At 41.8% G+C, this 230,686-nt stretch carries 223 protein-coding genes, 1 other RNA gene and 3 pseudogenes (1 of these 227 cut by a window edge); 148 read left to right on the top strand and 79 right to left on the bottom strand.

Annotation, left to right across the window (positions count from 1 at the left end; genetic code table 11):
• On the bottom strand, positions 1–619 hold the 5' portion of the coding sequence (locus NSS78_RS10000; RefSeq protein WP_212045987.1) for a sigma 54-interacting transcriptional regulator. Its footprint begins 350 nt before the window's first position; only the first 619 of its 969 coding nucleotides appear in the window; its start codon is at positions 617–619; the stop codon falls past the left edge of the window.
• A gap of 181 nt (positions 620–800) precedes the next feature.
• On the opposite strand from NSS78_RS10000, the gene ilvA reads away from it, so the two are divergent.
• The 7 genes from ilvA to ypmT all read left to right on the top strand — a co-directional run bounded on the left by ilvA (position 801) and on the right by ypmT (position 5,629).
• Entirely contained in the window at positions 801–2,069 is a 1,269-nt protein-coding gene (gene ilvA / locus NSS78_RS09995; protein ID WP_003215464.1) for a threonine ammonia-lyase IlvA, read from the top strand.
• 36 nt (positions 2,070–2,105) lie between these two features.
• Positions 2,106–2,357, top strand: a complete 252-nt coding sequence (locus NSS78_RS09990) for a YpmP family protein (RefSeq protein WP_003215729.1) — start codon at positions 2,106–2,108, stop codon at positions 2,355–2,357.
• A 187-nt stretch (positions 2,358–2,544) separates the two neighbouring features.
• Positions 2,545–3,387 carry a DegV family protein gene (locus tag NSS78_RS09985; protein ID WP_003215944.1) on the top strand — a complete coding sequence of 281 codons (843 nt, stop codon included), beginning with the start codon at positions 2,545–2,547 and terminating at the stop codon, positions 3,385–3,387.
• 24 nt (positions 3,388–3,411) lie between these two features.
• Positions 3,412–4,002 (top strand): SCO family protein, encoded by a 591-nt coding sequence (locus NSS78_RS09980; protein WP_309216823.1) that lies wholly within the window; start codon positions 3,412–3,414, stop codon positions 4,000–4,002.
• Positions 4,003–4,071: 69 nt separating this feature from the next.
• Positions 4,072–4,833, top strand: coding sequence for an SGNH/GDSL hydrolase family protein (locus NSS78_RS09975; RefSeq protein WP_309216821.1), 762 nt, complete (start codon positions 4,072–4,074; stop codon positions 4,831–4,833).
• A gap of 9 nt (positions 4,834–4,842) precedes the next feature.
• Entirely contained in the window at positions 4,843–5,409 is a 567-nt protein-coding gene (locus NSS78_RS09970; protein ID WP_044141181.1) for a YpmS family protein, read from the top strand.
• A 22-nt stretch (positions 5,410–5,431) separates the two neighbouring features.
• Positions 5,432–5,629 carry a protein YpmT gene (gene ypmT / locus NSS78_RS09965; protein ID WP_012010295.1) on the top strand — a complete coding sequence of 66 codons (198 nt, stop codon included), beginning with the start codon at positions 5,432–5,434 and terminating at the stop codon, positions 5,627–5,629.
• A 31-nt stretch (positions 5,630–5,660) separates the two neighbouring features.
• Here the strand turns inward: ypmT and NSS78_RS09960 are convergent, their stop codons facing one another.
• From NSS78_RS09960 to NSS78_RS09950, 3 genes are all read right to left on the bottom strand, one after another.
• Positions 5,661–6,326 (bottom strand): DUF4397 domain-containing protein, encoded by a 666-nt coding sequence (locus tag NSS78_RS09960; RefSeq protein WP_212045990.1) that lies wholly within the window; start codon positions 6,324–6,326, stop codon positions 5,661–5,663.
• Between the two features lie 119 nt (positions 6,327–6,445).
• A complete protein-coding gene (locus NSS78_RS09955) occupies positions 6,446–6,706 on the bottom strand; it encodes a hypothetical protein (RefSeq protein WP_012010293.1) in 261 nt (86 codons plus the stop codon).
• A gap of 48 nt (positions 6,707–6,754) precedes the next feature.
• Complete coding sequence (locus NSS78_RS09950) at positions 6,755–7,192, bottom strand: MarR family transcriptional regulator (RefSeq protein ID WP_050943899.1); 438 nt, start codon at positions 7,190–7,192, stop codon at positions 6,755–6,757.
• Between the two features lie 137 nt (positions 7,193–7,329).
• On the opposite strand from NSS78_RS09950, the gene msrA reads away from it, so the two are divergent.
• Positions 7,330–7,866 (top strand): peptide-methionine (S)-S-oxide reductase MsrA, encoded by a 537-nt coding sequence (gene msrA, locus NSS78_RS09945; RefSeq protein ID WP_050943900.1) that lies wholly within the window; start codon positions 7,330–7,332, stop codon positions 7,864–7,866.
• Entirely contained in the window at positions 7,863–8,294 is a 432-nt protein-coding gene (gene msrB / locus NSS78_RS09940) for a peptide-methionine (R)-S-oxide reductase MsrB (protein ID WP_137055077.1), read from the top strand. The genes msrA and msrB overlap by 4 nt, the downstream gene beginning before the upstream one ends.
• Before the next feature lie 51 nt (positions 8,295–8,345).
• On the opposite strand, the gene NSS78_RS09935 is transcribed toward msrB, so the two are convergent.
• Positions 8,346–9,374, bottom strand: coding sequence for an SDR family NAD(P)-dependent oxidoreductase (locus tag NSS78_RS09935; RefSeq protein ID WP_137055078.1), 1,029 nt, complete (start codon positions 9,372–9,374; stop codon positions 8,346–8,348).
• A gap of 243 nt (positions 9,375–9,617) precedes the next feature.
• Here NSS78_RS09935 and NSS78_RS09930 point away from each other — a divergent pair, with 243 nt between their 5' ends.
• Positions 9,618–10,334 (top strand): acylneuraminate cytidylyltransferase, encoded by a 717-nt coding sequence (locus tag NSS78_RS09930; protein WP_212045991.1) that lies wholly within the window; start codon positions 9,618–9,620, stop codon positions 10,332–10,334.
• A 34-nt stretch (positions 10,335–10,368) separates the two neighbouring features.
• On the opposite strand, the gene NSS78_RS09925 is transcribed toward NSS78_RS09930, so the two are convergent.
• On the bottom strand, positions 10,369–11,331 hold the full coding sequence (locus tag NSS78_RS09925; protein ID WP_212045992.1) for a DUF3880 domain-containing protein: 963 nt from the start codon (positions 11,329–11,331) through the stop codon (positions 10,369–10,371).
• Positions 11,332–11,346: 15 nt separating this feature from the next.
• Positions 11,347–11,748 (bottom strand): hypothetical protein, encoded by a 402-nt coding sequence (locus NSS78_RS09920; protein ID WP_050943904.1) that lies wholly within the window; start codon positions 11,746–11,748, stop codon positions 11,347–11,349.
• Positions 11,749–11,955: 207 nt separating this feature from the next.
• Here NSS78_RS09920 and cgeC point away from each other — a divergent pair, with 207 nt between their 5' ends.
• From cgeC to NSS78_RS09860, 12 genes are all read left to right on the top strand, one after another.
• Complete coding sequence (gene cgeC, locus NSS78_RS09915) at positions 11,956–12,276, top strand: spore maturation protein CgeC (protein WP_050943905.1); 321 nt, start codon at positions 11,956–11,958, stop codon at positions 12,274–12,276.
• A 17-nt stretch (positions 12,277–12,293) separates the two neighbouring features.
• Positions 12,294–13,589: a glycosyltransferase family A protein gene (locus NSS78_RS09910; RefSeq protein WP_212045993.1), complete on the top strand. Its 1,296-nt coding sequence runs from the start codon at positions 12,294–12,296 to the stop codon at positions 13,587–13,589.
• A gap of 158 nt (positions 13,590–13,747) precedes the next feature.
• On the top strand, positions 13,748–15,124 hold the full coding sequence (locus NSS78_RS09905) for a sigma-54-dependent Fis family transcriptional regulator (RefSeq protein WP_003216007.1): 1,377 nt from the start codon (positions 13,748–13,750) through the stop codon (positions 15,122–15,124).
• Positions 15,125–15,241: 117 nt separating this feature from the next.
• Positions 15,242–16,642 carry a lysine 2,3-aminomutase gene (ablA, locus tag NSS78_RS09900; protein ID WP_003215473.1) on the top strand — a complete coding sequence of 467 codons (1,401 nt, stop codon included), beginning with the start codon at positions 15,242–15,244 and terminating at the stop codon, positions 16,640–16,642.
• 2 nt (positions 16,643–16,644) lie between these two features.
• The gene (locus NSS78_RS09895; protein WP_050943908.1) at positions 16,645–16,926 is read left to right on the top strand and encodes a YokU family protein; all 282 of its coding nucleotides are present in this window, start codon (positions 16,645–16,647) and stop codon (positions 16,924–16,926) included.
• A 79-nt stretch (positions 16,927–17,005) separates the two neighbouring features.
• Positions 17,006–17,230, top strand: a complete 225-nt coding sequence (locus NSS78_RS09890; protein ID WP_003215834.1) for a YozE family protein — start codon at positions 17,006–17,008, stop codon at positions 17,228–17,230.
• A 144-nt stretch (positions 17,231–17,374) separates the two neighbouring features.
• Positions 17,375–18,055, top strand: coding sequence for a hypothetical protein (locus tag NSS78_RS09885; RefSeq protein ID WP_012010279.1), 681 nt, complete (start codon positions 17,375–17,377; stop codon positions 18,053–18,055).
• 250 nt (positions 18,056–18,305) lie between these two features.
• Positions 18,306–18,476 carry a YozD family protein gene (locus NSS78_RS09880; protein WP_003216084.1) on the top strand — a complete coding sequence of 57 codons (171 nt, stop codon included), beginning with the start codon at positions 18,306–18,308 and terminating at the stop codon, positions 18,474–18,476.
• A 48-nt stretch (positions 18,477–18,524) separates the two neighbouring features.
• Positions 18,525–19,133 (top strand): phosphatase PAP2 family protein, encoded by a 609-nt coding sequence (locus tag NSS78_RS09875; protein ID WP_212045994.1) that lies wholly within the window; start codon positions 18,525–18,527, stop codon positions 19,131–19,133.
• Positions 19,134–19,187: 54 nt separating this feature from the next.
• Positions 19,188–19,505 (top strand): hypothetical protein, encoded by a 318-nt coding sequence (locus NSS78_RS09870; protein ID WP_050943910.1) that lies wholly within the window; start codon positions 19,188–19,190, stop codon positions 19,503–19,505.
• 112 nt (positions 19,506–19,617) lie between these two features.
• Positions 19,618–20,313 (top strand): purine-nucleoside phosphorylase, encoded by a 696-nt coding sequence (gene deoD / locus NSS78_RS09865; RefSeq protein WP_309217872.1) that lies wholly within the window; start codon positions 19,618–19,620, stop codon positions 20,311–20,313.
• Positions 20,314–20,381: 68 nt separating this feature from the next.
• Positions 20,382–21,212: a M15 family metallopeptidase gene (locus NSS78_RS09860; protein WP_003216072.1), complete on the top strand. Its 831-nt coding sequence runs from the start codon at positions 20,382–20,384 to the stop codon at positions 21,210–21,212.
• Between the two features lie 50 nt (positions 21,213–21,262).
• Here NSS78_RS09860 and NSS78_RS09855 read toward each other — a convergent pair whose 3' ends face one another.
• Entirely contained in the window at positions 21,263–21,514 is a 252-nt protein-coding gene (locus tag NSS78_RS09855; RefSeq protein ID WP_003216113.1) for a hypothetical protein, read from the bottom strand.
• A 92-nt stretch (positions 21,515–21,606) separates the two neighbouring features.
• Positions 21,607–22,305: a class I SAM-dependent methyltransferase gene (locus tag NSS78_RS09850; RefSeq protein WP_212045996.1), complete on the bottom strand. Its 699-nt coding sequence runs from the start codon at positions 22,303–22,305 to the stop codon at positions 21,607–21,609.
• Positions 22,306–22,456: 151 nt separating this feature from the next.
• Between NSS78_RS09850 and NSS78_RS09845 the strand changes: the two genes are divergently transcribed.
• Positions 22,457–23,842 (top strand): S41 family peptidase, encoded by a 1,386-nt coding sequence (locus NSS78_RS09845; protein ID WP_137055085.1) that lies wholly within the window; start codon positions 22,457–22,459, stop codon positions 23,840–23,842.
• 40 nt (positions 23,843–23,882) lie between these two features.
• Here the strand turns inward: NSS78_RS09845 and NSS78_RS09840 are convergent, their stop codons facing one another.
• The 3 genes from NSS78_RS09840 to NSS78_RS09830 all read right to left on the bottom strand — a co-directional run bounded on the left by NSS78_RS09840 (position 23,883) and on the right by NSS78_RS09830 (position 26,432).
• A complete protein-coding gene (locus tag NSS78_RS09840; RefSeq protein WP_050943914.1) occupies positions 23,883–25,376 on the bottom strand; it encodes a sodium:solute symporter in 1,494 nt (497 codons plus the stop codon).
• Entirely contained in the window at positions 25,376–25,579 is a 204-nt protein-coding gene (locus NSS78_RS09835; protein WP_003215965.1) for a DUF3311 domain-containing protein, read from the bottom strand. The genes NSS78_RS09840 and NSS78_RS09835 overlap by 1 nt, the downstream gene beginning before the upstream one ends.
• 235 nt (positions 25,580–25,814) lie before the next feature.
• Positions 25,815–26,432: a nitroreductase family protein gene (locus NSS78_RS09830; RefSeq protein WP_003215532.1), complete on the bottom strand. Its 618-nt coding sequence runs from the start codon at positions 26,430–26,432 to the stop codon at positions 25,815–25,817.
• Between the two features lie 140 nt (positions 26,433–26,572).
• Here NSS78_RS09830 and NSS78_RS09825 point away from each other — a divergent pair, with 140 nt between their 5' ends.
• Positions 26,573–26,905, top strand: coding sequence for a winged helix-turn-helix transcriptional regulator (locus NSS78_RS09825; protein WP_003215692.1), 333 nt, complete (start codon positions 26,573–26,575; stop codon positions 26,903–26,905).
• A gap of 75 nt (positions 26,906–26,980) precedes the next feature.
• Complete coding sequence (locus tag NSS78_RS09820) at positions 26,981–27,199, top strand: hypothetical protein (protein WP_003215921.1); 219 nt, start codon at positions 26,981–26,983, stop codon at positions 27,197–27,199.
• 40 nt (positions 27,200–27,239) lie between these two features.
• Here the strand turns inward: NSS78_RS09820 and NSS78_RS09815 are convergent, their stop codons facing one another.
• Positions 27,240–27,713, bottom strand: coding sequence for a hypothetical protein (locus NSS78_RS09815; protein WP_003216069.1), 474 nt, complete (start codon positions 27,711–27,713; stop codon positions 27,240–27,242).
• A gap of 86 nt (positions 27,714–27,799) precedes the next feature.
• Here NSS78_RS09815 and rarD point away from each other — a divergent pair, with 86 nt between their 5' ends.
• The 4 genes from rarD to bshB2 all read left to right on the top strand — a co-directional run bounded on the left by rarD (position 27,800) and on the right by bshB2 (position 30,105).
• A complete protein-coding gene (gene rarD / locus NSS78_RS09810) occupies positions 27,800–28,714 on the top strand; it encodes an EamA family transporter RarD (RefSeq protein WP_049754910.1) in 915 nt (304 codons plus the stop codon).
• A 78-nt stretch (positions 28,715–28,792) separates the two neighbouring features.
• Positions 28,793–29,074: a hypothetical protein gene (locus tag NSS78_RS09805; RefSeq protein WP_003215525.1), complete on the top strand. Its 282-nt coding sequence runs from the start codon at positions 28,793–28,795 to the stop codon at positions 29,072–29,074.
• Positions 29,071–29,421 (top strand): YojF family protein, encoded by a 351-nt coding sequence (locus NSS78_RS09800; protein WP_050943916.1) that lies wholly within the window; start codon positions 29,071–29,073, stop codon positions 29,419–29,421. The genes NSS78_RS09805 and NSS78_RS09800 overlap by 4 nt, the downstream gene beginning before the upstream one ends.
• An 18-nt stretch (positions 29,422–29,439) precedes the next feature.
• Positions 29,440–30,105 carry a bacillithiol biosynthesis deacetylase BshB2 gene (gene bshB2, locus NSS78_RS09795; RefSeq protein ID WP_050943917.1) on the top strand — a complete coding sequence of 222 codons (666 nt, stop codon included), beginning with the start codon at positions 29,440–29,442 and terminating at the stop codon, positions 30,103–30,105.
• 46 nt (positions 30,106–30,151) lie between these two features.
• Here the strand turns inward: bshB2 and NSS78_RS09790 are convergent, their stop codons facing one another.
• Positions 30,152–31,513, bottom strand: a complete 1,362-nt coding sequence (locus NSS78_RS09790; RefSeq protein WP_327839374.1) for an MATE family efflux transporter — start codon at positions 31,511–31,513, stop codon at positions 30,152–30,154.
• A 58-nt stretch (positions 31,514–31,571) separates the two neighbouring features.
• Complete coding sequence (locus NSS78_RS09785; protein ID WP_003215647.1) at positions 31,572–31,697, bottom strand: hypothetical protein; 126 nt, start codon at positions 31,695–31,697, stop codon at positions 31,572–31,574.
• A gap of 78 nt (positions 31,698–31,775) precedes the next feature.
• Between NSS78_RS09785 and cdaS the strand changes: the two genes are divergently transcribed.
• The 7 genes from cdaS to odhB all read left to right on the top strand — a co-directional run bounded on the left by cdaS (position 31,776) and on the right by odhB (position 42,004).
• The gene (gene cdaS / locus NSS78_RS09780) at positions 31,776–32,402 is read left to right on the top strand and encodes a sporulation-specific diadenylate cyclase CdaS (RefSeq protein WP_268458260.1); all 627 of its coding nucleotides are present in this window, start codon (positions 31,776–31,778) and stop codon (positions 32,400–32,402) included.
• A 405-nt stretch (positions 32,403–32,807) separates the two neighbouring features.
• A complete protein-coding gene (locus NSS78_RS09775) occupies positions 32,808–34,124 on the top strand; it encodes a peptidoglycan endopeptidase (protein ID WP_050943919.1) in 1,317 nt (438 codons plus the stop codon).
• Between the two features lie 75 nt (positions 34,125–34,199).
• Complete coding sequence (locus tag NSS78_RS09770; protein WP_309217866.1) at positions 34,200–34,778, top strand: superoxide dismutase family protein; 579 nt, start codon at positions 34,200–34,202, stop codon at positions 34,776–34,778.
• 89 nt (positions 34,779–34,867) lie between these two features.
• Complete coding sequence (locus NSS78_RS09765) at positions 34,868–35,746, top strand: MoxR family ATPase (RefSeq protein ID WP_050943921.1); 879 nt, start codon at positions 34,868–34,870, stop codon at positions 35,744–35,746.
• 11 nt (positions 35,747–35,757) lie between these two features.
• Entirely contained in the window at positions 35,758–37,674 is a 1,917-nt protein-coding gene (locus tag NSS78_RS09760) for a VWA domain-containing protein (protein WP_050943922.1), read from the top strand.
• 224 nt (positions 37,675–37,898) lie between these two features.
• Entirely contained in the window at positions 37,899–40,733 is a 2,835-nt protein-coding gene (gene sucA / locus NSS78_RS09755) for a 2-oxoglutarate dehydrogenase E1 component (protein WP_003215743.1), read from the top strand.
• A gap of 14 nt (positions 40,734–40,747) precedes the next feature.
• The gene (gene odhB, locus NSS78_RS09750) at positions 40,748–42,004 is read left to right on the top strand and encodes a 2-oxoglutarate dehydrogenase complex dihydrolipoyllysine-residue succinyltransferase (RefSeq protein WP_003215695.1); all 1,257 of its coding nucleotides are present in this window, start codon (positions 40,748–40,750) and stop codon (positions 42,002–42,004) included.
• A gap of 35 nt (positions 42,005–42,039) precedes the next feature.
• On the opposite strand, the gene NSS78_RS09745 is transcribed toward odhB, so the two are convergent.
• From NSS78_RS09745 to NSS78_RS09730, 4 genes are all read right to left on the bottom strand, one after another.
• Positions 42,040–42,990, bottom strand: coding sequence for a bile acid:sodium symporter family protein (locus tag NSS78_RS09745; RefSeq protein ID WP_050943923.1), 951 nt, complete (start codon positions 42,988–42,990; stop codon positions 42,040–42,042).
• A gap of 146 nt (positions 42,991–43,136) precedes the next feature.
• Entirely contained in the window at positions 43,137–43,958 is an 822-nt protein-coding gene (locus NSS78_RS09740; RefSeq protein ID WP_212046000.1) for a superoxide dismutase, read from the bottom strand.
• Positions 43,951–45,825, bottom strand: coding sequence for a prenyltransferase/squalene oxidase repeat-containing protein (locus NSS78_RS09735; RefSeq protein ID WP_212046001.1), 1,875 nt, complete (start codon positions 45,823–45,825; stop codon positions 43,951–43,953). The genes NSS78_RS09740 and NSS78_RS09735 overlap by 8 nt, the downstream gene beginning before the upstream one ends.
• A gap of 300 nt (positions 45,826–46,125) precedes the next feature.
• Positions 46,126–47,610, bottom strand: coding sequence for an aldehyde dehydrogenase family protein (locus tag NSS78_RS09730; protein WP_003215950.1), 1,485 nt, complete (start codon positions 47,608–47,610; stop codon positions 46,126–46,128).
• A gap of 213 nt (positions 47,611–47,823) precedes the next feature.
• On the opposite strand from NSS78_RS09730, the gene NSS78_RS09725 reads away from it, so the two are divergent.
• From NSS78_RS09725 to NSS78_RS09690, 8 genes are all read left to right on the top strand, one after another.
• Entirely contained in the window at positions 47,824–48,036 is a 213-nt protein-coding gene (locus tag NSS78_RS09725) for a DUF6501 family protein (RefSeq protein WP_137055095.1), read from the top strand.
• A gap of 49 nt (positions 48,037–48,085) precedes the next feature.
• On the top strand, positions 48,086–48,223 hold the full coding sequence (locus NSS78_RS09720) for a DUF4025 domain-containing protein (RefSeq protein WP_223250615.1): 138 nt from the start codon (positions 48,086–48,088) through the stop codon (positions 48,221–48,223).
• Between the two features lie 448 nt (positions 48,224–48,671).
• Positions 48,672–49,010 carry a PH domain-containing protein gene (locus NSS78_RS09715; RefSeq protein WP_003215537.1) on the top strand — a complete coding sequence of 113 codons (339 nt, stop codon included), beginning with the start codon at positions 48,672–48,674 and terminating at the stop codon, positions 49,008–49,010.
• A gap of 177 nt (positions 49,011–49,187) precedes the next feature.
• Positions 49,188–49,835 carry an SDR family oxidoreductase gene (locus NSS78_RS09710; protein ID WP_003216148.1) on the top strand — a complete coding sequence of 216 codons (648 nt, stop codon included), beginning with the start codon at positions 49,188–49,190 and terminating at the stop codon, positions 49,833–49,835.
• Between the two features lie 91 nt (positions 49,836–49,926).
• Positions 49,927–50,427 carry a TraR/DksA C4-type zinc finger protein gene (locus NSS78_RS09705; RefSeq protein WP_212046003.1) on the top strand — a complete coding sequence of 167 codons (501 nt, stop codon included), beginning with the start codon at positions 49,927–49,929 and terminating at the stop codon, positions 50,425–50,427.
• Between the two features lie 132 nt (positions 50,428–50,559).
• A non-coding RNA gene (gene ssrS, locus NSS78_RS09700) (6S RNA) lies at positions 50,560–50,745 on the top strand.
• 133 nt (positions 50,746–50,878) lie between these two features.
• Positions 50,879–52,660 carry a DNA helicase RecQ gene (recQ, locus tag NSS78_RS09695; RefSeq protein WP_106028810.1) on the top strand — a complete coding sequence of 594 codons (1,782 nt, stop codon included), beginning with the start codon at positions 50,879–50,881 and terminating at the stop codon, positions 52,658–52,660.
• 256 nt (positions 52,661–52,916) lie between these two features.
• Entirely contained in the window at positions 52,917–53,708 is a 792-nt protein-coding gene (locus NSS78_RS09690; RefSeq protein ID WP_003216022.1) for a 3D domain-containing protein, read from the top strand.
• Between the two features lie 152 nt (positions 53,709–53,860).
• On the opposite strand, the gene NSS78_RS09685 is transcribed toward NSS78_RS09690, so the two are convergent.
• Positions 53,861–54,373 carry a hypothetical protein gene (locus NSS78_RS09685; protein ID WP_050782689.1) on the bottom strand — a complete coding sequence of 171 codons (513 nt, stop codon included), beginning with the start codon at positions 54,371–54,373 and terminating at the stop codon, positions 53,861–53,863.
• Positions 54,374–54,571: 198 nt separating this feature from the next.
• On the opposite strand from NSS78_RS09685, the gene NSS78_RS09680 reads away from it, so the two are divergent.
• From NSS78_RS09680 to prpB, 4 genes are all read left to right on the top strand, one after another.
• Positions 54,572–55,111, top strand: a complete 540-nt coding sequence (locus NSS78_RS09680; protein ID WP_003215636.1) for a DUF420 domain-containing protein — start codon at positions 54,572–54,574, stop codon at positions 55,109–55,111.
• Between the two features lie 168 nt (positions 55,112–55,279).
• Positions 55,280–56,422 (top strand): citrate synthase, encoded by a 1,143-nt coding sequence (gene mmgD / locus NSS78_RS09675; RefSeq protein ID WP_137055098.1) that lies wholly within the window; start codon positions 55,280–55,282, stop codon positions 56,420–56,422.
• A gap of 2 nt (positions 56,423–56,424) precedes the next feature.
• The gene (locus NSS78_RS09670) at positions 56,425–57,861 is read left to right on the top strand and encodes a bifunctional 2-methylcitrate dehydratase/aconitate hydratase (RefSeq protein ID WP_050943930.1); all 1,437 of its coding nucleotides are present in this window, start codon (positions 56,425–56,427) and stop codon (positions 57,859–57,861) included.
• Between the two features lie 14 nt (positions 57,862–57,875).
• The gene (prpB, locus tag NSS78_RS09665) at positions 57,876–58,793 is read left to right on the top strand and encodes a methylisocitrate lyase (RefSeq protein WP_050943931.1); all 918 of its coding nucleotides are present in this window, start codon (positions 57,876–57,878) and stop codon (positions 58,791–58,793) included.
• Positions 58,794–58,827: 34 nt separating this feature from the next.
• Here the strand turns inward: prpB and NSS78_RS09660 are convergent, their stop codons facing one another.
• Together NSS78_RS09660 and NSS78_RS09655 are read right to left on the bottom strand one after the other, a co-directional pair.
• Complete coding sequence (locus NSS78_RS09660) at positions 58,828–59,490, bottom strand: lysozyme family protein (RefSeq protein ID WP_003215897.1); 663 nt, start codon at positions 59,488–59,490, stop codon at positions 58,828–58,830.
• Positions 59,491–59,587: 97 nt separating this feature from the next.
• Positions 59,588–60,913 carry an APC family permease gene (locus tag NSS78_RS09655; protein ID WP_327839373.1) on the bottom strand — a complete coding sequence of 442 codons (1,326 nt, stop codon included), beginning with the start codon at positions 60,911–60,913 and terminating at the stop codon, positions 59,588–59,590.
• Between the two features lie 186 nt (positions 60,914–61,099).
• Between NSS78_RS09655 and czrA the strand changes: the two genes are divergently transcribed.
• Positions 61,100–61,429, top strand: a complete 330-nt coding sequence (gene czrA / locus NSS78_RS09650; RefSeq protein WP_007500691.1) for a Zn(II)-responsive metalloregulatory transcriptional repressor CzrA — start codon at positions 61,100–61,102, stop codon at positions 61,427–61,429.
• A 34-nt stretch (positions 61,430–61,463) separates the two neighbouring features.
• Here the strand turns inward: czrA and NSS78_RS09645 are convergent, their stop codons facing one another.
• The gene (locus NSS78_RS09645) at positions 61,464–61,988 is read right to left on the bottom strand and encodes a mother cell-specific membrane sporulation protein (protein ID WP_212046004.1); all 525 of its coding nucleotides are present in this window, start codon (positions 61,986–61,988) and stop codon (positions 61,464–61,466) included.
• Positions 61,989–62,106: 118 nt separating this feature from the next.
• Here NSS78_RS09645 and NSS78_RS09640 point away from each other — a divergent pair, with 118 nt between their 5' ends.
• From NSS78_RS09640 to NSS78_RS09610, 7 genes are all read left to right on the top strand, one after another.
• Entirely contained in the window at positions 62,107–63,039 is a 933-nt protein-coding gene (locus tag NSS78_RS09640; RefSeq protein WP_113387082.1) for a YafY family protein, read from the top strand.
• Between the two features lie 54 nt (positions 63,040–63,093).
• The gene (locus tag NSS78_RS09635; protein ID WP_106032551.1) at positions 63,094–63,567 is read left to right on the top strand and encodes a GyrI-like domain-containing protein; all 474 of its coding nucleotides are present in this window, start codon (positions 63,094–63,096) and stop codon (positions 63,565–63,567) included.
• Positions 63,568–63,604: 37 nt separating this feature from the next.
• Complete coding sequence (locus NSS78_RS09630; RefSeq protein WP_212046005.1) at positions 63,605–64,324, top strand: MBL fold metallo-hydrolase; 720 nt, start codon at positions 63,605–63,607, stop codon at positions 64,322–64,324.
• A gap of 3 nt (positions 64,325–64,327) precedes the next feature.
• Positions 64,328–64,900 carry a TetR/AcrR family transcriptional regulator gene (locus NSS78_RS09625; protein ID WP_050943937.1) on the top strand — a complete coding sequence of 191 codons (573 nt, stop codon included), beginning with the start codon at positions 64,328–64,330 and terminating at the stop codon, positions 64,898–64,900.
• Between the two features lie 351 nt (positions 64,901–65,251).
• Positions 65,252–66,133 (top strand): hypothetical protein, encoded by an 882-nt coding sequence (locus NSS78_RS09620; protein ID WP_342468118.1) that lies wholly within the window; start codon positions 65,252–65,254, stop codon positions 66,131–66,133.
• Positions 66,096–66,701, top strand: a complete 606-nt coding sequence (locus tag NSS78_RS09615) for a DUF4166 domain-containing protein (protein WP_212046007.1) — start codon at positions 66,096–66,098, stop codon at positions 66,699–66,701. The genes NSS78_RS09620 and NSS78_RS09615 overlap by 38 nt, the downstream gene beginning before the upstream one ends.
• Positions 66,694–68,325 (top strand): YndJ family protein, encoded by a 1,632-nt coding sequence (locus tag NSS78_RS09610; RefSeq protein WP_212046008.1) that lies wholly within the window; start codon positions 66,694–66,696, stop codon positions 68,323–68,325. The genes NSS78_RS09615 and NSS78_RS09610 overlap by 8 nt, the downstream gene beginning before the upstream one ends.
• Here NSS78_RS09610 and NSS78_RS09605 read toward each other — a convergent pair.
• Entirely contained in the window at positions 68,315–68,794 is a 480-nt protein-coding gene (locus NSS78_RS09605) for a site-2 protease family protein (RefSeq protein WP_003216048.1), read from the bottom strand. The genes NSS78_RS09610 and NSS78_RS09605 overlap by 11 nt on opposite strands.
• 231 nt (positions 68,795–69,025) lie before the next feature.
• Between NSS78_RS09605 and csaA the strand changes: the two genes are divergently transcribed.
• The 3 genes from csaA to NSS78_RS09590 all read left to right on the top strand — a co-directional run bounded on the left by csaA (position 69,026) and on the right by NSS78_RS09590 (position 72,892).
• Positions 69,026–69,358 carry a chaperone CsaA gene (gene csaA / locus NSS78_RS09600; protein WP_003215734.1) on the top strand — a complete coding sequence of 111 codons (333 nt, stop codon included), beginning with the start codon at positions 69,026–69,028 and terminating at the stop codon, positions 69,356–69,358.
• A 514-nt stretch (positions 69,359–69,872) separates the two neighbouring features.
• Complete coding sequence (locus NSS78_RS09595) at positions 69,873–71,264, top strand: MFS transporter (RefSeq protein WP_003215869.1); 1,392 nt, start codon at positions 69,873–69,875, stop codon at positions 71,262–71,264.
• Positions 71,265–71,287: 23 nt separating this feature from the next.
• Positions 71,288–72,892 (top strand): glycoside hydrolase family 43 protein, encoded by a 1,605-nt coding sequence (locus tag NSS78_RS09590; RefSeq protein WP_327839369.1) that lies wholly within the window; start codon positions 71,288–71,290, stop codon positions 72,890–72,892.
• A gap of 49 nt (positions 72,893–72,941) precedes the next feature.
• Here NSS78_RS09590 and NSS78_RS09585 read toward each other — a convergent pair whose 3' ends face one another.
• Complete coding sequence (locus NSS78_RS09585; RefSeq protein ID WP_050943942.1) at positions 72,942–74,102, bottom strand: ROK family transcriptional regulator; 1,161 nt, start codon at positions 74,100–74,102, stop codon at positions 72,942–72,944.
• A gap of 214 nt (positions 74,103–74,316) precedes the next feature.
• On the opposite strand from NSS78_RS09585, the gene xylA reads away from it, so the two are divergent.
• The 3 genes from xylA (at position 74,317) to NSS78_RS09570 (ending at position 77,962) form a co-directional block, all read left to right on the top strand.
• The gene (xylA, locus tag NSS78_RS09580; RefSeq protein WP_212046010.1) at positions 74,317–75,654 is read left to right on the top strand and encodes a xylose isomerase; all 1,338 of its coding nucleotides are present in this window, start codon (positions 74,317–74,319) and stop codon (positions 75,652–75,654) included.
• A gap of 35 nt (positions 75,655–75,689) precedes the next feature.
• Complete coding sequence (gene xylB / locus NSS78_RS09575; protein WP_284907240.1) at positions 75,690–77,189, top strand: xylulokinase; 1,500 nt, start codon at positions 75,690–75,692, stop codon at positions 77,187–77,189.
• Between the two features lie 89 nt (positions 77,190–77,278).
• Positions 77,279–77,962, top strand: coding sequence for a glycoside hydrolase family 11 protein (locus NSS78_RS09570; protein WP_050943981.1), 684 nt, complete (start codon positions 77,279–77,281; stop codon positions 77,960–77,962).
• Positions 77,963–78,014: 52 nt separating this feature from the next.
• On the opposite strand, the gene NSS78_RS09565 is transcribed toward NSS78_RS09570, so the two are convergent.
• Entirely contained in the window at positions 78,015–80,051 is a 2,037-nt protein-coding gene (locus tag NSS78_RS09565; protein ID WP_322000486.1) for a molybdopterin oxidoreductase family protein, read from the bottom strand.
• 130 nt (positions 80,052–80,181) lie between these two features.
• Entirely contained in the window at positions 80,182–81,378 is a 1,197-nt protein-coding gene (locus NSS78_RS09560; protein WP_327839368.1) for a cytochrome P450, read from the bottom strand.
• Positions 81,379–81,801: 423 nt separating this feature from the next.
• Here NSS78_RS09560 and proC point away from each other — a divergent pair, with 423 nt between their 5' ends.
• Genes proC through NSS78_RS09545 form a run of 3 tightly spaced genes read left to right on the top strand, consistent with a single transcriptional unit; the run spans position 81,802 to position 85,083 of the window.
• Positions 81,802–82,647 carry a pyrroline-5-carboxylate reductase gene (gene proC / locus NSS78_RS09555; protein ID WP_137055111.1) on the top strand — a complete coding sequence of 282 codons (846 nt, stop codon included), beginning with the start codon at positions 81,802–81,804 and terminating at the stop codon, positions 82,645–82,647.
• A 30-nt stretch (positions 82,648–82,677) separates the two neighbouring features.
• On the top strand, positions 82,678–83,796 hold the full coding sequence (proB, locus tag NSS78_RS09550; protein WP_050943948.1) for a glutamate 5-kinase: 1,119 nt from the start codon (positions 82,678–82,680) through the stop codon (positions 83,794–83,796).
• Between the two features lie 18 nt (positions 83,797–83,814).
• Positions 83,815–85,083, top strand: a complete 1,269-nt coding sequence (locus NSS78_RS09545) for a glutamate-5-semialdehyde dehydrogenase (RefSeq protein WP_212046012.1) — start codon at positions 83,815–83,817, stop codon at positions 85,081–85,083.
• Positions 85,084–85,144: 61 nt separating this feature from the next.
• On the opposite strand, the gene NSS78_RS09540 is transcribed toward NSS78_RS09545, so the two are convergent.
• Positions 85,145–85,711, bottom strand: coding sequence for a GNAT family N-acetyltransferase (locus NSS78_RS09540; RefSeq protein WP_212046013.1), 567 nt, complete (start codon positions 85,709–85,711; stop codon positions 85,145–85,147).
• A gap of 86 nt (positions 85,712–85,797) precedes the next feature.
• Between NSS78_RS09540 and NSS78_RS09535 the strand changes: the two genes are divergently transcribed.
• Positions 85,798–86,619, top strand: a complete 822-nt coding sequence (locus tag NSS78_RS09535; RefSeq protein ID WP_212046014.1) for a MerR family transcriptional regulator — start codon at positions 85,798–85,800, stop codon at positions 86,617–86,619.
• 47 nt (positions 86,620–86,666) lie between these two features.
• Here NSS78_RS09535 and NSS78_RS09530 read toward each other — a convergent pair whose 3' ends face one another.
• From NSS78_RS09530 to NSS78_RS09520, 3 genes are all read right to left on the bottom strand, one after another.
• Positions 86,667–88,496 carry an ABC transporter ATP-binding protein gene (locus tag NSS78_RS09530; protein ID WP_212046015.1) on the bottom strand — a complete coding sequence of 610 codons (1,830 nt, stop codon included), beginning with the start codon at positions 88,494–88,496 and terminating at the stop codon, positions 86,667–86,669.
• Positions 88,493–90,226 (bottom strand): ABC transporter ATP-binding protein, encoded by a 1,734-nt coding sequence (locus NSS78_RS09525; protein ID WP_327839363.1) that lies wholly within the window; start codon positions 90,224–90,226, stop codon positions 88,493–88,495. The genes NSS78_RS09530 and NSS78_RS09525 overlap by 4 nt, the downstream gene beginning before the upstream one ends.
• A 94-nt stretch (positions 90,227–90,320) precedes the next feature.
• Positions 90,321–91,223, bottom strand: coding sequence for a LysR family transcriptional regulator (locus NSS78_RS09520; protein WP_050943953.1), 903 nt, complete (start codon positions 91,221–91,223; stop codon positions 90,321–90,323).
• A gap of 153 nt (positions 91,224–91,376) precedes the next feature.
• Between NSS78_RS09520 and gltB the strand changes: the two genes are divergently transcribed.
• From gltB to NSS78_RS09480, 8 genes and pseudogenes are all read left to right on the top strand, one after another.
• Positions 91,377–95,948, top strand: coding sequence for a glutamate synthase large subunit (gltB, locus tag NSS78_RS09515; protein ID WP_137055116.1), 4,572 nt, complete (start codon positions 91,377–91,379; stop codon positions 95,946–95,948).
• A gap of 16 nt (positions 95,949–95,964) precedes the next feature.
• Complete coding sequence (gene gltD, locus NSS78_RS09510) at positions 95,965–97,449, top strand: glutamate synthase small subunit (protein ID WP_106032542.1); 1,485 nt, start codon at positions 95,965–95,967, stop codon at positions 97,447–97,449.
• 282 nt (positions 97,450–97,731) lie between these two features.
• Positions 97,732–98,433, top strand: coding sequence for a DUF421 domain-containing protein (locus NSS78_RS09505; RefSeq protein WP_212046017.1), 702 nt, complete (start codon positions 97,732–97,734; stop codon positions 98,431–98,433).
• A 92-nt stretch (positions 98,434–98,525) separates the two neighbouring features.
• On the top strand, positions 98,526–99,506 hold the full coding sequence (locus tag NSS78_RS09500) for a pectinesterase family protein (protein WP_106035439.1): 981 nt from the start codon (positions 98,526–98,528) through the stop codon (positions 99,504–99,506).
• Between the two features lie 127 nt (positions 99,507–99,633).
• Entirely contained in the window at positions 99,634–101,118 is a 1,485-nt protein-coding gene (gene dacB / locus NSS78_RS09495; RefSeq protein WP_212046018.1) for a D-alanyl-D-alanine carboxypeptidase/D-alanyl-D-alanine-endopeptidase, read from the top strand.
• A 19-nt stretch (positions 101,119–101,137) separates the two neighbouring features.
• Positions 101,138–102,505, top strand: a complete 1,368-nt coding sequence (locus NSS78_RS09490) for an MATE family efflux transporter (RefSeq protein ID WP_003215779.1) — start codon at positions 101,138–101,140, stop codon at positions 102,503–102,505.
• A 64-nt stretch (positions 102,506–102,569) separates the two neighbouring features.
• A complete protein-coding gene (locus NSS78_RS09485; RefSeq protein WP_050943960.1) occupies positions 102,570–103,130 on the top strand; it encodes a CatB-related O-acetyltransferase in 561 nt (186 codons plus the stop codon).
• 81 nt (positions 103,131–103,211) lie between these two features.
• Positions 103,212–103,400: pseudogene (locus NSS78_RS09480) on the top strand (transposase); the annotation flags it as partial.
• Between the two features lie 103 nt (positions 103,401–103,503).
• Here NSS78_RS09480 and NSS78_RS09475 read toward each other — a convergent pair.
• The gene (locus NSS78_RS09475) at positions 103,504–107,637 is read right to left on the bottom strand and encodes a collagen-like protein (RefSeq protein ID WP_342468117.1); all 4,134 of its coding nucleotides are present in this window, start codon (positions 107,635–107,637) and stop codon (positions 103,504–103,506) included.
• Positions 107,638–107,717: 80 nt separating this feature from the next.
• On the opposite strand from NSS78_RS09475, the pseudogene NSS78_RS09470 reads away from it, so the two are divergent.
• Positions 107,718–107,897 (top strand): annotated as a pseudogene (locus tag NSS78_RS09470) (LLM class flavin-dependent oxidoreductase); the annotation flags it as partial.
• A gap of 102 nt (positions 107,898–107,999) precedes the next feature.
• Here NSS78_RS09470 and NSS78_RS09465 read toward each other — a convergent pair.
• Positions 108,000–114,332, bottom strand: a complete 6,333-nt coding sequence (locus NSS78_RS09465) for a hypothetical protein (protein ID WP_342468371.1) — start codon at positions 114,330–114,332, stop codon at positions 108,000–108,002.
• 174 nt (positions 114,333–114,506) lie between these two features.
• Between NSS78_RS09465 and NSS78_RS09460 the strand changes: the two genes are divergently transcribed.
• The gene (locus NSS78_RS09460; protein WP_106028836.1) at positions 114,507–115,526 is read left to right on the top strand and encodes an LLM class flavin-dependent oxidoreductase; all 1,020 of its coding nucleotides are present in this window, start codon (positions 114,507–114,509) and stop codon (positions 115,524–115,526) included.
• 38 nt (positions 115,527–115,564) lie between these two features.
• Here NSS78_RS09460 and NSS78_RS09455 read toward each other — a convergent pair whose 3' ends face one another.
• Complete coding sequence (locus NSS78_RS09455) at positions 115,565–116,185, bottom strand: GPR1/FUN34/YaaH family transporter (protein WP_050944818.1); 621 nt, start codon at positions 116,183–116,185, stop codon at positions 115,565–115,567.
• A gap of 143 nt (positions 116,186–116,328) precedes the next feature.
• Between NSS78_RS09455 and NSS78_RS09450 the strand changes: the two genes are divergently transcribed.
• On the top strand, positions 116,329–117,150 hold the full coding sequence (locus NSS78_RS09450) for a uroporphyrinogen-III synthase (protein ID WP_327841084.1): 822 nt from the start codon (positions 116,329–116,331) through the stop codon (positions 117,148–117,150).
• Positions 117,151–117,190: 40 nt separating this feature from the next.
• Here NSS78_RS09450 and NSS78_RS09445 read toward each other — a convergent pair whose 3' ends face one another.
• The gene (locus tag NSS78_RS09445) at positions 117,191–117,793 is read right to left on the bottom strand and encodes a DedA family protein (protein WP_050944820.1); all 603 of its coding nucleotides are present in this window, start codon (positions 117,791–117,793) and stop codon (positions 117,191–117,193) included.
• 290 nt (positions 117,794–118,083) lie between these two features.
• On the opposite strand from NSS78_RS09445, the gene NSS78_RS09440 reads away from it, so the two are divergent.
• Both NSS78_RS09440 and NSS78_RS09435 read left to right on the top strand, forming a co-directional pair.
• Positions 118,084–118,314: an excisionase family DNA-binding protein gene (locus NSS78_RS09440; RefSeq protein ID WP_050944821.1), complete on the top strand. Its 231-nt coding sequence runs from the start codon at positions 118,084–118,086 to the stop codon at positions 118,312–118,314.
• A 20-nt stretch (positions 118,315–118,334) separates the two neighbouring features.
• Entirely contained in the window at positions 118,335–119,315 is a 981-nt protein-coding gene (locus tag NSS78_RS09435) for a hypothetical protein (RefSeq protein WP_327841082.1), read from the top strand.
• Between the two features lie 12 nt (positions 119,316–119,327).
• Here NSS78_RS09435 and NSS78_RS09430 read toward each other — a convergent pair whose 3' ends face one another.
• The 6 genes from NSS78_RS09430 to NSS78_RS09405 form a co-directional block, all read right to left on the bottom strand.
• On the bottom strand, positions 119,328–120,428 hold the full coding sequence (locus tag NSS78_RS09430; protein ID WP_268460100.1) for a Ger(x)C family spore germination protein: 1,101 nt from the start codon (positions 120,426–120,428) through the stop codon (positions 119,328–119,330).
• Entirely contained in the window at positions 120,425–121,525 is a 1,101-nt protein-coding gene (locus tag NSS78_RS09425) for a GerAB/ArcD/ProY family transporter (RefSeq protein ID WP_003212426.1), read from the bottom strand. The genes NSS78_RS09430 and NSS78_RS09425 overlap by 4 nt, the downstream gene beginning before the upstream one ends.
• Positions 121,526–121,537: 12 nt before the next feature.
• Positions 121,538–123,025: a spore germination protein gene (locus NSS78_RS09420; RefSeq protein ID WP_310023999.1), complete on the bottom strand. Its 1,488-nt coding sequence runs from the start codon at positions 123,023–123,025 to the stop codon at positions 121,538–121,540.
• 72 nt (positions 123,026–123,097) lie between these two features.
• Positions 123,098–124,441: a (Fe-S)-binding protein gene (locus NSS78_RS09415; RefSeq protein ID WP_212046632.1), complete on the bottom strand. Its 1,344-nt coding sequence runs from the start codon at positions 124,439–124,441 to the stop codon at positions 123,098–123,100.
• Positions 124,438–125,847, bottom strand: coding sequence for a glycolate oxidase subunit GlcD (gene glcD / locus NSS78_RS09410; RefSeq protein WP_212046633.1), 1,410 nt, complete (start codon positions 125,845–125,847; stop codon positions 124,438–124,440). Before glcD ends, NSS78_RS09415 begins: the two co-directional genes overlap by 4 nt.
• Before the next feature lie 77 nt (positions 125,848–125,924).
• Positions 125,925–127,058, bottom strand: a complete 1,134-nt coding sequence (locus NSS78_RS09405) for a sugar diacid recognition domain-containing protein (protein WP_106032535.1) — start codon at positions 127,056–127,058, stop codon at positions 125,925–125,927.
• 125 nt (positions 127,059–127,183) lie between these two features.
• On the opposite strand from NSS78_RS09405, the gene NSS78_RS09400 reads away from it, so the two are divergent.
• On the top strand, positions 127,184–127,762 hold the full coding sequence (locus NSS78_RS09400) for a branched-chain amino acid aminotransferase (RefSeq protein WP_212046634.1): 579 nt from the start codon (positions 127,184–127,186) through the stop codon (positions 127,760–127,762).
• A gap of 21 nt (positions 127,763–127,783) precedes the next feature.
• Here the strand turns inward: NSS78_RS09400 and NSS78_RS09395 are convergent, their stop codons facing one another.
• Complete coding sequence (locus tag NSS78_RS09395; protein ID WP_212046635.1) at positions 127,784–128,545, bottom strand: DeoR/GlpR family DNA-binding transcription regulator; 762 nt, start codon at positions 128,543–128,545, stop codon at positions 127,784–127,786.
• A gap of 122 nt (positions 128,546–128,667) precedes the next feature.
• Here NSS78_RS09395 and NSS78_RS09390 point away from each other — a divergent pair, with 122 nt between their 5' ends.
• The 10 genes from NSS78_RS09390 to NSS78_RS09345 all read left to right on the top strand — a co-directional run bounded on the left by NSS78_RS09390 (position 128,668) and on the right by NSS78_RS09345 (position 140,781).
• Positions 128,668–129,474 carry a tyrosine-protein phosphatase gene (locus NSS78_RS09390; protein ID WP_212046636.1) on the top strand — a complete coding sequence of 269 codons (807 nt, stop codon included), beginning with the start codon at positions 128,668–128,670 and terminating at the stop codon, positions 129,472–129,474.
• A 24-nt stretch (positions 129,475–129,498) separates the two neighbouring features.
• Positions 129,499–131,037 carry a family 10 glycosylhydrolase gene (locus tag NSS78_RS09385; RefSeq protein WP_106032532.1) on the top strand — a complete coding sequence of 513 codons (1,539 nt, stop codon included), beginning with the start codon at positions 129,499–129,501 and terminating at the stop codon, positions 131,035–131,037.
• A gap of 142 nt (positions 131,038–131,179) precedes the next feature.
• Positions 131,180–132,322 carry an acyl-CoA dehydrogenase family protein gene (locus NSS78_RS09380; RefSeq protein ID WP_212046637.1) on the top strand — a complete coding sequence of 381 codons (1,143 nt, stop codon included), beginning with the start codon at positions 131,180–131,182 and terminating at the stop codon, positions 132,320–132,322.
• 42 nt (positions 132,323–132,364) lie between these two features.
• Positions 132,365–134,002, top strand: a complete 1,638-nt coding sequence (locus NSS78_RS09375; protein ID WP_212046638.1) for an AMP-binding protein — start codon at positions 132,365–132,367, stop codon at positions 134,000–134,002.
• Between the two features lie 8 nt (positions 134,003–134,010).
• A complete protein-coding gene (locus tag NSS78_RS09370; RefSeq protein WP_050944833.1) occupies positions 134,011–135,360 on the top strand; it encodes an acetyl-CoA carboxylase biotin carboxylase subunit in 1,350 nt (449 codons plus the stop codon).
• The gene (locus NSS78_RS09365; protein WP_050944834.1) at positions 135,357–135,572 is read left to right on the top strand and encodes an acetyl-CoA carboxylase biotin carboxyl carrier protein subunit; all 216 of its coding nucleotides are present in this window, start codon (positions 135,357–135,359) and stop codon (positions 135,570–135,572) included. Before NSS78_RS09370 ends, NSS78_RS09365 begins: the two co-directional genes overlap by 4 nt.
• Positions 135,573–135,583: 11 nt before the next feature.
• The gene (locus tag NSS78_RS09360; RefSeq protein ID WP_212046639.1) at positions 135,584–136,492 is read left to right on the top strand and encodes a hydroxymethylglutaryl-CoA lyase; all 909 of its coding nucleotides are present in this window, start codon (positions 135,584–135,586) and stop codon (positions 136,490–136,492) included.
• A 14-nt stretch (positions 136,493–136,506) separates the two neighbouring features.
• Positions 136,507–137,289: an enoyl-CoA hydratase gene (locus NSS78_RS09355; protein ID WP_212046640.1), complete on the top strand. Its 783-nt coding sequence runs from the start codon at positions 136,507–136,509 to the stop codon at positions 137,287–137,289.
• An 18-nt stretch (positions 137,290–137,307) separates the two neighbouring features.
• Positions 137,308–138,831: an acyl-CoA carboxylase subunit beta gene (locus tag NSS78_RS09350; protein ID WP_212046641.1), complete on the top strand. Its 1,524-nt coding sequence runs from the start codon at positions 137,308–137,310 to the stop codon at positions 138,829–138,831.
• 12 nt (positions 138,832–138,843) lie between these two features.
• The gene (locus NSS78_RS09345; RefSeq protein WP_327841070.1) at positions 138,844–140,781 is read left to right on the top strand and encodes an AMP-binding protein; all 1,938 of its coding nucleotides are present in this window, start codon (positions 138,844–138,846) and stop codon (positions 140,779–140,781) included.
• A gap of 94 nt (positions 140,782–140,875) precedes the next feature.
• Here the strand turns inward: NSS78_RS09345 and cysI are convergent, their stop codons facing one another.
• Together cysI and NSS78_RS09335 are read right to left on the bottom strand one after the other, a co-directional pair.
• Positions 140,876–142,594 carry an assimilatory sulfite reductase (NADPH) hemoprotein subunit gene (cysI, locus tag NSS78_RS09340; RefSeq protein ID WP_212046643.1) on the bottom strand — a complete coding sequence of 573 codons (1,719 nt, stop codon included), beginning with the start codon at positions 142,592–142,594 and terminating at the stop codon, positions 140,876–140,878.
• A 37-nt stretch (positions 142,595–142,631) separates the two neighbouring features.
• Positions 142,632–144,452: an assimilatory sulfite reductase (NADPH) flavoprotein subunit gene (locus tag NSS78_RS09335; protein ID WP_212046644.1), complete on the bottom strand. Its 1,821-nt coding sequence runs from the start codon at positions 144,450–144,452 to the stop codon at positions 142,632–142,634.
• A gap of 272 nt (positions 144,453–144,724) precedes the next feature.
• On the opposite strand from NSS78_RS09335, the gene NSS78_RS09330 reads away from it, so the two are divergent.
• A complete protein-coding gene (locus NSS78_RS09330) occupies positions 144,725–145,132 on the top strand; it encodes a DUF3221 domain-containing protein (RefSeq protein ID WP_050944841.1) in 408 nt (135 codons plus the stop codon).
• A gap of 89 nt (positions 145,133–145,221) precedes the next feature.
• On the opposite strand, the gene NSS78_RS09325 is transcribed toward NSS78_RS09330, so the two are convergent.
• Positions 145,222–146,649 (bottom strand): aldehyde dehydrogenase family protein, encoded by a 1,428-nt coding sequence (locus tag NSS78_RS09325; RefSeq protein WP_212046645.1) that lies wholly within the window; start codon positions 146,647–146,649, stop codon positions 145,222–145,224.
• A 211-nt stretch (positions 146,650–146,860) separates the two neighbouring features.
• Here NSS78_RS09325 and NSS78_RS09320 point away from each other — a divergent pair, with 211 nt between their 5' ends.
• The 3 genes from NSS78_RS09320 to NSS78_RS09310 are packed head-to-tail and all read left to right on the top strand — an operon-like array spanning position 146,861 to position 148,487.
• The gene (locus NSS78_RS09320) at positions 146,861–147,286 is read left to right on the top strand and encodes a DMT family transporter (RefSeq protein ID WP_012010174.1); all 426 of its coding nucleotides are present in this window, start codon (positions 146,861–146,863) and stop codon (positions 147,284–147,286) included.
• Positions 147,287–147,299: 13 nt separating this feature from the next.
• Positions 147,300–147,980, top strand: coding sequence for a Crp/Fnr family transcriptional regulator (locus NSS78_RS09315; protein ID WP_050944843.1), 681 nt, complete (start codon positions 147,300–147,302; stop codon positions 147,978–147,980).
• A 21-nt stretch (positions 147,981–148,001) separates the two neighbouring features.
• Entirely contained in the window at positions 148,002–148,487 is a 486-nt protein-coding gene (locus NSS78_RS09310) for a DMT family transporter (RefSeq protein WP_050944844.1), read from the top strand.
• 10 nt (positions 148,488–148,497) lie between these two features.
• Here the strand turns inward: NSS78_RS09310 and NSS78_RS09305 are convergent, their stop codons facing one another.
• A complete protein-coding gene (locus tag NSS78_RS09305) occupies positions 148,498–149,904 on the bottom strand; it encodes a phospholipase D family protein (protein ID WP_342468379.1) in 1,407 nt (468 codons plus the stop codon).
• A gap of 159 nt (positions 149,905–150,063) precedes the next feature.
• Here NSS78_RS09305 and NSS78_RS09300 point away from each other — a divergent pair, with 159 nt between their 5' ends.
• The 5 genes from NSS78_RS09300 to NSS78_RS09280 all read left to right on the top strand — a co-directional run bounded on the left by NSS78_RS09300 (position 150,064) and on the right by NSS78_RS09280 (position 154,662).
• Positions 150,064–150,840, top strand: a complete 777-nt coding sequence (locus tag NSS78_RS09300; RefSeq protein WP_003211946.1) for a MurR/RpiR family transcriptional regulator — start codon at positions 150,064–150,066, stop codon at positions 150,838–150,840.
• 130 nt (positions 150,841–150,970) lie between these two features.
• Positions 150,971–151,885, top strand: a complete 915-nt coding sequence (gene pfkB, locus NSS78_RS09295) for a 1-phosphofructokinase (RefSeq protein ID WP_058015607.1) — start codon at positions 150,971–150,973, stop codon at positions 151,883–151,885.
• A 12-nt stretch (positions 151,886–151,897) separates the two neighbouring features.
• Positions 151,898–153,316, top strand: coding sequence for a fructose-specific PTS transporter subunit EIIC (locus tag NSS78_RS09290; RefSeq protein ID WP_342468369.1), 1,419 nt, complete (start codon positions 151,898–151,900; stop codon positions 153,314–153,316).
• Between the two features lie 15 nt (positions 153,317–153,331).
• A complete protein-coding gene (locus NSS78_RS09285) occupies positions 153,332–153,790 on the top strand; it encodes a fructose PTS transporter subunit IIA (RefSeq protein ID WP_003211874.1) in 459 nt (152 codons plus the stop codon).
• A gap of 2 nt (positions 153,791–153,792) precedes the next feature.
• Entirely contained in the window at positions 153,793–154,662 is an 870-nt protein-coding gene (locus NSS78_RS09280) for a class II fructose-bisphosphate aldolase (RefSeq protein WP_003210866.1), read from the top strand.
• A gap of 39 nt (positions 154,663–154,701) precedes the next feature.
• Here the strand turns inward: NSS78_RS09280 and NSS78_RS09275 are convergent, their stop codons facing one another.
• The gene (locus NSS78_RS09275; RefSeq protein ID WP_212046651.1) at positions 154,702–156,222 is read right to left on the bottom strand and encodes an MDR family MFS transporter; all 1,521 of its coding nucleotides are present in this window, start codon (positions 156,220–156,222) and stop codon (positions 154,702–154,704) included.
• Between the two features lie 170 nt (positions 156,223–156,392).
• Between NSS78_RS09275 and NSS78_RS09270 the strand changes: the two genes are divergently transcribed.
• The 17 genes from NSS78_RS09270 (at position 156,393) to NSS78_RS09190 (ending at position 176,892) form a co-directional block, all read left to right on the top strand.
• Positions 156,393–156,812 carry a MarR family transcriptional regulator gene (locus NSS78_RS09270; protein WP_249118389.1) on the top strand — a complete coding sequence of 140 codons (420 nt, stop codon included), beginning with the start codon at positions 156,393–156,395 and terminating at the stop codon, positions 156,810–156,812.
• A gap of 330 nt (positions 156,813–157,142) precedes the next feature.
• Positions 157,143–158,660: a T7SS effector LXG polymorphic toxin gene (locus tag NSS78_RS09265; RefSeq protein ID WP_342468378.1), complete on the top strand. Its 1,518-nt coding sequence runs from the start codon at positions 157,143–157,145 to the stop codon at positions 158,658–158,660.
• A gap of 14 nt (positions 158,661–158,674) precedes the next feature.
• Positions 158,675–159,115, top strand: coding sequence for a rhs-associated protein (locus NSS78_RS09260; RefSeq protein WP_212046441.1), 441 nt, complete (start codon positions 158,675–158,677; stop codon positions 159,113–159,115).
• 446 nt (positions 159,116–159,561) lie between these two features.
• Entirely contained in the window at positions 159,562–161,634 is a 2,073-nt protein-coding gene (locus NSS78_RS09255) for a BglG family transcription antiterminator (protein ID WP_282959910.1), read from the top strand.
• A 15-nt stretch (positions 161,635–161,649) separates the two neighbouring features.
• Positions 161,650–161,916 carry a PTS sugar transporter subunit IIB gene (locus NSS78_RS09250; protein WP_137054524.1) on the top strand — a complete coding sequence of 89 codons (267 nt, stop codon included), beginning with the start codon at positions 161,650–161,652 and terminating at the stop codon, positions 161,914–161,916.
• Positions 161,917–161,941: 25 nt separating this feature from the next.
• Positions 161,942–163,204, top strand: a complete 1,263-nt coding sequence (locus tag NSS78_RS09245) for a PTS ascorbate transporter subunit IIC (protein ID WP_212046443.1) — start codon at positions 161,942–161,944, stop codon at positions 163,202–163,204.
• Between the two features lie 17 nt (positions 163,205–163,221).
• Positions 163,222–163,914, top strand: coding sequence for a D-allulose 6-phosphate 3-epimerase (gene alsE, locus NSS78_RS09240; RefSeq protein ID WP_212046444.1), 693 nt, complete (start codon positions 163,222–163,224; stop codon positions 163,912–163,914).
• 181 nt (positions 163,915–164,095) lie between these two features.
• Entirely contained in the window at positions 164,096–165,136 is a 1,041-nt protein-coding gene (locus tag NSS78_RS09235) for a LacI family DNA-binding transcriptional regulator (RefSeq protein WP_212046445.1), read from the top strand.
• 217 nt (positions 165,137–165,353) lie between these two features.
• Positions 165,354–166,610 carry an ABC transporter substrate-binding protein gene (locus NSS78_RS09230; RefSeq protein ID WP_212046446.1) on the top strand — a complete coding sequence of 419 codons (1,257 nt, stop codon included), beginning with the start codon at positions 165,354–165,356 and terminating at the stop codon, positions 166,608–166,610.
• 30 nt (positions 166,611–166,640) lie between these two features.
• Positions 166,641–167,573 carry a sugar ABC transporter permease gene (locus NSS78_RS09225; RefSeq protein WP_050944858.1) on the top strand — a complete coding sequence of 311 codons (933 nt, stop codon included), beginning with the start codon at positions 166,641–166,643 and terminating at the stop codon, positions 167,571–167,573.
• Positions 167,573–168,403 (top strand): carbohydrate ABC transporter permease, encoded by an 831-nt coding sequence (locus NSS78_RS09220; protein WP_212046447.1) that lies wholly within the window; start codon positions 167,573–167,575, stop codon positions 168,401–168,403. The genes NSS78_RS09225 and NSS78_RS09220 overlap by 1 nt, the downstream gene beginning before the upstream one ends.
• A gap of 31 nt (positions 168,404–168,434) precedes the next feature.
• Entirely contained in the window at positions 168,435–169,775 is a 1,341-nt protein-coding gene (locus NSS78_RS09215; RefSeq protein WP_212046448.1) for an alpha-glucosidase/alpha-galactosidase, read from the top strand.
• 336 nt (positions 169,776–170,111) lie between these two features.
• A complete protein-coding gene (locus tag NSS78_RS09210; protein ID WP_003211356.1) occupies positions 170,112–171,572 on the top strand; it encodes a CoA-acylating methylmalonate-semialdehyde dehydrogenase in 1,461 nt (486 codons plus the stop codon).
• A 222-nt stretch (positions 171,573–171,794) separates the two neighbouring features.
• A complete protein-coding gene (locus NSS78_RS09205; protein WP_003212282.1) occupies positions 171,795–173,330 on the top strand; it encodes a glycoside hydrolase family 43 protein in 1,536 nt (511 codons plus the stop codon).
• Positions 173,331–173,383: 53 nt separating this feature from the next.
• Complete coding sequence (locus NSS78_RS09200; RefSeq protein ID WP_212046449.1) at positions 173,384–174,649, top strand: glucuronoxylanase; 1,266 nt, start codon at positions 173,384–173,386, stop codon at positions 174,647–174,649.
• A gap of 129 nt (positions 174,650–174,778) precedes the next feature.
• Positions 174,779–175,486 (top strand): response regulator transcription factor, encoded by a 708-nt coding sequence (locus NSS78_RS09195; RefSeq protein WP_050944863.1) that lies wholly within the window; start codon positions 174,779–174,781, stop codon positions 175,484–175,486.
• Positions 175,487–175,488: 2 nt separating this feature from the next.
• Positions 175,489–176,892, top strand: a complete 1,404-nt coding sequence (locus tag NSS78_RS09190; protein ID WP_268458531.1) for a HAMP domain-containing sensor histidine kinase — start codon at positions 175,489–175,491, stop codon at positions 176,890–176,892.
• Between the two features lie 54 nt (positions 176,893–176,946).
• Here the strand turns inward: NSS78_RS09190 and NSS78_RS09185 are convergent, their stop codons facing one another.
• A complete protein-coding gene (locus NSS78_RS09185; RefSeq protein WP_050944865.1) occupies positions 176,947–177,255 on the bottom strand; it encodes a DUF4870 domain-containing protein in 309 nt (102 codons plus the stop codon).
• Positions 177,256–177,630: 375 nt separating this feature from the next.
• On the opposite strand from NSS78_RS09185, the gene NSS78_RS09180 reads away from it, so the two are divergent.
• From NSS78_RS09180 to NSS78_RS09150, 7 genes are all read left to right on the top strand, one after another.
• Positions 177,631–178,473, top strand: coding sequence for a PRD domain-containing protein (locus NSS78_RS09180; protein ID WP_339162271.1), 843 nt, complete (start codon positions 177,631–177,633; stop codon positions 178,471–178,473).
• A 119-nt stretch (positions 178,474–178,592) separates the two neighbouring features.
• Complete coding sequence (locus NSS78_RS09175; RefSeq protein WP_342468368.1) at positions 178,593–180,485, top strand: beta-glucoside-specific PTS transporter subunit IIABC; 1,893 nt, start codon at positions 178,593–178,595, stop codon at positions 180,483–180,485.
• Between the two features lie 14 nt (positions 180,486–180,499).
• On the top strand, positions 180,500–181,975 hold the full coding sequence (locus tag NSS78_RS09170; protein WP_106032518.1) for a family 1 glycosylhydrolase: 1,476 nt from the start codon (positions 180,500–180,502) through the stop codon (positions 181,973–181,975).
• A gap of 192 nt (positions 181,976–182,167) precedes the next feature.
• The gene (locus NSS78_RS09165) at positions 182,168–182,578 is read left to right on the top strand and encodes a MerR family transcriptional regulator (protein WP_309217437.1); all 411 of its coding nucleotides are present in this window, start codon (positions 182,168–182,170) and stop codon (positions 182,576–182,578) included.
• Between the two features lie 18 nt (positions 182,579–182,596).
• Positions 182,597–183,523: an alpha/beta hydrolase gene (locus NSS78_RS09160; protein WP_342468367.1), complete on the top strand. Its 927-nt coding sequence runs from the start codon at positions 182,597–182,599 to the stop codon at positions 183,521–183,523.
• 193 nt (positions 183,524–183,716) lie between these two features.
• Positions 183,717–184,064 carry a YbeF family protein gene (locus NSS78_RS09155; protein ID WP_327841031.1) on the top strand — a complete coding sequence of 116 codons (348 nt, stop codon included), beginning with the start codon at positions 183,717–183,719 and terminating at the stop codon, positions 184,062–184,064.
• Between the two features lie 45 nt (positions 184,065–184,109).
• Positions 184,110–184,532 carry a cytidine deaminase gene (locus tag NSS78_RS09150; RefSeq protein WP_342468366.1) on the top strand — a complete coding sequence of 141 codons (423 nt, stop codon included), beginning with the start codon at positions 184,110–184,112 and terminating at the stop codon, positions 184,530–184,532.
• A 43-nt stretch (positions 184,533–184,575) separates the two neighbouring features.
• Here NSS78_RS09150 and NSS78_RS09145 read toward each other — a convergent pair whose 3' ends face one another.
• Positions 184,576–185,343 (bottom strand): pentapeptide repeat-containing protein, encoded by a 768-nt coding sequence (locus tag NSS78_RS09145; protein ID WP_342468365.1) that lies wholly within the window; start codon positions 185,341–185,343, stop codon positions 184,576–184,578.
• Between the two features lie 168 nt (positions 185,344–185,511).
• Between NSS78_RS09145 and NSS78_RS09140 the strand changes: the two genes are divergently transcribed.
• On the top strand, positions 185,512–186,657 hold the full coding sequence (locus NSS78_RS09140) for a choline esterase (RefSeq protein WP_342468364.1): 1,146 nt from the start codon (positions 185,512–185,514) through the stop codon (positions 186,655–186,657).
• 94 nt (positions 186,658–186,751) lie between these two features.
• Here NSS78_RS09140 and NSS78_RS09135 read toward each other — a convergent pair whose 3' ends face one another.
• Together NSS78_RS09135 and NSS78_RS09130 are read right to left on the bottom strand one after the other, a co-directional pair.
• Positions 186,752–187,069, bottom strand: a complete 318-nt coding sequence (locus tag NSS78_RS09135) for a monooxygenase (RefSeq protein ID WP_050944874.1) — start codon at positions 187,067–187,069, stop codon at positions 186,752–186,754.
• Positions 187,070–187,080: 11 nt separating this feature from the next.
• On the bottom strand, positions 187,081–188,007 hold the full coding sequence (locus tag NSS78_RS09130) for a DsbA family protein (protein ID WP_050944875.1): 927 nt from the start codon (positions 188,005–188,007) through the stop codon (positions 187,081–187,083).
• 268 nt (positions 188,008–188,275) lie between these two features.
• On the opposite strand from NSS78_RS09130, the gene NSS78_RS09125 reads away from it, so the two are divergent.
• The 3 genes from NSS78_RS09125 to NSS78_RS09115 all read left to right on the top strand — a co-directional run bounded on the left by NSS78_RS09125 (position 188,276) and on the right by NSS78_RS09115 (position 189,782).
• A complete protein-coding gene (locus tag NSS78_RS09125) occupies positions 188,276–188,845 on the top strand; it encodes a TetR/AcrR family transcriptional regulator (protein WP_050944876.1) in 570 nt (189 codons plus the stop codon).
• A gap of 72 nt (positions 188,846–188,917) precedes the next feature.
• On the top strand, positions 188,918–189,343 hold the full coding sequence (locus NSS78_RS09120) for a MarR family transcriptional regulator (protein ID WP_050944877.1): 426 nt from the start codon (positions 188,918–188,920) through the stop codon (positions 189,341–189,343).
• Between the two features lie 91 nt (positions 189,344–189,434).
• Positions 189,435–189,782: a DoxX family protein gene (locus tag NSS78_RS09115; protein ID WP_050944878.1), complete on the top strand. Its 348-nt coding sequence runs from the start codon at positions 189,435–189,437 to the stop codon at positions 189,780–189,782.
• Between the two features lie 73 nt (positions 189,783–189,855).
• On the opposite strand, the gene NSS78_RS09110 is transcribed toward NSS78_RS09115, so the two are convergent.
• Positions 189,856–190,044 carry a hypothetical protein gene (locus NSS78_RS09110; RefSeq protein WP_050944879.1) on the bottom strand — a complete coding sequence of 63 codons (189 nt, stop codon included), beginning with the start codon at positions 190,042–190,044 and terminating at the stop codon, positions 189,856–189,858.
• A 220-nt stretch (positions 190,045–190,264) separates the two neighbouring features.
• Between NSS78_RS09110 and NSS78_RS09105 the strand changes: the two genes are divergently transcribed.
• The 5 genes from NSS78_RS09105 (at position 190,265) to NSS78_RS09085 (ending at position 194,533) form a co-directional block, all read left to right on the top strand.
• A complete protein-coding gene (locus NSS78_RS09105; RefSeq protein ID WP_050944880.1) occupies positions 190,265–191,434 on the top strand; it encodes an NAD(P)/FAD-dependent oxidoreductase in 1,170 nt (389 codons plus the stop codon).
• Positions 191,435–191,476: 42 nt separating this feature from the next.
• Positions 191,477–192,157 carry a TetR/AcrR family transcriptional regulator gene (locus tag NSS78_RS09100; RefSeq protein ID WP_189282654.1) on the top strand — a complete coding sequence of 227 codons (681 nt, stop codon included), beginning with the start codon at positions 191,477–191,479 and terminating at the stop codon, positions 192,155–192,157.
• 162 nt (positions 192,158–192,319) lie between these two features.
• Entirely contained in the window at positions 192,320–192,970 is a 651-nt protein-coding gene (locus tag NSS78_RS09095; protein ID WP_003211123.1) for a PAS domain-containing protein, read from the top strand.
• 11 nt (positions 192,971–192,981) lie between these two features.
• Positions 192,982–193,356 (top strand): RidA family protein, encoded by a 375-nt coding sequence (locus tag NSS78_RS09090; protein WP_212046457.1) that lies wholly within the window; start codon positions 192,982–192,984, stop codon positions 193,354–193,356.
• A 73-nt stretch (positions 193,357–193,429) separates the two neighbouring features.
• Positions 193,430–194,533 carry a threonine synthase gene (locus tag NSS78_RS09085; protein ID WP_050944883.1) on the top strand — a complete coding sequence of 368 codons (1,104 nt, stop codon included), beginning with the start codon at positions 193,430–193,432 and terminating at the stop codon, positions 194,531–194,533.
• A gap of 459 nt (positions 194,534–194,992) precedes the next feature.
• Here NSS78_RS09085 and uxaC read toward each other — a convergent pair whose 3' ends face one another.
• From uxaC to NSS78_RS09070, 3 genes are all read right to left on the bottom strand, one after another.
• Complete coding sequence (uxaC, locus tag NSS78_RS09080) at positions 194,993–196,429, bottom strand: glucuronate isomerase (RefSeq protein ID WP_251190479.1); 1,437 nt, start codon at positions 196,427–196,429, stop codon at positions 194,993–194,995.
• 83 nt (positions 196,430–196,512) lie between these two features.
• The gene (locus NSS78_RS09075) at positions 196,513–197,610 is read right to left on the bottom strand and encodes a Gfo/Idh/MocA family oxidoreductase (protein ID WP_137054571.1); all 1,098 of its coding nucleotides are present in this window, start codon (positions 197,608–197,610) and stop codon (positions 196,513–196,515) included.
• A gap of 52 nt (positions 197,611–197,662) precedes the next feature.
• Complete coding sequence (locus NSS78_RS09070) at positions 197,663–198,829, bottom strand: Gfo/Idh/MocA family oxidoreductase (RefSeq protein WP_137054572.1); 1,167 nt, start codon at positions 198,827–198,829, stop codon at positions 197,663–197,665.
• Positions 198,830–199,185: 356 nt separating this feature from the next.
• Here NSS78_RS09070 and NSS78_RS09065 point away from each other — a divergent pair, with 356 nt between their 5' ends.
• The 4 genes from NSS78_RS09065 to NSS78_RS09050 all read left to right on the top strand — a co-directional run bounded on the left by NSS78_RS09065 (position 199,186) and on the right by NSS78_RS09050 (position 203,460).
• Positions 199,186–199,863: a GntR family transcriptional regulator gene (locus tag NSS78_RS09065; protein ID WP_212046461.1), complete on the top strand. Its 678-nt coding sequence runs from the start codon at positions 199,186–199,188 to the stop codon at positions 199,861–199,863.
• 13 nt (positions 199,864–199,876) lie between these two features.
• Positions 199,877–200,974 (top strand): mannonate dehydratase, encoded by a 1,098-nt coding sequence (gene uxuA / locus NSS78_RS09060; RefSeq protein ID WP_212046462.1) that lies wholly within the window; start codon positions 199,877–199,879, stop codon positions 200,972–200,974.
• Positions 200,968–201,822: an SDR family oxidoreductase gene (locus tag NSS78_RS09055; protein WP_137054575.1), complete on the top strand. Its 855-nt coding sequence runs from the start codon at positions 200,968–200,970 to the stop codon at positions 201,820–201,822. The genes uxuA and NSS78_RS09055 overlap by 7 nt, the downstream gene beginning before the upstream one ends.
• Before the next feature lie 84 nt (positions 201,823–201,906).
• A complete protein-coding gene (locus NSS78_RS09050; protein ID WP_137054576.1) occupies positions 201,907–203,460 on the top strand; it encodes an MFS transporter in 1,554 nt (517 codons plus the stop codon).
• A gap of 470 nt (positions 203,461–203,930) precedes the next feature.
• Here the strand turns inward: NSS78_RS09050 and NSS78_RS09045 are convergent.
• Together NSS78_RS09045 and NSS78_RS09040 are read right to left on the bottom strand one after the other, a co-directional pair.
• Positions 203,931–204,099 (bottom strand): annotated as a pseudogene (locus NSS78_RS09045) (acetyltransferase); the annotation flags it as partial.
• On the bottom strand, positions 204,090–204,263 hold the full coding sequence (locus NSS78_RS09040; RefSeq protein ID WP_249118362.1) for a maltose acetyltransferase domain-containing protein: 174 nt from the start codon (positions 204,261–204,263) through the stop codon (positions 204,090–204,092). The gene NSS78_RS09040 and the pseudogene NSS78_RS09045, both read right to left, overlap by 10 nt.
• A gap of 205 nt (positions 204,264–204,468) precedes the next feature.
• Here NSS78_RS09040 and NSS78_RS09035 point away from each other — a divergent pair, with 205 nt between their 5' ends.
• The 3 genes from NSS78_RS09035 to NSS78_RS09025 all read left to right on the top strand — a co-directional run bounded on the left by NSS78_RS09035 (position 204,469) and on the right by NSS78_RS09025 (position 206,346).
• Positions 204,469–205,647 carry an MFS transporter gene (locus NSS78_RS09035; protein ID WP_309217454.1) on the top strand — a complete coding sequence of 393 codons (1,179 nt, stop codon included), beginning with the start codon at positions 204,469–204,471 and terminating at the stop codon, positions 205,645–205,647.
• Between the two features lie 194 nt (positions 205,648–205,841).
• Positions 205,842–206,177 carry a hypothetical protein gene (locus NSS78_RS09030; protein WP_003210975.1) on the top strand — a complete coding sequence of 112 codons (336 nt, stop codon included), beginning with the start codon at positions 205,842–205,844 and terminating at the stop codon, positions 206,175–206,177.
• A gap of 43 nt (positions 206,178–206,220) precedes the next feature.
• Entirely contained in the window at positions 206,221–206,346 is a 126-nt protein-coding gene (locus NSS78_RS09025) for a hypothetical protein (protein ID WP_003210976.1), read from the top strand.
• A gap of 53 nt (positions 206,347–206,399) precedes the next feature.
• Here NSS78_RS09025 and parC read toward each other — a convergent pair whose 3' ends face one another.
• The 3 genes from parC to NSS78_RS09010 all read right to left on the bottom strand — a co-directional run bounded on the left by parC (position 206,400) and on the right by NSS78_RS09010 (position 211,636).
• Positions 206,400–208,838, bottom strand: a complete 2,439-nt coding sequence (gene parC, locus NSS78_RS09020; protein WP_212046464.1) for a DNA topoisomerase IV subunit A — start codon at positions 208,836–208,838, stop codon at positions 206,400–206,402.
• 2 nt (positions 208,839–208,840) lie between these two features.
• A complete protein-coding gene (parE, locus tag NSS78_RS09015) occupies positions 208,841–210,808 on the bottom strand; it encodes a DNA topoisomerase IV subunit B (RefSeq protein WP_095117801.1) in 1,968 nt (655 codons plus the stop codon).
• Positions 210,809–211,222: 414 nt separating this feature from the next.
• A complete protein-coding gene (locus tag NSS78_RS09010; protein ID WP_050944892.1) occupies positions 211,223–211,636 on the bottom strand; it encodes a CoA-binding protein in 414 nt (137 codons plus the stop codon).
• A 154-nt stretch (positions 211,637–211,790) separates the two neighbouring features.
• Between NSS78_RS09010 and plsY the strand changes: the two genes are divergently transcribed.
• The gene (plsY, locus tag NSS78_RS09005; RefSeq protein WP_003212462.1) at positions 211,791–212,372 is read left to right on the top strand and encodes a glycerol-3-phosphate 1-O-acyltransferase PlsY; all 582 of its coding nucleotides are present in this window, start codon (positions 211,791–211,793) and stop codon (positions 212,370–212,372) included.
• A 99-nt stretch (positions 212,373–212,471) separates the two neighbouring features.
• A complete protein-coding gene (locus tag NSS78_RS09000) occupies positions 212,472–212,759 on the top strand; it encodes a HesB/YadR/YfhF family protein (protein ID WP_003210876.1) in 288 nt (95 codons plus the stop codon).
• A 39-nt stretch (positions 212,760–212,798) separates the two neighbouring features.
• Here the strand turns inward: NSS78_RS09000 and NSS78_RS08995 are convergent, their stop codons facing one another.
• The 7 genes from NSS78_RS08995 to acnA all read right to left on the bottom strand — a co-directional run bounded on the left by NSS78_RS08995 (position 212,799) and on the right by acnA (position 217,593).
• Positions 212,799–213,110, bottom strand: a complete 312-nt coding sequence (locus NSS78_RS08995) for a hypothetical protein (RefSeq protein WP_050944893.1) — start codon at positions 213,108–213,110, stop codon at positions 212,799–212,801.
• 3 nt (positions 213,111–213,113) lie between these two features.
• Positions 213,114–213,536, bottom strand: coding sequence for a thioesterase family protein (locus NSS78_RS08990; RefSeq protein ID WP_003211985.1), 423 nt, complete (start codon positions 213,534–213,536; stop codon positions 213,114–213,116).
• A gap of 103 nt (positions 213,537–213,639) precedes the next feature.
• Positions 213,640–213,882: a small acid-soluble spore protein Tlp gene (tlp, locus tag NSS78_RS08985; protein WP_003211760.1), complete on the bottom strand. Its 243-nt coding sequence runs from the start codon at positions 213,880–213,882 to the stop codon at positions 213,640–213,642.
• 13 nt (positions 213,883–213,895) lie between these two features.
• A complete protein-coding gene (locus NSS78_RS08980; protein ID WP_008357830.1) occupies positions 213,896–214,039 on the bottom strand; it encodes an acid-soluble spore protein N in 144 nt (47 codons plus the stop codon).
• Between the two features lie 51 nt (positions 214,040–214,090).
• Complete coding sequence (locus NSS78_RS08975; protein WP_003211002.1) at positions 214,091–214,216, bottom strand: FbpB family small basic protein; 126 nt, start codon at positions 214,214–214,216, stop codon at positions 214,091–214,093.
• A 71-nt stretch (positions 214,217–214,287) separates the two neighbouring features.
• Complete coding sequence (locus NSS78_RS08970) at positions 214,288–214,791, bottom strand: TlpA disulfide reductase family protein (RefSeq protein ID WP_003211762.1); 504 nt, start codon at positions 214,789–214,791, stop codon at positions 214,288–214,290.
• Between the two features lie 72 nt (positions 214,792–214,863).
• Positions 214,864–217,593 carry an aconitate hydratase AcnA gene (gene acnA, locus NSS78_RS08965; protein WP_050944896.1) on the bottom strand — a complete coding sequence of 910 codons (2,730 nt, stop codon included), beginning with the start codon at positions 217,591–217,593 and terminating at the stop codon, positions 214,864–214,866.
• A gap of 220 nt (positions 217,594–217,813) precedes the next feature.
• Here acnA and sspO point away from each other — a divergent pair, with 220 nt between their 5' ends.
• From sspO to NSS78_RS08945, 4 genes are all read left to right on the top strand, one after another.
• Positions 217,814–217,960: a small acid-soluble spore protein O gene (gene sspO, locus NSS78_RS08960; RefSeq protein ID WP_003210995.1), complete on the top strand. Its 147-nt coding sequence runs from the start codon at positions 217,814–217,816 to the stop codon at positions 217,958–217,960.
• A 16-nt stretch (positions 217,961–217,976) separates the two neighbouring features.
• Entirely contained in the window at positions 217,977–218,123 is a 147-nt protein-coding gene (locus NSS78_RS08955; RefSeq protein ID WP_012010105.1) for a small acid-soluble spore protein P, read from the top strand.
• A gap of 102 nt (positions 218,124–218,225) precedes the next feature.
• Entirely contained in the window at positions 218,226–218,627 is a 402-nt protein-coding gene (locus tag NSS78_RS08950; RefSeq protein WP_050944897.1) for a spore coat protein, read from the top strand.
• 260 nt (positions 218,628–218,887) lie between these two features.
• Positions 218,888–219,316, top strand: coding sequence for a DUF2621 domain-containing protein (locus tag NSS78_RS08945; protein ID WP_044141405.1), 429 nt, complete (start codon positions 218,888–218,890; stop codon positions 219,314–219,316).
• A gap of 171 nt (positions 219,317–219,487) precedes the next feature.
• Here NSS78_RS08945 and NSS78_RS08940 read toward each other — a convergent pair whose 3' ends face one another.
• Complete coding sequence (locus tag NSS78_RS08940; protein WP_034619875.1) at positions 219,488–219,970, bottom strand: CcdC protein domain-containing protein; 483 nt, start codon at positions 219,968–219,970, stop codon at positions 219,488–219,490.
• 94 nt (positions 219,971–220,064) lie between these two features.
• On the bottom strand, positions 220,065–220,772 hold the full coding sequence (locus tag NSS78_RS08935) for a cytochrome c biogenesis protein CcdA (protein ID WP_113387035.1): 708 nt from the start codon (positions 220,770–220,772) through the stop codon (positions 220,065–220,067).
• A gap of 214 nt (positions 220,773–220,986) precedes the next feature.
• On the opposite strand from NSS78_RS08935, the gene NSS78_RS08930 reads away from it, so the two are divergent.
• Positions 220,987–221,154 carry an aspartyl-phosphate phosphatase Spo0E family protein gene (locus NSS78_RS08930; RefSeq protein WP_003211291.1) on the top strand — a complete coding sequence of 56 codons (168 nt, stop codon included), beginning with the start codon at positions 220,987–220,989 and terminating at the stop codon, positions 221,152–221,154.
• Between the two features lie 263 nt (positions 221,155–221,417).
• Here NSS78_RS08930 and NSS78_RS08925 read toward each other — a convergent pair whose 3' ends face one another.
• From NSS78_RS08925 to yneA, 6 genes are all read right to left on the bottom strand, one after another.
• On the bottom strand, positions 221,418–221,636 hold the full coding sequence (locus NSS78_RS08925) for a YneF family protein (protein WP_003212379.1): 219 nt from the start codon (positions 221,634–221,636) through the stop codon (positions 221,418–221,420).
• Positions 221,637–221,720: 84 nt separating this feature from the next.
• Entirely contained in the window at positions 221,721–222,167 is a 447-nt protein-coding gene (sirA, locus tag NSS78_RS08920) for a sporulation inhibitor of replication protein SirA (RefSeq protein ID WP_003212113.1), read from the bottom strand.
• A gap of 198 nt (positions 222,168–222,365) precedes the next feature.
• The gene (gene tkt / locus NSS78_RS08915; protein ID WP_137054580.1) at positions 222,366–224,369 is read right to left on the bottom strand and encodes a transketolase; all 2,004 of its coding nucleotides are present in this window, start codon (positions 224,367–224,369) and stop codon (positions 222,366–222,368) included.
• Between the two features lie 187 nt (positions 224,370–224,556).
• Positions 224,557–224,787, bottom strand: coding sequence for a DUF896 domain-containing protein (locus NSS78_RS08910; protein WP_212046465.1), 231 nt, complete (start codon positions 224,785–224,787; stop codon positions 224,557–224,559).
• A gap of 69 nt (positions 224,788–224,856) precedes the next feature.
• Positions 224,857–225,504 carry a recombinase family protein gene (locus tag NSS78_RS08905; protein WP_050944902.1) on the bottom strand — a complete coding sequence of 216 codons (648 nt, stop codon included), beginning with the start codon at positions 225,502–225,504 and terminating at the stop codon, positions 224,857–224,859.
• A 17-nt stretch (positions 225,505–225,521) separates the two neighbouring features.
• The gene (gene yneA, locus NSS78_RS08900; protein ID WP_003211955.1) at positions 225,522–225,833 is read right to left on the bottom strand and encodes a cell division suppressor protein YneA; all 312 of its coding nucleotides are present in this window, start codon (positions 225,831–225,833) and stop codon (positions 225,522–225,524) included.
• A gap of 159 nt (positions 225,834–225,992) precedes the next feature.
• Here yneA and lexA point away from each other — a divergent pair, with 159 nt between their 5' ends.
• Positions 225,993–226,613 (top strand): transcriptional repressor LexA, encoded by a 621-nt coding sequence (gene lexA / locus NSS78_RS08895; RefSeq protein WP_003212311.1) that lies wholly within the window; start codon positions 225,993–225,995, stop codon positions 226,611–226,613.
• 45 nt (positions 226,614–226,658) lie between these two features.
• On the opposite strand, the gene NSS78_RS08890 is transcribed toward lexA, so the two are convergent.
• Positions 226,659–227,093 carry a hypothetical protein gene (locus tag NSS78_RS08890; protein ID WP_003212431.1) on the bottom strand — a complete coding sequence of 145 codons (435 nt, stop codon included), beginning with the start codon at positions 227,091–227,093 and terminating at the stop codon, positions 226,659–226,661.
• 294 nt (positions 227,094–227,387) lie between these two features.
• Here NSS78_RS08890 and NSS78_RS08885 point away from each other — a divergent pair, with 294 nt between their 5' ends.
• Positions 227,388–227,930: an IseA DL-endopeptidase inhibitor family protein gene (locus NSS78_RS08885; protein WP_003211360.1), complete on the top strand. Its 543-nt coding sequence runs from the start codon at positions 227,388–227,390 to the stop codon at positions 227,928–227,930.
• A gap of 32 nt (positions 227,931–227,962) precedes the next feature.
• Here NSS78_RS08885 and NSS78_RS08880 read toward each other — a convergent pair whose 3' ends face one another.
• The 3 genes from NSS78_RS08880 to NSS78_RS08870 all read right to left on the bottom strand — a co-directional run bounded on the left by NSS78_RS08880 (position 227,963) and on the right by NSS78_RS08870 (position 230,511).
• Positions 227,963–228,811 (bottom strand): STAS domain-containing protein, encoded by an 849-nt coding sequence (locus tag NSS78_RS08880; protein WP_044141412.1) that lies wholly within the window; start codon positions 228,809–228,811, stop codon positions 227,963–227,965.
• A 148-nt stretch (positions 228,812–228,959) separates the two neighbouring features.
• Positions 228,960–229,340, bottom strand: coding sequence for a NucA/NucB deoxyribonuclease domain-containing protein (locus NSS78_RS08875; protein WP_223251181.1), 381 nt, complete (start codon positions 229,338–229,340; stop codon positions 228,960–228,962).
• 262 nt (positions 229,341–229,602) lie between these two features.
• A complete protein-coding gene (locus NSS78_RS08870) occupies positions 229,603–230,511 on the bottom strand; it encodes a trypsin-like serine protease (RefSeq protein ID WP_106032497.1) in 909 nt (302 codons plus the stop codon).
• Positions 230,512–230,686 lie beyond the last annotated feature (175 nt).

Genomic DNA, 230,686 nt, shown 5'->3' with positions numbered 1-230,686 from the left:
TTTGCCCCTCGAGAATGACTGCAGCATAATGAACGATATTTTTGAGTTCCTGTACGTTTCCTTCAAACGGATACTCCTGCAAGGTTTCCCAAACACTTGGATCAATATCAGGCGCCATGCTCAGCTCCTGAAAGAAAGCAGTTGTTAACACAGGAATGTCAGTTTTTCGATCTGCTAATGACGGCAAGGGCAAATGGAAAACATTTAAGCGATAAAACAGCTCAGGTAAAAAGGTAGATGAAACCCTCAATGCCTCTATTGATAAAGACGAAGTGGCAATGATTTTTGTTGCAGGAGATGTTTCTAGAAAACGAACAACCTGATGCTGCATAGGAATACTTAATGCGGCGATTTCGTCTAAATAAAGGATTTGACGGGTCTTTTCCGTGAAGGCTTTCTGCAAGGTATCTTCATCTAAGATGGGGCAATATAGATGTGTCAGTGAAGCGTTTGGAGCCGATGCATGAGCAATTTCATGGGCAAATCGTGTTTTGCCTGTGCCAATGTCTCCTGTGATCAAGACAGGCTGCTCGTGCTTTGTGAATTGCTTTGCCAGGTGAATGGCACGCTTCATTTCTTGATGCTCTCCATATATAGATGTAAACGAATGTGTGGTCATCGGGTGATTCCTTTCTTTATGGTTCTAATTGGTTCTATTGTAACACCCAATAAAACCAAATGTACAGAGAAACGAAAAAGTTTGTGAAATTTATGCTTGATCTATGATCTATTGGTTTATTTTTTGAATATTCATGTTATAATGACAAATTAAATAAGGTTAAAGAGAAAGGATCTTGTACATGAAACCGTTGCTCAAAGAAAACACGCTAATTCAAGTGAAAGACATTTTAAAGGCCCATCAAAATTTGAAGGATGTAGTCATTCATACACCTCTTCAAAAAAATGAGCGACTTTCTGAACGATATGAATGTAATGTCTACTTAAAAAGAGAGGATCTGCAAGTAGTTCGTTCCTTTAAATTAAGAGGCGCTTTTAATAAAATGAGCCAGCTTCCAAAAGATAAACTAAAAAACGGCATTGTCTGCGCAAGTGCAGGAAATCACGCACAAGGTGTTGCCTATTCTTGTAAATATCTAGGTATCCACGGAAAAATCTTTATGCCTGCTACGACACCAAGGCAAAAAGTATCTCAAGTAGAGCTTTTCGGAAAAGAATATGTTGAAATTATCTTAACCGGAGATACGTTTGATGATTCATATCATGAAGCAGTTAAATGCGGAGATGAAGAAAAGCGTGAGTTTATCCATCCGTTTGATGATCTAGATGTGATGGCAGGACAAGGAACGACTGCTGTAGAAATATTAAATGATATCGAAGTGGAGCCTCACTTTTTATTTGCAAGTGTTGGAGGTGGAGGTCTGTTATCTGGAGTTGGTACATATATCAAAAATATCGCCCCAGAAACCGAAATCATTGCCGTCGAACCACTTGGCGCAGCTTCACTCCATGCCTCTCATGAAAAGGGCAAGGTTGTGACACTTGATTCCATTGATAAGTTTGTAGACGGAGCAGCGGTTCAGCGGATTGGCGAAAAGACGTTTACATCGCTACAATCTGTTGTCGATAAAATTAGTCTTGTACCTGAGGGGAAAGTATGTACAACCATTTTAGAGCTTTATAATCAATGTGCGATTGTAGCAGAGCCGGCAGGCGCACTTCCGATCGCAGCGCTGGATGCCCATCGCGAGGAGATTAAAGGGAAAAATGTTGTCTGTATTGTCAGTGGAGGAAATAATGATATTGGCAGAATGCAGGAAATCAAAGAACGGTCGATGATCTATGAAGGGCTTCAACATTATTTCATTGTCAATTTTCCGCAAAGAGCAGGTGCGCTTCGGGAATTTTTAGATGAAGTATTAGGGCCAAATGATGATATCTCCCGCTTTGAATATACGAAAAAGAATAACCGAAGCAAAGGACCCGCGCTTGTTGGCATCGAATTGAAAGAAAGAGATGACTATGCGGCGCTCATTGAACGGATGAATAAAAAAGGATTCCATTATGTTGAAGTGAATAAAGATCAAGATTTATTCCACCTATTTATTTAGGCGTAACAGAACATTGGAAAAGAGGATTGATCATTTGTGCTGCTCAAAACAATATGTTTTAGACGGATGGATGGAGCTCAGATCAAGGTAACAGAAGTTCCTGTACTAAAGGGAGATGAGCCGTATCGTTTCATGCTCACCTTTAGACTTGAAGCTTTCTTGAAAAAAGTCTATGTATCTAAAGGAAAGAGAGCTGTGTACTCTTTCAGAGAGGATGTGAAACGTAACGTCAAGTGGAGCACATATGAGCAGATCTATCAGGAGCCTACACTGAAACACAATGCGTAAAAAGGAATCTTTGTCAAAGGGAGTGAGCGGCTGTTTTAAAATGGCTGCTGCTCAGCTTGGCAAGGATTTTTTTCATGAAAAGAAGAAAATGTGACAATTTCAAAAACGTCATGACAGTTGTTTTCAAGTTTGCACGAAATAAGGTAATATCATAAGTAAAGACTAAGACAGCAAGGATGAGACGATAGTGAAACAAATTAAAATTGTAACAGATTCAACAGTGGACCTTCCGCAAGAAAAAATCAATGATCTTTCCATTCACGTGATTCCGCTCAATATCTCCATTTCTGGGGTTGATTATATTGACCGAGTGAATATACAGCCAGATGAATTTATTGAAAAAATGGAGGCCGCTGAGGAATTGCCGAAAACGTCTCAACCTGCGATCGGTCAATTCGTCGAATTATATGAAAGGCTGACGGCAGATGGAAGCGAAGTCATTAGTATCCATTTAACGGGTGGGATGAGTGGTACGGTTCAAACTGCTGAAAGCGCTTCGAAAATGGTAGACGGAAACATCACGGTGATTGATTCAAACTTTATTTCATATGGATTAGGGTTTCAAGTCACCAAAGCAGCCGAACTTGCACAAAATGGTGCAAGCCGTGAAGACATCATCAAAGAAATGGATAAAATCCGTCTTGGAACAAAGCTATTTGTCACAATCGATACATTAGAAAATCTCGTGAAAGGTGGAAGAATTGGAAGAGGGAAGGCGCTGATCGGCTCACTTCTTCACATCAAACCAATTGCCAGCTTAACAGACGGGGTATACACACCAGAAGCAAATGTGAGAAGCTATTCTGCTCTTGTCCGCTATTTAACCAAACAGTATGTACAGGCGGTGAAAGGAAAAACAGTTCAAGCCATTGGGATAGCGCATGCAGATGCATTAGAACTCGCTGAAAAGCTCAAATCAGCGCTGCTTGATCATACACCTGAAGCACCTGTTGACATCGCCTACACAACACCAATTATTTCGTGTCACACTGGAAAAGGTGCAATAGGCTTTACTTTTTATACCGATTGACTTGAAAAAGGGGATGGACGTACCATGCTTAAAAAAAAGGGAGCCTCACTTGGTGCGCTTATGATCATAAGCGTGCTTCTTTTAGTCTCATGTTCAAATGGACAAATCAAAGATGCGTTAAATTATCAAATACAGCCGTTTGAATATGAAAATCAGGATGGGCAAAAGGTGTCATTGGATGATTTGAAGGGGAAAGTATGGGTGGCAGATTTTATTTTCACAAGCTGTGAAACGATCTGTCCGCCGATGACTGCACATATGACAGAGCTGCAAAAACGGTTAAAAGAAGAAAAATTGGATGCGCATATCATTTCCTTTAGCGTGGACCCGGAGGTGGATTCACCGAAAAAGCTAAAAGAATTTGCAAAAGCATATCCTTTATCCTTTAAAAATTGGGATTTCCTCACTGGTTACTCGCAGTCAGCAATTGAAAAATTCGCAATGAAAAGCTTTAAAACCATTGTGAAGAAACCTGAAGATGAAGACCAAGTGATCCATCAGTCATTGTTTTTCCTAGTTGATCAAGAAGGAAAAGTGATGAAAAATTATGATGGTGTACAAAACACGCCATATGAAGACATCATCAAGGACATCAAAACGCTGATCCGAAGCTAGCATAAAGATGTTCAAATGAGCAAAAACATGATACACTTTTTTAATCAGAAAAAGGAGGGACATCATCGTTTGAAGGCTCGTTTGATTTTGATTGTGATGTCTCTAGCTTTTGTTCTTTCTGCATGTTCCGCGCAAGAGGCTGGCATAAAGGATAAACTAGAAGACACACAAGACGTAAAAGAACATATTACCATCGCAGCGGTTGGAGATTCCTTAACAGAAGGAATCGGAGATCAACAAAAAAAAGGATATGCAGGCATGACCCGTGACAAGTTAGAAGCAGTGGACGGCGTGCAATCTGTCACATTAAAAAACTATGCCATTAAAGGCAGTAGAACGGTAGATTTATTAAAAAGATTAAAAGAAAAAAAGGTGCAAGACGGTCTGAAAGATGCTGACTATATTTTCTTTACGATCGGCGGCAATGACTTAATGCATGTCGTTCGTCAAAATGTACTCAATTTGACGTTTGCTCCTTTTCAAAAAGAGCAGGGGCCTTTTGAGGAGCGCTTTAAAACCATTCTTGCTCAACTGAGAGAACATAATGACCATGCGAAGATCATGTATGTAAGCATGTATAATCCCTTTAAATTCAGTCTCACTGAGCTGAAAGACATTGATGAAGTCGTCAAAGACTGGAATGCCATCGCCAAAAAAGAACTAAAAAAAGATGGCAACGCTGATATGATCAATGTAGCAGATTTATTTGAGGAAGATTCTGATGAAAAATTACTGGCAGATGATGATTTCCACCCAAACCAAAAGGGGTACTCTCTTATGGCAAATCGTTTATTCTCCAAAGTGAAAAAAGAAGGACTGCCGAAGGAATAGGGTGAACGTATGAAAAAGTGGAAAAGCTTATTTTTTATTTTACTTGCAATCAATCTATTGATTGTACTTGCCTGCGGTATTTTGATGTTGCTGCCAGGCGGTCAATCCGCTTCAACTAAAGAATTGAAAAGCGAGTATTCTTTTAATATATCTAGCTCAAAGGAATCACTCACCAGCTTTATCAATGATTACTTGAAAAATCAAGGGTCAAGCGATATGCCAGACTTTCATGTGGCGATCGATCAAGATGTAAAAGTAACAGGCGCCATTAAAGCTTTCTCTTCGACGATTGATGCAAACGTCTCATTTACGCCAACTGTCGAAGATAATGGTGATGTGCTTTTGAAAGTGGATGGCCTTTCAATTGGACAATTGAGCATTCCGATTAGTTTTGTTCTAAGCTACATGGGCCAGTTCTATGAACTGCCAGAATTCGTTCATGTGAAACCGGATCAAAAAACGGTTGAAGTGCGCCTTTCAGAAATGCCGTTGACGAATGATATGTATGTGAAAGCAAACAAAATTGATCTAGAGAACGATGAAATTGAGTTCTCATATTATCATCCAAAGCAATAGAAAGTGAGTCAGGAGTGAAATCATGAAGCGAGTCTATCAATATTTTAGTTTACTGTCGTTTTTATTTGCTGCGTACTTTGGCATCACAGCTGCCACTGATTTAAGAGCAGAAAATATCGATCAGTTTTACTTAAATATTGCCTATTGTGCATTATTTCTAGGTATCATGATTCTTGCTTTTGATTTTCAAAAGCAAGAAAAAGCTGAAGATGTCTCGTAAAGAGCCTTTCCTTTATGGAAAAGGCTCTTTTTTATATTTGCTGAGACAAGACCACCTTCGCCATAAGCTCTGGCTCTCCGTTAGCAAATCCATGAAGCAGAATGAGGTATGCGCGATTTGCTTGCAGATGAACTTTTGGGATATCAAGCAGTATACTTTGAGTGCCGGCGGCTTTCAATTCAAAATGATATTTATTCGGGGAGAAATGATGAATGTGAGTGCTGTTTACATAGTGAAGCTCCTTAGCTAACACCCCTTGATCACGTTCATATATATCAATGGAAGGAAGGTCTGGAGAAAGGTGGACAAATGTAAGGGCTGACAGGTCCTTATGTTGAATTAGAGGGTCTTGCCGCTCTGTCAGCAGCGCAAAACCTGCATGTGCACCCGTGATACATAGGGTGTAAATCTCGTCACGTTTAATTTTCATACGAGAATGAAGAACTCTTTGTTTTGTAGCTAGCTTGAACACTTCTATCTCATACATTCCCTCATCCCACTCCATATAGGCTGTTAACTGGCTGTAAGGCATTTTTTTCAAAACCTCATTCCGGTTCACATAAACAGCGAGCTCACTAAGATCTGGGGCAGCGTGAAAAAGCCGAATAAAGGCTTTGGATGAAGGGCTGCTTTGAGGGTGCTCGAAGCCCGCAGCGAGTGGACGGTATGGATAGTTATGATAAAAGAGCTGCTGCATGTATCAATCCCTACTTTCTTATGCGATGGTGTTTTTTGTAGCGTATGCATGAAAAAGGCGATCTGTATAGGCAAACGAAGCATAGAAAAAAGCCTGACGTTTTCCGTCAGGCCCGCATGTTAAGAAGGAGAAGAATATTGATGATATTCAGCTAGCTTAATGAACGTTTTTTCATCCTCAATGAGACCACAAACACCGCACTGGACTTTTATTTGAGGACCTTGATAGCTCATGTGAAAAGGAGAAAGCTGCTCTCCTTCGTATCTTTCGACAACTGCTCCGGTCGCAGGGTCCAGCTTCACAGGTTCTGAAAGCTGCTCAATCAGATTAAAGCGCGTTCTGTTCGTTTTACAGTTTGGACAAAGATAAGGGCTTGTCATGGTTCATTCCACCTCTTTTTATCCGTAGCATGTCCAGTGCGCTAAATTCTATGCTTCATCCTTTTGACTTTTATCCAGCTTTTTAAATAATTTGATCATTGTTTTTAGTTCCTCATCGTCGAATGACTCAAATCGCTCCATAAAGTATTCTGTTTTCTTTTTCTCAAAATGCTCAGTAATTTCCTTACCCTTATCGGTTAAGTGGATTTTGATGATGCGGCGATCCTCTTTAGAACGGATACGGGTGATCCAGCCCTTTTCTACAAGTGTGTCGGTCACAGCTGTGATATGGCTTGCTGACACTCCTAGAATGGACGCAAATTCCGTTACTTTTTTTGCACCTTGCTCACGAAGCAGATTTAAAATGAGAAATTCATTTCGAGATAATTCGTTTTCGAGCAGGCTGTTAATCTCATAACGGATCTGCTTAAATACGGTTCTCAGTAAAGTATCCATTTCATACATCATTTTTTTTCTTTGTTCCAATCATTAAACCCCCATTATATTTTAAAATACGACAAAATGCTTTTTTATCATTTAGGTAGACGAGTCGTATCATTTTCATTATTTTTCATCATGTTATAATATGATGATACCATTTTTTAAATGAAGGGGGCACTAATATGTCTGAAAAACAAGAATTAGCCACATTTGCAGGAGGCTGCTTCTGGTGTATGGTTAAACCTTTTGATGAACAGCCGGGCATTATCAAAGTTGAATCAGGGTATACTGGCGGACATACAGTGAATCCGACCTATGAAGAAGTATGTACAAATACAACGGGGCATAGAGAAGCGGTTCAAATCACGTTTGATCCAGACGTATTCCCGTATGAAAAGCTATTAGAACTGTATTGGCAGCAAATAGACCCAACAGATGATGGCGGGCAATTTGGTGATAGAGGAGAGTCCTACCGCACAGGTATTTATGTTCATCATGATGAGCAGAGAAAGCTTGCAGAGGCATCGAAAGAGAAGCTGAACGAAAGCGGCATCTTTCAAAAGCCAATTGTGACAGAAATTTTAGATGCTGCTCCTTTTTATCCCGCAGAGGAGTATCATCAGCACTATTATAAAAAGAACAAAATGCACTACGAACGATATCATGTCGGTTCTGGCAGAGCGGGTTTTATTGAGTCCCATTGGAGTGATAAATCATGACAAACGATAAAGAAAAACGACTAAAAGAATTAAACCGAATGCAGTATGAAGTCACACAAAATAATGGCACTGAGCCGCCATTTCAAAATGAATTCTGGGATCATAAAGAAGAAGGCATTTATGTAGATATTATTTCAGGCAAGCCGCTTTTTTCTTCTTTAGATAAGTTTGATGCCCATTGCGGCTGGCCGAGTTTCACAAAGCCGCTTGAAGATGAGGAAGTAGCCGAGAAGGTGGATAAGAGCCATGGGATGGTGCGGACAGAGGTGCGCAGCAAGACAGCTGATTCTCATCTAGGTCATGTCTTTCCTGATGGACCAGGACCAAATGGTCTTCGGTATTGTATTAATTCAGCCGCTTTGAAGTTTATCCCAAAAGATGCTCTTGAAAAAGAAGGCTATGGGGATTTGAAACATCTATTTGATTGATCTATTGAAAAATCGTCACATGGAAGGCATCTGCTTCCGTGTGACGATTTTTTATTTTTTATGATGCGTGTGATGTAATTGTTCAATGATGCGGAATAGCTTTTCTTTTGTAATGAGAGGCGCTTCATTGGATGTGTAATTGGTTAAGTCGACTTTTTGAAAGGAAGCATGCAGTTTTGGTCTTGGTAAAATGGCATAAAATTGTTCATGCTCAAATAGTGCATCTGCTTCGTGCGGAAATGTAAGCTCTTCGTGAAGCTTTTCTCCAGGTCTTTTCCCGACAACGAGAATTTCCGGAGATGAGACCTTGATTTGAGCAGCATATTCATGAAACGCTTTTAAGAGATCAGCAAGCTGTAATGACTCCATCTTGAGAATGAACGTTTCGCCTCCTTTCATCATGATGGCTGCTTGAAGTGTGAGGGAGACAGCCTCTTCGATGGACATAAAAAAACGTGTCATATGAGGATCAGTTACGGTCAAAGGTTTTTCATTTAACAGCTGCTGGAGCATGATGGGAATGACGGAACCTCTTGATCCAAGCACATTGCCAAAACGCACAGAGCAAAACAATGTTTTTTGGTTCAGAATACTTTCGTTTGCTTGGAAAAATAGTTTTTCTGAAATTAATTTTGTTGCACCCATGGCATTTGTCGGAGAAACTGCTTTGTCTGTGGAGATGTTGACAACATGACTGACTTCATGTTCGATTGCAGCCTCAATGATGTGCTGCCCGCCGATAATATTTGTTTGCACGGCTTCAAACGGATTGTCTTCACAAGTAGGTACTTGTTTTAAGGCGGCTGCATGAAAGATGATATCAACGCCTTTGACGAGCTGTCTCACGCGGCTTGCATCTCGTACATCGCCTAAAGCGAAGGCGACTTCTGGGTGATCCGCATACTCATTTTTCATCATGTATTGTTTGCTGTCATCTTTGCTGAAGACGATAATCTTTTTTGGAGAGCATGATGTTAATTTTTTCACAATTTGACGTCCGATTGAACCTGTACCGCCTGTAACTAATATCGTTTTGTCACGAAAAAAAGCCTTCAAACTCGTTTCTATCTTTTTGGACATATCTAATCCCCCAACTCTCATTTCTCTACTTTGCATCATATGTGAAAGAGTGGTATCCGTTTGAGGAAAAGAACCACTTTCTATATAAATTAGGTGAACACATTATAACCATCTGCATGACGTTTTAATAGAATATGGAGAGATAAGAGAATAAGTAGAAAAAAGAGAGACCTGAACACTTCAGTACTGCGATCAGCTCGGAAGAATATGTAGAGAGCTTTGCGCGAGGGGAGAAGGGAATACATGTATAGGGGAAATCGTATTTTAGCCTTGATACCAGCTTTTAGAAGCAGGCGCGATCAGCATGATGAACACATTCGCGTATTGGCGGAGCGGCCGCTCATCTATTGGACCATTCAGCCGTTACTGCAAATGATTGAGTTAGACGAAATCATCGTCTCTACAGAGGATGTCAATACACAAATCATTTCTTCTCACTACGGAGCCCGTGTGATAGAACTTCCAGACAGTCATGTAACAGAACAAACACCGTCACTCATAGCGGTGAAGCATGCGCTTGCTTACTTAGAGCGTGAGGGGAAGACCTTTGATATTGTTCTATATTTGCATCCATCGTCTCCTTTAAGACATCCGGAAGATATTGAGAAGTGCTTGCAGCTTCTAGTAGAAGGGAGCTATGACTGCGTGGCATCTTTTACAGAGGCGCTAGAAAACCCAAATGAGACATGGACACTGCATGAGAATAATGAAGCCACTTTATATAAGGACAATCATTACTTTTTCATGCCAAAGCATGAGCAGCCATATACGTATGGCCGTTTAAATGGAGCAGTGTATGCTTTTCATGTTCTATATGCAAAAGAATGCATTCATTCCTTTTTAGAAGGATCTGTTGGAGCGTATATCATGGATTCCCAAAAATCACTTGTGGTCAAACAGGAAGAAGATCTTGAGAAAGCGGAGAAAGTCTTATTGGCTCGCAGAGATGCGGAGGGTTAGGTATAAGAAGAATTTCAACGAGAAAAGCGCCCGGTCATAGGGCGCTTTTTACGATCTCATAAAGTCTGTGTGGAAATGACTCAAATGTATTCCAGGAAACGACTTGTTCGTAATTGTTTCGTGCGATTGCTTTTCTTTTCTCGGCATTTGATCCATAATATTCAACCTGTTCTAGCAAATCGTCCTCATCTTTATAAAAAGCGAAGCTTGAAAAAGCTTGAGGCGGTTGTAGATCCGTCAATTGAAAGCTTCCAGCTGCAGCGATATCAAACGCTCTGTTGTTCAGGCTTACATTTTGAACCATGGCTTTGTTTTTGTTATAAGCAAATTGAGCCGGTCTGTGCGGGTTAAGAACAATCGCTGATTGCTGATAGATGTCCGCCAATTGCTGAGGGCTCAGCCAATTGGTCACTAATGTGAGATCGCGATCATGTCTTCGTGACTTATTTAAATGACGATGCCATTCCTTACCTGCAACGAGAATTCGCCATTTTTTTTGTTGTAAGAGTGTATCAATGGCTTTCATGCGGTTGGGATAAGGGTAGCCAATGAGTGCAATGTCGTAGATGCACATCTTTTCAGACGATTCATTTTTTTGAAAAATATTTGTATTTGCCGGAATGGGAAAGTAGTAGGCGTGACCTATGCCCAATTGCTTGTAAAATGGCAAAGCTCCTTCATCAATTGTTAATATGAGCCGCGCATCACGCGTGCAAGCAGCTGACACATCTGTATAAAAGGGATCTTCTGTCATCCACAAAACGATCGGGATCTTTTCTTGTTTGAATTGATAAAGCACTTCGCTCGGAACATGATCACCGATCATCATCAAAACAAAATCCGGAGAAAATGTCCGGATTTTGTGCATGTGAGCGGGTAGAGATTCTCGGTCAATCTTTACACATGAAAAGGGGGAATCAATGAAGCTCTCTTCTACCCATTGATCAAACATATGATAGATTCCGCCGTAGCCAGAGCTGATATAAAGAAGCTTCATGATGGCCCTCTCATATTAAGACGTGAACGTAACACTTTCAACTTTATCTACATCTAATAAAGTCGTTGCAGAGCCTGTTGGTGTGACTGAGCTTTCTTGTGTAACAAAGACAACACCCGTTGACGCATCGAATGATACGAATTGAACTGGCCCGATTAAGTCTCCTGAGTCAGTGACAATGCTAATGACGGTTCCTGGTGTAAGTCTTGCAAAAATCCATCTTGCTGGCTGCGATACATCAAGTGTTGTAGCAGAATCTGAAGGTGATGCCTCAGCTGCCACTTCACTTAATAAATCATTCAATTTTTCTTCCATTTGAACTCCTCCTTCTTCAAGATTAACTGTTAATGTACGAGTAAGTGGTTTGAAAAACACTTTCAATAGTTCTTTTTTTAATTCGGCACGCTTGTCGCTCATTTTTTTCCCATCCTTTCTTCATCAATTCAAACTCACCCCTATGTATATGCCGTTCATTTTTTTTGGTATAAGCAGAACGCTGATTCCTTGTTCTTTTTATCATTTAATCACTTCACACATTTTTAAAAATGTTTTCAAATGCTGAGGCTAAATGAAGTGAATCTCATACTCTAGTAAAGATTAAATGCGAAGAGAGAGGGATTATGAATGGAATTTGATCAATTATTAAATGGTTGGAACGAAGAATTACTAGAAGCAGAAGGAGTACTTGAAGTCATCTTGATTTTACTTCTTCTTCGTCTATTAGAAGAAAGTGAGGAAGAGAGTGTGTCAGACATCAAAGAATTACTTCGTCCGTGGCTTGAACTTGGCATTCCAGTGCCACGCGTTCATTTAGTCAATGGAGATGTCCTTCAAAACGTAGTTGTTGTGCAGCTCTTTGATACAGTAGCGGTCTTTAAAAACGCGACAAATCAGCTAAGAGTGAATGTTCCTTACGTGAACATCGTCAGCTGGGGGGCTTTTTAATCTAATTAAAAAGGATAATGATCATGAAAGTATCGGTGATTTTAACAAGCTACAATAAACCTGATTTCATTGATCGTGTGCTAAAGAGTATGGTGGAACAAACGTATTCAAATTGGGAGCTTCTCATTATGGATGATGGCTCAGAACAAGGCACCATCCAAAAGATCCAGCCCTATTTAGAAGATGAGCGCATTCATCTGTATTCACGCACGGTTCATCCTGCAAAACGGCTGTTAACCGTACGGTATGCGACACTAATTAATGAAGCGCTAGCTCGTATAACAGGTGAGCTCATTTGTTATTTAACCGATGATACCGTGTATCATCAAGATCGTTTGCAGAAAATGGTGGATGTTTTTCAGTCGAAGCCTCATATCGATATTGTGTATTCCTCGCAGCGGGTCGTGCATGTTGATAAGCAATTAGTTGAGACGATGAACTTTGTGCGTGAAGCAGACCAAATATTGGAGCATGCGTCCTTTCAAGTGGACCATTGTTCGGTCATGCACAGAAGGCGTTTGCTTCCGCTAATTCATGAAAAATACGGACAATATTGGGCTGATGAGCCGAAACACTGGCATCATGCAGATTCTGTTTTTTGGATGAGGCTGAATGATTTTGCTGCTTTTTTTCCATTAAGAGATGTACTTGATACAACGTATAAAACGCCTCATTCCTTTCATCATTTGTTTTCGAGTATGCCGTATGATCTCATTGACGGAACGGTGATTGAAAAGGAAGGGGATTACTACCAAATCGCAGGCGGGAATCTTCATGAAATTGAAAGGTGCTGGGTGAACGAAAAAAACAGACGCGCCATTCGGGTTCCATCGTTATGTGCGATGAAATATGAGATGAAAGACATGCTGGCAGTACCTAATTATACAGTTGTCACAGCAGATCATGGGAAAACGTTCTATTATATTGAAGGTCAGAAAAAAAGGCGGTTTGCTTCAAAGCGTGACGTGCAATATTTTCAGTTTCATCCTAAGGATATCTATACGATTTCAAATGAACGGCTTCAGATGTATGAAGAGGGCGGCATGATTCAAGTGTCACCAGTATTTAATCCGCCAAACAGGCGGCTCTTTAAATGGAAACAAGATGTCTATTTACTGATGCATCATACTTTTTGCCGTATTGACCCTGAGGTTGTAAAGCGATTTGCTTTTTATCATCAGCCAATTAATTTATACCCTTCCCAATTTACATTATTTCAAGAAGGAAAGCCGATAATGCCGCTGTATATGGAATCGCTGCAAGAATTCGATATGTCTCTTTATCAAACATCAGGGCGAAAGCACTCCTCATAAGAGGGGTGCTTTTTTGACGCTATTGACAAAAAAAGCAGGAAGTTGCAAGGAAAAAGCGAAACATGAAAGGACTGGAGAACGTGTGATGAAGATGATCAAGCCGCTGAAAATTCGGCAATAGATGCCAGTTTTTCGGCACTGAAAGTGAGGGGGAAAGAATGGGGAAGGTTGTCGAAAGAGCGGACTGGTTTGAATTAATTTTAGAAGCCATTGATGAAGCCATCCATGTTGTAGATGATCAAGGAATGACGATCTTTTACAATCATAATGCCGCTAAGTTTGACTGTTTACAAAAAGAAGAGGTGATTGGCAAGTACATCCTTGATGTGTATCCCTCTTTAACAGAAAAAACAAGTACGCTCATGCATGTTTTGAGAACAGGGAAGCCCATTTATCATTCGCTGCAAACCTATTTGAATAAAAACGGCGAAAGAATTGAGACCGTCAATACGACATTGCCTATTATTGAAGACAGCCAGTTAATAGGTGCGGTCGAAGTCGCAAAAGATGTATCGAAGCTGTCAGCCCTTTCGAATCGTTTAGATCAAAAAAAACGAATACACGATGCGGCTGGGGCAGAACAAATGCATGATTTTTCTTCATTTTTAACAAATGATCCGCTCTTAAATGAAATGCTTGAAAAGGCAAAAAAAGCTGCTGCTTATCCGTCATCAGTTGTTGTCTACGGGGAAACAGGGACAGGGAAAGAAGTGCTCGTTCAAGCCATCGTTCATGAATCTGATCGGAAAAACCAAGTGTTCATTCCGCAAAACTGTGCGGCACTCCCAGAATCGCTACTTGAGAGCCTATTGTTCGGATCTGTCAAAGGGAGCTATACAGGCGCAATTGATCGCAAGGGGCTCTTTGAATTAGCTGATGGAGGCACGCTTTTTCTTGATGAACTGCAAGCGATGCCGCTCACGCTGCAGACGAAATTATTACGTGTGTTAGAGGATGGCGTGGTGCGCCGCATTGGAGATGCAAAAGCGATTCAAGTAGATGTAAGACTCATTACTGCACTCAATATGGACCCATTTGAAGCGGTGAAAAAGCAAATTTTAAGAGAAGACTTATTTTATAGACTGCATGTGTCATCTTTTCATATCCCGCCGCTTCGTGAGAGAAAGCAAGACATCCCGCTGCTTTCCCGCCATTTCATTCAAACCTATCATCAGCAGTTTTCAAAAAACGTCAAACGCCTTTCTGAAGAAACAAAGCAATTGTTTATGGCTCACCACTGGCCGGGGAACGTTCGAGAATTAAAACATACCATTGAGCATGCCGTATTGATGATGCCAAAGGAAGCGGAAGACATCACACCTTCATACCTTCCTGCTCATTTACGTACGCAGAAGCTTGAGGAAGGAACACTCAATGCCTCCTTAAAAAGTCAGGTTTCTTCATTTGAACAAACACTCATTCAAGAAGCTTTAAACAAGCATCATGGCAATATTAAAAAAACCGCTGCCGCTTTAAAAATCCCTCGACAAACACTGCAATATAAACTGAAGAAATATGCAGATGCCGAAATATAGGCATCACCATCCATTGAATATCACGGGTAAAGCTCCTTCTATAAAGAATAGGGGCATTTTCCCATGTTGGCACATAACTTGCATAGTATAAGGTGAATGCTGATAGGGGGAATGGATATGAATCAAAAACTATATGAACCGGCGCGTCATTGGAAGGACATTGAGCTTTGGAAAGATGTACCTGAGGAAAAGTGGAACGACTGGATTTGGCAGCTGACGCATACCGTGAAAACGCTTGAAGATTTAGAGAAAGTCGTAAACTTAACAGAAGAGGAAAGAGAAGGGGTGAAGATTTCCACCAAAACCATTCCACTTAACATTACACCCTACTATGCCTCATTGATGAATCCAGACGATCCAAGATGTCCAGTACGTATGCAATCTGTGCCAATTGCTGAGGAGCTTCATAAAACAAAATATGACCTGGAAGACCCGCTGCATGAAGATGAAGACTCACCTGTCCCGGGGTTAACACATCGGTACCCAGATCGTGTGCTCTTTCTTGTAACAAATCAGTGCTCCATGTATTGCCGCTATTGTACGAGAAGACGTTTTTCCGGTCAGATCGGTATGGGCGTGCCAAAAAAGCAGTTAGATGCTGCCATTGGATATATTAGAGAAACACCTGAGGTGCGGGATGTGTTAATTTCCGGCGGAGATGGGCTCTTAATCAATGATCAAGTGCTTGAATACATTTTGAAAAACTTACGAGACATTCCGCATGTTGAAATCATTCGCATAGGAACCCGCGCGCCGGTCGTCTTTCCGCAGCGCATTACAGATGAGCTGTGCGAGATTTTGAAAAAATATCATCCAGTTTGGCTGAATACCCATTTCAATACAAGCATTGAAATTACGAAAGAAGCAAAAGAAGCGTGCGAACGTCTTGTAAATGCCGGCGTGCCTGTAGGTAATCAGGCCGTCATCCTTGCAGGAATTAACGACAGTGTGCCGATTATGAAGAAGCTGATGCACGATCTCGTGATGATACGGGTCAGACCATATTATATTTATCAGTGTGACTTATCTGAGGGCATTGGCCACTTTAGAACACCAGTATCAAAAGGTCTTGAAATCATAGAAGGCTTAAGAGGGCATACGAGCGGCTATGCCGTGCCAAGCTTTGTTGTGGATGCACCAGGAGGCGGAGGAAAGATCGCCTTGCAGCCAAATTATTTATTATCGCAAAGCCCTGACAAAGTCGTCCTTCGTAACTTTGAAGGTGTCATCACCTCTTACCCTGAACCAGAGCATTACGTCGCAGGCCAGGCAGATGCGTATTTTAATGAAATTTATGAAGAGAAACAAGACCCGGCAATTGGTATTACCGCACTATTTGAGGATGAGGCGAAATCGTTTACGCCAGAGAATTTAAGCCGGATGAAACGAAGAGAAGCATATGAGACAAATCCTGAGCATGACACACTCAAAAACAAACGTGAAAAACGAGATGAATTAAAAGAGAAAAAATATCAAGCGCAGCTCAAAAAAGATCAAACTGTAAAGGAGGAGAAATAACCTTGCTGACATGTGATTGGTGTGAGGAAAACAAAGCAAACGCAGAGCAGACAACAGTCTATTGGGAACTGATCACTGGCACACAATCCATTGAAATCATCGAAACACCGTCCATTTCCTGCACGCACTGCGGTATGACATATCAAAAGGATGAGACGGTTAAAGGGATAGAAGATCAATTAATTTTAGTGGATCAGACAAAACTTCCAGAAAAAATTTCATACGAAGAATTAATGAGCATGGAGCGGTTATTAAAGCGAAATTACTTTGACTTTTCATCATAAGTTGTACCTCCGCCTATACAAGTCATCAAATTGCTGTATAATATAACAACAAAATAGAGTGTCGCGGAGGGAAAAACAGGTGAAGTCGTTTTACCATTATTTAATGAAGTACAGACATCCAAAACCGAAAGATGAAATCAGCCATTTTGCAAATGCCGCTTATGAGGATCACAGCTTCCCGAAAGCGTCCACTGATTATCATGAGCTGTGTGCCTATTTAGAATTAAATGGCGATTATTTAAGCTCAATGACAACATTTGACGAAGCGTTTGAGCAATATGAAGTAGAAGTCAAAAAAAAATAACACACAACCGCTTTTTCCAGATGGGAGAAGCGGTTTTTTGATGAGAAATAAAATGGCGTTTTGCATGGTGTGGTTGCCCATGCAGAATTCCTTGCGCCGGCATACGATACTTTAAGACCAAAAGTCGGGCAAGGGGGAGACAGAATGAAGGCGAAAGCACCAAAATATCAAGTAGGGGATATTGTCGTCGTTGTCATGTACGGCACAGTTGGAACGATTACAAAAGTCCATCAAATTGACCAGCACTATTTGTATGAGGTCAATCATAATGAGGTGCTTTATTTTGAAACATCACTTCAGCTTTACGATGAGTACGACGGGGTGATTGTGGATACAGAAAAGCTGGACATTGAATATGAGTTCCTCATTGGCGATGTTGTATATGTAAAAGATTACGGAAAAGAGCTATTTAAAATTATTGGGCATCGGACTGAAATATGGCGATACCTTGATGATGGCTGGGAAGATGTCATTTATGAACTCACGAGGCTAAAGGACGGAGAGTGGCTGGAAACAGAAGAGGAAGACTTAACGCTTGTCCTAAGGAAATATGAGATGGACCAGTTCGTTCATCAGCTTCTTTTTGTGCATTACGTCGGTGAAACCTCAAAAGAAATGGAAGAAGATATGGTGCAAACAGCTCTATTACAATTAGAAGAGAAACAAGAAAGCGAAGCATCACTAGAATTTCTCGCTGTATCTATAGTGGATGAGCTTCTTGATATTTATAATGACTATAAAATTCTCTACGAATTTTTCGAAGATCCAGAATACAAAGATATGATGGATTTTATATTGGAAAGTTTACACGAGCATTTTGGTTAAAGAAAGACTTGTCCTAACACGAATAAAAAATAAGGCACACAGAAAAAAACAATCACATAAAACCATCCCCTCAAGATACGGCCCATCACCTGATCAAACATTTCTCCATCTAATATGCTGAACCATTTCATTGCCTCAAACCCCTTTTCTTTTTGTTTACTGCATTTATATGTATGGAATGAGCCATTATGACAAACTGTAATAAAAAACAGGCGTCGTTCATACATCATAAAAAAGGAGGCGGAATGTCATGAAAGAAGCAGATTTGGTGATCGATACAGAGGAAATTGCGGAATTCTTCTACATGGAGCTGGTCAAAAGAGGGTACATACCTGCGGAGCTGGAAACGTTTGAGCTGGCTGACATTACGTTTGAATATATGCTGAAAAAAACAATGATAGTTGAAGAAGAGGCGTGGTAGGCACTATACTTTGAAGTGATTCTGAAGAGAGGGAGGAGAATCTTTCGCGTGTATATCCTATTTCTTTTAATTTTATTTGGTGCCATTGCTGCGCTCATGGTATCTGGAGTGGGTCAAGCATTGGACAACCAGATCATCTTATGGTTTGAGAGCATCAGACTCCCTTTTTTAAATGATGTCATGCTGACTTTGACGGACTTTGGCATTAGTGCGCTGCTCGTGCCCATCATGCTCATTTTTAGTGTCGCTTTATTCATGTATAAGCGCTATTACTCTATCATGATGCTTTTTCTATTATATCTCACAGAAAAGACCATCAACCATGAACTAAAGGGGCTGTTTGCTAGAGAGCGTCCGGCCTTTGATCATCTTGTCAATGAAACGTATTACAGCTTTCCGAGCGGACATTCGATGAATGCAGCCACAATCTATCCGTTTATAGCTTATCTATTAGTTGAAATGATTCCATGGCTGAAAGAAAGACAAAAAATCGTCTACTTGATCACAGGGGTCTGTGTTGTTTTGATTGGGATCAGCCGAATGTATATCGGCGTTCATTTTTTGACAGATGTTGCAGGCGGTTTTGCGATAGGACTTGCTTTATTTCTCATTTGTAAAAAGATTGACGAAAAATTGTCTGCCGTTCGACAAAAATAGAAGAAGGAAATTGACAGACCCCAGCCAATTTTATATAAAAGGGGAGGGATTTGAATGCAATTGACGTTGAGATTTTTTCAAAAGAAACCTTCAGCATTTCACTTAACCATTTATCAGACACCTGAATATGGCGCTGCAAGTGGGCATCAGCCTGTGTACCGGACAAAGATTGGCGGCAGAACACACCTGGATGTTCTGGAAAAAGCATTCTCGACATTTAATGTACATGATACAGTCCCTAGTGATTACAATGCACGGTTTATCACAACAGGTGATATTGTTGTGATTGATGATAAGAAAAAGGGAAAATGCTATTATCAGCTTTTTCCGGCAGGATGGAAACGCAGTAAACGACTGTTGACGATGAGTTAAATAGAGATTTTCGATGCCAGCTCGAGCTTTAGCTGGTATTTTCTTTTTTGGGCTCAATCGTTTATACTAAATAGGACAAAACACATAGTAAACGTAAGTGGAGGCTAAAAAAATGAGTGTACATATTGGAGCAGAAAAAGGACAAATTGCAGAAACGGTATTGCTGCCAGGCGATCCGCTTCGTGCGAAATATATTGCAGATACATATTTAGAAGATGTCAAATGCTATAACGAAGTGCGCGGAATGTATGGTTATACTGGAACCTACAAAGGAAAGCGCGTTTCTGTACAAGGAACCGGAATGGGCGTACCTTCTATTTCGATTTATGTGAATGAACTCATTCAAAGCTATGATGTTCAGAACTTAATCCGCGTTGGATCTTGCGGGGCTATTAAAAGGGATGTCAACGTACGAGATGTCATTTTAGCTCAAACATCTTCAACAGATTCACAAATGAATCGTGTGGCGTTTGGACCGATTGATTACGCACCTTGCGCTGATTTTGGACTGCTTAAGAAAGCATACGACACAGCAGAAGCAAAAAATGTCGCTGTTCGTGTCGGTAATGTATTTACAGCAGATCAATTTTACAATGAAAAACCACTTGAGCTCATGGCTCAATACGGAATTCTAGCAATTGAAATGGAGACAACCGCTCTATATTCGCTTGCAGCAAAATTTGATCGTAAAGCGTTATCCATTCTGACAGTGAGTGATCATGTTCTCACAGGAGAAGAAACAACGGCTGAAGAGCGTCAAACGACATTTGACGAAATGATCTTAATTGCGCTAGACTCCGTTTTATAATAGTATAAAGGGTGTGCTACGATGTAGCGCATCTTTATTTTTTTAGAAGAGCAAAAGGAAGGTATGTCATGAAGAAAAGCTATAAAATACTCTCAATCGCATCGATTCTTGGTTTGACAGCCGCACTATCGGGCTGCCAGTTGCTGGATCAAAAAAGCGGTACATCTGAATCGAACAAAACAAACGAACAAAAAAGCGCAGAAAATTCATCTACCCAGCAAAACTCAAACAATACAGCAGATTCATCGGATCAAGAGCTGACGTTAAAGAGTGAATATTTCAATGACATCAAAGTGGTAAGCGGGCTGAAAACCATTCAAAATCCTGCAAACGTGCTAGCACTTGTCAACAAAGAATACGCATTACCAGGAACCTATAAACCTTCTGATCTCGTTGTTCCAAAAGTAGAATTCTCTTTTTCAGAGGATATTGAAAAACGATATATTCGTAAAGAAGCAGCAGAAGCACTTGAGACATTATTCAAAGATGCGAAAAAGAAAAACTTTGAGCTGGCTGCCGTATCTGGCTATCGCTCCTATGACCGTCAAAAGGTCATTTTTGATAGTGAAGTCAAGTTAAAAGGCAAAGAAAAAGCGCAAGAAGCAGTAGCTTTACCAGGCGAAAGTGAACACCAAACAGGCCTTGCAATGGACATTTCCTCAAAAAGTGCCGGCTTTGACATCTCTGAAAAGTTTGGTGAAACACCTGATGGCAAATGGGTGGCTAAAAACGCCTATAAATATGGTTTTATCATTCGTTATCCAAAAGGAAAAGAAGACATGACAAAATATGAATATGAGCCGTGGCATCTGCGCTATGTTGGAAAAGAAGCAGCAAAAGCGATGCATGATCACGATTTAACATTTGAAGAGTACATGAATAAAGTGAAGAAAATTTAATCAAATAAAAAGGCCTCCCAGCTATTCGGGGGGCCTTCTTTATTCTTCTTTTAAAAAAAGAACAATCCTGCTAATGCGAAACCTGTAATGAAACCAAGCCCGATGCCATAAGCGGCACCCCAGCCGTAATACCCTCCGTAATAACCAAAGCCAAAGCCGCCGCGAGAACCGCCGACTGGACGAATATACACTTTGCGGTTTGTCACCCGCTCAATGCGTCCGACATGTACTCTGCCATTACGATCTGTGATTCTAGCGACTTTCCCCATATGCTGCTGACAAAGCTTTTGATAGCGCTCCATATTTTTCCTCCTTATGACAAACTCTTTTCCCTCTTATCCTATGCGAGAGACCTCATAGAGTTTGGACAAAACATATAGGAGATTCGCTCATTTTATACGGTACATTCAAATAGAATGTGGCTTAGCTGCTTTCGGTGTGCTTGAATCAGATCGTAGTGTGTTTGCATCGTTTCGTAAAGAGAAGGCGGGATATATTCAGATAATTCCATTTCTGTCGGCTCCTCTTGTACCATGTGATCATCAAATGAGAGAATTCGAACGTCATGAAATCCTGCTGCTTTTAGCTGCTCCTTCCATTCTTCAAGTGAAAAGAGTGCGTGAAACCCGTAAAAATCTCGAACGGCGGCAAGCTCCTTCGGTGTAAGGGGTGCTTTTAATACTGCTTCATTCGCAACAAGTTGACTTCCAGGGGCAAGCACGCGTTTAATCTCAGCAAGTGCCGCTGGAAGGTTGGTAAAGCTCAAAACAGATTCACTGATCAGAAGAGTGAACGCTTCATCTGGAAATGGCAGCTGTTCGATCGATGCTTGCAGTGCGTGGATCGGCAGTTCTTCTCGCTCAAATCGCAGATTAGCCTTTTCAATCATCAAAGGGTGTGTATCAATCGCCTCCACCTGATAACCGATATTGCCTAAATATGCCGCCGTTTGTCCAGTCCCGCATCCCGCATCCAGTATGCGCGCATCAGGCATCAATTTTATATGCTCAAGCATCGTTTTTGTTAACTCAATTCCGCCAGGATGGGCACTAGATACGCCAAAATAGGCAAGCATTTCTACATAATCACTCATAAAATCCCTTCTTTCCTTATCAAGTTCCTCTTTAAAGATTATGCAATGCAAGGTCAAATGGCTTATCTTTTCAAAGAGAACTTCGATCCTTTGGTTGACGGATGAAGCATCGTCCTTGATAATAATGAAAGGAGATAAAGGTGGTGTTTTTTTGAAAAAACAATTTAAGATCGTCATCGCTATTTTGGTGACAGCGGCACTGTCCTCAGCGATTACATTTGTGATCACAAAACAAGGGACTGTCAATGTCTCAGGAGATGAGAAGTTTAGTAAACTCATGGCTGCGTATACGAAAGTAAAAGATGAGTATTACGAAAAAACGGATGATCAAAAACTAGTAGATGGTGCGATTCAAGGAATGATCGCATCACTTGATGATCCATACTCTACATATATGGATCAGGAGGAAGCCGAAGGATTTAACAACACCATTTCTTCATCATTTGAAGGAATTGGTGCTCAAGTAGAAGAGAAGGATGGACAAATTTTAATTGTCGCACCGATTAAAGGCTCTCCTGCTGAAAAAGCCGGGTTGAAACCTCATGATCGTATTTTAAAGGTGGATGGAAAAAGCACAAAAGGCATGTCGGTCAATCAAGCAGTCTCTCTAATCAGAGGGAAAAAAGGAACGGATGTCAAGCTTCACCTTAACCGCCAAGGAGTGGGAAATGTTGATGTGACCATCACAAGAGACACCATTCCAGTTGAAACAGTGTATGCAAAACTCACAAAAGACAAAATAGGAGAAATCCAAATTACGTCCTTTGCTGAAACAACGTCAAAAGAGTTAGATAAAGCCATTGATGACCTCGAGAAAAAAGGGGCAAAAGGGTTTGTCATTGACCTGAGAGATAATCCAGGCGGCATTATGACAGAAGCGATTGAAATGAGTAATGACTTTATCGATAAAGGGAAAGTCATCATGCAAGTTGAAGAAAAAGGGAAGAAAGAAGAGTACAAGGCTGAAAAAGAACGCAAAGTTCATCAGCCGGCAGTTGTCCTTGTAAATGGTGGCTCAGCCAGCGCTGCAGAAATCATGGCGGCGGCTCTGCACCAATCTTCAGGTATCAAAATTATTGGTGAAAAGACATTTGGTAAAGGAACTGTTCAAAATGCGCAAAGCTATAATGATGGTTCTAGTGTCAAGTTAACCATTGCCAAGTGGCTAACGCCGGATGGTTCGTGGATTCATAAAAAAGGAATTGAACCACAGGTCAAAGCATCGCTCCCAAGTTATGCAAAGCTGCCATACTTAAGCCCGAAAAAAACGTATCAGCTGAATGACAATGGAGATGAAGTCAAAGCGGCTCAAAAAATGTTCCAAGCGCTTGACTACAAAGCAAAAGCAAATGGTGAGTACGATCAAGCCTTCCAGACGATCGTCAAAAGCTTCCAAACAGACAACGATCTGAAAGCAGACGGAATTCTGACGGGAGATACAACGACAGTACTGATGACAAAGATCCAAGATAAGCTAAAGAAAAATGATACTCAAATGAAAAAAGCCATTGAAGTCTTAAAAAAAGAAATGAAATAAAGAAAGAGCAGTCCTCATAGGGGGACTGCTCTTTTTATATTTACGCGTTGTTTCCCATCGCTTCTGTTTTGTCTTGATCTTTTTCAAATAGTTCATTCATGACAGAATTGGATGTGACCTTCTTTTGGAAGAATGGATTCAAAATCAGGATGACCACAACGTTTGCTAGTAAACCAAGAAACCCTTCATAAAGACCGAACGTGACTTGTGAGATATTGGCTGTAAAGGTGACGATGATGCCAACAACTAACCCCGCAATCGTTGCTTCTCTCGATTGTTTTTTCCAGAACAAGCTGATCGCAATGGCTGGGAAGATTTGAACCATTCCTGAAACACCAATGAGCTGAAGCGTCACAAGTGCTGTTGGGAAGAGCATTCCGAATAATAGAGCCAGTCCGATCACGATAAACACCATTGAACGAGTGATGATGGTCAACCTTTTAGGTGATACATTCGGATGAATTAAGTCACGATATAAATTATTGGCAAATAAATTCGATGCACCAATGGCCATGATCGAGCATGGAATGAGGGAAGCCAGTGCAATCGTTGAATAAGCAAGACCCTGCATCACGCCGCCATATGACGTTTGAATTAAATGAAGAAGTGCAAATCTTGGATTCGTATCTTCTGGTAAGACCAAAAAGGCAATAAATCCAAGGAAGATGACCAAAATCAATACGATGTTATAAAGAGGCAAAAACATGCTGTTTTTACGGATAGCATCTGCACTTTTTGCTGTAAATACCCCTGTTGCCGCATGTGCCCACATAAACAAAGCAAGGGCAGAAACACCTGAAGCGGTAATGAACCATAAAATGCCTTTAGGACCGCCGTCAGGAATTGTCAGAAGCTGTGGAGCTTCTTTAGCTAACGTATTCATCATCGGAGTCCAGCCGTTAAAATGAATGATTGGCAGTGAAACCACCATAAACAGCATGATGACCCAAACGAGAATATCCTTAATAATGGCTGTATATGTAGGACCTTTAATCCCGCTGAAAAATGTATAAAGTGCGACTAAAATAAATGAAATAATAACAACTGCATTCACATTAATATAACTAGTTCCAGCGACAGTTAACGTATCTTGAATCCCGCTCAGTTGAAGACAAATATAAGGAATGAGCATAAGTACTCCAATAATTGCAATTAGACTGGATAACAGCTTGCTGTCAAAGCGCTCACGTGCATAATCAGCGAGCGTTGTGAGGTTGTGATTCTTCGCAACCGTCCATAGCTTTGGTAAGAAGAAATAAGCAATAAAATACGCTAGAACTGAATAGGGAATAGCGAAAAAAGCGACACTTCCAGCTGTATAGGCTGTACTAGTGAGCCCTAAAAAGGTATAAGCTGTGTATAAATCTGCGCCAACGAGGAACCAGACGAGCAGCCCGCCAAATTTTCTCCCGCCGACAGACCATTCCTCTACTGACTGTCTGGATGATTTATCACGGCCAGCGGCAAATCCAATGACCACGACGATGAAAATGATACTTGCTGTAATCAATAAAGCTGTTAAATTTCCTTGCATTAGTCAGTTCCTCCATTTGAATGTTGCATGCGGTAAATGATGAATGTGCAGACTGGTGTGAGAACAATCCATAGTAAGAGCCAGAAGTGGAAAAAAGGCAGGCCTATCACAAATGGATGGATACGATTCGCAAAGGGCAGCAGTGCGAGCTGTCCGATGAATGGAATCGCTATAAGTAGTGCCAGTATCAATTTTTTATTCATGATTTCCTCCTGAATTTTTTGTAATTTCATAATAATAGCAGTTGTCAGATTAGATCACAAGACCATTTTCAGAAAAAACAATCATTTCGCTGAATATCATACTAATATAACGCTTTCATTCTTAAAAAGGAGAAAAAGTGGAGGTGAAAAGGGGTAAAGTGAAAAGAAAATATGCAGAAATAATATTGAAACCAAATAAAAAAACCTCAGCATGAAAGCTGAGGCCTTGCCAATTTTAAAGGAAATCAGATACTTCTTCGATGTCGAAACGATTGCTTTTATGAGCTTCTTTCGCTGCTTTACCAACTGAAATCAGCATGACTGGCTCATATCGGCCGCTTACATTGAATTCTTTGATGTAGGCGTCTTTACTGAAACCACCCATTGCGCATGTATCATAGCCCATTGCTTTTGCAGCAATCATTAATTGCATAGCAGCTAATGAAGCATTTGAATACGCAGCTTCACGTGCATACTGCTCGCTTTGGTATGCGCCATTGATTTGAGTCATCAATGTTTCTTTGATGTCTTCAGTAATGAAGCCTTGTTCTGCCAGCTCACTGTAGATTTTTTCACCATTTTGATTGGCTTCAAGATCACCTAGTACAGCAATAACAGCTGATGCTTGTGAGATTTGCTTTTGGTTGTAAGCGATTGGAAGTAACTTCGCTTTAGATTCAGCACTATGGAAGACAGTGAAATGCCAATGCTGAAGGTTCCACGCGGATGGTGCTTTTGTTGTGATATCAAGAAGCTCTGTTAACTCTTCTTTTGTCATTTCATGAGTTGTATCGTACTCTTTTACTGAAGCTCTTTGTTTTAAAATGTCAATCGTTTTTTGATCAGTCGCCATGTGGATATTTCCTCCCGTTTTTGCAAATAATATGGTACAATAACTAAAAAGTGAGAAACTTACTTATTGTAACTAGAGATATATTTTAAATTGTATACCGTTAGTTTGTCAAACAATCATGAAAAGAAAGGCTGAAATTTATGGAATTTCAATTATGTCCACACATTCAGCAAGCTTTTTTACTGCTAGGCAAAAGGTGGAACGGTCTCATTATTCATGTATTGCTTGATGGTCCAAAGCGTTTTAAAGACATGACGGACATTATCCCATCCATCAGTCAAAAAATGCTCGCAGAGCGTTTAAAGGAACTTGAGCAAGAAGGGATTATAGAGCGAACTGTATTGCCTGAGACGCCTGTGAAAGTCATTTACTGTTTAACTGAAAAAGGAAATGCGCTAAATGATGTGTTTCATGAGGTATCTAGGTGGGCAGGGGAATATACAGAATCTCATGAAAAAAAGGAACAAGCCTAGTTTCAGGTTTGCCCAAACGTTTTGACTCCTGATGAATATGCTGATCTTAGGCACATGACAAAGGAGGAGAAATGCATGTACCCTCATACTCCGTATTTCCGAGGCGGCGCCCCTGGCATTCCGCCATATGAATCCAGAGTCCCTTTATTTTTTGGTTTTGGCGCTCCTTTAGTCGGCGGACTGCTTGGCGGGTTTTTAGGAAGTGCGATTTTTAATTATCCCCGTCCATATTACCCGCCACCACCACCGCCTGTTCCACCACCTTATGGCGGAGGATATCCACCATACTATTAAGAAAAAAGAGTAAGCCTGCTTCTATATCAAAGCAGGCTTTTTATAATGGAATATCGATTTCAGAAATCCCCGGATCATCATGCTTTAAAAACATAATCTCCAAAATACCGTCCTGATACGAAGCCTTCGTTCCTTTTCTTTTGACAGCAGCAGGGAGGACGACTTTCTTCTGCGTGCCTTCCTCAGGAAAATGATCAATAAACAGCAGGTTGGCTGTATGTTTAATTTTTACTTTTTCTGTGCTCGGCCGAGCAAGCTCAATCTTAACGAACACGTGATCAGTGGTTTCGAACACTTCCACTTCGGGTTCTTTTTCTTTTTTGACGTCTGTTTCTCTCGTTTTTTGATGTTGAGAGAGTGGGTCCTGAAAAGGGAACTGAGCAGGATAATTGGATCCGAATACACTTTCCATCACTTGATTGACGTACTGCTCGACGTCTTTAGGGTCTGAATTCTTTAAGGCTTCTTTTGAAAATTGCTTTTGAAAAGGGAATAATCGGTTCCAGTCAAACATGCAAATCATCCTTTCTAAATGCCCTGAATTAGTATATGCCCATTCACTTGAGTGCGTGCTATAATATACGATAGGTTTAGAAAGGAATGGTTAGATTGAACGAACAACAGCAATCAAAAGGTGTTCTCTATACGGCAGCATCTTTTACATTATGGGGATTATTCCCGTTATATTGGAAACTGATGGAACATATTTCGTCAGGCGAAATTTTAGCGCACAGAATTTTATGGTCATTTGTTTTTATGTGCGGTATTCTTCTGTATTTAAAACAAGTCCGGCCGGCGATGCAGACAGTGAAGGGTCTCATGCTCGATGGCAAGGCACTTTTTTCATTACTATTATCTGCTATTTTAATATCGGTTAACTGGTATGTGTACATTTGGGCAGTCAACCATCATCTTATGCTAGAAGCTAGTTTAGGGTATTATATTAATCCGCTTGTCTCTGTTTTACTAGGCATCATTTTCTTGAAAGAGCGGCTCAATAAATTACAAACCATTGCGATTTTAATTGCCGCAGCTGGGGTGATTCTTTCTACGATTCAGTACGGTTCATTTCCTGTCGTGGCAATATTACTTGCCTTTAGCTTCGGTTTTTATGGATTGATTAAAAAAAGAATGAGCTTCACGAGTGCCATTGGTTTGACAATTGAAACGCTGCTTCTAGCCCCGGCAGCTCTTGTGTACTTATTGTTCTTCTTAAAAGAACCTGTGGTGACAATGAATCCTAACAGCTTCGGATCGCTTGGTCTCTTATTCTTTGCAGGGGTCTTTACTGCGGTACCGCTTCTTTTATTCTCTGAAGGGGCAAAAAGAATTCCTCTTTATCAAGTGGGTATTTTACAGTACATTGCACCAACGATTACGCTGTTTTTAGGGTTATTTGTGTATCACGAGCATTTATCTTCAGCTAAAATTGTGACGTTTCTTTGTATCTGGGTGGCGATTTTATTGTTTACGACCTCTCAATTACGCATGAAAAAAACTGCGAATTCTCATTAAGTCCTACGAGCAGTTTGCTTTTTTTTGAAGGCGGATCATGTCATAATAAGTTGTTACCAAAACTGTAGAGGTGATTACATGTCATCAGCCAATGAGCTTACAGCTGCTTATCAATCTTTATGGAAAAATCGTCAGCTTGATGTCGATGATATGTCTTCTTTACACGAGGCAATATGTGATGATTTAAGCGATGCGCGCACTCATCCGAGGGCGAGAAAATCATTTCATCAAAAATATGTACTCGCTGTAGAGAGAATATTAGAAAGTGGGCTTCGGCATGATCATCAGCTGCAGCTGATCAGCTTACATACAAAAAAGCTGCGCGAATTAATTCAAAATGAAGGAAGGAACCACTCATGAAACCAATTCAAACGGAAGATGTCACAGCACATCTTGAATCGTTTTTAAATCGTCCAGTCTTCGTTCATCTTGAAACGACCACTGGTTCTTATTCAGCTCATGTAAATGAACAAAATATGACGGTCGTTGCCTATATCCGCAATGCGAAAGTCGTCTATTCACAGGCGAAAATAAAAGGACAAGGTCCGTACCGTGTTGGAATGAAAACAGAAGATGGCTGGATTTACGCAGAAGGATTAACGGATTATGTGTTTGATGACCATGGCCGCCTGCTGTTAGCTGGGCACTTGCCAGACGGGAAACTAGCGATCTCATTACAAATTAGTGAAACACCATTTCAGGTGTAGAAGAAAGGGTGACGAGTCATGAATGAACATGTACTAGTGATGCTGCCTCACCCAGATGATGAATCGTTTGGGGTTGCAGGTCTCATTGCACAAAGTAGAAAACGCGGCATCCCAGTCACGTATGCATGCGGGACACTTGGGGAAATGGGCAGAAATATGGGCAGCCCAACATATGCTAACCGTGAAACACTTCCTGAATTAAGAAAACAGGAATTAATCAGCGCCTGCAAAGAAATGGATATCACAGACTTACGTATGCTTGGACTTCGTGATAAAACATTGGAATTTGAAGACGACGAGTATTTAGCTGATGTGATGGAAACCATCATTGATGAAGTCAAACCTACACTGATTGTGACGTTTTATCCTGGACACGGTGTACATCCTGATCATGATGCGACAGGGGAAGCGGTGATTCGCGCTCTTTATCGTAAGAAAAAAGAAGATCGTCCTGTCACATACTGCATGGCCATTACGAAAAATAGAGAAGAAGTGCTTGGAAATGCAGATATTACGATCGACATTACAGATGTAGCAGATATCAAATTAAATGCACTGAGAGCGCATAGAACGCAAACAGAAGGCATGCTGAGAGAGCTTGAACAGAAGCTGAAAAACAAAGAACCTGTCGTCCAAAAATGGTTCGATGAAGAAATTTTCTGGACGTACCAATGGAATGACTAAATAAAAAAAGCAGCTGACATTGATCAGCTGTTTTTTTGTGTCGTATTTAGTGATTGGGCGCTTGTTGAAGCAATCGTTTTTCAATCAATCTGAGACGGATAAAGAGGACAATGGCACCAGCGGCAAGTCCGGCAATGAGACCAATCCAATACCCAAATGCCCCATACGAGGTATAGGTGCCAATCAGATAGCCGGAAGGAAGGCCGATCACCCAGTATGAAACAAATGCGGCAATGAGCGTATAGTTAACATCTTTATAGCCGCGCAGCGCCCCTTGAATGGGTGCTGCAATGGCATCTGACAGCTGGAAAAAGATCGCATAAATCAAAAATTGCTGTGTCAACTGTAAAACAGCCGATTCAGCTGTGTATAAACCAGCAATCTCTGGTCTAAATAATAAAATGAGTGCTGCCGTACACAAGGAGAATAATACCGCCGTTCCAATTCCGATATAGCTATAGCTTTGCGCGTCTTTATAACGCTTGGCACCAGCTTCAAACCCAACGACAATCGTTAAAGCCATCGAGATACTGAGCGGTAAAATATATAAGATGGAAGCAAAGTTCATCGCAGCCTGGTGACTTGCAATAGTCACAGTATCAAAGTGACCCATTAATAACGTAACTGCTGCAAAGATACTCGTTTCAAAAAAAATCGCAAACCCAATAGGAAGACCGATTTTCAGTATTTGCCCCATACGGGAGATATTGATTTGAGGCAGTTTCTGAAACAAACGAAATGAGGCAAATGGTTCTGCTTTCATGACAATACAAATACTCATGATGAAAATCGCCCAATACGTCAACGCAGAAGCAAGACCAGCTCCCGCACCGCCAAGCTTTGGAAAGCCAAAATTCCCAAAAATAAATACATTGTTTAACACAAAGTTAATCGGAAGTGCTGTTAACGTGATAAACATCGTTACACGTGTTTTCCCTAATGCATCAATAAATGACCTGAGCACCGAATAACCAAACAGCGGGATGATACCAAAAGCAAGAAAACTTAAGAAATACCGCGCAATATCCTCTACGGATTGCTCAAGTCCAAGTCCCCCTAATACGTAAGGGATGCTAATTGTTCCAATTGCAATCACACAGATACTTAAAATAAAGGATAAATAAATCGCCTGAAAGACAGCCTTAGGAACATCTTTTTTATGCCCTGCGCCCATCAGCTGAGCGACAATTGGCGTAACGGCCATTAATATACCAGCAAGTCCTGTATAAACGGGTGTCCAAATACTAGAACCGATCGCAACACCCGCAAGGTCTTCTGCACTCACTTTTCCAGACATCACGGTGTCTAAAAACGTAATAAGCGAAAGACCCGCTTGAGTGATTAAAATCGGAATCAAAATGGTTAAAAATAGTGTCACCTTAGCTTGAATGCTATTTGTTTCTCTCATCATAAGTTCCTCTCTGAACAGAAATAACGAGAGGATTATATCATGCTATGTAAAAAAATCAATTCTCTGTCGGATTATTTTTCTTAGATGGCTTCGTTTTTTTAAACATTTGGGCATAAATAAAGGAAAGACTGACAACACCTAAAATGCTGCAAGCATATTGAATCACTTTCTGAATAGTCATATTAAGTCACCTCCATAACAATAGAATGCGCATAATTTGTTATTTTATGACAACGAAAAGGAGGAGGGAAAAGGTCAAATGATCAATCGTACGAATGAAGAAGTGCAATTTAAAGTGGGCATGAGAACACACTTGATGAAAATTATGAAGGATGCAAGTGACATTATCGATTCCCTTGATGAGATTGAGCAATGTCTACTTTGTGATCTCGAGTCATTACATGATGAGTTTGATGAAATGCATGCAGAGGCTTCCTCGTTTTATTTACAATCGTATATGGAAGAATTCACACCTGGATTTGCTCAATTTTCGTTAGCCATTGAGAGCTTATCAAAACAAAAGCACGGGGCACTGATTGTGATACAAAGGCGGGATGAGGTCGAGGATTTTATTCAAAGAGGGACAAATCTTCATGCGAAAATTAGTGCTTCATTAATTGAAAGCATTTTCTACCCAGGAAATCCACTTCATGATGGTGCGCTTTTAGTCAAAGAAAATACGCTCGTATCTGCGGCAAATGTGCTCCCGCTTACTTCAAAAAAAGTCAGTCCTTCTCTCGGGACAAGACACAGGGCTGCGATTGGACTCTCTGGCATGACCGATGCACTTGTTCTCGTCGTTTCAGAGGAAACGGGTAAAATGTCATTTGCGAAAGAAGGAGTCCTTTATCCGCTCACTGTAAAAGAACCTGAAATCAGAAAATAAAAAACCAATCGCTGCATTCTTCATTCGGAAGGATGCTTTTTTCATTTGAGGAGAAAAAACAGGCAATTAAGTAAAAAGTCATTTGATACAGAAAAATTTGTCATGTAGAATAGAACTATGAAACTAGCAGCGTGCTTGTTTTGACAAATTTCTAAACGTCAACTTAAAAATTCCTTAAAAAATGTTTATAAATACAGCAAACGGCCGATACAAACGATATGGCTTTGTTTTAGCATTTTGAGTTGACTGCTTTAGCCTATTTGTTATTGCCCAACGTCTACATGTCGAGTAATATAATAGAAATAAAGATAAAATAGTGCAAGAGAAGCAGAGTCGTTAAATGCTAAACTTAAAACTAGTACATAAGTCTTGTTGAATGAAATCATGAAAGGCGGAGATTTATCTATGAAGAAAAAAGTAGTAACCGGCCTCACAGTTTCAGCGATCGCTGGCTCAGCTGTGTTTGCTGCACCGGCAGAAGCACAGACGATCAAGGTGAAAAGCGGTGACTCACTTTGGAAGATTGCCGAACAGTACAATACAAGTATTTCGGAGCTTCAATCTCTTAATCAACTAAAAACGACGATGATTTTTGCAGGACAAAGCTTGAAAATTCCTGGCGCAAAAAGCAAAAAATCCAGTTCGTCAACTGGTTCAAAAGCAACGAAATCAAATGCTTCAACGACATCAAGCTACACAGTAAAGCTTGGAGATTCTTTATGGCTTATTGCGAAAAATCATAAAATGTCAGTGGCAAGCTTAAAAAGTCTAAACAGCTTAAACAGTGACTTAATTCGTCCTGGACAAAAGCTAAAGGTATCTGGAAGCACGAAGACAAGCGGGAGCCAGTCATCAAACTCCTCTTCAAATTCCAGCTCAAACAATAAGACAACGAACTCAAATAGTTCATCTTCATCAAGTACATACAAGGTCAAATTAGGGGATTCTCTTTGGAAAATTGCGAATTCGCTCAATATGTCGATTGGTGAAATCAAAACATTGAACGGATTAAAATCTGATATGATTTATCCGAATCAAGTATTGAAAGTAAAAGGGACGGCTGCATCAAAACCAAGTCAGCCGAAACCTACTAAACCAAGCAATTCAAACAGTAACCAGTCTTCAAGCGGGAAAGCAACATCTTATACTGTAAAATCAGGCGATTCTTTATGGAAAATTGCGAATCAATTTAAAGTGCAAGTTCAGTCCATCCGTACAGCCAACAGCTTAAAAAGCGATGTGCTTAGAATTGGACAAGTTCTCAAAATTAATGGTGCAGCTTCAGGCTCAACTGGGTCGAATGGTTCTACGTCTAACGGCTCGACAAAGCCGGTCAACAATAACAAACCCGATGTGCCAATGAATGCAAAAATCACGACGATGATTCAAGAAGGTAAAAAGCTGACAGGCATTCCTTACAGATGGGGCGGCAATACACCATCTGGATTTGACTGCAGCGGCTTTGTTTATTATCTCATTAACAAGGTTTCGTCTGTATCGAGATTAAGCACTGCAGGCTACTGGAGTATGATGACACCTGTGAGCACACCTCAAGTTGGCGATTTTGTTTATTTCACAACGTACAAAGCGGGTCCATCTCATATGGGACTATACCTTGGCGGAGGAGATTTCCTTCACGCAAGTGACAACGGAGTGGGGATCTCAAACTTAAGCAATCCATATTGGAAAAAAGCCTATTTAGGTGCAAAACGTTTCTTCTAAAAAAGCCGATTTTCGGCTTTTTTTGTTTGCCCATTGATCAGGTTGTCCATACTGATATTAAAAGGGGGCAATCATATGAAAAAGTCAGTGTGGTTGATCATGATGTGTCTGGTCTTTGTTGCAACAGCTTGTCATGCACCGCCGAAAAAAGAAACGACAGAAGAAACCATTGAAGTTGCAGCACCTAAGCAAGCACCAGTTACCACGTCACTCATCAATGAAAACGGGCAAAAAATAGGGAGCATCGAAGTAAGAGACTCCTCAGAAAACGGGCTGGATTTACATGTGAAAGCGAAAAATCTGCCGCCAGGTCCTCATGGCTTCCATATTCACGAAACAGGAAGATGTGAAGCGCCAGATTTTGAAACGGCAGGGGCTCACTTTAATCCAACACACCGGGAGCATGGCTTTGATAACCCAAAGGGTCATCATGCTGGAGATATGCCTAATTTAGAAGTTGGGGCAGATGGACAAATTGATGTTGTCGTGAATGTACCAGATGTGACGTTAAAGGGAGGATCGAACCAATTAATCGATCAAAAGGGGCGTAGCTTTATTATTCATGCAGAAGCAGATGATTACTTAAGCAACCCTTCTGGAAACTCAGGGAAACGCATCGCATGCGGAGCGATCACAAAAGAAATGGTAAAATAACAGATGTCTAGCCTTTATGTATTGAGTGCATAAAGGTTTTTTTAGTATACTTGGTGAGGAAAATGATCGAAGAGAGGAATTAATCATACATGTTTAACGAACAATTACTCCCAGAAGAAATTCAAGCAATGATTGAAGCAAAAGCAAAAGGACTAGAAGAAGAATTCCGTCCGCTTATTGGAACAGGCGGCTATGAATCACAGGACACGTCTATCATACAAGATGCGATGATTGCACTAGCACTCGGCAAAAACGTTCTTTTAAAAGGGCCGACTGGTTCAGGTAAAACAAAATTAGCAGAAACTTTATCTGCTTTCTTTCAGCAGCCGATGCACAGTGTGAACTGCTCGGTTGATCTTGATGCAGAAAGCTTGATTGGCTATAAAACCATTCACAATGATGGTCAAGTTGCTTCTATTGAATTTATTGAAGGACCTGTAACGAAAGCAATGAAAAAAGGCCATCTTTTATATATTGATGAAATCAACATGGCAAAGCCAGAAACCCTGCCTATTTTAAACGGTGTACTCGACTACAGAAAAATGATGACAAATCCATTTACAGGAGAGGTCGTTCGAGCAGATGAAGGCTTTGGCGTGATAGCGGCAATCAACGAAGGTTATGTCGGCACAGTGCCTTTAAATGAAGCGTTAAAAAACCGTTTTGTTGTCATTGACGTTCCATATATCGGCGGCGGCATCTTAAAGGATGTACTGCAATCTCAATCTGTATTAAAGGATGAACGTTTAATCGATCAATTCGTGCAGCTCTCATCAGACCTCATTACACAGGCACACAACGGGCAGGTGAGTGAAGAAGCAGCATCCATTCGCGCCCTTCTAGACACATGTGATCTTGCGCAATACATCCCGCCGCTTCGTGCAGTTGAACGAGGGATTGTTGAAAAGCTAGAAGATGACCGGGAAAAAGCAGCGGTAAGAAATATTGCCCAAACATTATTCGAGTGAGGTTCTGAGTTTTGAAATTCATCAAATTTAATGACAGCAGAATCGATTCATTTTTATTTATGGAATTAACGGATTTAGCCAAAACGTTAGCAAAAAGTGATGATGTCGAGCTTGAATACGGAGTGCAGTCCTACTATGATCCTTTTGAAAAGAAAATTTTCATCAGCCATTTTTGGGATGACCGTAAACAGGAAGACATGACAGCCGGACTGAAAAGTGATGTATTCCTCCGTGCAGTAGGAACCGTTTATAGTGATCTGACTGTCTTTCAGGAAATCATTCGCTATGCTCATACAATGTCCATTCCTGACCTGTGTAAACAATTGTTTATGCTCTTTGAAGATATCCGGATTGAAGAGCGGATTAAACGTGACCGCCCAGGAACAAAAAAGGTATTTAAACGAAGAAGAGAGCTATACCGGCGTCATTTTAAGACGCAATTAACGATTAACCAAGAGCGGAGCATTTTAACGGATGCACTCTATTGTGCAATGTATGTGAAGCTGACAGCGGATTCACCGCTAGAAGAAATTCCGCCTCTTCACGAGCGGATCAACCCAATGATTCCATTTATTGAATCAAGTCTTGAGCGTGTATATGAAGCGCGTTCAACCGGAGATATCGCAGTCATCGTCAAAGAATTAATGGAAGGCTTTGATGAGCTTCTTGATAAAGATATGCTGAATACGTACTTTTTCTTCCCGGAATTGGACTATGAAAAAGCGGCAAAAGAACCGCTGTTTCATGACTTAAAAAGAAAACCTAAATTAAGCGAGGACATCAAAGTTGACCGGGAAAAAGAGGGCGATGAAGACATCCACCAAGAGTATATGGAAGTGTGGCATCGAGAAACAGAAGCGCCGTCAAAAAGCTTCCTTCAATTTGATTTAGAGCACGGCGGGAAAAGTGATCTCGGGAAGGATGCAGCAAGAGAAGGCGATGACGGAGATCAAGCACTTGGCACTGTCCAAGGCTCTGCCAAGCAGACTCACCGAAAAGATTATTCAAAGCTTGAGGCGCTGGAAGAGGCTGAAGGCGAGGAAAGCGGAGCGGATGCTCATGAGAATGGAAAAGAGAACAAATATGCGTTTCCAGTCATGATTTCACCAGATCCTCCCGCGCCAGAACAAATCAATGTATACAAGCAGCACGCCAAGGAGATTGAGCCTTATCAGAAACGGTTAAAACAGATGATTCAAAAAACGCTCGAACATAAAAAAACATGGCCAAAAACGGATCTTCATGCAGGACGTCTGAGTAAAAAGCTCATTCGTTATTTTACAGAGTCGAATCCGCGTCTTTTCTATAAAAAACAGGCACCTTCTTCGGAGATTGATGCTGTTTTCACTTTATTAGTGGATTGTTCTGCCAGCATGTTTGACAAGATGGACGAGACGAAAAAAGGCATTGTTCTATTCCATGAAGCCTTAAAGTCCGTTCAAGTCCCGCATCAAATTGTGGGGTTTTGGGAAGATACAAACGACGCATCAGAAACAAGTCAGCCGAACTATTTCAACACAGTCGTGTCGTTCAAAGATTCTTTATTTGATGCAGGTCCTTCCATTATGTCTCTTGAGCCAGAAGAGGATAACCGGGACGGGTATGCGATTCGCCAAATGACAAAAATGATATTAAAACGAAGAGAAGAGCAAAAGTTTCTCATTGTTTTTTCCGACGGAGAGCCAGCTGCATTCAGCTACGAACAAAATGGGATCGTCGATACACATGAAGCAGTTCTTGAGGCGAGGAAAAAAGGCATTGAAGTAATCAATGTGTTTTTATCCAATTCACCGATCGAAGAAGCACAGATGAAAACCATTCAAGATATGTATGGCAAGTTCAGCATTTTTGTACCAGATGTCGATACATTGCCAGATGTTTTATATCCGTTACTGAAGAAATTACTGCATAAAAGCATTGGGGCATAAGGTTTTGCCCCTTTCTTCAAAATATTTTTCGGAATGATTTAAATTTTTTGTTTTTCTGTGAATTTTTTATCTTTAATTGAACAAAGAATGTAGAAAGTAATCCGAAACAGTGGTAGAATATTATTGGAAGCGTTTTATTACATAAATTTGGTCATTGTGTTCTGGAAGTTATATCGAGATAGTGTTCAATCACTTGATGATCAAAGTTGGGGGTAGTGTTCAAAATGTTTCAAAATGATGTGAAACAACCGTTGAGTTGGGAAGAATTTCATGGTCCGAACCTCGGCTATGTGCTCGAGCTCTACGATCAGTATGTCCAGGATCCTACTAGTGTTGATGAAGATCTAAGAGGCATATTTGATGAACTTGGTGCACCACCGAGTGAAATGAAGGAGGAAATTGGGAAAAAAGAAAATAGCGTAGTTACTTCTGAACAAATCCAAAAGATAGCATCAGTCGTTAAACTGGCAGAAGACATCAGAACGTATGGCCATTTAAATGCTTCCGTCAATCCTCTTCGCAAAGAAAAGGAATTACAAGAGCTGTTTCCTTTAAAGGAATACGGTTTAACAGAAGAAGACGTCAAGAATATTCCAATATCTATTATTAGTCCTGACGCACCAAAACACATTTCAAACGGCATAGAAGCCATTAACCATTTGAGAAATACGTATAAGCGTACCATTTCATTTGAGTTTGATCACGTACATGATTTCGAAGAACGGAACTGGCTCTCAAAATCAATCGAGTCTGGTGAACTATTTAAGAAAAAACCAGCCGATAAACTAGTTTCTGTATTCAAGAGATTAACAGAAGTTGAGCAGTTCGAACAGTTTCTTCATAAAACATTTGTTGGGCAAAAGCGCTTCTCAATAGAAGGATTAGACGCACTTGTCCCAGTACTTGATGAAATTATTTCAGAGTCTGTTACACAAGGGACTTCAAATATTAACATTGGAATGGCACACAGAGGCCGTTTAAATGTATTAGCACATGTGTTAGGAAAACCATATGAGATTATTTTCTCAGAATTCCAGCATGCGCCAAATAAAGAGCTTGTTCCATCAGAAGGCTCTATTGGCATCAGCTACGGGTGGACAGGTGATGTAAAGTACCATCTTGGAGCAGATCGTCAAATTAAAGACGAAGATACAAAGAGTGCGAGAGTCACGCTTGCTAATAACCCAAGTCACTTGGAATTCATTGATCCAATCATTGAAGGAAGCACACGTGCTGCTCAGGAATTACGTACTCAAAAGGGCTATCCAGTACAAGACGTTGAAAAGGCATTAGCCATCTTAATTCATGGTGATGCGGCATTTCCTGGGGAAGGAATTGTGGCAGAAACATTAAATTTAAGTCAACTTGTAGGCTATCAAGTGGGCGGAACAATCCATATCATTGCAAACAATATGATCGGATTTACGACGGAAAGCAATGAATCTCGTTCAACGAAATATGCAAGTGACCTTGCAAAAGGGTTTGAGATTCCAATTGTTCACGTCAATGCAGATGATCCAGAAGCATGTTTAGCGGCTGTTCAATTAGCTGTAGAATACCGCAAACGCTTTAAGAAGGATTTCTTAATTGACTTGATCGGTTACCGCAGATACGGTCATAACGAAATGGATGAGCCTTCTACGACTCAGCCGATGCTGTACGATGCAGTCAGAAAGCATAAAACGGTCAAGAATATCTTTGCAGATAAACTTGTCACAGAAGGTCTTCTAACGAAAGAGCAGCGTGAAGAAATCGAGCAGGCTGTAGCGACGAGAATAGAAGAGGCCTATCAAAAGGTGCCTTCAAAGAAAGAGCATACGATTCAAGAAATTGAACTGCCAGAACCAGTATCAAATGGCTTCCCAGCAGTGGATACATCCGTAGAGTTTGATGTATTACGAAAGCTGAATGAAGAATTGATCAGCTGGCCGGACGATTTCCAAGTATTTGGTAAGCTTAAACGGATCCTTGAAAAACGTGCAAAAGTGTTTACAGATGACCGTAAAGTAGAATGGTCACTTGGGGAAGCACTTGCATTTGCATCTATATTAAAAGACGGTACGCCAATTCGAATGACCGGACAGGATTCAGAGCGAGGTACTTTTGCTCAAAGAAACCTTGTTCTTCACGACAGTCAAACTGGAGATGAATTTATTGCTCTTCATGAGCTGAGTGATGCAAACGCATCATTTACTGTTCATAATAGTCCACTGTCAGAGGGCTCAGTCATCGGGTTTGAATATGGTTATAATGTCTATTCTCCTGAAACGTTAGTCATTTGGGAGGCTCAATTTGGAGACTTCGCAAATGCGGCTCAAGTGTATTTCGATCAATTTATTTCAGCTGGACGCGCAAAATGGGGACAAAAATCAGGTCTAGTGATGCTCTTGCCTCATGGATATGAAGGACAAGGTCCTGAGCATTCAAGTGGAAGAACAGAGCGATTCCTGCAATCAGCTGCTGAGAATAACTGGACAGTGGCGAACCTCACAAGTGCAGCGCAATACTTCCACATTCTTAGAAGACAGGCGAAAATGCTGCTTCGTGAAGAGATTCGTCCGCTTGTCATCATGACACCGAAGAGTCTGCTTCGTAACCCGAACACATTGTCTGAAGTCCAGGAATTAACGGATGGACAGTTCCAACCAGTTCTTGAACAACCAGGCCTTGTGCATGATCACGAAAAAGTATCGCGACTCGTGCTATCTAGCGGGAAGGTATCAATCGATATTAGTGATCGTTTTACTCAAATGGAAGAGCCGAAAGATTGGCTTCACATTGCGAGAGTCGAACAACTATATCCATTCCCAGCCAAAGATATTAAAGCGATTTTATCAAAACTAACAAACTTAGAAGAAATCGTATGGGCGCAAGAAGAACCACAAAATATGGGGGCTTGGGGATACATTGAGCCATATTTACGTGAAATTGCGTCTGAAAAAGTAAAAGTACGTTACATCGGCCGAAGAAGACGTTCAAGTACGGCTGAGGGTGATCCAACTGTGCATAAAAAAGAACAAGAACGAATTGTATCTGATAGCTTGACTCGCAAAAACTAAGGGGGAAATGAAAAATGGCGGAAATTAAAGTACCTGAATTAGCGGAATCGATCTCGGAAGGAACGATAGCTCAATGGCTAAAGCAGCCAGGCGATTATGTGGAGCAGGGAGAATACCTGTTAGAACTTGAAACAGATAAAGTCAATGTCGAACTGACAGCAGAAGAATCTGGTGTACTGAAAGAAGTGCTGAAGGATTCTGGTGACACTGTACAAGTTGGAGAAGTCATCGGAACAATTGCAGCGGGTGAAGCTGGCGGAAGCGAGTCCGCAGCTCCAGCACCTGAGCAAGAGTCTGCACCAGCTTCGAAAGAAGAACCGGCAGCTGCTCAAAAAGAAGAAGCAGTGAAAGAAGAGCCGAAATCTGGTAATGGTAGAACCATCGCTTCTCCTGCAGCTAGAAAACTAGCGAGAGAGAAGGGACTAGACTTATCTGAAATTCCAACCGTAGATCCGCTGGGCAGGGTACGAAAGCAGGATGTCGCTTCTTATCAAAAAAATGAAGCACCTGCAAGTGCACCAAAAGCCGCGCCAAAAGCAAATGCTGCGGTGCAAAATGAACAACCAGGAAAGCCAATTGAACGTGAGAGAATGTCGCGCCGCAGACAAACGATTGCAAAACGTTTAGTTGAGGTTCAGCAAACGGCTGCAATGCTGACGACATTTAATGAAGTAGATATGACGGCTGTGATGGACTTAAGAAAACGCCGTAAAGATGCCTTCCTTGAACAAAATGATGTAAAACTTGGCTTCATGTCTTTCTTCACAAAAGCAGTTGTAGCAGCACTGAAGAAATATCCGCTGCTTAACGCAGAAATTCAAGGTGATGAGCTCGTCTTGAAGAAATTTTATGACATCGGCATCGCTGTTGCTGCTAACGAAGGACTTGTCGTACCGGTTGTCCGTGATGCAGACAGATTGTCGTTTGCAGGGATTGAAAAGGAAATTGGTCATCTTGCGAAAAAAGCACGAGATAACAAATTGTCTCTAAATGAGCTGCAAGGTGGATCATTCACGATCACAAACGGCGGAACATTCGGTTCACTGCTTTCAACACCAATTTTAAACAGCCCTCAAGTTGGAATTTTAGGGATGCACAAAATTCAGCTTCGACCTGTGGCAATTGATGAAGAACGTTTTGAGAACCGTCCGATGATGTATTTAGCTCTTTCTTACGACCACCGGATTGTCGATGGTAAAGAAGCAGTTGGATTCCTTGTCACGATTAAAAACTTACTTGAAGATCCAGAGCAGCTATTACTTGAAGGATAATCTTCAATTTGAAAAGCTAGCACCCATTAAAGGTGCTAGCTTTTTTTCTTTTCATTTTCAGTATTTCCTCTCTTTGACCAATACGTCGCAAGCCAGGAACCAGATAAATTATGCCACACACTAAAAATGGCACTTGGTACGGCTGCAAGTGGCGAAAAGTGTGCTGTCGCTAGAGCTGCACCAAGTCCAGAGTTTTGCATGCCTACTTCAATCGAGATGGCTCTTCGAGAAGGGATATCCATTTTGCACCACTTTGCGATAAGGTAACCAAATAAAAGACCAAGTCCATTATGTAAGATCACAACGGCCAATATTAGCAGCCCAGATTGAAGAATCTGCTCTTTATTTGCACTGACAACCGCTGCAATGATCACTACAATTCCGGTGACAGATACAAGCGGCAATGCTTGAACCGCATAGGTCACTTGTTTTTTGAAAAACAATTTAACGATGACACCTAAGATAATTGGGATCAACACAACTTGTACAATTGACAAAAATAGCGCTTCTGGCGATACAGGTAACCATGATCTTGCAAAGAGTAAAATAAAGACAGGTGTTAAAAATGGAGCAAGAAGGGTCGATATGGTGGTGACGGCTACAGATAATGCCGTATTTCCTTTCGCCAAAAAGGTCATCACATTGGATGCTGTACCGCCTGGGCAGCAGCCCACAAGAATAACGCCTACTGCAATTTCAGAAGGAAGCTGTAATCCGTAAGCTAATAGAAAGGCGATAAGCGGCATGAGTGTGTACTGCGCCAGAACCCCAATCAGCACATAGAGAGGTTTTCGAAACAGCTCTTTAAAATCTTCAGCAGACAGGGTAAGCCCCATCCCAAACATAATAATACCGAGTAAAAAAGGAATATAAGGTCCAATCTTAGAAAATTCGGCAGGAAAGGCAAATCCAAGACACGCAAATAAAATGACCCAAATTGCAAAGGTTCTTCCTGCAAAGTGACTAATGGTTAATAAAATCTTCATTCATTGCTTCAGCTCTCTTTCTATACATATCGTTTCTATTTTAAATGAATTTTCTGAAAAAACAACCCATTCTTTTAGTGGTGATAATAATATTATGTAAACTATAATTACTCCATATAAGCAAATGCCTACATGGAGTAGCGTTTTTAAAAAGGGGTCCATTTCACTTGCTGAGCTTGCTTAAGGCGTGCTTCTGGCTCACGCCAGTCAACGATATTCCACCAGCGATCTACATATGTCGCTTTTTCATTCAGATATTGCAGATAGTAGGCGTGCTCCCATACGTCAAGAGCTAGAAGAGGGATCACATCCCATTGTGATAAAAATTGATGGCGTTCTGCTTGTAAAATCTCTAATCGCTGAGATCTTGGTGCCCATACGAGAATGGCCCATCCAACACCTTCAACTTGTTTGGCTGCAGCTGAAAATTGGGATTTGAATGCATCATAGCTTTCAAACGATTGTTCAATAAAACGAAGCATTTGACCAGTGGGCTTTCGTTTGCCTGAAGGACTCATAGAAAACCAAAAAATGCAATGTAAATAGTGTCCCGCACCATTGAAGGCTAGCTCCCGTTCCCAATGCTTGATCATTTTAAAATCATTGGTTCTTCTTGCTCTTTTTAAGGCAAGCTCAGCTTGGTTCAGACCATCAACATATGATTGATGATGCTTCTGGTGATGCAAATACATCACCTCTTTTGAAATAAACGGTTCTAGTGCATCATACCGGTAAGGGAGAGGGGGTAATTGATGGCCGCCAACTGCCACATCTCGCATTGCATCTTGTGGAATTATATCCTCTGCAATACTTTCAGCCAATTCGTACCACTCTTCTTCACTGGAATGTTCATCATTCATGATGAACGATAAATGTTCTGCTTTCTGACGGGTGTTGTCATCTTGAACTGCACCTTGAATGGAGCTAAGCCAATCTTTAAGCTGCATGCGATATTCTTCCTTATTCATTTTTACGCCTCATTTCTTCTAAAAATGTGGAACAAGCCATCATTGGAAAGACAAATGGATAGCTATGATAGGTGATGTAAAATTGCTTTGGAAGACCAATACCTACTGGATAGTGCAAGGCTTCACTCGAGTGCTGATGTTGAATCAAAAATGAGATGGCTTTTAAAATCACTTTGTCATCTGGCTGCACATATTGTAAAAGTGCCTCAGCAGCCCAAGCTGTTTGAACCACTGTTCCAAATGGAAGCGGGACGTACCTTTTAACCTCTGCACTTTTACACGATTCTCCGAAGCTGCCATCTTCTAATTGAATTGTTTTTAAAAATCGACATGCTTTTTGAACAGCAGAATGCGATGAGGAGATGCCAGCAGCCTTTAGTCCTGTTAACGCAGCCCAAGTACCATAAATATAGCAAACGCCCCATCTTCCGAACCATGATCCGTTTTTCTCTTGATGATCAAGCAGCCATTTCACACAATGATCTTTTTGCCTTTGCATGAGTGGTGACATGCTATTCTCTTCAAGAGCAATAAGATGGAGCACACGACCTGTAATATCAGGCGTAGAAGGATCAATGGCCGCATCCTCAGCAGATTCGAGCGGGAGATGACGAAGCAAGAAGTGATTTTGATTTTTTTCAAAAGCTGAAAAGCCGCCATCCCGGTTTTGCATGGAAAGAAGCCAATCAAATCCTCGTTTCCACTGAACGGGAGCGTAAGTTTGAGGAATGGCTTTTAACACAATTTGCGTATCATCGCAATCTGGGTTATTTGTGTTTAAATCTGAAAAACCAAAGCCTCCCGGAGCCGCATGCCGGTTATGGATCGCCCAATCTGCTTTCTTCATTTGCTGCCGGTTCAGTAAGTACGTAAAAGACTTTTTGATCACTGGATCATCTTGTGTTCTGCCTGCTCGCTGAGAAGCATAACTGACAAGCGCTGTATCCCAAACAGTGGATGTAGAATTCTCAGCATATTTCCTGCCCCGACAGTCAGTGACTAGCTGTTTCATCCCTTTGACTGCTTTTAAAATGAGATGATGTCCCGGAGAGTATCCAAGACTCATGAGTGCATAGACCATAAAAATACTGGCACTTAAATAGCTATAAAGCGTGCCATCTTTTTCAAGGCGTTCAAACATATACCGCTTCGCTGCCTCATACCCGAAAAAGTCGAGCCGGCTGTCGAGTGCAGTATACGACCGCATGTATGCTAGAAAGTGGTGAGTGGAACGTTCTTCTCTTGCCATAAACCAGTCAAAAGGATTTTTAGACATGTTTGCATCGAGATGTGCTAAGCTTGGAAACTGTTCATGAGAGGCATATCGTTTGTTGAGTGCAATCATCATTGGGACAAAATGAATTCTTGCATATGCACTAAGATGATAGAAGTGAAGCGGGAAATATGTAGGGATGAGTAAAAATGAAAGTGGTGCATAGAAGTATGGCCAAGGGTGCATGCCATTGACAGCAAGCATCCACTTTGTCATAAAATGAACGTCCTTCAAACCGCCATTTGATCGAATAAAATGTGCTGCTTTTTCCATATGCGGCTCATCTTGTTGATACCTGCCTGACACGAGCATCCCGCAGTAGCCTTGCACAGTCGCGGTTACATGTCCCGCCTGATCATGATACAAAGAAAAAGAACCATCCTCATTTTGCTTTTCACGTATAGCTTCTGCCAATTGATGAACCAAAGCCTGATCCGAATCACCGACCGCCTTTAACAGCATAATCAAAAAAGCATTTGTCATCATTGGCCCTTCAAAGCAGAAGACAAAAGCGCCATCTTCTCGTTGTCTGCGCTGCAGTTGCATGTGCAATTCATCAATATATTCGTTTACTTTTGTTTTAAAATCTTGCATATTCGGCCATGCTCCTTTCCTTTATTACTATATTCAGGAGCCTGCCTGTCACATGCAATCACAAAAAAGCCGATGACATGGTCACCGGCTCAGCGTGTAGACAAACCCTCGCATTCGTTGTCAGTCCTGCGTGCTGGTGCTCACGAATGTCAAATTCGCTCCGCGCCAGTACTCGTCCTTCCTAGACTGCAAAGGTTTTCTATCACGCTGAAAAGAAGACAAAGGGCTAAAATAAAGTTCATTTTAGCCCTTTGTCGACAATCTGAGCCGATGACATGGTCACCGGCTTTATAGGCGTCATTAGTCTTGGAGATTAATCCACACACTTTTGACTTCTGTATAGTTGTTAAGGGCGTATGATCCCATTTCTCTGCCAAGACCTGATTGCTTGTATCCTCCAAACGGGGAGGCAGCATCAAAGACGTTATAGCAGTTGACCCAAATCGTGCCTGCTTCAAGACGTGCAGCAATGTCATGGGCATGCTTTAAGTTTTCTGTCCAAAGTCCTGCGGCTAATCCATAGTCAGACTGGTTGGCTCTTTCGACCACTTCATCAATGGAATCGTAAGGAATTGCAGATAGGACAGGTCCGAATATTTCTTCTTTTGCGATGGTCATGTCATCTTCTACATCTTTAAAAACAGTAGGGGAGACAAAATAACCAGCCTCATAAGGGCAATCGCCACCGACAACGGCTGTTGCACCTTCTGATTTACCTTTTTCAATATAGCCTAACACGCGCTCGTGCTGTTCTTTACTTACGAGAGGTCCGATTTGCGTATCTTGATGAAGACCGGCTCCTTGTTTGAGGGATGTCGCATATTCAGCCATTTGATCGACAACCTCATCATATTGGCTCCGGTGAACAAAGACCCTCGAACCTGCACAGCATACCTGACCTTGGTTAAACATGACCCCATTTAAAGCACCTGGAATGGCTTTCTTTAAATCGGCATCTGGCAAAATAATATTTGGTGATTTTCCGCCAAGTTCTAATGTGACCCTCTTAATGGATTTGGCTGCTTTCTCCATGATGAGTTTCCCAACACTTGTTGACCCCGTGAAGGCAAGCTTATTCACATCAGGGTGATCGGTTAACGCATTCCCGGCTGTTTCGCCAAATCCAGGTACGATGTTAATCACACCTTCTGGGAAGCCGGCTTTATCCACTAATTCAGCTAAATAAAGCGCAGAGAGGGGTGTTTGTTCTGCTGGTTTTAAAACGATGGTGCAGCCTGTCGCAAGTGCAGCACCCATTTTCCACATGGCCATGAGCAGCGGGAAGTTCCAAGGAATGATTTGTCCAACAACGCCAACAGGCTCATGACGGGTATAATTAAAGTATCCTTGGCTGACAGGAATGGTTTGTCCGCTTATTTTGGTTGTCCAGCCCGCATAATAGCGCATATGCTCGATTGCGAGAGGGATATCTGCATTGGTTGTTTCATTAATTGGCTTTCCGTTATCTAAAGTTTCAAGCTGAGCGAGCTCTTCTTGGTTTTCTTCCATTAAATCAGCAAGCTTGAACATGAGCCGGGCGCGTTCGGCGGCAGACATGGAGCGCCAAGGACCATGAAAGGCTTTTTTGGCTGCTTTTACTGCCTCATCAATGTCTTTTGCACCTGCTTCATATACATCAATAAGGGTTTCACCTGTGGCTGGGTTAGGAGTTGAAAAGGTTTTGTTATCGTGACTTGTGACAAACTGACCATTAATGTAGAGTTTTTTCGTCCCTTGGAGAAAAGATTCGAGTTTTGAACTAATTTGAAGTGTTGTAGAGCTCATAAATAAACAAACCTCCTTAAAGATATGGATTGTTCTGCGAGTTCTAGGTGAAAAAGCGGACCTGAAGCAAATGATCTAGTATACGCACATGGATGTAAACGTATACATTCATCATATTACACCACATGTTTGAAAGCAATCCATAACACTCATTGCATTTCATGAAAAATTGGCTACAATAAATGTATAGATGAAAAAAGGAGTTTTTAAATCATGATCCATCAAAACTGGCAAACGGCTCAAACGTTAAAACAAGTAAAATGTATACATACGAATGCGAAAAAATATATGGTCGACCGTGCACTAACGGCTGGAAGCACATATGAAGTGAAAAATGAAACAGAAGAATTCCTGTTTGTCGTTGATAATACAGGTAAAGTAGGCGGGTATTATAAAGAGTATTTCGAAGACTTTTCTGCTGAATGATTTTGATGAACATCACTCATACTAAGAAAAACAGTAAAGGGTGATGATGATGAAAAAGAAGCAAACAGATGAGCAGAATCAACAAAATGCTTGGCATGATAACGAAGATGCTGATATGGCAATTACGCTTGAGCAGATTTCCGATGTATATGCCGAGGGAACCATTGAAACACCAAAAGACGAATAGTCCAGATTGTTGACAAAGTGCTAAAATGATCTTTATTTTAGCACTTTGTCTTCTTTTTCAGTGTGACATGAAATCTTTGCAGCCCTAGGAAGGACGAGTACCGGCGCGGAGCGAATTTGACATTCGTGAGTACCGGCGCGCAGGACTGACAAAGAATGCGAGGGTTTGTCTACACGCTGACAGTGATTTGAAAAAATCACTGTTTTTTTATTGGTCACAATTCAACCATTTTTCTCAAAAAGAACTGAAACTTTTTTCCTGCTTTAACTGTCTAAATAAGTAGAGGAAAGAGCATCGAATCAAAAAGAAAAAGTTAAATGAAATTTAATCTATTCGTAATGGAATAACGATCATTTATAGCGTATTCTATAAGTGAGAACAAAACGTACCCACAGAGCGTGTGGTCGTTTTTTCATAAAGGAATTTGATGGAGGAAGAGGGGGTTTACGTGGGTATTTTTTCTGTCAGTAAACAAAATGATAAGAAATTCGAATCCTTACTAATTGAAGGGGAAAGAATTGAAGCTGTTTACAGACTGCGTCACGACCAAATTTGTTTCACCAATAAACGACTGATCTTTGGCGATAACCGCGTATTTTCTAAGAAGAAAGTTAGGGTCTCCTTGCCATATCGATCAATTGAAAGTTTTGCCATTCAAGAAGCTGGCGTGTTTGATCAGGACACAGGTATGCTGCTTGTCACAAGCTCAAAAGTATTTGAACTCGATTTTTCAAAAGAGACGGATTTGAGTGATGTTCAAGCCATTTTGACAAAACATATTTGCTGATCAACCTTGCGATTACATAGATCACATGCACTTTTCTCATTCTACGTATTTATTTTAATAGATCGCACATTGCCTGAGCCCTTCCCCATATTTTCTGGGAAGGGCTTTTTTGTTCAGGTGTTTGAATGATAGCAAAAAAGGATAAAGATGAAACAGATACAGAAAGGGGAATGAACAATGAAAGTATTAGTTGCTGGAGCAAATGGACATACAGGTAGACTCGTCATTCGTTATTTAAAAGAAAAAGGACATGAGCCGCTTGCTCTCATTCGAGATGAAAAACAAGCGGATGCGCTAAAAGAACTAGGTGCAGCGCCTGTCATCGGTGATCTTGAAAAGGATGTGACAGATGCTGTGAAACAAGCAGATGCTGTCATCTTTGCAGCTGGTTCAGGCTCCAAAACAGGTGCAGATAAGACGATTGCAGTGGATCAAGAAGGTGCAAAACGTCTTGTCGACACAGCGAAAAAAGAAAACATTCAGCATTTTGTGATGCTGAGTTCCTTTAATGCCGATGATCCAAACCAGGGAAAAGGGCAAGGAAGTATGGAAATTTATTATGAGGCGAAAAGAAAAGCAGATGAACATCTAAAACAGTCTGGACTTTCCTATACCATTGTCCGTCCAGGTGCCTTGCTGCATGAGGAAAAGACAGGAAAGATTGAAGCTGCGGAGCATATTTCAGATAATCAAAACATTGAGATTTCAAGAGAGGACGTAGCCACTGTACTAGTGGAAAGCTTAACAGAATCCAATGTGAAAAATAAATCCTTTGACTTAATTAAAGGGGATAAACCAGTAGAAGAAGCACTTCGCACCCTGTAAGAGAAGCAAGCTGCTGCCAATAAGGCGGCGGCTTTTTTGATGTTTTCAATTCCCTTGCAGCGGGAAGGTAATAAGAAAGGAGTGATTGACCGTGGGCTTAACGAAAGAACAAAAAGCTGATTTATACGAAAGATTGAATCAATTAAAGGAAGATGTAAAAGGGTCAAAAAAGAAAGAAGAATCTATGCTAAGTGAATCGAGCGAGATTTCAAATGGTGTTGGGAACCATATCGCTGATCATGGGAGCATTTATTTAGACCGCATGACCGAACAAACGTTGGACCAAGTTGATGGCCAGCTTGAAACTGAAATTGATGCAGCACTGAAACGAATGGAAGACGGAACATATGGGATTTGTGAGAAAACAGGGAAAGACATTCCATATGAACGTTTAAAAGCAGTTCCCTATACACGTTATTCAATCGATGTGAAGAAAAATGAAGAAACCACTCAAGACCCAAACGAGTTTGACCGTAATTTCTCAGATCAAATGCGTGATTTAACAAATAGACAAACAATGGATCAGATGCATTCAGATACGTATGAACGATTAGAGGAAGAGCAGGATGTTGACATAGACGAAGAAAAATAGGATAATAAATCGAAGTTACATTTTTTCAGAATAATTTTTTCTTATGTATGCAATGACAAATATCTTGTATACATGAGTATTTCATAGAAAAAAGATCTCTTGAAATTTAATAAACTTTCGTGTAATATAGTTTAAAGGCTGCGATGCGCGTAATGTTAATTAAGTTTTAACCTTTAAGCTGTAATAGGGAGTTTTATATTGAAGCCGGAATGTCATGCCTCCTTAGAGAGGAAGACAGGAACGTTTCTGCAAACACCCACTTTGAGGAGTGGTGGTTTAAAACTTTCTTACTTAGATTACGGCATCCGCAGCTTTTCCTAGGATGATTCAAGCCATTTTCCATTTCGGAAAATGGCTTTTTATTTTGTAAAAAGACGAAATTCGACTGATCGCCTGTAGAGGCAAGAATCTATGTTAAAATGGACAAAACAAATGACGGAGAGGGAATTGAATGTTAGAACAAGCAGAAGCACTCCTGAAACAATATTATGGCTTTGATGCCTTTAGAAAAGGACAGAAACAAGCTATTGAAGCGATTGTAAATAAACAAAAGGATACCGTCTGCATTATGCCGACAGGCGGAGGGAAGTCAGTTTGCTATCAGATCCCTGCGCTAATGATGGAAGGTACAACGATCGTAGTATCTCCGCTTATTTCTTTAATGAAGGATCAGGTTGATGCGTTAAATGAGATGGGCATACGTTCTTCCTTTTTAAACAGCACTCTGTCCGCAGCTGAAATGAATGAAAGGCTGAAAAAATGCGAAAACGGGGAATATGAACTGCTTTATATCACACCTGAACGCTTACAAAATGAACGTTTTTTTCAGCTGTTAGATCGGTTAACGATTCCTTTAATCGCGATTGATGAAGCGCACTGTATATCCGAGTGGGGACATGATTTTAGGCCAAGTTATCGCTTCATTCAAGAATGCTTGAACAAGCTGTCAAAAAGACCGGTGATTGTCGCATTAACAGCTACAGCGACGAAAAAGGTACACCAAGATATATGTGAACAGCTTGGCATAAACGGAGAAGAAACCGTCTTTACTGGGTTTGCTAGAGAAAATTTGTCCTTTCAAGTGATCAAAGGAGAAAACAGTGAACGTTTTATCACACAATATATGAAGAAAAACAGTCTTGAGTCTGGCATTATTTATACAGCCACTCGTAAAGAAGCGGATAATATTTATCATCGACTAAAAAAACAAAAGATCAAAGCTGGCGTTTATCATGGTGGATTGGATGATCATACGAGAGAAGAGCAGCAAAACCTCTTTTTAAATGATGATATCCAGGTGATGGTCGCCACATCAGCATTTGGCATGGGAATCAATAAGTCGAATGTCCGTTTTGTGATCCATCATCAAATTCCAAGGGATATTGAAAGCTACTATCAAGAAGCTGGGCGTGCTGGCAGAGATGGGCTTGAAAGTGAATGCATCTTACTGTTTTCACCTCAAGGTGTAAGAGTGCAGCGCTTTCTCATTGAACAGTCAATAGAAGATGAGACGCGCTACCAGCATGAGCTGCTTAAATTAAGGCAAATGGTGGATTACTGTCATACTGAGCAATGTCTGCAGCAATTTGTGATGGATTATTTTGATCAAACAGCTAGTTCGCCTTGTGGTAAATGCAGCAACTGCCTTGATGAAAGAGAGCGTGAAGAGGTCACAAGAGAAGCACAGATGGTGTTATCTTGTACAGTGAGAATGAATGAGCGCTTCGGTAAAATGATGATCGCCCAAGTATTGGCAGGCTCTAGAAACAAAAAAGTGCTAGAGCTAGGTTTCGATCGTCTCCCTACATATGCTTTAATGAAACAACATTCGGCTCAGCAAATCAGTGACTTCATTGAATTTTTAATTACAGAAGAGTATTTGCACATGTCTGAAGGAGCTTACCCAACACTGAAGGTGACCCATAAAGGGAAGAAAGTGTTAGTTGGACAAGAGGCTGTGTATAAAAAGCAGGCGATCAAAGCAGAAGCCATTCAAGAAAACGATGCATTATTTGAGCGATTGAGATCGCTAAGAATGAAGCTAGCTAGAGAGCAAGGTGTTCCGCCGTTTGTTGTCTTTTCTGATCAAACATTGAAGGAAATGTCAGCGGTAGAGCCTCAAACAGATGATGAATTACTCCAAATTAAGGGGATTGGCGCTCAAAAAAGAGAGAAATACGGAGATGTTTTTTTAGAAGAAATTCGTTTATTTATAGAAAAAGAGAAAAAATAAAGAGTTTGAAGAAGAAAAATAAATATTTTTCGCTGCACTTGGACACGTTTTCAGCAGGCCGTTTTTGATCCTTTTAAAACCTTGATATGGCAGGGAATCAAGCCGTTTTGTGGTCTGATTTACCAATGGAGAGAGATGTTTCATGTAAAGGAACTGTAATCTAAAACATATCGTTTTGTTATTGAATTGACATTTACATATGTTACGATAGCACTCGTTAGCCGCCATAAAAAGCTAACAAGGGAGGATTTACTTTATGAAGAAGACTATTATGTCCTTGGTTGCTGTTGCAGCAATCTCAACAACAGCATTTGGAGCGCAGCAAGCTTCTGCAAAGGAAATCACTGTACAGAAAGGTGATACACTTTGGGGAATCTCACAAAAAAATGATGTGTCTCTAAAGGACCTAAAGGGTTGGAACAATTTATCTACTGATATGATCTATGTAGGTGATAAATTGACAATCTCTTCAAAAGAGAAAACTCAGGAGCAGTATAAAGTCCAGAAGGGGGACAGCCTCTGGAAAATCGCTCAAAAATTCAATGTGTCAATTAGCGATATTAAGTCTTGGAATAACTTAAACTCAGATATAATTATGGTTGGTTCAACACTAAGTGTTGCTGGCCAAAGCTCGGCTCCGGTAAGCTCAGAACCTGTTCAAAAACAGGAACCTGTCCAAAAAGAGCAAACAACGAAAAAAGCTGCTCCTAAAAAGGAAACAGCTAAAGCAGAATCATCTTCTGCTAGTCAGAGTGTACAAAAAGAAATGACTGTTACAGCTACGGCTTATACAGCAAATGATGGTGGCATCTCAGGTATTACTGCAACAGGGGTAAACTTAAACAAAAACCCAAATGCAAAAGTCATTGCAGTAGATCCTAATGTCATTCCATTAGGAAGTAAGGTTTATGTTGAAGGCTACGGTGAAGCCATCGCAGCAGATACTGGCGGCGCAATTAAAGGTAACAAAATTGATGTACATGTACCAAGCAAATCCCAAGCGAAAAATTGGGGCGTAAAATCAGTCAAAGTAAAAGTACTTAACTAGTAAATAATTGTTTTTTGGAAGAAAGCATCAGGTGGCGGCCTGATGCTTTTATTGTACCCTTTTTTTGGTCAAAAATACACATATTTTTCAGAAAAATTTGCATTTTCGACAAAAAGTAGCGCATATCTTATGATACACGCTGGTTTTTTTCGTTAGCTGTCCACCCAATAAATTTCTCCGCTTTGTTCTTTCCAATTGATCTGGACATCAAATTGATGCTTTTCATAAAAATGAATTAAGCGATCTACGTGATCCCAGTCTCTTTTGACGAGGTCGCCAGTAATCACGGGTATGTTCTGCTCTCTTGCGATTTCTTTTAAATGCTTCATGCAGATGGAGCCGTATCCATTATCTGGCGGGCCTTTAATATCGGCAATATGAATCTTTCCTTCTTCAGGATATTCCGCAATTAAGGAAAAATCAGATTGTCCGCGAAAAGCTTTTTCACAATCACTGAGCATAATTTTACATGTATCTGCACTTTCAATGGCAGAGACGATCAGCCACTCATCTTCTTTCGCTTGATCGATGCCAATGATCTTTGCTTTTTTCGAAATATCTTTCATATTTTCTTGCATTCGATACATTTGGAACTGCAATTGCTGTAATTCTTGCTCTAACGTCTTCACATCGTTGGCTGTTTCCTGTAAGATTGACAAGTCCATTACTCCTTTCCTATCAGAAATGATCAAAATCACATAAATTCCAATTTTAAAGGAAGTGGATGGATCTTTCAAGCCGTTAGAACGCCTGCAACCTGCAAGTTTGTCTAAAATTCGACGAAGACAGCGAATTCATTGACTTTATAGAGAAATTTAAATAACATACTCTTAGTCGGAACTAATAAAGAGAGGTTTTCAAACATGAACGAACAGAATCAAAAACCGAAAAATTTTACTGGTATTGTGATCATTTTAACAATTGCCATCAACGGATTAATCGCTTTATTATTTTTAATGCCAAAATCAGATAAATTTAGCCATCTGGATATTACATTTTTGCCGTTACTTAATGCCGTGATGAACAGCTTTACGTTTATCTTTTTACTTTCAGCACTCATCATGATTAAACAAAAGAACATTAAAGCGCACAGACGATTTATCTTTGCTGCATTTTCAACGACACTTGTCTTTTTAATTTCGTATGTGACCTATCACTCAATGGCAGCTGATACCCATTTCGGAGGAGAAGGGATTATCCGTCCAATTTATTTCTTTATTTTAATCACACATATCGTCTTATCAGCAGTCATTGTACCGCTTGCCCTGATTACGCTGTTTAGAGGCGCACAGATGCAAGTCGAGCGTCACCGTAAAATTGCTCGCTGGACCATGCCGCTGTGGCTTTATGTCAGTCTCACTGGCGTCATTGTGTATATGATGATTTCTCCATACTACAGCTAACGTATGTCCAACTGGACATACGTTCTTTTATTTACAAGATGCAGTGCTTTGGATAAAATGGGAATTGGGTATCCGACTTGCACGGTATCTTCCCATCTATAGACTCACATCATTTCTGGCCGTTTGCTCGTTTGGAGAACAACAATTGAACGAAACGGGGGTTATATGATGACTGAACAACTGCAGTATAAACCGGGGCTTGAAGACATTGTGGCAAGCGAAACGTCTATCTCATACTTAGATGTGCAGCAAGAAGAGATTGTAATTCGCGGGTATGACCTCATCGAGTTGGCACAAAAAAAGACCTATTTAGAAACAGCCTATCTGCTTATTTATGGAAGATTACCAGATGCGATGGAATATCACCAGTTTCAGCAAGACATTTCCTCACAAACGAACTTACATTCAACCATTCAAACCATTTTAACAAAACTGCCAAAAACCACACATCCGATGGATGCCATGAGAACGTGCATATCTGCTCTTAGTGGGTACGATGATGCGTTACAAGATCGATCAGAAGCATGCCAGCAAAAGCGTGCTGTTCGATTACTCGGCCAGCTACCGGCCATTGTCGCTGGAAGCTATCATATTCTCACAAAAGACGCCGCTATTTCTCCAGATCAGACCAAATCCTACACTGAAACCTTTTTAACCATGCTAACCGGACGCACGCCAACCCAAGACGAAATCACCGCTTTTGACCAAACACTCACATTATATAGTGAACATGAGCTGCCTAATTCAACGTTTGCCGCTAGAGTCATCGCATCCACACATTCTGATATGTATGGTGCTTTTACTGGAGCAATTTCTTCATTAAAAGGTGACTTGCACGGAGGAGCGAATGAAGCTGTCATGCATATGCTTCTCGAAGGGAAAACAACGGAAGGCTTCCTTGCGCTGATTGAGCGAAAATTAGCAGCAAAGGAAAAAATGATGGGCTTTGGCCATAGGGTATACATGAGAAAAATGGACCCAAGAGCCGCTCTTTTAAAACGATCATTGAAAACGCTTACGGAATCAAAGGGAGATACAACGCTTTATGACATGTGTGTAGCAGGAGAGGCATACATGAAAGAGAAGAAAAACCTCTATCCGAACCTTGATTATTACGCCGCACCTATTTATTACGTGCTCGGGATTCCAATTTCACTTTATACACCGATTTTCTTTGCTGCAAGGGCAAGTGGATTAGCTGCTCATGTCATTGAACAGCATTTGCATAATCGCATTTTCAGACCGAGAGTCCGTTATTTAGGGCCAAGAGGATTAAAAGTTTCAGATGATGATGGAAAAATGGGGGAATGAACATGAATAAAACAGCAGTCGCCAATCAAACGGATCAGCTATTAGAAGAAATCGCAGCCTATGCAGTAGACGGGGAAATTACGAGTAAAGAAGCCATTGAAACGGCACGCTATGTGCTTATAGACACACTTGGCTGCGGAATGCTGGCGCTCAATTTTCCTGAATGTACGAAGCATCTTGGACCGATCGTCCCTGGAACCGTTGTACCTAATGGAGCAAGAGTTCCAGGTACTTCCTTTGTGCTAGATCCTGTTCAAGCGGCTTTTGATATAGGCTGTATGATTCGCTGGTTAGATTATAATGACACGTGGCTTGCAGAGGAGTGGGGACATCCGTCAGATAACTTAGGCGGGATATTAGCTGTGAGTGATTACATCAGCAGAACACGGCTTGCAAACGGGGAAGAGCCGCTTTCGATGAATGACGTACTACATGCGATTGTCAAAGCACATGAAATTCAAGGCGTACTGGCTTTAGAAAATTGTCTGAATCGCAATGGCTTGGATCATGTCCTATTTGTCAAAGTAGCAACAAGTGCTGTTGTATGTGCATTGCTTGGCGGAACAAAGGAAGACGTGCAGCATGTTTTATCGCAAGCGTTTGTTGATAATTCTCCGCTTAGGACGTATCGCCACGCCCCAAACACAGGGTCGAGGAAATCATGGGCAGCTGGGGATGCAACAAGCCGCGGGGTGAGACTTGCAATGATGACACTCAAAGGGGAAATGGGCTATCAAACGCCGCTTAGTGCAGAGAAGTGGGGCTTTGAAGATGTTCTGATGAAAGGGAAATCTCTCACACTCGCTCAGCCGCTAGGATCATACGTCATCGAAAATGTGCTTTTCAAAATTGCTTATCCTGCTGAGTTCCATGCCCAAACGGCTGCAGAGGCTGCTATGATCCTGCATGACGCTGTAAAAGGTCGATTAGATGACATTGACCGAGTAGAGATTACAACACATGAATCAGCGATTCGGATTATCGATAAGAAGGGACCGCTGTATAATCCAGCAGACCGCGATCATTGCTTGCAATATATTACTGCGATTGGATTAATCTATGGTGAGCTCACAGCTGACCATTATGAAGAAGAAACGGCGCAAAATCCGGTCATTGATCGTCTCCGGGATCAAATGGTCGTCAAAGAAGATAAACAATATACAGCGGATTATTTAGATCCGAAAAAGAGATCCATTGCAAACAGTGTGCAGATCTTCTTTAAAGACGGGACGATGACAGACCGAATCGAAATTGAATATCCACTTGGTCATCGCAGAAGAAGGCAGGAAGGCATTCCTCTGCTTGAAAAGAAATGGCTCTATCATTTGAAGACGAGATTTCCACAAAAACAAGTGGATCAAATTGTGTCACTCTGTCAAAATCCAAATCAATTAAAAACAACAACCGTACCAGCATTTATGGACTTATTCGTCATATAAGGGAGGGAATTAGTGTGTGGATCGTGAATGATGAATCAAGTCAAGTAGATTTAGCCGCAGCCTTTCAAGAACAAATGCACAAATCAGCTTTATTTCAAATTCCAGGCGTTCACGATGGAATGTCTGCGCTCTATGCAAAAAAAATGGGCTTCCAAGGGCTCTATTTATCCGGAGCCGCCTTTTGTGCCAGCAAAGGATTGCCTGATCTCGGCATGATCCATTCAACGGAAATGGCTGAAAAAGCAAAGGAAATCATTCGAGCTTCTCAGCTGCCGCTTTTGGTCGATATGGATACTGGCTATGGCGGTGTATTGAATGCTGCAAGGGCGGCAAAGGAAATGGTAGAAAGTAAGGTGGCAGCTGTTCAAATTGAAGATCAGCAAATGCCAAAAAAATGCGGACATTTAAACGGAAAATCGCTCGTTCCAGTAGAAGAGATGATCGCAAAAATCAAAGCCATCAAACAAGCGGCACCAACGCTTTTGGTGATTGCGAGAACCGATGCAAGGTCCGTAAATGGGATGGAGGATGTCATCCGCAGGGCCAATCTTTACGTAGAAGCAGGAGCTGACGCTATTTTTCCTGAGGCACTCATCACAGCAGAGGACTTCACGCATGCGTCAAACAATATTAAAGGACCGCTCCTTGCAAATATGACGGAGTTTGGCAAGACGCCTTATTATCATGCAGACGAATTTTCTGTATTTGGCTTTCAAATGGTCATTTACCCTGTGTCATCACTCAGAGTCGCTGCAAAAGCGTATGAGCGTTTATTTACAGAAATCATGGAGAAGGGGACGCAGCAAGGAATGCTAAAGGACATGCAAACGAGACAAGAGCTGTATGAAACGATTCATTATGATGAATATGAGGAAATGGATCAGCATTTAGCGAAAACGATCCTGCCGGAAATCGGGAAAGAACATCGATAAAATGAAAAGCACTTCCATTTAGGAAGTGCTTTTTTTACGATGATGGTGAGGATGACGAAGCCAATTTCATCTTTTCTTCAACTGTTTTCGTTTTTTCTTTTACTTTTTCAGCATAAGTGAAGTCACCGAAGCAATATGGGTAGCGGAAGTTATCTTTGTTGCCTCCGCACGTATAGACTTCTGGGTTTCGTTTCACTTGCTTTTTAGAGTATTGTTTTGCCAATTTCTCGGAATGTTTTCCCCCGTTTTTTGCAACAAAATCAATATAGCCAATTCCCATATTATAGCTTTGAATAATGGTTTCCAAATCAACGCCTTTTTTCTTCCCATGCTTGTACATAGTAGAAAAATGATGGACTCCTTGTCTAATGCTTTTCTGAGGGTCATTGATTTCATTTCGTTTCAAACCAAGAGATTCAGAGGACTGCATTGGATCTCCGCCTCTGCCTTTTGATTCTTGATACATCATACCGAGGATTAACGCGGTATATTGATCTAAATCTTGATCTCTTAACTCTGTTTCTACAAGCGGTTTGAAATCATCCAATCTCGACAAAACAATTGATTCCGTATCAATCGGCAGCTTTTTTAACTCCTTTTGATTAAAGGACATGACAATGGCTGCTAATACGAAAACAAACAGAAAAATCGTGAAGCAGCCTGAAATGGCAAAACATCCTGTTTTTTTCTTTTTCAAGGTCAGTTCACCCCTGTTTTGCCCCGCTTTTAAAAGGGAAGTACAGCCTTTTTATTATGCCATATCCTGCACAAGATACCAAGTGAAAACCTTATAATCAATCGTACCCAAATGTAAATTCGGGTCTTGTTTTCAGTCTGTAGCAGAAATAAACAAAACCGATAATCAGCCAAAGCAAACCAATGATTAATGCATTTGTACTGATGTTCGTTAACAGCCATATACAAAAGGCCGTCCCGAACAGAGGAATCACTGCGTATCTCAATGTATTGAGTACACCTCTTTGTTTTTGTCTAATGAAATAGTACGCAAAAACAGATAAGTTCACTAATGTGAATCCAATCAACGCGCCGAAGCTGATAAAGGAATAAATGACTTCAAGTTCGCCAACGACTGCGGTTAAGGAGAAAGCACCAATTAATAAAATATTAAAAACAGGCGTTTTTAATCTCGGATGTATATATCCGAAGAAACGCTTCGGTAACGACTCATCTCTACCCATTGCATATAATAGCCTTGCTGCACTTGCATGTGACGATAAGGAAGAAGAGATAACAGCGACCATTGTGCCAGCTAAAAAAAACGAGTGGAGAAAGGCGCCGCCCACAAAATCCGCAATTTCAAGTGAGGCAGCATCGGGATGCTTGAACTGCTGAAAATTTGGAAATACTTGCTGCAAAAAATAAGACGTCAAGGTAAACAGTACGCCTCCAATGGCGACGGTTAAGAAGATGGCAAGTGGGATCGTCTTTTTTGGCTTAATGGTTTCCTCAGACAGGGTCGAAATCGCATCAAATCCTAGAAACGAAAAACATAAAATGGTTGCTCCTGAAAAAATAAGCGCTGGATCTAAGCTCGCCGAATAAAAAGGCCGGGCGGACAATAATTCCCCGCTGCCTGCATTTTGCGTGAGCCCATACATAATAAACCCAACAAAAGTGACGGCGACAATGACCTGAAAGGTCACAAATAGTGCCGTGATGTTGGCTGTAAGCCGGATACCGATTACATTGACAGTCGTTATGGCGATAGCAAGTATGGAGATCCAAATGTAATGAGGTACATCAGGAAAGGCTGCGGTTAAATAAGCACTTCCAATCGCAAAATTCACCATAGGCAAAAATAAATAATCCAGTAAAAGTGTCCAGCCTACAAGAAAGCCAACATGAGGATGAATACTTTTTTGCGCGTATGTATAAGCAGATCCTGCTTTTGGAAAAGCCTTCACCATATTCCCATAGCTAAGCGCTGTCAATAGTAATGCAAGTAACGTAAATATATAAGCTGTAGCGACGTGTCCTTTCGTCAGCTGAGCCACAATGCCGTATGAATCAAATACGACAAGTGGATCCATATAAGCAAGCCCGATCACAACAAGTGGAAAGACAGTCAGGCTGCGTTTTAGTCTTGGCTCTTCAGTCAATTTGCCTATCAGCTCCTCTAAAAAAATGAATAAATAATGCTCATTTTAAAAAGAATGCTACCAAGTGTCAATGCTATTTGAGTAAATCTTTTTTCTAAAGTGTGCTCTCTTTGCATGCCGGACGTTTTGGTATATGATGATACATAGAATAAGTCGTGATTTGACGGACAAGAAAGGTGAAGCAAAATGAAGGAAGAACTGAATACAAATCAAGAACAGGAACGGATGGAGCTGGATGAAGAAAGTCTATTTCTTGTCTCCCAAACCTTTAAAGCTTTATCTGATCCGACACGTATTCGAATTCTGCACCTGCTGTCTCAAGGTGAACACTCGGTAAATGATATAGCAGAAACACTGAATCTCATGCAATCAACCGTTTCTCATCAGCTGCGCTTTTTAAAAAACCTTCGTCTCGTGAAATCTAGACGAGCAGGGACCTCGATTTTTTACAGCCCTGAAGATCAGCATGTGATGGAAGTGCTTGAACAGATGATTCACCATGCACAGCACGATTGATAAAAAACCTTCCTACTTTCATATAGGAAGGTTTTTATGCATGATGCACATGTGTCGATCGTTTATTTGCTTTCATCATGTGAAAAGAAAAAACAACATAGTAAGCAGCTAAAAGAAAAAAGCTGAGCATGGTCATCGCATCATCGCTCACGATGTGCTGATACAGTTCAACGACACTGATTTTGGTCATCGAATGGTTTGTGAGCTCAACCAGCTTAAAACTAAGCCTGGATAAAAACAAACACAAAATGAAGCTTTCAATCCATTTACTCGTTTTCATATACAGCCGGCCATTTTCTTCTTTCATACGAATCGTCTGATAGGCATGAACAGCTAGGCTGCTTCCAAAAAGCATACCAATAGCGGCATAGATGAGGATATTATGATTTTGCCATCCTTCTGATAGGAGAATAAGGGCTGAGAGACCAAAGAGATACATTCTCATCAAAAGCCTGATGGGGCGTACAAGCTGAAAGCGTCTCATTCGATTCATTCGAATCATGATGCAGATCAACATAATGCTCCCAATCACGAACAATTGCCACACGTTATGTGTCATGATGCAACCTCCTCCTGCACGTGCAGGGATGTAAACGAATGCTGGCTGTTACTTATCTTTACCATTCTTTCTTTTTTTATCAAAACAAAACCTACATTTATGAAAAAGAGGAAAAGTCATGAAAATCGACCGCATTTTATCTACTGTGATGCTGCTCATTAGCAAGAAGCAAGTACAGGCGAAAGATCTTGCTGAACTTCACGAAGTGAGTACGAGGACCATTTATCGTGACATTGATACCATCAATCAAGCGGGAATCCCTGTTGTCACAACCCAAGGAGCAGGTGGAGGCATTTCACTTGTTGAGGATTATCGTTTAGAGAAAAAATTATTTACCGATGATGACATCGAGGTCATTTTAACAGCCCTCGAAAGCATGACGAGTGCCTATTCCTTTAAAGAAAGCGAACATGTACTGAAAAAAATCAAATCGCTTATTCCCACGCATACGGGTGAAAACGAAAAGCAGCATCATGTCTTCATTGATTTAAGCTCCTGGGGAAAAGATAGCCAGGCAGAAAAGAAGCTCCAGCTCATTCATACAGCTGCGTCAGCGCACCAATACATTCAGTTTACTTACCGCAATGCGAAAGGTGAAACACTTCCACGCAAAGTGGAGCCTTATACGCTCGTTTTAAAAGGGAGGCATTGGTATTTGTATGCGTTCTGTTGTGTAAAAAAAGCTTTTCGTCTGTTCAAGCTAACTAGAATGACGGGTCTTGTCACCATTTCAGGGTATTTTCAACCGAAAAGAATCAAAAACGAAGAAAAGCCTTGGAATGATTCTTGGCAAGAACAACCGTCGGTCAGCTCTGTCACGCTCAGGTTAACGGAAGCATCAGTGGGGAAAGTGAAGGAGTGGGTAGATGAGAACGAATTGAATGTTTGTTCAGACGGCACTTACCTTGCCACCATTACCGTACCTCTTGATGATTGGTTAAATAGTTTCCTATTCCATTTAGGTCCAGATGTTGACATTCTTTCCCCGAAGCATGTCAAAGAAGCGTTTGACATTCAGTTGAAACAATTTCTCAAACGAATAGAAACTTGACACAATGTTGTCAGGTTTCTTTTTATATGATAGAAAAAAAGGAGATGAGAATGTATGTACGATATCGTGACATTAGAGAAACAATGGATGAAAGGGTTGTCTGTTCGAACAACAAACGAAATGGAGCAAACAAAAGAGCGGAAGATTGCTCCACTCTGGCAACAATTTTTTGCGCAGCAGCTTTACGGAGGGCAAGCGCCCGTCATAGGATTATATTCAGATTATGAAAAAGATGAGCATGGCTCTTATTTATTTACTGCTGGGCAATTCGTGGATCAGCAGGTAGAACATGTCATAGAGATTCCTGCATCGACCTACGCAAAATTCCGAACGAGAAAGGGACCTATTGAAGAGGTTGTGTTGGAGACATGGCAGCAGATTTGGGCGTGGGATGAGCGCCATTACCGCACATATACAGGCGACTTTGAATGGTATGATGAAAGATCTATAGATCCAAAAGAAGCGCAAATTGATATTTATATTGCGGTTGATGAAGAAATGCTTGCTAAAACTAATATCATTAGTTAATATAAAACTAACGACATTAGTTTTAGGAGGACATATGATGAGATTGACAACTTTTGATCGCCTGCACCAGCTCACATTGATGCCGCGTCTATTTCCGGTAAATTGCTATGTATTTGAGGAAGAAAATGGACTGATATTAATTGATGCTGCTTTAAAAATGGCAGCAAGCTCGATCATTGAATTTGCGCACAAAAAAGACAAGCCAATCGACAAGATTATTCTCACTCATAGTCATATGGATCATATCGGTGCACTAGATGAAGTGAAAAAGGCTTTTCCAGAGGCAGTCGTTTATTTATCAAAACGCGATGCCCTCCTTTTTGAAGGTGATTTTTCCTTGCTTCCTGGTGAACCTCAGCAAAAAATTAAAGGCAGTTTTTCAAAAGACATTCACACAAAACCAGATGTGCTTGTCGAAGAAGGGGACGAGATTGGGTCACTTAAAGTCATCTCAACACCAGGACATACACCTGGAAGCATTTCTTTATACGATGAAAGGTCAGGGATTGTCATTGCAGGAGATGCACTTGTGACAAAAGGCGGTTTATTCGTAACGGGTGAGTTTCGCTTGACCTTCCCGTTCCCGGCTTTTGCCACTTGGGATGCAGAAACAGCACTCAAAAGTGCCGAAAAATTGCTGGCACTTCCCTTATCTTGTCTTGCAGTAGGACATGGTGATCTTATCATGGAACCTCATGCCAAGCTTCAAGCTGCCATAACAAAAAGGCAGCAACAGTTAAAGAAAGGGGAGCAGTAAACCGTGTCTCCAAGAATGGGTATCACGCAAGAAAAAATCATCGATACAGCGGCCGCATTTGTTGATGAAGAGGGCTTTTCTGCATTGACCATTGCTACATTGTCTAAAAAGCTGAACATCAGACCACCTTCTCTTTATAATCATGTATCTGGTCTTCTTGAAATTCAGGCGGCACTCGCAGAAAAAGGGCTGTCCATGCTACGTGAAGAAGGTATACACGTAACAGAGGGATTGGATAAAGAAGAAGCTGTGTTAGCCTTTGCCAAACAGTATGTTGAATTTGTCCGCGAACATCCAGGCCTTTATGAAGCGGCCTTTTCACATATGGAGGAGAAAAAAGTAAGAAGTGAGGCAGAGCGCCTTGTTGAATTTGTCCAATCCATCATGGCCCGTTTTGGTGTCAAAGAAGAAGAGATGACACATGTGGTCAGAGGACTAAGAAGCTTATTGCACGGCTTCGGTGATATTTCAAATAAAAATGGATTTCAACGAAAAGAACAGCTTGAAGACAGTGTGAGCTATGCGGTCAAGCTTTATATCTCAGGTGTGTTGCAAAAAGAAGATCTGTCTCATTGACAGGTCTTTCAGATTGTTGACAAAGGGCTAAAATGATTTTTATTTTAGCCCTTTGTCTTCTTTTCAGCGTGAATTGAAAACCCTTGAAGTCTAGGAAGATCGAGCACTGGAGCGGAGCGAATTCAACATTCGTGAGCACCAGCGCGCAGATCTGACAACGAATGCGAGGGTTTGTCTACACGCTGGAAGATCTGTCTCATTGACAGGTCTTTTTTTGGTAGTGAACCGATATGTTAAAGAGGCGACCATCTTGAACCAATTTTTTGACAAAAAAAGAATATACATTTGACAGTTTTGTGAAACATGGTATGCTTGTTATGTGAAATAATTCACATAGAGGAGTAGAGGCAGATGAAAAGAAAGCCTGTTTATGTGGAAACAACCATTCATGCACCGATAGAGAAAGTATGGGAATATACGCAAAATCCAAAGCTTCATGAACAATGGGATTTGCGCTTTTCAACCATTTCATTAAATGAACCTCAAAATGAACAGCCCCAATCCTTTTTGTATGAAAAGCATCTTGGGTTTGGTTTAAATGTCACAGGGACAGGAGCTTATCGAACAAGAATGATGGATGAACGGAATGAGCGGGCATCCTCACTTCATTTCAAATCGTCACACCCATTGTCTTTTATCAAAGAAGGCAGCGGCTACTGGAAGTATATGAAAACAAGCGACCACATTGTGTTTCAAACTCAATTTGATTACAAAACGAAAGAAGGAAAAGGATGGACATGGGCAGACCGGATTCTTTTTCGCCCAATGATCGGGTTTATGACAGCCTTTAGTTTTGGGGCATTAAAGACGTGGCTTGAAAAGGGAACACATCCCCGTTTGTTGCTAGAGAGAACACTTGCTCATTACGGGATTTGTTTGCTGTTTGCCATCGTCTGGCTATGCCAAGCGGTCATTCCTTTTTCACATTCGGCTTTTGATCATAGCACGAGTTTCCGATTGTTTTATGCGCTTTTAGGCGTATCATGGCTAATTCCCAAGCTAACAAAGAAATATCTATTCATTTTTCAAAGTATGTTTCTTCTCATCATGCTTTGTATAGGGGTCCTATCCCCGCAAACGACGCTTCATGAGCCGCTTGTGATGAGTGCATTTTTCATTTTGTCGATTGCAGGTATGATCAATCTAAAAGATTGTGTAGATGTATTTTCCATCAAACGAAAAAGGGGAGGTAGACATGGTCGTTCATCGTCATCAAGTAAAAGATTACGATAAGCTGCATCCAAAGCTAAAAGAGAGATACAACCGCGCGTTTTCTGCTGATGGTACGATGGAGGAAATAGGCGGTGGGTCAAGACTCATTCGGTTGATCTTCAGAATGGGTCCACTGTTTCGTTGTTTTTTCCCCGAGAGAGGGAGAAACATTCCTTTCCAAATAGTCAACGAGCCCTTTGTGACAAATAAGGGGGAGGAAGGGATGCACTGGTATCGAACGTTTTATTTCCCAAAGAAGGAGCGGCACTTTGATGCTGATATGATCATTGATCAGAAGAGTCATACAGTACTAGACTACTTTGGAAAACCTAGATTTCTTGTGTCAGAGCTTCATTTTACAGTAACAAAGCATGGTTTCTTACACATCCAATCCGGCCGGCAGAAGTTTTTTATATTCGGCAGGGAATGGCCGCTGCTTTCATGGCTTTATGGTGTGTCAGATGTAACGGAAGGCTACGATGAACATGCAGGTGAATATACCATTGATGTCCACGTGAAAAATCGCCTGTTTGGTACTCTTTTTACATATAAAGGCCGTTTTACAGAAAGGATGTTTCATGATGAATAAGTGGCATTTGACATCCAGTCTGATCTTCATGTCTTGTTTTATCGCCACCCGTTTCATGACAGGCCGGGTAGCAGAATTTTTTGTTCTCATGGCAATTCTATTTTTTGTTCCCTCTGCCTTACACTTTTTTGAGAAAGAAGGGAAGAAACACAAGCCAGAGAGGCTGATCGGCTTTTTAATGAGAGCCTTTCCACTAGCGGCTCTTTGTGCAACCGCTGCTTTTATCTATCATTCCGCTTGGTTTGCATCGGGATGGCTTTTATATACAATCTTATTGGCGTTATTTGGCTTTTGTCGTTTGCTGAAAAGAGGAATCTTTCCACTTCATGAGCTGATGATTGATGGCGCATGGATGTATCTCGCTTTAGGCGGTCTGTGGTTTTGGCTGTACACAGCAGATATACAGGTGATGACATTTTCGCCGATCATTGTTCTTTTGACCGCTATTCATTTTCATTACTCGGCTTTTTTTATCCCGCTTTTTTATGGATTTTTAGGAAGGCAGCGAACAAAAGAGACAGCTTTATACAAAGCGGCAGGCTGGGTGATTTTGCTGTCGCCTGTGATGATTGCTGTTGGGATTAGCTTTTCCCGTCTATTTGATACGTTCAGCGTCATTCTTTATGTGATGACCCTCTACATATATGGCATCCTTTGTATGAAAACAAGATTTCGGTCAACTTTGGCAAAAGGTCTTGTTGTGTTTTCTAGCTTAGTTTTAATGGGGACGATCGTGTTATCACTTCTTTATTCCGCTGGTATGCTGATGCGTGTGACCTACATCAGCATGGATCAGATGATTTGGTTTCATGGCAGTATCAATGCTTTTTTGGTGATTTTGCCGGGTTTGATTGGCTGGCTGATTGAAGGGCCGAAGGATCAATTAAAGCAGAAGAACTTCCCGATTTCCAAAGTGTATGGCCGGTTTCAACTGATCTCTTTTCAAGAGGAAAGCGTGCATAACCATGAGAAGCTGGGTTTAGTCGATTCGCTTGATGAATTAAATGGAACGACATTTTCAGCTGATAGGGTCTCACCTGTGATTCGCAGATTTTATGAAGACCCTATGGCTTTTACATTAAAAGCAGCCGTCAACTTTCATTGGTGGGTAAGGCCGTTCGTCTTTTTACTTCAGCCGCTGTTTAAGAAAATAGGTCAGCTATATTTGGGGTTATCTCGTCATCCATATGAGATGCAGGGACGTCTGACTAGATTTCAACATCCGAAGGAAGAAAGGGAAAATGTTCGGGCTTGGATACGTCAAAATGTAAAAGGAGAGCAAGTCTTTTTTGCACTTTATGCTCTTCATTACGATGCAGCTGCGGGTTATATGAATATTGCGCTGCCACTTCCGTATTCTCAGCTGACAGCTATTTTAAAACCTTTTAATGAGAAAGAAGATTTTCTATTAAAAAGCGCATGTCCAAAAGGCAGTACCGGTGACGAAGGATTGTATTTGCATACGCCTTTTATCACCATGAAACTGCCAATGGAAGAAAGCTTTCATATGAAGCCGGAGACAGATCAAAGTCTCACAGCGGTACATCAAATGAAGCTGTTCGGTATTCCTTTTTTAACGATTCATTATCATATTGACAGTGAAAGTCATCATGTTAGTCAATGATGTCGCATGGTTCACCGTGCCGAATGATGTTCACAATCGCTTGCCCATCACTCGGATGATGATCTGCATACTGGACTGGCAGCAGTGCAAAAAATACATAGTAGACTGAGAAGTAAGCAAATTGATAGAAAAATTGGTGCTCTGGCAGGAAATCATTGGCGATCATTGTGTTCAGTATGAGAACACTGAGCAGGTTGCATAATGAACCGCCTAAGTAGACAAGAATGTGCGACAATCGGTTGTTTTTCCTCATTTCTTCATAGTGGCAAAATGCATCTAGAAAATAGATTCGTCTAATTTCAACGACGCCTACTTTCAACACTTTTTTCCCTCTGCCAAGCGCAAAGGAAACCTTTGCTCCAAACATCCACGCGACCACAATATGGCCAAGCTGATGCAGGATGGCAACGATAGGAAGAATGACAAAAAACGACCAGCAAAACGTCCACATATCCGATAATGTAAACAAGTGTGAACCCTCCCCAATATATTCGGGAGGAAGCAGTAGGATTATTTGCCATTTTACTGAATTCATTTTCAGGATGCAAACATTTAATACACGACAATAAATTTATTATGTAAACTATAAAGGTGATTTTAACGCTGTATAGGCTTTTTGAACCTCCTCTATGACAAAATGAATGTGCTACAATGAATAATCAATAGATTACGTTACCTTTTATGAAGAGGAGAGAGTCAGATGGCAGATATTGAACAGTTTTTGGCGTTAGATATTCGCGTTGGGACGATCATAGAAGCAGAATTTTTTGCAGAGGCAAGAGTGCCTGCATTGAAGCTCAAGATTGATTTTGGTGAAGAAATTGGTGTAAAGCAATCTAGTGCTCAGCTGACAAAGCGTTATACAGCGGAAAATCTTACCGGCAAACAAATCGTAGCGGTCGTTAATTTCCCGCCAAGAAGAATTGCAGGGTTCAAATCAGAAGTGCTTGTCTTAGGAGGCATGCCGTCAAAAGAAGACGTGGTGTTGTTAGCGACAGATGAACCGGTTGAGAATGGAACAAAAATAGGGTAAGAAAAAAGACATCTTCCTAAGAAGATGTCTTTTGCGTATTGAGGCGGAATAACCACACGCCACATTCGTGTGTGTCTCAAAGAGACATGTTACCCGACTTACACAATTCAGCTCATCGCTTGATTAATATAGCATGGGATGAGCTTGAATGCAACCTTTAAATGAATTCTTTCAGATTTTCTTGTCATTTCACAAGATGAATGACAAGAAATCGATTATTTGGATTATTTTTTCAAAATATATTGAAAAGTCAGATCAGATTTTATAAAATGAATTCATCTTAGTTTGTTTGGTCAATAAACTAAGATGAATTTCAAGTATTGATCCCTTATATTGAAGGAGATGATTCTGTCATTCGACTGTTCTGCTGCGCATTTGGGCTAAGCTGAAAGGAAGAGATGTTCAGCTACATTTTTATAACAAATTGAAAGCGCTTTATATTCCCTGTATTGATTGCTGCTGCCCTCCGTCATCTGTTTGTTAGAAGAGGCTAAGTGAAGAAGGGAGAAAGCTCATGGTTAGTGAGAATTTAAAGAAGATTCGTATGTCTGAAAAAGTGGGATATGCTTCAGGGGATTTCGCATGTAATTTGATTTACGCAACTGTTTCTACGTATCTATTATTTTTCTATACAGATGTGTACGGTTTATCAGCGGCAGCAGCAGGGACGATGTTTTTGGTTGTTCGCGCCATCGATGCGCTTGCAGATCCATTTATTGGTGCATTGGTAGACCGGACGAACAGCCGTTTTGGTAGATTCAGACCTTATTTGTTATTCGGTGCGTTTCCTTTTGTCGTACTTGCCATTCTTTGCTTTACAACACCTGATTTTTCCGAAATGGGTAAACTCATTTATGCCTACATCACGTATGTTGGTTTATCGCTTACATACACATTCATCAACGTTCCTTATGGTGCTTTAACTTCCGCAATGACAAGAAATAACCAAGAGGTTGTCAGTATTACGTCCGTTCGTATGGTGTTTGCCAATCTAGGTGGTCTAGTTGTTGCTTTTTTTGTTCCTTTTCTTGCGACCTTTTTAAGTGATACGACAGGAAATACAGCACTTGGCTGGCAGATGACGATGGCTTTTCTCGGCGTTCTTGGCGGCGCATTACTGATTTTCTGTTTTAAAAGCACGAATGAACGTGTCACGCTTCAAAAGCCAGAGGAAAAGATTAAATTCAGTGATATCTTTGTCCAATTACGAGTGAATCGCCCGCTTGTTGTATTAAGCATTTTCTTTATTATTATTTTTGGTGTGAACTCGATCAGCAACTCTGTTGGGATCTATTATGTGACGTATAACCTTGGCAGAGAAGATTTAGTGAAATGGTACGGACTCATTGGCAGTCTGCCAGCTTTAATGGTGCTGCCATTTATTCCGAAGCTGCACAAGCTGTTAGGAAAGAAAAAGCTGCTTAATTATTCTTTATCGCTGAATATCGTAGGTCTTCTTGCCCTACTTGTGATACCGCCGAGTCAAATCACTTTAATACTGATTTTCAGGCTTGTTGCTGCTGCGGGGAGTATTACAGCGGGTGCTTACATGTGGGCGCTCATTCCTGAGACTGTTGAATATGGCGAATATAAAACTGGAAAAAGGATGGGCGGACTGATCTACGCAGTCATTGGATTTTTCTTTAAATTTGGGATGGCATTAGGCGGGATTGTTCCGGGGCTTGTACTCGATCGATTTGGCTATGTTGCAAACCAAGTGCAGACGCCAGAAGCATTGCTTGGCATTTTAATCACGGTAACAGTGATTCCTGTATGCTTACTGATTTTAGCGATGATTGATATTAATTTTTATAACCTAGATGAAGAAGAGCACCAAAAAGTCGTGAGGGAGCTTGAGAATAGGGATCAAGTATATATCGATCATATGGATGATTTTAAAATGTAGGTCGTGAAAGAGGAGGAAGTTGAATGAAAATCACCAATCCAGTACTCAAAGGATTTAACCCGGACCCAAGTATTTGCCGTGTAGGAGAAGATTATTACATGGCGGTCTCTACATTTGAATGGTTTCCAGGGGTACAAATTTATCATTCGAAGGATCTTGTGCATTGGCGGCTTGCCGCGCGTCCTTTGCAAAAAACGTTGCAGCTGGACATGAAAGGAAATCCTGATTCTGGCGGAGTATGGGCACCGTGCCTAAGCTATGCAGATGGTCAGTTTTGGCTCATTTATTCAGATATCAAAGTAGTGGATGGTCCATTTAAAGATGGTCATAATTATTTGGTTACGGCAAGTGAGGTTGATGGTGATTGGAGTGAGCCGGTTAAGCTTAATAGCTCTGGCTTTGATCCCTCTTTATTTCATGACCAAAGCGGGAAGAAATACGTCTTAAATATGCTGTGGGATCATAGAGAAAAGCACCATTCCTTTGCGGGTATTGCCTTGCAGGAATATAGCGTGACGGAAAAGAAACTCATTGGTCAGCGGAAGGTCATTTTTAAAGGCACACCGATTAAATTGACAGAAGCACCGCATCTTTATCACATCGGTGATTACTATTATTTATTAACAGCAGAAGGAGGCACTAGGTACGAGCATGCGGCAACAATTGCCCGTTCCCCGCAGATTGAAGGGCCTTATGAGGTTCATCCTGATAACCCAATTTTAAGTGCTTTTCACTCACCTGAACATCCGCTTCAAAAATGCGGTCATGCTTCCATTGTTCAAACGCACACAAATGAGTGGTATCTCGCTCATCTGACTGGCCGCCCAATTCAATCAAGCAAGGAATCTATTTTTCAGCAAAGAGGGTGGTGTCCTTTAGGAAGAGAAACAGCGATTCAAAAGCTTGAATGGAAGGATGGCTGGCCGTATGTTGTGGGCGGAAAAGAAGGAGCGCTGGAGGTTGAAGCGCCAGCGATCAACGAAAAGGTTTTTGCTCCTACCTACCATACAGTCGATGAGTTTAAAGAATCAACGTTAAATAGACACTTTCAAACATTAAGAATTCCTTTTACTGAACAGATCGGTTCATTAACGGAAAAACCTCAGCATTTAAGGTTATATGGTCACGAATCTCTAACATCTAAGTTTACTCAAGCCTTTGTTGCAAGGCGCTGGCAAAGCTTTTATTTTGAAGCAGAGACAGCTGTGTTGTTCTATCCAGAGAATTTTCAGCAAGCCGCTGGTCTTGTGAATTATTACAATACGGAAAATTGGACAGCGCTTCAGGTGACATATGACGAGGAACTTGGCCGCATTCTTGAATTATCTGCCTGTCAAAACCTTTCCTTTTCTCAGCCATTGGCACAAAAAATCGTCATTCCAGAGGAGGTCACCTATGTGTATTTAAAAGTGACCGTTCAGAAAGAAACATATACCTATTCTTATTCATTTGATCAAAAAGACTGGAAGGAAATTGATGTGATATTTGAATCTAGCCACCTATCTGATGACTTCATTCGAGGAGGAGGATTTTTTACAGGGGCATTTGTCGGCATGCAGTGCCAGGATACAAGTGGCGAGCGTCTTCCTGCTGATTTCAACTATTTCCGTTATGAGGAAACAGAATAAATAAAAAAAGACAACACGGTAAGAGCTGTCTTTTTTATCTATGAATCTGTCATGGTGAGAGGGTGGCATCTTGCAGGAAAGCTTCAATGACGAGAGATGTCATCCCTAATACTGGTGCGTTGTGTCCTAATGACGATGGAAGCAGCTCGACATGTGAACTGAATTGAGTATCCATCCTGGAGGAGACCTCCTCTTGAATCACACGTAGAACCGTTGGCTGCGCTTCAATCACCTTGTTTCGTAAAATAATCGCTTGCGGGTTAAAGGTATGGAGGACGTTTGTGAGACCAACCCCAAGGTAAAAGCCAAAGTTGCGCAGGGCATTGAGGGTTTTCATGTCATTTAACGTCGCCAGCTTTTCCAATTCTTGATGAGAGATGGGCTGATCATTTGTTTGAAGGGACTGAAACAAGGCTTTCTCAGATGCATACAGCTCCCAGCAACCACGGTTTCCGCAGCTGCATGTTGGTCCATTAAAGTCGATGGTCATATGTCCCATTTCACCAGAAAAGCCATATGCACCTCTGTATAAATGATGATTGATAATGATCCCGATTCCAATGCCGGTGCCGATGCTGGCATAGATCAAATGATCATAATGTTTAGCGGCACCAAAGATTTTTTCACCATATGCACCGGCATTTGCTTCATTTTCAATGAAGACGGGTACTTGGAATGCGTCTTGGAGCGTTGTTTTCATGTCAACATTTTTCCATTTAGAATGCGGCGTAAACACGATTTGTTGATCGGCATCCACTAGCCCGGGTATACATAGGCCAATACCTATGAGCCCATATGGGGAAGAGGGGATTTGGGCCTTCAACTGCTGTATTAATTCAGTTAATATGCGTATGGTCACATCAGGAGCGCTTGATGGGAGCTTGATCTGTTCTTCTTGAAGGATGGACCCTTCAAGGTCGGTTAAAATGCCATTGACATAATCAACGCCGACATCAATCCCGATGGAGCAGCCAGCACGTTTATTAAACATCAGTAAAACCGGTCTTCTCCCGCCGCTAGACTCACCTTGACCGATCTCATAGACGAGTTGCTCTTTCATTAATGTACTCACTTGAGAGGAAACAGTCGATTTATTTAACCCAGTGCGTTCAGATAATTTAGCTCTAGAAATTGGCGCATGCTGGAGAATTTCTTTTAATAATAGCTTTTGATTTATTTTTTTCACAAAGTTCTGATCAGCGATATCCATGTTATCCACTCCATTTGTTTCGTCTTTAGATTAAGTGAAGAAAAAAGCTGCTTTTCTACGCATGTAATCTGTAAGAAGGATGATTTTAACTTTATTATAACGAAAATATTTCTAAAAAACTAAAAAATATGGAAAATTCAAAGTGAATGGATCATCAATTGAACATTAGTTTGTTGAATCAACTTACAAAGTATATTCATAGGAGGAATAAAAGATGGCCAACTCAAATATGAAAACGTTACACAGCTTAGAAGGAATCGGAAAAATACAATATGAAGGAAAACAATCAAAAAATCCACTCGCTTTTAAACACTATGATCCAAGTGAAATGATTGGCGGAAAAACAATGAAAGATCACCTGCGCTTCTCAGTCGCTTATTGGCATACATTGACTGCTGATGGAACAGACATGTTTGGAACTGGTACGATGCAGAGAGTCTGGGACTCCTATAGCGGAATGGATTTAGCAAAAGCTAGATTGGAAGTAGCCTTTCAACTGTTTGATCTATTGGATGTTCCGTATTTTTCCTTCCATGACCGTGACATTGCACCGGAGGGAGATACGCTTCAAGAGACGAATCAGCAATTAGACATCATTTTAGAAAGAATGAAAGAATACATGCGGGATAGCGGAGTCAAGCTGCTGTGGAATACAGCCAATATGTTCAAGCATCCTAGATTTGTACACGGCGCAGCGACATCTTGTCATGCAGATGTCTTTGCCTATGCAGCCGCACAGGTGAAAAAAGGCATCGAAACAGCTAAAGAACTTGGCGCAGAAAATTACGTTTTCTGGGGAGGACGAGAAGGGTACGATACTCTGCTGAATACAGATATGAAAAGAGAGCTTGATCACATGGCGTCATTTTTGCATATGGCTGTTGATTATGCAAAGGAAATTGGGTACACTGGCCAATTTTTAATTGAGCCTAAGCCAAAGGAGCCAACCACTCATCAATACGATGCAGATGCAGCGACATCTATTGCCTTTTTAAAGCAATACGGACTAGATTCACATTTTAAATTGAACATCGAGGCCAATCATGCGACGCTTGCTGGTCATACGTTTGAGCATGAATTACGCGTCTCAAGAATACATGGATTGCTCGGTTCTGTGGATGCCAACCAAGGGAATACGCTGCTTGGCTGGGACACGGATGAATTTCCAACCGATTTATATGCCACAACTCTTGCCATGTATGAAATTCTGCAAAATGGCGGACTAGGAACTGGCGGTCTCAATTTTGATGCAAAAGTGAGAAGAGCTTCTTTTGAGCTTGAAGATATTTTGTATGCCCATATTGCGGGAATGGATGCATTCGCAAAAGGACTGCGGGTGGCTCATAGACTCATAGAAGACCGTGTGTTTGAAGATGTGATCAAGCACCGATATCGCAGTTTTTCTGAAGGGATTGGCCGTGACATTTCAGAAGGAAAGGCAAACTTTCATACATTAGAAGAGTATGCGCTCAAGCACCCTTTAATCAGTAACGAATCGGGAAGAGAGGAACAGTTGAAAGCCCGGTTAAATCAATACTTGTTAGAAGATTGATTGAAGAAGCGGACCTGTTTTGAAGGAGTGAAGACATGAAGTATGTGATGGGAATTGATCTTGGAACGAGCGGAGTCAAAGCCATATTAGTCGATGAGAATGGAAAGGTGTGCGGCGAGGCCACTAAGCCTTACCGCCTCATTCAAGATAAACCTGGATATTGTGAACAGAACCCAGAGGAATGGGTTGAGCAAACAGTGGCTGCGATGAAAGAACTGATGGCAAGGCAGCCTGTCCTTTCAAAGAAAGTAGAGGGCATCAGCTTCTCTGGACAGATGCATGGTCTGGTTCTTTTAAATGAATCCCGCGAGGTGCTCCGCCCTGCAATTTTATGGAATGATACACGAACGACAGCGCAATGTACACATATTACAAAAAAACTGGGGGAACGGCTCCAACAGATCACGAAAAATCAAGCGCTTGAAGGATTCACACTGCCAAAATTATTATGGGTAAAGGAGCATGAACCAGAAATTGATCAACAAATCGACATGTTTTTACTCCCAAAAGATTATGTCAGATTTCGATTAACAGGTTCTGTTCATATCGATTATTCTGATGCGGCTGGCACCTTGTTATTAAATATTGGAGAGCAAGCGTGGAGTGAAGAAATTTGTCAGGCATTTGATATTCCTCCTCATATTTGTCCGCCACTGATCTCATCAGAGGAAGAGGTTGGTACACTATTTCCGCACATTGCACGTGAGACGGGGATCGAAGAGGGTGCAAAAGTCTTTGCTGGCGGGGCAGACAATGCTTGCGGAGCAATTGGTGCTGGTATTTTATCCTCTGGCCGCACGTTATGCAGTATTGGCACATCTGGGGTCATTCTCTCTTACGAAGAGGATCATGAAAGAGAGCTTCAAGGAAACCTGCATTTGTTCCATCATGCAAAAAAAGACGCTTTCTACACAATGGGTGTGACCCTTTCAGCAGGATATAGCCTTAACTGGATAAAACATTTACTGGCTCCAGAGGAATCGTTCCAATCACTTTTAGAGGGTGCGGTTTATGTCGCGCCAGGAGCAAATGGATTGCTCTTCACGCCATATTTAGTCGGGGAAAGAACACCTCATGCGGATGCTATCATTCGTGGAAGCTTGATTGGATTAGACAGCCGGCATGAAAGGGCACATGTCGTTAGGGCTGTGCTAGAAGGGATTACTTTCTCGTTAAATGAATCGATCGCTTTATTCAGGCAAGCTGGGAAACACATAGATTCAATTGTTTCCATTGGAGGCGGTGCGAGAAGCCGGACATGGCTTCAAATGCAAGCAGACATTTTTCAGGCAGAGGTCATCCAGTTAGACAATGAACAAGGGCCTGCTTTAGGAGCAGCTATACTGGCCGCCGTTGGCTGCGGTTGGTATCCGTCGCTTGAAGCATGTGCAAATCAGTTTATTCATCAAGCTGCTGTCTATGAGCCAGAGCAGCAGCTTGCAAGTATATATGATGATCTGTTTCATCTGTATCAAAAGGTCTATACACAAACAAGAGATATCCATGCTGGGTTAGAACAATACCGTTCCGTCTAGCAAAAAGGGTGACATGAAAGGAGGTGATGAGTTCGCTTCATCTTAGAGAAGGCAGAACAATTTTAATGAAAAAAGGAGAGGGATTGAAAATGAACTTGAAAAGATTGAGGCTATTGTTTGTGATGTGTATTGGATTTGTGCTGACACTGACGGCTGTACCAGCTCATGCGGAAACGATTTATGACAATAGAATAGGCAATCACAGCGGGTACGATTTTGAATTATGGAAGGATTACGGAAATACCGCAATGACACTCAATAACGGCGGGGCATTTAGCGCGCAATGGAACAATATCGGAAATGCTTTGTTTCGAAAAGGGAAGAAGTTTGATTCCACTAAAACTCATCATCAACTTGGCAACATCTCCATCAATTACAACGCAGCCTTTAACCCAGGCGGGAATTCCTACTTATGTGTCTATGGCTGGACACAATCTCCATTAGCTGAATACTACATTGTTGAGTCATGGGGCACCTATCGCCCAACAGGAACGTATAAAGGATCATTTTATGCCGATGGAGGCACATATGACATTTATGAAACGCTACGTGTCAATCAGCCTTCTATTATTGGAGACGCTACCTTTAAGCAATATTGGAGTGTACGTCAAACAAAACGTACGAGCGGTACTGTATCCGTCAGTGAGCATTTCAGAAAATGGGAAAGCCTAGGTATGCCAATGGGGAAAATGTATGAAACAGCATTAACTGTAGAAGGCTACCGAAGCAACGGAAGTGCGAATGTAATGACCAACCAGCTGATTATTCGATAAAACCAAATGAAAAAAGCCAGCAGTTTTTTGCTGGCTTTTCTTCTGTCTATGATCATTTTTCAACTTCCACTCTGCCCGAAAAGAACGTCGCACCGCCGCCCATATCTGCCAGCCGATCAGGTGTTAGCCCGTTAACTAGATGCTTTTTGCCTTTTTGATCTGCCCATAATCCTTGGCTGACCACAACACCAGGTAATACATTGTGACCGACTGACACGACAAGCTCGCATTCTCCTCGGTCATTGAGCACACGCACCATGTCACCATCTTCAATTTTTCTTGCCTTTGCATCTTGTTCATTCATGTGAAGCTTCGGGAACTTCTCAAGCTTTTGATGCTTTTCATGAAGTGAGAAGGTCGAGTTAAGAAAATTATGATTCGGTCCCGGTATAAAGGTAAGCGGATATTCGCTTTCCTGATAAAGGGGCACGTAGGTAGGAAGCGCCGGATATCCGTCTTTTTTCATTTGTTCAGAATAAAGCTCAATTTTGCCGCTCGGGGTAGAGAGCTTTAAGTCTTGGAAAGGTCCTCGTTTTGCTTTGATCCATTTCTTTTCTTTTAATGCCTCGTATGAAATGTCCTCATAATGGGGATTTTCTGGATGATGAAGGGCTTGTTCCATGAGTTCCGCATCTGTCTCGCGGAAGGCTTCATCTTCAAAGCCCATCGCATGGGCTAACAAGCGAAACACTTCTGTATTGGATTTGCTTTCTCCATAGCGTTCAATCACTGGCTCTTGAATTTGAATATAATGGTGCCAGTATGATGTATAGAAATCCTCATTTTCAAAGGCGGATGTGGCCGGCAGGACAATATCTGCATACTTAGCTGTCTCTGTTAGAAATAGGTCGTGAACGACTGTAAATAAGTCATCTCTCAGCAAACCTTCTCTTACTTTATTCGCTTCAGGCGTCACAACAGCTGGGTTGCACGAGTAGACAAAGAGTGAATCAATGGAAGGCGCTGCATTCGTCAGCACACTGCCTAGCTGATTCATATTAAATGATCTTGGCGTGCGTTCCTTTAATAAATCCGGCCGCTGAAGAGCTGTTTCATTATAGCTGAGAAAAGAAGAGTTTGATTTCATCGCACCGCCGCCCTTGTGGAGCCACTGACCAGTCAGGGCAGGGAGGCAGGAAATGGTTCGAATACTCATTCCGCCATTATCATGGTGCTGCAAACCATTACCAATGCGAATGAGAGACGGCGATGTTTCTGCGTACATTCTTGCAAGTGTAAGGATGTCCTCTTTAGAAACCCCCGTGATGCCCTCAACAGTGTCTGGATCATACTGCTTCACATGCTCACGCAGCTCCTTATGACCGGTTGTATAAGTTTCTAAAAAGGCTTCATCTGTTAGTCCTTCTTTAAAAAGAACATGCATGATGCCAAGGGCAAGGGCACTGTCAGTTCCAGGTCGAAGCGGAATGAACCAATCTGCCATCCGTCCGGTTTGGTTCTTGTGTACATCAATCACGACAATCTTTGCTCCTTGCTTTCGCGCTTTTTGTGCGAGGGTGATTTGGTGCATATTGGTCGACACGGCATTGATGCCCCAAAAGATGAATAGTTTCGTATGAATGGTCTCTTCTGGATCTGTCCCAATGCTTGCACCCATTGTATATTTATAGCCAGTCGTTCCTGCTGACTGACAGATGGTCCGGTCTAATTGACTTGAACCAAGACGATAGAAAAAGCGGCGGTCCATGCCTTCTGCATTCAGATTGCCCATATTCCCATAAAAGCTGTAAGGCAGAATACTTTCTGGACCTTTTTCTTCAATCAGTTTTGTCCATTTTTGCCGAATGGTTTCAATGGCTTCTTCCCACGTAATCGGAGCAAATTGTCCATCGCCTTTGCGGCCAACACGCTTCAAAGGAGTGGTCAGTCGCTTTTCATCATATAAACGGGCTGTGACATTCCGCACTTTATTACATATGTTGCCTTGGGTGACGGGGTGGTCTGGATCTCCCTGCACTTTTACGATCTTTCCATTTTCTTTATGTATCAAAAGACCGCACTGATCCGGGCAATCTAACGAACAAACTGATTTGAATATTCCGTCTTTCATTGCTGTATAATCGGTCATGAATTTTTGGCTCCTTTTCTGAAATCCGTTATCACTTTATATGGACTTTATTTTAGCATGTTCGGAGGTGGAAGGTAAGAAAGAGATGATGAATTGAAGAAAATGAAAAAAAGCCCCTCAAAAGGGACTTTTAAAAACGGGTGACCTGTACAGGAAATTCTTTTACCCCAAAAACAAATGTGCTTTGAATAGGTTTTAGCTGATCTGCCGCACAGGTGATGTCTTGAAACGTCTGGAGTAAAATCTCAAGGGCAATGTTGCTCTCAAGGCGGGCAAGCGGTGCACCGAGACAAAAATGGATGCCAAAGCCAAAGCTCATATGCGGGTTTGATTTCCGGTCAAGACGGAACGTATCCGGATCGTCAAATTTCTGTTCATCACGATTTGCTGAAGCAACCCAGCTAATGAGATAGTCTCCTTTTTTAATTTTCGAGTCTGCAATCTCAACATCCTCGGCCGCGATTCGCCCAATGGCTTGAACAGGCGGATAATAGCGTAGCGTTTCCTCGGTCAATTGAGGAATAAGAGAGGGGTCTTGCCGTACTGCTTCGGCGATATGCGGCTGCTCTGTTAGCAGTCTTACTGCATTTGTAATCAAATTGGTCGTTGTCTCATTACCAGCAACAAGTAATAGAATGCAAAAACCAAGTAGTTCATTCTCGGTTAAACGCTCACCATCGATTTCTGCTTGAATAAGAAGTGAGATCAGGTCATCAGCAGGGGATTCTTTTCGTTTTTGGATCAAGTGAGCAAAATAAGTGGACAGCTCTTCTTCTGCGCGTTTCTGCATATCCACTACTGCTTGAATGGCTTCTTTTGATTCATCCTTTGCACCTGCTACTAGGGCATCAGAATGTTTCTTAATGAACGCTCTATCCTTTACCTCTGCGCCGAGAAGCTCAGCAATGATCATGACAGGCAGGGGAGCTGCTAGATCTTCCACGATATCAAACGTACGCTGATCCTTGACTTGTTGCAGCAGGTCATGTGTCAGGTCTTTAATGTTATCTTCTAATTGTTTAATCGCTTTTGGCGTGAATGCTTTATTGACGAGTGCTCTCATTTTTGTATGCTTTGGCGGGTCCATCGTTAAAATACTCGTTTTCGTTGTGCTTCTTCCTCGCTGTGATGAGAACACTTTTGGCTGCTTCAGAACAGACTGGATATCCGCATATCGAAAGAGATCCCAGCACTTTCTTGTTTCATCATATCTAATATCACTCTGGGCACGTAGCTCATTGTAAATAGGGAATGGGAAAAGAAGGTCATCGGTCGAACGGATTTCTTTCATTGGAATGACATTGATATAGTTTTCTTTCACTTTCATTATGAACGCTCCTTTTTCACTTAGTTTCCCTTTCACGGTATCACCCGTAAAATATCATTTCAACGGACATGTTTTCTAAAATATGTCAATAGTCTATTCGGAAGATTCAAGCACATTCATCGTATAGGAAAATAGAAAGTCATTAAAAATGATAGCGCTTTCTAAAAAATAGAATTGAAGTCACCGAAACCAAAAATAAAATGGGGAATTCAGTCGAACGAAAGGGTACTATGATGCAAATACGAATAGTACTTTTGGTCTAAAATGTTGTTTTGCAAAAGCGCAGTCAGTATACATACAGCAAGCGGTTGAACGCGTATTCGGGACTTTTGAAAAGCGCTGGCTCTTTCTTGACACGATTTCTCATCATGTTACGATAACTAACGTGCGAAAAACACGAACAAAAAGCGAACAAGGGAGAGGATCAATATCATTGATCAAAAGAAAGTTGCTTTCATTGGAGCAGGTTCTATGGCGGAAGGAATGATTGCCGGGATTGTGCGATCAGGACAAATGCCGCTAGGCCAAATTTACGCAACAAACAGACAAAATCAAATTCGATTGAATGAACTAACGACACGTTACGGAATACAAACAGCCACAATGGATTCTTTTCCTTTTGAAGAAATGGATATGTTGATCCTGGCCATGAAGCCAAAGGATGCTGAAACAGCACTTGAATCGTTAAAACCTCATATTCGGAGAGACCAGCTGATCATGTCTGTCCTTGCAGGCGTGAAGCAATCGTATATTGAAGATATGCTGCATGAAGGACAGCCCGTGATGAGGGTCATGCCGAATACGTCAAGTACGATCGGGGCTTCAGCGACCGCTTTATGTGCGGGACGTTATGTGAAAGACGACCATATCAGCATGAGTCAGGCTCTTTTATCTGAAATGGGCGAAGTGTATACCATTCAGGAAGAGCAAATGGATATTTTCACTGGAATTGCCGGAAGCGGACCAGCCTATTTTTATTTCTTAATGGAAAGAATCGAAGAAGCAGGAGAAGAAGCCGGTTTATCTAAGGAATTGTCTCGCCAAATTGGCGCGCAGACACTTCTCGGTGCTGCGAAAATGCTGCAAGAAACAGAGGAAGACCCTTCTACTCTGAGAGAGAAAATTACGTCACCAAATGGAACAACAGCTGCAGGACTGAATGCATTAGATGATTTTGGCGGAGGAGAAGCAATCAAGCAGGCCGTCAAACATGCTGCCAATCGATCAAAAGAGATCAGCAAACAGCAAAAACAAAAAGTATCTATATAATAAATAGAGCTCAGGTACAGGAGTGATAAGGTGTACGCAGATAAAGAGAGAAAACGAATTGTTGTAAAAATCGGAAGCAGCTCTCTTACTAGCTTTCAAGGGGAGATTAGTTTGAAAAAACTAGAAAACCTCGTCAATCAAATTGTGAAACTCAAAGATGAAGGACACGAAGTCATTTTGGTTTCATCTGGTGCGGTTGCAGCTGGTTACCGAAAACTAGGATTTATCGATAGACCCAAAACACTGCCGGAAAAACAGGCATCTGCCTCAATTGGGCAAGGCCTTTTAATGGAATCATATTCTACTTTATTTTTATCACACGGTTATATTGCCTCACAGCTTTTAATCACAAGAAGTGATTTTTCAGATGAAACGCGCTATCAAAATGTGCGCAACACGATGAATGTGTTATTAGATCGAGGCATCATTCCGATTATCAATGAAAATGATACAGTGACGATTAACCGCTTGAAGTTTGGAGATAACGATACATTGTCTGCAAAAGTAGCTGGCCTCATTGACGCGGATTTCCTTGCCATTTTATCTGATATTGATGGCTTGTATGAAGAGAACCCGCATACAAATCCGAATGCGAAAAGAATTCTTGAAGTCACAGACATCACAGAAGACATCGAAGCAGCAGCTGGAGATGCAGGGAGCAGTGTGGGCACAGGCGGAATGAAATCAAAGCTCGATGCGTTTAAAATTTCAATGGCAGCTGGCATTAACGGCTTTTTAGGCAAAGCGGATACGCCTCACATTTTAGACAAAGCCATTAATGGAACAGAGGACGGCACTTATTTTACCGCTGATGAAAATTTAGCACCGCTGAATTACAAGAAGCAGTGGATTGCCTTTCATTCTGGACCAAAAGGCGAGATTGTTGTTCAAAAGAAATCGCAGGAACACCTCATGCATAGGGAGAAATGCCTTGATTCGGGTGGCATTGTCAATGTAAAGGGTTCGTTTAAAAAAGGCGATGTCGTCCGCATTTTAGATCAAGATGGAAGAGAAATCGGGCTTGGTATTGTGAATTATCCATCTGACGAACTTGCACTGAGCAGTGACTCGTTGCAGGATGAAGTGGTTCATGTCGTCGATCTTGAAGCTTTTGTTTGTCATTTAGATTTATCGATACCAGTTTGCTAACCAAAAGGGAGGAATTCCATGACACTGACAGCTGAAGTTGTCACATCGGTCAAAGAAAAAGCAAAAAAAGCAAAGCACGTTTCAAAAAAACTAGGTTTACTTCATACAGAGGATAAAAACGAGGCACTGCTGAAACTAGCAGAAGCGTTAGAACAAAATAGCACGTTCATCTTGCAAGAGAATCAAAAGGATATAGATGCCGGGAAGGAAAAGGGCTTCTCAGAGGCACTCTTGGATCGTTTAATGTTAAATGAAGAAAGAATTCATGAGTTTGCCGAAAGCTTGCGGCTTGTGACGAGATTAACAGATCCTGTTGGAGAAATATTGGATGAATGGACTCTTGAAAACGGCTTGCATGTGAAAAGCCGAAGAGTACCGCTCGGCGTGATCGGGATGATCTATGAAGCGAGACCGAACGTCACTGTCGATGCAGCAGGGCTTGCCCTTAAGGCAGGCAACGCAGTGATTTTAAAAGGCGGTTCCTCCGCTATTTCTTCCAACAAAGCCATTGTAAGTGTTATTCATGAAGCATTAGATCAAACAAAGATTCCGCGTGATGCGGTGCAATTGATAGAACAAACAGACCGTTCATCGGTTCAAGCGATGCTTCATCTAAAAGAATGGATCGATGTCTTAATTCCGCGAGGCGGAGCTTCTTTAATTAAAACCGTGGTTGAACAATCTACCATTCCTGTCCTTGAAACAGGAACAGGAAACTGTCATGTCTTTATTGATCAAACAGCCAATGTGAAAAAAGCCATTGAGATTGTCATCAATGCAAAAACGAATCGTCCGGCTGTATGTAATGCACTTGAGACGCTAATCATCCATCGCGATTGGCTGAAAGAAAATGCGGCATCGTTGAATGAAGCTCTGCTAGAGCACCATGTCACCGTACATGGCGACGAGGAAGCACTGTCTCATTTTTCAAACGCCATTCCTGCTGAGGAAGTGGACTGGACAGATGAGTATTTAAGTCTTGATCTTGCAGTAAAGGTAGTCGATTCCATTGAGGAAGCGATCCACCATATTGAAGAGTACGGTACAAAACATTCAGAAGCCATCGTGACAGAGGATGAAGAGCAGGCACTTAAGTTTTTAAACGAAGTCGATGCGGCGGCGGTTTATCATAACGCATCTACCCGTTTTACAGACGGCGGTGCACTTGGATATGGCGCTGAAATTGGCATCTCCACTCAAAAACTGCACGCAAGAGGTCCGATGGGACTTCCAGCACTCACGACAACGAAGCTGCTTCTGTCGGGTGACGGTCAGATTAGAAGCTAGAAGAGATATAAAAAACACTACCTTTTTTCATGGGGTAGTGTTTTTTTGATGCAGATATTTATTAGCTAGAGCAGGTTTTCTTCATCACTTTCTCAAATTTAAAAAATTCAAATTCTTCAGGTGCTGAAGGCTTAGTTTCTTGATCAGCTGCATGAGGTGCGTTCGGATCTGGATGTTTCATATGATAAAATTCCACAATTTGAAAGCCGCACTTATTGACATAGAAATGAATGTTGCGTTTTTCAAAATACGGGGTCACAACCTCCCAAACAATCGTTTCTGGATATTGCGCCTCGATGGCTTTCCATGCTGCCTGACCAATGCCTTTTCCGTGTGAGGATGAAGAGATGTATAATAAGTCAACTGAGTTGTGGTGGGTCTCTTGGTTGATTTTAATGACAACACCGCCTGCTTTTTCGCCATTTAGCATAATATGGTAAACGATGTGTTCATTCGAATGAAAAGATTCATCAATCACTTCACCTGGAGGAGTCGGTCCATCATGCGCATCGCCAAATGCGTCGATCACACCAGCTGTAAAAGCTTTCTGTAGCTCATTTTTCATAAAAGGGAATTCCTCTTTTTTTGCAAGTTCTAATGCCACTTCATGTTGAGTGATGTTGTTCATGTTTTTATCCTTTCCAAGCGTAGTGGTGTTCTGCATGTTATCATAAAGGGTGGAGTAACTCCATAGTCAAGAGGGGAGCCTTAGTTATGATAAATGATGTGCAAAAAACATTTTTTACTGGAGAATTTGCCAAGCTATTTGATGTAAAGAAAGACACCTTGTTTTATTACGATAAAATTGATTTATTTAAGCCAGCTGGTGTTCATGAAAATGGGTACCGATACTATACACTTGAGCAATTTGATCATTTTATAGCGATTCAATCCCTTCGAGCTGTGCAATTTCCGATAAAAGAGTTAAAACAATATTTCACTGAGCCTTCCCGAGAAAGGCTCCAAAGCCTAGCAGCTGAACAAATAGAAAAGGTCAAACAAGAGATTGAAAAACTTCAAGATATCCAGTCTTTTCTTATGCGGGTCATGGAGACGACGCAGGAACTATCATCTGTCAAAATGGGGGAGGTCTTGTTTCAAGAGCTGCCAGAAGAACCAGTTGTATTAAGTGCACCGAACCCGATTGACATGAATACATCCGTAGAAGAAATATCTCGTATTGTTGGACATTTTCTAAAGGAAATTGGCATAAAAGGGGCTGCGGCAAATGGGGCTGTCTTAAAAAAGGAGCAGTTCCTTCAGCGTCACTATCATCAGTCAGATCAGCTGTTTTGCCGAATGGAAGCGCCGGAAGCAGTTAAAAAACCTGCCGGCCTTTATGCGGTGATGTATGATCAAGGATCATACGAGGAGATTGATTCTGCTTATTCGCGCTTGTTAGATGAAATTGAAAAAGAGGACATGATGCTAGATGGAGATGTATTTGAGGAGTATTTGCTTCATTCACTCATGTCTAAAGATGAAGCAGAGTATATAACGAAACTCAGTGTAAAAGTGAAAAAGCGTTTAGATTAACCAAAAAAGGATAGACCGCATGGATGCGTGTCTATCCTTTTTTATATTTAACCCACTTGATTCTCCGTAAATTGGCTCATATATAAGTCTGCATAGAAGCCATTTTGTTTTAAGAGTTCGCTGTGCGTTCCTTTTTCAATGATGGTGCCATCTTTCATGACTAGAATAACGTCGGCATCCTTGATCGTCGAAAGTCTGTGTGCAATGACGAAGCTTGTTCTGCCTTTCATCAATTCATTCATCGCTTTTTGAATGTGCATCTCTGTCCGTGTATCCACACTGCTCGTCGCTTCATCTAATATTAAGATTTTTGGATCAGATAAAATCGCACGGGCGATGGTTAACAGCTGACGCTGACCTTGAGACAGGTTGCCGGCATCTTCTGTTAAGAGTGTGTCATATCCGTCTGGAAGCGTGCGGATGAAGTCATCAGCATAAGCATGTTTGGCGGCTTTAATGACATCCTCTTTTGAGACGTTCTGCCTGCCATAGGCAATATTGTCGTGAATCGTCCCTTCAAAAAGCCACGTATCCTGAAGAACCATCGCAAATAAGTCGCGTACTTGATGACGGCTGAGGTCAGTTGTTTTGACACCGCCGATGCGGATAGAGCCTTGATCTAATTCATAGAAACGCATTAAAAGATTGATGATGGTTGTTTTTCCTGCTCCTGTTGGCCCGACAATCGCAACCGTTTGACCTTCTTTGACATCTAAAGTCAAATCTTTAATAATCGGATGGTCTTTTTCATATCCGAATTGAACTTGTTCAAAGCTCACATCGCCTGAAAGTGATTCAAGATCAATCGCTGCATCTTCCTCGGGACTTTCTTCTTTCTCATCCAGAATTTCAAACACCCTTTCAGCAGAAGCAATCGCTGATTGAACCAAGTTGGCGACACTTGATGCTTGCACTAGCGGTTGAGACATTTGCTGCGTGTATTGAATAAACGCCTGCACATCTCCGACACGAATATTCCCGTTAATCACAAGAATACCGCCGGCTACACTGACTGCCACATAGCCGAGGTTCCCGATAAACGTCATCACTGGCATCATTAAGCCAGAAATGAACTGTGCTTTCCTTGATGATTCATACAACTGCTCGTTTAATTGATCAAATGTATCGATCGCTTTCTTTTCGTAGCCATACGCACGAACTGTCTGATGCCCTGTGAACATTTCATTAATATGTCCATTGATCATCCCGAGCTCTTTTTGCTGCGCTTTAAAATGCTTTTGAGAAAATGACGTAATGCCGCGAATCGCAAACAGGCTGAGCGGCAGTGTTAAACAAACAAGCAAGGTCAGCAGCGGACTAATCAATAGCATCATGACGACAATCCCAATAACTGTAATAACAGATGTAATCACTTGGGTAAGTGCCTGCTGAAGCGAAGTATTAATATTATCGATATCATTCATTACACGGCTCAGCGTGTCCCCGTGGGTTGTTTTATCAAAATACCGAAGGGGGAGACGTGTGAGCTTGTCATTTGCTTCTTGCCGTAATTCAGCAATGGTCTGTTGGGAGACACCCGCCATGACATATTGCTGAACGAATGAAAAGAGAGCAGCAACGACGTATAGCACGACAAGCAGCCATAAGATTCGTGAAATGACATCAAATTGTACAGCTGTTCCTTGTGTAAAGCTGTCAAACAGGGAAGAGGTGGCATCCCCGAGTAGCTTTGGACTAATGACGTTAAAGACGGTTGAACCGACTGCTGCAATGAAGACAATGATCAATTGAATCTTCCTTGGTTTTAAATAGCCAATCAAACGAAGCAGTGTTTTCTTAAATTCCTTTGGTTTTGCGACAGGTCCTCTAGGGTGGCCGCCTTTATGGCCCATGCCGGAAGACATTTTTTTACTCATCCTCGCTCCACCTCCTGACCTTCCTGTGATGCAACAATCTCTTGATAGACAAGGTTCTCCTTCAGTAATTGTTCATGTGTTCCGATACCTGCGATTTTCCCATCATCTAGTACGATGATTTTATCACTATGCTTCACTGTGCTGATTCTTTGCGCCACAATGATGAGGGCTGCATGCGCTTTTTCAGCTTCTAATGATGCCCGAAGCTTCGCATCTGTTTTGTAATCAAGTGCTGAGAAACTATCGTCAAACAGATAGAATGACGGCTTTCTCACTAGCGCTCTTGCAATAGAAAGACGCTGCTTTTGACCGCCAGATAGATTCGATCCACCCTGGTCAATTTCCGCATCGATGCCGCCATCTTTTTGCAAAACAAATTCTTCTGCCTGCGCCGTTCGCAGCGCCTGCCAGACGTCTTCATCGCTTGCATTCTGCCTGCCGAAGCGCACATTATCGGCAATGGTTCCGCTAAATAAAACCGCTTTTTGAGAAACATAGCCCATCTGGCCTCTTAGTTTCTCCTGAGGCAGCTCTCTAATGTCTACACCATCTAGTGTAATCCGGCCTTCAGTTGCTTCGTAAAAGCGCGTCATTAGCTGGAGAAGGGTGGTTTTCCCTGATCCTGTACTTCCGATAATAGCTGTCGTTTCGCCAGTTTTGGCTTCAAATGTAATATCTTGAACAGCCGGTTTTTCAGCATTTGAGTAATAAAATGACACATCCTCAAAGTGAATGGATTGTGCTGGCGCGCGCAGGTCATGAACCGTTCCTTCATTGTCTTGAATTTTCGGTTCCATGTTTAACACTTCATTCATCCGTTTAGCTGATGCTTGTGCTCTTGGGACCATAATAAAGCTCATTGACAGCATAATCAGTGCCATCAAAATCATCATCGCATATTGGATAAAGGCAATGAGGTTCCCTACTTCCATCTCTCCGGCATCAATTCGGTTTGCACCTAGCCAGACAATGCCGATATTCGTGAAGTTCATGATAATCAGCATAAATGGAAACAAGTAAGCCATTAAACGATTGACTCTAAGGCCGGTATCCTTGTAGGATGTGTTGGCTTCTTGAAAACGCTCCTTTTCATCATCTACTCGGTTAAAAGCACGAATGACCCGGATGCCTGAAAGAGATTCTCGCATAATTAAATTCAGCCGGTCTGTTTTTTTCTGAAGCTGGCCAAAGAGCGGAATGGCTTTTCTCGACACCAAATAGATAAATCCGCCAAGAAGGGGAAGTGCTGCTAAAAAGATGAGAGACAGGACAGCATCGCGTGATACAGCTAAAATAATTCCGCCGACAAGCATAAGCGGGGCTCTCGTCATCATTTGTAAAATCATGATCGTGACATCTTGGACTTGTTTTACATCATTTGTTGATCTTGTAATAAAGGAAGACGTTCCGATCTTTTGAAATTCTTCTAATGAAAATTGTTCGACATGCACAAATAGCTGTCTTCTCATATCACGCCCGAAGCCAAGTGCAGTCTTTGATGACAAGTAGGACTTCCAGATCGTGAGTAAGATGGCAAGTAAAGAACAGGCCACCATCCAGCCGCCAACCTTCCATATGTAAGCAATATCTCCTTGGACGATCCCGACATCGACGATATCTGCCGTAAGCGTCGGTAAATACAGCTGGAGCATACTGCTTAAAAAGGTGAGGATCACAATGGACACAACGGACAGCCGATACGGCTTTAAAAACGATAAAATTGATTTCATACGAATACCTTTCTTCCATATAGTGTGTTGTTCTGTAACTCATCATATACAAAGAGGGATTATTTCCACAAATGAAATGTCTTGTTTTAATGAATTATTTATATTGTTCAATTTTAGAAAAGAAATCCTTCACAAACACATAAAAATCATGAGCAGAAGGAGACATTTCTCGTGATTTAGAAGCAATAATTCCAACCGTTCTTCTCACTTGCGGAAAATCGATCGGAATTTTCACTGTAAAGCGCGGTGTGGTTTCATAAAAGGCGCTTTCGGGTAATAAGGTAACGCCCATACCCGCTGATACGAGACCTTTAATGGCGTCTAAATCTTCTCCTTCTGATGAAATGGTTGGCTCATAACCTGCCTGCTTACAAGCATCAACCGCAATTTGTCTCAGGACATATCCTTCCGGAAATAACACGAAATGATCTTTTCTTAAATCACTTAAATGAATACTCCTTTGTCCGCTAAAGGGGTGGCTGACAGGCAGCAAGGCATAAATGCTTTCTGAAAACAAAATATGTCCTTCTATTTGAGGATCGTTTGTCGGTACGGGTCCTAAAAAGGCGAGATCAATATCTCGATTTTTTACAGCTTCAATGAGAAATTTATAGGATCCTTGACGAAGTAAAAAATCGACCTCTGGGTATTCCTGTTTAAAGGCGGAAATGACAGAAGGTAGCACTTGGCTTGCTAGGCTAGTAGGAAAGCCGATATTGACGGTTCCTTTGTGTGGATCTAAATATTCATCAATTTGCTCTTTCGCATAATCAATGGCTTTTAGAGCCGTTCTGACATGATCTAAAAATTGTCTGCCGATCTTCGTTAATTTGATATTTCGTCCTTCTCGTTCGAATAAGGCCACTCCAAGCTCTTCTTCTAAATTCGCAATCTGCCGGCTGATCGCAGATTGGGCAACATGTAAGTTTTCAGCCGCTTCTGACACGTGTTCACGGTCTGCGACTTCTACAAAATAACGTAACTGACGAAGCTCCATTTTTACACTTCACACCCATCTATCTCAAAAAGAGATTGTTTTCATCTAAATTATATATTGTTTATATTAATTTGAAAACTTAAAATAAGTTACAGAGTTTGTGAGATTTTATTACTGTGAAAAAACGGATCTTTTAAACGGGGGAGAGAAACGATGACTTATAATCAACTACCACAACCACAAGGTCTCTACCGTCCTGAATTTGAACATGATGCATGTGGGATCGGACTGTACGCTCATTTAAAAGGGGAAGCGACACACAGCATCGTCAAAAAGGGATTACAAATGCTGTGCCAGCTTGATCACCGCGGCGGGCAAGGCAGTGATCCGTATACAGGTGATGGTGCCGGCTTAATGGTACAACTACCAGACGCTTTCTTTAGAAAAAGCTGCAAAGACTTTGCACTTCCTGAAAAGGGCCGTTACGGGGTAGGAATGGTCTTCTTTTCAAAAGAGGATGACGAGAAAACGCGCCAAGCCATCGAGCAAAAAATCAACGGGTTCATTAAACAAGAAGGTCAAACATTAATTGGCTGGAGAACAGTTCCTATTGATGCCGGGAAAATTGGTACTGTCGCAGCGAAGAGCTGTCCGGTTGTGAGGCAAGTCTTTATCGGGGCAAATGACAAGATCATAGATCGTTTGTCATTTGAAAGAAAATTATATGTCATTCGTAAGCAGGCTGAGAACTGGGGGACAGCAGAGGAAAAGCAATTTTACTTTGTCAGCCTGTCGAGTCAAACCATTGTATACAAGGGGCTTTTAACATCAGATCAAGTCGATGCTTTTTATCTTGATCTTCAGGATGAAACATTTGTTTCTGCATTTTCACTTGTTCATTCACGATTTAGTACAAATACATTTCCTACATGGGAAAGAGCCCATCCAAACCGCTATTTGATTCACAACGGTGAAATCAACACATTAAGAGGAAACATCAATTGGATGAGAGCAAGAGAACAACAATTCGTATCTGAAGCTTTCGGAGACGATTTAGACAAGATTTTGCCAGTGCTGAATGCAGACGGAAGTGATTCATCCATTCTAGACAATGCCTTTGAATTCTTTGTGCTTGCAGGCCGAACACCTGCTCATACAGCGATGATGCTGATTCCAGAGCCATGGACTGAAAACACGCACATGTCGAAAGAAAAACGGGCATTTTATGAATACCATAGTTCTCTTATGGAGCCGTGGGATGGGCCAACAGCTATTTCCTTTACTGATGGTAAACAAATCGGAGCCATCTTAGACCGAAATGGATTAAGACCGGCAAGATACTATGTTACAAATGATGATCATATCATTTTCTCTTCTGAGGTCGGTGTGATCGACACAAATGAAGAGGATGTGAAGTATAAAGATCGTCTTGAGCCAGGTAAAATGCTCTTAATTGATTTAGAAGAAGGGCGAATTATTTCTGACGAAGAAGTGAAATCGACGATTGCGAATGAACTTCCTTATCAAAAATGGCTTGATGAAGAAATGGTGCACGTCAATCGCTCGGAAGAAAATTCAGAAAATTCTAGTATAATGGATGATTTATTGACGCGCCAGCGTGCCTTCCATTATACGTACGAGGACATTCAAAAGTATTTAATTCCTTTACTAGAAGAAGGCAAGGACCCAATCGGTTCAATGGGAAGCGACACTCCGCTTGCTGTGTTATCAGATCGTGCGCAGTCTCTGTTTTCTTACTTCAAGCAGCTGTTTGCACAAGTGACGAACCCGCCGATTGACGCCATTCGTGAGCAGCTTGTGACATCTACGATGACGTGGTTAGGTGCTGAAGGAGATATTTTACATCCGAATGAATATTCATGCCGACGAATTAAACTGTATACACCCGTCTTAACAAGCGGGCAGTTTAACGGTTTGAGAACAATTGTTCATAATGCCTTTAAAAGTAAAACGATTCATACTCTTTTTACCGATGATTTAAAGCGCGGGCTGGATGCGATGTTTGAAGAGGCGGAAAAAGCGATCCGCGAAGGTGTATCTTTATTAATTCTTTCCGATCGTGAAATGACGGAAGAAAAAGTGCCGATTCCACCACTTCTAGCGCTAAGTGCACTGCATCAGCATCTTGTGCGTCAAGGCTTACGGACAAAGGTGAGTCTGATCGTTGAATCTGGAGAAGTCAGAGAGGTTCATCATTTTGCCGCACTGATTGGCTACGGAGCAGATGCGATCCATCCTTATCTTGTGTATGAAACGTACAAACAGCTGATTGCAGAAGAAGCGATCTCTTTCAGCTTTGATGAAGCAGTCACAAAGTTTGGTAAAAGCGTAACCGAAGGTGTCGTCAAAGTCATGTCTAAAGTGGGTATCTCCACTGTGCAAAGCTATAGAGGAGCCCAAATCTTTGAAGCCGTTGGTATTAGTGAAGACGTCATTCAGGCGTATTTCACGGGAACAGCTTCTCAGCTTGGCGGGATTGACCTTGAGACCATTGCACATGAAGCAAAACTTCGTCATGAAGCAGGGTATCAGGCAGCGACTGACCAAACACTCGAATCAGGAAGTGACTTCCAGTGGAGAAAAAATGGTGAGCACCATGCCTTTAATCCAAAAACGATCCATACGCTTCAGTGGGCATGTCGCAATGAAGATTACGATCTATTTAAGCAATATACAAAGGCAGCGGACGAAGAAAGAATCGGTTTCCTTCGAAATTTATTTGCTTTCCAGCCAAAACAAAAACCAGTTCGTTTGGAAGACGTTGAATCTGCTGAATCCATCGTGCGCCGATTCAAGACAGGCGCCATGTCATTTGGATCTTTAAGTAAAGAAGCGCACGAAGCACTTGCGATTGCCATGAACCGAATTGGCGGTAAAAGTAACAGCGGAGAAGGCGGAGAAGATCCTGCACGCTTTACAGTTGATGAACGCGGCGATGATCGCAGAAGTGCGATTAAACAAATTGCTTCTGGCCGCTTTGGCGTAAAGAGTCATTATTTGGTCAATGCAGATGAACTGCAAATTAAAATGGCACAAGGGGCAAAGCCTGGAGAAGGCGGACAGCTGCCAGGAAATAAAGTATACCCTTGGGTCGCCGATGTACGCGGCTCTACACCAGGCGTCGGATTGATTTCACCACCGCCGCATCATGATATTTATTCCATCGAGGATTTAGCGCAGCTGATCCATGATTTGAAAAACGCGAACCGTGATGCCCGCATCAGCGTCAAGCTTGTGTCTAAAGCAGGCGTTGGTACGATTGCAGCAGGTGTTGCAAAAGGAACGGCGGATGTCATTGTGATCAGTGGATACGATGGCGGCACAGGAGCTTCGCCGAAAACGAGTATTAAACACACAGGACTTCCTTGGGAGCTCGGTTTGGCAGAGGCGCATCAAACCCTTGTGTTAAACGGCCTTCGCGAGAGAGTCGTTCTTGAAACGGACGGAAAGTTAATGACTGGTCGCGACGTTGTCATGGCTGCGATACTAGGAGCAGAAGAATATGGCTTTGCGACAGCTCCACTTGTCGTATTGGGCTGCGTGATGATGAGAGCATGTCATTTAGATACTTGCCCAGTCGGCGTCGCTACACAGAATCCAGAGCTTCGAAAAAAATTCATGGGGAACCCTGACCATATTGTGAATTTCATGATGTTTATTGCAGAGGAAGTAAGAGAAATCTTAGCGGAGCTCGGCTTTACATCAATGGATGAATTAATTGGACGCACGGATGTTCTAGGAGTTAGCGAACGAGCAAAAGCTCACTGGAAAGCAGGCCAGCTAGACCTTGAAACACTGCTTTATCAGCCAGAAGGAGCTCGTACATTCAGAACACCGCAAAATCATAAAATTGATGAATCACTGGATATGAATGAAATCCTCCCTTATGTACAGGAAGCGTTGAATCATCAAACACCGGTTGATCTATCATTGAATATTCGCAATATCAATCGTGTGGCCGGAACCATTACTGGAAGTGAAGTGTCTAAACGCTACGGGGAAGAAGGCTTGCCAGAGGATACGATCACACTAAGGTTCACTGGTTCCGCAGGACAAAGCTTCGGCGCATTTGTGCCAAAGGGCATGTCTCTCTATTTAACAGGTGATTCAAATGACTATATCGGCAAAGGACTCTCTGGAGGCAAAATTGCGGTCAAAACATCTGATCACTTTGTACAAAATGGACATGAAAACGTCATTGTTGGAAACGTCGCATTCTACGGAGCGACAAGTGGAAAAGCCTATATTAACGGGCGTGCAGGTGAGCGCTTTGCCGTTCGTAATTCAGGCGTGCAGGTGGTTGTTGAAGGAATCGGTGATCACGGCTGTGAATACATGACTGGCGGACGTGTCGTCATTTTAGGAGACGTCGGAAAGAACTTCGGCGCAGGAATGTCTGGCGGCGTAGCTTATGTCCATACATCCGATGCGAAACAGTTCAAAAGAATGTGCAACATGGAAATGATCATGTTTGAAAAACTCACAGATCACGATGAAGAGCAAGAAGTGAAACAGCTGATTCAAGAGCACCTTCACTATACAAACAGCGCAAAAGCTTCGGCACTTTTAGAAAACTGGGCGCAAGAAAAGGATCAATTCATCAAGGTCATTCCGAGAAATTACAAAATGATGCTTCAAAGCATTGAAGAACAAAAACAAGCGGGCCTTAGTCATGAGGAAGCGGTCATGTATGCCTTTGAAGCAAACACAAAACCGAAAAATCAAGAAACGGCAAACGGGCAAAAAGCAGCCCTCGCTCATTAAGAAAGGGGAGAGGACAATGGGCAAAGCAACAGGTTTTATGGATTATAAAAGAGAAAAGCCAAATGAACGTGACCCTCTCACTCGTCAAAATGACTGGAAAGAATATTCAGCTCCTTATACAGATGACGTATTGAAGAAGCAGGGCGCTAGATGTATGGATTGCGGCACACCGTTTTGTCAAATTGGGATGGAGATCAAAGGCGGCGTGTCAGGCTGCCCGATCTACAATTTAATTCCAGAATGGAACGACCTTGTGTATCGAGGCAGATGGAAAGAAGCGCTCGAAAGACTGCAAAAAACAAATAATTTCCCTGAATTTACTGGGAGAGTGTGTCCAGCGCCTTGCGAAGGGTCATGTACAGTCGCCATCAATGATCCAGCTGTTTCGATTAAAAATATCGAACGCACCATCATTGATAAAGGCTTTGAAAATGGATGGATCACACCGAGAATTCCTTCAAGCCGTACAGGCAAGAAGATTGCCATTGTCGGCTCAGGACCAGCAGGACTTGCAAGTGCTGATCAATTAAACCAAGCAGGCCACGCCGTCACAGTGTTCGAACGGTCTGATCGCCTTGGCGGACTGCTGACATACGGCATTCCAAACATGAAGCTGGACAAAGAAGTAGTGGAACGAAGAGTCAAACTGCTAAGACAAGAAGGCATTGATTTTGTAACGAACACAGAAATTGGCGTCGATGTCACTGCCGATGAACTGAAAGAGCAGTTTGATGCGGTCATCCTTTGTACAGGTGCACAAAAGCAGCGTGACCTGTTGATTGAAGGCCGGGAAGCTAAAGGGATTCACCTAGCGATGGATTATTTGACCCTCGCAACAAAAAGCATGCTGGATTCAGGATTTAAAGACAAAAACTTCATTGATGCAAAAGGAAAAGACGTGATTGTCATTGGCGGGGGAGATACAGGTGCAGATTGCGTTGCAACTGCACTTCGCCAAAAAGCAAAAAGTGTTGTTCAGTTCGGGAAGCATCCGAAGCTCCCAGATACACGTGTAGGGGATAACATGTGGCCTGAACAGCCTTACGTCTTCTCACTCGATTATGCTTATGAAGAAGCACAAGCAAAATTCGGGGAAGATCCGCGTCAATATTCCATTCAAACCACAAAAATTGTGGCAGACAAAAATGGGAAATTAAAAGAGCTTCATACGATTCAAATGGAAAAGGTGAAAAACGAACAAGGGAAGTTTGAATTTCATGAGATTCCAGGGACAGAAAAGGTATGGCCGGCTCAGCTAGTCTTTATTGCAATTGGTTTTGAGGGAACTGAACAGCCACTCGTGAAACACTTTGGCGTGGACAGCAAAAACAATCGCATTGACGCAACGTATGGGGAGTATACAACAAATGTAGAAGGCGTATTTGCAGCGGGAGATGCAAGACGCGGGCAAAGCTTGATTGTCTGGGCAATTAATGAAGGCAGACAAGTGGCGCACGAGGTAGACCGTTATTTAATGGGGAGTTCGGTTCTGCCAAAATAGGTCAAACAAAGGGTGTTTACACATATAAAGAAAAGCCATGACCGAAGAGTGGTCATGGCTTTTTATGAATCAGATATTTTGATTTACTATCACTTTTTTCCGCTCTAGGCAGTGAGCTGATTTGAAAAGCCATCTTTCATGAGGTGACATTCAAGCACCAGATCATGGATGCGTCAAAGTATATGACTCATTGCTTGAGGTAGACGACGTTTTACTTTGTAAACGGTTTAGATCCTTCCTTTCATGTGCATGCTGTAGGTAAATGCACTTTGAAAGGAAGGTATGTTTGTGCCATTTTTTAATATTTTCATTGAACTGTTTATCGGATTTTTTGCCTTATTTTCTATAATAAAATTATTAGGGAAAACACAATTTGCACAAATCACGCCGTTTGATTTTATTTCTGCACTGATTTTAGGCGAAATGGTCGGAAACGCCATTTTCGACCCAGAAGTCAAGATTCAGCACATTTTGTTTGCTGTTGCGGTATGGGGCGTTCTTCTCTATACAGTTGAATGGTTTTCACAGCGCTTTAAAGGTATTCGAGCCTTTTTAGAAGGAAGACCGACACTTGTCATTGATCAAGGGAAGATTCACTACAAACGTTTAAAGAAAAATATGCTGGATCTCAATCAGCTACAAACACTGATTCGCGCGAAGGGTCATTTTGCTTTGAATGAAATTGAATATGCCATTTTGGAAACAGACGGCTCGGTAAGCGTTCTTCCGAAAATGAAATACGCAACAGCCACCGCAGAAGATGTGAACGTGAAGGGAAAAGAAGTCAAATTACCTAGAACTTTTATTATTGACGGTGAAATTTTAAAAAAAGATTTACAAGAAGCTGGCTTTGATGAAACATGGCTGAGTGAGCAATTAAAAAAGCAACACATTTCTTCCTATCGAGACGTTCTATTTTGTGAATGGATTGAAAATGAAGGCATTTATGCAATGAAATATGAAAAGTCTAAAAAACATCCATAACATCTATAAGTGGGTGTTTTTTTGTGCGTGTCATGAATAGGATCAAAAAGAATGTTTGATTGAAAACGTTCACAAAGAGGAGGAGATGTACGATGAAGTATGGAAAGGTATGGCTTGTAGTCGTCTTGTTTTTATTACTATTGAACTCAGCTTCACTTCAAGCAGCCGGACATCAGAATCAAACAAATCGCGTCCTTGTGGTCGATCAAAAGGGAAATGGCTCGTTTCGAACCGTTCAATCTGCCATTGATGCGATTCCAGTGAACAATCAACAGCGCGTAACGATCTATATTAAAAATGGTGTGTATAAAGAAAAAATCCTGCTTCCGCAAAATAAACCTTACGTGTCCTTTATCGGGGAAGACCAATACAAGACGATTCTGACGTATCATGATACAAATGCAAGCACTGGTAGCACAACAAATAGCTCAAGCACAATGATTCGTGCGAACGACTTTTACGCAGAAAATATCACCTTTCAAAATACGGCCGGCAGACATGCTGGTCAGGCGGTTGCACTATACGTGTCCGGTGACCGGGCTGCGTTCAAACAAATACGGGTCTTAGGCTATCAAGATACGCTTTATGCAACAGGTACAGGCCGGCAATATTATGAAAACTGCTATATCGAAGGCACGGTCGATTTTATTTTTGGATCAGCCACAGCCGTGTTTAAAAGAGCTGAAATAAAAAGTCTTGGAAATGGGTATATTACTGCAGCATCCACAACAGAAGCGCAAAAGTATGGATATGTATTCATCGATTCTACGCTCAAAAAGGGGACGGCTGCTGCTCAATCGGTATATTTAGGACGTCCGTGGCGGCCTCATTCTGCTGTGACATTCCTCTATACAAATATGGATGATCATATTAAGGCAGAGGGTTGGCATAACTGGGATAACCGTGATAACGAAAGAACAGCAAGATATAAAGAATATGGATCGACAGGAGCAGGAAGCAACGCAGCAACCCGCGTAAAATGGTCCAGTATTTTATCGAAAAACGAAGCAAGTCAAATCACAGTGCAAGCTGTTCTTAGCGGAACCGATGGCTGGAATCCAGAAAAAAGGTAAAGAGCTTGTCAGTTTTCGTCAAAGAAAGCTGACTTTTCTGTTTAAAAAACCTTTGAGAACAAACGTTCTTTTGTGTATAATGAACATATTCTTCTAAAATTGGCTGCGACTAAAAAGGAGGGATTGTATGAAGCGTTTTTCACAGATCTTGTTTTTACACATATGTATCCTGTCGATTTTATTTCTCCCTTTTTCAGCAAAAGATGATCAACTGACAGCTCGTGACGACTCACTGCCGTGGGTGACAGCTTTAGATGAATTTATACGAACAGCACCTGATTTAGAGGGCGCGATCTCTGGCATCAGCGTCCGCGATACTTCTGACTCCTCTCTTCTTTATGAACATCAAGCCGATATTCGTCTTACTCCTGCTTCTAATATGAAACTGCTCACATCAGCCATCGCCCTTGATATACTAGGAGAAACACACACATTCCCGACAGACATCTGGATAGATGGTTCTATTCAAAAGAAAACGTTACATGGCAACCTGTATCTACGCGGTACCGGGGATCCGACTTTATTAGAAGAGGATTTTGCAGCACTTGCCAAACAAGTGAAAAAGGCCGGAATACATACAATTCGCGGACAGCTTGCGGCAGACGATACATGGTATGATGACACAAGATATTCGATTGATTTACCTTGGAGTGATGAGGATCAATATTACGGTGCACAAATCTCTGCTCTCACGGCTTCACCGAATCAAGATTATGATGCAGGAACCGTGATTCTCGAAGTAAAGCCAGGCAAAAAAGCTGGGCAAAAAGCAACCTATGACATGGATCCGAAGACTTCTGTCCCTCAAGTCATCAATCAAGTAAAAACCGTGCTAGAAGAAGGGAAAAAGAAGATTTCTTTTAAGCGCTCTCACGGCACCAACAAAATCACTTTGACTGGCACCATTCCGGTGAAAGCGAGTGTATCTAGACAATGGGTAGCATTATGGGAGCCATCCTCTTATGCGTTAGATTTAATGAAACGAGCGTTAAAGGCGGAAGGGATTCACGTAAAAGGACCGCTTAAAATAAAACAAGTTCCTAAAAAAGCCAAGAAAATTGCCACCCATTCATCGATGCCTTTATCAGAGCTCCTTGTTCCCATGATGAAACTCAGCAACAATACCCATGCAGAAATGTTGCTGAAGGAACTTGGAAAACAAGTGAAAAGCAAAGGGAGCTTTGAAGATGGACTGGATGTGATGAATGAACGGCTTCCTGCATTCGGCATCGATCCATCTCTTGCAGTGCTGCGAGATGGGTCAGGCATCTCACCTATTAACCTTGTTTCTGCCAACCAGTTCACGTTATTTCTAACAAACATTCAAAAGGAAAAATGGTTTAAGACCTATGAACATGCGCTTCCGTTAGCAGGGGCAAGTGACCGAATGGTGGGAGGGACGTTAAGGAACAGATTAAAAGAACCTGCTACACTAGAAAAAGTACGTGCAAAAACAGGTTCATTAACTACGGTCAGTACACTTTCTGGATATATTGACACAAAGAGTGGAAAGACGGTCGCTTTTTCCATTTTGTTAAATCATCTTGTTGATGACGAAAAAGGGAAAGAGATAGAAGACCACATTGTCAGCATTTTAGCTGAGAATCTTTAGATAGAGAAGGAGAACCATCATGACGTTAGATAACAATCAATCTTTAGTAAAAACCATGTCCATTTTTCTCGTCCCGCTTTTGCTTAGCAATATTTTGCAATCAATCGGACAGCTTGTATCCATTGTCCTTGTCGGCAGATGGATTGGAGAGGATGCAGTAGCTGCCATTTCTGCATTCTTTCCGCTTTTCTTTTTACTCGTTTCTTTTTCCATCGGAATTGGATCGGGAAGTTCAATCCTTATTGGACAAGCGTATGGAGCAAAAAATGAACAAAGATTAAAAGAAATTATTGGCACAACGCTTTCATTTACTTTTTTAATCGGACTTTCTTTAGCAATCATTGGAGGTTTTTTTGCAACAGATATCTTAAATCTCATGGGAACACCTGCGAATATCGTGGAGGAAAGTGCGGCTTATGCCAGAATTCTATTCATCTCAATGCCGATCTTATTTCTTTATTTTGTTTACACGACTTTCCTGCGAGGGACAGGGGATTCAAAAACGCCTTTTTATTTCTTAATGATTAGTACGGCAACGAATATTTTGATGCTGCCGATTTTATTATTTGGCTGGCTGGGACTGCCGGCATTTGGTTTATACGGTGCTGCGTATGCTTCTGTGATTTCAACCATTGTGACGTTTATTATTCTACATATCTACTTATATAAAACAAAACACCCGCTTCGCATCGATGCATCGGTTAGAAAACATTTATTGATGAAAGGGGATCTACTAAAAACATTATTAAAGCTCAGCATTCCATCGAGCATTAATATGATCCTTATTTCTTTATCAGAAATTGCTGTTATTTCCTTTGTCAATGATTATGGATCACAGGCGACTGCTGCCTATGGTGTTGTCAATCAAGTTGTGAGCTATGTGCAGATGCCGGCAGTAAGTCTTGGCATCGCGGTCTCGATCTTTGCAGCACAATTCATCGGCGCAGGGAATATCAACCGATTGAAAGATGTGATAAAAATCGGGTTAGGGCTCAATTTTGCCATAGGCGGATTCATTATTATCATTGTTTATCTCTTCGCACCGCAGATTTTATCTATCTTTTTAACAGATTCTAAGACGATTGACATTGCCTATAGCTTAGTCGTCATTACATTATGGAGCTATCTTATTTTTGGAACAGCCCAAATTGTTGCAGCCACGATGAGAGCAAGCGGAACAGTGCTATGGCCAACGATCTTTAGTATTTGTTCCATTTGGCTTGTAGAAGTACCAGTCGCTTATGTGCTATCGCACTACACAACCCTTGGCATCAAGGGCATCTGGATTGGCTATCCTGCGGCTTTTTTCGTGAACTTACTCCTTCAATACGGCTACTATCAGCTCGTATGGAAGAAAAAACAGATTGTAGCGCTAGTGCAGTCATAATGTAAAAGTGTGAAGCAGCATATACATACGAAGATCTATCACTTTTCAGGAGGTCTGATCTTCTATGTATTTGAATCAAAGAAATGAACTGAGCGCGTACAATATCGGTGATTTTTCTTATGCCGGACCAGATTTCCAAGTGCTGACGTGGGGGGAAGGAACAACATTAAACATTGGAAAGTTTTGTTCCATCGCAAACGAAGTCAAAATTTTCCTTGGCGGTGAACACCGTACAGATTGGGCCACAACGTATCCGTTTAATCAAATTTTCAAGGAAGCTTCTCACATTAAAGGACATCCAAAGTCAAAAGGAGATGTCCACATAGGACACGACGTCTGGATTGGTTATGGAGCAACAATCATGTCAGGAGTATGTATAGGGAACGGAGCAGTGATTGGTGCAAATAGTGTCATCACAAAAGATGTGCCTCCATATGCGATTGCCGCAGGAAATCCGCAGCAGCTCATGAAATACCGGTTTTCATCTGAAATCATCGAAAAACTTCAGTTATTAGAATGGTGGAATTTAGAGTTTACCGTCATCCAATCTATTTTTCACCTCTTACAATCTGATGATATTGAACAATGTATAAATGTCATAGAAGACATAAAAAAGAAAGGCTGAAAAAGCCTTTCTCATGCTGTCGAGAAAATCTCGACAGCTTTATTTTTTTCTTAGATATTTTCCATCTCTTTCCTTGAGAGCTGTACAAGATCGAAAAATCATCAAAAAGTGATCTCCAGACATGTATGGGAGAGGAACACAAGAAAAGATCAGACAAAATCGTCTGTCTGCCTCTGGAAAAGAGCTATATAAAAAAAGAAAAGAAAAATAGAGCGAAGCCTTGCAGATTCAAAACAACTGCATGGGCTTCGCTATTGCCGGTTGAGAGGAAAACAAAACGTGTGTGGGATGCCTTTTTTATTCAACCTAACGATTGTAGAAAAACATGAGTTTCTCTACAATCTGAAGGCTAAAGTAGCCCTTCTTTTTTTCGTTAACTGAGTCTTATGATTGTTAGGGATGCCCCGGTTGCACCTCCACCAATTAAAATAGCTGTTACAACTGCCCCAAACAATTGCAATGATATCGTATTTCCAGCAGTTAAATTCACAATCAATGTGTTACTGATAAATGTGGTTGAGACCACCGGTGATTGAATAGAACCTGGGATGACAGTGGCTCCATTAAGAAGTAGCCGTGCACTAACTAAAAGTGCAACTGTTGTATTAATTTGGTATGTGATATAGTATTTACCTGTTTGTTGTACAGTAAAAGTATCATTTGAACCATTCGGTGCAAATCCATTGATATTTTGATTACTTGGTAAAGCAATGTTCGTACCACCAAGAACAGTAATGATTGTAGGCCCCGTTGTATTTCCGGCATAAAGAGCCGTTTGAGTTGGACCAGTAGGCCCAGTGGCTCCAGTAGGACCGGTATCTCCGGTTGCACCAGTAGCTCCAGTAGGACCGGTAACTCCGGTTGCACCAGTAACTCCAGTAGGACCGGTATCTCCGGTGGCCCCAGTAGCCCCAGTAGCCCCAGTAGGACCGGTATCTCCGGTGGCCCCAGTAGCTCCAGTAGAGCCGGTAACTCCGGTTGCCCCAGTGGCTCCAGTAGGACCGGTATCTCCGGTTGCACCTGTTGGTCCAATAGGACCGGTAACTCCGGTGGCCCCAGTAGCTCCAGTAGAGCCGGTATCTCCGGTTGCACCTGTTGGTCCAATAGGACCGGTACCTCCGGTTGCCCCAGTAGCTCCAGTAGAGCCGGTAACTCCGGTTGCACCTGTTGGTCCAGTAGGACCGGTAACTCCGGTTGCCCCAGTAGGACCGGTATCTCCAGTTACACCAGTAACTCCAGTAGGACCGGTATCTCCGGTTGCACCAGTAACTCCAGTAGGACCGGTATCTCCGGTTGCACCTGTTGGTCCAGTAGAGCCGGTAACTCCGGTTGCACCAGTAACTCCAGTAGGGCCGGTACCTCCAGTTACACCAGTAACTCCAGTAGAACCGGTAACTCCGGTGGCCCCAGTAGCTCCAGTAGAACCGGTATCTCCGGTTGCCCCAGTAGCTCCAGTAGAGCCGGTAACTCCGGTTACACCAGTAGGACCAGTAGGGCCGGTACCTCCAGTTACACCAGTAACTCCAGTAGAACCGGTATCTCCGGTGGCCCCAGTAACTCCAGTAGAACCGGTAACTCCGGTGGCCCCAGTAGCTCCAGTAGAACCGGTAACTCCGGTTGCCCCAGTAGCTCCAGTAGAGCCGGTATCTCCGGTTGCACCTGTTGGTCCAGTAGGACCGGTAACTCCAGTTACACCAGTAACTCCAGTAGGACCGGTAACTCCAGTTACACCAGTAACTCCAGTAGAACCGGTATCTCCGGTGGCCCCAGTAGCTCCAGTAGAGCCGGTATCTCCGGTGGCCCCAGTAGCTCCAGTAGAGCCGGTAACTCCGGTGGCCCCAGTAGCTCCAGTAGAGCCGGTAACTCCGGTTGCACCTGTTGGTCCAGTAGGACCGGTAACTCCGGTGGCCCCAGTAGCTCCAGTAGAGCCGGTAACTCCGGTTGCCCCAGTAGGACCGGTATCTCCAGTTACACCAGTAACTCCAGTAGGACCGGTAACTCCGGTTGCCCCAGTAGGACCGGTATCTCCAGTTACACCAGTAACTCCAGTAGGACCGGTAACTCCGGTTGCCCCAGTAGCTCCAGTAGAGCCGGTACCTCCGGTTGCACCTGTTGGTCCAGTAGAGCCGGTATCTCCGGTTGCACCAGTAACTCCAGTAGGGCCGGTATCTCCAGTTACACCAGTAACTCCAGTAGAACCGGTAACTCCGGTTGCCCCAGTGGCTCCAGTAGGACCGGTACCTCCGGTTGCCCCAGTAGCTCCAGTAGAGCCGGTAACTCCGGTTACACCAGTAACTCCAGTAGGGCCGGTATCTCCAGTTACACCAGTAACTCCAGTAGAACCGGTATCTCCGGTTGCCCCAGTAGCTCCAGTAGAACCGGTATCTCCGGTTGCCCCAGTAGCTCCAGTAGAGCCGGTATCTCCGGTTACACCAGTAGGACCAGTAGGGCCGGTACCTCCAGTTACACCAGTAACTCCAGTAGAACCGGTAACTCCGGTTGCCCCAGTAGCTCCAGTAGAACCGGTATCTCCGGTTGCCCCAGTAGCTCCAGTAGAGCCGGTAACTCCGGTGGCCCCAGTAGCTCCAGTAGAGCCGGTAACTCCGGTGGCCCCAGTGGCTCCAGTAGGACCGGTACCTCCGGTTGCACCAGTAACTCCAGTAGGACCGGTACCTCCGGTTGCACCAGTAACTCCAGTAGGGCCGGTATCTCCAGTTACACCAGTAACTCCAGTAGAACCGGTAACTCCGGTTGCACCAGTGGCTCCAGTAGGCCCGGTATCTCCGGTGGCTCCCGTTGAGCCAGTAGAGCCGGTATCTCCGGTGGCCCCAGTGGCTCCAGTAGGACCGGTAACTCCGGTTGCACCTGTTGGTCCAATAGGACCGGTAACTCCGGTTGCACCTGTAGAGCCGGTAACTCCGGTTGCACCTGTTGGTCCAGTAGAGCCGGTAACTCCGGTTGCACCTGTAGGACCGGTATCTCCAGTTACACCAGTAACTCCAGTAGGACCGGTAACTCCGGTTGCACCTGTAGGACCGGTATCTCCAGTTACACCAGTAACTCCAGTAGGACCGGTAACTCCGGTTGCACCTGTTGGTCCAGTTACACCAGTAACTCCAGTAGAACCGGTAACTCCGGTTGCACCAGTGTCTCCAGTAGGACCGGTATCTCCGGTGGCCCCAGTAGCTCCAGTAGAGCCGGTACCTCCAGTTACACCAGTAACTCCAGTAGAACCGGTATCTCCGGTGGCTCCAGTAGAACCGGTAACTCCGGTTGCACCTGTTGGTCCAGTAGGACCGGTACCTCCGGTGGCCCCAGTGGCCCCAGTAAGGCCGGTAACTCCGGTTGCACCTGTAGGACCGGTATCTCCAGTTACACCAGTAACTCCAGTAGAACCGGTAACTCCGGTTGCACCAGTGTCTCCAGTAGGACCGGTATCTCCGGTGGCCCCAGTAGCTCCAGTAGAGCCGGTATCTCCGGTTACACCAGTAGGACCAGTAGGGCCGGTAACTCCGGTTGCACCAGTGTCTCCAGTAGGACCGGTATCTCCGGTGGCTCCAGTAGAACCGGTAACTCCGGTTGCACCTGTTGGTCCAGTAGGACCGGTAACTCCGGTTGCCCCAGTGGCCCCAGTAAGGCCGGTAACTCCGGTTGCACCTGTTGGTCCAGTTACACCAGTAACTCCAGTAGAACCGGTATCTCCGGTGGCTCCAGTAGAGCCGGTAACTCCGGTCGCACCAGTGTCTCCAGTAGGACCGGTACCTCCGGTTGCACCTGTTGGTCCAGTAGGACCGGTATCTCCGGTGGCCCCAGTAGCTCCAGTAGAGCCGGTAACTCCGGTTGCACCTGTTGGTCCAGTAGAGCCGGTACCTCCGGTGGCCCCAGTAGCTCCAGTAGAGCCGGTACCTCCGGTTGCACCAGTAACTCCAGTAGGGCCGGTATCTCCAGTTACACCAGTAACTCCAGTAGGACCGGTATCTCCGGTGGCTCCCGTATCACCAGTTGATCCTGCTGCAGCCAGTAATGTGTAGTCTGGGGAAGTATCTGGTGTACCTGTCGGTGGTGCAGTATTTACTACATACGTACTGCCATTAAAGGTCACTACTTGCCCTACTTGGTAAGTAGGGCTGATTACCGGATCAAACGCTTCAATACCTGTTAACCCTGCACCAGTATCTCCGGTTGGACCAGTGGCACCAGTAGGGCCAGTATCACCAGTGGCACCAGTAACTCCGGTCGGACCAGTGGCTCCAGTAGGACCGGTATCTCCGGTTGCACCAGTAGGACCTCTTTTTACAATTTTATTATTTGTTTTTTTCCGTCCTTTTGCTTTAGCACAAGTGCTGTGATGTTTAACAACTTTGTTCTTTTTACATTCTCGTTTAAGAAGAGGGCAGTCATCAAATAGAGGTCTATCGTGACGAGATTTTCTGTAATGAGGTTGCCAATCATGCTTTTTTCCGCAAAAGGGACATTTGTTGTCGTACTGATTATACAAATTCCCCATCTCCTACAAGTTAATATTTTATTCTATGTGGAAATTTAAAAAGCGAAATTAAGTTAAATGATATTTTTATTTCGAAGTTCATCGAATCAAATTATTTAAAAGTTAAATTGTTTTATGTAAATTTATCCTCTGTGACAGAAGGAGGCACTATTAAGGAATCTTTTGAACATAGTATAGATTTAGCAAAAAAGGCGGAGAAGTGGGGTTATCATAGATACTGGCTGGCGGAACACCATAATATGGAAGGTGTTGCTTTCTCTATTATAAAATGGGGGAATGGAAACTTTAAGGAAAAAAATAAAGCTGTCTAGATTTTTTCGACAGCCTTAACGCATAAAGGCCAAAGCCTTTATGCGTTTTGTTTATACATATCTTACAGCATTTGCAGCTCGAGTATCTGTGTTAACTGTTGTTATATTTGACTGTGCTGTAATAATGATATTAACAGTATATACATTATTACCCGTACTAGTTACAGTATCAACGAAAGTGGTGGAAACTACAAAGCTTTGTGCCCCTGCGCCTGATCCTGATCTAAAGAAAGGAACTTCTGTTAACAATGTTCCGTTTCTCCTTAATCGAGTATTTCCACTTATACTATAATTCGCTGTAGTGTTAGCTGTAATATTTGCTGATAGGTCAATCTTTACTCTTTGACCACTTGTTACAGGAACTGTAAGAGTGAGTACTGTTATTTCTGAATTCAACGGAGGAAATACTTGCTGCTGTGTTGCTGTTTGGTCAAAGAAAATTTGTGAGGTTGGTCCAGTATCTCCGGTTGGACCGGTCGCTCCGGTGGCACCAGTGACTCCCGTTGGACCGGTAGCTCCGGTTACACCTGTTGGTCCAGTAGCTCCAGTAGCTCCGGTCGCACCAGTAGCTCCAGTAAGGCCGGTCGCACCAGTTGCACCAGTAGCTCCAGTAGGGCCGGTCGCTCCGGTCGCACCAGTAGCTCCAGTAAGGCCGGTCGCACCAGTTGCACCAGTAGCTCCAGTTGCACCAGTAGCTCCAGTAGGGCCGGTCGCTCCAGTTGCACCAGTTGGACCAGTATCACCAGTAACTCCGGTCGCACCAGTGGCACCAGTAGGTCCAGTAACTCCGGTTGGACCAGTGGCACCAGTAGGTCCAGTAACTCCGGTTGGACCAGTGTCTCCAGTAGGTCCAGTAACTCCGGTTGGACCAGTGGCACCAGTAGGTCCAGTAACTCCGGTTGGACCAGTGTCTCCAGTAGGTCCAGTATCTCCGGTTGGACCAGTGTCTCCAGTAGGACCGGTAGCTCCGGTTACACCTGTTGGTCCAGTTGGACCAGTATCTCCGGTTGGACCAGTATCACCAGTGGCACCAGTAACTCCGGTTGGACCAGTAGGGCCGGTAGCTCCAGTTGCACCAGTGGCACCAGTAGGGCCAGTATCTCCGGTTGGACCAGTTACACCAGTATCACCAGTTGCACCAGTGTCTCCAGTAGATCCGGTATCTCCAGTTACACCTGTTGGTCCAGTATCACCAGTAACTCCGGTCGGACCAGTGGCTCCAGTAGGACCGGTATCTCCGGTTGGACCAGTGGCACCAGTAGGTCCAGTATCTCCGGTTGGACCAGTGGCACCAGTAGGACCGGTAGCTCCGGTTACACCAGTTGGTCCAGTTGGACCAGTATCTCCGGTTGGACCAGTGTCTCCAGTAGGTCCAGTATCTCCGGTTGGACCAGTGTCTCCAGTAGGACCGGTAGCTCCGGTTACACCTGTTGATCCAGTTGGACCAGTATCTCCGGTTGGACCAGTATCACCAGTGGCACCAGTAACTCCAGTAGGTCCGGTAGCTCCAGTTACACCTGTTGGTCCAGTATCACCAGTTGATCCTGCTGCAGCCAGTAATGTGTAGTCTGGGGAAGTATCTGGTGTACCTGTCGGTGGTGCAGTATTTACTACATACGTACTGCCATTAAAGGTCACTACTTGCCCTACTTGGTAAGTAGGGCTGATTACCGAATCAAACGCTTCAATACCTGTTAACCCTGCACCAGTAGCTCCCGTTGGACCGGTATCTCCGGTTGGACCAGTATCACCAGTGGCACCAGTGGCACCAGTAACTCCGGTTGGACCAGTGTCTCCAGTAGGTCCAGTATCTCCGGTTGGACCAGTGGCTCCAGTAGGTCCAGTAACTCCGGTTGGACCAGTAGGGCCGGTAGCTCCAGTTGCACCAGTTGCACCAGTAGGACCGGTATCTCCGGTTACACCTGTTGGTCCAGTTGGACCAGTATCTCCGGTTGGACCAGTGTCTCCAGTAGGACCGGTATCTCCGGTTGGACCAGTGTCTCCAGTAGGGCCAGTATCTCCGGTTGGACCAGTGTCTCCAGTAGGGCCAGTAACTCCGGTCGCACCAGTGGCTCCAGTAGGACCGGTAGCTCCGGTTACACCTGTTGGTCCAGTTGGACCAGTATCTCCGGTTGGACCAGTATCACCAGTGGCACCAGTAACTCCAGTAGGTCCGGTAGCTCCAGTTGCACCAGTGGCACCAGTAGGACCGGTATCTCCGGTTACACCTGTTGGTCCAGTTGGACCAGTATCTCCGGTTGGACCAGTATCACCAGTGGCACCAGTAACTCCAGTAGGTCCGGTAGCTCCAGTTGCACCAGTTGCACCAGTAGGACCGGTATCTCCGGTTACACCTGTTGGTCCAGTTGGACCAGTATCTCCGGTTGGACCAGTGTCTCCAGTAGGACCGGTATCTCCGGTTGGACCAGTGTCTCCAGTAGGGCCAGTATCTCCGGTTGGACCAGTGTCTCCAGTAGGGCCAGTAACTCCGGTCGCACCAGTGGCTCCAGTAGGACCGGTAGCTCCGGTTACACCTGTTGGTCCAGTTGGACCAGTATCTCCGGTTGGACCAGTATCACCAGTGGCACCAGTAACTCCAGTAGGTCCGGTAGCTCCAGTTACACCTGTTGGTCCAGTATCACCAGTTGATCCTGCTGCAGCCAGTAATGTGTAGTCTGGGGAAGTATCTGGTGTACCTGTCGGTGGTGCAGTATTTACTACATACGTACTGCCATTAAAGGTCACTACTTGCCCTACTTGGTAAGTAGGGCTGATTACCGGATCAAACGCTTCAATACCTGTTAACCCTGCACCAGTAGCTCCCGTTGGACCGGTATCTCCGGTTGGACCAGTGGCACCAGTGGCACCAGTAGGTCCGGTCGCACCAGTGGCTCCAGTAACTCCGGTTGGACCAGTGTCTCCAGTAGGTCCAGTATCTCCGGTTGGACCAGTGTCTCCAGTAGGTCCAGTAACTCCGGTTGGACCAGTAACTCCGGTCGCACCAGTGTCTCCAGTAGGACCGGTAGCTCCGGTTACACCAGTAACTCCGGTTGGACCAGTAGGGCCGGTAGCTCCAGTTGCACCAGTTGCACCAGTATCTCCGGTTGGACCAGTATCACCAGTGGCACCAGTAACTCCGGTCGCACCAGTGGCTCCAGTAGGTCCGGTATCTCCGGTTACACCAGTAACTCCAGTTGGACCAGTAACTCCGGTTGGACCAGTGGCTCCAGTAGGTCCAGTATCTCCGGTTGGACCAGTGGCTCCAGTAGGACCGGTAGCTCCGGTTGGACCAGTGGCTCCAGTAGGTCCAGTAACTCCGGTTGGACCAGTGGCACCAGTAGGTCCAGTATCTCCGGTTGGACCAGTGGCTCCAGTAGGTCCGGTATCTCCGGTTGGACCAGTGTCTCCAGTAGGGCCAGTATCTCCGGTTGGACCAGTGTCTCCAGTAGGGCCAGTAACTCCGGTCGCACCAGTGGCTCCAGTTGGACCGGTAGCTCCGGTTACACCTGTTGGTCCAGTTGGACCAGTATCACCAGTGGCACCAGTAACTCCGGTCGCACCAGTGTCTCCAGTAGGACCGGTAGCTCCGGTTACACCTGTTGGTCCAGTTGGACCAGTATCTCCGGTTGGACCAGTGTCTCCAGTAGGACCGGTATCTCCGGTTGGACCAGTGTCTCCAGTAGGGCCAGTATCTCCGGTTGGACCAGTGTCTCCAGTAGGGCCAGTAACTCCGGTCGCACCAGTGGCTCCAGTAGGACCGGTAGCTCCGGTTACACCTGTTGGTCCAGTTGGACCAGTATCTCCGGTTGGACCAGTATCACCAGTGGCACCAGTAACTCCAGTAGGTCCGGTAGCTCCAGTTGCACCAGTGGCACCAGTAGGACCGGTATCTCCGGTTACACCTGTTGGTCCAGTTGGACCAGTATCTCCGGTTGGACCAGTATCACCAGTGGCACCAGTAACTCCAGTAGGTCCGGTAGCTCCAGTTACACCTGTTGGTCCAGTATCACCAGTTGATCCTGCTGCAGCCAGTAATGTGTAGTCTGGGGAAGTATCTGGTGTACCTGTCGGTGGTGCAGTATTTACTACATACGTACTGCCATTAAAGGTCACTACTTGCCCTACTTGGTAAGTAGGGCTGATTACCGAATCAAACGCTTCAATACCTGTTAACCCTGCACCAGTAGCTCCCGTTGGACCGGTATCTCCGGTTGGACCAGTATCACCAGTGGCACCAGTGGCACCAGTAACTCCGGTTGGACCAGTGTCTCCAGTAGGTCCAGTATCTCCGGTTGGACCAGTGGCTCCAGTAGGTCCAGTAACTCCGGTTGGACCAGTAGGGCCGGTAGCTCCAGTTGCACCAGTTGCACCAGTAGGACCGGTATCTCCGGTTACACCTGTTGGTCCAGTTGGACCAGTATCTCCGGTTGGACCAGTGTCTCCAGTAGGACCGGTATCTCCGGTTGGACCAGTGTCTCCAGTAGGGCCAGTATCTCCGGTTGGACCAGTGTCTCCAGTAGGGCCAGTAACTCCGGTCGCACCAGTGGCTCCAGTAGGACCGGTAGCTCCGGTTACACCTGTTGGTCCAGTTGGACCAGTATCTCCGGTTGGACCAGTATCACCAGTGGCACCAGTAACTCCAGTAGGTCCGGTAGCTCCAGTTGCACCAGTTGCACCAGTAGGACCGGTATCTCCGGTTACACCTGTTGGTCCAGTTGGACCAGTATCTCCGGTTGGACCAGTGTCTCCAGTAGGACCGGTATCTCCGGTTGGACCAGTGTCTCCAGTAGGTCCAGTATCTCCGGTTGGACCAGTGGCACCAGTAGGTCCGGTAGCTCCAGTTACACCTGTTGGTCCAGTATCACCAGTTGATCCTGCTGCAGCCAGTAATGTGTAGTCTGGGGAAGTATCTGGTGTACCTGTCGGTGGTGCAGTATTTACTACATACGTACTGCCATTAAAGGTCACTACTTGCCCTACTTGGTAAGTAGGGCTGATTACCGGATCAAACGCTTCAATACCTGTTAACCCTGCACCAGTAGCTCCCGTTGGACCGGTAGCTCCGGTTGGACCAGTGGCACCAGTAGGTCCGGTCGCACCAGTGGCTCCAGTAACTCCGGTTGGACCAGTAGGGCCGGTAGCTCCAGTCGCACCAGTGTCTCCAGTAGGACCGGTAGCTCCGGTTGGACCAGTGTCTCCAGTAGGACCGGTAGCTCCGGTTGGACCAGTGTCTCCAGTAGGTCCAGTATCTCCGGTTGGACCAGTGTCTCCAGTAGGTCCAGTAACTCCGGTTGGACCAGTATCACCAGTGGCACCAGTAACTCCGGTCGCACCAGTGTCTCCAGTAGGTCCGGTATCACCAGTGGCTCCAGTAACTCCGGTTGGACCAGTAGGGCCGGTAGCTCCAGTTGCACCAGTAGGGCCGGTAGCTCCAGTTGCACCAGTAGGGCCAGTATCTCCGGTTGGACCAGTTACACCAGTATCACCAGTGGCACCAGTAGGACCGGTATCTCCGGTAGCTCCAGTGGCTCCAGTAGGACCGGTATCTCCGGTTACACCTGTTGGTCCAGTAGGACCAGTAGCTCCGGTTACACCAGTGGCACCAGTAGGGCCGGTATCTCCGGTTACACCAGTTGGTCCTGTTGGTCCAGTAACTCCGGTTGGACCAGTGGCACCAGTAGGTCCAGTAACTCCGGTTGGACCAGTGTCTCCAGTAGGTCCGGTATCTCCAGTCGCACCAGTGTCTCCAGTTGGACCGGTATCTCCGGTTGGACCAGTGGCACCAGTAGGTCCAGTAACTCCGGTTGGACCAGTGGCACCAGTAGGTCCAGTAACTCCGGTCGCACCAGTGTCTCCAGTTGGACCGGTATCTCCGGTTACACCAGTTGGTCCAGTAGGGCCGGTAGCTCCGGTTACACCAGTTGGTCCTGTTGGTCCAGTAACTCCGGTTGGACCAGTGGCACCAGTAGGTCCAGTAACTCCGGTTGGACCGGTATCACCAGTGGCACCAGTAACTCCGGTCGGACCAGTGTCTCCAGTTGGTCCGGTATCTCCAGTTACACCAGTAACTCCAGTTGGACCAGTATTTCCGGTGGCTCCCGTTGCACCGGTTGCCCCAGTAGCGCCAGCAGGTCCGGTGGGTCCTATAGGCCCAGCGGGACCTCTTCGTCCAACCCTTTGAATTGGTTTTGATTGTTTTTCTCCTTTTGCACTGTGACAGAGAGGATTTCCTTGAGGTCTATTTTGTTTCGAAAGTTCTTGTTTGATAAATGGACAGTCTCTTCTTTGAGAACGGTCATGACGTGATCTTTTGTAATGAGGCTGTTCATGATATTTACCGCAAAAGGGACATTTGTGATCGAATTGATTGTACAAATTGCCCATCTCCTAAAATTGATATTTCATTCTATGTGCAAATTTTTAAATTGGAAGTAAAACCTAGAAAATCATCATTTCGAAAATCATCGAATCAAATCATTTAAATGTTTGATGATTTTATGTTATGGTGTTGAAAGTATGAAACTAGTATGATTTTTGACAGAAATGGGGACATCATTTATGAGTCAATCAGTTTTACAGCGTACAGCTTATTCCGTTTTAAATTTATCCTCTGTGACAGAAGGGGGCTCCATTAAGGAATCTTTTGAACATAGTATGGATTTAGCAAAAAAGGCGGAGAAGTGGGGTTATCATAGATACTGGCTGGCAGAACACCATAATATGGAAGGTGTTGCAAGTTCAGCAACGTCCGTTTTAATTGGGTATATTGCTGGCGGAACCGAAAAAATTCGAGTAGGATCTGGTGGAATTATGCTGCCAAACCACTCTTCACTTGTCATTGCTGAACAATTCGGCACACTTGAGACATTATATCCGGGGAGAATTGATTTAGGTCTTGGCAGAGCACCAGGGACAGATCAGTTAACGGCAAGGGCGCTTAGACGTAATCTTCATAATGGAGAAGATTTCCCTGAGCAGCTAGAAGAACTTCGGCAATATTTTAAACCAACCGGACAGGTCAAAAAACATGTAAGAGCCGTTCCGGGAGAGGGTCTAAACATTCCGATTTGGCTGCTTGGTTCAAGCGGTTTTAGCGCAAGACTTGCAGGAGAGCTTGGATTGCCATTTGCCTTTGCGGCACATTTTTCACCTAAAAATACAATTCCTGCTTTAGAGTTGTATAGACAGTCATTTAGACCTTCTGATGTGTTGAAAGAGCCTTATGCCATGGTGGGGGTGACAGCTTTTGCTGCAGATCAAACAGAGCGGGCTGAATATTTGGCAACCTCTCATTATCAGCGGTTTTTGAGTCTCATTCGAAATACTCCAGGAAAACTCAAAGCGCCTGTCGACAGTATGGACGGCCTTTGGAGTCCATATGAAAAAGCGATGGTGGATGAACAATTAAGTTCGACAATGATCGGGGATAAAGAAAAGGTGAAAAAAGAATTGGAAGCCTTTGTTGAAGCTACTCAAGCAGACGAAGTGATGATTAATTCGGATATGTTTGACCATCAAGAAAGAATGCGTTCATATGAAATCATCAGCGAGATCTTCCAAGAGGCACAAGAAAAATAAACATAAAAAAGAACTGCACAAAGCAGTTCTTTTTTTACTTATGCTTTTGTAAAAATACGAAATGGTTGTCCAATTGGCAGTACAGTACGGCCAAAATGAGTATTGAGCACAACTGCTGCTGAACCATAAAAAGAAAGCAGGGAAATGATCAATTCTGCAATACCGGCAATGGTATGAGTCACATCGTACATCACACCAAATGAGCTTAGGGAAAGACCAAGGAATAAGAAATCAATAAAGACGAAAATCAAAAATAATACTTTATGTGTTTCCATTGCACCAATCGTCATAAACAAGCTGAAAATTAAATATCCGATAAACGCAAAACCTAGTTGTTTTGGATCTGCTGCTTCCGCAAGCGTTTTCCCAAAAACGCCCGCTTGAATGAGCCAAGTCGTACCAACGCCCATCCAAAAAAGACCGAATGCGCCAAAGGCAGTGGCTCCAAAAATATTTTGATGCTTTGAATCTTGTATGGACGCGATCAGCTGCGCGATGCCTCCAAGGAAGATAGCCCAAGGTAAAATAAGGGAAGTGCCATCTGTAATTCCTAGTTTTTGTGAGGACGCAACGAGCGTCACCATTGCTAAACCAAACAAACCAAGTGGTGTTGGGTCTGCAATTGATAATCGATAAGCTTGAACATTCTGTTTTTCCATAATGACCTCCTACAATTTGCACTTACAAAAGATACTCGAATTAGACCGAAACGTCAAGCTCTTTTTTAGTAGACACTTGCAACGTCTTCCAAATAAATCTATATTTAATACATATCAAATGTGATAGAAAAAGAGGGATAAAATTGAGTAAAGGCTTAGCTGGAAAAACGATTGCCATTTGTGGAACGAGAAAAACAGAAGAAATGCGTACACTTGTCGAAAAGCAAGGGGGACAAGCCGTTATTCGTTCTCTTCAAGGAACCGTATTTTTAGCCAAAGAGGAGTTAAAACCAGGCATTGAAACCTTTGTGAAAAAAGGCGTCGATTGGGTGATTTTAACAACGGGTGTCGGGACTGATACATTAATTGAGAGTGCAGAAGAGCTTCATTTAGGGGAAGAATTTATGCACATTCTATCAAATGCACAGATTGCTTCAAGAGGATACAAAACCTATGCTGCACTCAAAAAACGCGGAATTCAGCCAGACGTATCTGATGAAGATGGAACGGTGCGTGACCTAATCTCAAAGCTTGAAGGCAAAGAGTTTCAAGGCAAACGTGTCATGGTGCAGCTGCACGGAGAAAACGCTCCGGCTCTCATGAAGTTTTTACATGACAAAGGGGCAGATGTATTGCCGCTTTTACCTTATCAGCATACACCACCTGAACCAGAAGCCGCAGAAACATTGCTTCAAGAAATGAAAGATGGAAAAGTCCAAGCCGTCTGTTTTACAACCGCTGTTCAGGTGCACGCCTTTTTCACACTAGCGGCAAAATGGGGAAGAAAAGAAGAACTCCAAGCGCTATTCGAGCAGCCCGTACTGGCAGTAGCTGTTGGAAAAGTCACAGCTGAAGCTTTAAAAGAAGAGGGAATTGACCGGATTCTCGCCCCGTCACTTGAGAGAATGGGTGCAATGATTATGGAATTATCTCAATATATGAAAAAACAATCCTTACACTCATAGAAAAAACGCCTTTCACTAGATCAGTGGAAGGCGCTTTTCATTAGATTGTCCGTTTTCGGTTCGTACGAATTTTTTTTAAGACGAAATAGAGAACGATTAGGACAATCGCAATGGCCATAATAGGAGTGGTATAAGCGTGAGCAACACTTTGAATGTGGTCCCACTTTGTCCCAAGCTGCATACCGAGATAGATAAATAAGATCGACCAAGGGATGGCTGCTAGTCCTGTCAAGAGGACAAATTTCAAAAAAGGCATTTTGGCAATACCGGCTGGAATGGAGATGGCATGGCGGACAATAGGAATAAAGCGCGCTGTAAACACCACACCGGTTCCATATCGATCAAACCAGCGCTCTGCAGTGGCGATATGATGTTCATGGATGAATAAGTATTTTCCGTACTTTGTTAAAAAAGGTCTTCCGCCATAAAGACCGATCCAGTATATAAAACACTGTGCGAGCGTACCTCCGATGACGCCGGCGATAACAGCTCCAACAAAACCGATTGTTCCTGTTGACACCATATATCCGCCATAAGCAAGAACAATTTCGCTCGGAATGATTTCAATCATCAGACCTAGTGCTACACCTACATAACCAAGGCTTGTCAGCCAAGTTAAAATTTCATTAAACAAGGTTCCCATTCATTTCACTCTGCCTTTAAATACGAATTTTCTTCAAGCATCCATATAAAAGCCTATGCTTGTTTTGTTTCTCTCATGAGTCTGCTTTCCGCTTACCTCTCTGAAGGTCAAACCGAAAAACGCCCATCTAGCAAACTTTATCATACCATATTTGCTCGCACCTAGACGATCTACTTGCTGAACACTTGTTATCATGATATCAGGAAAGAAAATATGAACAGGCGGCTTCCGTTTTTTTCAACAGATCATGATATAATTTGTTAGATGAAACGAACGGGTGGTGCATTAACATGTATTTAACAATCGAAGAAACAGCTGAATACTTAGAAGTATCAGAGGCGTATATTGAGAAATTAATTCAGCAAAAAAAGATCCGTTTTGTATTTGACGGAGAATCATATCTCATTTATCAAGGACAGTTTCAAACGCATATGAAGCAGCTTGAACAATACAAAGAGCTCGTCCAAGAGATTTTAAATGAACCGATTCCTGAAGATCCAGATGTAAAGGATGAAGATTAGATTCAAAGGAAGTGAATGGAGTGGAAAAAGTCGTCTTATGTGAAGCCTGTCAAAAAAACGCAATGAATGTGGTAGAAGATACTGATGAACCGAAACAACCTTATCAATTATGTCAGCCGTGTCACAAGAGACTAATCAACAATTCTTTACGACCGATTGAATGGTATAACTTAGCCGTTCTCCATTCTCCTAAACAATTTTTACTGCATGATGACTTTTATGGAGAGGATGGACAGGCTTTGCATGGTGTCATCGTCACCAAAGAAGATAAAGCCCCCACATTACAAGACGTGCGGCAAGATTTGGCGTCTTTAATAGACTTCTCAATTACTAGGTGGTTTCTTGAGGATGATGTCATTGATGCGCTGAAACAGCATGATCAGCAAAGGACCTTAGACTCTGTTCAAAGCCGGTTTGAGGAAACTCAGCATATCGAAGTGAAATCACGCATGTTAGAAATCGTGGCTGATGTTTTAGGTACATCTGCCGCTGGGTGGGTAAGGGAACTGGTGAATCAGGCTGACGAAGAATTTCTTTATCCACTTTCTTGGGCAGCGGCCAGCAGTTTGCCCGAAGATGAAGGTTTACAACATGTGATAGAGAAATTGAAATCGATCAGTGAAAAAGAATTACCGACAGCTGCTTTTATCTGTCTGTACCGTTTCCACTCTAACAAAGTATTAAATTGGATGGAGGTCACTTGCACTCATTTTCACGTTCATTGGGGAAGGCTGGCAGCTTTAAGCTGTCCAACCTGGGATAGAATGAAAACATGGCTAGACAAAGGAAGACCTTTCAGTTTAATTGCCCTTGAAACAATGACACACTGTGCTAAAGGGAATAGACCGGTCCTTGTGGAACAATGTTCACCTAAGATCCTTCACACAGATAAAAGTGAAGTAGAGAACACGTTAAATGACTATCTTCAAAAAGACTGCGTTCCAAGAGTCAAAACGAACGTGTCTACCATATTGAACAACAAAGAAGATATTTTCGAATAATTTCCAACTCCTTTATTGACTGACACCAGTTTGCACAATTTTCATATGGCATTTAACTTGTACATCCGCATCAGGATAGATTTCCTTCCATTTTTCTGGTGTCATAGCTTTGTCTTTTGATCGATACCTTAAGCCTAGCCCAAGCGGATCAATATGTTGCTTTTTAAAGGACTGAACAAGGTCTTGTCCTTGCTGGGCGACACGTTTTTCAACTTCTTTTTCGACATGGTCCAATATATTCGGTTTATCAATTTTCTTGGATTTCATGAATTCTTTTAATTCGCCCTTCAGCTTGATATCAATCGTGATATGAGGCTTTTTTGTTAGGTTATTCGTTGGTTTGATCTGGTAGGACACATGTGATTTGATATTTTCAATGACGACATGGGTCTTTTCTTGATCAGCCAATTGAAACTCGTAGATACCATTTTTATGATTTTCAATCATCGCTTTAAATGTGAACGTGTCTTCTCCAGGGATATGACCGACCATTTTTTCCTGATCAAACAGAGCAACTCCTGTGACTTTAATGGCGTTGCTAGTTTTCTTGATGTAAGGCAGGTAAGCATCGACTCCTTTTGCCAGCATCTGATTCATGAAAATATGCTGATTAGTGACAGGTTGATTGCCATTTCGCATATTTTGGGACAACAGATCAGAGAGATACACACCTATATTTAAGTTCGTTTGATTCATTTTTGTATATAATAAATCTTCAACTTCTCCGCCTACAATCGCAAACACTTGGCGTGAACCAATGATAGGATCACGATAAATGTAATTCATTAAATCGATCATGCCGACTTCCTTTGCTAATTTTTCACTGACTAAAATAACGAGCACCTGACCCATGACGACTGGAAAAGGTGATTTTTCTGATACGAGAAACTGAATATTACTAATGGTATTTGACCTTGCGCTTAATATTTGATAACTTCCTTGCTCCTCACTTTTAAAGACAGGGAAGACAAAGAAGCCCTTCATTTCTCCATCTTCGATTAAATCAAATCCTGCCGCCTGAGAGATATTTAATTCATCTAAAAGGCGAGGCTGTGCACAGCTAGTTAAGAAGAGACTAAACAACATGAGACCCGTGAGTATATAACGTTTCATGCTCGTTTTTTCACCCACCTTTTTTTCAACATCAGTCCAATAACCATACAGACAATCAAGCCATATACAAGAAAGTATCCGCTATATTCCACCCATTGGTTAAATGTTTCAAAAGAAGTCGCCCCCGTAAAAAATGAAAACATGACCAGAATGAGGATGCTGAGCGCGATGAACGTGACGCGCTGGCTTGTATGAAGCACTTGTTTTGCCATTCGGCTCGCGGCCCACAGTGGAATCGCGATATTCGGAATGATTAAAAGCAGCCAAAGAGACACTTCGATAAATTCAAAGCGTTGGATAAACGGGAGCTTCACAATGCTTGTTAACGTTAACGTCGGCCATTTTGTTAATTTAAGCTGAGCACTTGAGTAATACGCAATGGAGACGAGAAAGACGAGTAAATTTAAGCATGTCGTAAATAATGCCCCCATGTGAGCAAATTTTTGAGACGTCTGCGCATGTTTAATAAAGGGATAATAGACAAGCAGTGTGCCAAAACCAAACATGGATAATGAAGCATCTTTGACTCCCATCAACAGCTGCGAAAATGTATGATCAAACATCGGGAACATGAAACGAATGTGACTATATTTCATGGCATAAAAACAAATAAACGTCATCCAATACGTCAGTACAATACTAAAAAATGCCCATCCAGCAATCGTTCTAAACCCGCCGGTATGAATGTAATACACGAGCAGCAGAAGTACAGACGCAAACAATAGACCAGGAATTTCTTTAAACAGCCATACATGGATCACATCCATATAATGGACGAGAACGGTCAACGACAAAGAAGCAAAATATAAGATATAGAGAATGTTGAATAATTGCCCAACCCACTTGCCAAATACATATTGCGTGATATCACCAAATTCATCCGAAGGGGCCTTTTTAAACATCATGTACATAAGAAAGATCATGACATTGACACTGAAGCCAGAAATCAGAATGGCGATCCATCCATCATTATTCATAGAACGAACAAGGTTTGTTTGAAAGTTTAAAATGCCAACACCAACTTGATTAGCATTAACGAGAAAAAACACAAAAAAAGGGGAAACTTGAAATTTCTCTTTTACAGAAGAAGAACTCATGCTTTCACTTCCTTATTCATAAAAATCATTTTTCCCCTTACGGCCTTGCTTAGGCTTTTGCCGATGGATGGTTTCATTTTTCGGGCGTAAATTTTCCGGTCTTTTATTCAAAAAACGAAGCTGAGGGCGAATCAAACTGCCCTTTAGATCTGTCAGGCGCAGCGGAAAAATAGGCTCTAGATACGGACGTCCAATAGACGTTAATTTCATTAAATGGGTGAGAAGGAATGATCCCATCACTGCAATACCTAATGCACCCCACACCTGTGCCGCAAGTAGAAAGGGAAATCTCAGCAGCCGAATGGCACTGCCCATTTTGTAAATAGGGGTGACAAATGAGGCAAGAGCAGAAAGGGCAACAATAATGAGTAAAATATTACTTGTTAATCCTGCTGCCACAGCAGCCTGTCCAATGACAATCCCTCCAACAATCCCGAGCGTCTGACCGACTTTAGCCGGAAGCCTTGAACCCGCTTCTCTTAGTAATTCAATCGAAATCTCTAAAAATAGCGCCTCAATGATTGGAGGAAATGGAACAAGATAGCGGGAGGCCACAATGGTTTCTAATAAGTCTTTTGGAATTAGCTCATAATGAAACGTTAAAACGGCTACATATAAAGGTGTCGCAAAAATGGAAAATATCACAGCAAATATGCGTAACAGCCTAAAGCAAGAAGCCGCAATCCACGACATATTGTAGTCTTCCATAGTGGAAAAATACTCAAGTAAAATCGTCGGGGCAAGCAAGACATGAGGCGAGCCATCCACTAATATGGCAATTTTCCCTTCTGATAAACCTGAAGAGACGCGGTCGGGTCTTTCTGTATTTAAAAACAACGGAAAGATCGTATTGGACACATCATAAAGCATCTGTGCAAGGTAATTTGCATCTAAAATTTGATCAAAATCAATGTCTTCAATACGCTGGAGAACGGTTTCAATGTTTGTCGGATTAGCAATCTCTTCAATATATAACACCGCTACTTTTGTTTGCGAAAGCGTGCCAACCGTCTTTTCTGACACTTTCAGGTTCGGTGTCGGCAGCCGCCGTCTGACCAAATTTAAATTGGTATCCAAAACCTCCACAAATGCTTCCTGTGCACTAATAATGCCAAATTCTATCTCGGGCGGACCTACTTGTCTGCCTTTCTTTTCTTCAATCGGGATCAGAAGCGCTTTGCCCCAATCCGTTTCGAGCCGAATGGCCAAGTTACCTAAATGAAGCGCTTTTTCCACTTCCTGAAGATCGGTCGTGATGACGGACTGTTCAATGGGAATTCGTTCTTTCAGCTCCTCAAGAGTAGGGGTGAGATGTAATTCTTTCATGCAGGGCAAAATTTGTTCATGGAGTAGATGCCCATTAATTAAAGAACGAAAAAAAGAAATTCGATAAAGAAACCCTTCACTTCGTGACAACTCGTTTGTAAAATCAGAGGAACGTGACAATGCCTCAAATACTGAATTTGGGTCTTTTTGATGTTGTTTGTTTTTCTTCAGCACTTGAACCATCTCCTTCCGCAATTTGCCTCTATTATCCAACCAATTGCCGGAAGATATGCATGAAAAAAGCGTTCAGCTTGATGTGCTGGACGCTTCTTTTCCATATTGAACCGCTTCTAATAAAAAATCTACGAGATGAACAGCACGCATGCTGTTCGATTGTCCTGAACGTTTGATACCTGCTGCCATTTGCAGCTGGCAGCCTGGATTGGACGTGACAATCGCAGTCGCAGCTGTTTGACTAGCTTCTGTCATTTTATGATCTAAAATTTGCATCGACATTTGTGGCTGCAAGATATTATAAATTCCGGCGGATCCGCAGCAGCGGTCGGCATCCTTCATTTCTTTAAATGATACCCCTTGAATTGCCTTCATGAGCACCCTTGGCGTTTGCTGTACACCCATTCCGTTCCGCAAATGACAGGAATCTTGATAGGTGATGACTTGCTCTGGCAAAGCAAGCGGCGTACGGCCGTGAAATTCCAGCTCCACGAGAATGTCTGATATATCCGTGATTTTCTGTGAGAAGGCTTCACCTCGCTTTTGAAAAGACGGATCATCCTTTAGTAAATGATCATAATCACTTAAAAAGGCACCACATCCGCCCGCATTCATGACAATGGCATCTGCCTCAACCTCCTCAAATGCTTCAATATTCCGCCTTGCTAGCTCTTTCGCTTGCTCTTTTTCTCCACTATGACCATGAAGTGCACCGCAGCACGTCTGAACAGGAGGGACGACAACGTCACAGCCGGCCAGCTGCAAAAGCTGGATGGTCGCTTCGTTTGTGCTGGAAAAAACGGTGTCCATTAAGCAGCCAGTAAAAAAGGCGACACGCTTTCTTGCTGTGCCAATGGCCTTGTATTCTAACGCACGGTTTTTTTGTTGTCGCGGCACCTTTGGAAGGGCCTCTTCCATCAGCTGTAAATGCGGCGGAAGTACCTTTAGCATGCCAGACTTGCGGGCGGCCGTTTGCAGACCAGAGGTTTGATAAAATCGCAGTAGTCCAGCCGCTTGACGCATTCGGCTTTGGGAAGGAAAGAGTCCTTTAAACACAACACGTCTCACAAATTTGACAGGAAGGGATTGTTTCTTGTGCTGCTGAATGATGTCTCTTGCATCCTCAAGTAAACGTCCATATTTGACGCCTGAGGGGCAAACCGGTTCACATGCACGGCAGCCAAGACAAAGGTTCAATGAATGTTCGACGTCTTCATCAGGCTCAATCACGCCGTCTCTTACCGCCTTCATTAAAGCAATTCGGCCGCGGGGTGAGTGCGTTTCTTGTTGACCGGATTCAATATAAGTAGGGCAGGAAGGGAGGCAGAAGCCGCAGCGCATGCAATTGAGCAGCTCCTTTTCGTCCATTTGCTGTTGAAATGTTTGCTGAATCTTTGTTTGTTTAGAGGAATTCATGAGACCACCACTCGCTTCCTTGCCGCTTTTCCAAACACCTTATCAGGATTCATGATATTTGCTGGATCTAGCGCTTGTTTGATCGCTTTCATTGCAGCGATTCCTTCTTTTTTGACCTTTAGCTCCAAATAGGGGGCTTTCATTAGACCCACACCATGCTCACCCGTAATGGTGCCACCAAGGGAGACTGCTTTTTCAAAAATGGCCTGAAATGCTTCTTCAACCCGCTTCATTTCTTCTTCATTTCTTGCATCAGTTGCACAAGTAGGATGCAGATTTCCGTCACCTGCATGACCAAATGTACAGATTTTCACGTCGTACTCTCTCGCAATGTCTTCGATCGCGCGCACCATGTTCGCAATTTCAGAACGGGGCACTGTGGCATCTTCTAAAATGGTCGTAGGGCTTAAACGGGCGAGGGCAGATAAAGCGGCTCGCCTCGCTGTTAAAAGGGCACTTGCTTCTTCTTCAGAGTGTGCGATATTCACTTCTTTTGCACCGTGCTGCTGACAAACCTTTGCAATGCTTTGCATATCACGGGAAACAGCCTCAGGATTGCCGTCCTGTTCGATTAATAGCACCGCTTGAACGTCAGTCGGCAGGCCGATTTTGGCAAAGTCTTCGACGACTTCTAGTGTCGGCTGATCCATAAATTCTAACGTGGCGGGGATGATACGCTCTGCAATAATCGCCGAAACTGATGCAGCTGCTTCCTCAAGGCTTTCATATAAACAAAGCATCGTTTGTTTAGTTTCTGGAAGCGGCAAAAGCTTCAGCGTGGCTTCAGTGACAATTCCGAGCGTTCCTTCTGATCCAACAAATAAACGGGTCATATCATACCCGGCCACGTCCTTTGCGAGCTTGCCGCCCGTTTTGATGATGTCACCGTTTGGCAGAACCACTTCAAGTCCAAGTACATAATCTCTCGTCACACCATATTTTAACCCCCGGAGCCCACCTGAATTTTCATTAATATTGCCGCCTAACGTCGAAATTTTCATCGAGCTTGGGTCTGGTGGATAGAAAAGGCCTCTTGCCTTTACTTGGTGAATGAGTTCCTGTGTGATCAAACCAGGCTGGACCGTTGCAGTCAGGTTTTCTTCGTCAATTTCGATGAATTGGTTCATTCTTGTAAACAACATCACAAGTCCGCCTTGTGTCGGACAGGTGCCTGCACAAAGGTTCGTACCGGATCCTCTTGGCACAATCGGCACCTTATATGAGGCGCAGAGCCGAACAATTTGCTGGATCTCCTCAGCCGCGTGCGGGCTTACGATGACATCTGGCATATGCTGAAAATTAGGCGTTGCATCATAAGAGTAGGCAAGCCGATCGGCTTTACTGCGCTGTACATGAGACGCACCGACAATCTTTTTTAATTGACTAAAAAATTCAGAATTTAACATACGCATTCACTCCTACTGATTAGACATACCGTTTCTTTCAGTATAAAAAAAGAATCGCCTCATGCCTATGGACGATTCTACAAAATATCGGGCTTCTCGCCTCGTTTATTTGGATGATGATCTAATAGCATCAAGGCTAAATAAAAGAGCATCGCATCCTGCATGCGTTTCGGATCAAGTGTCGTTAAATCTTGGATACGTTTTAGCCTGTAATGCAGTGTATTGATATGTACGTGCATCGCTTCCGCAGTATATTTCAATGAGCAATCTGACGTCATGAGTACACGCAATGTTTTCACTAGTTCAGGGTAGGGGAGAAGCGGGACAATCGTTCGATCAAGGAACACTTCTTTTGTTTCCTGACTCACTTCTTCTATAAAAAGTTCAAGTGTTAAATCCTCATCAAACACAATCGGTGTATCTGCATTCGCCATTTTTAAAGCACGAAAGGCTTGATGAAATGATTGCTTCATCATCTGTCCAGCTGCAGGTTTTCCCGCACCTATCAAAACCTTTGACTTAGGATGTGCGGTGAGCGCAGCATGGATGTGAAAAAGACGCTGCCGCAAAGTATCACGGTCATTTGCCGAGGTTTGTAGCATGAGCAAAAAGCGGGCATGTCCCCAGCGGACGATCATTTCCTGATTGGTGAGATGCAGCATTTCCTTCACTTTTTTGTATTGATCCTGCTTCATAAACGATTCATCGTGACAATCAATGAGGACGACCGCACGCTGCTTATTGATATCAAGCTGAAGCCGCGCTGCTTTTTCAGTGAGATCGATGGCTGTCTCTGGCAGATGAAGCCAGTCGAACACAAACGCTTCAAGCTGCCGTTCATCGGTTTCTGTTTCTAGAAAAAATTCATGTTCTTGAATAAGCAATTCGGTCATTTTTCGTAATATTTCGCCAAATGGAGAGACATGGACAGGATTTCCTGTCATCCCAATTACACCAATGACCTCTTGCTTAAAATAAATAGGCAGATTGATGCCAGCTTTGACCCCTTTCATTCGCTGCTCATCATCCTTTGTAAGGATTCGTTTTTGTCCTTCAAAGGATGTCAAATATGCCCCTTCATGAAATTGACCAATGCGCGCTGGATCTGTTGCCGCTATGATGGTGCCGTTTGTTTGTGTAATGATGATTTCCTCAGTCAGCACCTTTTTGACCTCGTCTACGATTTTTTCTGCCAGTGTCATTGTGAGCAAAACGTACCCCTCCGAGATGTATCTTTTGACACTATCATACCATCATATGCTGAGTCATATCTTTCTTTTCATGAGTTATGCTAAAATAATACACGCACATGAAGGAGAAGAAAGGAGACATAGCCATGTCGCTACAAAATCGCTTACAAGATCTATTGAAAGAAGGACAAGCGCTGACAGACTTTGAATATGACGAAGCGGCGCGCCACAATTGGCCTTTAGAGGGTGCAAGAATAAAGGAAGAGGCACGCTTTAGCGATGTATATATTGAGCGTGTAGACAAAGAATCCGAGGACATGATTCAATCAGAGGGCACCTCATTTCTAAACACACCGCTTACATATGTAAAACAACATCAAAAAGAATTCATTTATATCGAATCAAAGTGGTTTGATGTGGTGAGAGTCGATGGATTAGCCATTGAATGGGACGAAGTATTTCAAACGTATACCGTGTTATTCGGTTTCAAACGTCCTAAAAAAGACACAGGCATTCTAAAGGACATGCTGGCTTCATTAAATGGTGCGCAGCTTCAATTTAATGGGCAAGACGGCTTGTTTGATGTGAATTTACAGCTTCTTGAGCTTGAGGACATCCATGAAGATATGCCCTTCATTGAAGTCATCTCAGCCGTGTACCGCTTTTTATTCCGCCTGATCATGCAGCTTGAAATGAATGAATCAAACAACGGCTCAAATTCCTGAGCCGTTGTTTTTGTGATCCATCTATTTTGATGAAGGCGTGACAAACCGTACATCATGCTCTTTTCCATATTGAAGATAATCTTCACTTGGCTGTTTATTCGTCACGACGACATCAAGATCTTGCAAATGACAAAATGTGGTCAAAGCGTAATGATTAAATTTACTATCATCCACTAATAAAAACGTTTTGGCACTTTTTTCAACAACCGTCTTTTTAATATCCGTTTCAAGCGGGGACGAATTCGTGACGCCGTGATCAATGGATAAACCAGTTGATGCGATAAAGGCTTTATTGACATTGTAAGTTTTCAAACGCTCTACACTTTGATAGCCAACGAATGAATTCGTTTTTCTCTCAAGCATCCCACCGGTGGAAAAGATAGTGAGATTCTCATAAGGCATCGCCTGTGTGATGAAATCTACATTATTGGTCACAACAGTCACCTGTTTCTCAGTCAAATAGGGAAGCATCTCAAGTGTTGTCGTACCAGAATCAACAAAAATCATATCCCCATTTTCCACAAAAGCAGCTGCTGTTTGACCAATCAATTGCTTTTTACTCAGCTGATGGGTCTTTCGCTCCTGATATACTACTAATGTTGAATGATTCACAGCCACTCCGCCATATACTTTTTTGAGCACGCCGGACTCGACCAATGCTTGTACATCTCGGCGTATCGTGTTTTTTGAAACGCCAAAATGCGCCACAAGCTCATCCAGTGAGGCAGATTCCCGGTCAAACACATACTCTTTGATTTGCTGAATCCGTTTTGTTTTGATCATGCTACATTTCTCCAATCCAACCGTATGTCCTTTTTCCATTATACCAAATGGCTTCTCTTTTCCCCATCTCGATAAAAGCGTATGATAGAGAAAAGAACGTAACGGAAAGGACTTTCACTTCTATGAATCAATCAAACAACCCATTTTCAAAGCTTGCGAATTTTAGAGAAGTAGGGGGACTTCACACAACAGATGAAATGGTCATCAGGGAGGGGATGATTTATCGATCCGCAGATTTGTCCCGTCTGACGAAACAAGATATCGAGACGTTTTCGACCCTTGGGATTCAAACTGTTTGCGATCTCCGTACAGCCTCAGAACGCAAATCACATCCGCCAAAGATCAAGGAACATAACAAAATCGTCCATATTCCCATGCATCCTGACAGTAAGATGCCAAGTAAATGGACCATGTTTCGTATGCTGGTAGCAGAAGGGAAATCTTTCACTTTCACACCGATTATGAAGGATTTATATCAAAGCATGCTCACAGAGCGTAAAGAAGAAATTCAGCAACTGTTCACACTGCTTTCAGATAAAAGCAATTACCCGCTGATGCTTCACTGCACAAGCGGTAAGGACCGGACAGGCTTTTTATCTGCCCTCATTCAATTAGCAGCAGGTGTACCGATGTCTGCCGTTTTAAGTGAATACATGCGCTCTAACGAAGGGGTGAAAATGCTTGTCAGAAGGCAGCAGCGATTTGTCCGGATGATGAGTTTATATCGGGTATCAAAAGAGCAAATTCAGCCGCTTCTCGGTGTGCAGCAAGATTATCTGGAAGATGTGCTAAACGAAATGATGAAGACATACGGGAGTGCAGAGCGGTATTTAATCGAGGCTTGCGACATCCCTGAAGTCCAGCTCAAGGAAATGAAAAACATCCTGCTGACACCATCTGCTGGCATTCGATCTCAAAAAGCGGAATAAACTGATGATGAGGTGATGCAAAAAATGGTGAAAAAGATCTGTATGACGTGTCTAACACTAATTTTAATGTTTGTATTCTTATTGATTCCTTCTAGCAGTCTAGCTCGTCCAATCCCAAAAGGGAAGCTTGAAAGCACAAGAGAGATGCGCGCAGTATGGATCGCATCGGTTTATAATTTAGATTGGCCTTCAAAGAAAGGACTGCCTGTCAAAGAGCAAAAAGAAGAGTTTATTCATTTGTTAGATGAGATCAAAGCGATGAATATGAATGCCGTGATCATGCAAATTAAACCGACAGCAGATGCCTTTTACCCTTCGGCATACGGGCCGTGGTCCGAATATTTAACCGGCACGCAAGGGAAAGATCCCGGGTATGACCCGCTTGAATTCATGATCGAAGAAGCTCATAAACGTGGGCTCGAATTTCACGCTTGGTTTAACCCGTATCGCATCACAATGAATCATACCGATCTCAGCCGTTTATCAGCCGATCACCCGGCAAAAAAACATCCTGATTGGACCATTGCGTACGGAAATCAGCTTTATTTCAATCCAGGCATTCCAAAAGCTCAGGAGTTCATTGTCGGCGGTATAGAAGAAGTCGTGAAAAACTACGATATTGATGCAGTGCATATGGATGATTATTTTTACCCGAATAAAATAGCCGGTGTGCCGTTCCCAGATCAAGAAACGTATGAAACATATGGAAAAAAGGCATTTACGCATATAGAAGATTGGCGAAGAGATAATGTGAACCAATTGGTCAAGCAAATCAACGACACCGTGAAGAAAGTAAAGCCGTATGTGAAATTTGGTATTAGCCCATTTGGAGTATGGCGCAACATAAAGGATGATCCGACTGGTTCAAATACCACAGCAGGGATGACCAATTACGATGATTTGTATGCTGATACAAGAGAGTGGATTCAGCAGCATGATATCGACTATGTCACCCCGCAAATTTACTGGAGCATCGGTTTTCAGGCAGCCGCCTATGACGTGCTCACGAAATGGTGGTCAAATGAAGTGAAGGGAGAGCCTGTTCACCTGTACATTGGTCAGGCGACGTATAAAATTAATCAAAACAGTGATCCTGCTTGGTCAGATCCAGAAGAATACTTTCGGCAGATCAAACTAAACAGACAGTCACCTCTCGTACAGGGAAGCATGCACTTTAGCCTAAAGGATATCAACCGTAACCCTTTAAATGTCAAAAATCGATTGATAGAAGATGCGTACCGTAAACCGGCTCTCATTCCAGAAATGCCTTGGCTTCATCAGAAAGCGCCAAAAAAACCAATCATTCAATCTATTAAAAAAACAGCAGATGGTGCAGCTTTACAGATCAAAAATGATCCGCAATCTACCGCATCCTATTATGCAGTCTATCGATTGACGACGAAAGGAACATATGAGTTGCTTCAAACTGTTAGAAAAGAAACTGGTACGCTGACATCTGTCAAAGATCTTTCAGTTCACCAGAATAAGAGTAATACTTACAAAGTAACGGCTCTCAATCGTCTTCATCACGAAAGCAAACCTTCTACAAAAAGAGTGAGATAACGAAAAAGCATGAATGAGGATTTTCTTCGTTCATGCTTTTTTCTATTATTTTTGTTTTAATTTTCTGAATTCAGCCAAGCTTGGCATGAAGCAGACACTTGATTAATAAATATGATAGAAAAGAGCCAAAGGGGGAAACACGATGGATTTTGAATTAACGAAAGAACAGCAAATGATCCGGCAGATGGTCAAAGAATTCGCCAAGGAAGAAATTGCACCACTCGCTCAAACCATTGATGAACAGGCTGTATTCCCAGCCCAAACTTTTCAAAAAATGGGGGATCTCGGCTTGATGGGCATTCCTTTTCCAGAGAAATACGGAGGCTCAGGAGGAGATACAATCTCATATGCGCTCGCTGTAGAAGAAATCGGAAAACAGTGTGCCAGTACAGGTCTTAGCTATGCCGCGGCCGTTTCCTTAGGCGCAAGCCCGCTGTATTATTTCGGTACAGAGGAACAAAAAATGGATCACCTCTTCCCGCTGGCATCTGGAACAGCACTCGGTTCCTTCGGATTGACGGAACCAAATGCAGGATCAGATGCTAAAGGGACAAAAACAAAAGCGGTCAAAGACGGACAAGAATATGTGATTAGCGGGGAGAAGTGCTGGATCACAAACGCCAATTTTGCCAGAACCATTATCGTTACCGCCGTATCGGATCACGATGAGCACGGCCGTCCAATCATCTCCGCCTTCATTGTAGAAAAAGGGCAAAAAGGGCTGACCATTACAAATCCATACGACAAAATGGGGGTGCGCGGTTCAGATACGGCTGAAATCATTTTAGACAACGTACGTGTACCAGCTCATCATATATTAGGAGATCCAAATAAAGGCTTCAAGCAATTTTTATACACTTTAGACGGGGGGCGAATTTCGATTGCTGCCTTATCTGTTGGGATCGCACAAGCTGCACTAGATGCTTCTCTCTCCTATGCAAAGGAAAGAAAGCAATTTGGGCAGACCCTTTCTTCCTTCCAAGCCATTCAGTTTAAGCTGGCAGATATGGCGATGCAAATAGAACTCGCTAGACAAATGGTGTGGAAAGCCGCCTGGCTGAAAGATCATGGCAAGCCATTTACAAAAGAAGCTGCCTATGCCAAACTTTTCGCTTCAGAAATGGCGACAAAAGCAAGTCTTGATGCTGTCCAAATTCACGGAGGAACAGGCTATATGAAAGAGTGCGGGGTAGAACGGCTTGTGAGAGATGCCAAGCTCATGGAAATTGGAGAAGGCACCTCTGAAATTCAGCGTTTAGTCATCGCAAGACAATTGTTAGCTTAATTCTTTTATGAAAACGCTTACTATTGGTGGAGGAGGAAATTCATGATGTCGATTCATCCACAAACGATTGGCTCCCTATTAAAAGAGAAAAAGGAGCAGCACCCAGCACATGAAGCCATTGTGTATCCAGAACGTTCATTACGTTATTCATACGAAGCGTTTTTTAAAGAGGTCAAGGAAACAGGGAAAGGTCTTATGGCATTAGGCGTTCAAAAAGGAGATCATATCGCCATTATGGCACCCAATGTACCTGAATGGCTCATGCTGCAATTCGCCTGCGCTTCTATTGGAGCCGTTCTTGTCACCGTGAATACGAACTTTCAATCACAAGAACTCGCTTACTTACTAAAGCACTCTGATAGCAGCATGCTGTTTATCGTAGACGGGTTTAAAGAGACATCATATGTCAGAATGCTTGAAGACCTCATCCCAGAGCTCCAAACAGCTCATCAGGGCGAGATCACTTCAACAGCATTTCCATATTTAAAAAGTGTCGTTTATATTGGCGAGCACACGCCAAAGGGCATGCGCAGCTGGGACAGTATTCAAGCTGCTGCCAAAAGAACGGAGGATGATGAATGGGAGAAACGAATGGAGGAGCTAACGCCTGATGACGTCATTAATATGCAATATACGTCAGGGACAACCGGCTACCCAAAAGGTGTCATGCTCAGCCATACAAACATCGTCTGCAATGCCAGTCAAATCGCAGATTGCATGAAGCTCACCCGTGAAGACCGCATGTGTATCCCCGTGCCGTTTTTTCATTGCTTTGGGTCTGTTCTTGGCGTACTTGCTTGTCTCGCAAAAGGTGGCACGATCATTCCAATTGAATCTTTCCACCCAGAGCGAGTCCTTCAAACAGTGGAAAAAGAGAAGTGCACGGTTCTTCACGGCGTCCCGACAATGTTCATCGCAGAGCTTGATCATCCGAATTTCCACAAGTACAATCTGTCCACATTACGCACCGGCATTATGGCAGGATCTCTCTGCCCATCCCATGTGATGAAAGCCGTCATTGAACAAATGGGTCTGAAGGAGCTCACGATTGCCTACGGCCAGACTGAAAGCTCGCCTGTCATTACCCAAACAAGAACGGATGATTCATTTGAAAGGCGGGTTCAAACAGTCGGTCGGGCGCTTCCTCACATCGAGGTAAAAATCACCGCCCCAGGTACCCCATATGAAGTACCAAGAGGAGAACAAGGCGAGCTGTGCACGAAAGGCTATCACGTGATGAAAGGCTACTATAAAAATGAAGAAGCCACAAATGAAGTCATTGATGAGGACGGGTGGCTTCATACAGGAGATTTAGCGGAGATGGATGAGGATGGCTATGTGAAAATCACAGGACGGCTGAAAGATATGATCATTAGAGGCGGGGAAAATGTTTATCCAAAAGAGATTGAAGACGTTCTTTACACGCATCCAGCCATTCTTGATGCACAGGTCGTCGGTATTCCTGACGAGACTTACGGAGAAGAAGCCGCCGCATTCATTCGGCTCAAACAAGGTCGCACGGTGACGATTGAGACATTAACCAGCTACTGTCAGTCACAAATGGCACGCTACAAAATTCCGAAATATTTTTTCATCACAGACGAGTATCCGATGACCGCCTCAGGGAAGATTCAAAAATTTCGTCTGAAAAAACAGGCACTTGATCTAATAAAGGAGTGAGGGCAGCGATGTTCAAAAAAGTATTGATCGCCAATCGAGGCGAAATTGCTCGTCGAATTATTCGGACTTGTAAAAGGCTCGGGATCAACACCGTGGCTGTTTATTCAGAGGCAGATCAGCATGCACTTCATGTGCAAGAAGCAGACAGCGCCTATCTTATTGGAGGTGCAAAAGTATCTGAAAGCTATTTAAACATGGAAGTGATCATCGAGGTAGCCAAGCAGACAAATACAGACGCCATCCACCCTGGGTATGGCCTTTTATCAGAAAATGCCGCCTTTGCAGAACGCTGCCGCAGCGAAGGAATCGCTTTTATTGGTCCATCTGCACAGGTCATTCAGCGCATGGGGAATAAAATTGAAGCGAGAAAAACGATGGATCATGCGGGAATCCCCATTGTACCTGGCGTTTCAGCACCTCTCCATGACGCAGAAGAAGGAGTCAGTAAAGCGCAGTCACTCGGTTATCCGATCATGCTCAAGGCATCAAGCGGAGGCGGAGGTATCGGCATGCAGCTTGTCCGAAATGATGAGGAGCTGCGTAAAGCTTTTGAGGGAAATCAAAAAAGAGCGCAAAGTTTTTTTAACGACGGGACGCTTTATATGGAAAAGGTCATTGAAGACGCGCGGCACATTGAAATCCAGGTCCTCTTTGATTCATTTGGCCACGGGGTTCACTTATTTGAGCGCGACTGTTCACTCCAGAGAAGACACCAGAAAATCATCGAAGAAGCACCAGCTGCCTGTCTCGATGAATCCGTAAGACAAGAGATGGGACGGGTGGCGGTGAAAGCAGCCAAAGCCATTGGCTATGAAAATGCAGGGACAATTGAATGTTTAGTCGATCAAAACCAACAATTTTACTTTTTAGAGATGAACACGAGATTACAAGTAGAGCACCCTGTCACAGAAGAAATTACAGGTATTGATCTTGTCGAGGAGCAACTGAAAATCGCTGCATCAGAGCCGCTTTCCTTCAATCAGGGGGACATTCATCAAATCGGGCATGCCATCGAGGTCAGAATCTATGCGGAGGATCCCGTCACCTTTTATCCGTCACCAGGAACAATCACTCGGCTATCTATACCAGAAGCTCCCTATATACGCCATGAATCAAGTGTGACAAGCGGGAGCGTCATTACCCCATATTACGATCCAATGATTGCGAAGATGGTCGTTTACGGTGATACACGAAAACTTGCAATAGAACGATTAAAACAGGCGTTACAAGCATATGAAATAGAAGGGATCAAAACCAACTTACCGCTTTTGAGGGAAATGGCTGAATCATCTACTTTCTTACATGGCAGCATCACAACCGATTTTCTCATGAAAAAAAGGGAGGGGAACCGTTCATGAAAACGGTCACGATACAAATGGCGGGAAACTTATGGAAGCTTCTTGTGAAACAAGGCGATGAAGTGCAAAAAGGGCAGGAGGTCGCTATCTTGGAATCAATGAAAATGGAGATTCCAATAGTGGCAGAAGAGGCAGGTGTCATCAGCAAAGTGTATAAAAGAGAGGGAGAATTTGTCGATGAAGGGGAGGTTCTTCTAGAGCTGACAGAATAGGGGGAAGCGAGATGGCATTACCAAAGCGTGTACTTATTAGGGAGGTTGGCCCGCGGGACGGATTGCAAAATGAATCCACTTGGCTGGACACAAGTGAGAAACAAAGATGGATTGAACTGCTCACAACAGCCCGGCTTCCTTATATTGAAGTCACCTCATTTGTTCATCCTAAATGGGTCCCAGCCTTAAAAGACGCCAAAGAGTTAGCCCAATCCTTACACAAAAGAGGCGACATCACCTATGCAGCACTCATTCCTAACGAAAAAGGCTTAGCTCACTTTTTTGAAGCAAATCTTGACACAGGCGCTATGTTTATCTCCTCGAGTGAAACACATAACAAAAAAAATATGAATCAATCCATCCACGAAACACTTCCTGTCATCAAACAAATGACAGCTGATTTAAAAGTAGCAGGAAAACAGACACGCGCATATATTTCCACCGTGTTTGGCTGCCCTTATGAACATCAAGTGCCGATGGATCAAGTGTTGCGGTTAACGGATATGCTGCTTTCTTATGGCATTGATGAAATATCACTCGGTGACACCATTGGAGAAGCCCATCCGCTTCAAGTAGAAAGACGCTTAGACATTTTACTTGAACGTTTTCCTGCTGATAAAATCGCTCTTCATTTTCATGATACGAAAGGGATGGGTCTTGCCAATATTTATACGGCATTAAAAGCTGGAATCACCACATTTGACGCCTCTAGCGGCGGGCTAGGCGGCTGTCCATATGCGCCTGGCTCTAGTGGAAATGTCGCGACAGAAGATGTCGTGCATATGCTTCAAAAACTAGGAATTGAAACCAATATCGATTTTCCAGCATTGATAAAAGCGGCAGAATGGATCGAATCAAAAGTAAATCGAACCCTGCCTAGTCATTGTTTACGCGCTTTTCACTCTCATACTACTTCATAAAGGATGAATGTGACATGACATCATTGGTCAATTTTACGATACAAGATGAACAGATTGGAATCATGACCTTAAACAGACCAGCACAAGCAAATTCCCTATCTGCTGCGATGCTTGAGGAGATCAATCAACTCATTCAAGAAATCAAACATGATGAAAGCATCCGCTGCCTGCTCATGACAGGAGCTGGTTCTAACGTTTTTTGCGCAGGTGCTGATTTAAAAGAGCGACGATTGATGACAGAAGAAGAAGCAAAAGCGGCAGTTCTGTCAATTCAGCAAACCTTTACAGAAATTGAATCCCTTCCTGTACCTGTCATTGCCGTCATGAATGGACACGCACTTGGCGGAGGACTTGAGCTCGCACTGGCTTGTGATATTCGCATCGCACGAGCCGGAGCAAGACTCGGTCTGCCAGAAACAGGACTAGCTATCATACCAGGGGCAGGAGGGACGCAGCGGCTTCCTCGTCTCATCGGACTCGGTAAAGCAAAAGAACTCATTTTCACAGGTGCTTCATTACAAGCTGAAGAAGCCATTCAAATTGGACTAATTGAGCACCTCTCTTTAGCAGATTCCCTTATGAATGACGCCATTTCTCTCGCAAAACAAATCGCCAAAAACGGCCCAATTGCTTTAAAAGAAGCGAAACGAGCGATTCAAATGAGTCTTGATCATGATCTGCGTACAGGTTTGATGAAGGAATACGAAGCCTATGTCCGGCTCATTGATACAGAAGATCGAATGGAGGGCCTTCAAGCTTTCCAAGAAAAACGAACGCCTCAATACAGAGGCAACTAGCAAGAAAGGGGAATGGGCATGATTGAAGAATATGAAGTGAAAAAACAGCGGATTGTCAAAGGAGGAGCTGAACGATACCATCAAAAAAACAAAGAAAAAGGAAAATTGTTCGTCCGTGACCGGCTCCAGTTGTTATTAGATCAGGATTCGTTCATTGAGGATGCGATGTTTGCCGAGTGTAAAGATGAGCATTTACCAGCAGATGGTGTTGTTACAGGGACGGGGCGGATGAATGGGCAAACCGTATGCGTTATGGCAAATGATTCTACTGTCAAAGCTGGATCATGGGGCGTCAAAACGGTCGAAAAAATCATCAGAATCCAAGAAACAGCAGAAAAGCTCAACTGCCCAATGCTGTATTTAGTCGACTCTGCGGGTGCTAGAATCACCGATCAAATTGCGATGTTTCCAGGCAGAAGAGGAGCGGGACGCATTTTTTATAACCAAGTGAAGCTGTCTGGACGTATCCCGCAAGTTTGTTTACTATTTGGTCCTTCTGCGGCAGGAGGTGCTTACATTCCTGCTTTTTGTGACATCGTTGTGATGGTCGAAGGGAATGCCTCGATGTATTTAGGCTCTCCGAGAATGGCCGAAATGGTGATTGGAGAAAAAGTAACACTTGAAGAAATGGGCGGGGCAAACATGCACTGCAGCATATCAGGATGTGGTGATATTTTAGCCAAAACCGAGGAAGAAGCCATTCAAATCGCTCGCGACTATTTAACCTACATGCCTGCCAACTATACAGAAAAACCAAAACTGGCAGCCGCAAAAGCACCTAAAGCATCTGAGAGGACCATCCAAGACCTTATTCCTAAAGGGCAGAATACCCCTTTTGATATGTATCAGCTCATTGATTTACTCATTGATGAAGGATCATTTTTTGAAATCAAAAAACTGTTTGCCGCAGAGCTGATCACAGGCTTTGGCCGCATGAACGGGCAGCCTGTCGGTCTTATTGCCAACCAGCCGAGGGTAAAAGGCGGGGTGCTGTTCCATGACTCAGCTGACAAAGCTGCCAAGTTTATTCAGCTATGTGACGCCTTTCATATCCCGCTCCTTTTCCTTGCGGATATACCGGGATTTATGATCGGAACAAAAGTGGAACAAGCTGGCATTATTAGGCACGGGGCGAAAATGATCTCCGCTATGTCAGAGGCAACCGTTCCGAAAATATCGGTCATTGTGCGTAAAGCATACGGTGCAGGTTTATATGCAATGGCAGGACCAGCGTTTGAACCAGACTGCTGTCTTGCTCTTCCATCAGCGCAAATTGCTGTCATGGGGCCAGAAGCGGCTGTAAATGCTGTCTATGCAAATAAGATTGCCGAATTGCCTGCTGAAGAGAAAGCTGCATTTATCCAAGAGAAACGCAAGGAATATCAAGAAGATATGAATATATATGAGCTTGCTTCTGAAATGATTGTCGACGGCGTCATCCCGTTCGACCACCTGCGAGATGAGCTTTGTCATCGATTACAAGCCTATTCCTCAAAAGAGATGACATTTACAAGACGAAAACATCCGGTCTATCCGGTCTAAGGGGGCAGCCTCATGATGAACCTGAAACCAGTATGGAAACCGGAAGAGCAAATGATCAAACAGACACGTCTTTACCAATGGATGCACTCACTTGGTTTTTCTACTTATGATGCATTCTACAAAGCTAGTATCGAGCGTACCGATTGGTTTTGGAGAGAAGCTGAAAAGGCGGTCGGTATCAAATGGAAGATGCCGTATGAAGCCGCATTAGGTCAAGATTCACTCATGTGGCCAAACTGGTATAAAGGCGGCCAACTCAACATAACCGAAACGGCCGTGGACAAATGGGCAGAGAACGAAGAAGCGCAGCATCAGCCAGCCGTGATTTGGAAAAACGAGATGGGCGAAGAGAGGAGATGGACGTATCTCGATCTTCAGGAAAAGGTGAATCGCCTCGCTGCTGGCTTTTTGAAGAATGGGCTTCAAAAAGGAGATGTGGCAGTCATTTATATGCCGATGCTTCCTGAAACGGTCGCTGTCATGCTAGCCTTTGCAAAAATTGGCGTTATCTTTAGCCCCGTCTTCTCTGGATATGGAAGCGAGCCTCTTGCCGTACGTATTCGTGCGTCAGGTGCAGCCATTGTCGTTACAGGCTCAGGCATGACGCGCCGCGGGAAGAAGATCAATATGCGGGAATGTGCAGCAGAAGCCATAGGCAAAACCACGACCGTCAAAACCGTTATTGTACACACTTCCTCTGACACTGAATATGAAGGAGATATTAGGTTAAACGATTTGTTAAAAGAAGACCCGATAAGTGAACCGACCTATCTCACAAATAAAGAGCCTCTCATGATCTTATACACTTCTGGAACGACTGGTACGCCAAAAGGAGCGGTCCATACACACGCAGGATTCCCTGTAAAAGCAGCTTTTGATGCCGGTCTTTGTATGGACGTTGCAAAAGGAGACCGCTTGTTTTGGCTCACAGACATGGGCTGGATGATGGGGCCATTTCTCGTCTTTGGCGGCTTGATCAATGGAGCTGCGATTGTTTTATATGACGGCGCACCCGATTATCCAGATGAACAGCACCTCTGGTCATTCATTCACAAGCAAAGGGTCACCCACTTTGGCCTTTCACCTACGTTTGTTCGATCTGCGATGCAGCAAAATCTTGCAGGTATAAAGCTGCCGCATGTCAAAGCCATCATATCTACAGGTGAGCCATGGAATGAAGCACCATGGCAATGGCTTTTTGATAAAATTGGTCATAAGCATATTCCAATTCTAAACTATTCGGGAGGAACAGAAGTCTCAGGCGGAATTGTAGGAAGTACGTTGCTTCGCCCAATTAAACCAGTCCTTTTTAATGCGGCGATTTTAGGAATGGCAGCTGATGTATATAATGAAGCAGGTGAGAGCGTCATAAATGAAGTAGGAGAGCTCGTTGTGAAAAAGCCATGGGTTGGCATGACATGTGGGTTTTGGAAAGATCCTAAGCGTTATGAAGACACGTATTTCAAACGATTTGATGGGGTGTGGATACATGGTGATTGGGTGGTGCAATCAGAGGATGGCACGTTTCATATCACTGGCAGGTCGGATGATGTCATTAATACAGCAGGAAAACGTGTCGGTCCAGCAGAAATTGAATCCATTCTTGTCAGTCATCCGGCAGTACACGAGGCAGCTGTGATTGGGGTAAAGGATGAGGTGAAGGGGGAGGCACTCGTATGCTTCATCGTGACCAGCCCGCAGTCTTGTGACGAATCAAAACTGATTCAAGATCTCAAATCACATGTTGGTTCATTTGCGGGAAAAGCGCTCACGCCAAAGGAAATTCATCTTATTTCAGCTTTACCGAAAACAAGAAACGGAAAAATCGTCCGGCGTTTATTAAAAGGAGCTTATGAACAGCAGCCTCCACCAGATCTTTCTTCTTTAGACAATCCTCATGTGTACAAAAGCATTTGCGAGTACTTGAAACGGAAACAGAACAGCGTGTAAACAAGAGCCATCGCATCGGTGTTGAGGTCTGCGTGCCGGTACTCGTTCTTCCTTCCTAGGGATGAAAAAAGACAGGAGAGTGTCCTGTCTTTTTCTATTGCACATGAAAATTCGTGCCATCTGTTGTTTCTTTGACAATCCCTGCCCGAACAACAAAATCACCGAAATGTTCTTGGTCTTCTCGTTCTTTTGCATAGCGGGGGAGAAGAGCGCCAAGCTCGTTTAAAATCTCTTCCTCACCAACATTTTCACGGTACAGCTTACTTAATCTGCTGCCATCAAACGCAGCGCCAAGATACATGTTGTATTTGCCAGGTGATTTGCCGATAAAACCAATTTCACCTAGCGCATGGCGGGCACAGCCATTTGGACAACCAGTCATACGAATCGTGATTTCTTTATCACTTAAGCCGTTTTCTTCAACAATCTCTTCAATTTTGTCAATCAAGCGCGGGAGGTAGCGTTCTGCTTCTGCCATTGCTAAGCCGCATGTTGGAAGAGAAACACAGGCCATTGAACTGCGGCGGAGTGCAGAGTGCTGCTGACCAGCTGATAAACCGAACTCCTGTATGAGTTGCTCGATTTGTTTCTTTTTATGAGAAGTGACATTTCCAATGATCAAATTTTGATTCGCTGTTAAGCGGAAGTCACCCGTATGAATTTTTGCGATTTCACGAATGCCCGTCATCAGCGGATAATCATCATAATCTGTGATACGTCCGCCTTCTACAAACATCGTATAATGCCATCTGCCATTAATGCCTTTTACCCAGCCATAGCGGTCCCCATTATGATCAAAGTGATAATCTCTTGCGCCTAAAAGGGCAAACCCGAGGCGGCGCTCCAGCTCTTCTTTTACATTCTCAAGACCAAGGCGGTCCACTGTATATTTAAAGCGGGCATTTTTTCGCACGGAACGGTTTCCGTAGTCACGCTGAATAGTAATCACTTGTTTCGCAATCTCTACAACTTGTTCCGGTGTACAAAAGCCAATTACTTTTGCAAGCTGAGGATAGGTCGCTGTATCACCATGAGTCATACCCATTCCGCCGCCAATTGCGACATTAAAGCCGATTAATTGCTCATTTTCGATGATCGCAATGAAGCCTAAATCCTGCGAAAAGACATCAATATCATTAGCAGGAGGGACCGCCACACCAATTTTGAATTTCCTTGGTAAATAAAGCGGGCCATACATCGGTTCAACTACTGTATCTGGCGTTGCCGCAACCTTTTCCTCATCAAGCCAAATTTCGTGATACGCTCTTGTTTGCGGAAGCAGGTCATCACTTAATTTTTTCGCCAGCTCGTAAACATCATGGTGCACTTCTGATTGATAGGGGTTTGATGTACACATGACATTCCGGTTCACGTCGCCGCAAGCAGCAATTGTATCAAGCATAGTAGAATGAATGTCTTGAATGGTTTTTTTCATATTCCATTTTAAAATACCGTGAAGCTGAAAGGTTTCACGAGTAGTCAGCTTTAACGTACCGTTTCCGTATGTGTGAGCAAGCTCATCCATCACTAGCCACTGCTTAGATGTGGCGATTCCACCAGGCAGGCGTACACGCAGCATAAATTGATAGGCAGGCTCAAGTTTTTGTTTCTGCCGTTCATTTCTGAGGTCCCGATCATCCTGTAAATAACTGCCGTGATGTTTCATCAGGCGGTTGTCATCATCAGGAATTCCCGCTGAAATCGGATCAAGCATTACTTCTTTTAACGTACCCCGTAAATAATCACTTTTTTCTTTGATTTCTTCTACGTCGCTCGGAGGTCCATCCGGCGCTGTTAATGCTGTCTTCACCATGTAAGTAAAAGCTCCTTTCTTTCAAGCATCAAGTCCATTAATATACGTCGCGCTGATAGCGTTTTTGCTGCTGCAAGTTAGCTAGATAGCTTTCTGCTTTCTCTTTGCTCATCGCTCCTTCTTCTTGGATAATCGATAGAAGGGTACGATGCACATCATGCGCCATATGCTTTTCATCTCCGCAAACATATACATACGCACCTTGCTCCAGCCACTCGAATAATTCTTTACTTTGCTTCTTCATTTGATGCTGAACATATACTTTTTCCTCTGAATCTCTTGAAAAAGCCACATCCATTTTCGTTAAGACGCCATCTTTTAACCACTTTTGCCATTCGGTTTGATATAAGAAGTCCGTCACAAAGTGCTGATCGCCGAAGAATAACCACGACTTTCCGCTTGCACCGATTTCTTCTCGTTCCTGCATAAACGAACGGAAAGGGGCGATACCTGTGCCTGGTCCCACCATAATGATCGGTGCATCAGGGTTTTCAGGAAGCTTAAAGTTTTGATTGTGCTGAATATAAACAGGCAGCGTATCACCTGGTTCTAAGCGCTCTGCACATAGAATGGAGCAGACACCTTGACGTTCTCTCCCGTGCGCATCATATCTCACAGCACCGATCGTCAAGTGAACTTCTTCTTCATTCGCTTTCAGGCTGCTTGCAATCGAATAAAGGCGGGCAGGAATTTTTCTTAAAATCGCAGTAAAGTCTGCGGCTGTTCCTTCAAAAGGACCGAAGTCGCGCGCAGCATCGACTAAATCTCTTCCTGCTAAATACGCTTTTAACTTTTCTTCATTTCCTTCTTCTAAAAGGGCATGAAGAGCTTCATTTTTCGTCAAGTCCGCCAACTTTTGAAGAAGAGGTTTTGTTAATACGGTAATCTCAAAATGTGAGGTAAGTGCTTCTTTTAAAGGAAGAGTGTCACCGTTTTTATGAACAGTTACGGCTTCCTCTGCATTCCATCCACATGTCGTGATCAGTTCATCAACAAGCGCAGGATCATTTGTTGGATAAATTCCAAGGCTGTCACCTGGTTCATAAATAAGTCCTGATCCTTCTAGTGAAAGCTCCAAATGGCGGGTCTCTTTGTTCGAGCCGCGGCCATTTAGATTGATATTTTCAAGTACTTCCGCATAAAAAGGATTCGTTCTTGAGTATTCAGTAGCTGCTGTTTGGTTGCTCTCTCCTGCTGATTCTTGCGGGAAGGCTGCGGCTTCACCTTCGCTAAGTGACGATGTCACCCCTTGAAGCCATTCAGAAAACGGCTCATCATAATCAAGGTCACAATCCACTCGGTCTGTCAGGCGCGTCCCGCCAAGCTCTTTGAAGCGCTCATCAAATTCTTTTCCAGTCTGACAGAAGAATTCGTAGGAGCTGTCGCCAAGTGAAAGAACAGAAAAGTTTAAATGATCGAGCTTTGGCGCACGTCTACCATGGACATATTCATGGAAAGAAAGGGCATTATCAGGCGGATCTCCCTCGCCATGTGTGCTGACGATCATCAGTAAATTGTGTATTTTTTTCAGATTATTTGGTTTAAAATCTGACATAGAAGAGAGCGTCACTTGAAAACCTTTCTCCTCAAGATGCTGCGCTGTCTTTTTCGCTAATCCTTCGGAATTACCTGTTTGTGAGCCATAAATGACGGTCACATCTTTACTGACAGGCTGCGCAGGTACTGCGGCAGAAGGAGAAGGGGCTAGAGTAGCTGTTTCTGATCCGGTTAGAGCTGCCTGTGCTGATAAATAACCGGTAAGCCAAATTTTTTGTTGATCTGTTAAAGACGGAAGCAGCTGATTAAGCAAGTCTGCCTGCTGCTGACTAAACGGACTGTTCAATACATGAAGTTGCAACGATATCCACCTCACAAGGAATATAAACATAGATTAATTCGATAGGAATTATATATATAGGTTCAATTTGAACTTTACCGAAAGTTTGCCATTAAGTAAAATATATAATATTGATTGTCATGATTAACATTTCTAATACCTTTACAAGGTAAATGAACTTGAGGGTAAATCGGTTTAACTGTATAAAGCATCTTAAGAAAAATGGGTCGTTTTGTTCTAAGAATGCTAGCATGAAGAAGCGATGCAAAGAATTGAAAAGGGGTGAATGAAATTTGATACAGCTAAAGTTTAAAAAAATAAAATGTTTTCGGCTTGTCATCTTGATTTTTCTCATTTTATTAGTAGCGTGCAATTCTCCGAAGGGAAATATAAAGGATTCATACAATCAGAATAAAACAACAGCACCTTTTTCAAAAAAAGGCATACTGCTATGTAAAGAGGAGACGAGTTTACTTCTTATAAACAATAAAACGCCTCTAAAAAGCGATGATTCGTTGAATACTCATCTACTTATTGATAAGTATAAAGATGATCTCATCATTATCGATTTAACGAAAGTAGATTCTAAAGAGCTGTCACAGGGGCAAACGATTGAGATTTGGTTTGATGAGTTACAAGAATCGTTTCCTCCAAAAGCAACCGTCGAAAAATACAAAATCATTATGGATAAGAATAAATAAGAGAGTAGTAAGCAGTTCTTAAAATTCGAAATGGGTTCTTACTAAATAAAAAGGGGAGAAAAACCCTAGAGTTTTCCCCCCTTCTCGATTTATGCAGTTGGTAACCCCATCACAGCTTTCACTTCTAAATATTCCTCGATGCCGAAGTCTCCCCATTCTCTTCCGATACCTGATTGCTTGAAGCCGCCAAATGGGGCAAAGTAATCTGTTTCGGCATTGTTAATGGTGATTTGGCCAGCACGAATATGTTCAGCGACATATTTTAATGTTTTTTCATCTTTTCCAACAACATACCCAGCAAGGCCATACACTGTATCATTGGCGATCTCAAGGGCATGATCCAGGTCCTGATACGTGATGACACTCATGACCGGTCCAAAGATTTCTTCTTGTGCAATGGTCATGTCATTTTTCACATTGGTGAAAATGGTATGCTTGGCGAAATATCCTTTATCGATTCCGTCCGGCTTTCCGGTTCCCCCTGCAAGAAGGGTAGCACCTTCTTCGATTCCTTTTTCAATATAAGATTGCACGGTATCCCATTGCTTTTTAGATACAAGCGGGCCTGTAGCATGATCTTCTCTCGGATCACCCACTGTAAACTTCGGCAGGGCGTTCAGCAGCGCTTTTTCAAACTTGTCTTTCATTGATTCTGGAATAAGCACACGCGTAGCTGCAGAACACACTTGACCTGTATTCATCGCAATATGATGAACAGCGGTTTCTGCTGCTACATCCACATCTGCATCATCTAAGACGATAAGAGGGGATTTCCCGCCAAGCTCAAGAGCCACTTTCTTCACATTGTCCGCCGCGTTTTCCATAATTTTAGAGCCGACGGCACCTGATCCGGTAAATGAAACAAAGTCAATATCAGGATGTGAGCTAATGCCGTCACCAATCACGTCACCCGTTCCGTTTACTAAGTTGAAGACTCCTTTCGGTACACCAGCTTCATCCATAATTTCTGCAAGAATCATCGCAGCAAATGGTGTAATTTCCGCTGGCTTTAAGACAACTGGTGAGCCTGCCGCAATGGCACCTGCGATTTTAAGAGATGTCTGATTCGTTGGGAAGTTCCACGGTGTAATCAATCCGCTGACGCCAATCGCTTCTTTTATAATGGTATGTCCGCCGCGGTCCTCTGTAAATGTATAAGATTTAAGTGCTTCCGCTGCTTTAGAAAAATGTTCATAGCCCATTTTGTAATGAACTTCTTCGGATACTTTTAGCGGTGCACCGAGCTCTTGTGTCATCACTTCTACAAGTTCATCTTTGCGTTTTTCGTAGCCGCGCACAATGTTTTCCAGCATCTTCACTCGGTCATTTCGAGATGTTTTGGAGAAAGAAGAGAAGGCGGCACGAGCTGCTTTCACTGCCTTATCTAAATCTTCTTTTGTTCCTAAGCTAATGGTGCCAATGACTTCCTCTGTCGCAGGGTTGATGACCTCCGTCGTTTCGTTTCCTGTTGATGCAATCCATTCTCCGTTAATAAAATGTTTCTCTTGATTTCTCATTCTGACATGTCTCCTTTTTGTATATGATTCATTCAATATTCTGTTTTCAGCTGATATAAAACTGTACCCACTGTGAAAAATCTAAAACGAACAAACTGCAAAAGAAAAAGTTTCTGATATAATACGCAAAGTGGGACATATGTCCTTTTCAACCGGCAGGCATGTATCATTTAATGGAACTAGACTGAAAAAAGAAGGAGCTTTTGAACGAATGAAAGGTGTTATTTTCGCTTTATTAGGAGGCGCTTGTATTACACTACAAGGCGTAGCCAACGCAAGAATTAGCCAGGATATCGGCACATGGCAGGCAGCCACCATCACGCAGCTGACCGGCTTTATCATCTCGCTCGTCATTTTACTCATCGTACGAGACGGACACTTCAGGGAATATCGAAAGGTGCAGCCACTTTATTTAATAGGCGGCGCATTTGCAGCGATTATTATTTTTAATGAAGTCACCGCGATTCAAATCATCGGTGTGACACTCACTATCGCAGCTTTACTCATTGCACAGCTTGCTTTTACCTTTGCAATCGATGCAAAAGGATGGTTTGGTGTTCAGAAAAAGAAAATGAAATGGCCACATTACGCAGGAATTTTATTGATGGTCACAGGCGTGATCATTTTAAAACTATAAAGGAGGGCGTCAGATGGAGGAGCTTCAAGATGAATCTCTTTTTGCCTCATATATGAAGGCACATCAATTAGAAAGTGTCTTTCATCAAAAGCTCATATCACACGTAAGTTTGTGGCGCTATGAGCAAGGGGAGCTCGTTTGTTCAAAAGGGGATAAGAGGGAGTACCTGTACTTGTTAGTGAAAGGAAAATTAAAGATTTTCACGACCACAAAGGAAGGGAAAACCTTTATTCTTAGCTTTAAACATCCCCTTGAAGCGATTGGAGATATCGAATACGTTCAGCAGACGGACATGGTCAATACAGTCGAAGCGGTCACAGAAGTACATATGTTAAGGATTTCTCATCAAGCGCTCATGCGCCATGCGAAGGATGACCCGCGCATGCTAACCTTTCTGCTAAAAGGGATCACAAACAAATTTTATACAAAATCAAACGATTTGAGTTTCCACCTGTTATATCCTGTGGAGGTCAGGCTCGCAAGCTACTTATTGTCTGTTGTCACAGATGACGACAGCGCGAGCGCCCTTCGTCTCACTGATGCGGCAAGCTTAATCGGTACGAGCTACCGTCATATTAACCGAGTCATTCAGCAATTCTGTGAAAAAGGGCTGATAGAAAGGCAGAGAGGAAAGATTACGATTTGTGACCGCAAAGGGCTCCTAGAAATAGCCGAGCACAACATTTATGAATAGAGGAAATGAAGGGATTTATATATGATCATAGGAATAGTATTAGCCATCACGGCTGGCGCACTCGTCAGCTTACAAACCATTTTTAACAGTAAGGTCAACGAGCACACAGGCTCTTGGTCAACGACAACCCTCGTTCTTGGAATGGGCTTTATTGCTTCACTCCTGATGGGGCTCTTACTAGAGGGGACTGGCATGTTTCGATTAAGACATATGGAAGCATGGTACTGGATCAGCGGGGCCATTGGGGTAGGAGTGGTCATTTGTCTTGTTCAAAGTATCAAACGTCTTGGACCGACTTATGGCATCTCGATTGTCCTCACGTCACAGCTCGGCTGCGCGCTTTTGTTTGATTCGCTTGGCTGGCTTGGGTTAGAAAAAGTAGAATTCTCTTTGACAAAACTTTTAGGTGTTATTGTGATTGTGGCAGGGATCTTGGTGTTTAAATTGACCAAATTGGAGTCTGCAGAAAAAGATCAAACGCAAGAAAAAGGGCTGCCACAAGAGTAGCTGCCCTACTTTATATCAATCGACGCCATAAAACTGTTATCGCGGATAATCCATTTAAAAGGAGCCTTTTCATCAAAGGCTTTTTTTTCTGTCCATAAGCGCTCGTCTGGTAGACAGTTCGATCTTTAGCAACGAGATAACTATAGGCGATTTTTCGTTCAATTGCTTGCGTAAGTGATAACGCAAACGGGGCACTGTCAATGACCAAAATGGACTCTGTGTTTAAAAAACTAGACCTCGCATCTAAGTTATATGTCCCAATAATACTCAGGTAATCATCAATCACCATTGATTTCGCATGAATCGAATATGGACCTTCGTATTCATACAAATGAACGCCTGTTTTCATCAATTCCTTTTTTGTACTTAAATATCCAGCAAAGGCTAATGGATTTGGCGTCGCCGTAAGAGAATTCGTCACCACTGTCGTCTGAATCTCACTAGGTAAGGGAGTGAGTCCGGCTTTCATTGGGCGCGTTGGGATGACATAAGGCGTCTGGATGAGCACAGAACGCTTTGCCCGGTGCGCAAGATCGTTCAGTTTTTTCAGCACAAGTGGTCGCTTATTAAAGCGTTCCACAGGATTTGTGAAAAAGGCAATCTGTTTCACAGAAGTGGTATCTGCTGCCCAATCAAATGAGGACATCACAAAAGGTTCTTTCGTGCGCATGGCTTCTTGATAGGATCTGAGCAGCTGTTTTCTTAGCTTTAACCCTTTTTTCGCTTTTGGCTTAGAGAACACAGCTTTTGTTCTTTTTGTGAAATCATGATTCCATAGATAAACGAAATATTGCTCCATTTCATCTAATACTTTTCCCTTTTTGGGGTTATAGAGCAGCACATCACGGTCAAAAGCAAAGTCTTTCGGCGGCTGGTCTGCAAAGTATTTATCACCGATATTTCTTCCGCCCATCACAGCCACTCGGCCATCTGCTAGTAGCAGCTTATCGTGTAGCCGATTATGCCATGTCCATGGCTTGAACAAACGAAAGGGCTCATAAAAACGAATCGACATGTTCGGATGATTTGCTACCGCATAGCGCAAATGCTTTAGCGGCCCGCGCAAACTGTGACAGATGCCATCTAACAACAGCTGCACTTTCACACCTCGATCAGCTGCTTCAATTAAAGCTCCTAGTATCCATTCGGCTGTTTTTCCCTTTTGAATGGAATAGTAACTGAGGCGGATCACCTTCTTTGCCTCACGAATCATTTGAATCCTCACCTGACCAGATTCAAACCCGTCGTCAAGAAGCATCACTTGATTTGTCCCCTGATCGTCTCCTGAGATAGAAGAGGCTTTATAAATGCAATGTTCTTTGCATGTTTTTCGTATCGGTAAATAAAACAAAACAAATGCGGTCAAAAATACATAGACGACATAAAGAAGGATGAGATAAAACAAAAGATGAAGCATCATGATCAGCTCCTTTCACACAGACACAACTTTTCCTTAGTGTATGTCAAAAATGAAATTTCACTCATTTTGGCTTTCCAAAAAAATATATGACAAAAGAATCATCTTGTTTTTATTGGGCATTTAATTATAGTATGAAATGAGTAAGGGGGAATCGAATTGAATGAACCACTATTTAACATTCCAAGCGAAGTGTATCAAACGTTAAGTGAAACAGAACGTTATTTACTCCATTATATTCACCAGCATTTAGAGGATATCTCCACCTTATCCATCGTCACATTGAGTGAAAGAGCGAATGTGTCGACAGCCACAATTGTCAGACTGATGAAAAAAATTGGCTACAACGGCTATACATCCTTTAAATATCGATTGAAACAAGAAAAGAAAATGACCGATGCAAGTGATCAGCTCAAAAACATTGATGAAGACATTAAACTAGCGATTCGGAAAAATGAAGAAGAGGTTTTAAAGACGATCCAGCTGCAAAGTATTGGGCAAATTGAAGATGCCGTTCAAAAAATACATAATGCGGACAAAATTTATATTTTCGGCAGAGGCTTCTCAGAGATGATTGCCAAAGAAATGACCATCAAATTACAGCTCATCGGAAAAACATGCGAAGTACATGACGATCCGAATATCATTCGGCTGAAATCGAGAGACATCAGTAAAAACGAACTTGCGATCTTTGTTTCATTAAATGGCGAAACAGCGGAGCTCGTTGAAGCGTGTCAAAACCTTAGCATGAAGCAAGTCACGACCATTACCGTCACCACAAGAATAGATTCTACATTAAGTAAAATATCAGATATGACTCTAGTCGGATATAAAGGCGAACAATCTTTCTTCCCAGATTATGAGGTCAGATCGCGCCTGTCTCTTCATGTCATTGCCCGCATTTTACTAGATGCCTACGTGATTCGAATGAAATAACCGATAAAGAAGCCTTCGAGACTTTGATCTAGAAGGCTTTTTATCATGAAAACCTTTACACAATCTGAAAACATTTTCACTCCTGCGTATGAGATACTTTCTTTAGAGAAAAGAAAGAAGGTGAAACCAATTGATTTATACCTGCACCTTAAATCCTGCTATTGACCTATATATTGCATTAAAAGAAATGAAGGCAAATGCAGTCAACCGCACGGAAGATGAAGATTATCAGCCGAACGGCAAGGGAGTCAATGTCTCCATTATGCTAAAGAAATATGGATTCACCAGCACTGCATTAGGATTTATTGCTGGGTTTTCAGGCTCTTATATTGAACAATCCTTAAAGGACCTTTCCATTCAAACCGATTTTATCTCAGTTGAAGGAATTACACGCATTAATGTTTTTATTAATACGACAGAAGAATATAAGCTCGTGAACCAGGGACCTGCGATTGAAGAAAAAGCACTTCACGCCTTTCGTGAAAAAATAGCGGCCATCCCGCAGGGGGACATCCTGATCATGTCAGGCAGCCTGCCAAAGGGCGTACCAGCCAGCATTTTTTCAGAAGTAGCAGCTATTTGTCATCAGAACAACGTCAAGTTTATTTTAGACACAAGCTCCGCAGCAGTTCTTGAGACGCTTCAATACAAGCCGTATTTATTAAAACCGAATGAAGAAGAAATCGCTGCTTTTTTCGGCAAAACACATCCTATGTCAGAAAAAGAACTCATTCAATCAGGAGAAAAGCTCATTGAGATGGGTGCAGAGCAAGTGCTTATTTCCCGCGGGGGAGAAGGGGCTTTGTTCATTACAAAAGACGCCGTCTTAAAAGGAAACGCACCGACAGGCACTGTAGTAAATACAGCTTGCTCTGGAGATGCGATGCTCGCAGCCTTTCTTAGTAAACAGCTTGAGGGTCATTCACCTGAAGAGTGCTTACGTTACGGCATTGCAACAGGCGCATCTACTGCATTTTCTAAAGGCTTAAGTGATTTACATGACATTCATTCATTAATTGATCAAGTACACATTGACAAGATATAAGGGGGAATAGACATGAGCCGTAAAAAAATTGTCGCTGCAACTGGCTGTCCAACAGGCATTGCACACACATTTATGGCAGCTGAAGCATTAAAAATAGCTGCTGAGCAACTAGGGGTCGACATCAAAGTTGAAACGCACGGTCAAGTAGGAATTGAAAACGCTTTAACCGATCAAGACATTCTGGAGGCCGATGGGGTCATTGTCGCAGCTGACAAAGATGTGAATATAGATCGTTTTCACGGCAAACCACTGATTGAAGTGCCTGTAGCGAAGGGTATCCGCACGCCAAATGAACTGATCCAAGGCATTATCAATGGAGAAGCTCCCGTTCATCAAGTGAAAGGAAGAGCTACTGGAACAGAAAAAACATCTGCTTCTTCTTCACCAGCTCAACAAAAGTCGGCGAATAAGTGGATACACACCATCTACAAACATTTAATGAACGGTGTATCACACATGCTTCCATTTGTTGTTGGAGGCGGGGTCTTAATTGCTTTATCTTTTCTATTCGGTATTTACTCAGCTGATCCTCAGCATGAAACGTATCATCCGTTTGCAGCCTATTTGAAAAGCATTGGTGGACTCGGCTTTAGCTTAATGGTGCCTATTTTAGCAGCATTTATCGCTGATTCAATCGCCAGACGCCCAGGGATGGTTGTCGGATTTATCGGCGGACTGCTTGCAAACGATGGAGGCGCTGGATTCTTAGGTGGTATTATCGCAGGTTTTGCAGCAGGGTATATCATCGTACTCCTTCAATTCCTGCTTCAAAAATTACCTGCATCACTTGACGGATTAAAATCAATCTTCATCTATCCTGTTATCGGTATTTTCTTAATTGGGGCTGTGATGACACCACTATTAGTTCCAATCACAGGGCTAAATAATTCATTAATGGATTTTCTCTCAGCTGTTCAATCCACGAATCCGCTGCTCTTAGGTTTAATTGTTGGAGCGATGTGTGGATTTGATATGGGAGGACCTTTTAACAAAGCAGCCTATGTCACAGGAACGGCTTTACTTGCAGAAGGTAACCTTTACTTCATGGCAGGTGTGTCAGCAGCATGTATCACACCACCGCTTATCATTGCGATTGCCACAACGATTTTCCGAAAACATTTCACACCGCAGGAACGAAATGCAGGGGCCATCAACTATATTCTAGGAGCGACACATATAACAGAAGGGGCCATTCCATTTGCGGCTAAAAACCCGGTCGTTGTCCTGCCAATTATCATGTTTGGCTCCGCCATCTCTGCTATATTGACGTATCTCTTTGGCGTACAGGTTCCAGCTCCGCATGGCGGGTTCCTTGTCCTTCCAGTCGTCACAGGCGCATTCCAGTGGGTACTATCCATACTGATCGGATCACTTGTAGGTGCCATTCTATACGGACTTTATCGTAAAAAAATAGACAAACCCGCAGTTTAATAGGGAGGAAGAGAAATGATGGAACATATTTATATGAATCTTCATGAAACCGCGTCGTCACAGGCTGGCGTTTTCGCAGCCATTGCTGATATTGCCTACAAAGCAGGTATTTGTACATCACCAGAGGATGTTAAAAAAGGCTTAGCTGAAAGAGAAGCACTGAGCACAACTGGATTTCAAGATGGATTTGCGATTCCACATACACAAACAGACGCCATCACAAAACCAGCACTCGTGATCGTCCGCACGGAAACAGGCATTGAATGGGACGCTTTTGATGGGAAGCCTTGCTTTTTCTTCTTATCCTTACTGATCCCCAAAAGTGAAGCAGGGACCACTCATCTAAAGGCTCTTTCTGCCCTTTCACGAGGATTAATGGATGAAGCGAAACGACAAAAGCTACTGGAAACAAGAACAAATGAAGAGATGCTAACTGTATTAGAAACAGATATTTTAACGAGAGAGGATGTTTGATCATGCCTTTACTATCCACAACACCGATGCTTGAGACTGCGAAAAAAGAAAAATACGGAATCGTTGCATTCAATGTACATTCCTTTGACAGTATTTATTGGGTGCTCGAAACGGCCGCAGAATTAAAGTCACCTGTCATTTTGCAAACAACGGTTGGAACCGTTCAATCTCTTGGAGCAAAAGCGATTGCAGATACAGTCAAAGCGGCGGCTGATCAATATCAAATCCCGATCGGCCTGCACCTCGATCACTGTACGGACTTTGATGTGATTCTCACCTGTATTCGTGCGGGATATACATCCGTCATGATCGATGCATCGATGCATTCATATGAAGAAAATGTTCGCCGCACAAAAGAAGTGGTGGACCTCGCATTAAAAGTAGGGGTGAACGTTGAAGCTGAACTAGGCAAGGTGGGCGGCGTAGAGGATGATATCGTTGTCGATGAAAAGGATGCTGAAAAAGCCATTCCATCAGAATGCCGTCAATTTGTAGAAGAAACTGGGGTACCAACTTTAGCACCTGCAATTGGTACCGCACATGGCATTTATAAAGGGGTTCCGGATATTGATTTTGACCGCATTGAACAAATTGCATCACTGGTCGATGTTCCCCTTGTGCTGCACGGGGGTTCCGCTGTACCGGATGAAGACGTCAGACGATGTGTGGCACTTGGTATGGCAAAGGTCAATGTCTCAACTGAATTAAAAAATGCGTACTCTGAAGCCATTCGTGATCATTTCTCAAACGAACCGGAAAGCTTAGATCCACGGATGTATTTACAAAAAGCTAAACAAGCAGCAAAAGATATGGTCACATCGAAAATACGGATCGTTGGCAGTGAGGGCAAAGCCCATCCTCTATATCAGTGAAACAAAAAAGCAGAGCCGCTTAAGCTCTGCTTTTTCACATTATTCGCTTTCTTTCATTTCATTTGATGTGCGCACCCGTGCATTTCCCATAAACAGGACCGTAATCGCTGCAAGGGCAATAGGGAATAACGCAATCAAAAATACGTACGTGATACTTTGTGACATCGCATCGATGACTTTATTTAAAATATCAGGCGGAATTTGTGAACGGGCACCTTCTTGGAAAATGGCCTGTGGATCGCCTATTTGAGAAGGGACTCCTTTCATTCCGCTAAAGGCATCTGCTAAGCGATTCGATAGGACATTGGTTTGAATCGTCCCAAAAATCGTGACACCAAGTGTCATCCCAAGTGATCTCATAAATGAATTGGTCGAGTTTGCACTGCCTCGGTAACGAGGGGCAAGATCATTCATTGAAGCTGACGGCAGAAGGGAGAAGCTGAAGCCGACACCAAAGCCTGATATCATCATAAAGATTGTGAGCCACAGTCTAGCTGTATCTGGTGACATATTGGCAAGCAGCAGCATCCCCGCGAAAAATGAAATGACAGAGATCGTCATAAGACGTCTGAAAGGCACTTTCGTCTGCATCGTTCCGCCAATCATACTGCCAATGACAGACCCTATCATCATCGGTGTTAAAATGAATCCTGCACTTGTCGCTGATTCACCGTACACCGCCTGGACGAAAATAGGAATGAAGACGGCAAGAATAATAAATGTTCCGCCATATAAAAACGCCAAAATTTGAGATGTCGCAAATAAACGATTTTTAAACATCCAAAATGAAATAATCGGTTCCTCCGCTTTACGCTCAACAATAAAGAAGATGGTACCAAACACAACAAACACGGCAAAAAGTGTGAGGATTTGCACCGAATCCCATGCATAGGATTTACCGCCAAGCTCAAGAGCGAACATCAAGCTCACAACCGCCACGACAAGTGTAATAGCACCTGACCAGTCAATTTTCTGCTTGCGATGTTCTAGTGATTCATGATAGTATCTGGCGATCAAGAACACACTAACAATACCAATTGGCAAGTTAATATAGAAAACCCAATGCCAGCCGATTGAATCTGTGATAATAGCTCCTAATAGTGGTCCTAGTACACTCGATAAACCAAACACTGCACCAAACATACCGGACATTTTTCCGCGTTTTTCAGGCGGGAAGATATCAAAGATGATCGTAAACGCGATCGGAAGAAGGGCACCGCCTCCAAGCCCTTGAATGGCTCGGTAAATAATGAGCTGATCCATCGTTTGTGCGATACCGCAAAGCGCAGATCCAATTAAAAAGAAAATAAGTCCAAACAGAAAAAAACGCTTTCGACCATACATATCAGAAAGCTTTCCGTAAATCGGCATTCCAGCCATTACTGCCACCATATAAGAAGCCGTCACCCAAGCAAATTTATCAAAACTGCCCAAATCTGCTACGATGCTTCCCATTGCTGTTGCAACAATGGTATTGTCCATCGCCGCCATAAAAATTCCTAACAGCAAACCGATGACAACTAAGCGAGTGGATGCCTTGCCTTTATCCACATGATTCATTTCATTTACCTCCTGCTTACCTTCTCTCCTTATTTTTGCTATGATCAACTTAAATATAAAGTAAGAGAACATTTATCTTGATGATCAAGATAAATTGATTTTAAAGGGAGGAGAACAAGTTGTCAATAAAGAACGACGCAGAAGACAGAGCAGACCTGATCATCCATACAATGAGGCGCCTCGCCACACGAACTGTTTTATTCCACCAAGCGGCCGCACAATCGCTTGGCCTTTTCCCAACAGACCTCAAATCAGCCGATTTATTAAACGAACTCGGTCCTCTCACAGCAGGAGAATTAAGTGAAAAAACAGGTCTTAGCTCAGGTGCGGTCACAGCTCTGATTGACCGCCTTGAAAAAGCGGGCTACGCCAAAAGAGAAAAGGACCCAAAAGACAAACGAAGAGTCATCATCGTTCCATTAACAGCAGGGAAATCACAGGTAAAAGAACTCTTCCAATCCTTATCGGCATCAACAAAACTGCTCACAAACGAATACAAACGAGAAGAATTAGACTTAATTATTCAATTTATTACCGAAGCAGCAGATATTATGGATCAAGAGCTGCAATTGCTTAAGTCTAAATCGTAAGAGAGCACACTGTTGCGGGTGTGCTTTTTCTATGAGCTGTTCAAATAAGATAATAAAAATTTGCAGATTGGTCGATTAGTGACCACTTCCTTACCATGTAAGTGTTCTACAACACTTTTATAAAATGGAGCAACTCAAACGGTTTTAATCAAAGGATGGTTGTAAAAGTCGCCTTTTAATTATTACTGACGATGGCGTGGCTAAGGCGTTCTATTAAAACACGGATTATTTACATATTAAGTACTGTTTTTGTATCTATATTCCTATTTAATGACAAACTTCATGTTGGTAAAATTGACCTTGTCAATGAATAGGAAGGAGTGACTTCTTCTGGGCAAGATACTTGATGCAAAAGCACTAACAAGTGCCATGGATGCAAGGGCAAAACACTACCAGGAACTCCGTGAACAAATGGTAGATTTAAAAAAAGCATTACAAGGTGTTTCTAACCTCGGTGATGATTTCACTGGAAAAGGTGCCGATAACATTAAAAGCTTTTATAAAGAACTGGCTGGAAATGTAGATATGTTTATCAGCTTCATTGATAAGCAAAAAGCCTTTCATGAAGGTGTTTCTGGGACACTTGATGATACGAGTTTTGGCGGCGAAACCTTCGTAGAAGAACACTTTTTAGACAACGCTGTACATATGGGCATCAAAAATGCCAAAAGCATTGTGAAGGATCAAAAAAAGGCGCTTAAAACGATTTTTCAAGACATCGACGACCTCATTTCTCTAGAAGTATTTGATAGTCAAACCTTTGATGAAAAAATTGCAGATGCGGAAGACGAGCGAAAAAAGACAGTGAAAGACCTAAGAGAGCTTGATCAAAATGTAAAAGATGAATATGCTTTGTCAGAAACGGAGCAGCAAGCTACAATGGCATTGTATACGGAAATGATGAATGCCACAAATGACGGAAAAGCCATTTCGCCTATGAATTTTGACAAGAAAGCGTATCAAAATAGTGAAATCTACAAGGCAAAAAGCGATATTGAGAAGCAAACTTCTGAATATCTGAAAATCAAAAAAGAACAAGAAGAGGCCCGTGAGATTGCAAAAGAACAAGAAGCACTCGCCAACCGTCCTTGGTATGAAAAAGCACTTGATTATGGCGGAAATATCGTGAATGAACTGACTGGCGTGAACGATGCAAAACGCGCCGCAACAGGCGTTGACCCGATTACAGGCGAAGAACTTGCCGCAGGACAGCGCGTCGCCGCAGGCGGCATGGCAGCAGCAGGTTATATCCCAATCGTCGGATGGGCAGGTCGTATTTTCAAAGGTGGAAAAGCCGTCTATAAAACAACTCAAGCCACATCAGCCGCAGTGAGAGCAGTCGACATTTACAAGACATCGCAAAAATCCTTTGACGCCTTAAAAACATCTCAAAAAGGCTTATATGGTCTCACCGCCACCAACGGCTTCAGCGAAGCGATTACAGGGCGTGATATGTTTGGGAATAAGATCTCAAAAGAACAGCAGGAAGCGAGTATGAATGCGGCTCTGGGAATGCTTTTGCCGTTTGGGGCGAAAGGGATTCACGGTAAAATAGGGGTTAAGGCTACAAATAAAAACAAGTCATATGAGCAATCTCGAAATGAAGCATTGGTTTGGTTGGAGGAAAGAGGCTTCAAATCTGAAAAACAAACCTTTGGAAAATTTGGATATACTAGAAATAAACCTATAGGTAGACAAACTGAGGACGGTAAAGTAGGTTTCCGAATTGAACATGATAGTAGAAGTGGTGCTCATATTAACGTTTGGGCTGGGAAAGAAAAGGGACCGCATTTTCAATTTGATGCATCCGAAAAAACAGTTAAAAAAATACAAAAACATTTTAGATAAAGGGGTTAATTTTATTGAATACTTATGATGAAGATCTAATAAAGGATTTGGAATTAAAAGACCTTCTTAATTGTGTCAAAGTAAATAAAAATCCAGAAATTTATTTAGATTTAATAGAACAAAAATTTGAATTTGATGGGTCGAAAATAGATTGGTTACAAACTAATAACCATCATAGTAAGAACTCAAATAATGAATCTTTACTTCCTGATGCTCTTCTATTTATAACTGAATTAAAAGAAAAATATTTAGCTAATAACTTACAAGTAATTTACATAGGGGATAATCTTACAGAGTTTGGGTACCAGTTTGAATTAAAGCATATAGAAGAGTTACTAGTCTATTTTTTAGATATCCCACAGCATCACTACTTTGTACCATTAGAAGGTGATTGGTGTATTTGCATTTCTTATGAAAACTATTTGGATTTCGGTTTTAGTTTAAACAAGAAATAATTTTAAGCGTCACGTATAGGAAAAATAAAAGATTATAGAAAGTAGAAAAACCTTGATTGACTTTATGCCTTTCAAGGTTTTTGCGTTTATTGGGCTTTAAACCGAGAAAAAGCCGACAAAAAGGGAACCTTTTTCAGCGTGGATCATCAGTACATATTGTGTGAATAAGAATGCCAAAAGCATTGTGAAGGGTCAAAAAAGGCATGTGAAACGATTTTAAGGACATTCATGACCTCATTACGAAGGGTTTGTTTCTATCACGAAAAAAAGACAAAGGACTAAAATAAACATTACAAGTCTGAAAGCATACTCATACGGGTGTGCTTTTTCTTATAACAAAATAGCACCCAAAAACCTGCACAGCATTTGCTGAAAACATTTGGGCTTCTTTGACGCAGGGGAGTTGATTAGACTTATAACCAAAGGGAAGAAGGGAGGAATTCGAACTGCACTTAACCAAAAGGGGTACGACTTTATTATCGATGCTGATTCACACGACATCTTATTTATCAATTGAAGATTTACAGAACCGACTGAATGTCTCTACTCGAACCGTCTACTCTGAAATCAAACGAATGAATAGCTGGCTGAAAACTCATGAGCTTAGTGGCGTTCAGCGAAAAGATCAACTTGGCTACTACTTACTCACACATGAAAAAGAAGTCATTATTCAAAAAGCGAACACCATTCTCGTTGGTTCTGATTATGAACCATGTGTAAAGGAAAGAAGGGCGATCCTGCTCTTATCCATTGCATGCAGTGAGAAACGTCTAAAAATTGATGATTTTATGAAACTGACCAAAGTGAGCCGAAATACATTGCTTGAAGATATGAAACAGCTAAAAGAAGCACTTTCAAAGCAGCAGCTCACGCTTCACTATCAGGCAGCCTGCGGCTATTTGATTTCAGGAGAAGAAAGAATGATTCGATTGGCGCTGAAACCTTATATTCATTCCATTCGCACCATGATAAAAAACGAAAAAGCGTTTCCATCTTTTTGGTTAAAGGGGCCCATTTCATATAACAGGTTAAAACATCTCCTCGAGCAGTCAGAACAAGAGCTTAAGCTCGAGTTTGCAGATGACATGCTGGATCAGCTCTCTTTGGATCTCTTTTTCTACTTTAAGCGGATGAAGCTAGGACGTGCTGTACACCTTTCAAACGAAGAAAAGTGTACATTGCAGGAAACAGATGAATGCTTGGCGGCTATTCGTTTCATGGCACGAATTCAAAAAGAAACTGGCCTTCAAGTTCATGATGATGAAATCTATTTTCTTAGCACTCTATGGCTCAGCGCCAAGAAACAAAAGCTTCCATCAAGTCAAAAGCCAGAAGAGCATCTCATTCGCACCATTGCCAGACAAATGATTGTTGATTTTCAGCGATATGCATGTATCTCCTTTCAAGAGTACGAAGCCTTGGAGCAAAACTTAACCATGCATCTCATCCCTGCCTATTACAGACTCATCTATCACATCGATATCAACAATGAATTAACAGAATCTATTAAAAAAACACAGCCAGAGGTGTTTGACATCACTCAAAAGGTCGTATGCCATTTAGAAAAGGCGACCTGCTCCAAGATAAGTGATCATGAAATTGCTTACGTGGCGATGCATTTTGGTGGTTGGATGAGAAGAGAAGGGATTTCGCCAATTGTGCGGCGTTCTGTATACATTGTTTGCGGCGAAGGAATTGGCACAAGTCATATGCTGAAAACACAGCTTATCGAATTAATCGGTTATATCGATGTACGTGATCTATTATCAAAGCGCTCATATGAACAGCTGTCATCGATTGATGTCGACTTTGTTGTGTCAACAACACCTATTTCGTTTAAAGGAAAGCCAGTTCATCTCGTTCATCCCATCCTTACTGCCTATGAAAAAAAAACCTTACTTCAATATGGAGAAGGTGCAGAAACTAGGTTTGATGAGAAAAATGTGAACGCTTTATTCAACATCATTCAACAACATACCATCGTACAAAATGAAAATGCACTGCTTCGTGATCTTAAAGCGCTACTGCATCCCGCATATGTATCCCATCAGAAAGGGTGGAAACCAGTGTTAAACGATTTATTAACAGAAAAAACCATTCATCTCCAACAAACAGCAGAAACATGGCAAGAGGCCATCACAAAAGCAGCGCAGCCTTTACTCGATCAAAATGCCATTCAGAAAGGTTATGTGGAGGCCATGATTCAGTCCGTTCATCAAAATGGACCTTATATTGTGATCGCGCCACAAGTAGCCATTCCGCATGCTAGACCAGAGGACGGCGTGAACGAATTAAGCATGTCACTCATGTCATTCGAATGGCCCGTTTTTTTCTCTAAGGATGAAAAAAAACAAGTTCGTCTCATCATTGTGCTAGCAGCCATTGACAGTATGACCCACCTGAAAGCGCTCAAACAGCTGACCATGCTGTTAAGTGATGAAAAACGGAGGAAACAACTGGTTGAAGCAAAGGAATTAGCATCGGTGCAAAAACTAGTTGATCAATTTTCACAACGATAAAGGAGGAAAAAGAGAATGAAAAAAATTCTTGTTGTGTGCGGAAACGGATTAGGAAGCAGCTTTATCGTAGAAATGAATGTCAAAAAAGCATTAGAAGAGTTAGGGCTTGTAGCTGAAGTGGACCATACCGATCTCAGCACAAGTAAAAATGAACTGGCTGATCTATATATCGGAGCAACAGACATTATCGATCAGCTGGATGACGGCACAAGAAAGGTCGCTGGATTAAATAACTTGTTAGACCAGGAAGCTATTAAAGACATCCTTCGTAAACACATTTAAGCCACGAAAAAGGGGGATTCACATCATGATAGAACTGATCATGAATGATATATTGGGCACACCAGCCATTCTCATCGGTTTGTTTGCACTAGCTGGTTTACTTTTGCAGAAAAAATCAGCTGCCGATACAGTATCAGGCACCTTAAAAACAACGATGGGTTTTTTAATATTAGGAGCGGGCGCCACAGTCGTGTCTGATTCACTTGGCGTTTTTCGGAAAATGTTTGAAGCAGCATTTCACATTCAAGGGGTTGTCCCAAATACAGATGCCATGGCGGCCATTGCCCAAAAGGAATTCGGGACACAGACGGCTCTCATTATGATTTTTGGCATGCTGGTCAATTTATTATTGGCAAAATTCACCCCCTTTAAATACGTCTTTTTAACAGGACACCATACCTTGTATATGGCTGCAATGCTCGCAGTCGTTCTTTCGACAGCAGGAATGCAAGGAGCGCTTCTTGTCACTATCGGTTCAATTATATTAGGGACCGCTATGGTCATTGCACCCGCTATTCTTCAGCCATTCACAAGGAAAGTCACTGGAAGCGATGATCTTGCGCTTGGACACTTCAGTACCTTCGGTTATTTTACAGCGGGAATGATCGGAAAATGGATCGGTTGTCCAGAGAGATCAACAGAAACCATTCAAGTGCCTAAATCACTCGGCTTTCTACGAGATACATCTGTGGCCATTTCAATCACGATGGCTTTGCTCTTCTTTGCGATTGCACCGTTTGCTGGGATTCCCTTTATAGAACAAATGAGTGGGGGCACGAACTTCGCTGTCTTCATTCTCATCCAGGCGATAACCTTTGCTGCTGGTGTGTACATTATTTTAGCCGGGGTTCGGATGGCAATCGGTGAAATCGTGCCTGCTTTCAAAGGGATTGCCGATCGTTTTGTGAAAGGGGCAAAACCGGCACTTGACGCACCAACCGTTTTTCCATTTGCTCCAAATGCAGTCATTATCGGTTTTTTATGCAGCTTTGCAGGAGGCATTGTATCCATTTTTCTTTTACCTTTGTTTGGTTTAACTGTCATTGTTCCTGGTCTAGTCCCGCACTTTTTTTGCGGCGCTACAGCAGGAGTGTATGGCAATGCAACAGGAGGCGTGAGAGGGGCTGTCGCTGGGGCATTTGCAAATGGATTGCTTCTTTCTTTTTTACCTGCTTGTTTATTACCTGTGTTAGGAACCCTTGGTTTTGAAGGGACAACTTTTGGAGATACAGACTTTGGTATCATCGGAATCTTGATTGGATTGATCAAGCTTTTATTTCAACTGTAAAAAGGAGGATTCTGAGAATGACAGCCATTTTTTCACCTTCACTGATGTGCATGGATTTAACGCATTTCCGCGAACAAATTCATATTCTCAACACGAGAGCAGATCGATATCATGTCGACGTCATGGATGGTCATTACGTGAAAAATATCACCTTATCACCCTTTTTCATAGAACAGCTTCGAAAACTGACAGATAGACCAATTGATGTGCATCTTATGGCAGAATACCCCCAAGAATTTTTAATCGATGCCTGTATTGATGCAGGCGCAAGCATGATCTGCTTACACCCAGAGGTCGTGCAAAGAGACGTTTTTAGGATCATTCGGCATATTCATCAAAGAGACTGTGAGGTCGGATTTGTCTTAAATCCCGCCACACCAATTGCAGTGTTAGATACCTATATACATTTAATAGACCGAGTGACGATCATGACGATTGATCCAGGCTTTGCTGGACAGCCTTTTATTAAAGCAATGCTTCGTAAAATCAAAGAGGTGAGAAAGATAAAAGAGCAAGAAGGGTACTCTTTTTCAATTGAAGTAGACGGCTCCTGTAATGAGAGCACGTTCCGGCTGCTTGCTGAGGCTGGAAACGAGATCTATATTATCGGTACCTCAGGTTTATTTGGACTTCACCATCAACTTGATACAGCTTGGGAGACAATGAAGCAATTGTTTTCAAAAGAAACAGCCTCAATTGAATCACGTTAGTAAAAGAGGATGAAACCCATCCTCTTTTTTACGCAACTTTACTAAAACATCGTATCTAACCAAAACATACTCGGAAACAAAATAAAAAATCATAACTTCACACTTGAAAGCGCTTTATCAACGTGTTATCCTTCAAATATCTTTAGTAAATATTTAGTCAAAAACCAAGAGGAGTTTGCCTATGACCACACTCAAAGATATTGCTCATGATGCAAAAGTGTCCGTTTCTACTGTATCCCGTGTGTTAAATGGCGATCAAACCCTTGCCGTTTCGCACGCAACAAGACAAAACATCCTCGACATTGCAAAGAAGCTAAACTATACCCCAGTGAGAGCAAGAAAAGCCGATCAAACAGAGGAAAAAAGCCCATCTGAATCCCCAATCATCGGTATCGTTGTCGCTCAATCCATTGACGAAGAATTAAATGACCCCTTTTTTTCATCGATTCGAAAAGGAATTGAAAAAGAATATGCCAAACAAGGGCTCTCCACCCTCCATACCTTTCGCCTGAGAAGCATAGATAAAGGGGCGATGCTAAAGGATATTGACGGTTTGATTGTCATTGGACGAATTAGCCCTGATACGGTGGAAAAAATGACAAATCGAATGGAACACATTGTTTTTATTAATCATTATGCGGATGAGGATTTGTATGATTGTGTACATGTCGATTTTGTCAGAGCGGCAGATCGAGCGATTCGCCATCTGCAATCGCTTGGCTATACACATCTAGGCTATATTGGCGGAAAGGAGCGAGAGCATTATTTCGAAGGTAATGCTGTGATTGAGGACGAAAGACAAACGACGTTTATGAAAAGAATGCAAGAGGCAGGAGGTCTTCATCTGGATGACATCCATATTGGGGAATACTCCATGCAAGAAGGCTATACGCTCATGCAGAAGGCCATTAAAAAAGGAAACCTGCCACAAGCCTTTTTTATTGGAAGTGATTCAATGGCGATCGGTGCAATGCGAGCGCTCAACGAAGCGGGTCTACGTGTTCCTTTCGATGTATCCATTGTTGGGTTTAATGACATTGAAGCCGCTTCATTTTCAAGCCCGCCGCTTACAACCGTCAAAGTATATACAGAAGAAATGGGGGAAGTCGGTCTGAAGCTTTTGCTTGAAAGAATAAACGGCAGAAAGCTTCCTCTAAAAGTCGTCGTGCCAACAAAACTCATCGAACGAGGCAGCACATGTCTCATCCATGAAAGGGGGTGAACCCGAGATTTCAGCAAACAAAAAAGAGACAAAAAAGCAGAAAGCAAGCTGCTAGCATGATGGCCAGATCATGCGAAGAACAAGGCAGCCTACCGGTATGCTCTCTTATCTCTTTGAAAAGAATAGAATTCCAGTATAATGGACTTCTTTTGTTTCCGCAACTGCATGAATTCTACCGATTATCGTCTGAATTTTCAGTGATTAAAAGGAGGAAACCATGAATAAAAAAATCATGCTACTCACTGCGGCCTTTATCTTGACCATTCTTTTGTCTGCTTGTAGCAATAGCGGAACGTCCGAAGCAAACGGAAAGGTCACCCTAACTCTCTTTTCGACGATGAGCAACAGCGGGGAAAGAAAAGCGTTTGAAGAAGTGATTCGTGAGTTTGAAAAAGAGCATCCACATCTTCGGATCGATGCCAACTTCCCAGGCAACAGCTATGAAGATACGATCCGCGTCAAAATGGGGGCAAACGATATGCCGGATCTGTTTGACACACATGGCTGGGCAAAACTGCGCTACAGCGAGTATGTGGCTGATTTAAAAGAAATGGATTGGGTGAAACAGCTTGATCCTTCACTCGATCAAATTTTAAAGGACCAAGATGGCAAAGTATACGCGTATCCGCTGAATCAAGCAAAAGACGGGCTTAGCTTTAATGCCAATCTATTAAAGGACTATGACATTGAAATCCCTAGAACACTTGATGAGCTAAAATCCGCTTTGCTGACAGTGAAGGAAAAGAGCAAAGGAGAGGTTGTGCCGCTCTGGATACCAGGAGGAGACAACTCAAATATCGCCCAAGTCTTTGATGAACTCGCCACACCTTTATTGATCACCAGTCCAAACCACCGATACGGAAAAGACCTTGAAAACGGATCATTTGATTGGTCTCTCTATACACCGCTTGCACAGTTCATGAAGGAGCTGAAGGATCAAGATCTTTTAAACAAAGATGTCCTCACAGCAAAACTATCTCAAGCACCTGAACTGATGGCACAAAACAAAATAGCCTTCACCTTTGTCGGAGGCTCATTAGGACCTGAAGCATCTGAACTCAATCCATCGATCAAAGTAGGGACGATGCCAGTTCCATCTATTCATGAAGGAGATAAGCAAAGCTGGATTGGAGGAGAACGGTTTACGGTCGCTGCTTGGAAAGACTCCAAGCATCTAAAAGAAGCAAAACAATTCATTGATTTTCTCGCAAAGCCTGAAAATGCGAAAAAGATCGCAGAAGGCACATCCTCTGAAGCAGCCTTAAAGCAAGTAAAAGCGAAAAACTATTACTCTACGTTTTACGATCAATACGAACAGGTGAAGATTGAACCGTATTTCGATCGAAAATACTTACCAAGCGGCATGTGGGCTGTCATGGCAACATCGGGTCAAGAATTATTAGCAGGCTCCATCACACCAGAACAGTTATCGAAAAAGATGGAAGAGGAATATAAGCGTCTGAAAAAACAATAGCAGGCTCATGCTGAAACAGGAGTGAAGCCAATGAATGACATCACAAAAGCACAGCAGCCAGCCGCATTCACCTCTTTACCAAAGCAGAAAATGAAAAAAAGCCAGAATTCATCCCTTTGGTGGATGTACTTGCCAGCTGTTCTCGTCGTCAGTACCTTTATCATTTATCCTTTTTTGAACGGAATTCAGCTATCTTTTACGAATTGGAATGGGTTCTCACAAACTTATGAATGGATTGGGCTGGATCAATATAAGCGCCTGCTTCAGGACCCAACGACATGGCTTGTTGTTAAAAATACACTTCTATACGGCATCGGTAGCACCATCTTACAAAATATCATCGGACTTGGATATGCTCTTTTATTAAATCAAAGCTTAAAAATGAGAGCGATCGCAAGAACAATTGTCTATTTACCTGTCATGATTAGTCCGATTGCGATGGGCTATATTTGGTATTTTGTGTTTGCTTACCAAGGCGGTGCCTTAAACGATGTGGTGACGCTTTTTGGATTTGATCAAATGAATGCGCTTGGCAATCCGCAACTAAACACATGGATCATTGTGCTCGTCAACACCTATCAATTCGTCGGGATCGCAATGATCATTTATTTAGCAGGACTGCAAAGCATTCCTAAGGATTATTATGAAGCGGCACAATTAGACGGTGCATCCAGCCTTCAGCAGTTCAGGCGAATTACATTGCCTCTCCTTATACCGTCTATCACCATTAATGTTGTGCTGAATGTCATTGGCGGGCTCAAACTCTTTGATGTCATTGTGGCGCTTACTGGCGGCGGACCTGGAGATTCCTCGCAATCGATGTCGACCTTTATGTATGATCTGTATTTCAAACGTCAGGATGCAGGCTATGCAGCAACTCAAGGGGTCTTCATGGCGGTCATCATCCTTGTCATTAGTGTCGCAGCGTTGATGTATTTCAAACGAAAGGAGACCGAGGTGTGATGGAAAATGCCTTTAAACGTAAGAAGAGATGGTACACCTTCCTCGCCCTTTTGGTGACATTGCTTCATCTCATTCCATTTTATATCTTGGTAACGACATCATTAAAGGGGATAGGAGATTTCAGTTCAAAATGGCTGTTTCCAAAAGCGCTTCATCTTGAAAACTTTCGCACGGCATGGACAGAGGCTCAGCTTGGCCAATCCTTTTTCAATACCGTGATCATTACGTTCAGCTCTGCTGTATGCCTCATCTTTCTTGGCTCCCTTGCAGCCTATCCGCTCGCAAGGAGAAGCACAAAGCTAAATCAAGCAGTTTATGTTTTATTCATCGCCATTATGGTCATTCCACCACTCACAGCCCTTGTCCCTCTCTATAAAATGGTCGTTCAAATCGGGATGATGAACACCTATCAAATCGCTATTTTAAATAATGTCGCTGCTTTTTTGCCGCTAACGATTTTCTTATATGCAGGCTTTATCCGGTCGACCATTCCAAAGGAGCTCGAAGAAGCAGCCCGTATTGATGGAGCGGGGACACTTAGAGTTTTTTTCACCGTCGTTTTTCCGCTTCTGAAACCCATTACCGCTTCTGTTTTAATCATTGCCTGTGTGTATATTTGGAACGACTATCAATTTGCCATCTTCTTTTTGCAAGATAAAGAGATGCATACACTCACAGTCGCCTTATCCCATTTTTTTGGTCAAAATCAACATCAGCTTCAGCTCGTTGGTGCTGCTGCGCTCATTGCAATGCTGCCGATGGTGACGATGTTTTTACTGTTGCAAAAATATTTTATCGCAGGGCTTTCACAAGGCTCTGTCAAAGGATAGTTCAATATGGATGCGAAAAGGAGAGTCGTCTATGTCTAAAATTACATTTATCGGTGCAGGGAGTACCGTGTTTGCTAAAAATATATTAGGAGATTGTTTGTTCGTCCCTGCACTAACCGGTTTTGAATTCGCTTTATATGATATCGACCACAACCGGCTGAAAGAATCCGAAACGATGCTCCGCCATTTAAAAGAGAACTACGGTGCACATGTGGCCATTAAGTCCTATCACAACCGAAAAGAAGCCTTAAAGGATGCGAAATATGTGATCAATGCCATCCAGGTTGGAGGCTACCGGCCAAGCACGGTGATTGATTTTGAGATTCCGAAAAAATATGGGTTAAGACAAACGATTGCGGATACGGTTGGCATCGGCGGCATCTTCCGCTTCCTTCGAACAATTCCTGTGATGCTTGATTTTGCAAAGGAGATGGAAGAGGTTTGCCCAAATGCTTTATTGTTAAATTACACAAATCCAATGGCCACACTGACAGGTGCGATGCTGCGCTATACACAGGTTCAAACAGTGGGTCTTTGTCATAGTGTGCAGGTGTGTACAAAGGATCTATTTGAATCACTTGAAATGGATCATGAAGGCATTGAAGAAAAAATTGCCGGCATTAATCATATGGCATGGTTATTAGAAGTGAAACGGGACGGAAAAGACTTGTATCCAGACATCAAAAAAAGAGCAAAAGAAAAGCAGCAATCGCGGCATCATGATATGGTACGTTTTGAGCTGATGGATAAATTCGGGTACTATGTCACTGAATCCTCAGAGCACAATGCCGAATACCACCCTTATTTTATCAAATCTCGCTATCCAGAACTGATCGGTCAATATAACATTCCGCTCGATGAATACCCGAGACGCTGCGAGGAACAAATCAACAACTGGAATACCATGAAGCATGACCTTGTGGGCAATACACAGATCACACATACTCGCTCAAAAGAATATGGTCCCCGTATCATTGAAGCGATCGAAACGAACATTCCCTTTAAATTTGGCGGGAATGTGCTGAACACAGGAGGCCTCATTCACAACCTGCCTGAAAAAGCGTGTGTCGAAGTGCCGTGTGTTGCAGATCGGAGCGGTATCATGCCATGCTATGTCGGAGAGATCCCTGAACAATTGGCTGGACTGAACCGGACCAATATCAACTCACAGCTCATGACAATCGAAGCAGCAATCAGCGGCAAAAAAGAGCACATTTATCAAGCGGCATTACTTGATCCACACACAAGCGCTGAACTATCGATTGATGACATCATCAAATTATGCGATGAACTCATTGAAGCACATGGTGAGATGCTTCCGCATTTTGCAGAACCGAATCAATATGCCGCATCAACCAACTTACAGAAATAAACCAGCCTCTACCTGATGCTACGCGCATCAGGTTTTTTTATGCTGCAAAAAGAGGATTGACTGAAACCGTTTTTAATATTATGATTTTTCTAAAGTTAACCAACAGTTAATCAAAAATACACCATGAATGAATCACATTCCGGAATCATTTCTCACAAACAAATGAATGGGCGACAACCTTTCACACGTTAGAGCAAGCTTTTATCACAACGTAAACCAAAACGACAATAATATTTGACAAAGAGTGTATACAGATGGGCGCCCATTAGATGAGACAATGACAACCAAACACATCCTATAAGCATGACATTTTTTCATAAAAAGGAGAGAGGGAACATGACCAAAACAGATGTACAAATGTTGAAAAATTATATTGGCGGACAATGGATTGAGGCAGAAACTAGTCAAACAGAGGCAGTATATAACCCAGCAACTGGCGAGATCATCGCAGAAGTGCCGCTTTCAACAAAAAAAGATGTCGAACGTGCGGTACAGGCAGCACAACAAGCATTTACCACTTGGTCGAAAACCCCCGTTCCCCGCCGTGCCCGCATTTTATTTAAATATCAGCAGTTACTCGTTGAAAAATGGGATGAGCTGGCTGAACTCGTCACGATTGAAAACGGAAAAAGCATAACAGAAGCAAAAGGAGAAGTGCAGCGCGGGATTGAATGTGTCGAATTTGCCGCTGGTGCACCAACCTTAATGATGGGAAAACAATTACCAGATATCGCATCTGGACTCGAATCCGGCATGTACCGCTATCCAATAGGCGTCATCGGGGGGATTACACCATTTAACTTTCCGATGATGGTCCCTTGCTGGATGTTCCCGCTTGCCATTGCGTGCGGAAATACGTTTGTTTTAAAACCTTCAGAGCGCACGCCGATTCTTGCCGCGCGATTAGCCGAGCTATTTGAAGAAGCAGGTCTTCCAAAAGGGGTTCTCAACATTGTCAATGGGGCTCACGATGTCGTCAATGGTCTGCTTGAACACCAAAAGGTCAAAGCCATTTCATTTGTCGGCTCTCAGCCAGTCGCAGAATACGTCTATAAAAAAGGCACAGAGCATGGCAAACGTGTCCAAGCACTTGCAGGAGCAAAAAATCACTCCATTGTTCTCAAAGATGCAGATTTAGACGCGGCAACGAAACAAATCATTGGTGCTGCCTTTGGATCAGCAGGAGAGCGCTGCATGGCTGCGGCCGTTGTCGCAGTGGAAGAAGAAGTGGCAGATGAGCTCATTCAAAAATTAGTTGATGAATCGAACGAGCTCGTCATTGGAAATGGAATAAATGAAGAGGTCTTTCTTGGTCCAGTCATTCGAAAGGAACATAAAGAACGAACGCTTCAATACATCCAGTCAGGGATTGAAGAAGGCGCAAGTCTCATTCGTGATGGCAGGAAAGATCACGAAACAAATGGAAAAGGGTATTTCGTTGGACCAACGATCTTTGACCATGTGACAAATCAAATGAAAATTTGGCAGGACGAGATTTTCGCCCCAGTCTTATCCATTGTTCGTGTCTCTTCACTAACAGAAGCAATCGACCTGTCCAATCAATCAAAATTTGCGAACGGTGCCTGCCTGTATACAGACAGTGCATCAAGCATCAGAGAATTTCGCGAAAACATCGACGCAGGGATGCTCGGCGTCAATATCGGTGTTCCCGCACCAATGGCATTTTTCCCGTTTTCCGGCTGGAAGGATTCTTTCTACGGGGATTTGCACGCCAATGGAACAGACGGAGTAGAGTTTTACACAAGAAAGAAAATGGTGACCGCGCGTTATATGTGATCAACAATCATGAATAAGCTAAGAAAATGCAGTTCCAAAAGGAGAACTGCATTTTTTTGTTGTCTCCTAGTCAAAAAGTAAGGGTTTTCATCGTTGTTTTAGCAGCGATTCTCCCAAGAAATCATCCTTTGTATTCATTCTTCATCAGCGTCTATCAACATAATTTGAAATTGGGCGTAAACCCCAAGATTAGGAAGATGAAAACAGGAGGAAAATGACACGATGAGAAAGAGGATGAAGTGCGGTTTAGGTTTATTGATTCTTGCTTTGGTACTAAGCTGTATACCTGTATATGATGCGAGTGCAGCAAGTACCCCCATTGCAAAACGAGTAGGAAATGCAAATCCGCTCATAGACCATCACCTGGGGGCAGATCCGTTTGCGCTCACCTATAACGGAAGAGTGTACATTTATATGTCGAGCGATGACTATGAGTATCACAGCAATGGAACGATTAAGGACAATTCTTTTGCAAATTTGAATAGGGTTTTTGTCATCTCTTCGGCGGATATGGTGAACTGGACAGATCACGGAGCGATTCCAGTAGCAGGTGCCAATGGGGCCAATGGCGGGAAAGGGATTGCCAAATGGGCAGGCGCATCTTGGGCTCCAGCCGCTGCGGTGAAGAAGATCAATGGGAAGGATAAATTTTTCCTTTATTTTGCTAACAGCGGTGGAGGGATTGGCGTCCTGACAGCGGACAGCCCGATTGGTCCATGGAAAGATCCTATCGGAAAAGCGCTCGTCACGCCAAATACACCAGGGATGTCAGGTGTTGTATGGCTGTTTGATCCAGCCGTATTTGTAGATGATGACGGGACCGGTTATCTATATGCTGGTGGAGGCGTTCCAGGCGGTTCAAATCCAACGCAGGGACAATGGGCCAATCCTAAAACAGCAAGAGTTCTGAAGCTAGGGCCTGACATGACAAGTGTGGTCGGTAGTGCATCAACCATTGATGCTCCTTTCATGTTTGAAGATTCAGGGATGCATAAGTATAACGGTACCTATTACTATTCCTATTGCATCAATTTTGGCGGCTCTCACCCAGCAGATAAACCACCAGGCGAGATCGGCTATATGACGAGCTCAAGTCCTATGGGTCCCTTTACGTATAAAGGACACTTCTTGAAAAATCCGGGTGCATTTTTCGGTGGCGGCGGTAACAACCATCATGCTGTGTTCAATTTTAAAAACGAGTGGTATGTCGTGTATCACACACAAACGGTGAGTTCTGCCTTATACGGAGCAGGGAAAGGCTACAGATCTCCCCACATTAATAAGCTTGTGCATAATGCTGACGGCTCCCTTCGAGAGGTCGCAGCCAATTTTGAAGGCGTTAAACAGCTTTCCAACTTAAATCCTTATCAACGGGTAGAAGCTGAAACATTCGCTTGGAATGGGCGCATTTTAACAGAGGCCTCCTCAGCACCTGGTGGGCCAGCCAATAACCAGCACGTCACAAACATTCAAAACGGCGATTGGGTGGCTGTCAGTAATGTCGATTTCGGATCGAGAGGTGCCAGAACCTTTAAAGCCAATGTAGCAGCCGCTTCAGGCGGACAAATTGAAGTACGTCTTGGCAGTCCAGACGGTAGAATTGCTGGAACACTCAATGTCCCTTCCACAGGCGGAAACTGGCGAGAAATAGAAGCGGCAGTAAACGGGGCAACGGGAGTACACAACGTATTTTTTGTCTTCAAAGGAAATGGTGCCAACCTATTCCAATTTGATTCCTGGCAGTTTACTCAAAGGTAAACAAAATCTGATGCTACGGCATCGATTAATGGTTGATGGGAGAGTGGGAAAATTTGATGTCCATAATCAAAAAACCAATTTGCACTTTATTGGTCTGCTTCACTATGTTGTCTGTCATGTTTTTAGGGCCTGGGGTAACTGAGGTGTCAGCGGCAGATGCGAATATTAATGTCAACGCGGAAAGACAAGTGATCCGCGGCTTTGGCGGAATGAACCACCCGGCCTGGATTGGTGATTTGACCGGCCCTCAAAGGGATACCGCCTTTGGCAATGGACAGAATCAGTTAGGATTCTCCATTTTACGGATTTATGTAGACGAGAACAGAAATAATTGGCACAGAGAAGTCGCCACCGCCAAAAGAGCGATAGAGCACGGCGCTTTGGTGATTGCTTCGCCTTGGAATCCTCCAAGCCATATGGTAGAGACTTTCAACCGTAATGGTGCGTCTGCAAAGCGGCTGAGATACAATCAATACGCCGCATATGCTCAGCATTTGAATGATTTTGTGACATTCATGAAAAATAACGGCGTCAATCTCTATGCCATTTCTGTACAGAACGAGCCTGATTATGCACATGAATGGACATGGTGGACACCTCAGGAAATCCTGCGATTCATGAGAGAAAATGCTGGCTCCATAAATGCACGTGTGATTGCACCAGAATCCTTTCAATACCTTAAAAATATCTCAGATCCTATCTTAAACGATCCGCAGGCGCTTAGTAATATGGACATTCTAGGTGCCCATCTGTACGGAACCCAAATCAGCCAGCTTCCGTATCCTCTTTTCAAACAAAAAGGAGGGGGAAAAGAGCTGTGGATGACAGAGGTCTACTACCCGAATAGTGATAACAATTCAGCGGACCGCTGGCCTGAGGCATTAGGGGTATCAGAGCATATTCACCATTCAATGGTGGAAGGGGACTTTCAGGCGTATGTGTGGTGGTACATCCGGAGATCATACGGTCCTATGAAAGAAGATGGAATGATTAGCAAGCGCGGATACAACATGGCGCATTTCTCCAAGTTTGTGCGTCCAGGGTACGTCAGAATTGATGCAACGAAAAGCCCTGAACCGAATGTTTTCGTCTCAGCCTATAAAGGAAACAATCAGGTCGTCATTGTCGCGATTAACAAAAACAATACAGGAGTCAATCAACACTTTGTCATGCAAAACGGAACTGCTTCCCAAGCGTCAAGATGGATCACGAGCAGCAACAGTAACCTCCAGCCTGGAACTGACTTAAACATATCAGGAAATCAATTTTGGGCTCATCTCCCTGCTCAAAGTGTGACAACATTTGTGGTCAAACGCTAAAAAACACCAAAAGCCAATTTTCTCATTAACAAAGAAAATTGGCTTTTTCTGTGTAAATAGAAAGTTGATTTTTCACGACGTCTCCACTTTGGGTATAATAATAACAATGACTTCAGGAGAGTGATCATAATGCCAAAACTTCAAAGCAAAGTATTGATTATAGATGACGAAAAAGAAATCTTAGAATTAATCCATACCGTATTAACAAGAGAAGGCATTGACCGGGTGATAACAGCTTCAACTGCCCGTGATGGGCTCTCGCAATTCCATCAAGAACAACCCGATCTCGTCATACTGGATATTATGCTACCAGACGGTGAAGGCTACGATATTTGCAAACAAATCAGAGACGTCTCGCATGTTCCGATTATCTTTTTATCAGCAAAGGGAGAGGAATCAGACAAAATTGTAGGACTTGCCATTGGCGGTGATGATTATATTACAAAGCCGTTCAGTCCAAAAGAAGTCGCCTACCGGGTAAAAGCCCAGCTTAGACGGTCGTCATACTTACAGCCTTCTCAAGCAGAACCCATCATCAAAAAAGGGCCATTTGAGTTAAACGAGCAGCAAGCCGAACTGACGAAAAACGGAGCGGCGATTGAGCTCACTCCGAAAGAACTTATGCTGATGACCTATTTCTTGCAGCACCCGAATCGCGTGATCAGTAAAGAAACGCTTTATCAAACGGTTTGGGGAGAGGATTTCTTCGGTTCTGATAATACGGTGATGGTTCATATACGAAGACTTCGGGAGAAAATAGAAAATTCCCCATCTACACCAGAATTTCTCGTAACGGTTAAAGGACTTGGCTATAAATTCGTTGTAAAGGATGCGTAAAGATGAAATGGCGATTAACAGGCAGATATATGGTCTCTGTCATTATCGTGACCATTATCACGGTCTTTATTAACTTATTTGGATTCATGATTTGGCTTGTACTACAAGCAAGCAGCCAGCAAAACGAAGAAAATACGCCGGAAACCTTCACAAGAACATTTGAACAATACATCACCTTGTCCAATCAAGATATCACTGTGAGCAAAGAAGGACAGCAAGCCTTAAAACAACAAAATGCATGGATTCAGATATTAGACGAAAATGGACAAGATGTTTATCATGCACAAGCACCTAAAGGCTTAAAAAGCAAATACACACCTATAGAAATCGTAAACTTACATAAATATAAAGATAAGCAATTGATGTCGACTATCTATGCTGGGGGGAAAAATGGAAAGGGCAAGGAATACAGCTACTTTATCGGATTTAAGGACCCTTCCATCGGAAAATATTTATTTTCGTTCAATACGAAAGACTTAATATCGCAATTCAATATCGGGACGATGATTTTATTATCGATTGATGCCATCATTGCCTTAGTCATTGGATACTTATTCAGCCGGCAGCTCATCAAACCGCTCGGCCGTGCCATTTATGGCATCCAGCGGCTCGCAAACGGAGATTATACGACGAAGCTGCCAACTAAGGGGATATATAAAGATGTCTTCTATAATGTCAATCACTTATCAGAACAGCTCGCTTCAAGCCAAAAAGAAAAAGACAAATTAGAGCAAATGCGGGAAGAGTGGATCAGCCATATTTCTCATGATATTAAAACACCATTATCCTCCATTCAAGGCTATGCAGAAATCATGAAAGATCCAAATTATCCTCTTTCAGATCAAGACATCAAACATTATGCCAGCATCATAGAGAATAAATCACTGTACATCAAAGATGTCATGGAGGATCTCAATTTAACAACAAGGCTGAAAAATAACGACGTGATGCTGCATAAAGAGCTGGTGAACATTGTACCGTTGCTGCGTGAAACGTTAATTGATATCCTCAACGATTCGAGATATGCAGATCAGACCATTGAGCTGCAAACGAATGTAGACAAGCTTATGCTGAATATTGATACGATCCTCATACGAAGAGCGGTCACCAATCTCATTTTAAATGCCCTTGTTCACAATGATGCTGATGTGAACATCATTGTACAGCTTGAACAAAAAGAAAACACCCACATTACGATTCAAGACAACGGCAAAGGAATCGAAGAGGCAGAGCTAGAAAAAGTGTTTGACCGCTACTATAGAGGGACAAATACAGGAGGGACACATGCAGGCTCTGGTCTTGGAATGGCGATTGCAAAGGATATTATCAAAAAACACGGCGGGGATATTAAGATACAAAGTATGATTGGGGAAGGAACAACGATTGATATCCAATTACCCGCATGAACGGACATACAAAAAAACGGTTCTGCTCAATCACAGAACCGTTTTTTTCAACTATTATTCTGAAAACACTTTAATGCCTTTCACAATGTTCCAAATGAAGAAGTAGATCGCGACAAGGAATGTCACAGCATACGTTGCAATTAAGAACGGACCAGCATGACTGATATCGTTCATGCCAAGTAACCCTGAACCGGCAATACCGATGCCAAAAATCAAATAAGGAATTAAATGCGTCCAAAGCGATTTTTTCGCATGATATTTCACTTCGTCCTTTCCTAAGAAATAGACGATAATTGGAAACAGAAACGGTGCAAAAAAGATACTGAAGTAACATAATGAAGACAAAATTTTATTTTCTCTCAAACCTTTTCACCTCTATAATTGATTTAGAAGAGGGGACAATTTGACTCATCCCTCACTTCCTTACAACCCCATTGTACAACCTCAACCTTAACTTGTATTAATCCGAACCTTACAGCAACCTTAAAAATGTTAAACCGTAAAATGATCAATGAAAGATAAAATGATTATAGGTATTTCAATCTATTTTTTCAGAAAAAATAGTTGACTTTGGTCATCCCTCTGTTTAAAATAAAGTCGTAACCGATGCAGGAGTGTCACTGATATGATCAGGCACCACCAAGTCAGGTAAACAGTTTGTACATTTTGTACGTTGTTTGCTGAGATTTTGGTGTTTTTTTATGCTTTTTTTAGCATTTTAGGTAAGGTGGGATGAGGATGTTCACCGTCGTTAAAGTTTTAAATAATAATATCGTATTAGCTCTAACAGATGCTCAAAATGAAGTCGTTGTTTTTGGAACAGGAATAGGTTTTAAAAAGAAGAAAGGTGATACTCTTGATGAGAGCGCTGTCAGTAAGACATTTTATTCTGATCAGACGTCTCCATTAGAATCTCAACTTGCCGCTATCCCAACTGATATCCTTTTATTAACTGAAAAAATCATTCGTGTGGGCGAAGAGATGTTGAATAAGAAGTTAGGTTCCAGCGTGCTCTTTTCGCTATCCGATCATCTTACCTTTGCTATTCAAAGGCACGAAGAAAAAATGGCGTATGAAAACCCCATTGTGTGGGAAATTCCACATCTCTATTTTCAAGAATATCAAATCGGGAAAAAAGCACTGGCAATTATTCAAAAAATGATGGGCATTTCTTTTGAAGATACTGAAGCTTCACTCATTGCCCTGCATTTTGTAAACGCTCAAATAGATGGTCAGTCTATGGGAGACACCATTAAAATGACTCACCTCACCAAGGAAATCGTCAAAATTATTCAAAATATTTTCGAGATGATATTGGATAAATCATCCATTAATTATTCGAGGTTTATCACACACTTGAGATATTTTATTGTGAGGCAGGAAACCAATCACCCGCCGCAACAGATGGATGACTCGTTAAAAGAATTAATTCAGGATCGTTATATGAAGAGTTATGCCTGCGGATTGATTATCAAAGAAATGTTAAAACGAGAATTCAATTGGAAAGTGACAGAAGACGAACTTGTTTTTTTAGTCATCCATATTGAAAGAATCACAAAGGAACACCAAAAAAATAATTGATTTCTTTTAGGCGTGTTATGAAAAAGCATTAACCTAAACAAATCTCCATGAAGAAGAATGATCTTTTCTCATGGCGGATTTTGTTTAGGTTTTTTTTGTGAAAATGAAGGGGTGAAGGCATGGAAAACAAAGAATTGGCTCAAGAAATTGTGAATTTAATCGGTGGAACCGAAAATATATCTCAAAGTTGGCATTGTATCACGAGACTAAGATTTAATCTCAACGATGAAAGCCAAGTAAAAGTAGATGAGCTGAAAACATTAGATGGGGTTTTAGGTGCACAATTTCAAAGTGGACAATTCCAAGTCATTATTGGAGCAAAGGTAGCAGAGGTCTATGAGGAAATTGATCATCTGGTTGGTCATAGCAGCAATGAATCTGCTCCTGTTAAAAACACGTCAAAGATGAATCCAATTGAAGTCGTATTCGATGTGATCAGCGGGATTTTCACACCTATTTTGCCAGCGATTGTTGGTAGTGGACTGATCAAAGGGATCATGGCACTGCTTGTTAGCTTAGGCTGGCTGACGGAAACAAGCGCTACCTATCAAGTGCTTCAAATCTTTTCAAATGCTGTCTTTTACTTTTTACCTTTCCTCATTGCTTATTCGGCAGCGAAGAAGTTTAAAACAAGAGAATCTCTCGCGCTCGCATTAGCAGGAATTTTACTATATCCAACGATGATCGAAGGTGCAACAAAAGGAGCAGACCCGTTAAGCTTTTTAGGGTTAAGTATTCCACTAAATAATTACACATCTTCCGTATTACCAATTATTTTAGGTGTGCTATTACTAAGCTTTGTCGATAAGTGGATAACAAAAGCGATCCCTAAATCCTTAAGTATCGTATTTACACCAGTACTGAGCCTGATGATCACGGCTCCTCTTACACTGGCTTTTATAGCTCCTATTGGAAACGTTTCCGGGCAGTATTTAGAAATCTTTTTCACTTCTTTGTTCAATTTCGCTGGTCCGATTGCCGGTTTATTAATGGGCGGCTTGATGCCACTCATTGTGTTAACTGGGATGCATTACGCATTCTTCCCAAGCACGTTAGCCAGCTTTGAAAAAGTGGGTTACGATATCATGCTGCTTCCGATGAATTTCATTGCGAATATGGCACAAGCAGGCGCTGTGTTAGGTGTCATCATCCGCACCAAGCGGGTAGAAACAAGGTCTTTAGCACTTTCAACATTGCTTCCTAGTTTCTTCGGTATCACAGAACCAGCCATTTATGGAGTCACACTTAGACTAAAAAAACCTTTTTATGCTTCATTAATTGGCGGCGCAGTCGGTGGATGTTTTTACGGTTTATTTTCAGTTAAAACGACAGCCTTTTCGATTCCAGGCATCACCTCACTGCCCACTTACATTATGAAAGGGACGAATAATTTCCAGCTGGCTCTGATTGGAATCGCCTTGAGCTTCATCGTGTCACTTCTCGTCACCATTTTCCTTGGATTTAAGGAGTCTGTCACAGCCGTTCACGAGCAAGCAGCAGAAAAGCCAAATCACACTGTGAGTACAGAGAATCAACAAATGTCTAAGCAAACAAGCCCATTCGAAGTTCAAGCACCTATGAGTGGAAAAGTCATTCCTTTATCTGAAGTGAATGATTCAGTGTTCTCAAGTGAAATGATGGGGAAGGGAGTCGCAATTTTGCCTGATAAGGGGGTGGTACAAGCACCGTTCTCAGGAAAAGTAGTGACTGTTACGCCTACTAAACATGCCATCGGACTCGTTTCAGATGATGGAATTGAATTATTGATCCACGTGGGGATTGATACCGTCAGCCTAAATGGCCAATTCTTTGATGTACTAGTAAAAGAGGGTGATGAGATGAAGACCGGGGATCATTTATTATCGTTTGATATAGAAGGAATTCAATCAAACCATTTAGATGTAGTGACACCTATTATCGTCACAAATTCAACGCAATACCTTGATGTGATTCATACAGGTGACGCTCATGTCACCGCAGGTCAAAATAAGCTCTTAATGCTTATTCACTAATATAAAGAGAAGGGATGATTGAAATGAAGAATGTAAAAAAAGGATTTTCAGATGATTTTTTATGGGGTGGCGCAACTGCTGCCAATCAAATAGAAGGCGCGTACTTAGAAGGTGGCAAGGGCTTATCGACGTCAGACTTTGCTGCATATAAAGATCCTTATGAAAAAGGAAAAGTGAACAACTTTACTTTCGATGTTAGTTCAGCTGAATTAAAAAGATACAAGGAACAACCTGATGAATTTGATTTCCCGAAAAGACGCGGAATCGATTTTTACCATCGATATGAAGAGGATATTGCACTATTTGCAGAAATGGGCTTTAAAGTGTTTCGCTTGTCTATATCATGGGCAAGAATCTTCCCAACTGGTTTAGAGGAAAAGCCGAACGAAGAAGGATTGGCTTTTTATGATCAAGTATTTGATGAATGTGCGAAATATGGAATTGAACCGTTAGTCACGATGTCTCACTATGAAATGCCGATTACTTTAACAGAGAAATATAATGGCTGGATGAGTAGAGAGCTTGTGCCGTTGTTTGAAAAATATGCCCGCGCCATTTTAGAAAGATATAAAGATAAAGTGAAGTATTGGATTACATTCAATGAAATGAATATGAACCTCAACAGCCTTTACACCGGTGCTGGAATTTTAGAGGACCTAGTAGACCATAAATTACAGGCTGCGTATCAAGCGTCACATCATCAATTTATCGCCAGCGCTCTCACAGTGAAGGCAGCAAAAGAAATCATTCCTCATGCACAAATTGGCTGTATGATTAACCAAATTGAAGCCTATGCAAAAACAACAAAGCCAGAGGACCAGCTGCAAGCGGTAAAATCGAACCAATTGAATATGTTCTATCCAGATGTTCAAGCTAGAGGAGAATATCCAACATACATGGTAAAATACTTTGCAGACAACGACATCAAGCTGGATATCAAAGAGCAGGATGAACAAATTTTGAAAGAGGGCATTGTTGATTTTGTGGCAATCAGCTACTATATGTCCCACGTTGCAGAAGCGCGAGAAGATGCGGCTGAGCTAGCGGGTACATTTGATAGTCCAATCAAAAATGAGCATTTGGAGCTATCACAATGGGATTGGCCAATTGATCCGATGGGACTCCGCATTTCATTAATCAAGCTGTATGACAGATACCAAAAGCCTTTATTTGTTTGTGAAAATGGACTTGGCGCAAGAGATACATTGACACCAGACGGAGAAATACACGACGATTATCGAATTGATTATTTAAAACAACATATTGAACAAATGAAAGAAGCAGTCAAAGAAGGTGTCGACTTAATGGGGTATACGCCTTGGGGATGCATCGACTTAATTAGCTGCGGAACTTCTCAAATGAGTAAACGCTATGGTTTGATCTATGTAGATCAAGACGATAGAGGGAATGGTACATTAAATCGTTACCGAAAAGATTCCTTCTACTGGTACAAAAATGTGATTGCAACAAATGGAGAAGATTTATCATAATCCAGATTGAATGATGAAAACATCATTGCGCCCGCCTTTATTTGCCGGGTGCGATGGTGTTTTATTTGTTTACCGAAAAGAAACCCAAATCATGTCATAGCAAGCCAATAAATGTTTCACCTTGACCTTGAAGTATAGTTCAACCTTTATAATATATATATAGTAAGACAAAATAATGACAAAGGAGTAACGATGGAGTTGATGACTAGAGGAGAACTTGCCAAAAAAACAGGAATAAGTCCTGCCGCAATTCGTTACTATGAAGAGCACAACATATTACCTGCTCCAAGACGACGTTCAAACGGTTACAGATTCTATACAGAAGACTATGTTTTGAAGATTCAATTGATCAAAGATGCGAAAACATTGGGTTATTCATTAAAGGAAATAGCTGAAATCATGGACATGCTAAGTCAAGACATAGAACTTGATACGCTAAGAAAAATTGTCCATCTTAAACATGAAGAAATTGAAAGGAAAATCAAAAGCCTTCGTCTCATTCAAGACCTTTTATCTAACTTATTAAAAACTCCTGAAAAAAAAGTACAAGTCTACCTGGAATCATTTCGTGTACCAAATGAGGATGATCAATCATCATATTGAGTGAAAGGAGAGAAAAAAATGAGTGTAGAAATTTATCATGGTGAACGTTCTGAAGAAAGTATTCAATTTGAAACATTATTCGCTTCGCAAAGTAATAAAGAGAGTTTTTCTAGTATCGAGCACACAAAAAAATTTCTTGAGCAAAAAGGAATTGAAAATACGCAGCCTTATGCCATTGGAGATGATGTGAAGTTAATGAGTGAGGTACAAGAGCAAACATTCGAAGGCATGCAAGTTTTCACATTAAATGAACAAGCATCACAAAATCAAAAAGTCATTCTCTATCTACATGGCGGTGCATGGACAAATCAGCCTTTGAATGTCCACTGGTGGTTCATGGATAAAATGGCGCAATCACTAGGTGCGAAAGTGGTCGCTCCTATTTATCCAAAAGTGCCTCATTATAGCTATCAGGATACGTATCCGAAAATTCTTAACCTATATAAAGACCTTCTGAAAACTGCCGGAAGTGCCAATCAATTGACGATTATGGGAGATTCAGCTGGTGGAAACATCTCACTTGGTCTGGCGCACCTTTTAAAGAAGGAGAATCTGCCACAGCCGAAGGATATTATTTTATTATCTGCATGTGTCGACATGAGCTTAAGCAATCCTCTCATGTTTGAATATGCAAAAAAGGACCCGATTCTAGGTTATGAAGGAATGGAAGCCATTGCAAAGATTTGGATAGCTGATCAACATGTAACTGACCCAATGATCAGTCCCATTTACGGTGACTTCAAAGGACTTGCGAAGATTACTCATTTCATTGGAACACATGATATGTTATATCCAGATGCCATAAAGCTCGATGAAAAACTAACAGAACAAGGAATTGACATAAAAACCTTTGTTTATCCTGAAATGCTTCATGTATTTGTTGTCATGCCAATCCCTGAGGCACAAGATGCTCAGGAGAAAATCATTCAGGTGATCAATCGTTAGGGATTCCGTTCACACCAAAAAGACTGCTTCCTTTTAAGCAGTCTTTTTAAATATAATCACAATATCCATTCACTACAGATTCCACTTCCTTAAATTCCAATTTTTGTTTACAACGATCGTATTTCCCATTAATATAATGATTGTTCGCTTCTTCATTGGATTTAAATAAATGACGGCTAGTAAAGGAGAGTGAATGATGATTGTTTCCTTTCTTCAACCTATGGCTCTGATCTTGTTTACATTGCCTTTGTTATCTTTGATATGGGGGATTGTCGGCTATTTCATCTTTAAGCGGGTCTACGTCGTTCTAGTGATCACATTTGCAGCTTCAACCGTTTTTATCTTTGCCTATACGGGGTTCGATTTGTCGAATATGTATTGGGTCGTCGCAATGACTTTTCTATGCATGTGTACCTCTCTCATCACAAAAATCATCCAATTTATGATTCAACGCTATAAAAAGCATAAAGAAGCTTATGCCTGCAAACATAAGCTTTATTTTTGTTTCCACTCATCTTCGGGCAAACAGTTCATTACCTAATGTTTGGTATAATAGATACGAGCATGGAAGGGGAAGGAGAACACGTTGGAAACTTTTGATTTATACCAAGAAGATCTTGAATTAATAGACGAAGCAAAAAAGAAGATTATCAGTCTTTATGAAGATGATAAACACCATGTAGGGGCAGCGATCCGCATGAAAACAGGAGAAATAATGTCGGCTGTCCATATAGAAGCCTATATCGGACGGGTAACTGTTTGTGCAGAAGCCATTGCGATTGGCAGTGCTTTATCGAATGGACATAAGGATTTTGATACAATTGTGGCAGTGAGACATCCCTATTCAGATGAAGAAGATAGAAAAATTAGAGTAGTAAGCCCTTGCGGCATCTGCCGAGAGCTCATTTCAGACTTCGGACCAGCATGTTTTGTCATCATCGAGATGGCTGGGGAGCTGGTCAAGGTGAAAATCGAAGAACTCATACCGCTCAAATATACTCGAAGCTGATGTGCCCCATAGATATACAGTAGGAGGATGGATGCAGAAAACATCAAGTGTGATCCTTACTGCATCCAAGATGACTGAAAAATCGCTCAACAAAAGCAACCCCATATATTTTCTCCATATGATTCATGTTAAAAATATACTGTTCCATATGCTCAAGCTTTCGCAGACTACGCGCTAGTATTTTCCGTTCATCGTCAGAAAGAGCAGGGTCATCATTTACCTTCTCCAAAGCCATTTTCACTCGTGCAGATACCTTTTCAACATAGAGATGGTTTTTGGATGCTGGCGGAATACATGCCGACAGGTCACAGCCTGTAAAACGAACACCGTCTAGGGTGCAGTTTTCAAAATCGGCGATCAGCTTTTGTTTGCCATTTCCCTCAAACGTTATATCTATTAGCTTACCAGCAAAGGTACAATTGACGATATTCGCTACCTGTAAAACGCGGTCATTGAATCTACATTTAGAGAAAATGCAATCGATAAACGTAGCATTCTCCAAGGTAATTCCCCTCATATCGCAAGAAGAAAATACGCAATGGGTGAAGACAGCTTCGTTTTTGCCAATGCCCACAGAACGCAAGTCGGAACGACTAAAAGTACAATGATCAATCGTACTACCGGCAAAAAATCTTGCATTCGTGAGATCACACGTATCAAATACAAGATGATCCAGGTGACAGCTCCAAAAAATAGGAGAACGAACATTTGAGTTGATGATTGTCGTTCTGCTGATTGTTTCGTGTTCATACCTGGCAATATCAGAAAATGATTCGTTGTCTATTGATATACCAGACTCAAGTCTTCTCATCGCTATCACCCTATCATTTCTTCAAAATTTTTTACAATCATGATTTCCATTCAACAAGTTCATTCCATTTCTCTTGGCGCTTGTCTTTGACTCAAGATTATATCACAAAACGATACTCACCCAGCAAAGAACAGATATCCATTTTCAAGATGAAAGGGGCATAAAAGAATGAAAAGGTATGACATATTCCCAGAACCAATTGGCGGCTATACTGCCGGACGCACCCAGATGGATTTTGAGTATACGGCATCAGATCACTCAAAAAGAGAATTGACCGCGTTTGTGTACTATCCGTCCGATAGCAGCGAAGGGAAGACTGCATCAACGTACATGTTTCCTGAAGTCTACGAGATGCTTCATGAGCAGCCACTTGTCACTGAATATTTGAAGGAAATAAACTTCTTCTCTACCGATATCAAGACTCATTGTTATGACGATCTTGCTCTTTCCGGGAAGGAAAAGCGCTATCCAGTGGTATTCTATGTTTGCGGCGGGGGTGGTTCACCAGAATGGGGGACAGCCATCTGTACAGACATGGCAAGCCAAGGGTATGTTGTCGTCAGTATCGGTCATCAGGATAGCACCATGTATAAACGGAAAGATGGGAAGCTGGTGAATGTCTCAAAGGATTTTTCGGATGTCATAATGACGTTTTCTGAAGATCCAGAGATGATGGCGCTGGCTAGTAAGATGAAAATGCGGCCTGACGATGAAACGGCTATTGAGATGTGCCGTAACGTCCTTACCTTGCCAACCATTAACAAGTTAACAAGATATAGTGAACAACAGGCAGAAGATGTAAGGTACGTAGCCGATTATCTTCACAAACTAGACTCTGGAGAATGGAAGTCTATCTTTCGTAACAGACTGCTGCTCGGCATCGGCATGGGCATCGCAGGGCATTCTTATGGCGGGCCTACAGCGGCTATTGTTTGCCGGGATGACGACCGGTTTGTCTGCGGGGTTGGCTTAGATAGTGGTGCATTCGGCCTTCTCGACAGCGACCTCAATAAACCCTTTTTGCTCCTGTTTTCTGAACCGAATTATTATATGAATGCGATCATTGGTGCTAACAACAGCATGGAAACCTATTATTTCTCTGTTGATGGTGCTGCACATTTAGATTACTGTGACATCGTGTTTAGCGGTGTAGATGAAGAGCTCAGAGGCACGAGGGAGGCATTAGAGATGCGAAATCTTGTGACGGACTATACGAAGACCTTTTTTGATCATTATATCCTGCAAAAGGCTGTACGTGTGGAAAATCTGTCATATGAAGGTGTAGACTTAATCAAGAAAACCAGTAACAAGTGAGATAGGGGAAGCTACTGATAGCAGTCTTAAAGTTGAATATCTTATTTAATTCATAAGCAAAAAGAGCAGCCAACAACTGCTCTTTTTTCGTTTGTCAATCTTTATGCGTTTTTAATGGGCCTTTTGTGATATGAGTCAGCTCAGAGTTAATGTCAAAGATTTTCGCGTTGATGTCTGTTATGCCAAAGCTAGTGATTCTTTTAGAATGCATATCGAGATATGTTTCAGCTGCTTCTTTTGTTTCGAATAAATAAATCCCGCCAGCCTCATTTTCCTCAGAATTCTCCGTCCATATCTTCCAGATGAACCCGTCCTCTTGATTAATACTTCTCGCTAAATCAGAAAACTCTTTTGCCATTTCATCCCCAAAAGGGACATTCATCTTAAAATCTACTTGTAATACGTAAGCCATCGCCATTCTCCTTATGTTGATGTTGTGAAATACTGTTCCCCTAGAACTTCTTTCATTTGAAACGGTTTTTGTGAAAGTTCTTTCTCCATAAATGCCCGCACATCCGATTGGTCAATATCGTACATTACTGCAATCTCTTTAGAGAATAGAAGTTTTTCTTTTTCGAGTAAGGCAGAAACAGCTGGGAGCTTCTTCGGTTGAATCTCTACAGTGTTTAAAGCTTTCTTTAATCCATCAACATAGACGTCTAACGGTCGACCACCCGTGATTTTAACTCCTTTATTTTCTTCGTTGACGAAGATGATGGTCGGAAAACCTCTTGCACCGAGGTCTCGAACAAGAGCAAAATCTTGATTTAATAAGTCTTGTCCGCTAAGGAGCTCCGCTTCATGTAAAATAACATCTCCGTTCAGTCCAAGGTTGTTGACGATATCAATCAAAACCGTAATATCAGATATATTTTGATTGAATGCAAATAGTGCTTCTCTTGCACGGCGTAAAAACGTATAGGCTTGTTCATCACCGTGATGTTTTTGAATCACTTTGAACACGCGAGAGGACGGGTAGGAGGATTGAACAGGATTGTCAATCATTAAGGACCCATCAATTGGCATGCGAGAATGCTCTCCGACTTCTCTCCAGTGACCCGCGACATCAGCAGGCTTATAAATTCCGTTTGCGGGATCAATTGGACCGTCATGCCATTTCTCTAGCAGTCCACCAAGCACAGTCTGGAAATGAAAATAATGTCCATATTGCTCTTTAAAACGACGCAGGACAGGTTCAATTGCCCAGCAATGAGAACAAATCGGATCTGTTACATAGTAGAGCGTAATGGATTTTTTAGGTTGGTGAAAGTCAATGACCTGGATATCTTCTTCTTCACCTACACCGCATACACCAGTTTCTAAATCACAAAACATGTCATTGTTTTTCAAGTTGTTTTCCTCTTTTCTTTTTCATTATCTATGTTCATTAAGTTCTAATGGTTTTTAAGGCAGTAGACCAAGATACAACCTCATTTTCATCATTATTTTTCCTCCTTAATTTTGCAGGAAACGTCATTTCCTATAAGTTGTTTGAATCAATCATTTGCTTTACAATTGAATCTTAAGACAGAATGAGTGAGATCAACACCAATAATTTCTTCAATTTGTTGTTTATCCAACAGATTCAAGCATGTGTTTAAAAAGAAGGAGGAAGAAGATGACGCAGCCAAAGACAGATCCGCGCGTATTAAGAACGCGCAAATTAGTCATGGAGTCTTTCATCAAGCTTTCATCGAAAAAGGAATTTAAGGATATTACGGTGAAAGATGTGACAGCAGAAGCCATGATTAACCGAGCGACGTTTTATTATCATTTTGAGGATAAATACGATTTATTGGATAAAACACTCTCTGAAGTATTGTCGATTAATTTAGAAAGTATCAATTTTAATAATAGTAAACTTGATGAAGATACAATGATGAATATCTTTAAAGCGCTAGCCAGTTTTCAACAATCTCTGCATAACCGCTGCCAAGTAGAATATGAAACTGAACTTGCTCCGATTGTTCGAGAACAGCTTGAAATTATTTTTTATCAATTGTTAGTGAATCAATATACAAATGTCGAAAAGCAAGTGTTGAAGGTCACGGCTGTTTTTTTAAGCTGGGGAATTCACGGAGCTTCTGTTGAGTGGAGAAAGAATAGTTCGCACATTTCTTCAGAAGAATTTATCAAATCAGCATTGCCGTATATCATGTCAGGAATTGATTTTAAGCATAGCATGTAGACAATTTGACAATGTTTAACCGCTCCACTAATATAAATGCTATAGCATATAAAATTGGTAGAGGGTGTTTACATGAAGTTACATGATTTAATAGGTTATCTCGTTCATCGCACTGATGTGAAAATGACGAATTATTTTACGAATAGGTTAAAGCCGTACGGAGTTACACCAGAACAGTGGAGCATTATTAGTATTCTTAGCCGTGAAAAAGGCTCGACTCAAAAGGAATTGGCAGAAGGCATTGATAAAAATCAAACCACTGTCGTAAGAATGATCCAGTCAATGGAACGAAAAGGGCTTGTCAAAAAAAGCTATAATGAACAAGACCGGCGATCACATCACCTGTTTTTAACAGAAAAAGGGGACGAGATCAAAAAGGCGATTCTTCCTGTCGTCATGGATGCACATCGAACTGTGACAAATCAATTAAGCGATGAAGAGATTCAACAATTAAAATTACTTTTAAACAAATTATTTCATTCACACTATTCATCTTGATAAATCTGTAAAGTAGGAACAACCTCTATTTTTGTACGATATATGCTATGACATATAAATGACACCATTTGGTCAAATAACTTAGAAAGATGTGATCACTATTTTTATTCTTATTCTACAAATTGTATTGGCCGTTTTCTTTTTCCTCACAGGAACGAAAATCATATCAGGGAAAATGGCAGAAGAGTTCAAACGATTTGGTTTACCCGCATTTTTCAATGTTTTAACGGGCGCTCTTGAGCTAATAGGCGCTGCTGGAATGCTAGCCGGCATATGGATGCCAACATTAGCATTATTATCAGGCTTATTGTTAGGAGGCACGATGCTGGCAGCTGCATTTACTCTGATCGTATTGGCCAAAGATCCCTTTAAAAAAGCAATTCCTGCACTTGTTTTATTCTCTCTTAGTATTGGGGTCAGCTTATACCACATTCTTTAAGTTCATATTAAGGTGAGTCACAATAACCTAAACACATCTCCATTGTTCCAATGATAGATTGTGTTTAGGTTTTTTAGCGATTGAATCGTTTTCGAAGAACTAGGCATGAGACAGCAAAAACTGCGAAAGCGCCTGCTGATCCAGCAGCAAACATCAGCCCAGATTGTTCTAATTTGGATTTGAATAACAAAGGGACAGAAAGAATGAGCGCGGCACCACTAAAGCCCAATCCTAATATCAACATTGCCAATAATTTATTCATAGAAACACCTCTTACACTCAGAATTTGAACAATGAAAACCTTTAATATTCCTAGATGGAGTGTATCATATGATGGCGGGCGAGTGGTTTCTTTTCATTAAAACACAATCGTGAAACAAACAAATTTCAAACGAACACTGTTCTTTACGAACAATGTTCGTTATAATATAAATGAGATGTAGTTTTAAACGATTTCCATAAAAGAAGAGGAGATGCATACGATGACGGCATTATCTAAGAACCAAAAGCAAATCGCTATTATTGGAGGAGGACCTGGGGGGCTAACACTCGCCTTAATTCTGCAGAATTACGGTATACAAACAACCATCTACGAACGGGAGATGCATGACAAGAGTCTTGAACGAGGAGGCTCACTGGATATTCACGAAGAAACAGGCCAAAAAGCATTAAAAGAAGCAGGAGTTTATGAGAAATTTCAAAGGAATGCCCGTTATGAAGGAGAAGATTTCCGATTACTTGATAAATCAGGAAGAATTTATTTAGATGAAGAAACGGAATCAGATCAAAAAGGCACTCGTCCAGAAATTGATCGTGGTGTGTTGTGCGAACTGCTGTTAGATCAAATTGATGCTGCAAACATCAAATATGGATATAAACTAGAAAGATGCGTTTCATTAGAAAACGGCATGACGGAGCTTCATTTTGAAAACGGGGTTGTCGAGACAGTTGATCTTTTGATTGGGGCTGATGGTGCATTTTCTCGTGTGCGTCCTCTGTTAACAGATATTGAGATTGAATACTCTGGGCTCACGATGCTGGAATTGAATGTCCTAAGCGTAGAGGCGAACCACCCTGATTTAGCTGAATTTAATAAACGTGGTAAGATGTTTGCTTTAGCTGATCACAAAGGGATAATTGGGCAGTTGAACGGAGATGGACGAATCAAAGTGTATGCAAGCCTTATGGTAGAACGCAGCTGGATCGAGACTTGTGGTATACCGTTTCATCAAGCGAAAGAAGCAAAAGAACAATTATTAGAGTTATTTAGTGATTGGGATGATCAGCTGAAAAAGTATATTCGTTATGCAGAAGATGCCATCATTCCAAGACGGATTTATACGCTTCCTACCGGTTTTAAATGGAATCGTCATAAAGGAGTAACGCTTATCGGTGATGCAGCTCATGTCATGTCACCATTCGCAGGCGAGGGTGTAAACATGGCGATGTTTGATGCAAGGGAGCTAGCACTTGCTATTGTCCGACATCCTCATGATATTGAAAAGGCCATTGAGGAATACGAAGACATGATGTACGAATATTCATCGGAAAAGGCACATGAATCGGAGAATAGTTTAAAACTGTGTTTTTCAAAAGACGCTGCGGTCAAGCTTGCAGATATGATGAATTCTTTTCAAGAAAACGGTGATTGATGCTCAATTTACTATTTTACTTTGACATGTTATAAAGAGAGTATGAACAATTCAAATCGTCGTATTATAAGTCGCCGGTCTCGGCCGGCTAAAGAGCCCTTAAGCCGTGAGCTCATTGTGAAAACGGCCTATGAGCTTCTTAAGGAGCAAGGGATAGAGGGCATGAGTATGCGTAAGGTGGCTAAAGCATTGGATACGGGACCTGCATCCTTGTATGTCTACGTGAACAATTTTCAAGAACTCAGTGCTTACGTATTGGATTATGGTCTCGGCCAAATGGTTTACCCAGATTCAGAGAATGGCACATGGAAAGAACAGTTATTTGACATATTGCATACTTATTTCCTACTGCTATTCGAAAAACCTGGTCTCGCTGAAATTTCTCTTTCCACCATTCCACAAGGAACGAACTTTCTTCAGTTGACCGAACGTATTCTCACTGCATTGCATGAAGGCGGGATCAAATCTACATCCGCTGCATGGGGAGTAGACCTATTGCTGTTATACGTATCTTCGGTAGCTTACGAAAAGGTCTCTTGGAAGAAACATGACTCTTCGCAGATTTCAGACATTAAAAAAACATTTCATGATGCAGACAAAACGCGTTTTCCTTTCATTCATAGTGTAAAAGAAGAAATGTTTGCAGGTGATACCGTATCAATGGAACGGTTCAGGTGGGGAATTGACGTCATTTTGTATGGAATCCAGAAAGAAATCAATTAGAAAGGAGCACAAGCAAAAAGCAGTCAATGGCTGCTTTTTTTATATGGTGATTTTCACATTTATGATCTTGTGAGCATCATGATATATAAATAAATCTATATATTGTTTTTATATATAAAAAATTATATAATCTAGTGGAATAAAAAAATGAGGTGCTTAGGCATGGAACATATTAAAAATTTATTAGAGAGTTATATTCCTTTAGCAAAATCTACAGCAAAAATGTTTGGACCAAATTGTGAAGTGGTGATTCATGATTTAACGAACCCTCAAGCATCTGTCATGTTTACAGTAAATAACCATGTGACAGGAAGACAAATCGGCCAATCATTTGATCATCTAGTAAAGACTGTATTACAATCAGAAGATTTTAAAGAAGATTATCTGGCTGGCTATACATTTGTTACAGAAGATAAGCGTACGATTCGTTCTTCGACTTCATTAATACGTGATTCAAAGCAAAAAGTGATTGGTGCTTTCTGTATCAACTTTGATGTTGAAGCCCTAAATCAAATGCAGCAATTTATGGATACTTTTCTTTCTACACAAGTGGAAGCTCCAGAGAAAGAAACAACATCAAATGATGATCTTGAAAATGTGGAAGAAATAGTAGATCAATTGATTCAACAAATCATTCAAAACAGTGTTCATCCAGTCATGAAACGTCATGAAAAAATTGAGCTAATTAAATTCATGGATGAAAAGGGCATTTTTTTAATGAAAGGATCTGTTGAGAAGGTCGCTTCTATGTTAGGCATTTCCAAAGTAACCGTCTATAGCTATTTGGATGAAATCAAAAATAAATCGAGGTAAGGAGAGTCAAAATGGAAAGCATACTCGAGGTAGGAAATCTAAAATCAAACGGACACTATGCATTCGCAACCATTCATCAAAACACGGTCTATGTTTCAGGACAATTTGCCATCAATCCCGAAACGAGAGAAAAAGAGTTCGGCCCCATTGAAGAAGAGACATTACAAGCGCTTAAGAATGTAGAGATGATTGTAGTGGCTGCTGGAAGTAACAAAGAGAAGATTTTGCGCATGACATTATACATTTCGGATATTCACTTATGGGACAAAGTTGATGCGGTTTATACTGACTTTTTTGGTGAACATAAACCAGCACGTACTATTGTACCAACGAATGAATTACATTTTGGTTTCAAAATTGAAATTGATGCCATTGCATATATTTAAGATCTTTTTTTTGCCTACTCTATATAAAAAATTATATTTCGTATAAAAAAATATTTGAAGGGGTTGATGATTGATGAATCAATTGATTTGTAACCATTGCGGGAAAAAGTATGAGATGACACCAACTCTATGGAGATGTGATTGTGATGGAGTATTAAACCTGGTGAAAGATACCCCGAACATAGATATCGCAGCTTGGGATCACTATCCAAACTCATTATGGCGTTATGTTGAAACCATGCCATTTTCAAAAGATTCTAAGACTTGGGAAACTGTCACAATGGGGGAGGGTCAAACCCCTTTAATCGTTCTAGATCCTAATGAGCCAAACACCTATGTCAAAGTTGATTATATGATGCCGACCTTATCCTTTAAAGACCGAGGAGCCGCTGTTTTGATGACAAAGGCTAAGGAACTCGGGGTATCAAAAGTGATTGCTGATAGTAGTGGGAATGCAGGAACGGCGATTGCAGCTTATGCAGCACGCTGCGAGATTGCCTGTGACATCTATCTAAGCGATGACACTTCTCCTAAAAAGGTCGCTCAAATAAAAGCCCATGGAGCAACGATTAAAGAAATTCGTGGTACTCGAGAGGATATTGCAGCCGCAGCCCAAAAAGCAGTAGACGACGAAGACGTTTTTTATGCAAGCCATGTCTATAACCCTTATTTTTTTGAAGGAACAAAAACATACGCCTATGAAATCTATGAGCAACTAAAAGGAGCACCTGATGCTTTAATCATTCCGGTTGGAAATGGTACTCTCCTCCTAGGTGCGTATTATGGTTTTAAAGAGTTATTTGAAAATGGTCTCATTCATAACATACCGAAAATCGTTGCAGTACAAGCGAAAAACTGTGCACCCCTTGTGAAAGCTTATCAAAATGAAGAAAAATCAGCAGCACCTGTGACGAATAAAGGGACCTTAGCAGAAGGGATCGCCATTGCTGCCCCGGCGCGCTCCAAACAAATTTTAGAAGCTGTACTAGATACGAATGGTACATTTATTGATATTGAAGAAGATGAGATCTTAAATGCACGATCTAAACTGAGTGAAAAAGGATTTTATGTCGAAGTGACATCTGCAGTCAATTTTGCTGGCTACATGAAATATCAAAAGGAACCAGAAGAAACCATTGTCATACCTCTTTGTGGTGCAGGGATTAAATCAAAATAACCCGATAATGACTAGAATACGGAGGAATATTTCATAGGATTGGATTTTACTCATTGCGAAGCACATTGGTCATACAGAGACTTCCATGATTTTAGAAAAAGGTTAGCAGCTGGTATTGGCATGAATTTAGATGATCGGAAGATACAAGATAAAGAGAATAAGCTGTTACATTCAATTTAAAGTTAAAATATGGTACAGAGCTCAAACGGTGTTTCTTATTTTCAGCAGCAGATGGTCCTGAATCACATGCAATTATAAATTTAAACTTAGCTACCAGATTGTTAAAGAATGAAGAGGTAGTTTATCTTCAGCAGTTTGATGAAAATTTCGGTGACTTTTCAGACAACGTATAAGTTTCCGATATTGATTAGAAAAAGCTCGTCAAAAAAAGCTTTTCTCTATAGGAGAAAACTCTTTTTCGAGCTTTTTATTCGGAAAGAAAATTTATATCTTACTGTATTAATAATTCGTTTTTATTGGTACTGTCTCATTTATTTCAATGTTAAAATAATTCACGGCATTGTTATAACAAATATCTTTGACTATTTTTCCTATAAATTCGTAATCCCTTGGAAGCTCACCATTTTCTATCCAAGTCCCAAATAAATTACATAAAATTCTTCTGAAATATTCATGGCGAGGGAACGACAAAAAGCTTCTTGAGTCTGTAAGCATACCTACGAAAGTGCTAAGCAAACCTATATTAGATAATGTTTTCATTTGATCTAGCATGCCGTCTTTTTGATCATTAAACCACCATCCGGACCCAAATTGAATTTTTGCTCTGGCATCAGAAGACTGAAAATTCCCTATAGTAGAGGCCACAATCGCATTATGAACGGGATTTAAATTATAGATAATTGTTTTAGGTAAAAGATTATCTTTGTCTAATTCATTCAAAAAACCATTTAAATGTCTTGCTAGGTGGAAGTCAGACATAGAGTCGTACCCACTATCTTTTCCCGTTAACTTGAACATTCGTGTGTTATTATTCCTTAAAGCACCTATGTGTAATTGCATGGTCCAATTAAGAGAATGATATTTTTTACTCAGGTGAATAAGAGTGTTTGTTTTAAATTTATTGATATCCTCTAGGGATAATGTTTTTCCTTGCAGAGCACGTACAAATATAGAAGACACTTCTTGTTCAGTAGCTGGTGAAAATGGAAATATTTCAAAACCATGATCAGAAATTCTGCATCCATTCGCGTGAAAATAATCAATTCGTGAATGTAATGAAGCGATAAAATTTTCATATGTTAAAACAACGCCGTTGATTGATTCACCTAATTTTTCTATATAATTCACAAAATTTGATTGTTCAATATTTAAAGCATGATCCGGTCTAAATGTAGGGAGGACCCTAGTTGTAATTCCTACATCTTTACGTATGATTTGATGAAATTCTAAAGTATCGATTGGATCATCAGTAGTACACACAACTTTTACATTAAATTTTTCTAAAATTCCATTTGTGGACATGTTACTTTCATTTAATCTCTCATTACAGATATCCCAAACTTTATGTGCATTTTTTTCTGAGAACAACTCATTTATATTGAAATAACGACTTAATTCTAAATGTGACCAATGATAAAGAGGGTTTCCTATTGTATATGGAACAGTTTGGGCCCAAGCTAAGAATTTTTCCTTGTCACTTGCATTCCCCGTGATGAATTTTTCTTCTACGCCTAACCATCGCATAGCCCTCCATTTATAGTGATCTCCATTAAGCCAAATGTCAGTCATATTTTCATATTTTTTGTTAGTAGCAATTTCATCAGCCATTAAATGCGTATGAAAATCATAGATTGGCATATTTTTCGCGTAATCATGATAAAGAACTTTTGAACTTTCGTGATTAAGCATCATATCTTCGCTTAGGAATGTAGACAATATAGTCACCTCTATACATTTTATCGTTTCTTTATCCTTTAAATGAAATAAGGTGTTATTAACAAAAATAACACCTCACTTTTTTAGATCTTACTTAATTCAAACTCCGTATTTACGTAGATTGCGTCTCGTTGTGCAATTAAGCATAGTTCTGCAGCTTTAAAAGTATGTTCTTGAGTCATAGCATTTTCAGTATCGTTTAAACAATCTAAAATAAGTTCACCAAAGTAAGGGAATCCTACTTCTCCATTTAGAGAAAAATGTTGCTCTGTATGTTGATTTACTAAGTATAAATGGTCTCCTGTTTTATCCCTTGCTATGTCTACGTATTTGCGAATTTCAATATACCCATCTGTTCCGAGAATGAATGTGCGCCCATCCCCCCAAGTGCTAAGGCCATCAGGTGTCAGCCAGTCTACTCTAAAGTAGTTTGTAGCCCCATTATCAGCAATCAACGTAGCATCGCCAAAGTCTTCTAATTCTGGATATTGAAGATGTTTATAATTGCCCACTTTACTATGTACAACTTTTGCATCTTTTGCGCCAGAATAGAAGAGGAATTGTTCAATTTGGTGACTACCAATATCACATAGAATACCTCCATAATATTCTTTTTCAAAAAACCAGCTTGGTCTGCTTTCTACGTTACTACGATGTGGGCCAGTTCCAAGAACTTGTACCACTTTGCCAATTGCTCCTTGTTCAATCAATTGACCAGCAAATACGGCACTCTCTACGTGCAAACGTTCACTATAATAAACAGCCCATTTAAGTCCCGTTTCAGCTGTTTTTTTACGAGCAAGCTCCAATTGTTCTAACGTTGTAAAAGGGGATTTATCCGTAAAGTAATGCTTACCATGATCTAAAACACGCAGCCCTAAATCACAGCGTTTAGATGTAATGGCTGCGCCTGCCACGAGCCTTACATCTGGATCTTCGAGAATTTCTTTCTCACTTTTGGCTATCTGTACCTCCGGATATGCTTTACAAAATTCTTGTACTTTTTTCTGATCATGATCATAAACCCATTTTAATGTAGCCCCAGCCTCAGTTAATCCATTGCACATTGCATAGATGTGTCCATGATCAAGACCTATAGCTGCCATTACGAATTGTCCTTCTGTAACGACAGGGGCACTTTTTCCCTTAGGAGCATAATTCATTCCATCACTTTTCTGCATGATTGTTCCTCCTCAAGCTAGTTTTAATACTTATAACTTAATAACGTTAAACTCATATTTCCTCGTAATTTCCTCCAACGGTTATCGTATCGTCTGAAAAATTTTCTACACTGCTTTGTTTTTCATAAAAATGCTTAACGTTCGCGAGCATTCCTTCACGTGTATAAAAAGGATCGTCTGCTAAAAGGGGAAGCTTCACATGAACACCTAGGTTAGCCGATTTATAGATGGCTGTAATAAGTTCTAGTGTTTTTCTTCCTTCTGTTCCATCAATTAGCAGCTTCTGGTTACCCTTGATAGCCATTAAAAAATTATTTATTTGTCCTTTATGTCCTTCAAATAGTAATTCCGGATATTGATGAAAAGCTTCCTGAATACGATTTTCTAAATCCTCATCATTTTTCTCTTGAGGAAACCCATTTTCTTTAGCTATTTGAGCATTTACTTTCCATGGGACAGATACTCTAGCTTTTTCACCTTGAAAAATCAGTTGTTGTTCTTCTCCATGATGAACCACAGAACTGGTTACTTGTGCTAAGCTGCCATTTCCATAACGAAGTACAGCAATAGAAAGGTCTTCAACCTCTGCATTATCATGCAAGGTATTACTAGTTGCTGCAAAAATGTCAGTCGGCAATCCTAACATCCATTGCAGCATATCAATATGATGGACAGCATGATTAAGTGTACAACCTCCACCTTCTTTTTCCCATGTACCGCGCCACCATAAATCATAATAACTATGACCACGCCACCAAAAAGAATCGACTTGAGTATGAGCGATTTTTCCAATTAGGTTTTGATCAAGGACATGTTTTAATCTCATAATGGGAGTCATAAATCTGTTTTGAGCAACAACGGACAAAAGCTTCTGGCTTTCAATAGATGCTTTTATCATTTCGTCACATTCTTTTAGAGAGGAAGCCATAGGTTTTTCTACTAAGACATGTTTGCCTGCTTTAAGAAAATCAATGGCAATGGCTGCGTGCATATAAGGAGGTGTACAAATGGAAACGGCATCAATAGTAGGATCATTCAATAACTCTTGGTAGTTAGCGACAACTCGTGCTTCTAGGTTATATTTTGTTGCTGCAGACATTGCTTTTTCAGGATAAATATCAGCTAAAGCTACAATTTTACTAATTTCAGGCATTGCAAGATAAGCTTCGATATGGGCAGTTGCAATAGATCCAGTTCCTATAATTGCGATGTTGGACATATAAATCTTTCCCTTCTGCAAGAAGATTAATTTTCACTTCCAATAATGAGATAGCGCTTTCAAAAAACTTAATGATTCACCTAACTGATAGATCAGAGTACCGTTAGTTTTATGAATATTCTAGTTATACTAGTATGGTAGATCAAAAACATTATAACTCAATCTTTTTGAATTTTGTATAGTTTTTTGAATTTTCTTTTTAATATCCCACACTTTTATTATTAATAATGGCTTACATAGTTGGAATCATCAAGAGTTATAAATGCTCACAGTACAAGCATTCAGAAAAATCAAATTAATATCTACCATTCTAATGCACTTGTATGGTAGTATGTTAGAGAAAGGGGATTAGAATAATGAATATTGATTTGAAAAACCAAAACCTCTCTACGAGGGAACAAGTTTACAATATGCTAAAAGATCAAATATTAAGCCTGAAGCTTCCACCTGGGACAAATATTTCTGAAAAAGAAATATCAGTTCAATTTAATGTTAGTCGAACTCCTGTAAGAGAAAGCTTTTTAAAATTATCTCAAGAAGGATTATTAAGTATCTATCCTCAACGAGGTACATTTGTTTCTTTAATTGATTTGAACCTTGTGGAGGAAGCACGGTTTATGCGAGAACATCTCGAGAAGGCAGTTATTAGACTAGCCTGTCAGGAATTTTCTGAAGAGTTGATTATTGATTTAGATATGAATTTAAGTATGCAAAAAATTTGCGTTAAGAAAAAAGACTATAAAAAAATGTTTGAATTAGATGAGGAGTTTCATAGAACTATTTTCAAACGGTGTAAAAAAGAAAAAACATGGTTAGTTATTCAACAGATGAATGTACACTTTAATAGGAGTCGCATGTTAAGGCTAGTAACAGATTATAATTGGGATAATATTTTTTCTCAACATGTAAATATCTTCAAATCTATACAAGATCAAGATGCTAATAAAGCTGAAAAAATCATGGAAGAGCATTTGAAAATTGCACTTGTTGATAAAGAATTATTGAAGAAAGAATATCCAAATTATTTTAAATAAAGGGTGATGGTAGATGAGGATGACATTTAGATGGTTTGGAGAAGGAAACGACACGATAACACTGGAACAAATAAAGCAGATTCCAGGAGTGGAAGGAATTGTTTGGGCACTGCATGATGTGCCCGTAGGAGAAGAGTGGCCAATAGAAAGAATTTTAGAAATGAAAAAATTAGCTGATAAACATAACCTTCATATTGAAGTGGTTGAAAGCGTGAATGTTCATGAAGACATTAAGCTCGGACTTCCAACTAGAGATCGATACATAGAAAATTATAAGAAAACAATTCAGAAGCTAGCAAAGGTGGGTGTTAAAGTCATATGTTATAACTTTATGCCTGTATTTGATTGGATACGTACAGACTTAAATAAAACACTTTCTGATGGATCTACAGCTCTATTTTATGAACATAGTCGAATTAAAGATATTGATCCGAAAGACTTAGTAAATAAAATTAGTGAGAACTCCAGTTTAACCATGCCAGGTTGGGAACCAGAGAGGTTAAATCACCTTCACCAACTTTTTGAAGCCTACAGAAATATAACAGAAGATGATTTATGGGCCAACTTGAAATATTTTTTAGATCAGGTTATTCCAATTGCAGAACTTAATGATATTAAAATGGCTATTCATCCTGACGATCCACCTTGGCCTGTCTTTGGTCTACCGCGAATAGTAACTAATCAAAAAAACATCAGAAAAATTTTACAACTAAATAGTAGCCCATATCATTGTATAACGCTCTGTACAGGATCTTTAGGAGCAAACTTAGAAAATGATTTAGTTTCTATGATTCACGAATTTATTGATAGAATACCATTTACTCATATAAGAAATGTACGTGTATATGATAACGGGGACTTTGTTGAAACATCGCATCGATCAAAAGATGGATCAGTAGACGTTTCAGCCATTATACATGCTTATAATGAAAACGGATTCAAAGGTTATTGTAGACCCGATCATGGAAGACACATTTGGGATGAACAATGTAGGCCTGGATATGGTCTTTATGATAGAGCACTTGGAATTATGTATTTGTGGGGAGCTTGGGATGCTTTAAAAAATAAAAATTCTGTACTAAAAGAAGCAAAGGGGGAAGCTACATGGTAAACATACAAGAAAATAAAAATTTAGCTGGTAAAGTAGCTGTCATAACAGGAGGGAGTGGCGTACTTTGCAGCGCCATGGCAAAGGAACTTGCTAGACATGGCGTATCTGTGGCTATTTTAAATAGAACCGTCGAAAAGGGCGAAAAGGTAGCCGAAGAAATTAACCTTATGGGTGGGAAAGCGATTGCGATTAAATGTGATGTTCTGAATAAAGAGAGTGTTGAACAAGCCGAGAAGATTGTAACAGAGGAATTAGGCATGTGTACAATATTGATAAATGGAGCTGGTGGTAACCACTCAAGTGCAAATACAACCAACGAAATATTTCAAACAGAAGACCTTACTAATCCTAAGTTAAATACTTTTTTTCATTTAAGTACAGATAGTGTGCAAAATGTATTTGATTTAAATTTTATGGGGACTTTCATTCCTACACAAATTTTCACTAAACATATGGTTCATCAAAAGGGAGCAGTTGTCATCAACATGTCATCTATGAGTGCCCCTTCTCCAATGACCAAAGTGCCTGCTTATAGCGCGGCAAAAGCTGCAATTGAAAATTTCACCAAATGGTTAGCTGTTCATATGGCCGAGGCAGGAATTAGAGTAAATGCTATTGCACCGGGCTTCTTTTTAACCTCACAAAATAAAAACCTTCTCCTAAATGAAGAAGGAGATTATACAGAAAGGTCTCATAAGATTATTTCGAACACACCAATGAGAAGGTTTGGTACGCCAGAAGATCTTCTTGGTACCCTATTATGGCTTGTTGATGATCATATGTCAGCATTTGTTACCGGCGTGACAATTCCTGTTGATGGAGGTTTTATGGCGTATTCAGGTGTTTAATATTTTTATTTTTTTCCTTGTCATACATCTTTATTTTATATGTTTTTTTAAATTTATAAGTAGGCTTGGAAAGGAGAAATAAGAATGCAGACTGAGAACAGGAAACTAACACTCAAAAATTATATTGGTTATGGAACAATGGATTTATTTGGAGGGGGAGCATTCGCTATAATAGGCGCATGGATGTTATATTTTTTCATTACATACTGTGGTCTTACCCCTGTTGAAGCAGGATCTATTATTGCAATTGCACGTATTATTGATGCGATAGCAAGCCCAATTATGGGCCATATCACTGATAATTTTGGTCGTACAAAACTTGGGAAAAAATTTGGAAGACGCAGGTTCTTTTTGCTAGTTGGAAGCCCTTTAATGGTTATTTATTCTCTTCTTTGGATTTCTGATATGAATTACTGGTACTATTTAACGGTTTATATTTTGTTAGAATTCCTTGCAGCAATGGTATTAATTCCATTTGAAACACTTGGAGCTGAAATGACGAATGATTTTAATGCACGGACCAAGCTCTCAACAATAAGATTAATCTATTCAGGACTAGGAACATTTTTAGCTACCTTTATTCCAGGCAGATTATTCGAAATATTCGGAAAAGATTCACCTCAAGTTTTTCTTTACAATGGGATTATCTTCACCTTTATTTTTATGGCGGCATTATTAATTACACATAGAACAACATGGGAACGTAAAATAGAAGAAGACATGATAGAACCTGATGATGTAGAAAAAGTACCTGCTATAGAATCCATAAAAAAAGTCATCATTGACTTAACATCTACTTTTAGAATAAGAAGTTTCCGTCAGCACCTCACGATGTATATTTGTTCGTTTACGGCCATGGATATTTTAAACGCTGTCTTTGTCTACTTTGTTGTGTTTTCTTTAAATAAAGATGCAGTGCTCGCAGCCGATTTATTATCTATTGGTTCATTACTTCAAATGTTATGTACAATATTGTTTGGTTGGCTCGTGATTAAAATAGGTCCTGCGCCATCTTTGAGAATATCTTATATTGCTATTATTACATGTATAAGTGGTTATATATTTTTATACTTCACACAACCAACTTATATGATTATAGCGCTGTATGCTTTCTCTGTTATCTTAGGAATCGGAAAGAGTGGATTATATTATATACCATGGAATATTTACACTTTCATTCCTGATGTAGATGAAATGGTCACTCGTAAAAGAAGAGAAGGAATATTTGCAGGTATTATGACTTTTACACGCAAGAGTACTACAGCTTTAGCCACATTCTTGGTAGGAGTTATTTTACAGGAAAGTGGTTTTGTTGCAAGCGCGACGACACAGTCTACGACAGCAATAAATGGGATTGTAGGTATTCTGTTTTTCGGAACTGTAGGGCTAGTCGGTATTAGTTTAGTTATTTCATTTAAATTTAAATTATCTAAGAAAACCCATTCCATTATGATTAATGAAATTAATAGGTTAAAGAATAATGGTTCAATGGAACAGGCTGATGATGAAACAAGAAGTGTTTTGAAAGCGCTAACAGGATGGGATTACGAGAAGCTTTGGGGTAATAATAACGTAGGATATCAGAATAAACTCCAACATTTTGAACAACAAGATTTTAAACAGCAGGATATGAACTAACTTTTGTTGTTAGTTGAGAACTACAGCACAGTTAAATAGTACTTCTAAAGGTTCTGCGAATTTTTATCTCAGTTCTATAATGATTTTGTGATGATTTCACTTATACAAATGGATATAAAACATGGGCAGGAGCAATATTTGTAGGATTTTAATGATTGGATTAATAATGGAATGAATGAGACAAATTAAATTAAATTGGTTGTAAAGGTTCTCGAGGATCTTTACGACCAATTTAATTTAATAAGGACGTAGAGGTTTTTAAATATTACATTTCACGAAGGGGAATCTGAATGGACCCTTGTACATGTCTTGTATTCTTATTTATTAGTTTACATAATATATATTCTAGGAAGTTAAACAACGAATACATTTTTCATGTCTCAAATCTAAGTATACTTATCTTATTGAGACAAAAAAGGAAAAATCAAAATCCTTCGCTTATTCGCCAGATTTTGATTTATCTAGATATTTCATGATTTTGCAGGATTTCCGCCAACCACGACGTTTGCTGGAACACTTTTTGTCACAATCGCCAATGGTGACACCTGGATTAATAATAACACCGCCGCCAATCCAGACGTGGTTTCCAATGGTGACTGGCTTGCCAAATTCAATGCCTTTTGCACGTTCTATTGGTTCAAAACGACATCATTTCCGCAAGCGCCTAATAATTCCTTTAATAAAATGGCTGTTCTTTTTTCTGGCTGATTGGTTTGCTGGTATGCAAAGGTCAATTGTCTCGCTCTTTCACGATCTGCGATCAAGGTTTGGTCACTAGATACATAATGTTTTCCTTGGATCATTTTTTCCTTCTCACTTTTCATATTGATCCTCTCCTCCCCTTTTTCTTTATTTTACCTTCTCTTCAGAAGAATTTGTGAAGGCATGATTTCTTTTGAATAGAATTGGCCATGTTCCTGCCATAAGTTATTTACGAATCGATCCGTCTCATTTATAATCGAGTAGATTTGTTCAGTAACAGATACATCTTTAAATGTGAGGGATTACATGGAATTAAAGTGGTATAAAGCAATCATCATCATTTTCACGATGTCTGGTATTTCCATTTCCACATGGTTTTCACGGACACCAGAAGTGAGAGATTTATTACAAGCCAATACAGGAACGATGGGACTCATTTTACTCGGATTATCCGTTGGTTCAATTGTTGGGCTTGGTCTTTCAAATGTATTTGTTCGAAAAAAAGGCGGACGATTGGCAATTGTGATTAGTGCTTTTTTGATGTTTCTTGGATTCACCACTCTTGCTATTGGTTCGACCCTCTCTTCTATCTTTGTCGTCACGGCCGGGCTATTTCTTTTTGGAGCAGGCTCAGGGATGTGCAATGTGGCGATGAACCTAGAAGGGACAGAAATTGAATACAGGATTAAGAAAACCATTTTGCCTATATTGCACGCTTCCTTTAGCATTGGCACTTTAATTGGAGCAGGTGCTGGCATTCTTTTTATTCATCTAGGGGTCTCTGTGTTGATTCATTTACTTGTCATTGCCCTTCTCTTCTTTCTCAGCATCCTAATTTGTACCCGGTATATTCCGCATGGGACTGGAATGGATCAGCATGAGAAGCAGTCGCAGTCAGATACAATAGATGATACTCAAACGCCATGGCTGAATAAACGTACGGTCTCTCTTGCGATGATCGCCTTATGTCTTGCGTTTGTCGAAGGGTCTGCTAATGATTGGATTCCACTTGCAATGGTGGATGGATACCAGGTTTCACATTCCATGAGTACCGTCATCTATGCATTATTTTTATGCGGGATGATTAGCGGCAGATTAATCAGCGGACGTTTGATTGACCGTTTCGGCAGGGTGTTATTGCTAAGAGTTGCGATTGTATCAGCTGCTGCTGGACTATTCTTGGTCATTTTAAAGATTTCACTTGTGGTATGTATGATATCGATCTTTTTATGGGGACTTGGCGCTTCTTTAGGCTTCCCGCTAACCATTTCGGCAGCTGGTGATGATAGCCGCTACGCCGTCAAACGCGTCAGCATTGTGACCTTATCAGGTTACACCGCCTCTCTTTCTGGGCCGCCTATATTAGGGCTGCTTGCCAATCAAGTAGGATTGCTTCATGCCTTTATTTTTGTGTTATTCGCCATATGTATTGCAGGAATCTTTACAAAAGCTGTCGCAAAACCGCGTACATCACAAGTTCACTAAAAGTGTCTGATCCTCGATCATGGCACTTTTTTTAAATTTAAAAAATAAAATTGAAACCTTTCATGAAGTGAAACAGTCCTATAAATGTCCCGATGTTTATCGCTTTTTTAAAGAGGGAAAGTAAAAAAATAAGACTTTTCAAATAACAGAAAACGTGGTAAGATCATGAAAATAAACAGGAAGGGGTGAGATAAATGAAAAAAAATATGCTGCTAAAATTAGCTGTCTTATTCATAGCACTCGCAAGTTTTCATTTGTTCTCAATGCCTCATTCCGTTCAGGTATACCATCATGCAAAGGTGGTTGCCGATCAAGAATCACATGAGATGAAAATCGCTCAGACCATGGGCGATGAAAAGAAACAAAAACATGTGAGCGCAGTATTTGCCGCATTTACAGTACTGCTGATGATTGGCAGTATGACAGCTGGATTTGCACGCATCACTCATACTGATCAATATGACCGGAAAAAGAAGCATTTACTTGCAGTGTTCTATCAATCTTCTTATTTCCGACTGTCTCGTGTTTAACCCAACCATCTAAATCAAAACAAAAATTGGGAGGTTTTACACGATGTTATTTTTCTTAAGAGTATTCATTCTAGGTCTATTCTCTGTCACTTCACTTTCTCTTTTCGTCTACCAAGGAATTGAAGTAGTGCACGCCATTACAAACATGTTTGGCAGCCACGAGAGCTAAATGACCCGTATATAAAAGAAACCCCCTGTTGATCGCAGGGGGTTTTCGTTTGCTTATTTATTGTCATCTGGTGCAGGTTGAGGTGTGACAAGGACATGCGTTACTTCTCCCTGCTCTTCCTCATCTACAATAAATGATCCATTGCTATAACGGTCATTCGCTCTGAGAGTAGAGATATCAAGCGGAATCGTTGCACCCTTCTCTGTATCCATTTCAAGTGTGTCGTGCAGTGATGCAGCAATGACAGCCACAATACGATGCGGGTTTTTCTTTAATTCTCTTAGCATCAGAACTCCGCGTTTGGCTCTAGATGTTTTATCAAATTCAGAGAGGTTCATTCGCTTCACAGCCCCTCTTTGTGTCGTCAGCACAAGGACATCGTTTTTCGGATCAATGATCTGGCCAGAGACTACTTCGTCCCCGTCCTTCAAGTTGATGCCTTTAACACCAGCCGCTCTCGGACCAACAACACTTACTTCTTCTTCATCAAACCACAATCCGTAGCCATTTTTCGTCGCAATAAACAATTCCTGCTGTCCTGTTGTCACATGGACATCCACGAGTTCATCGTCCCCTTTTAGGTTCAAGGCGACAAGTGGTTTTGAATAGCGCTGCGCTTTATATTGAAGAAGTTCTGTTTTTTTCACCATTCCGCCTTTTGTAAAGAACAGCAGATACGATGTTTCATCAAATTCTTTAATTGGAATCGCTTTTTGGATGGATTCATCACGATCAATAGAAATGATATTCGTAATATGCTGCCCCATGTCTTTCCATCGTATGTCTGGCAGCTGATGCACAGGACAATAAATGTAGCTCCCTTTATTCGTAAACAATAGAAGGACATCTGTTGTGTTCATTTCAAACTGATGAATCAGGCGGTCTGTATCCTTCATGCCAAAGTCCTTACCGTTAGATGCAGCATAGGAGCGCTGGCTTGTCCGTTTGATGTACCCATCCTTCGTCACCGTGACGTAAACATCCTCTGAGGCAATCATCACTTCTAGGTTAATCTTAATTTCTTCGATTTTTTCCTCAATGACAGATCGTCTCTCATCAGCATATGTCTTTTTGAGCTTTTTCAAACTGTTTGTAATGACCTTTAGCAGCTTTTTCTCGTTACCTAAAATGTCTTCAAGTTCTGCTATACGCACATCAAGCTCACTTGCTTCGTCTCTTAATTGCGTAATATCCGTATTCGTTAAACGATATAACTGGAGGGAAACAATCGCTTCTGATTGTGCTTCTGTAAAGTCATATTTATCCATCAAGTTGTTTTTCGCATCTCGCTTATCATTAGAAGACCGGATTGTGGCAATGACTTCATCTAAGATGGATAGCGCCTTAATTAATCCGTCTACAATATGGTGGCGTTCCTTCGCTTTTCGAAGCTCATATGCTGAGCGATTCGTCACCACTTCTTTTTGATGAGCAATATATGCATCAAGTATAGTTGTGAGCGTCATTAAGGTTGGTCTACGATTATGTATCGCCACCATATTAAAGTTATACGGGATTTGCAGATCTGAGTTTTTATATAAGAAATTCAAAACACCATTTGCATCTGCTTCTTTTTTCAGCTCTACTACGATTCGAAGCCCAGTCCGGTCAGTCTCGTCTCGAACCTCTGAAATTCCTTCCACTTTTCTTTCAATTCGGAACTCGTCCATCTTTTTGACAAGGTTGGCTTTATTCACTTCATAAGGAATCTCTGTGATCACAATTTGCTGGCGCCCGCCGCGGATGGTTTCAATCTCCGCTTTTCCGCGAATCATGATCTTTCCTTTGCCTGTTTCATAGGCCTTCTTAATGCCGTCTACCCCTTGAATGATACCGCCTGTTGGGAAATCTGGACCTTTGATGACCGTCATTAAGTCCTCAACCGTACAATGCGGCTGTTCGATTCGTTTAATGACACCATCAATCACTTCTCCTAGATGATGCGGCGGGATATCAGTGGCATAACCAGCAGAAATCCCTGTTGATCCATTCACGAGAAGGTTTGGAAACATTGCTGGTAAAACAACTGGCTCCTTGCTTGTATCATCAAAGTTTGCGACAAACTCGACCGTTTCCTTGTCTAAGTCCTTTAATAGCTCTGAAGCAATCGCAGCTAGCCTTGCTTCCGTATAACGCATGGCAGCAGGCGGATCACCATCGATACTCCCGTTATTTCCATGCATCTCAATGAGCACATTCCGTACTTTCCAATCCTGACTCATTCTCACCATCGCTTCATAAACAGATGAGTCACCGTGCGGATGATAGTTACCAATCACGTTACCGACTGTTTTCGCGGCTTTACGGAAGTTTTTATCTTGCGTGTTTCCTTCTGCGTACATCGCATATAAAATTCTTCGTTGTACAGGCTTTAGTCCATCTCGCGCATCTGGAAGCGCGCGGTCTTGGATAATATATTTACTATAGCGACCAAACCGGTCTCCGATTACTTCTTCTAATGGTAAATCATGAAATCGTTCTTGTTGTGCCATGTTTAAACCTCCTCAGCTAGCGACAAGTTTTCATTTTCAAGAATGTTGCTTTCCTCATCAAGTCCAAAGGCGACATTCTTTTCAATCCATTTACGACGTGGTTCTACTTTGTCACCCATCAATGTCGTGACGCGGCGTTCCACACGTGCAGCATCGTCGATTTTAACCCTGACAAGTGTTCTCGATTCTGGATTCATTGTCGTTTCCCATAGCTGGTCGGCGTTCATTTCACCTAAACCTTTATAGCGCTGAATCGTGTACCCTTTTCCAACTTTCTTCAGTACGTCGTCCATTTCTTCATCAGACCATGCGTACTCAATGACTTCTTTTTTACCTGAGCCTTTGCTGACTTTATATAAAGGCGGTAGTGCAATAAACACTTTGCCATGCTCAATCAGCGGCTTCATATAGCGGTAGAAGAACGTGAGCAGAAGCACTTGAATATGCGCTCCATCCGTATCAGCATCTGTCATGATCACGATTTTGTCATAATTGATGTCTTCTACATTAAAATCGACACCGACGCCTCCACCGATCGCATGAATAATGGTGTTGATTTCTTCATTTTTGAAAATATCAGCAAGTTTCGCTTTTTCTGTGTTAATGACCTTTCCACGAAGCGGCAGCACCGCTTGGAATTTACGGTCACGTCCTTGTTTTGCTGACCCGCCCGCTGAGTCGCCCTCTACAAGGTACAATTCGTTTCTTGCTGGGTTTCTAGATTGAGCAGGTGTTAATTTACCGCTCAGTGTTGCTTCGGACTTTTTCCGTTTCTTGCCGCTCCTTGCTTCTTCACGTGCTCTTCTAGCAGCTTCTCTTGCCTGCTGCGCTTTAATCGCTTTTCTCACAAGAAGAGTCGCTGTTTCACGGTTTTCTTCAAGGAAATAAGCCAGCTTTTCAGAAATAACAGCATCAACAGCTGAGCGAGCTTCACTTGTTCCAAGCTTTCCTTTTGTCTGGCCTTCAAATTGAAGCAGTTCTTCAGGAATTCTGACAGAAATAATAGCTGACAGCCCTTCGCGAATATCAGTGCCCTCTAAATTTTTGTCTTTTTCTTTTAAAAGGGCTACTTTGCGCGCATATTCATTAAAGGCTCTTGTCATCGCCGTTTTGGCACCAGACTCATGCGTACCGCCATCTTTTGTTCTCACGTTATTGACGAAAGAAAGAATATTTTCCGAGTAGCCGTCATTGAATTGAAATGCAAAGTCTACTTCGATGGATTGATGCTCTCCTTCAAATGAGACCACTTCACTCAGAACATCTTTTTCTTCATTTAAATAAGCAACGAAGGCTTCAATGCCCGTCTCATAATAAAAGGTTTCTTGTACATCATGTCGTTCATCAATCAGCTCTATTTTTAATCCTTTTAATAAAAAGGCAGATTCTCTTAAACGTTCTGATAATGTATCGAAATTATAGGTTGTAACGCTGAACATCGATCGATCTGGTTTAAAATGAATCAGTGTTCCCGTTTTTTTCGTTTTTCCGACTTTTTCAAGTGATGTGGCAGGCTTTCCGCCGTTTTCAAAGCGCTGATGATAAATAAAGCCATCACGTTCAATTGTGACAGTAAGCCACTCTGACAGCGCGTTTACAACAGATGCCCCAACTCCGTGAAGCCCACCACTTGTTTTATATCCGCCTTGACCAAATTTTCCGCCTGCGTGAAGGACCGTTAAAATGATCTCAGGTGTCGGTTTTCCAAGCTTATGCATACCAGTAGGCATCCCGCGTCCTTTATCCTGGACGGAAATGCTGTTATCTTTATGTATTTTGACAACGATATGATCTCCATGGCCAGCGAGTACTTCATCGACAGAGTTGTCTACAATCTCATAGACAAGGTGATGAAGACCGCGTGAATCCGTTGACCCAATATACATCCCTGGACGTTTACGGACCGCTTCAAGCCCCTCTAGCACCTGAATAGAATCATCGTTATAATCTACTTGCTGCTTTTTAACCAAATGCTTAATCCCCTTTCACTAACAAACATAACCGGCAAACCATCAAATGATCTCTCTAGATTTTAATGATGATCATGCTGCTCATTACTGTCCACTTTAATAAGCTGCATCATCACCATGCATGTGTGATTCAACAACACATGCTCCTTTACGGCTATGAGAATGTTCTACATTCTGCAATGAGAACTAGAAGTCCATTATAAACAAGACTGTTTGATAAGCCAAATGCAATCATATGATGATTTTTATAAAACGGAACAAATGTTCTGTTTTTTATCTTATCGCTCTTTTTCTTGTTATGCAAGATCACCGATATGTCCCTGTCGCCTTATTTTATCGCTTTCTTCTAGAATCGCAAATATATTTCTGTAACAAAAAAGCAAAAATCCTTGAAAACCAAGGATTTTTGACGATTTAATGAGTTTTTGTCATTGCATGAGCCACCTTGATACATACATCCATGATGGCGACCTTGCCATTTTCCTCAATCAGCCTTTTCGCTTCTTCGTGATAAATGCCTTGCTGCGCCCAAAAAACAGGTGCGTCTATTTCAAGAAATTCTTCTGCTACCTCGGGCAAAAACTCTGAACGTCTAAAAACATTCACGATATCAACAGGCTCTTTGATATCTTTTAGTGAAGCGACTGCTTTCACACCAAGTGCTTCATCGATCGTTGGATTCACCGGAATGATCTCATAACCGGCATCCTGCATCGCTTTAGACACCATATATGACGTTCGGTGCGGTTGATCTGATAAACCAACAACAGCAATTCGTTTACTGCTTTTTAATATACGGCCAATTTCTTGTTTCGAAGGATGATTCATCCAAACACCCCTTTTCCTCTATTTTAGCGAACTTCTGCTTAAAAACAAAGCTGAATCCATCTGCTTTTGATTTTTTCAAAAAAAGATCCCCATGTTTTTCATAAGATCATGTTAAAATGTAAGACAAGAGGGAGAATATAAAGGAGTTATGCAGATGTTAATTGCTTTGATGTTTATTTTGGCTTATCTTCTCGGCAGTATTCCATCCGGTCTCATTGTCGGGAAAGCTGCAAAGGGTATTGATATCCGTGAACATGGCAGCGGCAACCTAGGTGCGACGAATGCATTTCGTACGCTTGGCGTAAAAGCAGGGTCTATCGTTATTTCTGCTGATATTTTAAAGGGGACTCTCGCTTCTGCTTTACCGTTTTTCATGCAACTGGACATTCATCCCTTATTAGTAGGGGTTGCTGCTGTTATCGGTCACAGCTTTCCTATCTTTGCAAAATTTAAAGGGGGAAAAGCAGTCGCTACATCTGGCGGCGTGTTATTATTTTATGCCCCATTCTTATTTATCACGATGATCGCTGCTTTTTTCTTATTTTTATACATTAGTAAATATGTTTCATTATCATCTATGCTGACCGGCATCTATACATTCATTTACAGCATATTCACCAAAGACGTATTCTTAATCATTGTTGTTGCCGTTCTTGCTGGTTTTGTGATCTACAGACACATCGCCAACCTCAAACGAATCCTCAACAAAACTGAACCGAAAATCAAATGGCTCTAGCCGTTTCATAAGTTTCATTCTGTGGTAAAAGTAAAGAAAAGCTGTTTTTTGCATCCTGCATTTTAAAAAACAGCATGACTTCAAAAAGGGGCGATCACATTGAAATTAACGATAAAAGAAGATGCACTTAATTGGTACAAGGATGAATTAGATTTAGAAAAAGGTGATCAAGTTCGCTTTTTTGTGAGATATGGCGGGTGCAGTAATGTACAAAAAGGCTTTTCTCTCGGCGTCGCAAAAGATGAACCTCAAAATGCCGGCGCAACCGCTGAAATAGAAGGTATTACTTTCTTTGTAGAAGAAAGTGATATTTGGTATTTTGACAACCATGATCTGCATATTGATTATAACGAGTCTGTAAAAGAACCAGAATTCCATTATGAATAAACAAAAAAGATACCTCATCCCTCGGGTATCTTTTTTGTTTTATCCTTCAATATATAGCCCATACTCCTGAATGTTTCCTAAAGACCGCTCCTTTTGCAGGATTCTTTTTTGTGGTTCACCGATCAAGTCAAAGTGAGGAAACCCTGCGCGGTCATGAATCCATTCTTTTTTAAGTCCATGCTTTTCTCCCCATTCAATTAACTGCTTCATATCCTGACAGGCTGCTTTAGTGACGGTATTAGCATGCGGGAAACGGTCATCAAGCCAATAATGAGTTAAAAAGGCCATTTTTCCCTGCTGAACAGCTGATTTCCACGCATTTAGATCGCTTCTTTTAAGACCAAACGCCATAAGTTAAACCTGCTTCTTCGACTGTTCATATACTTTGTGCCAGGCAGGAAATGCTTTTCTAAATTGAATAGGTCTAAAGGTGTCTTTGTCTACACAAATATGCGAGGTTGTCCCTGTAATCGCTGTTTGTCCATCAGGCTTTTGAATTTCGTAGCCATACACCGTTTTGAGTCCATTGTATTCTTCAATCCAAGTATGAACGGTCGCTGTTTCACCGTACAGGAGTGGTTTTTTATATTTCACCTGCAAATCTATAACGGGTGCAAGAGCGCCGTCTGCTTCTAGCTGCGCATAGGAAAATCCTAATTCTTTAATCAGTGCTGTTCTGCCGACTTCCATCCAGATTAAATAATTGGCATGATACACAATGCCCATTTGATCTGTTTCTGCATAACGGACTTCTATTTCTTTTTTAGATACATACACGTTTTCATCGCTCTCCTATCAAAACCTAAGATCTCTGCCATTTTACCACAATCGAAATGGTTCTTCTAAAAGGAGGCAATAAAATAAACCAGGGATCCCTGGTTTATTCAGTATAGCCATTTTTTCTTGCTGCTTCTTCGTCCTTGATTTCAGAACGCATCGCATCTATGCTCATTTTTCGGTTTTCATTTTTTTGCTTGATCATCTGTTTTTCTTGATCTGTCGAAAGGGCCATCGCTGCTTCAGATTCATCGATATTGTCAAGGGTGTTTTCAATCATATCTTGCAGCTTTTCAACATTATCAGAACGATCATCTGGATTGGATTGATATGACTTTCCATTCATCTTGATTCCCTCCTTATTCGCCCTTCGTCTGGATCACATCAGGCTGTTCATTTGATTTATTATGCATCTTTTTACCTTTATTGCGTTTGTATGCTACAGGTTTTGTCCCTAAATGGTCTGGTGTAAACTGCGCTTGTTTATCATGCTCTCTACCCATCATTCATCCCTCCCTCCTCTTTAGGATGAACGAAAAAGGATAATTCATAACTTATTTCTGTCTAAATCGCTCTTCCAACTTTTCTTCAAGCTGGTTTAAAAATTCCTCATTGCTTAATAATTCTTTTTTATTTTCAAGTACAAGCTCTTCAAATGTACGGCGTTTTCTTCTTCTCATTGTACTCACCTCCAGTGTTTGTATTTCATTTTCGCCAAAACATTTAGAAAATAAGCAAAAAAGCTGAATCATTATAGATCCAGCTCTTGCTCAATTTCTTTTTTTGTCAGCATTTGATGCTTCACAGACATGATGCGTCCTTTTTCATCTAATATGTATGTTGTTGGGTATGAAAGCACCTGATATCGTGCTTGAATGCCTTTTTGATCCAATAAAATAGGAAAGCTCAGCTTTAATTCATCTGCAAATGCTGCAACATGATCTACACTTTTTTCTGTGGTCGTTAAATTCACTGCAAGTACTTCGACCTGATCATATTCGCTTCTAACCGCGTCTAAATCCGGCATTTCTGTCCTGCATGGCTTACACCATGTCGCCCAAAAATTGACGAGCACCTTTTTCCCTTTGTAATCAGATAACGAGGCCGTTTGACCATCAAGGGTTTTAAGTTCAAAATCAGGGGCTTGATCCCCTTTTTCAAGACCGATTGCGGGCTCTTTTGGTTCAAGTAAATTCCACACAAGTAAACCAATCAATACAAGTAAAACAGCGCTTGCTATTCCTTTTTTCCACATGATTGATCCTCCACTATTTTAAAAAAGAAGAGAAAGCTATCTAGGCGCCTTCTCTTCTTTGCTGTATGAGTATTAGTTGCTTGCCAATTTTTCACGAAGTACCATTTGAAGGATACCACCATGACGATAGTAGTCAATTTCGACTTCACTGTCAAAGCGAACAACCACTTCAAATGTTTTCTCATTGCCATCTGTATCAATTGCTTTCACAGTGACAAGATCACGTGGACGAACTGTTTCATCAACTTCAACTTCAAATGTTTCTGTTCCTGTTAGTCCATAAGTTTCTGCACTTTCTCCGTCTTTAAACTGTAAAGGAAGTACACCCATGAAGACAAGGTTACTTCTGTGGATACGCTCAAAGCTTTCAGCTAGAACGAATTTAATTCCAAGAAGGTTTGTTCCTTTTGCAGCCCAGTCACGGGAAGAACCCATTCCGTAGTCTTTACCTGCTAAAATCGCAAGACCTGTGCCATCTTCTTTATAACGCATGCATGCATCATAGATGGATGTCACTTCACCAGTTGGCCAGTACGTTGTATATCCGCCTTCTGTTCCTGGTGCGATTTGGTTCTTAATACGGATGTTTGCAAAAGTACCTCTCATCATGACATGGTGGTTACCACGGCGAGATCCATATGAGTTAAAGTCTCTAGGAGATACGCCTCTTTCTTGCAAGTATTTACCCGCAGGTGTGTCTTTACCAATCGCTCCAGCAGGAGAAATATGGTCAGTTGTCACAGAATCACCGAACTTGGCAACGACGCGCAAGCCTTTAAGCGGTTCAACTTTACCAGGTTCAACTGATAGGTTTTCAAAGAATGGCGGGTTGTCAATGTATGTGGAATTTTCATCCCATTTATACAAAGCATCATCTGTCGTTTTGATTTCATTCCAGCGGTCATTGCTGTCAAATACAGTTTCATACTCTGAACGGAAAAGTTCAGGTGTGACTGTGCTTTTCACGACACTGTTGATTTCGTCCATTGATGGCCAAATGTCATTGAAATAAACGTTCTCACCGTTTTTATCCACACCGATAGGGTCTTTTGTTAAATCAATATTCACCGTACCAGCAAGTGCATATGCCACAACTAATGGTGGAGATGCAAGGTAGTTTCCTTTCACAAGCGGATGGATACGTCCTTCAAAGTTACGGTTACCTGATAAAACAGAAGTGATCAGCAGATCATTTTCAGAGACAGCATCCTCAATTTCTTGCGCAAGCGGTCCTGAGTTACCGATACATGTTGTACAGCCATACCCAACGATGTTAAATCCAAGGTCTCTTAAGTATGGAAGAAGTCCTGAGTTCACGAGGTATCCTGTCACAACCTTAGAACCTGGCGCTAGTGACGTTTTCACGTAGTTTGGCACCTTCATGCCAAGCTCACTTGCTTTCTTCGCAACAAGACCTGCTCCGATTAAGACGTAAGGGTTTGATGTATTCGTACAGCTCGTAATCGCTGCAATCGCAATCGCACCTGTCTTCATCACAGCTTTTTCACCATTTGCTAGATCAAATTCAATTTGTTTATCCAGCTCTGATTTTTCTAATCCAAACCCTTGGTTACCAGCTGGGCTTTCGATGTGCTGATGGAACGTCTCTTTCATTTCTGAAAGTGGAATCAAATCTTGTGGACGCTTTGGACCAGATAAGTTTGATTCAATTTGAGAAAGATCAATTTCCACAACATCCGTAAAAATTGGGTCCTCTACATCTGGCGTATAGAATAAGCCATTTGCGCGAGAATATTCTTCAACGATATTAATTTGCTCTTCATCACGTCCAGTAAGGCGAAGGTAAGCAAGAGCTTCCTCATCTACTGGGAAGAATCCGCAAGTAGCCCCGTATTCAGGCGCCATATTCGCAATCGTTGCACGATCTGCTAGCGGCAGCTGTGCAACACCTGGTCCGAAGAACTCAACGAACTTGTTGACTACGCCTTTTTCACGCAGAACTTGTGTCACTTTTAATGCAAGGTCAGTTGCAGTCGTTCCGTTTGGAAGTTCTCCAACTAATTTAGCACCAATGACTTCTGGTACTGGGAAGTATGAAGGCTGACCGAGCATACCAGCTTCCGCTTCAATACCGCCAACGCCCCATCCAAGTACGCCGATACCGTTGATCATGGTTGTATGAGAGTCAGTACCAACCAATGTATCTGGGTAAGTGATGATCTCGCCATCTTCTTCAATCGCATGAACAACACTTGCAAGGTACTCTAAGTTTACTTGGTGAACAATCCCTGTTGCAGGCGGAACAGCTTGATAGTTATTAAACGCTTTCTTTGCCCAACTAAGGAAGTTATAACGCTCTGCGTTACGTTCGAATTCTAAATCCATATTAATGTTTAATGCATCTTCAGTTCCAGCTTTATCAACTTGTACTGAGTGATCAATAACAAGGTCAACTGGAATTTCAGGGTTGATTTTATCCGGATCCCCGCCTACATCTGCCATTGCTTTTCTTAATGAAGCAAGGTCAACGACGGCTGGTACACCCGTGAAGTCTTGTAAAATAACACGAGAAGGTTTAAATGGAACATCAATTTCTTTGACCTCGGCAGTTCCCCATTTTGCCAAGTTTTCAACGTGTTCCTTTTTGATCACTCTACCGTCTACTTGGCGAAGCACTGATTCTAAAAGTACCTTAATGGAATAAGGCAGCTTAGAAACATTTCCGATTCCTTGTTTCTCTAGTGCTTCTAACGAATAATAGTGATACGTTTTCCCATTTGTCGAAAACGTTTTTCTAGATTGAAAAGCGTCTTGTTTAGCGACTTGCTGCTGTTTCGACATATCCAAAATCCCCCTTTTGATGATCAAGATCAATTTCAATTCTCAGAAAAATCGTCGTATTTCACCACAATTTTCTCACAATTTCATCTTAAAACAAATTCATACATAAGTAAATAACAATGCTTTTATTAAATTCAATAAGTTTATCTTATCACTAGGAAATGATTACTGTTCATAATCCAAGCAGGGCAGGTTCATACTACAATTGAGGTGATAGAACATGACAAAACGTAAAGCAAATCATGTGATTGACGGCATGAATGCAGCCAAAAGCCAAGGTAATGGTGCAGGCTATATTGAAAATGACCAACTCGTTTTAACAGAAGAACAAAGACAAAACAATAAAAAACGTAAAAAAAACCAATAGGAAAGGAGCAAGCATCATGACGAATAAAAACACAGGAAAAGACATCCGTCAAAACTCGCCTAAGGAGCATCAAAGCGGACAGCCTGAGCCATTATCAGGCAGTAAAAAAGTAAAAAACCGCAACCATACAAGACAAAAGCACAATTCTCATCACGATATGTAAACATTCTCCTCTCATCCCGTGGCAAAACGGAATGTTTTAGGTCTTTCACACATTTCAGTTCTCAACATATCATTTATTATGAGATGTGATGGAGGAGTGTCTATGGAGAATGAAAAGCAATCGAATTCCTCTGATTTTCTAGAAATAGATGATTGGCTCAATGTTTTAATGGATGATCCATTTGCCTGGTATGATGAACACCTCCCAATTGACCTTTATGAAACAAGCCGTGATTATATTATTGAGATTGATGTCTCCACCCTATCGATCACCGATGTAAAGCTGACCTTCGCTGGACATGAGCTGACTCTCTGTTGCACGGTACAAAAGCCAAATGTTGAAGGCGAACAGCCAATTGAAAAAAGTGTCATGCTCCCTTTTTATTTGAACGACAAAGAGATTGAAACAGAATACGAAAACCGAATCATTTCGATAAGAATTAAAAAAAGTTCCGACCATCCACGCGGGGCATTTTCCTTTCAAATCCCGCACTTCAAACATTAAGAGCCCACCTTCATTTGGTGGGCTCTCTTCCGTTCGTGTCAAGTCAATACCTTTTGCGAACCACCATGGCCAAATAGTAGAGTCGCTATATGATAAGGTATTCTTTTTCTACTAGATGGTTTGGGTCTTTCTAGTAAATGGGCAGTTATGAATGAAAAAAGGCGTTCATAGAGATGAGAGACATACATTTTTGTTATTTTCTTCTATCATCGCTTCATGTAAAATAAGATAGAGAGACAAGGGGTATAAGGAGTGAGAACATGTTAAGCGGCTGGTTTTTGTGGTTCATTTTATTTTGGGGTACGGTGATGATCGGATTACTCGCAATCGGTGGCTTTTTTATGTTTCGCAAATTTTTAAAACGATTGCCGAAGGAAGATGGGAAATCAGAGCTTGATTGGCAGGATGAATATATTCAAAAGAGCCTCCACCTATGGCGGGAAGAAGACAAACAGCTTTTAAATGAGCTTGTATTACCTGTTCCAGAGCTGTTTAGAGATGTCGCCAAAGAAAAAATTGCAGGAAAAATTGGCGAGCTGGCTTTAAAAGAACAAGCTGCCAGCATTAATTTAGACTTAATCATTCGCGGCTATATTATCGCTACACCAAAGCGTGATCATAAGTTTTTATTGAAGCGCCTTCAAGAAAAAAACATCGATCATACGCCATATGAGGCGTTATTAAAATAACCTCCTTTATAAAAAGGAGGTTCAGCGTGTAGACAAACCCTCGCATTCTTTGTCAGTCTGTGCGCTGGTGCTCACCCTTCCTAGACTTCAAAGGTTTTCTATCACGCTGAAAAGAAAGAAGACAAAGGGCTAAAATAAAGATCATTTTAGCCCTTTGTCAACAATCTGGGTTTAATTCATTTGAACCTGCTGCGGATCTAATTGCTTAGACAGCTTTCTAAACGACAAATACATGGCAACGCGCCAAGGTACAATCATACCAAAGGCAAGTATCCAAAACATTCCGCTTAGAGAGCCATAATCAATAGAAGAACTCAGGATCGTCTTCATCCCGATACGAAGAACAAGAAGTCCAATGAGAATAAATACAAATGCTTTTGACCGCTTTAAGTAAATCTCGTTCCCTCTAATTTCAAACTTCGATGTTTTGATTAAAAAGATGGAGAAAAACATCCCCACTGTGATCGCTTCAAGAAATTCAGCCCCAGTTACCTGAAACATTGGAACAAAAAACATCAGTGCACCAGTGCTCATAAAAATAGGAGGTAATATAATTTTTTTCGCGGTTGCCGGTTTCGCAGATGACTTAATGCGAATAAACATGACGGCTACCGCCATACATATTGCAATTATAGAAGAGATTAAGACCATCATATCAAATCATTCCTTTATTCTTTAAGGTCAGCCTATGTATAATATACTCCAATTGACGAAAAAAAACCATTCGCCGCGACTGTAGAAAACGATTTCAAAAGCCTGTAAATCCGCCAAACAAGGATGAGAACATGATGATAATCCATGTGAGGAGATCAAAGAACAGCAATATCCCTACCACAATCATAATGATCCCGCCAATTTTCATGATGAGCTGCTGACGCTTTCTGATCCAAGCCATTTTCGTAATGAAAAAGGAGAGAACAAAAAAGGGAACGCCAAATCCAAATACATACGCAATCATATAAGGCACAGCCGACTCAGGATTGTTACTCGCCAGTGCGATAACAGCAGATAAAATAGGTCCTGTACAAGGTGTCCAACCAGCGGCAAAGCCCATTCCTATGAGAATCGATCCAAAAAAACCAGCAGGTCGGTTTTTGAACTGCATTCTCTTTTCGCCCATGAGGAAAGAAGGCTGAAATACACCAAGCGTCATAAAACCAAAGAAAATAATGAGGATAGCTCCAACCTGGCGAATCGCTTGATGGTAATCATCAAAAAACTTCCCAACAAACGATGTCCCAAAGCCTATCGCAATAAAGATAATAGAGAAACCAATTAAAAAGAATAAGGTATGAAGCAGACTTCTTCTTCTCAGCATCACCTTCTCAGATTTCACTTCATCCATACTAACGCCCGTAATATAAGATAAAAACGCTGGATAAAGCGGTAGACAGCACGGTGAGATAAAAGAAAGGAATCCTGCTCCGAAAGCTAAAAAGTAATTCAAATCTGTCAAAAGAACACCCCCTTCTTACAATATACAATAAGAGATGACAAAATCATTTCATTTTTTTTACATCCTCTCAATAAAGATGGTCTATTCTCTTAAAACCTTATATAATTTAATTTGACATCGAGATAACGAATCCTTTAAATTTGAAAATAAACCTGAAAATGGATATAATAGAATCGATTCTTTTTATCAAGATTTGCATGAAAGGAACATGACTTTGGTAAAAACATCATTATTAACTCAAATCGAAGAAAAAAGAGAAGAGCTGATGAAAGTTGTGATGCACAATGGGATGACATCAACAGTGACCATCGAACATAGCCAGCAGCTAGATCATCTCCTCTTACAATATCAACGACACTTACACTCAAACTCAGCCAACTAATCATATCTCATGATATTTATCATGCTGCACGATTTTTAGAACAGTTGATATGTGTGACCATAAACGAAACAAAAACCTCTGATAACAGGGGTTTTTGTTTTTTTACAGGAAGCTGACGCCAAAATAAAAACCACCTTCCCTGCTTCATTTAGGCAAGTACAGTGGTTTTAAAGCGTCTGATGAAGGTGAATTCAATAAAGAAAGGACAACGCTTGTCCATTCTTTATAACCATGTTCCATCTATGATCATAATATCGTACGTATTATTTCGCTTGGTTGTTCATGGCTTTCATCATTTGATTGATTTTCTTCTGGGACGGTTTCATGCCCATTTGCATCATCATCATTCGAAGCATTTGTTCATTAATTGGTGGATTCTTTTTCAAGTAGCTCATCATATACTTACGAGCAATAAAGAATCCGAGTGCAACTCCTGCAAGCAGTGCAACAACGCCTACAAGGATGACAACCCATAAATCCATAATTCTTCCTCCTTCATGTTGTCTCGTATAAAGTGTACTAAACAAAAGGCTATTATACAACATTTCACGTTCAATTTTATTTTTTTAAACAAAATTCCTCACTTTTACCGGATTGAGCCACCCGTGCTTCTTTGAACCGAAGTCCATCGCAAGGAAGCAAGGACTAATTTTTCTCAGCACTTCAAAAAACACTGCTTCTGCTTCATAACTACCGGTGGCAGACATTTGGATATAACGATCTTTTATGATAAATGCAGCCGTTCCTTTTCCATCAGGTAAGGAAGCGCTGTATATCGAGCCAATTTGTGTATAGTGAACGTTCGTTAAGTTGTTCATTAATCGCTGATGCATATGAAAAGCAGGGATTCGTTTCGTCACGTAATCCACTTGTTTCACAAGCATCACCAATTCATCTTCCGTGCGGTTCGTCCAGTGTAACGACTCAAACAAATGAAACAAAATTGATTCTCTGCCAAAATAATGATGCGCAAATTCATCCTCAATCCAATAAATATAATAATGGCGTTCCATGTCTATCCCTTCCTTTCACATTTCGTCAATCTCGTATATTGCTTGTATTATACAAAAATGTGAAAGAAAGAATTGTCTATATATGAAGCAAGAAGAAACTAGTTTTGTCAAAAAAACAAGAAAAAAGAAAAAAGTTTGCAGAGCGGATGAAAATGCTCTGCAAACAGATGAAAAAAAGCATGATGCTTGGAGACTTCGTTATTTGTTCAGCTTCGCTTTCACACGGCTGACGACATTGCTGACCGTGAAGCCGTATTTCTCAATAATGGTTTCACCAGGTGCAGAAGCGCCAAATTTATCAATGGCAATTACGTCACCATCAAGACCAGTGTAACGCTCCCAGCCAAGTGAAGCCCCCATTTCAATCGCAATACGAGCCCGCACTGCTGTAGGAAGGACTGATTCTTTGTATTCGTCTGACTGCTGATCGAAACGATCCCATGCAGGAAGACTGACAACAGATGCGCGGATTCCTTCTTTCTCAAGTGCTTTTTGCGCTTCAATCGCTAAACCGACTTCTGATCCAGATGCGAGTAGAAGTGCTTCTGGCTGCGCATCAGCAGCTTCAACGACGACGTATCCACCCTTTTCTACTCCCTCATATGCCTTCTCAGGTGCTTGGTCAATCGTTGGAAGGTTTTGACGAGTCAGAACTAGTGCTGTCGGTTTATCAGTTGAAGATACAGCAAGTTTCCACGCTGCAGCTGTTTCGTTTCCATCCGCAGGGCGAATGACAGAAAGGTTCGGCATCGCACGTAATGAAGCAAGCTGTTCAACCGGCTCATGCGTCGGACCATCTTCACCAACAGCGATACTGTCATGAGTAAAGACATAAGTGACTGGAAGTCCCATTAAGGCAGCAAGACGAATCGCTGGTCTTAAGTAATCTGAGAAAACAAAGAACGTTCCGCCGAATACACGAAGGCCGCCGTGAAGCGCCATACCGTTTAACGCGGCACCCATTGCAAATTCTCTGACGCCGAACCAAATGTTCTTACCAGCATAATGATCTTTACCAAAATCGTCTGTGTTTTTAATCGTTGTTTTGTTTGAACCTGCAAGGTCAGCAGACCCGCCAATGAAGAAAGGTACTTGCTTCGCAATGCCATTTAATACTTCGCCTGAAGAAGCGCGGGAGGCAAGACTTGAACCTGCTTCATAAACAGGAACCTCTTGATCCCAATTCTCAGGAAGCTTTCCTTCAATCGCAAGCTGCAATTGAGCTGCAAGCTCAGGGTATTCTTTTTCATATTGCGCAAATAATTCATTCCAAGCTGCTTCTTTTTTCTGACCAGCGTCTTTTACAGCTTCTTTGAAATGATCGTACACTTCAGAAGGTACATGGAAATCTTCTTCAAACGTCCAAGAGTAAGCTTCCTTCGTCAGCTTGGCTTCGTCGCTGCCAAGTGGTGCACCATGCACACCAGAAGTTCCTGCACGGTTTGGCGATCCGAAACCGATTGTTGTTTTCACTTCAATCAGTGTAGGTCTGTCTGTGCTTTGTTTTGCCTTTTCGATAGCAGCCGTCACTTCTTCAATGTTGTTGCCGTCTTTCACATAAAGAACTTCCCAGTTCATCGCTTCAAAACGATTCTTCACATTTTCAGAGAATGAACGATCTAGGTCGCCATCTAAAGAAATATCATTTGAATCATAAAGGACAATTAAACGGCCTAAGCCTAAATGACCAGCAAGGGAAGCAGCTTCAGAGGAAATTCCCTCCATTAAGTCTCCATCTCCGCAAATGCTGTATGTATAGTGATCTACAACATTAAAGTTGTCTTTGTTATACGTTTCCGCAAGATGTCTTTCTGCAAGTGCCATACCAACTGCCATGGCAATCCCCTGTCCTAAAGGACCTGTTGTAGCATCGACGCCCTCTGTATGTCCAAATTCAGGATGTCCAGGTGTTTTGCTACCCCATTGGCGGAATTGTTTTAGATCATCGATGCTCAGGTTGTATCCGCTTAAATGAAGCATGCTATATAGAAGCATAGAACCATGTCCCGCAGATAAAACAAAACGGTCTCTGTTAAACCAATTTGGGTTTTGCGGACTTACGTTTAAGTGATTCGTCCATAAAGCGTATGCCATTGGCGCAGCACCCATCGGCATTCCAGGGTGGCCGGAATTCGCTTTTTCAATTGCGTCTATGGAGAGAGTACGTATTGTTGCAATAGATTTCAATTCAATCGTTTCCATATAAATCCCCTTCCGTATCTTGTGTACACCATTATCATAAATCTACTGTCCTTTTTTCACAACTATTTCACGCTGAAAAAGAGTGATTTTGTCACATTTAGTTTATCGATCACCTAAAAAGTTATGCAAATATGAAAAAAGATGAGAATATCCTTCCCATCTTTTCAAAATTCAAGAAACCGAAAACTTAATGAAGGTTTTGATCTCTTTCTCTTTTTAATTTTTCTGGTGTGACATCGTTTCCTTCAGGGTCAACGATTTTCACGGTTTTAAGTGTATTTTTCATAGAAGAACGAAAAGCTTTTAAATACTCTTCTCTTAATTGCTTTTGTTCTGTTTTTTCATCGTCTGACAAACCGGTCTCTTTTGACTTTTTTGAAAGCTCATTGATTCTTGCAAGCTGATTTTTAGAAATCATGACTAACTCCTTTAAAGCATTTTCTCTACATACTACTAAATATCAATCATTTTGACAACAAATCAAGCTTTAGGTGGTCAGACCTTTTTCATATTCTTGATACCTTCTATGGACCGTTGCTTTTGAAATGTCGAAACCTAGTGCCTGAAGAGTTGCTGCGATTTCTACGAAGGTCATGTTATTTTTTCTTAATCGAACAATTTCTGAAATCGGCACTTCAATACGCTCACGACCAGGCGCATGATCCTGCTGTTTTAAATTCAGTTCGGGCTGATACCCGCGTTCTACGGCTCTTCTCATTCCCCGCTTGATTTTCAGGTTATGAATTTTTCGTTGATACTCTTCAACGACTCCTACGATCTCAATCACCATTTCATCTGCTTCTGAAAGCTCAAGTTCGCCTCTATGAAACGTACTGTACACCTTCACATTCTCTTTAAAAAGACAATGAAGAAGCGCAATTTTTGCTTGTCCTCTTCCGAGACGTGTTTCATCCTGGATAAGAACAGCATCAATTGACTCTTCTTTTAGTGTAGCTAGCATATCAAACACACCATCGCGATCTAGATCATACCCGCTTGCTTTTTCTTTAATGACTTTAACCACATTCATCTTGTGCATAGCAGCTAAAGCTAGCAATTCTTCTTCTTGTCTCTTCAGTGAGGTTTCCTGCTCTTCTTTGACAGTGCTTACTCTCGCATAGATGATTGCATTCATGTCTTCAATCGACCTTTCTACTGTACTGTTGCAAGTTGATATACGACTGGATGCTCTTTTTTGACTGGTATGACAAGGATATCACCAGGCTGGATTTCTGTTGAAGCAAGATCGTTGTGCTGAGTGACCCAGTCAATAAACGCATTTTTATCGATTGATTTGCTGTCGTTTACTTGATCAGCTAACCCCCAAAGAGTATCCCCTGATTGAACTTCTATTTTAACATACTGATTTGGATCATTATGGCTTGTGACTGCAATAAGTGAGAGAAATATGCCAACGATGAATGAGAATACCCCAATAAAAATAATAGATTCTTTTAACCTCATAATGTCATCTCTCCTAATAGAATGTGCGTTCGTTCTTTCTGACACTTATTATAAATACGAACAAACGTTTCTGTCAAACGTTTTTTTCGAACCTATGTTTGTACTGTTAGGAAAAACATGCTATAATTTCTTTAAAATTGACGTTTTGAGGTGCAAAAGATGACGAAGCTATCAAAAAGACAACTCGATATCCTGACATTCATCAAAGAAGAAGTAAAAAGCAAGGGCTATCCCCCATCCGTTCGTGAAATTGGAGAAGCTGTCGGTCTAGCATCCAGTTCAACGGTTCATGGACATTTAGCTAGACTAGAAACGAAGGGCTTAATTAGAAGAGACCCGACAAAACCTAGAGCGATCGAAGTACTAGATGAAGAGGAAATGAATATTCCAAAGAGTGCTGTAATGAACGTACCAGTCATCGGAAAAGTAACAGCAGGCCTGCCTATTACGGCTGTTGAGAATGTAGAAGAGTACTTCCCTCTTCCAGAGACTTTTGCAGCACCAGATGAACAAGTATTTATGCTTGAAATTATGGGAGAAAGTATGATTGACGCAGGAATTTTGGACAAGGACTATGTCATTGTGCGTCAGCAAAGCACTGCTAACAATGGAGATATTGTCGTCGCCATGACAGAGGAAGATGAAGCGACAGTGAAACGTTTCTATAAAGAAGATACACACTTTAGATTACAGCCAGAAAATCCATCTATGGAACCGATTATTTTACAGAATGTAAGTATACTAGGTAAAGTGATTGGCGTCTTTAGAAATATTCACTAAAAAAAGCCGGTATTTCATCAGTTAATGATGAGAACCGGCTTTTTTTTATGAACAAGAATAGGCAAGAATACTCGAGCTTGGGAAGGAACCAAATGTAAAGTTCGGCCAAATAAAGCCAGTTGTTCTCCCGAAAGGCTGTGAAGATAGAACATACATTAAAAATACTTGACCGTTTCTCATAAACACAATCGTCCACCTTCTATTACATCCCGCGGCAAATTGAACCGATTGCTGACCTCCACCTGTTTGCCCTGAAATAAGTGACTGCATGCTTTGAGGCTGTGATAATGCTTGCTGATATTGCGAAACGATATGCTGTGGTGGGGCTGGCGGGGCTGATCCACTAGATCCGGGCCCAGTGCCTCCTCCTCCGATTGGAAACCCTGGAAATCCTCCAACTTGAGAAGGGAGCGACGGCCAACCTTGCATCTGCCTATCATATGAGTACCCATTCCACATACCTTCATACGGATAATACATATTCAACACCACTTTCTTAGACATTCATCACGATAGTATATGTCATAAATGAAAAAGCGTGTTGAACGTCCAAACAGAAACTTTTCCAAAAAACGTTTTGTTCTTCTTTAGAACGGTTAAATAGTAGATATAAAGAAAAAATAAAAAAATGAAAACTTTTTGCCACCCTCAAACGTTATATATATAGAAAGAAAAGAAATAAAAAACATTTCAATTTAATACTTGTAATATCACTGTAATTATTGTAACATTTGTAACATAAGAAGTTTTCATTGAGAAAAGGAGGCAATCGCCTTGAAAAAATTATTCGTTTTATTAACTGCTATTATGCTTATGATCTCATTACAATCTACAACATTGGCCGCTTCTAAAAAACCAGCCACTTTGACAAATAAAGAAGCGTTACATATTGCCCTTGATGCACGGGAACACTTTTGGAGTGCGATGTCAGGCTACAAAATTAATGAACATTCTGATTACAAATTAAAATCATTTAGCTATAAAGACATGACTTACAACTATCTTTCTAAAACATTTGATACAAAGAAAAAACTAAACAGCTACCTATCTCAAGTTTTCACAAAAGAAGCCATCAATCAAGGTTTAAAAGACTACCAGTTCATTGTTCATAAAGGCAAAATGGCTGTTCCAGTCGGCGACGGAGACAATATGCTTAATTGGGATAAAGCGACACCTAAACTTGTCTCTAAAAAACAAACAGTCCGCACATATGAATTCACTGTCCCAACACTTGATGGACGCAAAGTACAAAGAACGGTTACGTTCGAAAAAGGACAAAAAGATTGGAAAGTCACTAAAATTGACGCTGTTATCTAAATAAAAACCAGGCCATTCAATCGGCCTGGTTTTTATATTGAAGTAAATTCAGTCATGCGGTCTAAGGCGTGAGCAAGTGATGATGCCGTGCGAAATTCATTAAAAGGAAGCCCGAGCTGCACAGCGGTTTGGGCAATTTCTGGTCTGATTCCTGAAATAGTTGTCTCTACTCCAATTAACCGAAGTGATGTGACAAGATCAAAGATTTGATGAGCCACCATTGTATCAATGATGACAACGCCCGATAAATCAATACATAAATGCTGTACACCTTTTTGTGAGCACTGTTTCAGCGTATTTTCTAAAATAATCTTCGCTCTCGCTGTATCAATATCACCTACTAACGGCAATAACGCAATATGACTTTTTAAGACAATGACAGGTGAGCTCAGCTCGTAAATCATGTCTCTTTGTGCCACGAGCTTCCTCGTTGTATTTTTCACATATTGCTGGATGAACATATGAATGGAAATATTAAACGCCTCTGAAATTAAATCATACCAATAAAAGATGCGGTCAATATCAATTTCATCTTGACGCTGTTTAATAAATTCTTTTAAGTAATGAAGGACCACTCTTTGATTGGACATGTATTCTCTCACAACATAATCTAATGGTGTGTTTAAATGCTTTGGGTCACTGGCTAAGTCTTCAGACCACTTTTTAAACTCAGTATGTAAATACGTCTTGTCTTCAATAAGAGCACGTATAAAATGCTGGTAATAATCTTGATTTTGCCGTTTTAGCTCTGATATGATGCTGGAATCTGTTGAACGATATATTGATTCTGGATCATCATCTTCAATTGAATCATACCAAGTTTCAGTCAGTTTCTCTGCATGTTGCATGAAATAATCGTATAATGCACGGTTCTTATCCATAAGCATATGTCCCTTCACATTTTCTTCTTGTCTGTCTTTGTACCTTATAGGATCCATTGTACCACTGAATCTTTTGCCCCTGCTAGCTCCAATACGCTCTGATCATCATCAAAAAAGGCACCTACTCACAGGCGCCTCTCTTTTAGTTTTATTTCACAATAAATAAAATTCTTTTCCCATCAGGATACCCGCTCATCTGGTGTCCGACCCATGAGCCCGCTCCCCTATTATCAGACGGACTGACATATTGAACACTCGCCCCTTTTCCTCCTTCAAGACAAACTGCCATCGGCCACTCATCTCGGTCGAATCCAGGCTTAGTCGGAATGCCTTTTAATGATTCTTGCCTGCGGGCATCTGCTCCATTTCGGTCTATCGTACACACATCTGAATGCCCTTTTCGAATGGCTTCTTGAATATGACTGCCTGTTTCAGGGTACCGTTCCTTTGGAAATTGAATAACATGATCATATCGATCCGCACCTTTTGCCGCATGTTCCTCCCCAAATCCACCTAGCAGCGTGCCCATCCATATCACAAAGCATAAGGCGACAGCAGTAATCCAGCCTCTTCTCATCTTCAAAAATGCGTGACCTCCTCATTTTTCTCAAGTAGAATCTTGACTTAAAGGAAATGTGTCATTTTAATGTATGAGTCGTTCACGAATGACATGTGAAAAAAATGAAGAGGCTGAAAACTCAATGAATCTTTCAAGCATAGACAGATAGACACTTGTATCCACATAAAAAAGCTTGTCCCCTATGAAGGAAACAAGCTTTATGTTCTAGCTTTTATTGCGCTTTTGCATAGTTGATAAATTCAACAAAGGCAGCTGTCGCTTTCGGACCGCCATTAATCGTTCCGTTTGAATACCCTGCGTTATGAACCCCAACGATTTGCTGATTTTGATCTAGCATCGCTGAGCCTGAATTTCCGCTAAATGTATCAATCGTATAGTATGCGAGATTCGTATCTTCTCTTGTCACAGGACCTGACATCTCCCACTGCGACACCTTGCCAGTCGATCTCATTTTATCACCTGGATATCCAGAAATTTTAATCGTTGTTCCAGTTAAGTTTGTCACCTGACGGATGGAACGGTAACCGACTGTATTGCCAATGTTCGTATCTGTTTTGATCACGGCAAAATCATATTGGCTCGCACCTGTATTGATATATCCGCTTGGTACATAGAACTCTGTCATATTTGCTGACCCATTTACCGCAGTGCTATCATTCATCCCTGGATACACCGATCCTTTTGCACTATAACTTCTCGATGCTGTATTGTACACGCAGTGTCCGTTTGTCAAAATTTTGTTAGGGGCAATGAGTGTCCCCGTGCAGCTGGAGCCGCCAAATGTAATATAAGCAATTGAATTATATGGTGCTACTCTTGTATTTGCTACTTTTGTTCTACCATCGTCTCCAATGACGACTTTAGTTTGAAAGTCTTTTACATATTTTGATAGTGGTTTTACTTTTTCACCAACAGTTGAAGATAGATCATCCACTTTATCAAAGGATGAGGGGGATTTCGAATCATTGTGGAAATCACTTGAAGAGATCACCTTTCCATCAGAAGTCACCATGTCATAATCAGATGTTAGTACTGAATCCGATGCGGCATGGGCAAAACTAGGCACACTTAAAGCACCAAAAACGAGTAGAGAAGGGAGTAACATTTTCACCTTTTTCATCATATTCCTCCTTTATGTCCTATATCAAAAATGATACGATTGTTCCATATTGGAGTAAATGAGAGAATATTCTTATTTTTTACAAAATATTTCATTTTCAAATTAGGTGTTTTGTATCTTTCAAACTTTCATTCTATCGATCTCACCTCTCTTGATGAAACAGAAAAAACCGCCT

It is taken from the genome of Bacillus sp. FSL W8-0920 (assembly GCF_038593215.1).
Taxonomy (GTDB): domain Bacteria; phylum Bacillota; class Bacilli; order Bacillales; family Bacillaceae; genus Bacillus; species Bacillus pumilus.
The sequence above is the reverse complement of the archived record's forward strand: the minus strand, read 5'-3'. Positions and strand labels throughout refer to the sequence as shown.

Bases quoted from the DNA above. Each gene is read 5' to 3' on its own strand.
- ilvA (WP_003215464.1), top strand. From the start codon at position 801: ATGAAACCGTTGCTCAAAGAAAACACGCTAATTCAAGTGAAAGACATT.
- NSS78_RS09980 (WP_309216823.1), top strand. From the start codon at position 3,412: ATGCTTAAAAAAAAGGGAGCCTCACTTGGTGCGCTTATGATCATAAGC.
- NSS78_RS09970 (WP_044141181.1), top strand. From the start codon at position 4,843: ATGAAAAAGTGGAAAAGCTTATTTTTTATTTTACTTGCAATCAATCTA.
- ypmT (WP_012010295.1), top strand. From the start codon at position 5,432: ATGAAGCGAGTCTATCAATATTTTAGTTTACTGTCGTTTTTATTTGCT.
- NSS78_RS09960 (WP_212045990.1), bottom strand. From the start codon at position 6,326: ATGCAGCAGCTCTTTTATCATAACTATCCATACCGTCCACTCGCTGCG.
- NSS78_RS09955 (WP_012010293.1), bottom strand. From the start codon at position 6,706: ATGACAAGCCCTTATCTTTGTCCAAACTGTAAAACGAACAGAACGCGC.
- msrA (WP_050943900.1), top strand. From the start codon at position 7,330: ATGTCTGAAAAACAAGAATTAGCCACATTTGCAGGAGGCTGCTTCTGG.
- msrB (WP_137055077.1), top strand. From the start codon at position 7,863: ATGACAAACGATAAAGAAAAACGACTAAAAGAATTAAACCGAATGCAG.
- NSS78_RS09935 (WP_137055078.1), bottom strand. From the start codon at position 9,374: ATGTCCAAAAAGATAGAAACGAGTTTGAAGGCTTTTTTTCGTGACAAA.
- NSS78_RS09930 (WP_212045991.1), top strand. From the start codon at position 9,618: ATGTATAGGGGAAATCGTATTTTAGCCTTGATACCAGCTTTTAGAAGC.
- NSS78_RS09925 (WP_212045992.1), bottom strand. From the start codon at position 11,331: ATGAAGCTTCTTTATATCAGCTCTGGCTACGGCGGAATCTATCATATG.
- NSS78_RS09920 (WP_050943904.1), bottom strand. From the start codon at position 11,748: ATGAGCGACAAGCGTGCCGAATTAAAAAAAGAACTATTGAAAGTGTTT.
- cgeC (WP_050943905.1), top strand. From the start codon at position 11,956: ATGGAATTTGATCAATTATTAAATGGTTGGAACGAAGAATTACTAGAA.
- NSS78_RS09910 (WP_212045993.1), top strand. From the start codon at position 12,294: ATGATCATGAAAGTATCGGTGATTTTAACAAGCTACAATAAACCTGAT.
- NSS78_RS09905 (WP_003216007.1), top strand. From the start codon at position 13,748: ATGGGGAAGGTTGTCGAAAGAGCGGACTGGTTTGAATTAATTTTAGAA.
- ablA (WP_003215473.1), top strand. From the start codon at position 15,242: ATGAATCAAAAACTATATGAACCGGCGCGTCATTGGAAGGACATTGAG.
- NSS78_RS09885 (WP_012010279.1), top strand. From the start codon at position 17,375: ATGAAGGCGAAAGCACCAAAATATCAAGTAGGGGATATTGTCGTCGTT.
- NSS78_RS09880 (WP_003216084.1), top strand. From the start codon at position 18,306: ATGAAAGAAGCAGATTTGGTGATCGATACAGAGGAAATTGCGGAATTC.
- NSS78_RS09870 (WP_050943910.1), top strand. From the start codon at position 19,188: ATGCAATTGACGTTGAGATTTTTTCAAAAGAAACCTTCAGCATTTCAC.
- deoD (WP_309217872.1), top strand. From the start codon at position 19,618: ATGAGTGTACATATTGGAGCAGAAAAAGGACAAATTGCAGAAACGGTA.
- NSS78_RS09860 (WP_003216072.1), top strand. From the start codon at position 20,382: ATGAAGAAAAGCTATAAAATACTCTCAATCGCATCGATTCTTGGTTTG.
- NSS78_RS09855 (WP_003216113.1), bottom strand. From the start codon at position 21,514: ATGGAGCGCTATCAAAAGCTTTGTCAGCAGCATATGGGGAAAGTCGCT.
- NSS78_RS09850 (WP_212045996.1), bottom strand. From the start codon at position 22,305: ATGAGTGATTATGTAGAAATGCTTGCCTATTTTGGCGTATCTAGTGCC.
- NSS78_RS09840 (WP_050943914.1), bottom strand. From the start codon at position 25,376: ATGCAAGGAAATTTAACAGCTTTATTGATTACAGCAAGTATCATTTTC.
- NSS78_RS09835 (WP_003215965.1), bottom strand. From the start codon at position 25,579: ATGAATAAAAAATTGATACTGGCACTACTTATAGCGATTCCATTCATC.
- NSS78_RS09830 (WP_003215532.1), bottom strand. From the start codon at position 26,432: ATGGCGACTGATCAAAAAACGATTGACATTTTAAAACAAAGAGCTTCA.
- NSS78_RS09825 (WP_003215692.1), top strand. From the start codon at position 26,573: ATGGAATTTCAATTATGTCCACACATTCAGCAAGCTTTTTTACTGCTA.
- NSS78_RS09820 (WP_003215921.1), top strand. From the start codon at position 26,981: ATGTACCCTCATACTCCGTATTTCCGAGGCGGCGCCCCTGGCATTCCG.
- NSS78_RS09815 (WP_003216069.1), bottom strand. From the start codon at position 27,713: ATGTTTGACTGGAACCGATTATTCCCTTTTCAAAAGCAATTTTCAAAA.
- rarD (WP_049754910.1), top strand. From the start codon at position 27,800: ATGGTTAGATTGAACGAACAACAGCAATCAAAAGGTGTTCTCTATACG.
- NSS78_RS09805 (WP_003215525.1), top strand. From the start codon at position 28,793: ATGTCATCAGCCAATGAGCTTACAGCTGCTTATCAATCTTTATGGAAA.
- NSS78_RS09800 (WP_050943916.1), top strand. From the start codon at position 29,071: ATGAAACCAATTCAAACGGAAGATGTCACAGCACATCTTGAATCGTTT.
- bshB2 (WP_050943917.1), top strand. From the start codon at position 29,440: ATGAATGAACATGTACTAGTGATGCTGCCTCACCCAGATGATGAATCG.
- NSS78_RS09790 (WP_327839374.1), bottom strand. From the start codon at position 31,513: ATGAGAGAAACAAATAGCATTCAAGCTAAGGTGACACTATTTTTAACC.
- NSS78_RS09785 (WP_003215647.1), bottom strand. From the start codon at position 31,697: ATGACTATTCAGAAAGTGATTCAATATGCTTGCAGCATTTTAGGTGTT.
- cdaS (WP_268458260.1), top strand. From the start codon at position 31,776: ATGATCAATCGTACGAATGAAGAAGTGCAATTTAAAGTGGGCATGAGA.
- NSS78_RS09775 (WP_050943919.1), top strand. From the start codon at position 32,808: ATGAAGAAAAAAGTAGTAACCGGCCTCACAGTTTCAGCGATCGCTGGC.
- NSS78_RS09770 (WP_309217866.1), top strand. From the start codon at position 34,200: ATGAAAAAGTCAGTGTGGTTGATCATGATGTGTCTGGTCTTTGTTGCA.
- NSS78_RS09765 (WP_050943921.1), top strand. From the start codon at position 34,868: ATGTTTAACGAACAATTACTCCCAGAAGAAATTCAAGCAATGATTGAA.
- sucA (WP_003215743.1), top strand. From the start codon at position 37,899: ATGTTTCAAAATGATGTGAAACAACCGTTGAGTTGGGAAGAATTTCAT.
- odhB (WP_003215695.1), top strand. From the start codon at position 40,748: ATGGCGGAAATTAAAGTACCTGAATTAGCGGAATCGATCTCGGAAGGA.
- NSS78_RS09745 (WP_050943923.1), bottom strand. From the start codon at position 42,990: ATGAAGATTTTATTAACCATTAGTCACTTTGCAGGAAGAACCTTTGCA.
- NSS78_RS09740 (WP_212046000.1), bottom strand. From the start codon at position 43,958: ATGAATAAGGAAGAATATCGCATGCAGCTTAAAGATTGGCTTAGCTCC.
- NSS78_RS09735 (WP_212046001.1), bottom strand. From the start codon at position 45,825: ATGCAAGATTTTAAAACAAAAGTAAACGAATATATTGATGAATTGCAC.
- NSS78_RS09730 (WP_003215950.1), bottom strand. From the start codon at position 47,610: ATGAGCTCTACAACACTTCAAATTAGTTCAAAACTCGAATCTTTTCTC.
- NSS78_RS09725 (WP_137055095.1), top strand. From the start codon at position 47,824: ATGATCCATCAAAACTGGCAAACGGCTCAAACGTTAAAACAAGTAAAA.
- NSS78_RS09720 (WP_223250615.1), top strand. From the start codon at position 48,086: ATGAAAAAGAAGCAAACAGATGAGCAGAATCAACAAAATGCTTGGCAT.
- NSS78_RS09710 (WP_003216148.1), top strand. From the start codon at position 49,188: ATGAAAGTATTAGTTGCTGGAGCAAATGGACATACAGGTAGACTCGTC.
- recQ (WP_106028810.1), top strand. From the start codon at position 50,879: ATGTTAGAACAAGCAGAAGCACTCCTGAAACAATATTATGGCTTTGAT.
- NSS78_RS09690 (WP_003216022.1), top strand. From the start codon at position 52,917: ATGAAGAAGACTATTATGTCCTTGGTTGCTGTTGCAGCAATCTCAACA.
- NSS78_RS09685 (WP_050782689.1), bottom strand. From the start codon at position 54,373: ATGGACTTGTCAATCTTACAGGAAACAGCCAACGATGTGAAGACGTTA.
- NSS78_RS09680 (WP_003215636.1), top strand. From the start codon at position 54,572: ATGAACGAACAGAATCAAAAACCGAAAAATTTTACTGGTATTGTGATC.
- mmgD (WP_137055098.1), top strand. From the start codon at position 55,280: ATGACTGAACAACTGCAGTATAAACCGGGGCTTGAAGACATTGTGGCA.
- NSS78_RS09670 (WP_050943930.1), top strand. From the start codon at position 56,425: ATGAATAAAACAGCAGTCGCCAATCAAACGGATCAGCTATTAGAAGAA.
- czrA (WP_007500691.1), top strand. From the start codon at position 61,100: ATGAAGGAAGAACTGAATACAAATCAAGAACAGGAACGGATGGAGCTG.
- NSS78_RS09645 (WP_212046004.1), bottom strand. From the start codon at position 61,988: ATGACACATAACGTGTGGCAATTGTTCGTGATTGGGAGCATTATGTTG.
- NSS78_RS09640 (WP_113387082.1), top strand. From the start codon at position 62,107: ATGAAAATCGACCGCATTTTATCTACTGTGATGCTGCTCATTAGCAAG.
- NSS78_RS09635 (WP_106032551.1), top strand. From the start codon at position 63,094: ATGTACGATATCGTGACATTAGAGAAACAATGGATGAAAGGGTTGTCT.
- NSS78_RS09630 (WP_212046005.1), top strand. From the start codon at position 63,605: ATGAGATTGACAACTTTTGATCGCCTGCACCAGCTCACATTGATGCCG.
- NSS78_RS09620 (WP_342468118.1), top strand. From the start codon at position 65,252: ATGAAAAGAAAGCCTGTTTATGTGGAAACAACCATTCATGCACCGATA.
- NSS78_RS09615 (WP_212046007.1), top strand. From the start codon at position 66,096: ATGGTCGTTCATCGTCATCAAGTAAAAGATTACGATAAGCTGCATCCA.
- NSS78_RS09610 (WP_212046008.1), top strand. From the start codon at position 66,694: ATGAATAAGTGGCATTTGACATCCAGTCTGATCTTCATGTCTTGTTTT.
- csaA (WP_003215734.1), top strand. From the start codon at position 69,026: ATGGCAGATATTGAACAGTTTTTGGCGTTAGATATTCGCGTTGGGACG.
- NSS78_RS09595 (WP_003215869.1), top strand. From the start codon at position 69,873: ATGGTTAGTGAGAATTTAAAGAAGATTCGTATGTCTGAAAAAGTGGGA.
- NSS78_RS09590 (WP_327839369.1), top strand. From the start codon at position 71,288: ATGAAAATCACCAATCCAGTACTCAAAGGATTTAACCCGGACCCAAGT.
- NSS78_RS09585 (WP_050943942.1), bottom strand. From the start codon at position 74,102: ATGGATATCGCTGATCAGAACTTTGTGAAAAAAATAAATCAAAAGCTA.
- xylA (WP_212046010.1), top strand. From the start codon at position 74,317: ATGGCCAACTCAAATATGAAAACGTTACACAGCTTAGAAGGAATCGGA.
- xylB (WP_284907240.1), top strand. From the start codon at position 75,690: ATGAAGTATGTGATGGGAATTGATCTTGGAACGAGCGGAGTCAAAGCC.
- NSS78_RS09570 (WP_050943981.1), top strand. From the start codon at position 77,279: ATGAACTTGAAAAGATTGAGGCTATTGTTTGTGATGTGTATTGGATTT.
- NSS78_RS09565 (WP_322000486.1), bottom strand. From the start codon at position 80,051: ATGACCGATTATACAGCAATGAAAGACGGAATATTCAAATCAGTTTGT.
- NSS78_RS09560 (WP_327839368.1), bottom strand. From the start codon at position 81,378: ATGAAAGTGAAAGAAAACTATATCAATGTCATTCCAATGAAAGAAATC.
- NSS78_RS09545 (WP_212046012.1), top strand. From the start codon at position 83,815: ATGACACTGACAGCTGAAGTTGTCACATCGGTCAAAGAAAAAGCAAAA.
- NSS78_RS09540 (WP_212046013.1), bottom strand. From the start codon at position 85,711: ATGAACAACATCACTCAACATGAAGTGGCATTAGAACTTGCAAAAAAA.
- NSS78_RS09535 (WP_212046014.1), top strand. From the start codon at position 85,798: ATGATAAATGATGTGCAAAAAACATTTTTTACTGGAGAATTTGCCAAG.
- NSS78_RS09530 (WP_212046015.1), bottom strand. From the start codon at position 88,496: ATGAGTAAAAAAATGTCTTCCGGCATGGGCCATAAAGGCGGCCACCCT.
- NSS78_RS09525 (WP_327839363.1), bottom strand. From the start codon at position 90,226: ATGAAATCAATTTTATCGTTTTTAAAGCCGTATCGGCTGTCCGTTGTG.
- NSS78_RS09520 (WP_050943953.1), bottom strand. From the start codon at position 91,223: ATGGAGCTTCGTCAGTTACGTTATTTTGTAGAAGTCGCAGACCGTGAA.
- gltB (WP_137055116.1), top strand. From the start codon at position 91,377: ATGACTTATAATCAACTACCACAACCACAAGGTCTCTACCGTCCTGAA.
- gltD (WP_106032542.1), top strand. From the start codon at position 95,965: ATGGGCAAAGCAACAGGTTTTATGGATTATAAAAGAGAAAAGCCAAAT.
- NSS78_RS09505 (WP_212046017.1), top strand. From the start codon at position 97,732: ATGTTTGTGCCATTTTTTAATATTTTCATTGAACTGTTTATCGGATTT.
- NSS78_RS09500 (WP_106035439.1), top strand. From the start codon at position 98,526: ATGAAGTATGGAAAGGTATGGCTTGTAGTCGTCTTGTTTTTATTACTA.
- dacB (WP_212046018.1), top strand. From the start codon at position 99,634: ATGAAGCGTTTTTCACAGATCTTGTTTTTACACATATGTATCCTGTCG.
- NSS78_RS09490 (WP_003215779.1), top strand. From the start codon at position 101,138: ATGACGTTAGATAACAATCAATCTTTAGTAAAAACCATGTCCATTTTT.
- NSS78_RS09485 (WP_050943960.1), top strand. From the start codon at position 102,570: ATGTATTTGAATCAAAGAAATGAACTGAGCGCGTACAATATCGGTGAT.
- NSS78_RS09475 (WP_342468117.1), bottom strand. From the start codon at position 107,637: ATGGGGAATTTGTATAATCAGTACGACAACAAATGTCCCTTTTGCGGA.
- NSS78_RS09465 (WP_342468371.1), bottom strand. From the start codon at position 114,332: ATGGGCAATTTGTACAATCAATTCGATCACAAATGTCCCTTTTGCGGT.
- NSS78_RS09460 (WP_106028836.1), top strand. From the start codon at position 114,507: ATGAGTCAATCAGTTTTACAGCGTACAGCTTATTCCGTTTTAAATTTA.
- NSS78_RS09455 (WP_050944818.1), bottom strand. From the start codon at position 116,185: ATGGAAAAACAGAATGTTCAAGCTTATCGATTATCAATTGCAGACCCA.
- NSS78_RS09445 (WP_050944820.1), bottom strand. From the start codon at position 117,793: ATGGGAACCTTGTTTAATGAAATTTTAACTTGGCTGACAAGCCTTGGT.
- NSS78_RS09440 (WP_050944821.1), top strand. From the start codon at position 118,084: ATGTATTTAACAATCGAAGAAACAGCTGAATACTTAGAAGTATCAGAG.
- NSS78_RS09430 (WP_268460100.1), bottom strand. From the start codon at position 120,428: ATGAAACGTTATATACTCACGGGTCTCATGTTGTTTAGTCTCTTCTTA.
- NSS78_RS09425 (WP_003212426.1), bottom strand. From the start codon at position 121,525: ATGAGTTCTTCTTCTGTAAAAGAGAAATTTCAAGTTTCCCCTTTTTTT.
- NSS78_RS09415 (WP_212046632.1), bottom strand. From the start codon at position 124,441: ATGAATTCCTCTAAACAAACAAAGATTCAGCAAACATTTCAACAGCAA.
- glcD (WP_212046633.1), bottom strand. From the start codon at position 125,847: ATGTTAAATTCTGAATTTTTTAGTCAATTAAAAAAGATTGTCGGTGCG.
- NSS78_RS09400 (WP_212046634.1), top strand. From the start codon at position 127,184: ATGTCGCTACAAAATCGCTTACAAGATCTATTGAAAGAAGGACAAGCG.
- NSS78_RS09395 (WP_212046635.1), bottom strand. From the start codon at position 128,545: ATGATCAAAACAAAACGGATTCAGCAAATCAAAGAGTATGTGTTTGAC.
- NSS78_RS09390 (WP_212046636.1), top strand. From the start codon at position 128,668: ATGAATCAATCAAACAACCCATTTTCAAAGCTTGCGAATTTTAGAGAA.
- NSS78_RS09385 (WP_106032532.1), top strand. From the start codon at position 129,499: ATGGTGAAAAAGATCTGTATGACGTGTCTAACACTAATTTTAATGTTT.
- NSS78_RS09380 (WP_212046637.1), top strand. From the start codon at position 131,180: ATGGATTTTGAATTAACGAAAGAACAGCAAATGATCCGGCAGATGGTC.
- NSS78_RS09375 (WP_212046638.1), top strand. From the start codon at position 132,365: ATGATGTCGATTCATCCACAAACGATTGGCTCCCTATTAAAAGAGAAA.
- NSS78_RS09370 (WP_050944833.1), top strand. From the start codon at position 134,011: ATGTTCAAAAAAGTATTGATCGCCAATCGAGGCGAAATTGCTCGTCGA.
- NSS78_RS09365 (WP_050944834.1), top strand. From the start codon at position 135,357: ATGAAAACGGTCACGATACAAATGGCGGGAAACTTATGGAAGCTTCTT.
- NSS78_RS09360 (WP_212046639.1), top strand. From the start codon at position 135,584: ATGGCATTACCAAAGCGTGTACTTATTAGGGAGGTTGGCCCGCGGGAC.
- NSS78_RS09355 (WP_212046640.1), top strand. From the start codon at position 136,507: ATGACATCATTGGTCAATTTTACGATACAAGATGAACAGATTGGAATC.
- NSS78_RS09350 (WP_212046641.1), top strand. From the start codon at position 137,308: ATGATTGAAGAATATGAAGTGAAAAAACAGCGGATTGTCAAAGGAGGA.
- NSS78_RS09345 (WP_327841070.1), top strand. From the start codon at position 138,844: ATGATGAACCTGAAACCAGTATGGAAACCGGAAGAGCAAATGATCAAA.
- cysI (WP_212046643.1), bottom strand. From the start codon at position 142,594: ATGGTGAAGACAGCATTAACAGCGCCGGATGGACCTCCGAGCGACGTA.
- NSS78_RS09325 (WP_212046645.1), bottom strand. From the start codon at position 146,649: ATGAGAAATCAAGAGAAACATTTTATTAACGGAGAATGGATTGCATCA.
- NSS78_RS09320 (WP_012010174.1), top strand. From the start codon at position 146,861: ATGAAAGGTGTTATTTTCGCTTTATTAGGAGGCGCTTGTATTACACTA.
- NSS78_RS09315 (WP_050944843.1), top strand. From the start codon at position 147,300: ATGGAGGAGCTTCAAGATGAATCTCTTTTTGCCTCATATATGAAGGCA.
- NSS78_RS09310 (WP_050944844.1), top strand. From the start codon at position 148,002: ATGATCATAGGAATAGTATTAGCCATCACGGCTGGCGCACTCGTCAGC.
- NSS78_RS09305 (WP_342468379.1), bottom strand. From the start codon at position 149,904: ATGCTTCATCTTTTGTTTTATCTCATCCTTCTTTATGTCGTCTATGTA.
- NSS78_RS09290 (WP_342468369.1), top strand. From the start codon at position 151,898: ATGAGCCGTAAAAAAATTGTCGCTGCAACTGGCTGTCCAACAGGCATT.
- NSS78_RS09285 (WP_003211874.1), top strand. From the start codon at position 153,332: ATGATGGAACATATTTATATGAATCTTCATGAAACCGCGTCGTCACAG.
- NSS78_RS09280 (WP_003210866.1), top strand. From the start codon at position 153,793: ATGCCTTTACTATCCACAACACCGATGCTTGAGACTGCGAAAAAAGAA.
- NSS78_RS09275 (WP_212046651.1), bottom strand. From the start codon at position 156,222: ATGAATCATGTGGATAAAGGCAAGGCATCCACTCGCTTAGTTGTCATC.
- NSS78_RS09270 (WP_249118389.1), top strand. From the start codon at position 156,393: ATGAGGCGCCTCGCCACACGAACTGTTTTATTCCACCAAGCGGCCGCA.
- NSS78_RS09250 (WP_137054524.1), top strand. From the start codon at position 161,650: ATGAAAAAAATTCTTGTTGTGTGCGGAAACGGATTAGGAAGCAGCTTT.
- NSS78_RS09245 (WP_212046443.1), top strand. From the start codon at position 161,942: ATGATAGAACTGATCATGAATGATATATTGGGCACACCAGCCATTCTC.
- alsE (WP_212046444.1), top strand. From the start codon at position 163,222: ATGACAGCCATTTTTTCACCTTCACTGATGTGCATGGATTTAACGCAT.
- NSS78_RS09235 (WP_212046445.1), top strand. From the start codon at position 164,096: ATGACCACACTCAAAGATATTGCTCATGATGCAAAAGTGTCCGTTTCT.
- NSS78_RS09230 (WP_212046446.1), top strand. From the start codon at position 165,354: ATGAATAAAAAAATCATGCTACTCACTGCGGCCTTTATCTTGACCATT.
- NSS78_RS09225 (WP_050944858.1), top strand. From the start codon at position 166,641: ATGAATGACATCACAAAAGCACAGCAGCCAGCCGCATTCACCTCTTTA.
- NSS78_RS09220 (WP_212046447.1), top strand. From the start codon at position 167,573: ATGGAAAATGCCTTTAAACGTAAGAAGAGATGGTACACCTTCCTCGCC.
- NSS78_RS09215 (WP_212046448.1), top strand. From the start codon at position 168,435: ATGTCTAAAATTACATTTATCGGTGCAGGGAGTACCGTGTTTGCTAAA.
- NSS78_RS09210 (WP_003211356.1), top strand. From the start codon at position 170,112: ATGACCAAAACAGATGTACAAATGTTGAAAAATTATATTGGCGGACAA.
- NSS78_RS09205 (WP_003212282.1), top strand. From the start codon at position 171,795: ATGAGAAAGAGGATGAAGTGCGGTTTAGGTTTATTGATTCTTGCTTTG.
- NSS78_RS09195 (WP_050944863.1), top strand. From the start codon at position 174,779: ATGCCAAAACTTCAAAGCAAAGTATTGATTATAGATGACGAAAAAGAA.
- NSS78_RS09190 (WP_268458531.1), top strand. From the start codon at position 175,489: ATGAAATGGCGATTAACAGGCAGATATATGGTCTCTGTCATTATCGTG.
- NSS78_RS09180 (WP_339162271.1), top strand. From the start codon at position 177,631: ATGTTCACCGTCGTTAAAGTTTTAAATAATAATATCGTATTAGCTCTA.
- NSS78_RS09175 (WP_342468368.1), top strand. From the start codon at position 178,593: ATGGAAAACAAAGAATTGGCTCAAGAAATTGTGAATTTAATCGGTGGA.
- NSS78_RS09170 (WP_106032518.1), top strand. From the start codon at position 180,500: ATGATTGAAATGAAGAATGTAAAAAAAGGATTTTCAGATGATTTTTTA.
- NSS78_RS09165 (WP_309217437.1), top strand. From the start codon at position 182,168: ATGGAGTTGATGACTAGAGGAGAACTTGCCAAAAAAACAGGAATAAGT.
- NSS78_RS09160 (WP_342468367.1), top strand. From the start codon at position 182,597: ATGAGTGTAGAAATTTATCATGGTGAACGTTCTGAAGAAAGTATTCAA.
- NSS78_RS09155 (WP_327841031.1), top strand. From the start codon at position 183,717: ATGATGATTGTTTCCTTTCTTCAACCTATGGCTCTGATCTTGTTTACA.
- NSS78_RS09145 (WP_342468365.1), bottom strand. From the start codon at position 185,343: ATGAGAAGACTTGAGTCTGGTATATCAATAGACAACGAATCATTTTCT.
- NSS78_RS09140 (WP_342468364.1), top strand. From the start codon at position 185,512: ATGAAAAGGTATGACATATTCCCAGAACCAATTGGCGGCTATACTGCC.
- NSS78_RS09135 (WP_050944874.1), bottom strand. From the start codon at position 187,069: ATGGCTTACGTATTACAAGTAGATTTTAAGATGAATGTCCCTTTTGGG.
- NSS78_RS09125 (WP_050944876.1), top strand. From the start codon at position 188,276: ATGACGCAGCCAAAGACAGATCCGCGCGTATTAAGAACGCGCAAATTA.
- NSS78_RS09120 (WP_050944877.1), top strand. From the start codon at position 188,918: ATGAAGTTACATGATTTAATAGGTTATCTCGTTCATCGCACTGATGTG.
- NSS78_RS09110 (WP_050944879.1), bottom strand. From the start codon at position 190,044: ATGAATAAATTATTGGCAATGTTGATATTAGGATTGGGCTTTAGTGGT.
- NSS78_RS09105 (WP_050944880.1), top strand. From the start codon at position 190,265: ATGACGGCATTATCTAAGAACCAAAAGCAAATCGCTATTATTGGAGGA.
- NSS78_RS09100 (WP_189282654.1), top strand. From the start codon at position 191,477: ATGAACAATTCAAATCGTCGTATTATAAGTCGCCGGTCTCGGCCGGCT.
- NSS78_RS09095 (WP_003211123.1), top strand. From the start codon at position 192,320: ATGGAACATATTAAAAATTTATTAGAGAGTTATATTCCTTTAGCAAAA.
- NSS78_RS09090 (WP_212046457.1), top strand. From the start codon at position 192,982: ATGGAAAGCATACTCGAGGTAGGAAATCTAAAATCAAACGGACACTAT.
- NSS78_RS09085 (WP_050944883.1), top strand. From the start codon at position 193,430: ATGAATCAATTGATTTGTAACCATTGCGGGAAAAAGTATGAGATGACA.
- NSS78_RS09075 (WP_137054571.1), bottom strand. From the start codon at position 197,610: ATGCAGAAAAGTGATGGAATGAATTATGCTCCTAAGGGAAAAAGTGCC.
- NSS78_RS09070 (WP_137054572.1), bottom strand. From the start codon at position 198,829: ATGTCCAACATCGCAATTATAGGAACTGGATCTATTGCAACTGCCCAT.
- NSS78_RS09065 (WP_212046461.1), top strand. From the start codon at position 199,186: ATGAATATTGATTTGAAAAACCAAAACCTCTCTACGAGGGAACAAGTT.
- uxuA (WP_212046462.1), top strand. From the start codon at position 199,877: ATGAGGATGACATTTAGATGGTTTGGAGAAGGAAACGACACGATAACA.
- NSS78_RS09055 (WP_137054575.1), top strand. From the start codon at position 200,968: ATGGTAAACATACAAGAAAATAAAAATTTAGCTGGTAAAGTAGCTGTC.
- NSS78_RS09050 (WP_137054576.1), top strand. From the start codon at position 201,907: ATGCAGACTGAGAACAGGAAACTAACACTCAAAAATTATATTGGTTAT.
- NSS78_RS09040 (WP_249118362.1), bottom strand. From the start codon at position 204,263: ATGATCCAAGGAAAACATTATGTATCTAGTGACCAAACCTTGATCGCA.
- NSS78_RS09035 (WP_309217454.1), top strand. From the start codon at position 204,469: ATGGAATTAAAGTGGTATAAAGCAATCATCATCATTTTCACGATGTCT.
- NSS78_RS09030 (WP_003210975.1), top strand. From the start codon at position 205,842: ATGAAAAAAAATATGCTGCTAAAATTAGCTGTCTTATTCATAGCACTC.
- NSS78_RS09025 (WP_003210976.1), top strand. From the start codon at position 206,221: ATGTTATTTTTCTTAAGAGTATTCATTCTAGGTCTATTCTCTGTCACT.
- parC (WP_212046464.1), bottom strand. From the start codon at position 208,838: ATGGCACAACAAGAACGATTTCATGATTTACCATTAGAAGAAGTAATC.
- NSS78_RS09010 (WP_050944892.1), bottom strand. From the start codon at position 211,636: ATGAATCATCCTTCGAAACAAGAAATTGGCCGTATATTAAAAAGCAGT.
- plsY (WP_003212462.1), top strand. From the start codon at position 211,791: ATGTTAATTGCTTTGATGTTTATTTTGGCTTATCTTCTCGGCAGTATT.
- NSS78_RS08995 (WP_050944893.1), bottom strand. From the start codon at position 213,110: ATGGCGTTTGGTCTTAAAAGAAGCGATCTAAATGCGTGGAAATCAGCT.
- tlp (WP_003211760.1), bottom strand. From the start codon at position 213,882: ATGAATGGAAAGTCATATCAATCCAATCCAGATGATCGTTCTGATAAT.
- NSS78_RS08980 (WP_008357830.1), bottom strand. From the start codon at position 214,039: ATGGGTAGAGAGCATGATAAACAAGCGCAGTTTACACCAGACCATTTA.
- NSS78_RS08975 (WP_003211002.1), bottom strand. From the start codon at position 214,216: ATGAGAAGAAGAAAACGCCGTACATTTGAAGAGCTTGTACTTGAAAAT.
- NSS78_RS08970 (WP_003211762.1), bottom strand. From the start codon at position 214,791: ATGTGGAAAAAAGGAATAGCAAGCGCTGTTTTACTTGTATTGATTGGT.
- acnA (WP_050944896.1), bottom strand. From the start codon at position 217,593: ATGTCGAAACAGCAGCAAGTCGCTAAACAAGACGCTTTTCAATCTAGA.
- sspO (WP_003210995.1), top strand. From the start codon at position 217,814: ATGACAAAACGTAAAGCAAATCATGTGATTGACGGCATGAATGCAGCC.
- NSS78_RS08955 (WP_012010105.1), top strand. From the start codon at position 217,977: ATGACGAATAAAAACACAGGAAAAGACATCCGTCAAAACTCGCCTAAG.
- NSS78_RS08950 (WP_050944897.1), top strand. From the start codon at position 218,226: ATGGAGAATGAAAAGCAATCGAATTCCTCTGATTTTCTAGAAATAGAT.
- NSS78_RS08945 (WP_044141405.1), top strand. From the start codon at position 218,888: ATGTTAAGCGGCTGGTTTTTGTGGTTCATTTTATTTTGGGGTACGGTG.
- NSS78_RS08940 (WP_034619875.1), bottom strand. From the start codon at position 219,970: ATGATGGTCTTAATCTCTTCTATAATTGCAATATGTATGGCGGTAGCC.
- NSS78_RS08925 (WP_003212379.1), bottom strand. From the start codon at position 221,636: ATGGATTTATGGGTTGTCATCCTTGTAGGCGTTGTTGCACTGCTTGCA.
- sirA (WP_003212113.1), bottom strand. From the start codon at position 222,167: ATGGAACGCCATTATTATATTTATTGGATTGAGGATGAATTTGCGCAT.
- tkt (WP_137054580.1), bottom strand. From the start codon at position 224,369: ATGGAAACGATTGAATTGAAATCTATTGCAACAATACGTACTCTCTCC.
- NSS78_RS08910 (WP_212046465.1), bottom strand. From the start codon at position 224,787: ATGATTTCTAAAAATCAGCTTGCAAGAATCAATGAGCTTTCAAAAAAG.
- NSS78_RS08905 (WP_050944902.1), bottom strand. From the start codon at position 225,504: ATGAATGCAATCATCTATGCGAGAGTAAGCACTGTCAAAGAAGAGCAG.
- yneA (WP_003211955.1), bottom strand. From the start codon at position 225,833: ATGAGGTTAAAAGAATCTATTATTTTTATTGGGGTATTCTCATTCATC.
- lexA (WP_003212311.1), top strand. From the start codon at position 225,993: ATGACGAAGCTATCAAAAAGACAACTCGATATCCTGACATTCATCAAA.
- NSS78_RS08890 (WP_003212431.1), bottom strand. From the start codon at position 227,093: ATGTATTATCCGTATGAAGGTATGTGGAATGGGTACTCATATGATAGG.
- NSS78_RS08880 (WP_044141412.1), bottom strand. From the start codon at position 228,811: ATGGATAAGAACCGTGCATTATACGATTATTTCATGCAACATGCAGAG.
- NSS78_RS08875 (WP_223251181.1), bottom strand. From the start codon at position 229,340: ATGGGCACGCTGCTAGGTGGATTTGGGGAGGAACATGCGGCAAAAGGT.
- NSS78_RS08870 (WP_106032497.1), bottom strand. From the start codon at position 230,511: ATGAAAAAGGTGAAAATGTTACTCCCTTCTCTACTCGTTTTTGGTGCT.